This is a genomic window from Achromobacter deleyi, assembly GCF_016127315.1.
GTDB lineage: Bacteria > Pseudomonadota > Gammaproteobacteria > Burkholderiales > Burkholderiaceae_B > Achromobacter > Achromobacter insuavis_A.
Map to the genome: position 1 here is coordinate 1,985,787 of NZ_CP065997.1, position 223,161 is coordinate 2,208,947.

Genomic DNA, 223,161 nt, shown 5'->3' on the forward strand with positions numbered 1-223,161 from the left:
AACGAACACGCCATCGTTTGCGGCCTGGATCATTTCGTCGAGCCGGTCCGCAACTTGTTCGCGTGGGATGGATAGGTAGGGGGCGTTCATGGCCAAATCTCCAGTCGGAATCGTCCGGATCATTCTTGGCCAAACAAAAGGCCGCGACAAGATGCCGCGGCCTTAGGATGGGTCTGATCTTGCACGCCGCCCCAAGGTCGGGACGGCGCAGGGAGATCAGCTGTCCAGCTTCTGCTTGAGCAGGTCGTTGACCTGCTGCGGGTTGGCCTTGCCGCGCGCGGCCTTCATGATCTGGCCGACCAGCGAGTTGAACGCCTTCTGCTTGCCGGCGCGGTATTCCTCGACGATGGCGGGATTGGCCGCCAGCACCTCGTCGATCATGGCGCCGATGGCGCCGGTGTCGCTGATCTGCTTGAGGCCGCGGGCGTCGATGATGGCGTCGGGCTGGCCGCCGTTCTCGCCGGCCCACATGGCGCCGAACACTTCACGCGCGATCTTGTTGGAGATGGTGCCGTCGATGATGCGGTTGATCAGCGCGGCCAGGGCCGGCGCCTGCACCGGGGCTTCGGCGATGGCCTTTTCTTCCTTGTTCAGGGTGGCGGCCACTTCGCCCATGATCCAGTTGGCGGCCAGCTTGGCCTGGCCGGCCGGCAGCGCGTGCGCCACGGCCTCGAAGTAGGCGGCCAGGTCGCGGCTGACGGTCAGCTGGGCGGCGTCGTAGGCCGGCAGGCCGTACTCGGATTCGAAGCGGGCGCGCTGGGCGGCCGGCAGCTCGGGCATGGCGGCGCGGACCTCGTCCACCCACTCGCGCGCGATCACCAGCGTGGGCAGGTCGGGATCGGGGAAGTAGCGGTAGTCGTGCGCGTCTTCCTTGCTGCGCATGCTGCGGGTTTCGTCGCGGTCGGCGTCGTACAGGCGGGTTTCCTGGACCACGGTGCCGCCGTCCTCGATCAGCTCGATCTGGCGCCGCGCTTCATAGGTGATGGCGCGTTCCAGGAAGCGGAACGAGTTGACGTTCTTGATCTCGGTGCGGGTGCCGAATTCCTTCTGGCCGACCGGGCGCACGGAGACGTTGGCGTCGCAGCGGAACGAGCCTTCCTGCATGTTGCCGTCGCAGATGCCGAGCCACACCACCAGGCTGTGCAGGGCGCGGGCGTAGGACACGGCCTCGGCGGCCGAGCGCATTTCTGGCTCGGTGACGATTTCCAGCAGCGGCGTGCCGGCGCGGTTCAGGTCGATGCCGCTGGCCGGCGAGCCGTTGGCCAGGGCGAAGTCGTCGTGCAGCGACTTGCCGGCGTCTTCTTCCAGGTGGGCGCGCGTCAGGTTGACTGTTTTCTCTTCCTCGCCGACGAAGAACGACAGCGAGCCGCCCACCACCACCGGCAGCTCGTACTGGCTGATCTGGTAGCCCTTGGGCAGGTCGGGGTAGAAGTAGTTCTTGCGCGCGAACACCGAGCGCGGCGCGATCTCGGCGCCGACCGCCAGGCCGAAGCGGATGGCGCGTTCGGCGGCGCCGCGGTTCATGACCGGCAGGCTGCCCGGCAGGGCCAGGTCGACCTCGTTGGCGTGGGTGTTGGGCGCGGCGCCGAATTCGGTGCTGCTGCCCGAAAAGATCTTGGAGTCGGTGGAAAGCTGGGTGTGCGTTTCCAGGCCGATGACGATTTCCCAGTTCATGCTTAGGCGTCCTGCTGGGCCGGCGTGGCCTTGTGCCACGTCGTGACTTGTTGGTAGCGGTCGGCGATGGCCAGGAGGCGGCCTTCGTCGAAGTAGTTGCCGATGATCTGCAGGCCGACGGGGCGGAGATTCTTGCTTCCCCCAAATCCGCACGGAACCGACATGGCGGGCAGGCCGGCCAGGCTGACGCCCAGCGTGTAGACGTCGGCCAGCCAGTCGGCGGTGGGATCGTCGCGGTTGTCGCCGATGTTCTTGGCCACCGTCGGGGTCACCGGGCCCATGATGACGTCGCACTGGCCGGCGAAGGCGCGCTGGAAGTCCTGGGCGATCATGCGGCGCAGGCGCTGGGCCTGCAGGTAGTAGGCGTCGTAGTAGCCGTGCGACAGCACGTAGGTGCCGATCAGGATGCGGCGCTTGACCTCGTCGCCGAAGCCTTCGGCGCGCGAGCGGCTGATCATCTCGTTCAGGTCGCCATACTGCGCGGCGCGGTGGCCGTAGCGCACGCCGTCGTAGCGGGCCAGGTTGCTGGACGCTTCGGCGGGGGCGATGACGTAGTAGGCGGGAATGGCCAGTTCGGTGCGCGGCAGCGACACCGGCACGCGCACCGCGCCCAGGGCCTCGAACTGGGCCAGGGCGGCCTGTACCGCGGCAGCCACGTCCGGCGCCAGGCCGGCGCCGAAGTATTCCTCGGGCACGCCGATGCGCAGGCCCTTCAGGGGCTGGCTGCCGGCGGCGTCGAACTTGCCCTGCGCGGCATCGAAATCGCGCCGCACGCGGCCCGGTTCGTTGGCGGCGGCGTCGCATTTTTCCAGGCTGGTGGCGTCGCGCGGGTCGAAGCCGCTGATGACGTCCAGCAGTTCGAGCAGGTCGCGGCTGCTGGGGGCCAGCGGGCCGGCCTGGTCCAGGCTGGAGCCGAAGGCGACCATGCCGTAGCGCGAGACGGTGCCGTAGGTCGGCTTGATGCCGCTGACGCCGCACAGCGCGGCGGGCTGGCGCACCGAGCCGCCGGTGTCGGTGCCGGTGGTGGCGGCCACCAGGCGCGCGGCGACGGCCGCGGCCGAACCGCCCGACGAGCCGCCGGGCACGGCGGCCGGATCCCAGGGGTTGCGGACCACGCCGTAGGCCGAGTTCTCGTTGCCCGAGCCCATGGCGAATTCGTCGCAGTTGAGCTTGCCCAGCGACACGGCGCCGGCGGCCTGCAGGCGCTCGACCACGGTGGCGTCGAACGGGCTGACGTAGCCGTCCAGCATCTTGCTGCCGGCGGTGGTGCGCCAGCCGCGGGTGACGAAGGCGTCCTTGTGGGCGATGGGCACGCCGGCCAGCGGGCCGGCATTGCCGGCGGCCAGCGCGGCGTCGGCGGCGCGGGCCTGGGCCAGCGTCAATTCGGCATCAATATGTAAGAAGGCGTTCAGGCTGCTGGCCGACTCGGCGGCCGCCAGCGAGCTTTGCGCCAGCTCGACGGCGCTGACCTGGCGTTGGGCGAGGGCCGCGCGCAGGGCGGCGATCCCCTCGAATTGGGTGTGCAGGGCGGGTTGGGTCATGGCTTAGTCGAGAACCTTGGGGACCAGGAAAAGACCGTCCTGGGCGTCGGGGGCGTTGGCCAGCAGCTCAGCGCGGCGGGCCTCCGAGGCGGTTTCGGTCACGGCGTCCTGGCGCAGGCGCAGCACGATGTCCTCGTGGGCCGACAGCGGGTGGGCCAGGGGTTCGACGCCCTGGGTGTCGACGGCCTGGAGCCGTTCGATCAGGTGGAGGATGCCATTGAGCTCGGCCTGCGCGTGGCCGCGCTGGTCCGGGGTCAGTTCGATTCTGGCCAGCTTGGCAATGCGGGCCACATCTGTGTCATTGAGCGCCATGGGGATTGCAATATCGAGAAGCGAAGGCCGAGGGGCGGGACTGGGCAGTATGCACATGCCAAACCCGTTACAAAGCTTGAATAGCCTGCATTTATGCGCTATTTCCGGGGAAATTATAAGTTATGATTCACGGTTTAATCGCCGTGATGACAGGCGCACCCAGGGTTTCCTGGGCCGTACGCCCCGCGGCATGACCCCAATTCCCCCCAGAATTTAGCTGAGCTCCCATGTTCGGATTCCTGCGCAGTTATTTTTCCAGCGATATGGCGATCGACCTCGGTACCGCCAATACGCTGATCTACGTCCGCGGCAAGGGCATCGTGCTCGATGAGCCCTCCGTGGTCGCTATCCGTCATGAAGGCGGGCCTCACGGCAAGAAAATCATCCAGGCCGTCGGCCAGGAGGCCAAGCAGATGCTCGGCCGCGTGCCCGGCAACATCGAGGCCATCCGGCCCATGAAGGATGGCGTCATCGCCGACTTCACGGTCACCGAGCAGATGCTCAAGCAGTTCATCCGCATGGTGCACCCCCGCAACATGCTGGCGCCCAGCCCGCGCATCATCGTGTGCGTGCCCTGCGGCTCCACCCAGGTTGAACGCCGCGCCATCCGCGAATCGGCCCTCGGCGCCGGCGCCTCGCATGTGTTCCTGATCGAAGAACCCATGGCCGCGGCCATCGGCGCCGGCCTGGCCGTCTCCGACGCCAGCGGCTCCATGGTCGTCGACATCGGCGGCGGCACCACCGAAGTGGCGGTCATCTCGCTGGGCGGCATGGTCTACAAGGGTTCCGTGCGCGTCGGCGGCGACAAGTTCGACGAGGCCATCGTCAACTACATCCGCCGCAACTACGGCATGCTGATCGGCGAACCCACCGCCGAACTCATCAAGAAGGAAATCGGCTCGGCGTTCCCGGGTTCCGAAGTCCGCGAGATCGAGGTCAAGGGTCGCAACCTGGCCGAAGGCGTGCCGCGCAGCTTCACGGTCTCGTCCAACGAGATCCTGGAATCGCTGACCGACCCGCTCAACCAGATCGTCTCGGCCGTCAAGATCGCCCTGGAACAGACACCGCCCGAACTCGGCGCCGACATCACCGACAAGGGCATCGCCCTGACCGGTGGTGGCGCGCTGCTGCGCGACCTCGACCGCCTGCTGCAGGAAGAAACCGGCCTGCCGGTGGTGGTCGCCGATGATCCCCTGACCTGCGTCGTGCGCGGTTGCGGCGAGGCGCTGGAACACCTTGAGAAACTGGGCGCGATCTTCATCAACGACTAATTCTGCCCGCCAGCCCGGAGCCCCGCTTTTTCACGGCTCCGGCCGCTGCGGGGGCCGCGGGCGCGGGCGCCCGGGCTGAGATTCATGCAACGACAAGGGACTCCTCCCCTATTCAGGCGCGGCCCTCCGGCGGAGGTGCGGCTGGTCATCCTGGTCGTCCTGGCAGTGGCTTTGATCATCATGGATTCGCAGTGGCGCATGCTGGAACCGGCGCGCCGCGCGATGTCCGTGGCGCTGTATCCCTTCCAGCGCGCCGTCATGGCGCCGCGCGACCTAGTCCAACAGGTCAACGAGTGGGTCAACGCCGCCAACCTCATCCGCACTGAAAACGAAGCCTTGCAGCGCCAGCGCATCGAGCTGGCCCAGGTGGCCACGCATGCGGCGCAGCTGGCCGCCGAAAACGCGCAATTGCGCCGCCTGCTCGGCGTGACCGATACCGTGGCGCAGTCGGCCGTGGTGGTGGAAGTGCTGTACGAGCCCACCAACGCCTTCAACCAGCGGCTGGTGTTCAACAAGGGCAGCAAGGCCGGCCTGGCGCCGGGCATGCCCGTGATCGACGAAGGCGGCGTGGTCGGCCAGATCGTGCGCGTGACGCCCATGACGGCCGAAGCCGCCCTGGTCACCGACGAGCAGGTGTCCATCCCGGTGCAGCTGCTGCGCAATGGTCTGCGGCTGATCGCCTTTGGCGGGAACTCTCCCGGCAAGATGGAGGTCCGTTACCTCGCGGCCAATGCCGACATCAAGGAAGGCGATACTATCGTCACCAGTGGCGTCGGCGGGCTGTTTCCCGCCGGCCTGCCGGTGGCCAAGGTAACCTCGGTCGAGCGCGATACCGCTTCCGGCTTCGCGCGAGCCGTCTGCGAACCGCTGGCCCACCCTGAACGTTATCGCCACTTCCTGGTCCTGCAGGTGGATGTGGAACGTGCCGAGTCCAACCGTCAGGAGGTCGATTCCGGTGGATCGGACTAATCAACAATCATCAGGCCAACCGCGGCGCCGGCTGGGCACGCCCAGCAACGTGCACCCGGAACGCCTGTCGGGCCCCGCGCACGGGGTCTTCGTCTGGGGCACCATCCTGCTGGTCTGGCTGGTGTCGCTGCTGCCTTGGCGCCTGTGGCAGGGCGCGCCCGACGTCCTGATCCTGATCATCGCCTTCTGGTGCGTGCACGAGCCGCGCCGCGTCGGCCTGTTCACCGCCTTCTGCTTCGGCCTGCTGATGGACGTGCACGACGCCGGCCTGCTGGGCGAGCATGCGTTGTCCTACACCCTGGTCGCCTACGGCGCCGTGGTGCTGCACCGCCGCCTGCAGCGTTTCGACCTCTGGAGCCAGGCCATGCACATGCTGCCTGTGTTCCTGATCGCCCGCTTCCTCACCCAGATCATCCACGCCTGGCTGGCCGGCAAGTGGCCGGGCTGGGACTGGGGCATCAGCGTGGCCATCACCGCCGCCCTGTGGCCGCTGGCGGGTTGGGTGCTGCACTTGCCGCAGCGCGGTGCCGATGACGCCGAATCTTCCTCCGCCTGACGGCGGCGCCGCGTCACATGTTCGAATTCAAGAAAACCGGCCAGCAGCAAAAGCAGCGCTTCCGCCTGCGCGCCTGGGTGGGCGGCGTGTTCGCGCTGGCCTGCTTCGGCGTGCTGGTGGGCCGGTTCTGGTACCTGCAGGTCGATCGCTACGAGGGCCTGTCCGAACGCGCCGACCGCAACCGCATCGCCGTGGTGCCGATCCCGCCGCGCCGCGGCGAGATCCTCGACCGCAACGGCGAGGTGCTGGCGCGCAACTACCGCACCTACACGCTTGAAGTGGTGCCGGCCCAGGCCGGCAACATGAACGCGCTGTTCGAGCGGCTGACGCAGGTGGTCTACATCAGCCCGGCCGACCAGCGCCGCTTCAAGCGCCGCGCGGCCGAATCCAGCCGCTACGCCAGCCTGCAGCTGCGCAACAACCTCAACGAGACCGAGGCGGCCTGGTTCGCCGCCCACGCCTTCCAGTTCCCGGGCGTCGAGCTGCGCGCGCGCTGGGTGCGCGAGTATCCGCAAGGCCAGTCCGCCGCCCACGTGGTCGGCTACATCGGCCGCATCGCCGAGGGCGACATCGAGGAACTCGAGCGCGCCGGCCAATTGGGCAACTACCGCGGCACCGACGTCATCGGCAAGAAGGGCATCGAGAAGACCTGGGAAGAGGCGCTGCATGGCCGCACCGGCCTGGAAGAGGTCGAGGTGACCGCGGGCGGCCGTCCCATGCGCACGCTGCGCCGCATCGACCCGGTGCCGGGCTCGGACATCATGCTGTCGATCGACATGGGCCTGCAGAAAGTGGCCGAGGAAGCCTTCGTGGGCCAGCGCGGCGCATTGGTGGCGATCGACCCCGACACCGGCGAGGTGCTGGCGTTCGTGTCGCAGCCCTCGTTCGACCCCAACCTGTTCGTCGACGGCATCGACGTGGACAACTGGCGCATGCTGAACGAGTCGCCGGACCACCCGCTGATCAACCGCCCGCTGTACGGCACCTATCCGATCGGCTCGACCTACAAGCCCTTCGTCGGCCTGGCGGCGCTGGAGCTGGGCAAGCGCCGCGCCACCGACCGCATCTCCGATCCCGGCTACTTCGAGTTCGGCGGCCAGAAATTCCGCAACGCCGGCGGCGCCGCCTACGGCATGACCGACATGCACAAGGCCATCGTGGTGTCGTCGGACACGTATTTCTATTCGCTCGGCCCCGAGATCGGCGTGAACGCGCTGCACGATTTCACCAAGCAGTTCGGCTTCGGCCAGATCACCGGCATCGACCTCGAAGGCGAAAAGCGCGGCGTGCTGCCGTCCACCGACTGGAAGCGCTCGGCCTACAAGGACAAGGAACGCCAGCGCTGGTACGCCGGCGAGACCATTTCCGTCGCCGTGGGCCAGGGCTACAACGCCTTCACCCTGTTGCAGCTGGCGCAGGGCACCTCGACGCTGGCCAACGACGGCCTGTACCGCCGTCCGCACCTGGTGCACGCGGTGCGCGATCCGCGCTCGGGCGTGGCCAAGCCCACCGAGTCCGCGCCCGACTACCGCATCCCGCTCAAGCAGGCCAACGTCGACGTCATCAAGAACGCCATGGCCGACGTGGTGCGCGCCGGCACCGCGCGCCGCGCCTTCGCCAACGCGCCCTACCAGGCCGCGGGCAAGACCGGCACGGCCCAGGTGTTCAGCCTGCGCGGCGGTCACTACCGCGCCAGCGCCATCGACGAACGCCTGCGCGACCACGCGCTGTTCATGGGCTTCGCGCCGCTGGAACACCCGCGCATCGCCGTCGCGCTGATCGTCGAGAACGCCGGCTGGGGCGCCAGCGTCGCCGCGCCGGTGGCTCGCAAGGTGTTCGACTACTGGCTGGCCAAGGACCGCCAGGACAAGATCGTGCGTCCGGATCGCAACCTGCCGACGGCATCGGTTGAAACCATCACCTCCGACCTGGTGCGCCAACAATGAAGCGTCTCGGCCTGATCCTGCTGCGCGTCTTCACGGCCTTCGACTGGCCGCTGCTGGCGATCCTGATGATGTTCGCCGCGCTCGGCCTGACCGTCATGCATTCGGCGGTGGGCGGCACCGACTGGCGCTTCGCCGAGCAGTCGCGCAACTTCATCATCGCTTTCTTCGCCATGTGGATCATGGCGCTCATTCCGCCCAAGTGGCTGATGAAGCTGGCGCTGCCGTTCTACGTGGTCGGCGTGGTGCTGCTGCTGGGCGTGGAATTCTTCGGCGAGACCAGCAAGGGCGCGACGCGCTGGCTCAACCTGGGCGTGACCCGCATCCAGCCGTCCGAGATGATGAAGATCGCCGTGCCCATGATGCTGGCCTGGTACTTCCAGCGCCACGAGGGCGCGGTCCGCATCCGCGACTTCCTGGCCGCCGCCGCGATGCTGGCGGCCCCCTTCGGCCTGATCGTGCTGCAGCCCGACCTGGGCACCGCGCTGCTGGTGTTCGGCGCGGGCTTCTTCGTCATCTACTTCGCGGGCCTGTCGTTCAAGCTGCTGGTCCCGGTCATGCTGGCCGGCATCATCGCTATCGGCACGCTGGTCTATTACGAAGACCAGCTCTGCGAGCCCGACGTCAACTGGGTGGTGCTGCACGACTACCAGAAGCACCGCGTCTGCACGCTGCTCAATCCCAGCTCGGACCCGCTCGGCAAGGGCTTCCACACGATCCAGTCGATGATCGCGGTGGGCTCGGGCGGCGTCTACGGCAAGGGCTACATGAAGGGCACGCAGACGCACCTGGACTTCATCCCCGAACGCACCACCGACTTCATCTTCGCCGTCTACGCCGAGGAGTTCGGCCTGTACGGCGGCATCGCCATCCTGGTGCTGTACGGCCTGATGATGGCCCGCGGCCTGACCATCGCTTCGCGCGCATCATCGCAGTTCGGGCGGTTGCTGTCCGGGGCGTTGACGATGATGTTGTTCATTTACGTGTTCGTGAATGTGGGCATGGTGACGGGGATTCTGCCTGTCGTTGGCGTGCCATTGCCGTTCATGAGCTATGGGGGGACGGCCTTGTTCACCATGGGGATTGCGTTTGGGATCATGATGAGCATTAGTCGGCATCGGTCGGTTAAGAGCTGAGCTTTTTCTTCGTAGGCCGCCCGGGGCGGGCGGCGCACGGGTGGGCGCGCCTGCGATTGCGGTCCGGAGCGTTCGCTCCGGACTGCCCCATACTCAACCTCGTACGCCTTCGGCTCCCTACGGTTTCCGTCGGGCGCATCTGACGGCGCGCCCACCCGTGCGCCGCCCGCCCCGGGCTACCGCTGTCGAGAAATGTGGCGCTGCTGCAGCGTGGGGTCAGGAGAGAGTCTTGCGTTGCTCGCCGATGACGGCCGCGCGGGCGGCCATCATCGGCATACATGGTGTCTGGCGTCGGGGCGGGGTTCGCTGCGCGTGGGTGACGAGTGGGGTGCTGATAATTCCGCATGGTCAGGGGAGGGGCGGTGGTGGTCGGCGCGGCGTAGAACGTATTGCGTGTGACGGACCTCTCGCGCCGACCACGCCGATGAACATCACAGGTCCCCTCACCAGCGGCTCCGCCGCCACCCCCTCGACGTCCCCACATCGCGCGTAAGCCCAAAAAGGCCGCCCGCGCGGCCGCTTTGGGCGGGCCCCGCAAGATCCTCTTCTCCCCCCAGTCGCTGGCAAAAACGCCAAGCACACAATTCGTCCCTGCGATATTGAACCCGAGACGACGTGAGCCCGTTGCGTTGGCGGTCGGGGGGGGGCGGGGCGTGTAGATGCGCCCGAGGGAAACCGTAGGGAGCCGAAGGCGTACGAGGTTGACAACGGGGCAGTCCGGAGCGAAGGCTCCGGACCGCAATCGTAGCCCCGCCACCCCCGACCGCCAACGCAACGGGCGGCTCAAGAACCCCTGAGCCGCCCGCAAAAACACCCGTAAACACAAACCCTCAAGGCAACGCTTCAGGCACCCCAAGGTCCGCGGCCAGCTTCTTCAATCCATCCCAGATTGGGGGCGCGAATTCCAGCGACTCCGCGTTCAGCTCGCGGTTGCGGGCTTCGTACTCGCCCGGATACTGGACGCCGTCCACGCCCGGTTGCGGCGGGCAGGCATGCAGGTAGTCGATGAACGCGCCCACTTCCATCGAGCGCCAGTCCGTATTGAAGTCCACCTGCGGATCCAGCAGCAGCGCGAACATGTTGTTCGTCGCCACGCCGTTGCGCGGATGTTCCGGCTGGATCGTGCCGCCGCCGGACAGCACGCCTGCCAGCAGCTCGGCCACCAGGCCCATCGCGTAACCCTTGTGGCCGCCGAACGGCAGCAGCGCGCCGGGGGGATCGGCGAACAGCGCGCCCGGGTCCGTGGTCGGATTGCCTTGCGCGTCGATCAGCGATCCCGGGGGCGCCTGTTCGCCCTTGGCCGCCAGCACGCGGGCCTTGTTCACCGCGATCGAGCTGGTCGCCATGTCGACGATGAACGGCGGGCGGCCACCCGGCAGCGGGCCGGCGAAGCACAGCGGATTGGTCGTCAGGCAGGCGCGCGCGCCGCCGAACGGCGCCACCGTGGGCGCGCGGTTGATCACGTTGGTGAAGGCCAGCAGGATCAGGCCCTTGGCCGCCACCATCTCGCCATAGTGGCCCATGCGGCCCAGGTGATGGCTGCGGCGCAGCGTCAGGATGCACTGGCCGTGCGCCTGCGTGCGTTCGATGGCCTCCTCGATCACGACTTTGCCGACGTACTGGCCCAGGCCGTTGTGGCCGTCGTAGGCCAGCATGGCGCCGCGGTCGTTGAGCAGCTCGGGACGGCCGTCGGTCTGCGCCAGGCCTTCGCTCAGCACGCGCCGGTAGTTCGTGAGGATCGACAGGCCGTGGCTGGTGTAGCCGACCCGGTCGGACTCCACCAGGTGCTCGGCCACGTCGCGGGCGATGTCCTCGGGCACGCCTTGCGCCATCAGCACGCGGCGGCCGTATTCATTGGCTTGGGCAATGGAGATTTTCATGATGCGATCTCCTTACAGCCAGCCGAGCCAGCGCCAGTAGGTCATGCCCATCAGCATCATCAGCGCGTAGCCGATGATGGTGACCAGGATGCCGACCTTGGCGAACTGCTTGGCGTTGAAGGTTTCGGTGCCCAGGCACACCATGTTCTGCGGCGCGTTGATCGGCAGGATGAAGCCGTAGCTCACCACGAAGCCCAGCAGCATGGTCATGCCCAGGCGGCTGAAGTCGCCCGGCAGCGTGGCCAGCACCGAGATCAGGATCGGCAGCATCGCCGAGGTCAGCGCGGTGGCGCTGGCGAACCCCAGGTGGATGATGATCAGGAAGGCCGACAGGATCGCGAAGATCGCCAGCGGGCCGAGATGGTCGAGACCGGTATGCGCCACCACCTGGTTGCCCAGCCATTGGCCGGCCTGCGTGGTCAGCAGCGCGGTGCCCAGGCTGATGCCGACGCCGAACACGATCACGGTGCCCCATGGGATGCGCGATTGCACGTCTTTCCAGGTCATCACGCCAAAGCGCGGCAGCAGCAGCAGGACCAGGCCGAAGTAGGTGGTCGAGGTGGTGTCGAACTTGTGCAGCTTGCCTTCGGTCGACCAGAACAGCAGCAGCATGACCGACACGGCCATCAGGCGCTTTTGCGCGCCCGTCATGGGGCCCAGTTCAAGCAGCGATTTCTCGACGGCTTCCTTGCCCCCGGCGATGCTGTCGCTTTCCGGCGGCAGCAGCTTGAGCACGATGATGATCAGCACGGCCGACATGATCAGCGACCACGGGGCGCCGGCGATCAGCCAGTCCGACCAGGCCACGCGCTGGCCCAGCATCTTTTCCATGAAGCCGACCGTCAGCAGGTTCTGCGCGGCGGCGGTCTGGATGCCGACGTTCCAGATGCTGGTGGCCTGCGCCACGATGATCATGATGCCGGCGGCGATGTTCGAGCGCTTGTCCACGCCGAAGGCCGCGATCACGCCCATCATGATGGGCACCACGGCGGCGCTGCGGGCGGTGGCGCTGGGCACCACCAGGCTCAGCACGATGGTCACTGCGATACATCCGATCAGGATGCGGCGCGTGCTGGTGCCGACCTTGGACAGCGTCACCAGCGCGATGCGCCGGTCCAGTCCGGTGAAGGTCATGGCCGCGGCGATGAACAGCGCGCCGGTGACCAGCGCCAGCGCCGAGTTGGCGAAGCCGGTCAGCGCCATGCTGATGGCGGCGGAGGTGCCGTACAGCACCTGCGGATCCTTCACGGTGGGCGCGGTGCCCAGCAGGAAGGCCATCAGCGTCGTGATCATGATCGCGCTGGCTTCGTAGGACACGGCTTCCGTGATCCACACCACCACCGCGAATGCGAGGATCGCCAACATGCGATGGCCGGCGACGGGCAGGTCGGCCGGCAGGGGCATCATCAGCACGCCGATCATGACGAGGAAACCGGCGACCAGGCCGATCGGAATTTTGGCTTTCTTGGGGGCTTGCGAGGCAGGGACAGCGGTTTCCGCAGTCATATCCATCTCCGGTTGAGGTCAAACTGACGGCACCTCGTCACAGCCCTGGGCTGGATCAAAACGAAGTGCCGACGCTACAGAATGATCGTGACGGCATTAAGGAAAACCCGTATTGATGCATATCAACTCGAGGGACAATCGTGCTTGTCGGAAAACCGATCCGGAGATTATGCTCGTCCGCCCGCGAAAATCGCAACCCTGCGAATGTTGCATAAAAACAAACAAATAACGGAACAACAGTCGTGCAGGACAGTTAATTCGTTCGTGTTATGGCGCGAATGGGTCAGCCCAGCGCCAGGCGCAATTGTTCGTCCAGGTGCAGCGTGGGCGCCACGCGCCAGCCGCTCTGGGCATAGCGCAGCCACCGTCCCAGCACCAGGTGCGTCAGCAGGCTGGCGTGCGCGGCCACGTTGGCCTCGGGCGGCAGGCCGCCATCGGTGACGGCGATGCGCAGCGATTGCTTCAACGACGCCTCGATGCGGTCGTTGATGTGGTTGATCCGTTCTTGCAGGCGGTTGTCCTCGGTGACCAGGGCGTCGCCGGTCAGCACCCGCGTCATGCCCTTGTTGCGTTCCGAGAACGTCAGCAGCATCGACACCGTCTGGTGCGCCTGCGACAGGCCATAGGGTTCGGCGATCGCGATCTGGTTCACCAGCGTGAAGATGCTGGTCTCGATGAACTCGATCAGCCCCTCGAACATCTGCGCCTTGCTGGCGAAATGTCGGTAGAGCGCGGCTTCCGAGACCGCCAGGCGGGCGGCCAGCGCCGCCGTGGTGATGCGCGAGGCGTGCGGCTGCTCCAGCATCTCGGCCAGGGTCTGCAGAATCTGGGTCTTGCGCTCGCCGGGTTTGCTCGCCATGGACGGGTCTGGTGGTACGCAGGCAGGGGTGGGGGAGGGAGCGCTAGCCCCGCAGGGGGCGCCGGCGCAGCAGCAGATCACTGACGCAGTTTACCCGCAAGTCGACATACGACGGCCGCTGCGCGCGACCGCGCGAAAAGGGCGTGCCGGGATGGAATACGTGCACCGTGCGCAGTCCGGCGCGACGGGCGCCGCGCAAGTTGGCGAGCGTGTCTTCGACCAGCACCGCCTGGCGCGCCGGCACGCCTTCGCGCGCCAGCACGTAGCGCAGCAGGGCAGGCGAAGGCTTGGGACGGAACTCGCCGTGCAGCCGCATGTGCTCGATGGCCCACAGGCTGTCGAACTGGCGCAGGATGCCCAACCGCCGCAGCACGGCGCGCGCGTAATGCAGCGGCGCGTTGGTCAGCAGCACCTTGCGGCCGGGCAGCTGCCGCAGCTTGTAGGCCAGCGCCTTCTCGGCGCGCACCAGCGGGTCGACGTCGAAGTCGTGGCTGCGGTGCAGGAAGGCGTGCGGGTCGACGCCATGGTTGCGGACCATGCCGATCATCGTCGCGCCGTAGCGCTGCCAGTACTGCTTGCGCACCGCGTTGGCGGTATCGACGTCGACGTCCAGCGCCTCGGCCACGGCCATGGTCATGCCGTGGTCGATCCGCGGAAAGATGGCGTGGGAGGTGTCGTGGAGCGTGTTGTCCAGATCAAACAACCACAGGCGCCCGGGGGCGCCTGTGGCGGTGCGGCGCGAGCGGCGCTGGCGCACCGCCGGCCGCAGCAGGGTGCGCAGCGCTCGCATCAGTGCGAGCTGATCATCGTGCCAACGCCTTGGTCGGTCAGGATTTCCAGCAGCAGGCAGTGCGGCACGCGGCCGTCGACGATGTGCACCGAGTTGACGCCGTTCTTGGCGGCATCCAGCGCGGACGAGATCTTGGGCAGCATGCCGCCCGAGATGGTGCCGTCGGCGAACAGCTCGTCGATGGTCTGGGCCGACAGGCTGCGCAGCAGCTTGCCCGCCTTGTCCAGCACGCCCGGGGTGTTGGTCAGCATCAGCAGCTTTTCGGCGCCCAGCACTTCGGCCATCTTGCCGGCGACGACGTCGGCGTTGATGTTGTAGGCGGTGCCGTCTTCACCGTAGCCAATGGGCGAGATGACCGGAATGAACTGGTCGTCCTGCAAGGCCTTGACCACCGCCGGCTCGACCAGCGTGATGTCGCCGACGAAGCCGATGTCGATCGGTTCGGCGGGATTTTCCTTGTTGGCCATCAGCTTCTTCTGGGCCTGGATCAGTCCGCCGTCCTTGCCGGTCAGGCCCACGGCCTTGCCGCCGACCTCGTTGATCATCATGACGATGTCCTGCTGGACCTGGCCGCCCAGCACCCATTCGACCACTTCCATGGTCTCGGCGTCGGTGACGCGCATGCCCTGGATGAAGGTGCCCTGCTTGCCGATGCGGCGCAGCGCGTCGTCGATCTGCGGACCGCCGCCGTGCACCACCACCGGATTCAGGCCGACCAGCTTGAGCAACACCACGTCATGCGCGAAGCTGCGTTGCAATCGCTCTTCCGTCATGGCGTTGCCGCCGTACTTGACCACGATGGTTTTGCCGTGGAATCGTCGAATATAAGGCAGCGCTTCGGAGAGCACCGCGGCTTTGACAGCAGGAGACGAGACGGCAGCAGGGTCGGGGGTGTCGGTCATGGCAGCTAAGTCGGCAATAAGTAGGGTATGAGAGTTAGAGGTTGAAAGCCTGCGCCGCTGATGGCGCGATGGCATTGCCCCCCGTGGGGGCGTGGGGTCCGGCAGTAAAAAATGCCTGCACAGGAACGCGTTGGCAACGCGGTAGCGCAAGCATACGACGGATTGTAGTCCCCGCAGGTTTCTTATGCTTTAAACCCATGTTCATATGCCCGACAAATAACCGGCATTGGGGTAAATTGGGGGCGTTTTCGCAACGGAGCGCCCCTCACGAGGGGGATTCTCCACACCGGCTGGGCATTTGCCCCCAATTTCTACCTATAAAAGAGGCAACTCATGCGTTTGAATTTCGTCCGTTCCGCCCTGGTGGCGTCGGCTCTGCTGGTGGCGGCCACCGCCGCCCATGCCGAAAAGATCGTGGTGGGCGCCACCCAGGTCCCGCACGCCGAGATCCTGGAAGTGGTCAAGCCGCAGCTGGCCAAGGAAGGCGTGGAACTCGACATCAAGGTCTTCAACGACTACGTGCAGCCGAACCTGCAGCTGGCCGACAAGCAGCTGGACGCCAACTTCTTCCAGCACAAGCCCTACCTGGACACCTTCAACAAGGACCGCAAGGCCACGCTGGTGCCGGTCGCCCTGGTGCACGTCGAACCCTTCGGCGGCTACTCCAAGAAGATCAAGACCCTGGCAGAGTTGAAGGACGGCGCCATCGTCGCCATCCCGAACGACCCGTCCAACGGCGGCCGCGCGCTGGTGCTGCTGCAGAAGCAGGGCATCATCAAGCTGAAGGATCCGTCCAACATCCTGGCGACCGCCGCCGATGTGGTCGAGAACCCCAAGAAGCTGAAGTTCCGCGAACTCGAGGCCGCCATGCTGCCGCGCTCGCTGGATGACGTCGACCTGGCCCTGATCAACACCAACTACGCGCTCGAAGCCGGCCTGGTGCCGACCAAGGACGCGCTGTTCATCGAAGGCGCCGATTCGCCGTACGCCAACATCCTGGTGACCCGCGCCGACAACAAGGACGCGCCGGGGATCAAGAAGCTGGTCAACGCGCTGCACTCGCCCGAGGTGAAGAAGTTCATCCTCGACAAGTACAAGGGCGCCGTGGTGCCGGCGTTCTGATCGCGACGCAGACCGCCCGCTTCGCCAGAACCGCCCGCGCATGCGGGCGGTTTTCTTTTTGGGGCGGGTGGCTCCCGGCCCGGGTCCGGCGCTGGCTGCCGGCGACGTCCGGACGCGGTCAAATGAAAACCGCCCGGCAAGCGGGCGGTTCAAGGGGCGGTGGCGGACGGGGCGGGATCAGCCGGCGGCCAGCGCCTTTTCGACGGTGGCGTGGAACTCGGCCACGTCGTATTCGCCCAGGTAGCGCTTGATAATGTGTCCCTGCTTGTCGATCAGGAACGCGGTGGGCGTCAGGCGGATGTCGCCGAAGGCGCGGGCGATGTCGCCCTTGGTGTCCAGCGCCACCGGGAACGGCAGCTTGCGGCTTTCGGTGAAGTTCAGCACGAAGTTGGGCGGATCGTAGTCCATGGCGACCGCGATGGCCTCGTAGCCCTTGCCCGCGTATTCGTTATAGGCGGAGATGGTTTCGGGCATCTGCTTGACGCAGGTGACACAGCTGGTGGCCCAGAATTTCACCAGCACCACCTTGCCGCGCAGATCCTGCATCGAGAAGGTCTTGCCTTCCAGCGTGGTGAAGGTGACGTTGGGCGCGGTCTGGGCCGGGCGCATGACGAACCAGGCGCCGATACCGACCGCCACCAGGACGGCCAGGGCTACGATGGCTTTTTTCATTTGATGGGCATGGCCTCTACGGCGCTGCCACCGCTGGGCGCGCTGCCGCCGCTGCTGCTGGCGGCATTCGGGTCGCTCTCGATGGGGGCCTTGGTTTCAGTGTTGGTCGACTTGCTGCCGCTGTTCGACAGGCGAATCGCTTCCTCGCGGCTGATGGTCTCGAACAGTTTAACCACCTTCGCGACGCCGCCCAGGTCGGCGACCGCGTTGGCGGCGTAGTCGCCCTCGGCCTGGGTCACCTTGCCCATCAGGTAGACCACGCTGTGGTCCGTGGTGACGGCGATGGTGCCGGACGGCACGTACTTGGTGTTGACCAGGGCGGTCTTGGCCTTGGAGGTGAGCCAGGTGTCGTTCGAACGCACGCCGAAGGACGCGATCGGGCCCACGGTCAGCTGGTTGATCACCTGCTTGACGTTCTCGACGCCCTGGGCGATGGCGGTGGCCTGGGACTTGGCCTCTTCGGTGGGCACGTCGCCGGTCAGCAGCAGGCGGCCGCCATAGGCCATGGCATTGACGCGCGCCGTTTCGCCCAGCTTCTGGGAGATCTGGCTCTGGGCCTTGAAGGCCATGTTCTGGTCTTCGAGCTGGATGCCCGAGGTGCGACGGTCGGTCACCACCAGCGCCGTGGTGGCGGCGGCGCCGCCCACGATCAGGGGGGCGCAGGCCGACAGCGACAGGGCCGCGCCGGACAGGGCCGCGGCGAGCAGCAGGGGGCGGGCGGCGGTTCTGACGTCTGAAATCATTCGGTGTCTCCAAGCAGAAGAGCGTCAATGCCGTCGCAAAGCGCATGCAACAGCAGTATATGGACTTCCTGGATGCGCATGGTGCGATCGCTGGGAACACATAGATGGACGTCCATCGGCGTAATGAGTTCCCCCATGACGCCGCCGCCCTTGCCGGTCAGGGCCAGGACGTGCATTTCACGGCTGGCGGCGGCCTCCATGGCGCGCACCACATTGGGCGAGTTGCCGCTGGTGGAAATGGCCACCAGCACGTCGCCGGCCTGGCCGAAGGCGTTCACCTGGCGTTCGAAGACTTCGTCGAAGCCATAGTCGTTGCCGACGGCGGTCAGGATCGAGGTGTCGGTGTTCAGGGCGATGCCGGCCAGGGGCAGGCGTTCGCGTTCGAAGCGGCCCACCAGCTCGGCGATGAAATGTTGCGCGTCGGCGGCCGAGCCGCCGTTGCCGCAAGCCAGAATCTTGCCGTTGTTGGCCAGGGAGCCAAACAGCACGTCCACCGCGATCGCCAGCGGCTCGGCCAGCACGCTCATGCTTTGTTCGTACGTGGCCATGGCGTCGCGAAAGTGCGACGTCATTCGAGAGGTCATATCCATGGCCGCGATTATCTCACGGGCGGACCCAAATCAAGCCAGCTCGAACGCCGCGCGCAGCCACCGGACCTGGCCGCCGTCGAACAGCACGGCGTCGAAACGGGCCGCGGGCGTGGCGCCATGCCAGTGGCGCATGGCCAGGGTCGGCAGCCAATGCGCCGCGGCGCGCGCCAGGCGCGCCTGCTTGTCGCGGCCGATGCTGGCGGCCGCGCCGCCGTAGGCGTCGCCCTGGCGCGAGCGCACCTCGACGAACACGAGCACGTCGCCGTCGCGCATGACCAGGTCGATCTCGCCCGCGCGGCAGCCCAGGTTGCGGGCCAGCAGCACCAGGCCGGCGGCCCGCAGCAGGCGCAGGGCGGCGTCTTCGTGGCCATCGCCGATACGCTGGCGCGGCGAGCGCCGCGGCGCCGGGCGGTGGGGGGCGACGGTGGCGCGCGTCGAGGCGCGCCGGCGCCGTTTTTGCGCGCGGCGGCGCGCCGCCAGGGCCAGCTCGAAAGCGAATGTGTCATCCGGCATGCCAGTTCCGAAACAGGGGACGATGGCGGCTACACTGGCATGGTTTTCCGCGTAAGTAGGCAGCAATGAATCAAAATGTCTCATCCCCGGTGGCCGGCGATGCCTGGGCCCGCGTCGCTGAACGCGTGGCCGGGCAGCATTGGCCCGCCTCGACGCTGTATGTGGTGGCCACACCGATCGGCAATCTGGGCGACCTGGGGCTGCGCGCCTGGCATGCGCTGCAACGCGCCGACGTGATCGCGGCCGAAGACACCCGCGCCAGCCGCACGCTGCTGGACGCCTGGGGCGTCAGCACGCCGCTGATGGCGGCGCATCGGCACAACGAAGCCGCCGCGGCGCAGGCCATCTGCGAGCGCCTGGCCCAGGGCCAGCGCGTGGCGCTGGTGTCGGACGCCGGCGCGCCGGCGGTCAGCGATCCCGGCGCGCGCGTGGTGCGCGCGGTGCGCGAGGCCGGCTTCGCGGTGGTGCCGGTGCCCGGGCCCAGCGCCGTGATCGCCGCGCTGATGGGCAGCGGCGTCACCACCGACGAGAATCCCGCCTACGCCTTCGCCGGCTTTCCGCCGTCCAAGACCGTGGCGCGCCAGCGCTGGCTGCGCACCTGGTGCGCGCTGCCGGCGCCGGTGGTGATGTTCGAATCGCCGCACCGGCTGGCCGCGACGCTGGCCGACCTGCTGGAGGTCTGCGGCCCCGCCCGCCTGTTGACCGTGGCGCGCGAGCTGACCAAGCGGTTCGAGGAGATCGCCACGTTCCCGCTGGGCGAGGCCGCCGCCTGGCTGGCGGCCGACGCGCACCGTGAGCAGGGCGAGTTCGTGCTGATCGCGCATGCCCAGGCCGGCCAGGAGGCCGACGAAGACGCCGACCCGCGCGCCGATGCCTTGCTGGATGCGCTGCTGGAAACCCTGTCGGTTCGCGACGCCTCGAAGATCGCCGCCAAGGTCACCGGTCTGTCGCGCGACGCCCTGTACACCCGGGCCCTGGCCCGCAAGAATTCGTAAGCCATGATCTACACCGCAGAGACCCGCAAGCGTCCTGGCGAAGCCGCGGAGCCGATCGTCTACCGTGACATCCCCACGCCGCTGGGCGAAATGCGACTGGTCGCCAGCGCCAAGGGGCTGCGCGGCGCCTGGTTCACCGACCAGACCCTGCTGCCGTCCGCCGAGGGCTGGACCCGCAGCGCATCCGATCCCCTCCTGGAACAGGCGCGGCGCGAACTGGACGAGTGGTTCGGCGGCCGGCGCCGCGAGTTCGAGGTGGCGCTGGATCCGGTCGGCACGCCGTTCCAGCATGAAGTCTGGCGCGCCTTGTGCAAGCTGGATTTCGGCCAGCTCGCCAGCTACGGCGAACTGGCGCGCCTCGTCGGCCGGCCCAAGGGCGCCCAGGCCATCGGCGGGGCGGTGGGCCGCAATCCCGTCATCATCATCATTCCGTGCCATCGCATCATTGGCGCCGACACCTCGCTGACCGGCTTCGGCGGCGGCCTGCCGCGCAAGCAGGCGCTGCTCAAGCACGAAGGCAGCGAGTACCTGAGCCGCAATGCGCGCGCGCGGCGGGTCTGTGATGGCCAGGCGCAACTGCCGTTCGAGCAGCCGTCGTTCGACTGGCCGCCGGCGTAGCGGGCGGACGCCGCGTTATTGCGCGGCGATGCTGGGCGTGATGCCGATGCGGTCCGACACCAGCTGCACCGCGTTCAGGGCGCTCTGGCGATCCGGATAGGGGCCGATCTTGACCCGATAGAGGTTGTTGGCCTGCTCGACCGCGGCGGGCGGCGTCCCGGCCGCGCCCAACTGGGTATTGATGCGGCTGACCAGCGACTGCGCATTGGCCGGCTGGCTGAACGCGCCCACCTGCAGATAGACGTTGCCGATCCCGCCGGCCGCCGGTTGGCGTACCGGCGCGCTGCCCGGCGCGGGCGCCGGTTGCTGCGCCAGCGGCTGCGGCTCCAGCGCCACCGGCGCGGCGGCGACGGGCGTGGCCACCGGCGTCGAGCCGGTCGCGGACGCGGGCTCGGGCGCCGGGCCCTGCGAGGCCCAGCGGCGGATTTCGTCCTGCTGGATACTTTCGACCACCACCTGGCCGCTGCCCGGCCCGATGATGCCGAGCTTGTAGGCCGCCACGTATGACAGGTCCATGATGCGGTCGCTGTGGAACGGTCCGCGGTCGTTGACCCGCACGATGATGGTCTTGCCGTTGACCAGGCTGGTGACCCGCGCGTAGCTGGGAATTGGCAGCGTGGTGTGGGCGGCCGTCATGGCGTACATGTCGTACGGCTCGCCGATCGAGGTCGAGTTGCCGTGGAATTTCTTGCCGTACCACGAGGCGATGCCCTGGCGCTTGTAGGGCTGGCCGGTGGTGTCCGGCACATAGCGCTGGCCGAACACCACGTAAGGGCGGTTGGCGCCGCTGGCGTAGGGTTCGATGCGCGGCACCGCGTCCGGCACCTGGTCCAGGTTCGACGGCGGGTTGGCGTCCGGGCCGTCGTCCTTGTAGTACCCGCCGCCCTTTTTACGTCCCCCGGTGGAAGAGCAGCCGGCCACGGCAATGGCCAGCAACAGCATCATGAGGATATGGAGCGGACGGGACAGGATCATGCGGATTCGTCGGGCAGTTGGGTGCGATGGCGCACCAGCAGCGGGTCGTGGTCGGCAAAGCGCTTGGCCAGCTGTTCGACCACATAGACCGAACGGTGCTGGCCACCGGTGCAGCCGATGGCGACGGTGAGGTAGTTGCGGGTGTCTTGCGTGTACTGCGGCAGCCAGCGGTTCAGGAAGCTGGTGATGTCGTCGATCATCAGCCCCACCTGTTCATAACCCGCCAGCCAGGCGGCGACGGGTTCGTCGCGGCCGGTCAGCGGACGCAGGTTGCGGTCGTAATAGGGGTTGGGCAGGCAGCGCACGTCGAACACCAGGTCGGCGTCGCGCGGCACGCCGCGTTTGTACGCGAACGATTCGAAGGTCAGCACCAGCGGCGCGCGGTCGGCCTGGATCAGGTCGCGGATCCAGGCGCGCAATTGGCCCGGCGTCAGCTCCGAGGTGTCGATGACGTGTTCCTGCTCGCGCAGCGGCGCCAGCAGTTCGCGTTCGAGCGCGATGCAGTCGGTCAGCGACGGCGCGGTGCCGCCGCGTTGCAGGCGGTCGGTCAGCGGATGGCGGCGGCGGGATTCGGAATAGCGCTGCACCAGGGTGTCGGTGCTGGCGTCCAGGAACACCACGCGCAGGCTGGTGCCCATGGCGCGCAGCGCGGTGACCACGTCGGGCAGTTCGGCCAGTTCGCCGGGCGATCGCACGTCGATGGCGACGGCGACGCGTTCCAGGCCGTCATCGCGGGCATTGGCGACGAACTCGGTCAGGAACCGCACGGGCAGGTTGTCGACGCAGGTGTAGCTGGCGTCCTCGAGCATGCGCAGGGCAACGGACTTGCCTGAGCCTGAGATGCCGGTAACGAGGACGACTTTCAACATGGACATGATTGTGGCACGCTTTTCCAGGAGGATGCCGGCGGGTTGGCATCTGATATGGCCGTAAACTGCGAATCTGCGCCTGTACTGCCTTGCGGGGCCTGGCGTAAGCTTGGGCACCCGCACGCGACCGCTTCATCTACGCGCCCCGCCGGCATGCGCCTTCGGGGTTGGAATTCGACTTAGTGTTAACTGATCCTAGATGTTAGCCTTCATTTCCTTTCGTAGTGTTTCACTGCCACGGTTCTGGGCAAAATCCCGCCTCCTGGCCGCCGCCGTTGTTGTCTTTTCGGCAGCGCCCGCGCTGGCCCAGGACACGCCCCAGGTGCTGCAGCCCGGCACCATGGCGGCCCGGGTGGCGGCCTGTACGGCCTGTCATGGCGAGCAGGGCCGCGCCGGCGCCGACGGCTATTACCCGCGCCTGGCGGGCAAGCCGCAGGAATACCTCTATCACCAGTTGCTGAACTTCCGCGACGACCGGCGCCAGTACCGGCCCATGGCGCACCTGCTGGCGGGCCTGCCGGATGCCTATCTGCACGAGATGGCCGCCTATTTCTCGTCGCAGCACGTGCCGTATCCGCCGCCGGTGCGCGCCGACGTTTCGGCCGCCACGCTCGAAGCCGGCCGCAAGCTGGCGCTGTCGGGCGACGCCGCCCGCGGCCTGCCGGCCTGTGCCGCCTGTCATGGCGCCTCGCTGGGCGGGGCGCTGCCGGCCATTCCCGGCCTGCTGGGCTTGCCGCGCGATTATGTCGGCTCGCAGATCGGCAGCTGGAAGAACGGCCTGCGCCGCGCCGCCGCGCCGGACTGCATGGCGGACATCGCCCACAAGCTCACGCCCGAAGACATCGGCGCGCTGGCGGCCTGGCTGTCGTCGCAACCGGTGGCCGACACCTATGCGCCCGAGCCCGCCGGCGCCCTGCGCCTGCCCGCCGAGTGCGGCAGCCAGGCGCAACGGTGAGGGGCCGACGGATGAAACTGATGAAGCGAATCCTGGGCACCTTGCTGGCGCTGGCCGTGATCGCGGTGGGCGCCCTCTACTGGCTGGGCACGCGCGACGACGCCAGCACCGGCGCGGCCGCGGCGCCGGCCGATCCGCAGCAGCGCATCGAGCGCGGACGCTATCTGGCGCTGGCCGGCAATTGCATGGCCTGCCACACGGCGCGCGGCGGCCAGGCCTATGCCGGCGGCACGCCCATCCCGACGCCGTTCGGCACGATCTACGGCCCCAACATCACGCCCGACGAGAAGACCGGCATCGGCGCCTGGAGCGCGGACGACTTCTGGCAGGCGCTGCACAACGGCAAGTCGCGTGACGGCACGCTGCTGTATCCGGCCTTCCCGTACACCGAGTACACCCGCGTGACGCGGGCGGATGCCGATGCGCTGTTCGCCTATCTGCGCACGATCACGCCGGTGAACCAGCCCAGCCGCGCGCCCGATCTCGATTTCCCGTATGACCAGCGCCTGCTGCTGGCCGCCTGGCGCGCGCTGTATTTCCGGCCGGGCGTGCAGGAAGCCGATCCGGGCCAGTCGACGCAGTGGAACCGCGGCCGCTACCTGGTCGAAGGCCTGGGCCATTGCGCCGCCTGCCACGCGCCGCGCAACAGCCTGGGCGCGACGCGCGCGGCCGATGGCCTGGCCGGCGGCATCATCCCGATGCTGGACTGGTACGCGCCGCCACTGACCAATGATCCGCAGACGGGGCTGGGGCGCTGGTCGGCCGAAGACATCGCGGCGTTGCTGCGCACCGGCATGGCGGCGCACTCCAGCGCCAGCGGTCCGATGGCCGAGGTGGTGCTGGGCAGCACCCAGCATCTGACCGAGGCAGATGCGCTGGCGATGGGCGTGTATCTCAAGTCGTTGCCGGCCACGCCCGCGGCGTCATCGCGGCCCGCCACGCCGGCGTCCCCGGCGGCCATGGAACTGGGCGGCAAGATCTACCGCCAGCAGTGCGCGCAATGCCACCAGCCGCAAGGCGAGGGCAGCGCGGGTGCCTGGCCCGCGCTGGCCGGCAATCCGACGGTGACCGCGCCGTCGCCGGTCAATGCCATCCGCATGGTGCTGGACGGCGGCTTCGCGCCCGCCACCGCGGCCAATCCGCGGCCGCACGGCATGCCGCCGTTCGGCCAATTGCTGAATGACAACGATATCGCGATGCTGGTGTCCTACATCCGCAACAGCTGGGGCAACGAGGCCGGCGGCGTGACGCCGCTCGAGGTCAAGCGCGCCCGCGCCGCCTCGACCCGCAACTGATCAGGACGATCGCGCGGCCGGCTGGCAGGCCGCGCGCGCCATCTCGCCCAGCGCGCGGATGGCATCGGCCTTGGCATCGTCCCAGGGATGGCCGTAGTTCAGTCGCAGCGCATTGCCGAACTGGCCGCTGGCCGAGAAGATCGGGCCGGGCGCCACGCTGATGCCGCGCGCCAGCGCCTGCCGGTGCAGGGCCAGCGCATCGACCGCCGCCGGCATTTCGATCCACAGGAAAAAGCCGCCCTGCGGCCGGGTCACGCGGGTGCCCGCGGGAAATTCGCGCGCGATCGCATTGGCCATCAGGTCCTGCTGCGCCTGCAGCGTTTCGCGCAGGCGGCGCAGGTGGCGGTCGTAGCCGCCCTGTTCCAGGTATTCGGCGATGGCGCCCTGCGCCGGACTCGACGCCGACAGCGTGGACGACAACTTCAGGCGCTGCACGCGCTGCGCGTAGCGGCCCGCGCTGGCCCAGCCGATGCGGTAGCCCGGCGCCAGGCATTTGGAGAACGACGAGCAGTGCAGCACCAGGCCCTGCTTGTCGAAGGCCTTGGCGGGCACCGGCCGCGTCGCGCCGAAATACAGCTCGCCGTAGACATCGTCCTCGATCAGCGGAATCTGGTGGCGCGCCAGCAGTTCGACCAATTGCCGTTTCTTGTCCTCGGGCATCAGGCTGCCCAGCGGATTCTGGAACTGCGTCATCAGCCAGCAGGCCTTGGGCGCGTGGCGCTGGATCGCGGTTTCCATCGCGCCCAGGTCGACGCCGGTGCGCGGATGCGTGGGCACTTCCAGCGCCTTCAGGCCGTGGCGTTCCAGCGCTTGCAACGCGCCGTAGAAGGTGGGGGCCTCGACGATGACCGTGTCGCCCGGCTGCGTCACCGCCTGCAGGCACAGGTTGAGCGCTTCCAGCGCGCCGTTGGTGACGACGATGTCGTTGGCCGGCACGTTGATGCCGGCGATCAGGTAGCGCAGCGCGATCTGCCGGCGCAGGCCGGGATTGCCGGGCGACAGGTCTTCCATCGTGTCCAGCGGGTCCTGGCGCTTGAGATGCGCCGCCATGGCCTGGGCCAGCCGCGGCAGCGGGAACAGCAGGGGGGAAGGAAAGGCCGAGCCCAGCGGCGTGACGTCGCGGTTGCGCACCGAATCGAGGATGTCGAAGATGCGCTCGCTGATCGCCAGTTCGGTCGATTCGCCGTCGGGACAGGAGGTGTCGGGTTCCGGCGGCAGGCTGTCGCCGCGCGCGTTGACGTAGTAGCCGGAGCGGGGGCGGGCGCGGATCAAGCCGCGCGCCTCCAGCAGGTAGTAGGCCTGGAACACCGTCGACGGGCTGACGCCGCGGCTGGCGCAGGCGTCGCGCACCGACGGCAGCTTGTCGCCCACGCGCAGCACGCCGTCGCGGATCGACTTGGCGATCTCGTTGGCGAGTTTCTCGTAAAGGCTCACGGTGCCGCGCGGCGACGCGCGTTCACTTGCTGCTTTGCAGGATCGCCATCGCCTGGCGTTCCATGAATTCGCCCAGGGTGTCGATGCCGCGCAGCTTGAGGATGGTGTTGCGCACCGCGGCTTCGACCAGCACCGCCAGGTTGCGGCCGGCGGCCACCTGCAGCATGACCTTGCGCACCGGCAGGCCCAGCATGTCCTGGGTGATGTCCTGCAGCGGCAGGCGTTCGAACTTGTCCTGCGCCGTGGCGCGCACCAGGTGCACGATCAGCTTCAGGCGCATCTTGCGGCGCACCGAGGTCTCGCCGAAGATGGTGCGGATGTCGAGCAGGCCCAGGCCGCGCACTTCCAGCAGGTTCTGCAGCAGCTGCGGGCAGTGGCCTTCGATCATGTTGGGCGCGGTGCGCGAGAACTCGACCGCGTCGTCGGCCACCAGGCCGTGGCCGCGCGAGATCAGTTCCAGCGCCAGTTCGCTCTTGCCCAGGCCCGATTCGCCGGTGATCAGCACGCCCAGGCCCAGCACGTCGAGGAACACGCCGTGCACGGTGGTGGTGGGGGCGAGTTTCTTGCCCAGGTAGATGCGCAGCAGGTCGATCAGTTGCGCGGCGGCCACCGGCGTGGACAGCAGCGGCACCTGGTGCTGGTCGCACTGGTCCACCAGGTCCTGCGGCGGCGTCAGGCCGTCGGCCAGCAGGATGGCGGGCACGCCGCCGATCAGCAGCTCGTCCATGTGGTGCATGCGGCGGCGCAGGTCGAAGCGGGTGTAGTACGCCAGTTCTTCCTGGCCGAACACCTGGATGCGCGACGGGTGGATCAGGTTCAGGTGGCCCACCAGGTCGGCGGCCGCCATGCCGTCATCGGGAATCGCGCGGTCCGCGGCCCCTTGGCCGGAAATCCAGTTGAAGGGGATTTTGTCGGCGTTGTCGTCGACGAGTTCCTGCACCGTGAGCATGGCAGCGTTTCCGCGAGGGGTCAGAGTTGGCCGGTGGTGAGCATCTTGTGGACGACGGCCGGGTCGGTCTCGGTGGCCAGCGCTTCGCGCAGCGCCTTGTTCGACATGAGCTGGGCCAGTTCCGCCAGGATATCCAGGTGCTGCTGGGTGGCGGTTTCGGGCACCAGCAGACAGAGCAGCATCGATACGGGCTGGCCGTCGGGGGCGTCGAACGTGATGGGCTGCGCCAGGCGGATGAAGGCGGCAAGCGCCTGCTCCAGGCCCTTCACGCGGCCGTGCGGCACGGCCACGCCCTGGCCGAGCGCGGTCGAGCCCAGGCGCTCCCGCGCAAACAGGCTGTCGAACACGAGTGCGCGTGCCAAGCCGTGGTTGTTTTCAAAGAGGAGGCCAGCCTGTTCGAACGCGCGCTTCTTGCTCGTGGCGAGCATATCGAGGACGACGTTGCCGGCGGGAAGGATGCGCGACAAATGATTCATCGGGTCATTATAGGGTTATATGACGCACTGCAAAAAACTCCGGTTGGAGGCACCCGCGTGGCGGTCCGCACCCTCCTGGATCAGGCCGCCGGTCCCGGGACGAGAGCGACAGCATAGACCGATAGCGCCGGGTTGTGGGCATTCTTCGTGCGCAGGCGGGTATACCAGCATGGTATGGCGTGGCTGCCTTGAGCAGGTATTCAGGGGGAGCAAATGCGATCCGCGGGCGTGCGCCGGGGAATGGGGGACAAAGAAGGCGGGGGAGGGAGTTTGCCGATGCCCCGGCTGGACGAGACGTCTAGCGGGACACCGGGACTTAGGCAGGATTCAAGAATCGCTGTTTAGCTTGGCTCGCACGGCGAGCGGGTCATGAAGCGCGGTGTTACTGGGTTGGCGAAAGGTTCGCCGCTTGCCGCTTCACGGACTCTGCCGTGTGACTTCGTACCTTGTCCTTGTGCTTGATGACCTGACGGTCGACTTTGTCAGCGAGAAGGTCGATCGCGGCGTAGAGATTTTCATCGGTTGCTTCACAATGAATGTCCTTGCCACTAAGACGCATGGTGATTTCGGCTCTGTGCCGCAGGGGCTCTACTGAGAGCATGACCTGGGTATCGATGACGTGATCGAAATGCCGCAGCACTCGCGCCAGTTTGTTCATGACATATTCCCGGATGGCCGGGGTGACGTCGAGGTGACGACCGCAGATGCTCAGGTTCATAGTGTGCTCTCCTTCTAAAAGAGGAAAAAATGGTGCGCGGAAGGCGCGGTGGGGTCGTTAGGCGTTCTCCTTGTTCGAGGGGTTCGTTTGATACTAGTGTATAGACTCGGGCCGATAAAACAAGCTGACCTAGCGCAAGTTCATGGCATTTTCATGGCGACCGCCCAGGGGCGTGCCCGGGCCCGCGTGGGGGCCCTGGGATTTTCCCCTATCCGGGGGTGTTACATGCGGAAGTGTTCGCCCAGGTAGACGCGGCGCACGGCCGGATCGCCGACGATTTCGTCGGGATGACCGTCGGTCAGTACCTTGCCTTCGCTGATGATGTAGGCGCGGTCGCAGATGCCCAGCGTTTCGCGCACGTTGTGGTCGGTGATCAGCACGCCGATGCCGCGGCCCTTCAGGAAGCGCACGATGCGCTGGATCTCGATCACGGCGATGGGGTCCACGCCGGCGAACGGTTCGTCCAGCAGGATGAAGCGCGGGCTGGTGGCCAGCGCGCGCGCGATTTCGACGCGGCGGCGTTCACCGCCCGACAGCGAGATGGCGGCGTTGCTGCGGATATGGCCGATCTGCAGTTCTTCGAGCAGCAGTTCCATCTGCTCGTTGATCTTGGGGGTGGACAGCGTGCGGCCGTCCGGCCCGATCTGCAGTTCCAGCACCGCGCGGATGTTCTGTTCGACCGTCAGGCGACGGAACACCGAGGCGTCCTGGGGCAAGTACGACAGCCCCATGCGGGCGCGCTTGTGGATCGGCATCGCGGTGATGATCGAGCCGTCGATCTCGATGCGGCCGGCGTCGGCCGGCACCAGGCCCACGATCATGTAGAAGCTGGTGGTCTTGCCGGCGCCGTTGGGGCCGAGCAGGCCGACCACTTCACCGCTGGAGACGGACAGGGACACGTCCTGCACGACGGTGCGGCCGTTGTAGGTCTTGCGCAAGCCGGTTGCGCGCAGGCTGCCCTGCTTGACGCCCAAAGGGGCGGAGGTCACGGGAGTCTGCACTGAAGGTTGGTTCATCGTGGCTGCGTATGGGTGACGTGGGAGGCGCTTCAGCGCCCCTTCTTCGATTCCTGCTGCTTGCGGCACTCGGCCACCGCGGCGTCCGACTTGGCGCGCGGCTCGGCCACGGAACGGACCCGGCCGCCGGCGGCCGAGGAGTTCGGGCCGCCCTGGGCTTCGTAGGTGCCGCTCTTCTCGTTGTAGCGCACCCGGTCGCCACGGATCGTGTCGAACGGCTTGCCACAGACATAGCGCACCACCACGGCCTGGCCGATCAGGTCGAAGGTGCTCTTGGTGCCGTCGTATTCGGCGCGCAGGCCCTTGCCCTCGATCAGTTCGAAGGTCTCGGGACGTTCCTGGCGGATGGTGACGACCTTGCCCTTGTTCGCGGTGGCGGTGCCGTACTGGTTGCCGGCGGCGTCCTCGCGCATTTCCAGATTGTCGGAGGTGAGCGTCATCAGGCCGCGCACCATGTTGACGTTGCCGGTGAACACGCTCTGCTTCTTCACGTCGTCGTAGTGCAGCGTGTCCGACAGGATCGTGGTGGTGGGCTCTTCGGCGGGGGCGGCCTTGCTCGAGCCGGTGGCGGCCGGCTTGGGGTCGGCCGCGAGCGCCGGCGCTACCGCCGCTGCCATCAGCAGCATCGCGCCCAGCAGGCGCGTGGTGGGGGCAATGCGAATCCGGAAGTCGGTCATGGTTTCTTCTGGTCAGTGGTGTTGGCAGGCGTCTCGGCCGGGCGGCGCGATTTGTTTTCCGAGCCGGCGATTTGCACGTCAGTGGAAGCCGATACCTGCAATTGGCGTGTCTTGTTGTTGTAGTGCATGCCCTTGCCGTTCATGCGCGAGCGTCCCTTGATGACCTCGGCCGGCAGGTCGGTGTAGACCACGTCGTCGTCGGGCAGCAGGATCAGTTGCTGGCTGCGCACGTCCAGGACATCGTTGTTGGCGTCCGGCTGGCGGTGCACGTGCGCGTCGCCGTTCATGACGATGCGCTTGCCGCCCTGTTCCATGACGGCCGTCTTGGACACGCCCACGGTGATCGGGTTGGCTTCGCGCTGGCCGATGGCCCGCGGCTGGGTGATGTGATACGAATCGTCGTCCGGGAAATGCTCGGCGTAATCGCCCTCCAGCCGATTGATGGGGCGGCCGGTGGGGTCGGTGCGCAGCATCACGAAATTACGCGACCAGGCGTCCATTTCGTGCGTGACGCGGCGCGGCGGGTCCGTCTGGATGGCCCGCTGCGCGTAGTCGGCGGCCCAATACGTGCTGGCGACGAGCACGAGCAGCAGGAACAGCGCGATCAGGGAAGGGAAACGATCTTTCATCAGGTCTGAAGGGCGTGATTGGGGGCGCGTTTACTGGATGGCGCCAGGACCGAGCAGCCCCGGCGCCGCCAGGAAGCCGCCCAGCCGGCCCTGGGAGGCCAGCAGCAGGTCGCAGCATTCGCGCACCGCGCCGTTGCCGCCCGGTTGCGTGGCGATCCAGTGGGCCGCCTGGCTGACGTAGCCCGGCGCATTCGGCACGCTGGCGGCGAAACCGGCGCGTTGCATGGCCGGCAGGTCGATGATGTCATCGCCCATGTAGCCGGTCTGGTTCAGTTGGACCGCGCTGCGCTGCGCAAGTTCGGCCAGCGCGGCGCCCTTGTCGCGCACGCCCTGCATGATCTCGGAAATGCCCAGCTCGGCGGCACGGCGCGCCACGATCGGGCCGGAGCGGCCGGTCATCAGCGCCACCTTCAGCCCGCCTTCCATGAGCAGGCGCAGGCCATGGCCATCCAGGGCGTTGAAGCGCTTCTGGACTTCACCGGTCTCGCCGTAATACAGGCCGCCGTCGGTCAGCACGCCATCCACGTCGAAGACCATCAGGCGCACGGCGGCGGCGCGTTCACGCACGGCCGGCGCGATACGGGCCAGGACCAGGGCTTCTGCGGGGTGGGTGATCGAGGGAGGGAGGGTCATAGTCATACCACTTTGGCGGCCATCAGGTCGTGCATGTGCAAGGCGCCGAGCAGGGCGCCATCGGCGTCCAGCACCAGCATGTGATTGAGCCGCAGTTCGTCCATCTGGCGTGCGGCCTCGACGGCCAGCGCGTCCGGGTTGATGCTGCGCGGCGAGTGCGTCATGCCGGCCTCGACCGTCAGGCTGCGGATGTCGCCGTGGCGCGCGATCAGGCGGCGCAGGTCGCCGTCGGTGAAGATGCCCACCGGGCGGTGCTGCGCGTCGCTCACCACGGTCATGCCCATGCCCTTGGCGGACATGACCTCGAGCGCCTGCGAGACCGGCGTGCCCTGCGCCACGACGGGCAGGGCGTCGCCCTGGCGCATGACGTTGCGCACGTGGGTCAGCAGGCGGCGCCCGAGCGCGCCGCCCGGATGCGAGCGGGCGAAATCCTGCGGCCCGAACCCGCGCGCCTCCAGACAGGCCACGGCCAGCGCATCGCCCAGGGCCAGGGCCGTGGTGGTGCTGGCGGTGGGCGCCAGGTTCAGCGGGCAGGCTTCCTGGGATACGCTGGCGTCCAGGTGGACGTCGGCCAGCCGGGCCAGTTCGGATTGCGGGTTGCCGGTGATGGCGACCAGGCCGGCGCCCATGCGGCGGGCCACCGGCAGGATGGTCAGCAGTTCCTGGCCGGTGCCGGAGTACGAAATGGCGATCAGGACGTCGTCGCGGGTGATCATGCCCAGGTCGCCGTGCACGGCCTCGGCGGCGTGCACGAAGAAGGCGGGCGTGCCGGTCGAGGCCAGCGTCGCGGCGATCTTGCGGGCGATGTGGCCGGTCTTGCCGATGCCGCTGACGACCACGCGCCCACGGCAGGCCAGCAGCATGGCGACGACCCGCGCGAAGCTGTCGTCCAGCCGCGCGGACAGGTCCAGGATGCCCTGGCTTTCGATTTGCAGCGTCCTGCGCGCAGATGCCAGCGCGGTCTCGGACGTTGTGGTGGGATGGTCGGTCATCAAGGGATTTTAATATCAGGTTGCGGGTTTGCCCCTGGGAGGGGGGTATGGCATCCTGGCGACTCGTTTATCCGGCTATCAATCTTTCCTTTCCAGGCCCGCTCATGTCCAGCATTCCCAGCCCCGTCCTTGGCACGCCCCTGTCCCCCCTGGCCACCCGAGTCATGCTGCTCGGCTCGGGCGAATTGGGCAAAGAGGTCATCATCGCCCTGCAGCGGCTGGGCGTGGAAGTCATTGCGGTGGACCGGTATGCCGACGCGCCGGGCCACCAGGTGGCGCATCGCGCCCACGTGGTGTCGATGACGGACCCGCAAGCCCTGGAAAAAATCATCCGGCAAGAGCAACCGCACGTTATTGTCCCCGAAATCGAGGCCATTGCCACCAATTTGCTGGTGGACCTGGAAGCGGCCGGCGTGGCGCGGGTCACCCCGACCGCCCGGGCGGCGCAGCTGACCATGAACCGCGAGGGCATCCGCCGCCTGGCGGCCGAGACCCTGGGCCTGCCCACCTCGCCCTATGCCTTCGTCGATACCGAAGACGAACTGCGCCAGGCCATCGACGGCGGCATTGGCTATCCCTGCGTCATCAAGCCGGTGATGTCTTCGTCGGGCAAGGGCCAGTCCGTCATCAAGGGCGCCGACGACCTGGGCTCCGCCTGGCGCTACGCCCAGGAGGGCGGCCGGGTGGGGGGCGGGCGCGCCATCGTCGAGGGTTTCATCCGCTTCGACTACGAAATCACGCTGTTGACCGTGCGTGCCCGCGGCGCCGACGGCCAGGTCGAGACCCGTTACTGCGAGCCGATCGGCCACAAGCAGGTCGACGGCGACTACGTCGAGAGCTGGCAGCCCCATCCCATGTCGCCCGCCGCCCTGGAACGCGCCCGCGAGATTGCCCTGGCCGTGACGGCCGAGCTGGGCGGCCTGGGCATTTTCGGCGTCGAGCTGTTCGTGGCCGGCGATCAGGTCTGGTTCTCCGAGGTCAGCCCGCGCCCGCACGACACCGGCATGGTCACCATGATCACCCAGGCCCAGAACGAATTCGAGCTGCACGCCCGCGCCCTGCTGGGCCTGCCGGTGGACACCTCGCTGCGCCAGCCCGGCGCCAGCAGCGTCATCTATGGCGGCGTGGAGGCCAAGGCCGTGTCGTTCCACAACGTCGCCCAGGCGCTGGCCGAGCCGGGCACCGACATCCGCCTGTTCGGCAAGCCCGAATCCTTCGTCAAGCGCCGCATGGGCGTGGGCCTGGCGGTCGCCGAGGACGTGGCCGCCGCGCGCGCCAAGGCCAAGCGCGTGTCCGCCGCCGTGACCGTCAAGGCCGCCTGACCCCCTGGTTCGCCCCGGGCCCAGGCCCGGATTTGCGTCATTCCCAAGCCACCCGCCGACCGGCGGGTGGCTTTTTTTCGTCGTGCGGCCACAACAGATTGCGACTGATTTCGGGGGCGGAGCGACAGAATTGTCATCCCTTGCGGCTATACCCCTGTCATCGGTGTGGTTTGTGTTTTCGCACAGTTTGTTCGATAATTTCAGGAATTTCTGAAAACGGCGTAACTATTTATGTTTGCCGTCGTTGCATTCGCCAGGCTGGATGGATCATGGTGCTTACCCCTCAAAACGAACGTTTCGTCCTGCACTTCGGCGAAATGGGCAGCCGTTGGGGCGTGAATCGCACCGTCGGCCAGATCTACGCCTTGCTGTTCCTGTCGCCCCAGCCCCTGCACGCCGACGACATCGCCGAAACGCTGGGCTTTTCCCGTTCGAACGTCAGCCTGGGCCTGAAGGAGTTGCAGTCCTGGCGCCTGGTGAAGCTGGTGCACCAGGTCGGCGACCGCCGCGACTACTTCGAGACGCCCAAGGACGTCTGGGAGATCTTCCGCATCCTGATGGAAGAGAAGCGCAAACGCGAAATCGATCCCACCCTGACTCTGTTGCGCGACACCCTGCTCGAGCCCCCGGTCGGGCCCGATGGCGCGTACGCGCAGCAACGCATGACCGAAATGCTGGAGCTCATCGAACTGTCCACCGGATGGTTCGATGAGGTTCAACGTCTGCCGCCGGAGACACTGCAGAACCTGATGAAGCTGGGTTCCAAAGTGCAGAAAGTACTGGGCTTCGCCGGCAAGTTGCGGGGTAAAGGCTGATCGCCGATCCGCCCCGATTTTTTCAGGAAACCTCTATGAAGCTGTATACAACGCCCTTATCATGGCGCGAGAGACGGCCTGGGAACCATGCCGGTTGCTGTGGCTACTCACCTGCATGGGAGCGCCCCAATGATTGATCTCGACGTCGTCAACCTGTCGCGATTCCAGTTTGCCGCGACCGCGCTGTACCACTTCCTGTTCGTCCCTCTCACGCTCGGCCTGTCGTTCATCCTGGCCATCATGGAAAGCGTGTACGTCATGACTGGCCGCCCCATCTGGAAGCGGATGACGATGTTCTGGGGCACCCTGTTCGGCATCAACTTCGCGCTGGGCGTGGCCACGGGTGTGGTCATGGAATTCCAGTTCGGCATGAACTGGTCGTACTACAGCCACTATGTGGGCGACATCTTCGGCGCGCCGCTGGCGCTCGAAGGGCTGATGGCCTTCTTCCTGGAAGCCACCTTCGTCGGCCTGTTCTTCTTCGGTTGGAACCGCATGTCCAAGGTCAGCCACCTGGTGGTGACCTGGCTGGTGGCGTTCGGCACCAACTTCTCGGCACTCTGGATCCTGATCGCCAACGGCTGGATGCAGAACCCGGTGGGCGCGGTGTTCAACCCCGACACCATGCGCATGGAAATGACCGACTTCGCCGCGGTCATCTTCAACCCGGTGGCGCAGGCCAAGTTCGTGCACACGGTCAGCGCGGGCTACGTGGCCGGCGCCATGTTCGTCATGTCGATCAGCGCCTGGTACCTGCTCAAGGGCCGCCATACCGACCTGGCCAAGCGCTCGATGGCGGTCGCCGCCAGCTTCGGCCTGGCCTCGGCGCTGTCGGTGGTGGTGCTGGGCGACGAAAGCGGTTACCTCACCACCGAACACCAGAAGATGAAGATCGCGGCCATGGAATCCATGTGGCACACCGAGCCGGCGCCCGCGTCCTTCAACCTGATCGCGCTGCCCAACCAGGCCGAGCGCAAGAACGACTTCGCCATCGAGATTCCCTACGTCATGGGCATCATCGGCACGCGTTCGCTGACGACGCCGCTGCTGGGCATCAACGACTTGATCCTGCGCGCCGAGAATCGCATCCGCGACGGCATGGTGGCGTACGACGCCCTGCAGAAGATCCGCGCCAATCCCAAGGACGTCGACGCCCGCATGGTGTTCGACCGGACCTGGCCCGATCTGGGCTACGCGCTGCTGGTCAAGCGCTACCAGACCGACATGAGCAAGGTCACCGAAGAGGACATCAAGAAAGCCGCAGTGGATACCGTGCCGAACGTGGCGCCGCTGTTCTGGGCGTTCCGCGTCATGGTGGCCGTGGGCATGTACCTGATCCTGTTCTTCGGCGTGGCGTTCTGGCTGGCCTCGCGCGGCCGTCTCGACAGCCGCCGCGGCTTGCTGAAGGTGGCGCTGTGGAGCTTGCCGCTGCCCTGGGTCGCCATCGAGAGCGGTTGGTTCGTGGCCGAGTATGGCCGCCAGCCATGGGTGATCGAAGGCGTGCTGCCGACGTACTACGCGGCGTCCGGCCTGACCATCGCCGACCTGGCGATCAGCCTGACGATCTTCCTGGTGCTGTACACCGCGCTGCTGATCATCGGCGTCAAGGTCATGCTGCACGCCGTGCGCAAGGGCCCGAAGTCCGACGCGCCGGCGCCGGCCAGCGCCGCCGCCGACCCCGTCCACGCCGCCGTGCGCGCTTAAGGGAGAGAAGCAATGGATACCCTTATTCCTTTCGACTACGCCACCTTGCGGGTGGTCTGGTGGGTGCTGCTGGGCGCGCTGCTGATCGGCTTTGCCGTGATGGACGGCTTCGACCTGGGCGTGGCCGCGCTGCTGCCGGTGGTGGCCAAGACCGACGCCGAACGCCGCGTGGTGATCAACGTGGTCGGCCCCGTGTGGGAAGGCAACCAGGTGTGGCTGATCACCGCGGGCGGAGCCATCTTCGCCGCCTGGCCGCTGTTGTATGCCGCCTCGTTCTCGGGCTTCTACCTGGCGATGATGCTGGCGCTGATCGCGCTGATCCTGCGCCCGGTCGGGTTCAAGTACCGCAGCAAGATGGAAGGCACGCGCTGGCGCAACAGCTGGGACGGCGTGCTGTGCTTCTCGGGCGTGGTGGCCTCGCTGGTGTTCGGCGTGGCCGTGGGCAACATCATCCTCGGCGTGCCGTTCACGTTCGACGATAACGCGCTGCGCATGGTGTACCAGGGCCACTTCTACCAGCTGTTCACGCCGTTCGCGCTGCTGTGCGGCGTGCTGAGCGTGGTGATGCTGGCGATGCACGGCGCCGTGCTGCTGGCGTGGCGCACCGAGGATCCGATCTCGTCGCGGGCCCGCAACTGGGGGCGTCTGTTGGCGCTGCTGACACTGGTGCTGTTCGTCGCGGGCGGGTTCTGGGTGCAGGCGCTTGGCGGTCACGCCATCACCAGCGCCGTCGACATGCAGGGGCCGTCGGATCCCATGCTCAAGACGGTCGCGGTGCAGGCTGGCGCCTGGATGGCCAACTACGCCAAGTGGCCGCTGATGTGGATCGCGCCCGCGCTGGGCGTGGCGGGCGCCGTGCTGGTGCTGCTGTTGTTGACGCTGCGCGCCAACGTGCTGTCGTTCCTGGCGTCGGCGGTGTCGATCGCCGGCGTCATCCTGACGGTCGGCTTCTCGCTGTTCCCGTTCCTGATGCCGTCGTCGACCAACCCCAAGGCCGGCCTGACGGTCTGGGACGCCTCGTCCAGCCACATGACCCTGTGGATCATGGTGATCGCCGTGGTCATCTTCCTGCCGATCGTGACGCTCTACACCGCCTGGGTGTACCGCGTCATGCGCGGCAAGGTGACGCACGAATCCGTGGGCGACACGCCCAACTCGTACTGATCTAAGGAGCCTTCACCATGTGGTATTTCTCATGGGTACTCGGTCTGGGATTGGCGTGTGCGTTCGCCATCCTCAATGCAATGTGGTTCGAGCTGCGCGAAGGTCACTCGCATGACCCGCGCGCCAGCCGTAACGACGAGTGAGCAGCCGCGCCAGCAGCCTCGAGCATGACCCCTCGGCCACCCTGCGCAAGCCGCCGCGCGAGCAATCGCGCTGGCTGATGGCGCTGGCCGGGGCGGCCCGGCTGCCTCTCATCCTGGCGGGCGCGGCGCCGCTGGTGTCGGGCGCGTTGCTGGTGGTCCAGGCCTGGCTGCTGGCCAGCGTGCTGGACGCCGCCATCGTGCGGCAGGCGCCGCGCCTGGAACTGCTTGGCCAGATCCTGGCCATCGCCGCGTTGATGCTGGCGCGCGCCTGCATCACGTGGGCGGGCGAGCGCGCCGGGGCCGATGCCGCCGAGCGCATCAAGCGCCACGTGCGCCAGGCGCTGTTCGCGCGCCTGCTGCGCAAGGGGCCCGACTGGAGCCGCCGCCAGGCCTCGGGCGAAATCGCCAGTGCGCTGGTGGACCAGGTCGAGGCGCTCGACGGCTTCTTCTCCAAATACCTGCCGGCCATGGCCGCGGCGGCGCTGCTGCCGGTGGCGTTTGCCGTGCTGCTGTTGCCGGTGGATGTGATCGCGGGGCTGGTGCTGTTGATCACTGCGCCGCTGATTCCGCTGTTCATGGCGCTGGTCGGCTGGGGCGCGCAAGGCGCCAGCCGGCGTCACCTGCGGGCCTTCGCGCGGCTGTCGGGTTTTTTCGCCGACCGCCTGCGCGGCCTGTCCACCCTGAAGCTGTATGGCCGCGCCGAAGCCGAGGCCGCTTCCGTCGCCGCGGCCAGCGACGCGCTGCGCCAGCGCACCTTGTCCGTGCTGCGGATCGCTTTCCTGTCGTCGGCGGTGCTGGAGTTCTTCGCCGCGCTGGGCGTGGCGGGCGTGGCCGTCTACATCGGCCTGAGCTACCTGGGGTTCCTGGACCTGCGCTGGTCGCCGTTCACGCTGCAGGCCGGCCTGTTCTGTCTGCTGATGGCGCCCGAGGTCTACGCGCCGCTGCGCCAGTTCGCCGCGCACTACCACGACCGCGCCACGGCGCTGGCCGCGGTGTCGCAGATCGCCACGCTGTTCGACGGCCTGCCGCAGGCGGAAATCGTCGAGCCACGCCAGGATGCGCCGTTGGCGCCGGTCTCGGGCGCCGCCGGCCTGGCCGTGACGGGGCTGACCATGACGGCGTCCGGCCGGCCCTTGCCGGTGCTGTCCGCGGCGGCATTGACACTGGCGCCGGGCGAGCATGCGGCCTTGATGGGGCCGAGCGGCATCGGCAAGTCCACCCTGATCGAGGCCATCGCGCGCCTGCGCCCGGGCGATGGCGACATCCGCATCGACGGCGTGCCGCTGGACCAGTGGGGCGAGGCGGACCTGCGCGCGCGGGTGGCGCTGATCGGGCAGAAGCCGCAACTGCTGGCCGGGTCGATCGCGGACAACATCCGCCTGGGACGTCCCGATGCCTCCGATGCGATGGTGCGCGACGCGGCCCGCCGCGCCTGTGTGCTCGAATTCGCCGCCGGGCTGCCGCAAGGGCTGGATACGCCGCTGGGCAGCCGCGGCCATGGCCTGTCGGGCGGCCAGGCGCAACGCGTCGCGCTGGCGCGGCTGTTCCTGCGCGATCCCGGGCTGATCCTGCTGGACGAGCCCACGGCGCACCTGGACGAGGCCACGCAGGCACGGGTGCTGAACGAGATCCTGGCATTCGCCGCCGGCCGCACGCTGCTGCTCGCCACGCACTCGGCCGTGGTCGCGGCGCGTTTTGCGCGGGTGCTGCGCGTCGCCGATGCAAAAGTGAAAGACGCATGAAGAACCTGTTGTTGCTCCTGCCCCTGTACGCGCGCCGCAAGGCCGGATTGTTGCTTGCGCTGTTCTGCGCGCTGGCGACGGTGGCCGCGGGCGTCGGCCTGCTGGGCGTGTCGGGCTGGTTCCTGACCGGCGCGGCATTGGCCGGCGCCGGCGGCGCCTTCAATCTGTTCGCGCCGTCCGCGCTGGTGCGTGGCCTGTCGTTCCTGCGCATCGTGTCGCGCTATGCCGACCGGGTGGTCGGGCATGCCGCCACGTTGCGGCTGCTGGCCGATTTACGCGCGGCGGTCTTCTCGGCGCTGATCCGCCTGACGCCGCGCCAGCTGGCACGCTACCGCAGCGGCGACCTGGTGGCGCGCATGACGGGCGACGTCGATGCGCTCGACACCGTATTCCTGTTCGTGCTGGCGCCACTGGCGACGGCCATCCTGGCCGGCGCGGCGTTGACCGCGGTGCTGGGATATTGGGTGCCGGCGGCGGCCCTGGTGTTCGCGCTGGCGCTGCTGGTGGTCTGTGCCGTGGTGCCGTTGTGGCTGCTGCGCGCGGCGCGCAAGCCTGGCGAGGCCGCGCAGGAAAGCGCGGCCGGACTGCGCGCCGCCGTGCTCGACGCGGTCGATGGCCACGCCGACATGGTCGCGCTGCATGCGCAGTCGCAGACCCAGGCGCATTTCGAACAGTTGTGCGAGGCCAGCGCACGGGCGCGCGGCAGCCAGGCCCGGGTCGCGGCGCGGGGGCAATGGTTCCTGCAGGCGGCGGCCGGGCTGTCGGTGCTGGCGCTGCTGTGGTTCGGCCTGGCGCGTTACGAAGCGGGCGCGTTGCGGGGGCCATTGCTGGTGGGCCTGCTGCTGGCCGTGATCGGCATCTTCGAGGTGGCCGGTCCGATCATGCGCGGCGCCTCGCGCATGGGGTCGGCGCTGTCGGCCGCCGCGCGCATCCGCGACGTGGCGCAGCGCGAGCCCGACATGCGCGATCCCGCCGTGCCCAGTCCGTTGCCGACGCGCGGCGCGCTGGAACTGGTCGATGTGTCCTTCGCCTATCCGGCGCGGGCCGGCGAGACCCCGGCGCCGCTGCTGCGCAACGTGCAACTGCGGGTCGAGCCGGGTGAACGGGTCGCCATCCTGGGAGAGAGCGGCGCGGGCAAGTCCACGCTGCTGCATCTGCTGTTGCGCCTGGAAGATCCGCTGGGCGGCCAGGTGCGCTACGCCGGTGTCGACGCCCGCGCCTGCGCGCAGGCGGACTGGCATCGGCGCATCGCGCTGCTGTCGCAGGACGCGCCGGTGTTCCTGGGCACCTTGCGCACCAATTTGCTGATCGGCGATCCGCAGGCCGGCGACGCCGAGTTGTGGCGCGCGCTGGACGCCGCCCGCCTGGGGGAGTTCGTGCGCGGCCTGCCCGATGGGCTGGATACCTGGGCCGGTGAAACCGGCTCGCTGCTGTCCGCCGGGCAGGCGCGGCGCCTGTGCCTGGCGCGGGCGTTGTTGTCGCCGGCCGATGTCATCGTGCTGGACGAACCGACGGCCGGACTGGACGCGGCGGCCGAGACGGCGTTCTTCGCCGACCTGGGCCAGGCGGTGCAGGGACGCACCGTCGTGCTGGCCACGCATGCCGCTTTGCCGCCCGGGGCCGTCGACCGCTGTTGCACATTGCGCGGCGGACAGTTGCATGACATGTCAACACCGGTGGCGGTCCTGGCTTAAGCGCGGTTGCGCGGTTATAGTTCGCCTTGCTTCAATTCTCCAGGGCCAGCTTCCATGCAGACCGACAACGCCGAGTACATCCGGCGCACCATCCGCAGCGTGCCTGACTGGCCCCAACCCGGTGTCATCTTTCGAGACATCACGCCGGTGCTGCAGGACCCGCGTGCGTTCCGGGTGCTGATCGACCTTTTCGTCTACCGCTACATGCGCCAGCGCCTGGACCTGGTGGCCGGCGTGGACGCGCGCGGCTTCATCATCGGCAGCGTGCTGGCCTATGAACTCAACCTGGGTTTCGTGCCGGTGCGCAAGAAGGGCAAGCTGCCGTACCGCACCGTGGCCGAGGAATACTCGCTCGAATACGGCAACGCGGCCGTCGAGATGCACACCGATTCCGTGCGTACCGGCCAGCGCGTGCTGCTGGTGGATGACCTGATCGCCACGGGCGGCACGATGCTGGCGGCCATCAAGCTGCTGCAGCGCCTGGGCGCGAACGTGGTCGAGGCCGCCGCCATCATCGACCTGCCCGAACTCGGCGGGTCCGCCAAGATCGCGGCCACCGGCACGCCGCTCTATACCGTCTGTCAATACGATAGCGCGTCGGTCTGAGGCCGGCGCGGGCGCACGCCTCAGGCGGCTGTTTCAGACGTGCGCCTCAGGCGTTCGTCTCAGGCGTCCGAAAGCCGCGGCTGGATAAAGTCCAGGAAGGCCTTGGTCTTGGCCGGCAGCATGCGCGACGGCAGCAGGGCGAACAGGGGCAGGGGCGTCAGGCTCCAGTCGGGCAGCACGCGCACCAGGCCGGCCTGCTTGATGGCGCGCTCCATCGCATCGAACACCAGCAACGGCGTGATGCCCAGGCCCTGTCCGGCCAGGCGGCCCAGCATGCCGACATTGTTGGCCGACAGCCGGCCCGACACCTGCACGCGCTCCACCTTGTCACCCGAATGCAGCATCCAGAAGGATGACTCGTCGCGCATCGTCGGGCGCAGGCATTCGTGGTGGCTCAGGTCCGCCGGCACGCGCGGCTCGCCATGGCGCGCCAAGTAGTCGGGCGAGGCATACAGCTGGTGCGCCATCAGCACGATCTTGCGCGAAATGAGGCTGGAATCGGGCTGTTGCCCGAAGCGCAGGATCAGGTCGAACGGATTGCTGATCGGGTCGATCGGCCGCATGCTCAGGTCGAAATCACATTCGATGTCGGGGTGCTGTTCGCGGAACTCGCGGATCACGGCGGGAAGGAACAGCTGCGCCAGGCTGGTGGGCAGCGAGATGCGCAGGCGGCCCTTGGGCTGCACCGCCATGTCGAGCAACTGGTCGTGGGCGATGCGGGCTTCTTCGACAATGTGCCGGCAGCGCTCGAAATAGATGGCGCCCGCCTCGGTCAGGTCGATCTTGCGCGTGCTGCGGTTCAGCAGTCGCATGCCGACGCTGCGCTCCAGTTCACTGACGCGGCGCGAGAGCGTGGACGTTGGAATATTCAAGGCTTCGGCGGCGTGGCTGAAGTTCTTGCGCTTGGCGACCTCGACGAAAAGCGCGATGTCGTTAAGCTGGATATCCATGGGGGCCCTCAAACTCAAAATTCCATTTCTGGCAGGTTCATATGATAAGTGGAAATATTGTCCCGCCAGTGGAAATGTCTATTTAGCCACCATGAACGACTATCCCGCCAGGCGGAAAACACACGTCCCACTTCCAGGCTGGCGCGCTGCTGAATGCCTGTCTGGCCTTGCGACAGAGGGCGCGGCCGGTTGTTGCACGGCGCGGGGCCCGTTCTGACGGGATACGCTTTGCAATTGTCCCGTTCATGCAAATATGTTCACCAAAATAAGGGTTTTTACTAGGGCCCGATCGCCAGATACTGCATCCCAGCAATCGAATTGTCACATTGCCGCCGCCGCCCTGGTGGCGGACGGTGTGCCAGGTTTAGGATGGAGTCATCACAATGAAAGCCCTAGTTACCGCACTCATGGTTACCGCAACCCTGGCGGGCATGTCCGCCGCCCACGCCGATGGCAAGACGCGTGAACAGGTCCAGCAGGAACTGCAGGCCGCAAAGGCCGCCGGCCAGGTCACCTTCGGCGAACTGGATTACCCGCCCGCCATCGTCCAGCAGACGGGCATGACGCGCGAACAGGTGCAGCAGGAACTGCAAAGCGCCAAGGCCGCCGGCCAGGTCACCAGCGGCGAGCTGGATTACCCGCCGCGCGCCGCCGCCACGCAGACGGTCGGCAAGACCCGCGAACAGGTGCGCGAGGAACTGGCCCAGGCCAAGGCCCGCGGCGAATACACCTTCGGTGAACTGGACTACCCGCCCAAGGGTCGTTGATCCGAGGCTGTCCGCCGCGACGCCGAACCGGAAAGCCCCTTGCCCGCCAAGGGGTTTTTTATCTCTCGGTCCGGGGCTCGCCATCGCCGCCGTTGTCGTGTTTATGCCGCATCGACTGTGCCACCCACGCAACATGTGATGTCGATTTCCCTCGGGCACGGCGACTCGCGGCAGTCCTGAAAACACGAATTGTGAGCAAGAATTCACATTTGATATCAAGGCCTTAATACGCATCTTCCGGAGCCGTGGCGCGGCATGCGGCGGGCATTATCCCGCCCATGGAAAGTAGTTCTTCGAAATCCGGGTTACTTCAAATTGTTCCAAGGCAGACACTAGATTCAGTGCAGACGCCGCTCGTTTTTTTCGTAGCGGCACGCAGGCCGCGGCGATGCCGCCGCGCGGTTGCGGGATGCCTTTATCTCTCGCCATTTTGGGGACTTTTATGAAGAAGACGCTATTGGCAGTCGCGTTGCTGGCCGGTTTCGCCGGTGCCGCGCATGCCGCTGATTCCGTGACGCTGTACGGCTTGATCGACGCCGGTGTCGGCTACGAGCAGGTGAAGTTCAAGGGCCAGTCGCAAAGCCGCATCGGCGCCGTGCAAGGCGTGAGCAGCGGCTCGCGCTTCGGCCTGCGCGGTTCGGAAGACCTGGGTGACGGCCTGCGCGCCGTGTTCAACCTGGAAGGCGGTTTCGGCCCGATGAACGGCCAGTCGTTGCAGAACGGCCGCCTGTGGGGCCGCCAGGCCACCGTGGGCCTGGACAGTGATTCGTGGGGCCGCCTGGAATTCGGCCGCCAGACCAACCTGGCGTCGAAGTACTTCGGCTCGATCGACCCGTTCTCGATCAGCTACAACACCGCCAACCTGGGCACCACGTTCAGCAGCGCCAACACCATGCGCCTGGACAACATGGTCCTGTACCAGACCCCCAGCATGGATGGCTTCAAGCTGGGCGTGGGTTATTCGTTCAGCGCCGATGACACGGTCGAGGACGGCGTCAAGGATAAGCACCAGACCGGCTTTGCCACTGGCAATAACAATCGCGTCCTGACCGCTGGCGTGCAGTACTTGAATGGGCCGCTTAATCTGGCGGCTGCCTACGACCGCTTCAACCCTTCCAACGACGCCATCGGCGGCAAGTCCAGCGCGCGCGTCCAGGAATACATCATCGGCGGCACCTACGACTTCGAAGTGGTGAAGCTGGCGGCGGCGTTCAGCCAGACCCGCGATGGCTGGTTCATCGGCCAGAACATGGGCACGACGCCGGACGGCATGCAGAAGCTGGGCTCGTTCAAGCTGGCTGACGGCTTCCGCGCCAACTCCTACATGATCGGCGCCACCGTGCCGCTGGGCCGCCACGCCATCTTCGGCTCCTGGCAGCGCGCCACGCCGAACAACGACAAGCTGACCGGCGACGACGCGACGTTCAACGTCTACAGCCTGGGTTACACGTACGACTTCACCAAGCGCACCAACCTGTACGCGTACGCCTCCTACGGCGACAACTACGCGTTCCAGCACGATGCGCGCGACACCGCGTTCGCGGTGGGTCTGCGTCACCGTTTCTAAGCGAGGGCATCGGCCCGACCGCACCTTGCTGAATGCGCGGCACATCTCCGTGAGCCGCCGAGTGACAGCGAACCCCCCCTTCAGGTTGCGGCCGGGCCAGTCCTGAGCAGAGAAGGGAAGGGCCTCCATGCGGAGGCCCTCTCGTTTTCCGGGCTTACAGGAACAGCTTGTAGGCCGGGTTGTCGGTCTCGTTCCAGTGCGGGTAGCCCAGCTCCGCCACAAAGCCGCGGAATTGTTTCTTGTCCGCCGCCGGCACCTGGATGCCGATCAGGATGCGGCCGTAGTCGGCGCCCTGGTTGCGGTAGTGGAACAGGCTGATGTTCCAGTCCGGGTTCATCGCGTTCAGGAAACGCATCAGCGCGCCCGGGCGTTCCGGGAATTCAAAGCGGTACAGCAATTCGTCGCGCGCCTGCGCGGACCGGCCGCCGACCATGTGGCGCAAGTGGGTCTTGGCCATTTCATCGTGCGTCAGGTCGAGCGTGTCGAAACCATGGCGGCGGAAGTGGTTGGCGATCTTGTCGGGTTCGGCGGGCGATGACACCTGCAGGCCGACGAATACGTGGGCGCGGTCCGAATCGGAAATGCGGTAGTTGAACTCGGTGACGCTGCGCTCGCCGACCAGTTCACAGAAGCGGCGGAAGCTGCCGCGCTGTTCCGGCATGGTGACGGCGAAGACGGCTTCGCGCATTTCACCGACCTCGGCGCGTTCGGCCACGAAGCGCAGGCGGTCGAAGTTCATGTTGGCGCCGCAGGCGATGGCGACCAGCGTCTTGTCCTTGAGCTTGTGCTCGGCGGCGTACTGCTTGGCGCCGGCCACGGCCATGGCGCCGGCCGGTTCCAGCACGCTGCGGGTGTCCTGGAACACGTCCTTGATGGCGGCGCAGATCGAGTCGGTGTCCACCACCACGAAATCATCGACGTACTTGCGGGTGAGCTTGAAGGTCTCGGCGCCCACCAGCTTGACGGCGGTGCCGTCCGAGAACAGCCCCACGTCGTTCAATTGCACCCGGCGGCCGGCGCGCACGCTGCGCAGCATGGCGTCCGAGTCCTCGGTCTGCACGCCGATGATCTTGATCTCGGGGCGCAGTTGCTTGATGTAGGCGGCCACGCCGGCGATCAAGCCGCCGCCGCCGATGGCCACGAAGATGGCGTCGATCGGACCGGGGTGCTGGCGCAGGATCTCCATGCCCACCGTGCCCTGGCCGGCGATCACGTCGGGATCGTCGAAAGGGTGCACGAAAGTCAGTTTCTGTTTCTTTTCCAGCGTCTGCGCGTGGGCGTAGGCGTCCGAGAAGCTCTCGCCGGCCAGCACCACTTCGCCGCCCAGCCGGCGCACCGCGTCGATCTTGACCTGCGGGCTGGTGGTGGGCATGACGATGACCGCGCGGCAGCCGAGCCGGGACGCGGCCAGCGCCACGCCCTGGGCGTGGTTGCCGGCCGAGGCCGCGATCACGCCGCGGTTGCGCGCCGCCGGCGTGAGGTTGGCCATCTTGTTGTACGCCCCGCGCAGCTTGAAGCTGAATACCGCCTGGGTGTCCTCGCGCTTGAGCAGGATCGTGTTCGCCATGCGCTGCGACAGCAGGGGCGCGGCTTCGAGCGGCGATTCGACCGCGACGTCGTAGACCTTGGAGGTCAGGATGCGTTTCAGATAATCGGTGGACATGGACTGCGCTTGGGGTAGGGGCGGAAAAATGGAGCGCCAGGCTCGCGGGCCCGATGGCGTGAGCGGGATTATTGCAGGGAAAGCCGTGCCGCCCGACGGTTTTCCGCCGGTTTCGTCATGGACCGGACGGGACGGCCCCGCACGCGGCTACACTCGTCGGCATCATGGAAGAAAGCCTGCTATCCGCCATCCATTGGCTGCTCAACCTGTTGGCCCTGCCCTCGGTGGGCCTGCCCGCCATCTTCATCGTTTCGCTGATTTCGGCCACCTTGCTGCCGCTTGGCTCGGAGCCGGCGGTGTTCGGCTACATCAAACTGTCGCCCGACATGTTCTGGCCCGCCATCCTGGTGGCGACCGCCGGCAACACCATCGGCGGCGCCATCAGCTACGCCATGGGCCTGGGCGCGGAAAAGGCCTTCCAGCGCTGGAAGGAGCGCCATCCCCATGCGGCGGACGAACATCGCATGCGGGGCCGCTGGAACGAACGGGCGCATGCCTGGATCCATCGCCTGGGGCCGCCGGCCCTGCTGCTGTCCTGGCTGCCGGGGGTGGGCGATCCGCTGTGCGCCGTGGCCGGCTGGTTGCGGCTGCCGTTCTGGCCTTGCGTGGCCTATATGGCCATCGGCAAGTTCCTGCGCTACCTGGCCATGACGGCCAGCCTGTTGTGGCTGTTCCCGGGGCAGGTCTAGCGCTGACGCCTCGCTTAATAAGGGACGTATTGCGGCGATATTTTGCGGGTTTTGAGCATTTCCCTGGGGGTATTCGGGGGCAGTTCCGGCCAATGGCATAAAATAATTTTTTAAGGGCCCCCTCTTGCCGCCATGAACGCCCCACTCGCCAGCCACATCTTGAACGGGGCGACGCCGCCCGCAACACCCGCGCGACTGCGCGAAATCCCCTACAACTACACGTCGTTCTCCGATCGCGAGATCGTCGGCCGGCTGCTGGGCGATGACGCCTGGAGCCTGCTGACCGACCTGCGCGGCGAACGCCGCACCGGGCGCTCCGCCCGCATGCTGTACGAGGTGCTGGGCGACATCTGGGTGGTGCGCCGCAACCCGTACCTGCAGGACGACCTGCTGGACAACCCCAAGCGCCGCAAGCAACTGATCGATGCGCTGCACCATCGGCTGGGCGAGATCGACCGCCGCCGCGAACCCGGCGCGCCGGCCGAGGTCGGCCACGATCCGCATCGCGACGAGAAAGTGCTGGGCCTGCTGGGCCGGGCGCGTTCGGCCATTGCCGCCTTTGAGGGCGAGTTCGACCAGACCGCCATGCTGCGCAAGCAGGCGCAGAAGGTGCTGGGCCGCATCACCGCGCGCGACAACATCAAGTTCGACGGCCTGTCGCGCGTCTCGCACGTGACCGACGCCACCGACTGGCGCGTGGAGTACCCGTTCGTGGTGCTGACGCCGGACACGGAAGACGAGATCGCCGCGCTGGTCACCGCCTGTATCGAGCTGGGCCTGACTATCGTGCCGCGCGGCGGCGGCACCGGCTATACCGGCGGCGCGATTCCGCTGACCTGGAAGTCGGCCGTCATCAACACCGAGAAATTCGACAAGCTGGGCAAGGTCGAGTCCTGTATCCTGCCCGGGCTCACCGAGCCCGTGGCCGTCATCCATGCCGGCGCCGGCGTGGTGACCAAGCGGGTGTCGGAAGCGGCCGAGGCGGCCGGTTTCGTGTTCGCCGTGGACCCGACCTCGGCCGAGGCCTCGTGCGTGGGCGGCAACATCGCCATGAACGCCGGCGGCAAGAAGGCCGTGCTGTGGGGCACCGCGCTCGACAACCTGGCCTGGTGGCGCATGGTCGACCCGGACGGCAACTGGCTCGAAGTGACGCGCCTGGCGCACAACATGGGCAAGATCCACGACGTGGATGTGGCCCGCTTCGAACTCAAGTGGTTCGATGGCCGCGGCAAGCCGGGCGAGCGCCTGCTCAAGACCGAGACCCTGGAAATCGCCGGCCGCGTGTTCCGCAAGGAAGGCCTGGGCAAGGACGTCACCGACAAGTTCCTGGCCGGCCTGCCGGGCATCCAGAAGGAAGGCTGCGACGGCCTGATCACGTCGGCGCGCTGGGTGCTGCACCGCATGCCCAAGCACACCCGCACGGTCTGCATGGAATTCTTCGGCCAGGCGCGCGACGCGATTCCGTCGATCGTCGAGGTCAAGGGCTACCTGGACGGCGAGGGCCGCGCCCGCGGCGCCATCCTGGCCGGCCTGGAGCACCTGGACGAACGCTACCTGCGCGCGGTCGGCTACGCCACCAAGAGCAAGCGCGGTTCGCTGCCCAAGATGGTGCTGATCGGCGACATCGTCGGTGACGACGAGGACGCGGTGGCCGCGGCCGCCAGCGAAGTGGTGCGCCTGGCCAACACCCGCCACGGCGAAGGCTTCGTCGCGGTGAGCGCCGAGGCCCGCAAGAAATTCTGGCTCGACCGCTCGCGCACCGCCGCGATCGCGCGCCACACCAACGCCTTCAAGATCAACGAAGACGTGGTGATCCCGCTGCCGCGCATGGGCGAATACACCGACCATATCGAGCGCATCAACATCGAGCTGTCGACCCGCAACAAGCTGCGTCTGCTGGGCGCGCTGGACGGCTACCTCTGTACGCCGCTGCCGGTCGGCAAGGCGGAAGACGCCGCCGACGACGAGACCCGCGCCGAGGTGCTGGCCGAGCGCACGCGCCAGGCCATCGAGCTGCTGGCCGCGGCGCGCCAGCGCTGGCAATGGCTGCTGGACAACCTGGACCTGCCGCTGGCCGAAGCCATGCCGCAGCTGGACGGGCTGGGCCTGTCGCACGTCAGCGCGGCGCTGGCCGAGCGCCTGGCGGCGCATCCGCAGGCGCGCGTGTTCGACGTGGTGCAGGACCGCACCATCCGCGTGTCGTGGAAGACCGAAGTGCTGGCCGGCCTGCAGGCCGCGTTCTCGGGCGCGGCGCGCAAGCCGATCCTGGACGAGCTGGTCGCGATCCATGGCCGCGTGCTCAAGAGCCGCGTGTTCGTGGCGCTGCACATGCACGCCGGCGACGGCAACGTGCACACCAACATCCCCGTCAACTCGGACGACTACGGCATGCTGCAGGAGGCCCACCAGGCCGTCGAGCGCATCATGCAGATCGCCCGCGACCTGGACGGCGTGATCTCGGGCGAGCATGGCATCGGCCTGACCAAGTACGAGTTCCTGACGGAAGCCGAGCTGGCGCCGTTCCAGGACTACAAGCGCCGCGTCGACCCCAATGGCCACTTCAACGCCGGCAAGCTGATGCCCGGCGCCGACCTGCGCCATGCCTGGACGCCCAGCTTCAACCTGATGGGCCACGAGTCGCTCATCATGCAGCAGAGCGACATCGGCGCCATCTCGGATTCGATCAAGGACTGCCTGCGCTGCGGCAAGTGCAAGCCGGTGTGCGCCACCCACGTGCCGCGCGCCAACCTGCTGTATTCGCCGCGCAACAAGATCCTGGCAACCTCGCTGCTGGTCGAGGCCTTCCTGTACGAAGAGCAGACCCGCCGCGGCGTCAGCCTCAAGCACTGGGAAGAATTCGAGGACGTGGCCGACCACTGCACCGTCTGCCACAAGTGCTACAACCCCTGTCCGGTCGACATCGACTTCGGCGACGTGTCGATGAACATGCGCGCCGTGCTGCGGCGCATGGGCCGCAAGTCGTTCAATCCGGGCACGGCCAGCGCCATGTTCTTCCTGAACGCCAAGGATCCGGCCACCATCAACGCCACCCGCAAGGCGATGGTGGGCGTGGGCTACAAGGTGCAGCGCGCCGCGCATGACCTGCTGTCGGGCCTGGTGAAGAAGCAGACCTCGGCGCCGCCGGCCACGGTCGGCAAGCCGCCGCTGCGCGAGCAGGTGGTGCACTTCGTCAACAAGAAGATGCCTGGCGGGCTGCCCAAGCAGGCCGCGCGCAAGCTGCTGGACATCGAGGACGCGAACTACGTGCCGATCATCCGCGACCCGAAGGCCACCACGGCCGACACGGAAGCGGTGTTCTACTTCCCGGGCTGCGGTTCGGAACGCCTGTTCTCGCAGGTCGGCCTGGCCACCCAGGCGATGCTGTGGCATGCCGGCGTGCAGACCGTGCTGCCGCCGGGCTACCTGTGCTGTGGCTATCCGCAGCGCGGCAACGGCATGACCGACAAGGCCGAGCAGATCATCACCGACAACCGGGTGCTGTTCCACCGCGTCGCCAACACGCTCAACTACCTGGACATCAAGACCGTGGTGGTCAGCTGCGGCACCTGCTACGACCAGCTGGCCGGCTACGAGTTCGAGAAGATCTTCCCGGGCTGCCGCCTGATCGACATCCACGAATACCTGCTGGAAAAGGGCATCAAGCTTGAGGGCGCCAAGGGCGTGCGCTACATGTACCACGACCCCTGCCACACGCCGATGAAGCTGCAGGATCCGATGAAGACGGTGCGGTCGCTGGTGGGCGACGGCGCCGTCAAGAGCGACCGCTGCTGCGGCGAGTCGGGCACGTTGGCGGTCAGCCGGCCGGACATCTCGACCCAGGTGCGTTTCCGCAAGCAGGAAGAGCTGCTCAAGGGCGACGCCGCGCTGCGCACGGATGGCTTCACGGGCGACGTCAAGGTGCTGACCTCGTGCCCGTCGTGCCTGCAGGGCCTGTCGCGCTACCAGGGTGATACGGGCATGGACGCCGACTACATCGTGGTCGAGATGGCGCGCCACATCCTGGGCGAAGGCTGGATGGAAGATTACGTGCGCCGCGCCAACGCGGGCGGCATCGAGCGCGTGCTGGTGTAGCGCGCCGCCGGCCGATGGCCGGATTGCCGCGTCTCGCAACGCCCGGCGGATTCGCCGGGCGTTTTGTTTTGCGCGCGGCGGCGCGGGCGCGCCGTAGCCGCGGCGACTTGTGCTGCTATTTCATTGCAAATAACATTGCGTCTCAATTGTAATGTGAGGTGTCAGCAGTTTCCATGCCCGTTTTCCCCCGAACCCCGCTCCTCGCCGCCGTCCTCGCGACCATGGCCAGCCTGCCCGCCCAGGGCGCCCTGCAACCTGTCGCCGAAGCGCCGCTGTCCGGCGACACCGAATTCCACTGCCGCTTCGGCCAGGACAACAGTACCGAGTGCGTCAGCACGTACCGCTACACCATCCTGACGCTGGCCGGACGCGAGCTGGTCTCGCGCATCGACCGCAGTTATGCCGAGAACGACAGCGTCGAGGTCGAGCGCGCCGAGCTGATCCAGCCCGGCGAAAAGCCGGTGCCGCTGACCGCCGACCAGATCGACACCCGCATGGCGCCGAATCCGGACCAGGGCTTCCTGCGCAACAAGCAGACCTCGCTGGCCTTTCCCAACCTGCGGGTGGGCAGCACCATCGTCTACACGCTGCGCGAGCGTTATGCCGGCATCCCGTCGGCGACGCAATTCCACTATGTGCTGGGCTTGCAGCCGCGGGCCGTACGCCAGGAGCGCTTCCGCGCCGAGTTCAGCGCCGACCGCCCCATGGTCTGGCGCACCGAGGCGATGGACGCCTACCGCGTCGAGGCCACGCCCGACGCGCGGCGCATCACGGTGGAACTGAAGGCCACGCCGTACTACTACGCCTACGTCAACGAGTCGGACAAGGGCTATCTGCGCCAGTCGCCGCGCCTGGAGATCGGCAGTTCGGCCGCGCTGCAGGACCACTTCGGTCCGTTCGCGGCGCGCTACAACGCCATCCTGGCGGCCGCGCTGCCCGATGGCGCGGCCAAGGCCGTCGCGGCGCAGCAGGGCAAGACGCCGGCGCAGGCCGTGGCCAGCCTGATGCGCCACATCCACGAACGCTATCGCTACCTGGGCGACTGGCGCAGCAGCGAGCGCGGGCAGATCCCGTTCGCGCTGGACGAGATCGAACGGCGCGGCTACGGCGACTGCAAGGACCTGTCGGTGCTGCTGACCGCCATGCTGCGCGCGGCCGGCATCGCCGCCGAACCCGCGCTGGTGACGCGCGGCACCGTGGCGCCGTCGGTGTTGCTGCCGGGGCTGTCGGCGCCCAACCACGCCATCGTGCGCGCCCAGGTGCAGGGCGAGACCTGGTGGCTGGATCCCACCAATCCGGTGTTCGTGCCGGGTTTCACCATGCCCGACATCCAGCAGCGCTGGGCCTTCGTCATGGACGGCCAGGGTAATGTGCGGCGCGAGGACATCCCGCTGGAACGCCCCGCGTCCAGCGTCGCGGTGACGCGCCATGCGCAATTCGGCGACGACGGACAGGCCGAGGTGCGCGCCTCGGTCGAGGTCGCGCGCATGGTGGCCGCGGAAATCAGCGCGGGCGACCAGCAGAACGGCGCGACGGCCATGGACCAGGCGCTGTGCCGCGGCTTCGCCGCCGAGAACCGCGACTGCCAGCTGCGCCGCGCCGCCAGCGATTTCGTGGTGCCGGCGGCCTACCGCATCGACGCCGCGCTGGTGGACCTGCGGGCGCTGGCACGGGTCGGCCGCCAGCAGGTCTACACGCACACCGAACTGAGCGATGACTGGGAGTTCTTCGCGCGCTACCGCCAGGCGGGCCAGTTGGCCGACATCTACCTTGGCACGCCGGAAACCACGTCCTATGACGTGACGCTGGCCGGCGGCAAGGTCGACGCGGCGCCGCTGCATTGCCAGGTGCGTTCGCCATGGATCGACGTGGATCTGGACGGCAAGCCGTCCAAGTCGGGCTACCAGTACCGCTACCGCAGCGCCAGGAAGGTCAGCTGGTTCAGCCATGACGAGATCGGCTCGGAGGCCTTCGGGCAGGCGATCGCGCAGGGCCGGCAATGCGTCGAGGCATTGCGCATGGTGGTGACGTTGCCGCGCAAGTGAGCGCCGGAGCGAACCTCGCCACCCAAGAAAAAACGCGGCCGCAAGGCCGCGTTTTTCATATCAGGCAGGTCGCGCTCATTCGAGCTTGATGTTGGCCTTCTTGATGACTTCCGCCCAGGCGGTGCGTTCCTTGTCGGCATAGGCCTTGAATTCCTGCGCCGACAGCGGCATGGGGATGACGCCCATGTCCAGCATCTTCTGCGATACGGCGGGCGACTTCAGCGCGGCGTCGAGTTCGGCGGACAGTTTCTTGACCACCGGCTCGGGCAGGCCGCCGGGCGCGACCAGGCCTTGCCAGGCGTAGGCGGTGAAGTCCGACACCCCCTGCTCGGCCATGGTGGGCGTGTCCGGCAGCACGGCGACGCGCTCGGGCGTGGCCGCGGCCAGCACGCGCAGCTTGCCGGCCTTGACGTTGGGCAGGCCCGCGGCCAGGTCGATGAACATCACGTCCACCTGTCCGCCCAGCAGATCCTGGATGGCGGGCGCCGCGCCCTTGTAGGGCACGTGCAGCAGGTTGGCGCCGGTGCGCTGCTTGAACAGCTCCAGCGCCAGGTGGTGCGGCGAGCCGGCGCCGGCCGAGGCGGCGGTCAGCTTGCCGGGTTCCTTCTTGGCGGCCTGGATCACGTCGTCGACCGTCTTGTAGGGCGAGTTGACGTTCACCGCCAGCAGCAGCGGGAACTTGGCGATGCCGCCGATGTAGGTGAACTTGGACGGGTCGTAGGCCAGCTTGGCGTACAGCGTGGGGTTGTACGCCAGCGTGCCGGAATCGGCGGTGCCGACGACGTAGCCGCTGGGTTCGGCCTGCGAGATCGCGGTGGCGCCGATGATGGTGGCGGCGCCGGGGCGGTTCTCGACCACGATGGTCTGGCCGAGCGGCTTCTCGATGCCGCTGGCGACGGTGCGCGCGACCACGTCGGCGCCGCCGCCGGCCGGGTAGGGCACGATCCAGCGGACGGGTTGGGTGGGCCAGGATTGGGCCGTGGCCGCGGTGGCGGCCAGCGACAGGGCGGCAAGCGCCAAGAGGCGCCGGGCGTGTTTGTGCATGGGGTGTCTCCTCGTTTTTTTGCGAGGGTATTATGCCCCGGCCGCCCGGCAATGTGCGCTCGTTTACGACCCCGGAAACAGCGGCTTATTGCGGATCGGGGTAGCTGCGGGCGCCGAAGAGGGCGGTGCCGATACGCACTTCGGTCGAGCCTTCCTCGATCGCCAGCTCGAAATCGCCGCTCATGCCCATGGACAGGCGCTCCAGCGACACCCCGGCGATGCCTTCCTGGCGCAGGCGGTCGCGCAGCTCGCGCAGGCCGCGGAAGCAGGCGCGCACTTCGAGCGGGTCGGGCGAATTGGCCGCCATCGTCATCAGGCCCTGCACCCGCAGGGTGGGGAAGTCCGCCGTGACGCGGCGCAGGAACGCCGCCACGTCGTCGGGGGCCATGCCGTACTTGCTGGGTTCGCTGGAGGTCTTGACCTGCACCAGCACGTCCAGGGTCCGGCCCTCATTGACCAGGCGGCGGTGCAGGGCCTCGGCCAGGTCGAGCCGGTCGAGCGATTGCAGCTCGGTGGCGTCGCGCGCCGCGTCCTTGGCCTTGTTGGTCTGCAAGTGGCCGATCAGGACCCATTGCAGGCCCTGGCCCGCCAGCGCGGCCGCCTTCTGGCGCAGTTCCTGGGTCTTGTTCTCGCCGAAACGGGTCAGGCCCAGGGCCATGGCCTCGCGCACGGCATCCACCTCGAACGTCTTGCTGACGGGCAGCAGCGTCACGCTGTCCGGCGTCCGGCCGGCGCGTTCGCAGGCCTGGGCGATGCGTTGCCGGATCCGGGCCAGGCGGCTGGCCATGGTGTCTACATCGGTCATGCGGGTCTCTTGGGAACGGAATGTCCCATAGTGTAGGACGCGCGTGCACCGTTTCGCCACACCGGGCCGCGCGCGGGCGCGTCTTCGTTGACCCTGTCTGAGCGGCAGGCTTAGAATTTGTCGATATTTGTTTAGATTTCAATGTTCTAAACCCGCCGGCGCCGTCCCTGCACGGCGCGGGTCCTTCCTTTCTCCTCGTCGTCCCTTCCGCCATGTCCAGCGCCGCGCCCGAGTACGCTTTTGCCACGCCTTTCCTGAATCCCCCCGCTTCCCCGATCCGCTCGCTGATGCCCTACGCGATGCGCCCCGGCACCATTTCGCTGGCGGGCGGCTATCCCGCGCAGGAGCTGTTCGACGTGGACGGCCTGACGATCGCGTCGACCCAGGTGCTGGCGCGCCTGGGCGCCTGCCTGCAGTACTCCAACATCGATGGCCAGGCCAGCCTGCGCAACGAACTGGCGCGCCTGTCGGCGGCGCGCGGCCTGCCCTGCAATCCGGACACCGAACTGGCCGTCACCGGCGGTTCGCAGCAGGCCATGGCCTTGCTGAGCCGCGTGATGCTGCAGCCCGGCGACCACGCCATCATCGAATCGCCCGCGTTTCCCAATTCCGTGCAGGCGCTGCGCTACACCGGCGCCACCGTGCACACCGTGCCGTCCGGCCCGGACGGCGTCGATATCGACGCGCTGGACGAACTGGCCGCGCGCATCAAGCCCAAGATCGTCTGCGTGGTGGCCTCGTTCTCCAATCCCTGTGGCGCCACCATCTCGCGCCAGCGCCGCCTGCGGCTGCTGGAACTGGCGGTCAAGCACCGCTTCCTGATCGTCGAGGACGATCCCTACAGCGAACTGCGCTTTGCCGGCGAAGCCGTGCCGCCGATCATGGCGCTGGCCGAGGGCGAAGCCCGCAACTGGGCCGTGTACCTGGCCAGCATGTCCAAGACCATGGCGCCCGCGCTGCGCATCGGCTGGCTGGTGGCCCCGCCCGAGATCCGCCGCCGCTGCGTCGGCGCCAAGGCCGCCGACGACATGGCCTCGTCCGCCTGGATCCAGGAAGTGGTGGCGCAATACCTGGCCAACGGCCGCTACGAAGAACACGTGCCGCGCATCCGCGCCGCCTATGGCCTGCGTTGCGACGCCATGGCCGAAGGCCTGACGCGCGAGCTCGACGGCCGCATCACGTTCCGCAAGCCCGAGGGCGGCATGTTTTTCTGGGCGCGCCTGACCGGCGAGGTCGATGCCACCCGCCTGCTGCCATACGCCATCGAGCACGAAGTGGTCTATGTGCCGGGCAAGGCGTTCTACGCGGACGCGGGCAAGGCCGACCTGCACGCCATGCGCATGTCGTTCGCCACCATGAACGAAAGCCAGATCGCGCAGGGCATGCAGCGGCTCAGCCGCGCGCTGGACGCCTGCGAGGCCAACCAGCCGGTGTCGATTTCGCTGGCGGCGTGATATACCCAAATAAGCGCTTGTTATTTGGCGCGGGCGCTTCATGCCGATAAGCTTCTCGCCTCGGCGCGCTTGCGCGCCCCGCTACAACAGGGCGCCTGCGCGTCCCGGTACAACAGGAAAACAAGTCATGAACATTGCAAAAGGGTTGGCGGGCGCGGCGTTGTTGTTTGCCGCGGCACAAGGGGCACAAGCCGCGACGCTGGACGTCGTGCGCCAGCGCGGGGCGGTCACCTGCGGCACCACCACGGGCTTCGCGGGCTTCTCCGCGCCCGACGCGCAGGGCAAGTGGCAGGGGCTGGACGTGGACCTGTGCCGCGCCATCGCCGCGGCCGTGTTCGGCGACGCCGACAAGATCAAGGTCGTTCCGCTGAACTCGCAGCAGCGCTTCACCGCGCTGCAGTCGGGCGAAGTCGACGTGCTGACCCGCAACACCACCGTGACCCAGCAGCGCGACACCGCGCTGGGCATCATCCACGCGGGCATCAACTTCTACGACGGCCAGGGCTTCCTGGTGCCCAAGTCGCTGGGCGTCAAGAGCGCCAAGGAAATCAACGGCGCGACCATCTGCCTGCAGACTGGCACCTCGAACGAGAACACGCTGGCCGACTGGGCGCGCGCCAACAAGGTCACCTACAAGCCGGTGGTGATCGAGACCTTCAACGAAGTGGTCAACGCCTTTGCCGCGGGCCGCTGCGACGTGTTTTCGACCGACGCCTCGGGCCTGGCCTCGATCCGCATCTCCAAGCTGCAGAAGCCCGACGACTACGTGGTGTTGCCCGAGATCATCTCGAAGGAACCGCTGGGTCCGTTCGTGCGCCAGGGCGACGACGCCTGGCTGAACATCGTGCGCTGGTCGCTGTCGGCCATGATCGAGGCCGAGGAATACGGCGTGACCTCCAAGAACGTCGACGAGCAGGCCAAGAGCGACAACCCCAACATCAAGCGCATCCTGGGCGTGACGCCCGGCGGCGGCGCCAACCTGGGGCTGGACGAGAAGTGGGCCTACAACATCGTCAAGCAGGTGGGCAACTACGGCGAGAGCTTCGAGCGCAACGTCGGCGAGGGCAGCCCGCTGAAGATCAAGCGCGGCCTGAATGCGCAATGGACGCAGGGCGGCCTGATGTACGCGCTGCCGATCCGCTGAGCGCGTCTTGGTCCGGCGCGCCGGTCGGATGCGCCAATGAAAAACCGATGCCGCGGCATCGGTTTTTTTATTGGGCGCGCATGGTGTGGCGGGCCTTCTGCCCGGACCGTCAGCGGCGCCGGTACACCTGCGCGATCTGGGTGAAGGCAGCGCGCAGCTCGCGCGTGCCGCCCTGGAAGATCACGGGCCGGCCGCGGTGCGTGAACACCACCAGCCGCTTGGAGAAGATCATCGGCACGAAGCGCGCTTCGCGCACGTCTTCCCAGGCCACCTCGCGGCGCGAGAACCAGGTCTGGCGCAAGCCGCGCTCGTCGATGGTGGTGATGGACGTCTGCATGTGCCAGGACACGAACAGCAGGCCGATGAAGCACAGCCCCACCACCAGCGCCATCGAGCTTTCGAGCGGCTGGCCCGGCGCGCGGATGGCGGTGGTGACCACCTGCACGCCCAGCACCGCCAGGATCACCCAGGTCAGGATGCGCACCCAATCGGGCCACGCCTGTCCCGACAGGGGCAGCGGGCCGAGGGCGCGGAGCAGGGCGGCGTGTTCCTCGGGCGAGGGGGACGGGACGGGGGACGTCATGCGGCTGCGGAGTTCCGGTAGCGTTGCGGAAAGACTTGCGCCGGTCGACCCGGGCGCTCACGCGAAACGCGCGCAGCCATTCTACGGCGTTTCGCGTCAGGCGGCCCGCTTGGCGGCAATGGCGTTGCCGGCCCGGCTGGAGCCCTTGCGATTGAGGTTGGCCGACATCCATTGGCCGATATCCACCACCGCGTCGAAGTCGACGCCGGTGTCGATGTCCAGGCCGCGCAACATGTACAGCACGTCTTCGGTCGCGACGTTGCCGGTCGCGCCCTTGGCGTAGGGGCAGCCGCCCAGGCCGGCCACCGAGGCGTGGAAGATCGAGATGCCGGTCTCCAGCGACGCCAGGATGTTGGCCAGCGCCTGGCCGTAGGTGTCGTGGAAGTGGCCGGAGACGCGCGCCGGGTCCACCACGCGGGTGACCGCGGCCATCACGTCGCGCACGCGCTGCGGCGTGCCCACGCCGATGGTGTCGGCCACGTCGATCTCGTCGACCTGCATGGCCAGGTAGCGCTGGGCCACGTCGACCACGGATTCGATCGGCACTTCGCCCTGGTAGGGACAGCCCAGCGCGCAGCTGATGCTGCCGCGCACGCGGATGCCGGCTTCGCGGGCGGCCTGCACCACGGGTTCGAAGCGCGCGATGGATTCGGCGATCGAGCAGTTGATGTTCTTTTGCGAGAAGGCCTCGCTGGCCGCGCCGAAGATGACGATCTCGTCCGCGCCGGCCGCCAGCGCGCCCTCGAAGCCCTTCATGTTGGGCGTGAGCACCGAATAGATCGTGCCCGGGCGGCGCTGGATGCGCGCCATGACGTCGGCGCCGTCGGCCATCTGCGGCACCCACTTGGGCGACACGAACGAGGCCGCCTCGACGTTGGGAAAACCGGCGGCCGCGAGGCGGTCGATCAGTTCCACCTTGATGTCGGTGGGGACGAATTCCTTTTCATTCTGCAGACCGTCGCGGGGCGAAACCTCGACGATCTTGACGCGTGTGGGCAATGCCATGTCTCTTCCTGTATCGGTATCGGGGGCGGCCGCGGCGGCGGCTCGGCGCCAACGCCAATATTAGCGCCATCGCATCCGGCCCCGCTCGCGGCCGGGCCAAGGGTTGTCCGGGCGCTGGCCGGCCCCGGCCTTGCCCGTGGCGCGGTCCCTTATTTCAGGCGTTGGAAGCGGCCGTCGTCCAGGCGCGCCACGCGCGCGGCCAGCTCCAGCTCCAGCAATTGCGCCTGCAGGTCGGCGGTATCCAGGCCGCAGCGGGCCTGGATCGCGTCCGGGTGCAGCGGGTCGAAGCCCAGCGCCTCCAGCACCGGATGGGGGGCGGCTTCCTCGGCCGGCGCGGCGGGGCGGGCGCCGGGCCGCGGGCCGCCGCCCAATTCGTCGGTGATGTCGGCCGCGGTTTCCACCAGCTTGGCGCCCTGGCGGATCAGCGCATGGCAACCGCGCGACAGCGGCGAGTGGATCGAGCCGGGAATGGCGAACACCTCGCGCCCGCTTTCGCCCGCCAGCCGCGCGGTGATGAGCGAGCCGCTCTGTTTCGCGGCCTCGACCACCAGCACGCCGCGCGCCAGGCCGGCCACGATGCGGTTGCGCTTGGGAAAGTGCTGCGGCAGGGCGCCGGTCCCCATCGGCAATTCGGACACCAGCGCGCCGTGCGCGGCGATGCGATGCGCCAGGTCGCGATGCCGCGCCGGGTAGATGCGGTCGATGCCGGTGCCCATCACCGCGACCGTGCCGGCGCCGCCGGTGCCGGCTTCCAGCGCGCCCTCATGGGCCGCCGCGTCGATGCCCAGCGCCAGCCCGCTGACCACGCGCCAGCCATTGCCGGCCAGGTAGCGGGAGAAGGCGCGGGCGTTTTCCTGGCCGCCGGGGGTCGCGTTGCGGGCGCCCACGACCGCCAGCGCCGGCCCCTGCAGATAGGCCGGGTCGCCGTTGACGTAGAGCAGGATGGGCGGGTCGGCGATGGTGAGCAGGCTTTGCGGATAGGTGGGATCGGCCAGCGTCAGGATGTGATGGCCGGGCGCCTCGACCCACTGCAGCGCGCTGTCGACCTGCGCGGCCATCTCGGCCGGCATGGGCGCGGCCAGCTGACGGGCCAGCGCGTCCGGCAGCTGGCGCGCCAGGGCCGAGGCGCGCTGCGCGTAGATCTGTTCCGGCAGGCCCAGCGCGCCCAGCAGGGTGCAGGCCGTGGCCGAGCCGATACCGGGCTCCAGGGACAGGCGCAACCAGGCGGACAATTCAGCGGCGGTATGGGTGAGCGGCATGGCAAGGGCGCCGGCGGGCCGGCGCGAAGGAAACGGGAGGGTGGGCGCCCTTGGGGCGCCGATCGTTCGAGAGTGTCGCATGGCGGCCACGGCGGTCCCGGCAAGGGGGATCGAATGGTCCCGGCCGGAAGGGGCCGTAAATCGGGGGCGGGTGGGGCCGGATAATCCCCGGGTTAGCCGAAAACTATTAGAAATCAAGAATCTAATGAATTAAACTGTTGGTCAGGCACTATTACCGACGATTCCTTTTCAATGGCATTACTCCCTATTCTTCGCTACCCGGATCCGCGCTTGCACAAGAAGGCCAAGCCGGTCGCCGAGGTCGATGACCGCATCCGCCAACTGGTGCGCGACATGGCCGACACCATGTACGACGCGCCGGGCGTGGGCCTGGCCGCGACGCAGGTCGACGTGCACGAGCGCGTGGTCGTCATCGACGTCTCCGAAGAAAGCAATCAGCTGCTGGTGCTGATCAATCCCGAGATCACCTGGCACAGCGACGATTACAAGATCTACGAGGAAGGCTGTCTGTCGGTCCCCGGCATCTACGACGAAGTCGAGCGCGCCTCGCGCATCCGCTGCAAGGCGCTGGACATCGACGGCAAGCCGTTCGAGTTCGAGGCCGACGGCCTCCTGGCCGTGTGCGTGCAGCACGAGCTCGACCACCTGGAAGGCAAGGTGTTCGTCGAATACCTGTCCAACCTGAAGCAGAACCGCATCAAGACCAAGCTGAAAAAGGCCGAGCGCGAAGCGCTGCGCGCCTGACGCCCGTTTCCTTCTTTCCGGTCCGACCCCCCATGCGCCTAGTTTTCGCCGGCACGCCGGAATTCGCCCGTATCGCCTTCGACGCCCTGCGGGCCGCCGGCCACGACATTCCCCTGGTCATGACCCAGCCCGACCGTCCGGCCGGACGCGGGCTCAAGCTGACCCCGAGCCCGGTCAAGCAGGCCGCGCTCGACGCCGGCATCGAGGTCGCCCAGCCGCGCAGCCTGCGGCTGGATGGCCGCTATCCCGAGGAAGCCGCCGAGGCCCGCGCCCTGCTCGAGCGCATCGCGCCCGACGTGATGGTGGTCGCGGCCTATGGCCTGATCCTGCCGCAATGGGTGCTGGACCTGCCGCGCCTGGGTTGCCTGAACATCCATGCCAGCCTGCTGCCGCGCTGGCGCGGCGCGGCGCCGATCCAGCGCGCCATCGAGGCAGGCGACGCGCGCACCGGCGTGACCATCATGCAGATGGACGCGGGCCTGGATACCGGCGACATGCTGCTGGAGCGGGTCGTGCCGATCGGCGCCGAGACCAATGCCGCGCAATTGCACGACGCGCTGGCGCTGGCCGGTGGCGAGGCGATCGTGGCGGCCCTGGCCGCGCTGGCCCAGGGCGGCTTGACGCCGACCCCGCAGCCCGAGGACGGCGTGACCTACGCCGCCAAGCTGGACAAGGCCGAGGCCGCGCTCGATTGCAGCCAGCCGGCGGAACTGCTGGCGCGCCGCGTGCGCGCCTTCAATCCGGTGCCGGGCGCCAGCATCCGCTTGCCCGGCCTGGCCGATCCCGTGAAGGTGTGGCGCGCCCAGGCCTTGCCGCAGCCCGCCGCGGCCGCGCCCGGCAGCGTGCTGCGCGCGGATGCCGAAGGCATCGACATCGCGACCGGCGAGGGCGTGCTGCGCCTGCTGGAGTTGCAGAAGGCCGGCGGCAAGCGCCAGCCGGTGGATGTGTTCGTGCGGGGTTGGCAGCCGGCCTGAGGCCGGTCTTCGCCATTGCCGCCAGGGGCCGGCCGCCGCGGGGCGGGCGGCCCGTTCTCAGGGGCGCTGGGCCAGCAGGTCCAGGTAGGCGCCGGACAACAGCTGGTCCGGCGCGATCCGCAGGCTGGCCAGCAGCTCATGGGCCTCGGCCATGCCGGCCTCGACGCTTTCGCCGTCGCGCAGCACCACTTCCAGCTCCAGGAAATCCCCCAGTCCCTCGACCCGATCCAGGTGGATGCGGGTGCGGCCGGCCATGAACAGCAGGCGCTGCTTGCGCACGCGGCCGATCACGCCATAGGCCAGCCCCAGCGCGTCGCGCAGGGTGTCGGGCGAGGCGGTCGGCGAAATGACGTAGAAGCTCTCCCTGGGACCGGTGTCGTCGGCGCGGCGGTAGAAGATCAGTTCGCCCTTGCCATCGGCGAATACGCGCAGCTTGAGCCGGCCGTCGGGGCAGGCGAAGAAGGTGTCGTCCTGCGCGATGGCGACGGGCGCCTTGCCGGACAGCGCCGCGGCCAGCGATTCGAGGGCCGCCAGGCTGGCGACCCTTGCCTTGATTTCGACGTTGCGGGCCATGGGCGTGTCCTTGTCGGGGCGCCGCGTCAGGCCAGCGCGGCGGGCAGTTCTGCGACCTGCATGAACAGTTCATCGGGGCCGCGGTCGCGCAGCGCGTCGACGTGGTTGTAGCCCCAGGCCACCGATCCCACGCGCACGCCGGCCTTGCGGGCCGCGTCGATGTCGCGCATCTCGTCGCCCACCAGCAGGAAGCGTTCCGGCGGGGTGCCGTGGCGCTGTAGCAGGCGGTCGATCTTGGCGGCCTTGCCGAACAGGTCGGTGCCGCATTCATAGTCGTCGAACAGCGCGGCGGTGTCCGGTCCGAGCACGCGCTGCACGTTCTCCAGCGAATTCGAGCTGACCACCGCCAGCCGCAGCCCGCCCGCCTTCAGGCGGGCCAGCGCGTCGGGGATGCCGTCGAACAGGTGCACGCCGGGATCGATCTCCTGCATCAAGGTGCGCACGTGCGCCATGATGGCGGGCAGTTTCCACAGCGGGATGCCCAGGAACTTCAGGATCTCGGAGGCGTCGCGATGGCGCAGTTGATCGCGCTCGGCGGCGTCGATCTTGCGAAAGCCGTACTTGTCGGCCACCGTGTTGAGGATGGAATTGAACCAGGGCATGGTGTCCGCCAGGGTTCCGTCGAAATCAAAAGCTGCGATGTCGTATTTCAAGAAAAAATCCGATGCCGATCTACATGGGGTGAAGCAGATACTGCACCACTGGCGCCAGGCCTTCAAGCGGCGGCGCGCCCGCGACGACGCGCTGGGCGTTGGTCCAGGGATAGTCCAGCGCCAGCAGCCAGCCGAATACCGCTTCGGCGTCGGCGGGCGGCAGCGTCACCATGGTCTCGATCGTAATGGTCAGGTGGGTGGCGCGGTACGGCTCCGGCTGGAAGGTCCAGGCATAGCGGCCGCAGCCCACGCGCACATTGCCCGTGGCCTTTTCGGTCATGCCGACGATCCAGTCACAGGAATAATCAGACAGACGCGCATCGGCCTCGGGCCGCGCCAGGTAGAAGGTGTAGACGTTGTCGTAGGTCTGGCCGAACTTGCGTACCAAGGTGTCGGTGATCGCGGCCAGGCCGTGGGACTCGGGCGGAAACGCGATGGCCTGCGTGCGCAGGGCCATCTTCAGCACCGCTTGCGGCGCGAAGGCGCGCGCCATGTAGTGCGGGCGGTTTTCGTCCTTGGCGTGGAAGTAATCGCGCAATACGGACTCGGTGCTGGCGGGAGACGACGAACCGGTGGTCATTGCGGGGCTTTCCTTGGGGGCGGGTTAGGGGGCGCGATGCTCGGGCTTGACCGGCTCGAACCACTTGGAAACGTTGGGCGGCTCGTAGATGGCGTAGCGGTCCAGCAGCGTCGCCGGGTCGCTTTCCACCACCAGCATGTCGCGGTGCTGGGGGCGCATGAAGGCTTCGTCGACGGCGTGGTCGACGAACTGCATCAGCGCGTCGTAGTAGCCGGCGATGTTCAGCAGGCCGCAGGGCTTCTGGTGCATGCTGAGCTGGGCCCAGGTCCAGACCTCGAAGAACTCCTCCAGCGTGCCGGCGCCGCCGGGCAGCGCGATGAAGCCGTCGGCCTTTTCCATCATCATGGCCTTGCGCTCGTGCATGTTCTGCACCAGGTGCAGCTCGGTCAGGCCGCGATGGGCCTGTTCCTTCTTCTGCAGCAGTTCCGGGATCACGCCGATCACGCGGCCGCCGCCGGCCAGCACCTCGTTGGCGATCACGCCCATGATGCCGACGACCGAGCCGCCGTAGACCAGGGCGAGGTCGCGCTTGACCAGCTCACGGGCCAGCACGCGGGCCTGTTCCAGGTATTCGGGGCGCGCGCCGGGATTGGAGCCGCAATACACGCAGATGTTCTTCAGGGTCATATGAAGCTACTTATTGCCGGGCCCGTTACAGATTGCGTCACGGGCCGTCCGGGAAGCCGATAGTTTACGAGAAGCGCCGGACGGGTTTTTTCGGGGAGCGTGAAGGCCGGATTCGGGGCCATGGGCAATGTTTGGACACAGCATCTTTTCGCATGGCCGGTAGACTGGGTTGTTCGGAACGACTGGAAGTCCAGCGTCGTATTGCCAACCCCACAAGGAGCTAACGATATGGAAAACACGACCCGTAACCACGACAAGGCGAGCCGCCCCTTCGACATGGATGTGAAGGCGATCCGCGCCAAGGCGCGCCAGGACATCGAGTCCGGCGCCGTCACCGACACCTACCGCGCCGACCGCAAGACCGTGCTCAAGCTGCTGAACGAAGCGCTGGCCACCGAGATCGTCTGTGTGCTGCGCTACAAGCGCCACTTCTTCATGGCCCGCGGCCTGAACGCCGAGCCGGTGGCGGCGGAATTCGCCGAGCACGCCACCCAGGAACAGGACCACGCCGACAAGCTGGCCGAACGCATCGTGCAGCTGGGCGGCGAGCCCAACCTGTCGCCCACGGGCCTGCTCGAGCGCAGCCACTCCGAGTACATCGAGGGCGCCACGCTCGAGGAAATGATCAAGGAAAACCTGATCGCCGAGCGCATCGCCATCGACAGCTACCGGCAGATGATCGACTACATCGGCGAGCAGGATTCGACCACGCGCCGCCTGCTGGAAGAAATCCTGGCGGTCGAGGAAGAGCACGCGGACGACATGTCGGATTTCCTGGCCAAGCACTGAGGGGTTGCCGGCTTCAGGCCCGGCGCGCGGCGGCCGCGTCGTGGCGGCGCGCCGCCGCGTCCAGCTGCGCGTGGTGCCTTTCGGCCCAGCGATCCAGCGCCACCAGCGCCACGTTCAGCGATTTCCCCAGGTCGGTCAGGTGATAGCGCACGTGCGGCGGCACGGTGCGCATGTCCTCGCGCCGCACCAGCCCGTGGCGCTCCAGGTCGCGCAGCGTCTGCGTCATCATCTTCTGTGAAATGCCGTCGAGCTTGCGCAGCAGTTCGTTGTTGCGCAGCGGGCCGCGCGCCAGCGCCGGCAGGACCAGCGGCACCCACTTGCCGGAGATCAGCTCGAGCGCGCGGCGCGACGGGCAGGCGGCGTCGAAGACGTCGCCGGAGGAAGCGGGAGAGACAGCCATGTCGGGCCCTTCATGGTTACCAAAAGGTGCGTACTTGTGCCTGGGTAACTATAGGCCCTAAGCTGGCCGCATTCCAATCTCGAAGGGAGGCCGCGATGGCCTGGTGGATCCTGTTGGCCGCGAGCGCGGTGGAAATCGTGATGGCGCTGGCGTTGAAGTACGCCGACGGCTGGACGCGCTTCTGGCCCAGCGCCATCGGCATCGCCGCGGCCCTGGGCAGCATCTTCCTGCTGACGCTGGCGATGCGGCATCTGCCTGCCGGCACCGCCTACGCGGTGTGGACCGGCATCGGTTCCGTGGGCATCACGGTGCTGGGGATCGCGCTGTTCGGGGATTCGCCGTCCGTCGCGCGGCTGGCGTGCATCGCGCTGATCGTGGGCGGCGTGGCGGGACTGAAACTGCTGGAAGCCTGAAGGCAGCCGGCGGCGGATGCCGCCGGCGTGCATGACGCTCAGACCGTCTCGGCCCAGAGGTCGTATTCGTCGGAATCGGTGACGCGCACGCGCACCATGTCACCGGCCTTGAGCGTGCGGTCCGAGCTGACGTAGACGCAACCGTCGATTTCCGGCGCGTCGCCGGCGCTGCGGCCCACGGCGCCGTCTTCGTCCACTTCGTCGATCAGCACGTCGATCTCGCGGCCGACCTTGCGCGCCAGGCGCGCGGTGGAAATCGACTGCTGCAGTTCCATGAAGCGTTCCCAGCGTTCCTGCTTGACCTCGTCCGGCACCGGGTTGTCGAGCAGGTTGGCGGGCGCGCCTTCCACCGGCGAATACTGGAAACAGCCGACGCGGTCGAGCTGGGCTTCCTGCATCCAGTCCAGCAGGTACTGGAAGTCTTCCTCGGTCTCGCCGGGGAAGCCGACGATGAAGGTCGAGCGGATGGTCAGGTCGGGGCAGATCTCGCGCCACTTCTTGATGCGCGCCAGCGTCTTGTCCTCGAACGCCGGACGCTTCATGGCCTTGAGGATGCGCGGGCTGGCGTGCTGGAACGGGATGTCCAGGTAGGGCAGGATCTTGCCCTCGGCCATCAGCGGAATCACTTCGTCCACGTGCGGGTACGGGTAGACGTAGTGCAGGCGCGTCCAGACGCCCATTTCGGACAAGGCCGTACAGAGCTCGGTCATGCGGGTGCGCACCGGGCGGCCGTTCCAGAAGCCGCTGCGGTACTTGACGTCGACGCCGTAGGCGCTGGTGTCCTGCGAGATCACCAGCAGTTCCTTGACGCCGGCCTTGACCAGGCGCTCGGCCTCGCTGAGCACGTCGCCCACCGGGCGGCTGACCAGGTCGCCGCGCATCGACGGGATGATGCAGAAGCTGCAACGGTGATTACAGCCTTCCGAGATCTTCAGGTAGGCGTAGTGGCGCGGGGTCAGCTTGACGCCCTGCGGCGGCACCAGGTCCAGGTAGGGGTTGTGGTCCTTCTTGGGCGGCGCGGCCTCGTGCACGGCGCGCACCACTTCCTCGTACTGCTGCGGGCCGGTCACGGCCAGCACGCTGGGGTGCACGTTGCGGATCACCGATTCCTCGACGCCCATGCAGCCGGTGACGATGACCTTGCCGTTCTCGGCCAGCGCCTCGCCGATGGCTTCCAGCGACTCGGCCTTGGCGCTGTCGATGAAACCACAGGTGTTGACCACCACGACGTCGGCGTCGTTGTACTCGGGCGTGACTTGGTAGCCTTCGGTGCGCAGTTGGGTCAGGATGCGTTCGGAGTCGACCAGGGCTTTGGGACAGCCCAGGCTGACAAAGCCGACTTTGGGGGAAGACATGGAATACCTCGGTGGGCGCGAGCCGGCGCCAATGATCAAATACTGCGCAATTTTAGCGCGGCAGGGCGGGGGGCCGTTATTTTAGCGGGTTGCCGGGGCGGCGACCCATTGATGTGTGTCCCCAATATCCGGGCGGACGGTGACGACCGTCAGGCGCCGCTGCGGCGGTACAGCGCCAGGGTGCCGGCCAGCCCGATCATGAGCGAGCCGCAGACCCGGTTCAGCCAGCGCAGGCCCGAGCCGCGGAAGGCGCGCACCAGCTGCGCGCCCAGGGTGGCGTAGGCCAGCATGGTCAGGATGTTCATCAGCGCCAGCACGGCGGCCACGGTGGCGTACTGAGGCAGCAGGGGCGCCTGGGTATTGATGAACTGCGGCAGGAAGGCCGACATGAACAGCAGCGCCTTCGGGTTGGTCAGCGCCACCACGAAGCTGCGCAGGCCCAGCTTGAGGCCCGCCGGCCGCGCGGCGCCGGGTTCGGCGGCCGGCAGCACCAGCGCGGCGTCCGAGCGCAGCATTTTCCAGCCCAGGTAGGCCAGATAGGCCGCGCCCGCCCACTTGATGACATGGAAGGCGACCTCGGAAGCGGCCAGCACCACGCCCAGGCCGAAGGCCACCGCGCCCACCAGGATGAAGTCGGCCAGCACCGCGCCGCCCATGCCCCAGCAGGCGGTGCGCACGCCGTGGCGCGAACCGTTGCTCATGGCGAGCAGCACGGTCGGGCCGGGCGTCACGATGGCGACGGCCGAGGCCAGGATGAACAGCAGCAGCGTGGCGGTGGACATGGCGGGCTCCGAGGCAAGCGGCCAGTGTGACGCGCCCGGCGCGGTTCGTCCAGCGCCCGCCGTGGGGCCGTCGGCGGGGGCGGCGGCCCGCGCCGGGCTACCATAGCGGTCTTGTCCTTTGATTTGCTGCCATGTCCACGCGTTCCGATACCCCCCATCTGGCTCCCCCGCTTTCCGCCGTCATGCTTTCCAGCGCACGCGTGGTGGAGGACGTCCTGGAAGGCCGTTCGTTGACCGACGCCCTGGCCGACGTCGACGGCGCCCTGCGTCCCGCGGCCCAGGCGGTGTCGTTCCACGCGATGCGCTACCTGGGCTGGGCCGACGCGGTCGGCCGCGAGCTGGTACAGCGCTATCCCAATGTGCTGTTCGAGTCGCTGCTGCTGGTGTCGCTGACGCTGCTCAAGGCCGAGGGCGAGGCCGCGGCCGCGCTGCCGGGCATGCCGGTCTACGCGCCCCACACCGTGGTGGACCAAGCCGTTACGGCCGCGTCCTCGAACCGCTCCCTGGCCTCGTTCAAGGGCCTGCTCAATGCCTGCCTGCGCCGTTTCCTGCGTGAGCGGGCGGCGCTGGAGACCGCCGTGGCAGACAGCCCCGAGGCCGAATGGAACCATCCGGGCTGGTGGGTCAAGCAATTGCGCGTGGCCTATCCGCAGCAATGGCAGGAGATCCTGCGGGCGGCCAACGTGCCGGCGCCGCTGACCCTGCGCGTCAACCGCCGCTGCGCCAGCCGCGAGCAGGTGTTGGCCGCGTTCCAGGACGCGGGCCTGGCCGCCGAGCCGGTGGGCCAGGCCGGCCTGGTGCTGGCCACGCCGCGCCCGGTGACCCAGCTTCCCGGTTTCGCCGAGGGCTGGTGGTCGGTGCAGGACGCCGGCGCCCAGCTGGCCGCCGAGTTGCTGGCGCCCAAGGACGGCATGCGGGTGCTGGATGCCTGCGCCGCGCCGGGCGGCAAGACCGCCCACCTGCTGGAGCTGGCCGACATCGACCTGCTGGCCCTGGACGCCGACGCCGACCGCCTGGTGCGGGTCGGCCAGAACCTGGACCGCCTGGGCCTGGCGGGCGAGCACGTGCGGCTGCAGGCCGCCGACGCCGCCGACCTGGACGCCTGGTGGGACGGCAAGCCCTTCGACGCCGTGCTGGCGGACGTGCCGTGCACCGCCTCGGGCATCGTGCGGCGCCATCCCGACATCCGCTGGCTGCGGCGCGAGAACGACGTGCGCCGTACCGCCACGCTGCAGGCGCGGATCCTGGACGCGCTCTGGCGCACCGTGGCGCCCGGCGGCCGCCTGCTGTATGTGACCTGCTCGATCTTCCCGATCGAGGGCACGCGCCAGGCGCTCGAGTTCCTGCAGCGCCACCCCGAGGCCCAGCGCCTGGACGCGCCGGGCCAATTGCTGCCAGTTGCGGTCGATGCAACACCCGCGGCGCAACGCGATGGATTTTTCTACGCCTTGTTTGCCAAGCAGTCCTGAATCGCCAAGAATAGGGGGCATGACGGGGTTTCGGTGTCGTATGTCCATCATTTCACGCTTATTTCTGGGGTTGTTGTTCGTAACTGCCGCGCTGTCGTTGGCGCCGGCCGGTCAGGCACACGGGTCCGAACCGAAGGTGGTGCGCGTCGAACCGGTGGTGCGGGGCGACAAGCTTGAAATCGACGCCGACATCGAGTTCGAACTGAACCAGCAACTGCGTGACGCCGCCCAGCGCGGCGTGCCCCTGTACTTCACCGCCGACCTGACCATCACGCGCGAGCGCTGGTGGTGGTTCGACAAATCCCTGGTGGACACCTCCCGCACCTGGCGCGTGATCTACAACGCGCTGACGCGCCAGTGGCGCGCCGGGGTCGGCGAGCTGTCCTTCCCGGTGGCGTCGCTGGACGACGCCATGAGCGTCATCCGCCACGTGCGCAACTGGCAGGTGGCCGATGCCGACGATTTCGACGAAGGCGTGGTCTATGGCGGCCAGTTGCGGCTGCGGCTGGACACGTCGCTGCTGCCCCGGCCGTTCCAGGTCAATGCCCTGAACAGCAGCTCCTGGGTCCAGGGCACGCCGTGGACCGATTTCTCGTTCTCGCTGGGTGACAAGGAGAAAGACCCCTCATGAGGCTGTTGCTTCGGCTGGCCCTGATGGTCGGCGCGGTAAGCGGCCTGGCGTTGCTGGGCCTGCTGGCATGGTCCACGGGCAATGCCTCGCGCTTTGCTCGTTATTACGACATCCTGCTGATTCTTAACGGCATCTTCGCCCTGGCGCTGTTCGTCTGGGTGGTGGCGCTGACCGTGCGGCTGGCGCGGCAGATCCGGCGGCGGCAGTTCGGCGCCCGGCTGACGGCTCGCTTCTCGCTGGCCTTCGCCCTGATCGGCGTGGTGCCCGGCGCCCTGATCTACACGGTCTCGGTGCAGTTCATGTCGCGCTCGATCGAGTCCTGGTTCAACGTGCGGGTCGACACCGCGCTGGAGGCCGGCCTGAACCTGGGCCGCGCCGCGCTCGACTCGCTGCTGGCCGATCTGGACGCGCGGGCCCGCTCGATGGCGGCCGAGCTGAACCGCAACTCCGATACCGGCGTGACGCTGGCCCTGACCCGGCTGCGCGAAGCCAACGGCGTGCAGGAAGCCATGGTCTTCACCGGCAGCGGCCGCATGGTGGCGTTTTCCACCAGCCAGTACGGCCAGCTGCTGCCGGCGATGCCGCCGTCCACGGTGATGAACCAGCTGCGGCTGTCGCGCGGCTATTCGGCGGCCGAGGCCGACGATCCGGTCAAGCCCGGCATCGACGGCGGGCTGCACCTGCGCGTGGTGATCCCGCTGACCGGGCCTGACCGCTACGACAACCTGCTGGGCGCCGCCTCCGAGCCGCGCTGGCTGCAATTGCTGCAGCCGGTGCCCGAGCAGATCGCGCACAACGCCAACCTGGTGCAGCAGGGCTTTCGCGACTACCAGGAGCTGGCCCTGTCGCGGCTGGGCCTGCGCAAGCTCTATGGCATCACGCTGACCCTGGCGCTGCTGCTGGCCGCCTTCGGCGCCATCGCCGTGGCGCTGTCGCTGTCCAAGCGGCTGGTGCGGCCGCTGCTCAGCCTGGCGGGCGGCACCCAGGCCGTGGGCGTGGGCGACTACCGGCCGCTGCCCGAGCCGCCCGAACGCGACGAGGTCGGTCAGCTCACCCGTTCCTTCAATGCCATGACGCGCCAGCTCGACGAGGCCCGCCGCATGGTCGAGAGCAACCGCCAGCAGCTCGAGCGGTCCAACGTCTACCTGGAAAGCGTGCTGTCGAACCTGTCCTCGGGCGTGCTGGTGTTCGACGAAGCCTTCCGCGTCACCACCGTCAACCAGGGCGCCCAGACCATCCTGCAGGCCGACCTGCGCTCGGTGATCGGGCGGCCGCTGGAAACCGTGGACGGCATGCTCGAATTCGCGAATGTCGTGCGGCAGGCGTTTTCCACCCACGCCGCGGTGGGGTCCGAGCGCCAGCACTGGCAGCAGCAGTTCGAGATCGCGCCCAAGCAGGGCGACACCCCCAACGGGCCGCAGGCGCTGACGCTGCTGGCGCGCGGCACCCACCTGCGGGTGGACGGCCGCGGCAACGGTTACCTGGTGGTGTTCGACGATATTACCGAGGTGATATCGGCCAACCGCACCGTTGCCTGGGGCGAAGTGGCGCGCCGCCTGGCCCACGAAATCAAGAATCCGCTGACGCCGATCCAGCTGTCCGCCGAGCGCCTGGCGATGAAGCTGGAAGGCAAGCTGCCGCCGGCCGAGGCCCAGATCGTCGAGCGTTCCACCAACACCATCGTCAACCAGGTGGCCTCGCTCAAGCAGATGGTGGATGATTTCCGCGAATACGCCCGCACGCCGCCGGCGGTGATGCAGCGCATCGACTTCAACGCGCTGGTGGCGGACGTGCTGTCCCTGTACGGCTGGGAGCCGGACGGCGCCACTTCGGTGCGTTCGACCTCCGGCAAGGCGCTGAACCTGGACGTCAGCCTGGGCGCGGACCTGCCGGCCATCGAGGGCGATCCGACCCAGCTGCGCCAGGTGATCCACAACCTGCTGTCCAACGCCCGCGACGCCATCGCCGAGAAGGGCGGAGAAGGCCGGGTCAGCGTCACCACCCAGCTGATGCGCAGCGAGCAGCCCGACCGCGCCGACCAGCAGGCCCTGCGCTTCACGGTGGCCGACACCGGGCCGGGCTTCCCGCCGCAGGTCATGCAGCGCGCCTTCGAGCCCTACGTAACCACCAAGTCCCACGGGACTGGGTTAGGATTGGCAATCGTACGCAAGATCGTTGAAGAGCATGGCGGGCGGATCGACCTTGCGAATCGCAAGGAAGGAGGCGCGCGGATCTCCATCTTGTTGACCCGGCTTGCTCCCGGGGCCGATACTATGGACGCGACCGCGCAAGAAAAGGATAATGCGGCTACGCAATAGGTGGATGCTTTATGGCCAGAATTCTGGTGGTTGACGACGAAGTCGGTATTCGCGAGCTTTTGTCGGAAATCCTTTACGACGAAGGGCACACGGTCGAATTGGCCGAAAACGCGGCGCAAGCGCGCGCCGCGCGCCTTCGCATGCGTCCCGATCTGGTGCTGCTGGACATCTGGATGCCGGACACCGATGGCGTCAGCCTGCTCAAGGAATGGGGCTCGCAGGGCCTGCTGGACATGCCGGTCATCATGATGAGCGGCCATGCCACCATCGACACGGCGGTCGAGGCCACCCGCATCGGCGCCATGGATTTCCTCGAAAAGCCGATCACGCTGCAACGCCTGCTCAAGACCGTGGCGGCCGGGCTGGCCCGCGGCCGCGTGCCGCATCCGGCGCCCGTGGCGGCGCCCGCGACGGCCAGCGCCACCGTGGCCCTCGAAGACGAGCTCGATCCGCCGACCCTGTCGACGGCTCCCGCCAACGAAGTCCCGGTCACCGCCAATGGCCAGCTGGGCAGCATTTCGCTGGACCAGCCGCTGCGCGAGGCGCGCGACGAGTTCGAGCGTATCTACTTCGAATATCACCTGGTCCGCGAAAGCCACAGCATGACCCGCGTCTCCGAGCGCACCGGCCTCGAGCGCACCCACCTCTACCGCAAGCTCAAGCAATTGGGCATCGAGTCGGCGCGCAAACGGGGCGCATGAAGATCCTGATCATCGGCGCTGGGCGCGTAGGCACCAGCGTGGCTGAAAACCTGGTGTCCGAGCAGAACGACATCACGGTGATCGATTCGGATCCCGCGCAGCTGCAATACCTGCAAGAACACTTCGACCTGCGCGTCGTCCATGGCGATGGCTCGCAGGTGTCGGTGCTGGAAGGCGCCGGCGCCGCCGATACCGACCTGCTGATCGCCTGCGCCGCCTCCGACGCGGCCAACATGGTGGCCTGCAAGATCGCCCGCCAGCTGTTCAACATCCCCCGCCGCATCGCCCGCATCCGCTCGGGCGAATTCTCCGAACATCCCGAGCTGATGAGCGAAGAGGGCTTCTGCATCGACGCCATCATCAGCCCCGAGCGCAGCGTCACCACCTACCTGCACAGCCTGATCGAGTTCCCCGAGGCGCTGCAGGTGGTGGAGTTCGCCGAGGGCCGCGTCAGCGTCGTGACCGTCCGCGTCAGCCATGGCAGCCCGATGGCGCACCATCCCGTCGACAAGCTGCGCGAGGTCTGGCCCGACGTCACGGCGCGGGTGATCGACGTGTTGCGCGGCGGCCGCCCGCTGCGGGCCGGCTCGGGCACCGTGATCGCCCCGGGCGACGAGGTGGTGCTGGTGGTCGACACGCGCCATGCCCGCCGCGCCGTGCGGCAGCTGCGCGAAGCCGAAAAGGCCGTGCGCCGCGTGATGATCGCCGGCGGCGGCAATATCGGCCTGCGGCTGGCGCGCGCGCTGGCCGAGGAAAACTACAGCGTGCGCATCATCGAGCGCGACCTCAAGCGCTGCGAGTACCTGGCCACGCAGCTGCCCGACAGCGTGCTGGTGCTGCACGGCAGCGGCACCGACGAGGCCCTGCTGGAACGCGAGAACATCGAGGACATGGACACCTGGCTGGCCCTGACCAGCGACGACGAGGACAACATCATGTCGTCGCTGCTGGCCAAGCGGCTGGGGGCGCGCAAGGTGATCGCGCTGATCAACCGCCAGGCCTATGGCGAGCTGATGCAGGGCAGCCATATCGACATCGCCGTGTCGCCGTCGCAGGCCACCATGAGCGAGCTGCTGCGCCACGTGCGCCGCGGCGACGTGGCGGCGGTGCACCGGCTGCGCCAGGGCGTGGCCGAGGCGCTGGAGGCCATCGCCCACGGCGACCGCTCCAATTCCAAGGTGGTGGGCCGCAAGGTCGGCGAGATCAGCCTGCCCAAGGGCGCCAGCATCGGCGCTCTGGTGCGCGAGGACGAGATCATCCTGCCCGACGCCGATACCGTGATCGAGACCGACGACCACGTCATCGTCTTCGTGCCCTCGCGCAAGCAGATGCCGCGCGTGGAAAAGCTGTTCCAAGTCTCGGCGTCGTTCTTCTGATGAGCCCGCGCGTCCCGTTTCCCGACGGACCGGCGGCGGCCGGGGAGGGCGCATGAAGCGCGTCCTGGCGACCCTGCACATCCTTGGCCTGACCATGGTGATGTTCGCCCTGACCATGCTGATCCCGCTGGGGGTGGCCTACATCGGCGGCGACGCGGCGCGCGACGCCTTCCTGCATGGCTTCCTGATCTCCGTCGGCATCGGCGTCGCGCTGGCGGCGCTGACCCGGCGGGCCCGCAGCGAACTGCGCGCCCGCGACGGCTTCGTGCTGGTGTCGGCGGTGTGGGCCGGCCTGCCGCTGCTGGCGGCGATCCCGCTGCTGATCTACTTCCACCGCGCCGGCCTGCCGCTGTCGTTCACCGGGGCCTATTTCGAGGCCATGTCGGGGCTGACGACCACCGGCGCCACCGTGCTGACCAACCTGGACGCGCTGCCGCCGTCGATCAACCTGTGGCGCGCCACCCTGGTGTGGATCGGCGGCATGGGGATCCTGGTGCTGGCGGTGGCGATCCTGCCGCTGCTGGGCGTGGGCGGACACCAGGTGGTGCGGGCCGAGACGCCCGGCCCGATGAAGGACGAGCGCCTGACGCCGCGCATCGCCAGCACCGCCAAGGCGCTGTACGCGGTGTACTTCGCCTTCTCCATCCTGTGCTTTTTGGCCTACCGCGCGGTCGGCCTGTCCTGGTTCGAGGCCTGGTGCCACATGGCCACGACCATGGGGCTGGGCGGCTTCTCGACCTGGGACGACGGCTTCGCCCACTTCGATTCGGTGGCGGTCGAGATGGTGGCCATGGTCTTCATGCTGATCGCCGGTATCAACTTCGCCACCCACTTCAATGCCTTCCGCCAGCGCAGCGGGCGCGCCTACCTGCGCTGCCCGGAGGCGATTCCGTACCTGGTGGTGGTGCTGGGCGTGGGGCTGGTGATCTCGGTGTTCCTGTACGTCAAGGGCGTCTACCAGGAGCCGCTGGAAGCGTTGCGCTACGGCATGTTCAACACCATCTCGATGGCCACCACCACCGGCTACGCCAATACCGACTTCGCCCAGTGGCCGCTGTTCGCGCCCCTGACCATGCTGCTGTTGTCCGGGTTCGCCACCTCGGCCGGGTCCACCGGGGGCGGGATCAAGATGATCCGGGCCATCCTGCTGGTCAAGCAGGCGCGCAACGAGCTTGTCACAATGTTGCATCCGCATGCGGTCAGCCCGGTGCGGGTCAATGGCCGCGCGGTCGAGGCTCGCACCATGTCGTCGGTGCTGGCGTTCATGCTGTTCTACGGGCTCTCCATCGCCGTCTTCACCAGCCTGCTGCTGCTGTCGGGGCTGGACCCGATCACGGCCTTCTCGGCCGTGTTCGCCAGCGTCAACAACACCGGTCCCGGCCTGGGACCGGTCGGGCCCATGGGGAATTTCGCGGTGCTGTCGGACTTCCAGATCTGGGTCTGCACCTTCGCCATGCTGATCGGCCGCCTGGAGCTGCTGACCGTGCTGGTGCTGTTCACGCCGATCTTCTGGCGCAAATAGGGCGGCATGACCGCCCGCGGGGCCGGCGGAATTTCCGGTCCTCGGCCGCCGTGCCGAGCCCCTCTCGGGGATGGATCTTTTTCTAAGGGATAACCCTTATTCGGGTTATCCCGCCCTCACTGAAAAGCCGCGCCCGGACTGCGCTTGCGGGCCTTCCGGTCCGGCGAGCCGCGCCGCCATTACGTTGTGAGTGCTCGCTCACTTTGTTCTAGAGGGCAAAACTGAATGCATCGTGATGTTGCACACAAATGTCACGATTTTCAATCGTTTTGCCACAAACATGCGGCTATTATGCGTTCACAAGCCGCCGTCTAGCGCCCCCCGGGAAGTTGCCGGGCTTCAAGGTCGAACGGCGCACCCCCTCATCACATATCCGAAGGAGTCCGAGATGGAACAGATCCCGTTCATTTCGTCGGCCCCCAACACCCTGGGCATCGAACTCGAGCTGCAACTGATCGACCCCCGCAGTTTCGACCTGACCGCAGCCTCTGACGAGCTGCTGGCCCAAATGGCCAACCACCCCATCGCCGATCGCGTGAAACCGGAAATCACGCGTTCCATGATCGAACTGAATTCCTCGGTGCACGAGCACCCCATGGGCCTGCTGGCCGAAATGCGCGAAATGCGCGATGCCCTGGTCGAAGCGGCCGACGCCGTGGGCGTTTCGGTGGCCGGTGGCGGCGCCCACCCGTTCATGCGCTGGCAGGAACGCTCCATCTCGGATACCCCGCGCTTCCAGTACCTGGCCGAAATGTATGGTTACCTGGCGCGTCAATTCACGGTGTTCGGCCAGCACATCCACCTGGGCGTGAAAAGCGGCGACGAAGCCATCAAATTGTTGCGCCGGCTGTCACCCTATGTGCCGCACTTTATCGCCCTGTCGGCCTCGTCGCCGTACTGCGAGGGCGTCGATACCCTGTTCTCGTGCTCGCGCCTGAACGCGGTCAACAGCTTCCCGCTGGCCGGCCACATGCCGGCCGAGGTCAAGGACTGGTACCAGTTCGAGGCCCACATTGCGCAACTGCGCGCCTATGGCCTGGCCGAGAGCATCAAGGACCTGTACTGGGACATCCGTCCCAAGCCCGAATTCGGCACGGTGGAAATCCGCGTCTGCGATACGCCGCTGACCGTGGAGCGCGCCTGCCAGATGGCGGCCTTCGCCCAGGCGCTGGCGGTGCTGCTGATGCGCGAGGACGATCCCAGCGACAAGGCCTGGCTGTCCTACCGCAGCAACCACTTCCAGGCCTGCCGTTTCGGCCTGCAGGGCAGCTACGTGACGCCGGACGGCCAGCGCCTGCGCCTGATGGATCACCTGCGCGCGCTGTTCCAGCGGCTGATGCCGGTGGCCGAAGAGCTGGGGACCGGCGACATGATCGCGGCGCTGCGCGACGAAGCCATGCGCAGCGGCAACGATTCGCGCTGGCTGCGCAGCCAGTTCCATCGCCTGCGCGACCTGCCGCTGGTGGTGGAATCGATGTCGCAGGCCTGGCGCGGCGAGGCTGCCCAGGCCGCGCCGGCCGAGCCGACCGCGGTGTTGCGGCGGCGGATCCGCGCCACGTCCGAACCAATGCAGCCCCTCTCGCCGGCGGAGCCGGGAGTGACCGCGCCGCTGCCCGAACGCCTGCACTAAGCCTTTCCGGGCCCATCCGCCCCGGCCGGCCGTCCCGCTTCGGTGGACGGTACGCCGGGGCGTCTTGTTTCAGGGCGTGCCGCGCTGGCGGCCGCCGATGGCGCTGACCGACAGCCGGGTCTCGCCGGCGGTGCCGCGGTGGGTGGCGGCGCGCCAGGCGTGGCCGTAGGCCACCTCGATGCTCAGGGCGATGACGCCGTCCGGACGGCGCTGGGCTTCCAGCGCGGCGCACAGGCGCGCTTGCCAGTCGCGTCCGACCAGGCCGCCGCGGCGGCCGGCGGCGGGGTTGCCGCCCAGGGCGCGCACGTCCTGCAGCAGCTTTTCCGGCGTGCGGTAGGTCAGCGTCAGGATTTCCTGGTCCATGACCGGGTCGGCGAAGCCGTTTTCCACCAGCAGGTCGCCGAAATCATGCATGTCGACGAAGGCCGGGGTAGCGGTGCGCAGGCCAGCATCGTCCAGCGCCTGGCGCAGTTCGCGCAGCGTGGCCGGCCCCAGACAGGAGAACATCGCCAGCCCGCCGACCTTGAGGATGCGGCGCCATTCGGCCAGCACGGCATGCGGTTCGCGGTGCCAGTGCAGGGCCAGGTTGGACCACACCAGTTCCAGCGACTCCGGCGTCAGGCCGGTGGCGGCCAGGTCGGCGTTGACGAAGGCATTGGCCGGACCGCGCCGCGCCAGCTTGCCGATCCAGGCCGACAGGCCGGCCGGGGCGTGGCGCTTGCGGGCGATCTCCAGCAGCGGTTCGCAGTTGTCCAGGCCGGTGTAGGCGGCCTCGGCATAGCGTTCGCGCAGCAGCGCCAGGTTGTCGCCGGCGCCGCAGCCGGCGTCGAGCATGGCCTGGGGCTGCACGCGGATGTACTGCAGCCGGCCCAGCATGCGGCGGGCGACTTCGCCGTACAGGAACTGGGCGTCCGACAGGTCGCCGCGGCGGGCGAATTGGCGCGGCACGTCGGCGGCGACGAGCGGGAGCGAGGGCGGGGTGGCGGGTGCGGGCAGGGACATTTCGGTCGCGCCCGGGGCGGCGCCGCGGGCGGATCATGATTTCATGGGGGATGGCTCACATTATTGCCCATCCCGGCCGCGGCGGCCGATTGTCCCTACAGGCCATGGGGCGGCGGCTGCTGGCCCGGGTGCCCTGCGACTGCCCGCTGTGCGGGGCGCGGGTCGGCGGCGCCCGCCTGTGCGAGGGCTGCGAAACCGACCTGGCCGAAGCGTCGCTGGCGCCGCGCTGCCCGCGTTGCGCCCAGCGGCTGGCGCCGGATGCGCTGCACTGCGCCGACTGCCTGGCGCGGCCGCCGGCCTTCATCGGCACGATCGCCGCCTTCGACTACGAGCCGCCCGCCGAGGTGTTGATCCGCCAGCTCAAGACCCAGCTGCGGCTCAGCGCGGCGCCGGTCCTGGCGCGGCTGCTGGCGCATGCGGTGTGGTCCGAGCCGCCGCCAGGGTCCTTGCTGCTGGTGCCGGTGCCGTCCAGCCGCGCATCGCTGCGCCGGCGCGGCATGAACCCGGCGGCCGAGATCGCCCGCGGCCTGGCGGCGCGACTGGGTTGGCCGCTGCTGCGCGGGGCATTGCGGCGGCGGCGCGAAACGCCCAGGCAGACGGCTCTGGGACGCCGCGCCAGGCTGAGCGGCGCCCGCGGCGTGTTCCATTGCGTGCGTGACCTGTCCGGCCGCCATGTCGGGCTGGTGGATGACGTCATGACCACGGGCAGCACCGCGGATGCGGCCGCGCGCGCGTTGCTGGCCGCGGGGGCGATCAGCGTGACGGTGCTGGTGGCGGCGCGCACGCCGCGTGCGCCCTGATGTCCGGAGCGGGTCGGCCCGCCATGCGGCCACGCGCGCCGGGGCAGCCGGCCAAATCGGCGACAATCGCTGCTGCGCGGCCGCGGCCGGCCGCCCGTCATTCAACGTCTTTCCGTCCCTTCATCATGTTCCACGTCATCCTCGTCTGCCCCGAGATTCCGCCCAACACGGGCAATGCCATCCGCCTGTGCGCCAATACCGGCGCGCAATTGCACCTGGTGCGCCCGCTCGGTTTCGAACTGGACGATGCCCGCATGCGGCGGGCGGGGCTGGACTATCACGAGTGGCAGCCGGTGCGCGTGCACGACACGCTGCAGGAGGCGCTGGCGGATACGGGGGCGGCGGCTTCCCACATCTATGCGTTGACCACGCATGCGCAGCGCAGCGTGGGCGATGTGCGGTTCGAGGCGGGGGATGTGTTCGTGTTCGGGCGGGAGAGCGCCGGATTGTCGGAGGAGCATCACGCGATGTTCGCGCCGCAGCAGCGGTTGCGGTTGCCGATGCGGGCGGGGCAGCGGAGCTTGAATTTGTCCAATGCCGTGGCGGTGACGGTGTTTGAGGCTTGGCGGCAGTTGGGGTATGAGGGGGGGGGTTGAGTTTTTTTTGGGGCGTTGCCGTTGGGGTCTTTAGGCGCGGGTGACGGGGCAGGCGGGGGATGGCGGGGCTACGATTGCGGTCCGGAGCGTTCGCTCCGGACTGCCCCTGCGTCAACCTCGTCCGCCTGCGGCTCCCTTCGGTTTCCCTTGGGCGCATCTACACGCCCCGCCATCCCCCGTCTGCCCCGTCACCCGCTCGCGATGAGGCTTGGCGGCGGGCTGGTTGCTTGGCGTTTTTGCCAATACTCAGGTGGGGGGAGGGTTAGTCCAGTGACAGGTTCAGCTTTTGGATGACCTGGTCCCAGCGGGCTTTTTCGTCCTGGATGCGGACGGTCAGGGCCTCGGGGGTGGAGGCGGCGGGGGTGAAGTATTGCAGGGCCATCTGCTTGCGGACCGTGTCGCTGTTGATGATGCGGTTCAGTTCGCTGTTCAGGCGCTCGATGATGGGCATCGGCGTTTCGGCGGGGGCCAGGATGGCGTTCCAGGAGATGGCTTCGAAGTCGGGGTAGCCCTGCGAGGCCATGGTGGGCACGCCGGGCAGGGTGTCGCTGGGCTGCAGGCTGGTGACGGCGAGGATCTTGACCTTGCCGTCGCGGGTCTGGGGCACGGCGATGGCGGGGACCATGAAGCCGGCCTGGATGTCGCCGCCGATGATGGCGCTGATGACCTGCGGGAAACCGGCGTAGGGGATGTGCGCCATGTCGATGCCGGCGCGTTCCTTGAACATTTCCATGGCCAGGTGGGCCGAGCTGCCGGGGCCGACGGAGCCGTAGTTCAGCGAGCTGCCGTGTTCCTTCACCATGCGGACGAAGTCCTGCACGGAATTGACGTTCTTCAGGTTGCCGGGCACGGTCAGCACGTTGGGGCTGGTGCCGACCAGCGTCACGGGCGCCAGGTCTTGCAGCGGGTCGTAGCCCAGCGTCTTCTTGTAGAGCGTGGGGGCGGTGACCAGCGGGCCGTTGATCGTGTAGAGCAGGGTGTAGCCGTCGGGCTTGGCCTGCGCGACGATGCGGGTGCCGATGTTGCCGCCGGCGCCGGTCTTGTTATCGATGACGATGGGCTGTCCCAGCGCCTGTCCCAGCGGTTCGGCGATGGTGCGCGCCAGGATGTCGGGCGACGAGCCGGGCGGGAACGGCACCACCATGTGGATGGGGCGGTCCGGCCAATCGGCGTGGGCGGCGGCGGGCAGGATGGCCGCCAGGCTCAGGCAGAGGCCGCGCAGCAGGGGGCCGACCCGGAACGTGCGGGTTTGCGTCATGAAGGATGTCTCCTGGGTGTCGTTCGTCGTGTTGTTATGAGGACGGGGATGGGGTCCGGGCGCGCGGGCGGTGTCAGCCCGCGTTGCCGTGTTCGTCGCGGGCGTCGCGCGCCAGCAGGGTGGATACGGCCGTCATGGGCGCAACGCCGTCGAACAGCACGGCGCACACGGCTTCGGTGATGGGCAGTTCGACGCCGATGGCGCGGGCGCGTTCCAGCGCGGCGCGCGCGCAGCGCACGCCTTCGGCGGTGATGCCGCTGGCCAGGATGTCGGCCAGCTTGCGGCCGGCGCCGATTTCCAGGCCGACGCGGCGGTTGCGCGACAGTTCGCCGGTGGCGGTCAGGACCAGGTCGCCCAGGCCGGTCAGGCCGGCGAAGGTCTCGGCCTGCGCGCCCAGCGCGACGCCGAAGCGCGTCATCTCGGCCAGGCCGCGGGTGATCAGCGCGGCGCGGGCATTGGTGCCCAGCGCCAGGCCGTCGCCGATGCCGCAGGCCACGGCGATGACGTTCTTGAGGGCGCCGCCCATTTCCACGCCGACCAGGTCGCTACTGGCGTAGACGCGCAGCGCGGCGCCGTGCAGGGCCTGGGTGGTGGCGGCGCGCAGGGCGGCGTTGTCGCTGGCGACGGTCAGCGCCACGGGCAGGCCCTGGGCGACCTCGCGGGCAAACGACGGGCCCGACAGGACGCCGCCGACGGCGCCGGGCAGGGCCTCGCGCACGATTTCGTGGGGCAGCCTGGCCGTGTCGGCTTCAAAGCCCTTGCAGGTCCAGACGATGGGCGTGTCTTGCAGGCCCAGTGCGGGCAGGCGGCGCGCGAGTTCCGCGCAGGTGGCGGCCAGGCCGGCCACCGGGACGCCGAGGATGATCAGCCCCGCCGCGCTGTCCTGTTGCAGGCTGCGCAGCGTGGCGTCGAGATCAGGGGTAATCGTCAGTGCCTGGGGCAGGGCGATGCCAGGCAGGTAGCGCGCGTTTTCGTGGCGGGCGGCCATGTCGGCGGCCTGCGCCGGATCGCGCGCCCAGAGTACGGTGGGGTGGCGGCGGCTCGCGGCCGCCGCCAGCGCGGTGCCCCAGCTGCCCGCGCCCAGGACGGCGACGCGCAGGCTGGGCGGAGTGGGCTGGTTCATGGGGCGCCGCGGTCTGCCTTATTGGCGGGTGGCGCTGGCGGGCAGGATGATGCCCGAGTCGCTGCCATTGCCGTTGGCGTTGCTTTGCTGCTGTTGCAGTTCCGCCAGGCGCTGTTCGTACAGGGCCTGGAAGTTGACTTCGGTCAGGTGCAGCGGCGGCATCGAGGTGCGGGTGATCGCGTCGGCGATGTTGGCGCGCAGGTACGGGTACAGCATCGTCGGGCAGACAATGCCCAGCAGCGGATCGAGCTGCTCTTCGGGGATGTTGGCGGCTTCGAAGATGCCGGCCTGGGTGCCCTCGACCAGGTACACGACCTTGTCGTTGATGCGGGTGGTGACGGTGACGGTGACCGTGGTCTCGAACACGGTTTCGGCCAGGCGCTGGCCGCCCACGGTGATGCTCACTTCAACCTGGGGCGCTTCTTGCTCCAGGAAGACGTGGGGCGCGTTCGGCATTTCCAGCGAAAGGTCTTTCAGGTAGACGCGTTGCAGATTGAACGAGGGCGCGTCGTTGCCGCCTTCTTGCTGGGTGTTTTGGTCTTGATCAGCCATGAGTGTTTCCGTTGGTGGGAGGGGCAAAAAGGGGCGTTAGCCGTTGAGCAATGGGGTCAGGCCGCCCGAGCGGTCCAGCGCCATCAGGTCGTCGCAACCGCCGACGTGGGTATCGCCGATGAAGATCTGCGGTACGGTGCGCCGGCCGGTGCGTTCGATCATGCGATCGCGCTGGCCGGGCTCGCGGTCGATCTGGATGATCTCCAGGTCGGTCACGCCGCGCTGCTCCAGCAGCGCCTTGGCGCGGGCGCAATAGGGACAATAGTCCTTGCTGTACATGACAACTTTATTCATAGGCGCTCCAGGCGGATTCTGTCGATAAGATGGGGGCGCGTCGCCCGCGTTCAACCCTTCTGGGTGACCGGCAGGCTGGCGGCCAGCCAGGCGCGCATGCCGCCATCGAGCGGCACGACGTCGGCGAAGCCCTGCGCGCGCAGCTTGGCGGCGGCGCGGGCGGAATCACGGCCATTGTCGCAAACCACGACCAGCGGCTTGTTCTTGGGCAGCGAGGCGGCCTTCTGCTCCAGGTCGGCGGCCGGAACGCTGCGGGCCTGGGCGATGTGGCCGGCCTGGAACTGTTCGGCGGGGCGCACGTCGACCCACACGGCCTGGCGCTGGTTGACCATCTGGATGGCTTCCGTGGTGCTGACGGCCGAGCCGGTGCGGCCCTTGCGCAGGGCGGGAATGGCCAGCATGACGCCGGAAACGACGGTTACGGCGACAATGAAGATGTTGTTTTTATCGAGCAAGAATTGCAGAAGGTCCACGGGGCATCCTGAAGTGCGGCGTCTAGCCTGGTAAGGGCGAACCCTGAAGCGCCGCGCCGCGAAATTCACGGGTGCGCCGGGGCAAAATCAAGGGCAAAATCGCTCAATTATAAAATGAGCGCATTCCGCAACTTTAACCCGCGTTACAAGCGTGCCAAACCATGCATAAACTCGTTCTGATGCGCCACGGCGAAAGCCAGTGGAATCTGGAAAACCGCTTCACCGGCTGGACTGACGTCGACCTGACTGAAACCGGCCGTGAACAGGCCCGCAAGGCGGGCGAATTGCTCAAGAAAGAAGGCTACACCTTCGATCTGGCCTACTCGTCGGTGCTCAAGCGCGCCATCCGCACCCTGTGGATCGCCCTGGACGCCATGGACGCCATGTACACCCCGGTGGGCGTGAACTGGCGCCTGAACGAGCGCCACTACGGCGCCCTGCAAGGCCTGAACAAGGCCGAGACCGCCGCCAAGTACGGCGACGAGCAGGTGCTGGTCTGGCGCCGCGCCTACGCCATCGCCCCGGAACCCCTGGCGCTGGACGACGAGCGCCACCCGCGCTTCGACAGCCGCTACGCCAAGATCCCGGCCGACCAGCTGCCGGCCACCGAGTGCCTGAAGGACACCGTGGCGCGCGTGCTGCCGTTCTGGAACGAATCCATCGCCCCGGCCATCCGCGCCGGCCGCAAGGTGCTGATCGCCGCCCACGGCAACAGCCTGCGCGCCCTCATCAAGCACCTGGACAACGTCTCGGACGACGACATCGTCAACCTGAACATCCCCACCGGCCAGCCGCTGGTGTATGAATTGGATGATGACCTGCGTCCGATCCGCCACTATTATCTCGGCGATGCCGCCGAGATCGAGGCGGCCATGGCCGCGGTCGCGGCTCAAGGCAAGGCTAAGAAGGACTGATATCCATGGTGCGCATGGCGGGGTGGTTGTTGGCGGTCATGCTGGCCGGCGGGGTGCTGCCGGCGGGCGCCGCGCCCAACGATCTCGCCGGCCGCCAGTCCGAAGCCGAGAAACAGCAGGCGCAGCTGCGCGACCGTATCGAGAACCTGCAAAAGGACATCGATACGCGCGAAGCCGCCCGCAAGGAAGCCGCCGATGCCCTGAAGCAATCGGAATCGGCGATTTCCCGCATCAATCTGCGCCTGAAGGAACTGGCCGAGTCCAGCCGCCAGGCGAGCACCGACCTGTCCGGCCTGGAAAAGCAGATCACGGCCCAGCAGGCCGTGCTGGCCAAGCGCCGGGTCGAACTGGCCGACCAGCTGCGCACGCAATACACCAGCGGCCTGTCGCCCTGGACCGCGCTGCTGTCCGGCGACGATCCCCAGGTGCTGGGCCGCAACCTGGGCTACCTCGATTACGTGTCCCAGGCCCGCGCCCGCGCCGTCGAGGCGCTGCGCGCCGACATCGACCGCCTGGCGGCCCTGCAGGGCCGCGCCGACGCCCGCCGCGCCGAAATCGAGAAGCTGGTGGCCGAAACCTCCGAACAGAAGACCGCCCTGGTCGCCCAGCAGAAAGAACGCGGCACCCTGCTGGCGCAGCTGGAAGGCCAGATCGCCGCCCAGCGCGCCGAAGCCAACAAGCTGGGGCGCGACGACCAGCGCCTGTCGCGCCTGATCACCGATCTGGACGCGGCCATCGTCAAGCAGGCCGAAGAGGCCCGCAAGGCCGAAGAGGCGCGACGCCGCGCCGAGGAAGCGCGCAAGGCCGAGGAGGCCCGGCGTGCCGAAGAGGCGCGCAAGAAGGCCGAAGCCGATCGCCGCGCCGAGGAAGCCCGCAAGAAAGCCGAGGCCGACCGCAAGGCGGCCGCCGACAAGGCCACGGCCGACAACGCCCGCCGTGACCGCAACGCGCGCGAGGCCCGCGAGGCCGCCGAGGCGCGCGAACAGGTCGAGGCCGCCTCACGACCGGGCCGCGGCCCGGTCGTCGTGGCCGACCCGGACGCCGCCGGCCTGCGCCCGGCCGACACGCGCCATCCGCGCCTGACCGGCCCGGCCGAGACGCCGCCCGCGACAAAACCCGCCGATCCCCCAAAAAGGCGGAACCTGTCGAGGAGGAAGCCGCTCCAACCCGTAGTGCGTCGACCCAGCAGACCCCGCGCGCCGCCCCGGTGGGCGGCGGCAACGGCCTGCGCCATGGCCTGGCCGCGCCGGTGCGGGGCCAGGTGCAGGGACGCTTCGGGGTCGACCGCCCGGATGGCGGCGTCTGGCGCGGCGTGGTGCTGCGCGCGGCCGAAGGCACGCCCGTCAAGGTGGTGGCCCCCGGCACCGTGGTCTATGCCGATTGGCTGAGGGGTTTTGGCAATCTCATCATTGTGGATCATGGCCAGCAATATTTGACCGTCTATGCTTACAACCAAAGTCTGCTCAAACGGGTGGGCGATTCCGTCGCGGCGGGAGATACTATTGCTACGGTAGGCGCAACCGGCGGCCAAGTGGAATCCGGCCTATACTTTGAAATTCGCCATCGCGGCGCTCCTGTGGATCCAGCCCAGTGGCTGGCCCAGTAAAGCCAAAAACCCTCAAGGGCGAAAACCATTCGGGAAGTGTGCATGAGCACTCGCAAGTTTCGCGGTTTCGGTCTGATTGCCATCGGTGCGGTGGCAGGTGTCTTGCTCAGCGTGGGCGTGACGGCTGTCGCCCAGCGCGGCAGCCCCTTGCCGCTGGATGAACTCAGGCAACTGAGCAACGTCTTCGCCGCCATCAAGAACAACTACGTCGAGTCGGTGGACGACAAGACGCTGATCGACAATGCCATCTCCGGCATGGTGTCGAACCTGGACCCGCACTCCGCCTACCTGGATGCCGACGCGTTCCGCGAAATGCAGACGGCCACGCAGGGTGAGTTCGGCGGCCTGGGCATCGAAGTCGGCGCCGAAGACGGCTTCGTCAAGGTCATCTCGCCCATCGAAGACACCCCCGCCGCGCGCGCGGGCGTCATGGCCGGCGACCTCATCATCAAGATCGACGACACGCCCACCAAGGGCATGTCGCTGAACGACGCCGTCAAGCTCATGCGCGGCGCGCCCAAGTCGCCCATCACGCTGACCATCATGCGCGCCGACCGGCCGCAGCCGATCGTGCTCAAGATCGTGCGCGACATCATCAAGGTGCGCAGCGTGCGCAGCAAGATGCTGGACAACGGCGTGGCCTACGTGCGCATCGCCCAGTTCCAGGAAAAGACCGGCGTCGACCTGGCCAAGCAGCTCAAGGACCTGGGCGCCAAGGAAGCCCCCAAGGGCCTGGTGCTCGACCTGCGCAACGACCCGGGCGGCCTGCTGACCAGTGCCATCGGCGTGTCCGGCGCGTTCCTGCCGGCCGACGCCCTGGTGGTGTCGACCGACGGCCGTACCCCGGACGCCCGCCACAAATACCTGGCGACCCCGTCGGAATACGCCCGCGGCGAAAGCAACTACCTGTCGGGCCTGCCGGCCTGGACCAAGACCGTGCCGATGGTGGTGCTGGTCAACGTCGGTTCGGCCTCGGCCTCGGAAATCGTGGCCGGCGCGCTGCAGGACCACAAGCGCGCCAAGGTGCTGGGCAACCGCACCTTCGGCAAGGGCTCGGTGCAGGTGATCCTGCCGCTGTCGGAAACCACCGCGGTCAAGCTCACCACCTCGCGCTACTTCACGCCCAGCGGCCGTTCGATCCAGGCCACCGGCATCGAGCCCGACTACGTCGTGGCCGACACCGCCGACGGCGACCTGTTCCGCCTGCCGCGCGAAGCCGACCTGCAACGCCACCTGTCCAACCCGGGCACGGCCAACGAAGTGAAGTCCAACTCGGACCAGGACAACGTCGACGTGCCGACCAAGGTGTTCGAGTTCGGCGGCAAGGATGACTTCCAGCTGCAGCAGGCGGTCAACCTGCTGGCCGGCAAGCCGGTGCAGAAGGGCTCGGCCCGCGCCCAGGCCAAGGCTGACGCCAAGCCCGGCACCGGCACCGCCCAGCGCATGAAGATCACGCCGACCGGAGTCGAGCCCAGCAAGGACAAATGAACGACGAGCAACTACTGCGCTACGCCCGCCACATCCTGCTCGACGAGCTGGGTATCGAAGGGCAGGAAAGACTGCTGGCGGCGCGTGTGCTTATCGTAGGGGGGGGTGGACTGGGTTCGCCCGCCGCGCTCTACCTGGCCACCGCCGGCGTCGGCGAGATCACGCTGGCCGATGACGACGTCGTCGAGCTCAGCAACCTGCAGCGCCAGATCCTCCACACCACCGCGAGCGTGGGCCGGCCCAAGGCCGAGTCCGGCCGCGACATGCTGGCCGCCTTCAATCCCCAGACCCGCGTGCATGCCCGCGTCGAGCGGCTGCAGGGCCAGGCCCTGTCCGACGCCGTGGCGCAAGCCGACCTGGTGCTGGACTGCACCGACAACTTCACCACCCGCCACGCCATCAACCGCGCCTGCGTGCAGCATCGCAAGCCGCTGGTGTCGGGCGCGGCCATCCGCTTCGACGGCCAGGTCAGCGTCTACGACCTGCGCGACCCCGAGGCGCCTTGCTACCACTGCCTGTTTCCCGAGGCCGACGACGTCGAAGAGGCCAATTGCGCCACCATGGGCGTGTTCGCGCCGGTGGTCGGCATCATCGGCAGCATGCAGGCGGCCGAGGCGCTCAAGCTGCTTTCGGGCGTGGGCGAGAGCCTGTCGGGACGCCTGCTGTGGCTCGACGTGCGCACCATGCAATGGCGCAGCGTCAACGTGCAGCGCGATCCCGAGTGCGCGGTTTGCGGGGTCCGCGGGCACTGATCCGTCCGCCCCGTGGATATTCTGTCCCCGTAAAATCCGCATGTCATGATCCGTGCGAACAATATTAAAGGTTTGAAATACCTGCTATAACGCCAGCCAGCCTTCCTTTCAGGGCAGGCAGCTTTGGACGTATCGGAGTGGAAACAGGATTGAGCTTCAGCCTGCCCAAGTGGCGGCTGACCCGATGGTTGACGGATTCCGGGCAGGACACGCCAGCGGACATCCGCACCGCGTTGATTGCCAGTCTGTTCGGCACGCTGCCCATCTTCGCGGGCGGCGTCATCAATACCCTGATGATCTCGGGCGTGGTCGCCTGGCGCCGGCCCGAGCCGCTCTATATCTCCTGGCTGGTGCTGGAGATCGTGCTGGCGGTGGTGCGGGTCACCATTCTGCGCTCGGCCCTGCGCAACGCCGCCCGGGGCGGCAACACCCATACCGACATCTACATCGTGCTGGCGCTGCTGTGGGCGTTCAGCGTCGGCTACGGCGTCTTCGTCACCTTCCTCAACCATGACTGGCTGGCCGCCACGCTGGCCGGCGTGTCCTGCGGCGCCATGGCGGGCGGCATCTGCTTTCGCAACTACGGCGCGCCGCGGCTGGTGGCCGCGATGATCTTCCTGAGCCTGGGGCCGATGTGCCTGGGCGCGCTGTTCGCCGGCGAATACGTCACCGCCATCGTCTTCATCCAGATCCCGTTCTACCTGGTCAGCATGAGCATCGCCTCGCAGCGGCTGCGGCGCATCCTGGTGTCCACCATGCTGGCCGAGCGCGAGAACGAACGCCGCGCCAGCCAGGACGCGCTGACCGGCCTGGCCAACCGCGCCGGGCTGGAAGCGGCGCTCGAGCGCATCTGCGCCAGCGCCCGCGGGCAGGACAGCGCCGCCGCGCTGTTCTACATGGACATGGATGACTTCAAGATCATCAATGACACCCACGGCCATGCCGCCGGCGACCACGTGCTCAAGACCATCGCCCAGCGCATGCGCGCCATGCTGCGGGTGGACGACGTCGCGGCCCGCATCGGCGGCGACGAATTCATCGTGCTGGCCACCGGCATCGACGCCACCGCCGCGCTGCGCCTGGGCAACCACCTGCTGCGCGACGCGATCCAGCCGATCACGCTGGCCGATGGCACGCGGGTCAGCGTGGGATTGTCGATCGGCATCTCGATCATTTCCGGCACCGACCGCAAGGCCCAGTCGGTGCTGGACTCGGCCGACGCGGCGCTGTACCGCGCCAAGGCGCAGGGCGGCCGCCGCTGCGCGGTCGCCGGGGCGCCAGACCTGGAAGCGGTCCGGGAGACCGGCGACGCCGCCGCGACGGCCTGAAGCCTCAAGCCAGCGCTCGAGGGCGCTGCGTCACGAATTTCCTCTCGTTCGCTCAAAGTTATCAGATAACCTGAAAAGTTTGAGCTATACTCCGCGGCTATGCTGACCAAGAGCCTCACCCTGACCGAACAGGTTGCCCGCCAGATCGCGGGCGACATTGCCCATGGCGTCTACCCCGTGGGCGCCAAGCTGCCGTCCGGCCGTATCCTGGCCGAGCAGTACGGCGTCAGCGCCGCGGTCATCCGCGAGGTCACCGAGCGCCTGCGCGCGCAGGGCCTGGTGCAGAGCCGCCAGGGATCGGGCAGCGTGGTGCTGGCGCGCACCGGCGCGCAGGGCTTCCAGGTGCCCGCCGACATCGCCGTCAGCCGCGAGCAGTTGGCCAGCGTCTACGAATTGCGCATGGAACTGGAAGGCGGCGCCGCCGCCCTGGCGGCCGAGCGCCGCAACGCCGCCGACCTGGAGGCCATGGCCCGCGCCCTGGCCGACCTGGAACGTCATCAGCACCATCCCGAACACGGGGTCGAGCACGACATCGCCTTCCACCTGGCGATCGCGGCCGCGACCCACAACCCGTTCTACCAGGACCTGCTGCAGTACCTGAACCTGCAATTGCGCCTGGCCGTCAGCACCGCGCGCGCCAACAGCCGCCAGCTGGCGGGCATGACGGACGCCGTGCACCACGAACACGTCGCCGTGTTCGAGGCCATCCGCGACCGCGATGCGCCGCGCGCGCGCCTGATGGCCGAACGCCACCTGCGGCAGGCGGCCAGCCGCCTGCGCCTCGATTCCCTCTTTCCCGCCTCCAGGCAGACATCATGAGCACAACCGACATCGCCCAGCGCCTGGTCCAGGTCCTCGGCCCCGACACCGTCTTCACCGCCAGCGAGGACATCGCGCCCTGGCTGTCCGACTGGCGCGGTCTTTACAACGGCCACGCGCAGGCGGTGGTCCGTCCGCGCACCACCGCCGAGGTCGCCACCTGCCTGGCGCTCTGCAACGAGGCCGGCGTGCCGGTGGTGCCGCGCGGCGGCAACACCGGCCTGTGCGGCGGCGCCACGCCCGATGCCGCGCCCGTCAACGTCGTCCTGAGCCTGGACCGCATGAACGCGGTGCGCGCCATCGACACCGTCGCCAACACCATGGTCGCCGAAGCCGGCTGCATCCTCGGCAACCTGCGCCGCGCCGCGCAGGACGCCGGCCGCCTGCTGCCCCTGAGCCTGGCCGCCGAAGATTCCAGCCAGATCGGCGGCAACGTCGCGACCAACGCCGGCGGCGTCAACGTGGTGCGCTACGGCATGGCGCGCGAGCTGGTGCTGGGCCTGGAAGCGGTGCTGCCCAACGGCGAGATCTTCAACGGCCTGCGCACCCTGCGCAAGGACAACACCGGCTACGACCTCAAACAGTTGCTGATCGGCTCCGAAGGCACGCTTGGCGTGATCACCGCCGTGGCCTTGCGCCTGTACCCGCGCACCGACGTGCGCTCGGTGGTGCTGGCCGCGGTCGAATCGCCCGCCCAGGCGCTGCAATTGTTCGAGATCCTGTTCGAGCAATGCGGCGCCCGCCTGCAGGCCTTCGAATATTTCTCGGGCGACTGCCTCGACCTGGTCCTGACGCACGCCGCCGGCGTGCAGGAGCCGTTCGATCAACGCTACCCCGCCTATGTGCTGGTCGAGCTGGCCGACACGACCGACGAAGCGGCCCTGACCGCGCTGCTGGAAAGCGTGATCGGCACGGCGCTCGAACGCGGCCTGTGCCTGGACGCCGCGGTCTCCGCGTCGCTGGCGCAGCTGCAGGCGCTGTGGAAGCTGCGCGAGGAAATCTCCGAAGCCCAGCGCGCCGACGGCCCGCACCTCAAGCACGATGTGTCGCTGCCGATCGAGAGCATTCCCGATTTCATGGTGTCGGCCGAGGCGCGCGTGCGCGCGCTGTACCCGGACATCCGCCCCTTCATCTTCGGCCACTTCGGCGACGGCAACCTGCACTACAACCTGTCGCGCCCGGCGGGCGCGGACCGCGGCTGGGTCGCCGAACACGGCGCCGCGATCACCGACGCGGTCCTGGACGAGGTCAACCGCTACGGCGGCAGCATCAGCGCGGAGCATGGGATCGGGCAGCTCAAGCGGGAGCATTTCCTGCATAGCAAGGATGCGGTTGAGTTGCGGTTGATGCGAGAGATCAAGCGGGTTTTGGATCCTAAGGGGATTATGAATCCTGGGAAGCTGCTTTAAGAAGGGCTTGTTGGCGGGGGAGAGGCGCTTCGTAGCCCCGCCTCGCCCACACCGACACCGCTCCGGGCGCCTCAAGAATCCAACCCTCGCAACCAAAGATCAGACCAACTCCGCAAAAAAACACCGCAGATACCAAAAAAGGCCTGGAGCAACGCATCCAGGCCTTTCATGCCGCCCCAAGTCCACCAAACCGCCGCCATCAGCGACCAGCCCGGCAAAGGCGAAATCCGTTCAGAAGATCACTGCCGGTGATAAACCTCGGCGCCCTTCTTCACGAACTCGATCGACTTCTCCTGCATGCCTTTTTGGAGGGCGTCTTTTTCGCTCACGCCTTGCGAGGCCGCGTAATCACGCACGTCCTGCGTGATCTTCATGCTGCAGAAATGCGGGCCGCACATCGAGCAGAAGTGCGCCACCTTCATCGAGTCCTTCGGCAGTGTCTCGTCGTGGAACTCCTTCGCCGTGTCCGGATCCAGGCCCAGATTGAACTGGTCGTCCCAGCGGAACTCGAAACGCGCCTTCGACAGCGCGTTGTCGCGGATCGCCGCGCCCGGATGGCCCTTGGCCAGGTCCGCCGCGTGCGCCGCGATCTTGTACGTGATGATGCCGTCCTTCACGTCCTTCTTGTTCGGCAGCCCCAGGTGTTCCTTGGGCGTCACGTAACAGAGCATCGCCGTGCCGTACCAGCCGATCAGCGCCGCGCCGATGCCCGAGGTGATGTGGTCGTAGCCCGGCGCGATGTCGGTCGTCAGGGGGCCCAGCGTGTAGAACGGCGCCTCGTGGCAGTGTTCCAGCTGCAGCTCCATGTTTTCCTTGATCATCTGCATCGGCACGTGGCCGGGGCCTTCGATCATCACCTGCACATCGTGCTTCCAGGCCACCTGCGTCAGCTCGCCCAGCGTCTTCAGCTCGGCGAACTGGGCTTCGTCGTTGGCATCGTAGCCCGAGCCCGGGCGCAGGCCGTCGCCCAGCGAGAAGCTGACGTCGTAGGCCTTCATGATTTCGCAGATTTCCTCGAAGCGCTCGTACAGGAAGCTCTCCTTGTGGTGCGCCAGACACCACTTGGCCATGATCGAGCCGCCGCGCGAGACGATACCCGTCATGCGGTCCGCCGTCATCGGAATGAACGGCAGGCGCACGCCGGCGTGGATCGTGAAGTAGTCCACGCCCTGTTCGGCCTGCTCGATCAGCGTGTCGCGGAAGATCTCCCAGGTCAGTTCCTCGGCCTTGCCGTCGACCTTCTCCAGCGCCTGGTAGATCGGCACCGTGCCGATCGGCACCGGCGAATTGCGGATGATCCATTCACGCGTTTCGTGGATGTGCTTGCCCGTCGACAGGTCCATGACCGTGTCGCCGCCCCAGCGGATCGCCCAGGTCATCTTCTCGACTTCCTCGCCGATGCCCGAACTGACGGCCGAGTTGCCGATGTTGGCGTTGATCTTGACCAGGAAATTGCGGCCGATCGCCATCGGCTCGACTTCCGGGTGGTTGATGTTGGCGGGGATGATGGCGCGGCCGCGGGCGATCTCGTCGCGCACGAATTCCGGCGTGATGGCGGCCGGGATGGCGGCGCCGAACGACTGGCCCGGGTGCTGGCGCAGCAGGCGCTTGACCATCTTCTCGCCGTCCGGACCGCTGTCGCGCAGCGTCTGCAGGTAGTGCTCGCGGCGCAGGCTTTCGCGGATCGCCACGTATTCCATTTCGGGCGTGATGATGCCGCGGCGCGCGTAGTGCATCTGCGAGACGTTGGCGCCGGCCACGGCGCGGCGCGGCGGGCGCTGCAGGTCGAAGCGCATGGCCGTCAGCTTGGGATCGGTCAGGCGTTCCTTGCCGTAGTCGCTGGTCGGGCCGGACAGCACTTCCGTGTCGCCGCGCTCGTCGATCCAGGCGCGGCGCACTTCCGGCAGGCCGCGGCGGATGTCGATCCTGGCATCGGGGTCGGTGTAGGGGCCGCTGCAATCGTAGACGGTGAGCGGCGGGTTCTTTTCGCCACCGAACATGGTGGGCGTGTCGTCCTGTTCGATCTCGCGGAACGGGACGCGGATGTCGGGACGGGAACCGACCTCGTAGACCCGGCGGGATTTGGGCAACGGGGCGACCGCGGCCGCGTCGACTTCGGCGGTGGCGGCCAGGAATTTGGGATTGGCGTTCATGGAAAGCTCCAAGCGAATGGTTTGGAGCCGATCGGGAATGGACTCCCGCCATGCGGGCATGGCGGGAATACGGCTCCCAGCATCGGCATTATCCGTACTGGTACGAAGGGACTCTCTCAACACGTCGGGCCGATTCGGCGCGACGAGTACCCCTGCGCGAAAGCGAAGTATAGAGCCTGCCCGGCCCCGGCGCGAATGGCCGCCGATGCTGCGCTGCGGCAGCGTGATCCCCGATCGATTGCCGATGCTGGTAGTACCGCTTTACATTTGGAATCAGTCTGCGGAGACAGTGCCATATAGGTTCTGTACACTTTTTCGGTCAGCCGGGGGGCAGCCCGCCGGCCTCAGTCCACTCAAGAAGGAAACGAGCATGCAACTTACCCTACGCAAACTGGCACCCGCCCTGGTGGTCATGACCCTTGCGCTTGCGGGTTGCAAGACCGCCCCGACCAAATCCGGCGCCGCCGCCACGCCCGATACGGCCGGCCAACAGCAACCGTCCGGGCAGCAGCAGCCCGCCACCGCCTCGGTGGTCGAGTTCTATGTGGCCCAGACCCAGTCCGCCCCTGGTCTGGTCGAAGTCGCCCTGCCCGACGGCAAGCTCTACATGCAGCAGCAGCCCGTGCTGACGCGCGCCGACCTGACCGAAGCCGCCGCCCTGGTCGATCGCCAAGGCGCCAATTTCGTCGGTCTGCGTTTCTCGGAAGCCGGCACCCGCAAGCTGACCGAGATCAGCACCCAGAACGTCGGCAACATGCTGGCGCTGGTGATCGATCGTGAACTGATCGCCGCGCCGCGCATCGGCGAACCGCTGAACCGTGGCGTGCTGGCCTTCGGCGTGCCGTCGGCGCAAGCCGCTTCCGACATCGCCGCCAAGATCCGTGGCGAGAGCGCGCCCGCTCCTGGCGCCGCGCCGGCCCCGGCTCCCGCCAAGCCCTGATTTTTCCAGGCACAAAAAACCCGGCACTGCCGGGTTTTTTTTGTCCTGCTTCGGGCGTTTTCTCAGCCCTTTCGGCCGCGTGGCTTGACGCCGCGACGCGCCGTCATGGCTTCAATGAAGGCCAGCGTCACCGCCTCCAGCGCCACCCGATCCTCGGCCGTGAGCGTGTCGAGCATCGCGGGCGAGATCGTGGCGTAGGGCCACGGCGCCAACGGCCGCCCGCGGCGCGCGATGGCGCGGGGCAGGGGTTCCGAGACGCCGGTCGCCGGCAGCGTATCGCTCAGGTCGTAGCTCTCCATGGGCAGTTCCATGGGACCCTTGCCGGTCTCCAGCCACTCGAGTTCCACCTTCAACACCTGCGCCAGCTTGCGCAGGGAGCGGCTCGAATGCCGCAGCCCGCTCTCGTAGCTGCCGATCGCGCTCTGCGACAGGCGGGTCAGGCGCGCCAAGGTTTTCTGCGTGTGGCCACGCAAAAGACGGGCGTGCTTCAGTCGGTCTGAAAAAGTCTTCACGCGTCGATTGAAGCTTGCGCCGTAGGCACTTTGGTGGATATAAATATTACTTAAGTGATAAGTTCGAAGAGGCGCTCACATGCAGGAAAGAGGTTACGTCCTCGTCGTGCAACTTGGTGGAATGGCATGCAACAAGTTCGTGCATACCCTACGTCAATTTCAGTGGGAGGTCGGCCTGTGCCGCTCGCCCGAAGGGCTGTTGGCGCGTCTGCGCAATGAGCCCGCCGATGCCGTCGTGCTACGCGGCACCATCGACGACCTGCCGCAGCTGATTGCCGCGCTGCGTCGCACCGCGCCGGGCTGCGCCGTGGTCTGGCAGTCGCCCGAAGACTCCGCGCCGGCCCGTATCGCCGCGCTCGATGCGGGCGCCCATGTGTGCGTGCCGCTGCAGGCAAACATCCCCGAATGGGACGCCGTCCTGCGCAACCTGATGCGTTGCCAGCATCCCGCGGCCGACGCCATGCCGCGCTGGCGGGTCGATGGCCGTGGCCGCATGCTGGCCGGGCCCGCCGGTGAGCGGCTGCCCCTGACCAACACGGAGCGCGCTTTTTTCGTCAGCCTGTTGAATGCGCCGCACCAGTGCCTGCCGCGCGAGGGCTTCTTCCCCGATGCCGCGCGTGATCCCATGGACGGCGCGCGGCGCGTCGATGTGCTGGTATCGCGCCTGCGTTCCAAGGCGCGCCGGCTCAATATCGACCTGCCGGTGCTGGCGGTGCGAGGGTGGGGCTACATGCTGTTGCCGCAGGGCGTGCCGGCGGAACATCCGTAGCCTGGCCTGCCGCCAGCGTGGCGCGGCTGGCGAGGGCCGTGGTGCGAACGGCCCTCGCGATCGCGTTGTTCCGGTCGCGGGAAAGCGCCGTCCCAGCCAAAAAAAGGCGCTCCTGCGGGCGCCTTTTTCATCGTCAACCGGCGCTGCCCGTCAGAGCACGACCAGGTTGTCGCGATGCATCAGTTCGGGGTCGGTCATGCTGCCGAGGATACGGGCGATCTGCGCCGACGGCTGGCGCAGGATGCGGCGCGTATCCACCGACGAATAATTGATCAGCCCGCGCGCGCATTCGCGGCCCTGGCCGTCGACGCAGGCGACCACGTCGCCGCGGCCGAATTCGCCTTCCACATCGACCACGCCGATCGGCAGCAGGCTCTTGCCTTCGCGCAGCAGCGCCTGTACGGCGCCGTCGTCCAGCACCACGCGGCCGCGCAGGCGCAGGTGGTCGGCCAGCCATTGCTTGCGCGCTGACCAGACCGGCAGCACGGCGCGCAATTCGCTGCCGATGCATTCGCCTTGCGCCAGGCGCGTCAGCACGTTGCGTTCGCGGCCCGAGGCGATTACGGTGTGCGCGCCGCTGTGCGCGGCGCGCTTGGCCGCCAGCACCTTGGTCAGCATGCCGCCGGTGCCGATGCCGCTGCCGGCGCCGCCAGCCATGGCTTCCAGCGCCGGATCGCCGGCCTGGGCGTGCGCCATGAACTTGGCGTCGGGATTCTTGCGGGGATCGGAGTCGTACAGGCCGCGCTGGTCGGTCAGGATGATCAGCGTGTCGGCTTCGATCAGGTTGGTGACCAGCGCGCCGAGCGTGTCGTTGTCGCCCAGCCGGATCTCGTCGGTGACCACCGTGTCGTTTTCGTTCACGATCGGCACCACGCCCAGTCGCAGCAGCGCGAACAGCGTGCTGCGCGCGTTCAGGTAGCGGTGGCGGTCGGCCAGGTCTTCGTGGGTCAGCAGGATCTGCGCGGTGCGCAGGCCGTATTCGGCGAAGGCCGCTTCGTAGGCTTGGCACAGGCCCATCTGGCCCACGGCCGCGGCGGCCTGCAGTTCGTGCATCACCGACGGGCGCTTGCGCCAGCCCAGGCGGGCCATGCCTTCGGCGATGGCGCCGCTGGAGACCAGCACGACCTGCTTGCCCTGCTTGTGCAGCGCGGCGATCTGGGCGGCCCAGTGCGCCACGGCGGCGCGATCCAGGCCGCGGCCTTCATTGGTGACCAGCGACGAGCCCACCTTGGCGACAAGGCGCTGGGCGTTGGTGACGACGGAAACGGCGGGTGATTCGGCAGACATGATGGCGGCGGGCTGCGGCGCGAAAAAGGCGTAATCGAACGAGATTGCGATTATGGCTTATTCGTCGCCACGCGGCGCGGCCGGCTTCTTGTCGGCGTCGGTGCGGGTGTCGTCGAAGCGCGGGTCTTCGGCGACGTAGGTGCCGTCGGCCTGGTCCTGCGCCAGTTGTTCCTTTTCGCGTTCGGCGTCGAGGTAGTCCTGCAGCGCGTAGATCAGGTCCTGGGTGCCGTCGCCCGACAGGCCGGAGATACCGAACACCGGGCCCTTCCAGTCGTACAGCTCGATGAAGCGGCGCTTGGTGTCCTCGGGATCGGTCACCATGTCCAGCTTGTTCAGCACCAGCCAGCGCGGCTTGGCGGCCAGCTCGGGGTCGTAGCGGCGCAGTTCCTCGACGATGGCGCGGGCATCGACCACGGCCTGTTCCACGGGATCCGCGTCGGGATCGGGGGTGGACACGTCCACCAGGTGCAGCAGCACGCGGGTGCGCGCCAGGTGGCGCAGGAACAGGTGGCCCAGGCCGGCGCCTTCGGAGGCGCCTTCGATCAGGCCGGGGATGTCGGCCACGACGAAGCTGCGCGACGGCGAGGTGCGCACCACGCCCAGGTTCGGGTGCAGCGTCGTGAACGGGTAGTCGGCGATCTTCGGCTTGGCGTTGGAGATGCGGGTGATCAGCGTGGACTTGCCGGCGTTGGGCAGGCCCAGCAGGCCGACGTCGGCCAACACCTTCAGTTCCATGCGCAGGTAGCGGTGTTCGCCTTCCTTGCCGGGCGTCCACTGGCGCGGGGCGCGGTTGACGCTGGACTTGAAGTGCATGTTGCCCATGCCGCCCTGGCCGCCGGCGGCCAGCACGACCTTCTGCTCGTGGCGGTTCAGGTCGAACAGGACTTCACCGGTGTCGGCGTCATGGATGACGGTGCCGACGGGCACGCGCAGCGTGATGTCCGGGGCGGCGGCGCCGTACTGGTCCGAGCCACGGCCGTTTTCGCCGTTCTTGGCGCGGTGCAGGCGCGCGTAGCGGAAGTCGATCAGCGTGTTGATGTTGCGATCGGCCACCGCGAAGATGGTGCCGCCGCGTCCGCCATCGCCGCCGTCCGGGCCGCCCTTGGGGATGAATTTTTCGCGGCGAAAGCTCGCCACGCCATTGCCGCCTTTGCCGGCGACGACTTCAATGGTGGCTTCGTCTACGAATTTCATGGTGTCTGCGCGTGTATGAGGTAGAGGGCTTCGCCGCGACGCGGCGAGGGTCACCGCGCATTTGCGGTGGCCGGAAGGAAAAAAAGCCCTGCCGCGTGCGACAGGGCTTTGCCGTTCTGGCCGGCGGCGGATCGCTGAGGCGACCGCGCCGCTGGCCGGATCGTGCTGCGTCGAGGATTACTCGGCGGCGACGATCGAAACGGTTTGCTTGTTCAACGCGCCCTTGAAGCCGAATTGAACCTTGCCGTCGATCAGCGCGAACAGGGTGTGGTCCTTGCCCATGCCGACGTTCACGCCAGCGTGGAAACGGGTACCGCGCTGACGCACGATGATCGAACCAGCGGGAATCAGTTCACCGCCGAAAGCCTTGACGCCCAGACGCTTCGATTCTGAGTCGCGTCCGTTTCGCGTAGAGCCGCCGCCCTTTTTCTGTGCCATGTTTAGCTCCTGCTAATGTGGTGCCGAGTCGCGTCTTAAGCCGTGATGGCTTCGATGCGGATTTCGGTGTAGTTCTGACGGTGGCCCTGACGCTTCTGATAGTGCTTGCGACGGCGCATCTTGAAGATCTTGACCTTGTCGTGGCGGCCTTGCGCAAGAACCGTTGCCTTGATCACGGCGCCGGCGACGAGGGGCGTACCAACTTTCAGTTGGTCGCCTTCGCCCACGGACAGCACTTGATCCAGGGTGATTTCTTGCCCAATGTCAGCCGGTATCTGTTCTACCTTGAGTTTTTCGCCAATGGCAACACGGTACTGCTTGCCACCGGTTTTTACGACCGCGTACATGGGGTATTCCTTAAATAGGTAAATGGGCTTATTCGCTTGCCGGCCCTGCTGGGCTGGCGGTACTTGCCTGGCGGTTGGACGACGGCCCTGGATGTTCGGGGCCGTGTTGCATGGGGATGGGCTGCGTATCAAGCGGGCGAGAAAGAAGATCCTGCCGCCATTCTCCGCTGCTTCCCTGCGGTTCACCAGGCGCGTAGTGCGTAATTCACCGACGTAATTCGGCCATCACTGACCGAATCCGGGATATTAGCGTGGGGCTGGGGAAAAGTCAAAAAGCGCTTGCAGGGTAAGGGCTTAGGTGTCGCCTGGACGCCGCGATGGCCGTTCCGGATGATGAAAAAATGGGGGCCGATCGATACGGATGGCGGCCGTCGAGGGCGGGCGCGCCCCGGGGCGCGGGCCGCCGCCGGGTCCGGCTTCGGTTCCTGACAGCCCGTATAATCGCTGGTCGAATCCCCCGCCATCCCGGCGGCCCAGCGGTAAGAGCTGTTACATACGGCTCGTTTCACTCTCCGGATACGTCTTGAATCTCCCCGCGCTCATTGCTCCCATAGTTGACGATATGAAAGCCGTCGATGCGGTTATCCGCGAGCGGCTGAATTCCGATGTGGTGCTGATCCGTACGATCGGCGACTACATCATTGGCGCCGGCGGCAAGCGCATGCGTCCGGCGATGGTGCTGATGGTGGCGCGCGCGCTGGGCTACGAAGGGACGCATCACCAGTTGCTGGCCGCCGTCGTGGAATTCATCCATACGGCGACGCTGCTGCATGACGACGTGGTCGACGAGTCCGACCTGCGCCGTGGCCGCGAGACCGCCAACGCGGTGTTCGGCAACGCCGCCAGCGTGCTGGTGGGCGACTACCTCTATTCGCGTTCGTTCGAGATGATGGTCGAGGCCGACTCGATGCGCATCATGAGCATCCTGTCCGAGGCCACCACGGTGATCGCCGAAGGCGAGGTGCTGCAGCTGCTGAACGTGCACGATCCGGACGTCTCGCAGGAGCGCTACCTGCAAGTCGTGCGCTACAAGACCGCCAAGCTGTTCGAGGCCGCGGCCCAGGTGGGCGCGGTGCTGGCCGGCGCCACGCCCGAACAGGAAGCCGCCGCCGCCGCGTACGGCCGCCACGTGGGCACCGCCTTCCAATTGGTCGATGACGTGCTGGACTATAGCGGCGACGCCGCCGCGCTGGGCAAGAACGTGGGCGACGACCTGCGCGAGGGCAAGCCGACGCTGCCGCTGATCCGCGTGATGGAAGTGGGCACGCCTGAACAGCAGCAATTGATCCGCGACGCCATCAAGACGGGCGACGCCGACTTCGCCGCCGTGGCCGCCGCCATCCAGGCGACGGACGCGCTGGAACACGCCCGCCAGGCCGCCGTGGTCGAGGCGAATCGGGCCCGCGAAGCACTTTCTTCGTATCCCGTTTCCCCTTTTCTAAATTCTCTGTTAGAATTCTGCGCTTTCGCGGTGAATAGAGATCGCTAGCTGAAAAACAGCGCTGCAGCAGTTTTCAAAGCAGTGTCTTAGCTAGGCTTTAGCAAGGTCGAAAAGCAAGGTCGAAGTTCACAAGGCGGGAAGGCGAAAGCCTTCAAGCCGAAGCGGGAAGTTGATTTGGTTGCACTGAGCGCAACGAAGTCAGTAGCTGTAGGGTGTGGGGTCGCGCAAGCCATAAACCCCCCATATCCAGACTCGGGGCGTAGCTCAGCCTGGTAGAGTACTGCGTTCGGGACGCAGGAGTCGGAGGTTCGAATCCTCTCGCCCCGACCACTCATGTGGTCGAATTCTTGGTGGTGTTCCCGACACCGTCAGCAATAGCCGGATCCGCGAAAGCGGCGCCGGCTTTTTTGCGTCTGGGGCCCGGGCCGGCCTTTACGCGCCGCCGGGTCAGCGGATCGCCGCGTAGCCCGCGTCCTCTGCGGCCTGCGCCATTTCATCCAGCACCGTGTACGCGGCGGGGTCGGGTCGGGTGAAACGCGCCACGTGGGCGGCGCGCAGCAGCGGCCCGTGCGCCGGATCCTCGTGCATGGCCAGCAGCGCGTCCGAGAGGGCCTGCGCGGCGGCCGGATCCACGTCGGGGCCCGCCACCAGCAACGGGTTCGGGGTCCAGGGCGTGTAGGCCAGCGTGCGCAGACCGGCCAGCACGGCCGGATCATGCTCGCGCAGCAGATCCAGATACCAGGCGTCCGCGGCGGTCAGGTCGATCTCGCCGTCGGCCAGGGCGCGCAGCAGGCCGCGCGGGTTGCCGTAAGGCCCCTTGGAGGCCGCGAACAGAGCGCCGCCGGGCGGGACAACCTTGGCGAGCGCCGCGCGCGGCGCGTTCCAGCCGGATTGCGAGTCCTGCACCATCCAGCCATAGCGGCTGCCGGCCACGTCGGCCAGCGACGACCAGGTGCAGTCGGCGCGGACCAGGAATTCGCTGCGGTAGCGCGGCAGGCCCTCGTAGGCCGGCCAGTCGGGCACCACCGCGGCCATGGCGCCGAAGGCCCTGCCGGCCTCCAGTGCCCTCACGTAGGGCCAGCCGCACATGAAGACGCCGCACAGGCCGGGCCGTTCCCAGAGCTCGCCGATCGGCGCCGGCCAGCCATGTTCGACGAATTGCACGCGCAGGCCGGCGCGGGCATGGGCGGCCCGCAGCAGCGCATGCCAGGCGGCCTGCGCCGCGGGCGCAACGTCGTACATGCGCGTCGAGGTAATGAAATCCATGGCCGGCTTCCTACGCGAACTTGAGGGTCTGGCCCAGGCCCATCTTGCGGGCTTTCTCCAGCATGGCGTGGCCCAGCGCGATGTCGGTGGTGGACAGGCCGCGGTGCCAGAACAGGATGGTCTCGTCATCGCGCTCGCGGCCCGGTTTCAGGCCGGCGACGATCTGGCCCAGTTCGGCGTGCAGGTTTTCCTGGGTAACGCGGTCGCTGTCGACGTGGGCGCGCAGTGCGCCGTAGGGCAGGCCCTTGCGGCATTGGCCCCAGTCATCGACCACCACTTTGCTCATGATGTCGGTCAGGCTCAGCTCGACCGCGCTCATGGTGCCGTAGGGCATGACCAGGGCGCCGGGCTTGATCCATTCGGTCTTGAGCAGCGGCGTGGGCTGGGGCAGGCGCGAGGCCTCCACCACGATGTCGGCGCCGCGCACGCAGGATTCCCAGTCGTTGACGACCTTCACGGGCTTGCCCAGGTCGCGCGACAGGCGTTCGCCGAAGGCCTGCTGGCTTTCGGGGCGGCGTGAATGGACGCGGATCTCGTCGAAGTCGTAGAGGCTGTCGAGCAGGCGCACGTTCCAGTAGGACGTGCCGCGCGCGCCGATATGGCCCAGCACCTTGCTGTCCTTGCGCGCCAGGTACTTGGCGCCCAGCGCGGTGACCGCGCCGGTGCGCATGTCGGTGATGGCGGTCGCGTCCACCACTGCCAGCGGCTTGCCGTTGACCGGATCGAACAGGTTGAGCAAGGCCATTTCGGAAGGCAGGTCGACCTTGTAGTTGTCGACGAAGTCGCTGACGACCTTCACGCCCGCCACATGCAGCGGCGCGATGTAGCCGCGCAGCACGTTGAAGTGTCCCTTGTCGGAGGATTCCGGCACCAGGTGCATGCGCGGCTCGATGACGGTCTGGCCGCGGCCCTGGGCGTCCAGCGCGCTTTGCACGGCGGCCAGGATCTCGGCGTCGGTCAGGCCCAGCGCGCGCACGTCGGGGCCGTTCAGGTAGGTGATGTCGATGGATTGCATGGTGTCTCTCTTGGTTATTGAATTGGCTGGATGCCGGCCTGCTTGACGATGGCCGCCCATTTGTCGGTTTCTTCCTTGATCGCGCGGCCGAAGTCGGCGCGGTTGGATCCGGCCGGATCCACGCCCAGGCCGGCGAACTTCTGGCGCACGGATTCCTTCTGCAGCACGGCGGCGATATCGGCCTGCAACTGGTCGAGGATCTCGGGCGGCACCTTGGCCGGCGCGACGATGCCGTACCAGGAGGTCACGTCAAAGCCCGGGTAGCCGCTTTCGGCCACGGTGGGCACGTCCTTCAGTTGCGGCAGGCGCTGCGGGCCGGCCACGGCCAGCGCGCGCAGCTTGCCGGACTGGATGTGCGGCAACACGGTGGACACGCCGGCGAACATTATGTCGACGTTGCCCGCCACCACGTCGTTGACCGCCGCGGCCATGGCGTTGTACGGGATATGGCGCGTGACGATGCCGGCCGACTGGTTGAGCAATTCACCCGCCAGGTGGGCGCCGCTGCCGGGCCCCGGGGAGGAGTAGTTGAGCTTGTCCGGATGCTGGCGGGCGTAGGCCACCAGTTCGGTGAAGGTCTGGGCGGGCACCCGCGCGTTGACCACCAGCACGTTGGGCGAGGTGGCCAGCATGGTCACCGGCGCGAAGTCCCTGGCCGTATTGAAAGGCAGCTTGGTGTAGAGCAGCGGGTTGACCGTCAGGTTGCCCGCCGGCGCCAGGGCCAGCGTGTAGCCGTCCGGATTGGCGCGCGCGACATAGTCCATGCCGATATTGCCGGACGCGCCGACCTTGTTCTCGATGATGACTGGCACGCCCCATTTACTGTTGAGTTCCTGGCCGACGATGCGCGGCAACGCGTCGGCGATGCCGCCGGCGCCGAACGGGACGACGATGGTGACGGGGCGGGCGGGATACTTGCCGTCGGCCGCGCCGGCGGGCGCGGACAAGGCAGTGGCTAGCAGGGTACTACTCAGGCACAGCGCGACATACTTGTTCATGGTCATTCCCCTTGTTGCAGATCTGGCTGCGGCGCGGCGCCTACGGTGTGACGACGCGCTCTTCATCAAGAAACCGTTCGGCGCGCGCAATGTCGTCGGCCAGTCTCCTGTCTTGTGAAAGAAACGGCACTTGCTGGCGGAACGCGGCCAGCACGGCGCCGGTTCCCTTGCCCACCGGGCGCTGCGCGTCGGCGCGCGTGCGCAGGTCCACCGCCTGCGCGGCGTGGATCAGTTCGATGCCCAGCAACGTGCGCAGGCGCACGGCCTGTTGGCCCAGGCGCTGCGCGGCCAGCGGGCCGTTGGTGGCCACGTCCTCGATGTTGCCGGCGACCGCCAGCGCATCGGACGAGACGGGATGCGACAGCGCGCGGATCTCGGTGGCCAGCAGCGACACGGGCTTCTGGATGGTGGTGTAGGCCAGCGTGGCGTCGTTGGGCGACAGGAAGCGCGGCAGTTTGGTAAAGGTGGGATCGCCCATGCGCAGCACGCGTTGCGCCGAGGACTGCGCCACCTGTGACAGCGCGATCCCGACCGATTGCAGGGGCACCACCCAGGCCGTGGGATCGAACCCGGCGCTGGGCACCACGGCGCCGCGCTGTGGGCCCTGGGTCACGTAGTAACGGGCTTCCTGGGCAGAAACGCCGGGCGGCGGCGCCGCGTCCAGGATCACGGTCGGGTTGTCGTCGGAGCTGTTGATCTGCACCCGCAGCTGGACATCCAGCTGCCGCAGGGCTTCGCGCGCCGCGCCGTGCACCTGGCTCACGGTGCGAAAGCTCAGCGGGTCCTGCAGCGAGCGCTGCTCGTCCGCCTGCCACAGCGCGCTGCCGTCGAGCAGGGACAGGATGCGTCGGGCCACCTGTTGCTGGGCCGGATAAGGACGCTGCGCCTGGGTGATGGCCAGCAGGGGGGCGACGTTGCCGTTCAGGCCCTCGAGCGACAGGGCCGCCACTTCGTCGGCGCGGTCGAGCATGCGCCGGGCATCGTCCGCGGCCAGGATGGCCAGCGCGGCGCCGTAGGCATTGGAGCTGAGCAGGGACAGCGAGTCCTTGGCGTAGGGCTTGACCGGCGCCAGGCCGGCCTGGCGCATCGCGTTGGCCGCGGGCATGGCCTTGCCATCCACCTCGATCATGCCTTCGCCCATCATGGCCAGGCCGATCTGCGGCAGGATGGTGATGTCGGCCTGGCCGACCGACCCCTGCCCGAGCACCACGGGCGTCAGGCCCTTGTTGAGGAAGTCGACGTATTGGCGCACCAGGGGCGGGCTCATGCCGGTGCCGCCGAACAGCGCGGTATTCAGCCGGATCAACATGGCGGCGCGCACGGTTTCGGGCTTCGCCGGCTCGCCGTAGGCGACGGTGTGCGACAGCAGCATGCGGTGATTGAAGGCGGCCGACGCCGCCCGGGCCTCGTCGGACAGCGTGTCGCCCGAGAAAATCGTCTGGTCCTTGTTCTGGCCGACGCCGCGGTTCAGGCCGTAGACGGGCTGCCCCAGGCGGCCATAGGCCAACAGCAGGTCATGCGAGCGGGCCACGCGCTGCCAGGCGGCATCGGTGGGCGCCACGGCCTGGCCGCCCCGGGCTACCGCGATCACGTCCGACGGGGTGAGCGACCCGCCGTCCAGCGCCAGGGAGCGTTGGCTATCGGCGGCGCGCGCTTGCGCCTCGGGCGGCGCGGCGGCCGCGGGCGTGGCGGGCAAGGTTGCCGCCAGGGCCAGCAGCAGCGGTCCCGCCAGCCTGCGCGAGACCGCGCTCAGCTTTCGTCGGAAGCTCCTGATGGAACGCGGCCCGGCAAGGGCTCGGGAAAACGATGGCGTAGCGCACTGCGTTGCATTCATGGACTCGTTCCAGAAAGTGCAATGTCGGAGGGAGTCTTTTGTACTTGCCTATACAAGTACAGTCAACCGTGTTTTCCCGACATGGCACCCGACGGCGCGTGTCCCGGCGGCGCGAAGGTCAGCCCGTCATGGCGCTGCCATCATAGAGATCGGTGCGGCGATGTTCCCAGGCTGGCAGTCCGGCGCGCAGCGTGGCCACCCGTTCCGGGTCGAGGTCGGCCAGGAGGTAGCCGGTGCGGTCCGGCATGCAGGCCAGCACCGTGCCCCAGGGGTCGATGATCATGCTGCGCCCCAGGCAGGGCAGGCCGGGCCCGTCGCCGCCGATCTGTGCGGCGGCGATCACGTAGCACTGGTTTTCGATGGCGCGGGCGCGCAGCAGGGTTTCCCAATGGTCGCGCCCGGTGTGCAGGTTGAAGGCCGCGGGCACCACCAGCACGTTGGCCCCGCGCCCGCGCAGCGTGCGGTAGAGCTCGGCGAAGCGCAGGTCGTAGCAGATGCTCAGGCCCAGCGTCAGGCCGGCGGCCTCGACCGCCTGCAGGTGCGCGCCCGGCGCGAAGTCGGCGGATTCCCGATAGGGCGTGCCGTCGACCACCGCGTCGTACAGGTGCACCTTGCGGTAGGTGGCGGCGATGCTGCCGTTTGGGGCGAAGGTGACGCCGGTGTTGCCGAGCCGGTCCTGGTCCGCCAGCCGCTCATGCATCGAGCCCAGGTGGATCCAGCACGCATGGCGCTGCGCCAGCGCGGCCAGGCGTGCGGTGACCTCGCCGGGGATCGGGCTGGCGGCGGCGCGCAGCGCCGCCGGTTCGCCGCGCACGTCGCTGTACTCGGGCGTGACGATCAGTTTCGCGCCGTCGTCGGCCGCGGCGGTGATCCAGTGTTCCAGCGCGGCCAGGTTGGCGTCGCGGTCCCGGCGGCTGTCGAGCTGGATGGCTGCCACTCTGATGGACATGCGGATTCCTTGTCAGTGTTCCCGTGCCTGGGCCTTCAGGCCCAGCGCGACCGCGCGGGCGATCTGGCCCAGCAGCGCGGCGCCTTCGCCGCCCTGGAGCGTCTGCGCGGTCTGCCAGTCGGTGAAACCGTCGGCCAGCACCGCCAGCACCACGCTGCGGTCGGCCACGGTGAGGATGCCGGCATCATGGCGCAGGCCCGGCAACTGGCCGGCCTTGCTGGCCAGGTGGGACGGCGCCGGCAGCGCCGCGCCGAAGTGGGCGCGCTCGCGCTGGTCGGCCAGCAGGTCGAGCGCGAAGGTCCGCAGGGGTGCGGGCAGCGCGCCGTCGCGCAGCAGCCAGCAGAGCGCGGCCGTGGCGTCGTCGGCGCTGGTGAAGTTGTCGCGGCCGGCCTCGCGCGCGGCGGCGTCCATCATGCGGCGTTGCAGGCGGCTCGCCGTCAGTCCGGCGCGCTGGCTCCATTGGTTGATCTCGTCGAAGCCCAGCAGCTCGATCAGCGCGTTGGTGGCGACGTTGTCGCTGAGGACGATCATCAGCTGCGCCAGTTCGGCCAGCGACAGAGTGGTGACGCTGGGCAGCTGGGCCAGGATGCCGGTGCCGCCGGCGCGGTCGCCGCACGCAGGCAGCACCAGCGGCTGGCCGAGCGCGTAACGGCCGCCGGCAACCGCTTCAAGCAGCGCCAGCAGGATGGGGATCTTGATGATGCTGGCCGACGGTTGCTGCCGGTCGGCCTGGCGCGCCAGCACGATGCCGCCATCCAGGTCGCGCAGGCTCAGCGAGACCCGCGCGGGCGTGGCCGCCAGCAAGGGCGCCAGCGCCGTGTCGACGTACTGGCGCAAGGCGTTGCGGTCCAGCGGCTGCGATCCCAAGGGGAACATGGTCGATCTCCTCAAACCAGGAAGAAGAACAGGGACGAGAACAGGCAAAGATTCACGGTGATCACCGCCCATCCGTTGTAGAGCATGTATTTGAGCTCACCCGAGCGCGCCAGGCCCATCTGGCCGAACATGTCCGAGGTGGGGAACGGGCCGAACCAGTCGATCTGCGAGCTGCCGAGGATGACCGCGGTGGTGGCCGCGGGGCCGACGCCGGCGGCCGCCAGCAGCGGGCCGAAGATCTTGGCGGTGAAGGTCATCTGCGCGACCGCGGCGCCGGGGATGTGGCCGATCACGTTGAACCACAGCACGATGACGCACAGCATGGCGCCGCTGATCCCGGCGAGGTAAGGCGTCGCGAGGTCCAGCACGGCGTGGTAGGCGTTGAGCTGGTCCACCAGGACCAGCACCGGATTGAACAGCCAGAACAGGAAGAAGATCCAGATCAGCTTGCCGGCGCCCGCGTACATTGCTTGCAGGATCGCGCGCGGCCCCATGCCGCCGGCCAGTCCGGTGGTAGTGGCCAGCGCCACCATGACGATGATGGCGAAGGCATAACCCGCCTTGGCGAGCACGCCGACGATCGCCAGGAGGATGATGGTCAGGCAGAACGCCCACGCCGCCCGCATGGCGCTGCGCGAGGGCGCGGCATCGAGGTCGAAGGCGGCCGTGCCGGCGCCGGCTTTCTCGTATTGGTGGCTGGCCTCGGTCTTTTTCTGGATGCGGCCCGACATGAACCAGCCGGCCAGCAGCGTCGCCACGGCCATCGGGATGCCCGCCACCATCAGGTACTGCGGATAGCTAAGTCCGGTCAGGCCGGTCACCGTGACCACGTTGGGCGTGAAGGGCCCCAGCACCAGTCCGGCCGAGCCGGCGGTCTGGAACAGGGCGGCCACCGTGGGCGGCGACAGGCGCACGGCGGCGGCGATCGGGATCACCACCGCGGCGATGATGGCGTTGCCGCCGGCCAGGGTGCCCAGGGCGCCGCAGATCAGGGTCGAGGTCACCATGATGCCCAGGCGCACGCGCACCTGGTTCGACAGGCCGATGCGGCGCACGATGGCGCGCACCATTTGTTCCGCGGCGCCGGTGCGCGAGGCGACTTCGCCGACGCCGGCGCCCAGCACGATGATCAGGCCGACCACCGCGATGAACGAACCGAGCGAGTCGGCCAGCAGCTTGCCCATGGCGATGGGGGTGGTGCCGGTCATGATGGCGCCGAGCACGATGGCGGCGATGGTGGACAGCACGATGTCCACGCCCAGCAACGCGATGATGGCGAACACCAGCACCGGCGTCAGGCCCCACAGGCTGGTCTGGCCGGGCAGCGTGAAATGGGTGTACAGCGCGATGGCCAGGCCCACCAGGAACACCGCGATGGCGGCATTGCGCCGGCGCGGATGCAGCGAGCCGCCAGCGGGCGGGCGTGGCGCCGCCGCCGTTTGTGCCAATGAGGTCATGTCTTCTCCGTCCCTATCGATCTGTGGCCAGGCCGTGACGCGCTGCGCGTCCGGCGGTGTCGGCCTATTGTTGTGATCCCGCCTGGCATTGCTGCAGGCGTGGATTCCCAGCGGTTCCATGTCCAGGGCGCCAGGCCGCATCGGGCAGCCTGGCGCTGGACGGTGAGAGTGTGGGCGCGACGGGCGACAGGTTCAAATGAGTGGTGCGGGTGCGGCCATAACCAAAGGTTATGCGTGTGGCGCGCCGCCGATGCGCAGCACCGACTTGCCGATCTGCTCGCGGGCTTCCAGCCGCGCGTGGATCCGCTGCACGTCTTCCATCTCGTAGCGGCCTTCGATGGCGATATCCAGCGAGCCTTCGAGCAGGGCGCCGAACACCGCGTCGGCGCGGCGCTGCACCGTGGCCCCGTCCTGCATGTGGTCGGCCAGGCGCGGCCGCGTCAGGAACAGCGAGCCGGCCTCGCCCAGTTCGATCGGGTCCAGGTCGGTGACCGAGCCCGAGACGTTGCCGTAGTTGATGACGAGGCCGCGCGTGCGGCAGGCGCGGAAACTGTCGCGCAGGGTGGTCTTGCCGACCGCGTCGAACACCACGTCCACGCCCGCGCCGCCGGTGGCCTCGCGGATGCGGTCGGCGAAACGGCCGCCGTCGTAGGGCAGGGCGTGGTGGGCGCCGCGCGCGATGGCGACGGCGCTTTTCCGCACGCTGCTGGCGGTGGCGAAGACGGTGGCGCCGCGCCGCGCGGCCATCTGCACCAGCAACTGGCCGATGCTGCCGGAGGCCGCGTGGATCAGGCAGGTGCTGCCGGGGCCGAGCCGGGCGATGTCTTCGACCAGGTAGTGCGCGGTGGCACCCTGGAAGATCGCGGCGGCGGCCAGGTCGAACGGGATGGCGTCGGGGATTTTCGCGACCTTGGCCGCCGGCACGCTGGCGTATTCGGCGTAGCTGCCCCAGGCGATGCACCAGGCGACGCGGTCGCCCGGCGCCAGGTGGGTGACGTCGGCGCCGACCGCGACGATCTCGCCGGCGCCCTCCATGCCGAGGGTGCAGGGCAGGCGGACGGGGTAGGTGGTGGAGGCCGCGTACTTGCCCTGGCGGGTGTGCACGTCCATGAAGTTGATGCCGGCGTAGGCGAGCCGCACCACCACGTGGCCGGGGGCGGCGTCGGGCATGGGATGGTCCGCGCGCAGTTGCAGGACCTCGGGGCCGCCGTAGCGTTCGATCAGGATGGCTTTCACTGCGAAGGATTCCTTGTGGGGGAGTGGCGGATGCGCCGTGGCATCGACCGGCGCCAGCCATCGTAGAAGGCGTGAATCGGTCTGGGAATTCCCCAGGAATTCACGGGGTCCGTGCGGAAATGATCGGAAGGGGGGCGGAGCGAGGTCCGCCGTGCCGGGCGCGCCAGATCGGAGCGCCTTGGTTCAGAACCGGATCAAGTCGCATTCCCGTCTGGGCTATCCTGCGACAGGCGTTGCCGTGCTGGCGCGCCGCGTTGTTTCCTCTTTTGCCGCCGGGCCCGCGCCCGCCGGCACGCATGATTCCGAGAAGCCGATGTCCTCCCGCACCCTGTCCCGCCTTTGCCAAGCCGCGTTGTTGAGCGGCGTTTTCTGGAGCGTTGCGGCGCAGGCGCAGACGCCGCCCGTTGCCGGCGCGCCGGTCGCGCGCGGGGAGCAGCTTGTCGGCGAAACCGTGGCCGACCGGCCGTCGGCGGTCTATCGCTTTGAAACGCACCGGCTCGATTCGGCCGATGGCAAGCGCCATTACCGCATCCAGATCGCCGTGCCGCGCCAGCTGGCTCCGGCCGGTGGCCGCGCGGTGCTGTACCTGCTGGACGGCAACGCCGCGCTGGCCACGCTGACCGATGCCGACCTGGCGCGGCTGGGCGGGGGCGAGGCGCCGGTGCTGGTGGCCGTGGGTTATGACGTGCCGACGCGCAACGACGTGGTGGCGCGCGCCTATGACTACACGCCGCCCGTGTTCGAGCAGGGCGTGCGGCAGCCGAATCCGGTGGTGCTGGGCCGCGAGGGCGGCGGCGCCGACGTGTTCCTGGCGTTCCTGCGCGAACAGGTCAAGCCGCTGGTGCGCGGGCGCGCCGCGGTCGACGTGCGGCGCGAATACCTGTGGGGCCATTCCTATGGCGGCCTGTTCGCGCTGCATGTGCTGTTCACGCAGCCGGACACGTTCGCGCGCTACATCACCGGGGACCCCTCGGCCTGGTGGGCGGACGGGGCGTTGCTGCAGGAGTGGCGGCGCTTCGATGCGCGGCGCGCGGCCGGCAAGCGCGTGGAGGTGCTGGCGGGCACCCGGCCGCGAGACCCGGCGCGCCAGCGGCCCGATGCGCCGTCGACGCGGCCGGACGGCACGCCAATCGACCTGCAGCCCGCCGTGCGCGCCATGGTGACCGGCCTGCGCGAAGGCGGCGCCGACGCCCGCTACGAGGCCTTCCCGCAATTCGGCCATGGCGAGATGCTGCGGGCGTCGCTGGCGCGCGCGTTGCAAGTCGCCGTCGAGCCGTAGGCGCCCCAGACGCGCGGGGGCGCATGGTAAAAGCGATATCAGGATCCGGGAATTTTCTCCCGCATGGTCTTTCTCTTCGTGAGCAGGTAATCCGATGTTCGACTGGCAGGACCTGTATTACTTCACCGTATTGGCCCGCACCCAATCGTTGTCGGCCGCCGCTCGCGAGTTGCAGGTCGAGCATGCCACCGTGGGGCGTCGCATCGACGCGCTGGAGAAATCGCTGGGCCTGCGGCTGGTGGACCGGTTGCCGCGCAGCCGGCCGCTGACCGAGGATGGCCGCGCGCTGGCGCGGCTGGCCGGCGCCATGACCGAGATCGCCACGGGCGTCGAGCAGCTGTCGCGCATTGCCTCGATCGAGGTGGCCGGCACGGTGCGGGTCAGCGCGCCGCCGTCGCTGGCCAGCCATTGCATCGCGCCGCGCATGGCGGCGTTGCGCGAGCGGCATCCGAAACTCAATGTGGTGTTGCTGCCGTCGTTGTCGCTGGTGGCGCTGGATCGGGGCGAGGCCGACATCGCGCTGCGCACCGTGCGTCCGGAAGAAGACGCGCTGGTGCGCAGGAAGATCGGCGTGGTGCGCTTCGCGCTGTACGGCAGCCCCGGGCTCGGCGAGCAGCCCGCCGACCAGTGGCGTTTCATCGCGTATGACGAAAGCGGCGATACGCTGCCGCAGCAGGCCTGGTTGCACCAGGTCCGCCGCCACCGGCCGGTGGTGTTCGCGGCCAGCGACCTGGCGGCGCAGCAGATGGCGGCGCGTTCGGGCCTGGGCGCGGTCGTGCTGCCCACGATCGTTGGCGATGGCGACGTCATGCTGCAACGGCTGGCGGTGGAGGGCGAAGCGCCGTCGCGCGATCTCTGGCTGGCGGTGTTTCCGGACCTGCGCCGGTCGCCGTCGGTCAAGGCGGTGATGGATTTCCTGGTGGAGTGCGTGCAGCAGGAACCGCGCTTGCGCGCTTGACCGCCGTGAACGGCGTGGCCGCGGGCGGCTATTTTGCGGGGGCCGTGGCGCCCTCGGCCAGCATCTGCCGCAGTCGGGCGCGGCGGCGTTCCAGGTCGGCGATCTGCCGTTCGACCGAGGCCAGCCGCTCGCGCTGCACGGCGGAGGTTTCCGGGCAGGCCGCCGCGCCTTCGATCATGCGCATGCAATCGGGAAAGCCCTGGATCTCGGCGAGGCTGAAGCCGGTCGCGATCAGGCGCTGGATCTGCCGTACCTGGCTGACCGCCGCGGGCGCAAAGCTGCGGTAGCCGTTGGCGGCGCGCGAGGAGGCCAGCAGGCCGTGCGCGTCGTAATGGCGGATCGAGCGCAGGCTGGCGCCGGTGGCGCGGGCAAGGACGCCGATCGACATCGGCTTGGCGGCGGGCGGGGGTGTCATGGCAAATCTTCACGAAACGACCGCTTGACTCTAACACCGGTGTGATGGTTGAGACTGTGATTCCCCTTTTGTCATCCAGGAGTCAGTCCCATGCCGGGCCCCTTGCTTTTCCGTTGTTTGCGCCACCTGCTGGTGGCGGTCGCGCTGCTGTCGGCGAACGCCGCGGCGCTGGCCGAAAGCCGCCAGTACACCGCCGTCGCGCCGGACGGCGTGACCCTTGTCATCCAGGAGTCCGGCGATCCGGCCGGCCCCGCCGTCGTGTTCGTGCACGGCCTGCTGGGCAGCCGCCTCAGCTGGGAGGCGCAACTGTCCAGCCCGCTGTTGCAGCGCTACCGCCTGATCACCTATGACCTGCGCGGCCACGGCCAGTCGGGCCAGCCGAGCGCGCCGCTGGCGTACACCGACGGGCGCCGCTGGGCCGACGACCTGGCGGCCGTGATCGCGGCGTCGGGCGCGCGCCGGCCGGTGCTGGTGGGCTGGTCGCTGGGCGCGGCCGTGACGACCAATTACCTGGCCGCGCATGGCGACGCGGACATCGCCGGCGCGGTCTACGTGGGCGGCGTGATCGAGCTGGAGGCCGGCCAGATCGCGCCGCATGCCGAGGTGTACCGCGGCATGGCCTCGAGCGACCTGAAGACGCATCTGGACGCCGAGCGCGCGTTCCTGGCGCTGTGCTTCGAGACGCAGCCCGACACGGCGACATTCGAGCGGCTGCTGGCCAATGCCGCGCTGGCGTCGCCCGCGATGCAGGCCGCGGTGCCGCGGATGACGATCGCGGCTCGTGAAGGCCTGGGCGCCATGCACAAGCCGCTGTGGCTGATCTACGGGGCGCGCGATGCGCTGGTGCGCGTCGAGCCGTCGCTGGAGCGCGCCAGGCGCCTGAATCCGCGCTTGCGCGCCACGGTGTACGCGGCGTCGGGACACGCGCCATTCCTAGAGGAGGCCGAGCGCTTCAACCGCGATCTAGCGGGATTCATCGACGCCGCCAACGGGCGCTGAGGCCAGCAGCGCGCGGATGCGATCGGCGGCCTGCGGCGAGGCGGGGTGATAGACCACCATGGACAGGTCCGGCCGGCCATCGACCGAGAACCCGGAGTACTCCAGTTCGAGCAGGCCGGCGCGGGCGTGGCGCAGGCGCTTGGTGCCCTCGCCATGGACGCGCACATCGTTGTCGCGCCACAGGGCCGCGAATTCCGCGCTGTCGCGGCTCAATTCCTCGACCAGCCGGGCGACTTCGGACGCGGCGCCGGCCCGGGTGACGTCGGCGCGGAAGGCGCCCACCACGAAACGGGCGATGCCCTCCCAATCGTCCTGCGCCTGGCGCACGCGGGGATTGCAGAAGACCAGCCGCAGGATGTTGCGCTGCTCGGGCGGCAGGGCGCCGTAGTCGGTCAGGACGACCGAGGCCGCGCGGTTCCAGGCGACCACGTCCCAGGTGGCGGTGCGGATGATGGCGGGGCTGACTTCAAGCGCGTCCAGCAGGCGTTGCAGGCGCGGCGTCACGCCCTGGGCGGACTGGTATTTGACGTCGGGCGGATGGCCGCGGCCCAGCAGGAACAGATGGTGCCGCTCGGCCTCGGTGAGCATGAGGCCGGCGGCGATGCGGTTGAGCACGTCGGCCGAGGGCGCGCCGCCGCGGCCCTGTTCGAGCCAGGTGTACCAGGTGGCGCTGATGTTCGACAGCTGCGCCACCTCTTCGCGCCGCAGGCCCGGCGTGCGGCGGCGGCTGGCGGAAAAGCCGAACGCCGCCGGGTCGAGCCGGCCGCGGCGGTCCTTCAGGTAGGCGCCGAGCGGGTTGTCGGTGGGTAGTGTCATGGCCAGCCAGTTGAGATGTATACCCCTATAAGCTCACTACTTTAACAGGATAGATTGGCGTCGCATGATGGCTGCCTGACAAACCAGGAGAGCGATCTTGCGCATCTTTCTGACCGGCGCGACCGGCTTCATCGGCTCGAAAATCGTGCCCGAACTCATCAAGGCGGGGCACCAGGTGCTTGGCCTGACCCGTTCCGACCACGGCGCGCGAGCGCTGCGACTGGCGGGCGCCGACGCGCACGCCGGCGACATCGAGGACCTGGACAGCCTGCGGCGCGGGGCGTCGGCCTGCGACGCGGTGATCCATACGGCCTTCGACCATGATTTTTCCCATTTCGTCGCCAACTGCGAAAAGGACCGGCGCGTCATCCTGGCGCTGGGCGAGGCGCTGGCGGGATCGGCGCGGCCGCTGCTGATCACGTCGGGCACGCCGATGGGGATCGCGGCGCCCGGCCAGCCCGCCATCGAAGACCACTTCAATGCGGCCCATCCGAACCCGCGCAAGGCGTCGGAGCTGGCGGGCGAGGAATTGCTGGCGCGCGGCGTCCGCGTGTCGGTGGTGCGCCTGTCGCAGATCCATGACGCCGAGAAACAGGGGCTGGTGACCGAAATGGTGGCGCTGGCGCGGGCCAAGGGCATGTCGGCCTATGTCGGCGACGGCAGCAATGGCTGGTCGGCGGCCCATGTGTCCGACACCGTGCGCCTGTACCGCGCCGCGCTGGAGCACGGCGAAGCCGGCGGGCGCTATCACGCGACGGCCGAATCGCACATTCCGTTCCGCGATATCGCGCAGGCCATCGGCGACCGGCTGGGCGTGCCGGTGATCCGCCTGGACGAGGCCGCCGCGGCCGCGCATTTCGGCTGGCTGTCGCACTTTGTCGGCCATGACATGTCGGCCTCGAGCGTGGCCACGCGCGAACGGCTGGGCTGGCAGCCGACGGGGCCGCGGCTGCGCGACAGCCTGGCGCAATTGCGGGTCTGAGGCGCGGGGCGGCAAGCGCCGGTCGGTGGCCGGTTGGCCGCGCGTGCCGCTGGGCGGTGTCAGCCGCCGGATTCCGACCCGGGCGCGCGCCGGGTGGGGCGGGTGCCGGCATCGCTCGGCGCGCCGCTCTCGTCGTCCACGGTGAGGCCGCCGCCGGACATGATGCCCTTGGCGATGTCTTCGGCCGACTTGCCGGCAAAGCCGTGCTCGCCGGCGACGATGCGGAAGCTGTCGCCTTCGAGCGGGCTTTGCAGCGTGGCCGAGGACAGCAGCACGCCGTTCGCGCGCAATTGCACGCGCTTGCCGACGCGGTCGCGCGTGAAGTCGGCCAGCACCTGGCGGCTCTCGGGTTGTAGCACCACGTCGACGAAGCGCATCTTGGTCTGCGGTTCGATGCCGGCCGTGGCGCTCTGCGCGCGCAGGGCCACGGTCTCGGCGTGGGAAGCCGCGGCGGCCAGCAGCAGGGTGGCGCAGGCGAGGGATCGGAAGGCGCGCATGGGAACTCCGGGAAACGGACGGATCGATGCCGGCATCCTAGCCCGATCGGCGTCGGCGCATATTACGACTTGTATGCGAACGCTGGCATTGCCTGCCGCGCGCCGGCCGTTGGCCGCTAATATGTCGGCTCGATGATCGTCCCTGGCCGCGGATCCCCCCCGGCCGCCGCGAGGAAGCCCGACCCATGAAGCTGCATGCCCCCTGGTTCCTGTCCTGCCTGCTGCTGGCGGGCGCCGCGCACGCGGGCTCCGCGCCCGCCGAACTGTCCTGCGTGTCGGAGAGCGGCAAGGTGGCGCTGCGCGGCGTCATTCCGTCGCCGTCGTCCGAAGAGCTCAAGCTGACGCTGACGTATGTCGGCGCCACGTTGGGATTCGACGCGGACCGGGATCCCGCCTATGTCGTGTCGGATTTCCCGCTGGGCGTCTTCACCCTGGTGGCGCCGGACGAGGTCTGGCCGTTGACGCTGTATGCCTTGCCGGCCAGCGTGGCGGTCAAGAAGGATGGCACCGGCGCCGTGGTGGGCACCTTCCAGGCCAAGCTCACCGGACCGCGTCCGGGCGGACCGGGCGCGAATCAGCCGCTCAAGGCCACCGTCAACTGCGACTACCGCTACACGGTCTGAATCCGGCGGGTCATTCCGGGTAATCCCGCTACCGGGATTTTCGGCAAAATTTGTATGATGACCATATGAATCTGCCCATGGAGTCCCGCATGCCGCATCCGCTTCGCGTCGTCCACGCATCCGCCCGGAAGGGCGCGCGATGACTCCGGAAACCCGCGTCCGCGAGGAAATCTGCACGGTCGGCGCCAGCCTCTACCAGCGGGGCTATACCGTCGGCGCGGCCGGCAACATCAGCGCCCGCCTGGACGACGGCTGGCTGATCACGCCCACCGATGCCTGCCTGGGCCGCCTGGACCCGGCCGAGCTGGCCAAGGTCGACCTGGCCGGCAACTGGGTCTCGGGCGCCAAGCCGTCCAAGACCCTGGCGCTGCACCAGGGCATCTATCAGGCCGACCCCGCCGCGCGCGGCGTGGTGCATACCCATTCGACCCATCTGGTCGCCCTGACGCTGGCGGGCGTGTGGCGCCAGGACGAGGTGCTGCCGCCGATCACGCCGTACCAGGTGATGAAGGTGGGCCGCGTTCCGCTGATTCCCTATCGCCGGCCCGGCGATCCGGTGGCGGCGGCGCAGGTGGCGGCGCTGGCCGCGCAGGTGCGCGGGGCGCTGTTCGAGCGCCTCGGGCCGGTGGTGTGGGAACGCTCGGTGTCGCACGCTTCCCATGCGCTGGAGGAACTGGAAGAGACCGCGCGGCTGTGGCTGATGTCCGATCCGCGCCCCGCGCCGCTGTCCGAGGACGCCATCGAGGAACTGCGCGCGACTTTCGGCGCGCGCTACTGATACGGATGGCGCCCTGCGCGCCGGCGGTCCGCGTCGGCGCGGGCCGCGAATACATGGAGACGACGAGATGCCGCGCCTGGCCGCGAACCTGAGCATGATGTATGCGGAGCACGCTTTCCTGGACCGGTTCGGCGCTGCGGCGCGCGATGGCTTCCAGGGGGTGGAGTTCCTGTTTCCCTACGAATTCGCCGCCGCCGAGATCAAGGCGCGGCTGCAGGCGCATGGCCTGTCGCAGGCCCTGTTCAATGCGCCGCCCGGTGATTGGGCGGCGGGCGAGCGCGGCATCGCCGCGCTGCCCGGACGCGAGGACGAGTTTCGCCGCGGGCTGGATCTGGCGCTGGAGTATGCGGCGGCGCTGGGCAACCGTTCGCTTCACGTGATGGCGGGCCTGGTAGCGCCGGGGAGCGACCGCGCCGTCCACCGCGAGGTCTATCTGCGCAACCTGGAAGCCGCGGCGCGCACCGCGGCCTCGGCCGGCGTGACCATCGTGATCGAGCCGATCAACCCGCGCGACATGCCCGGCTTCTTCCTGACCCGCCAGGACGAGGCGCAGGCCATCCGCGCCGAGGTCGGCGCCGACAACCTGCGCGTGCAATTCGATTGCTACCACTGTCAGATCGTCGAGGGCGACCTGGCGGTGAAGTTGCGCCGCGACATGGCGGGCATCGGCCACATCCAGATCGCCGGCGTGCCGGACCGGCACGAGCCGGACCTGGGCGAACTGAATTACCCCTACCTGCTGGCGCTGATCGACACCCTGGACTACACGGGCTGGGTCGGCTGCGAATACCGGCCCAAGGGCGCAACGTCGGCGGGCCTAGCGTGGGCCCGCTCCTATCTCGCGGGAGGCGAGCGATGAAGATACTGATCACCGGCGGCGCGGGTTTCCTCGGCCAGCGCCTGGCGCGCAAACTGCTGGAGCAGGGGCGGCTGACGCTGGGCGGCGCGCGCGAACCCATCACGCAGATCGACCTGCTCGACGTCACCCGCACCGACGCCATCAACGACACCCGCGTGCGCTCGATCCAGGGCGACATCGCGGACCCGGCGGTCCTGGAGGCGTTGATCGGCGCCGATACGGCGGCGGTGTTCCACCTGGCCGCGATCGTCAGCGGCCAGGCCGAGGCCGATTTCGACCTGGGCATGCGCATCAACCTGGATGCGTCGCGGGCGTTGCTGGAGGCCTGCCGCCAGCGCGGCCACCGGCCGCGCGTGGTGTTCACCAGTTCGGTCGCGGTCTATGGCGGCGCGTTGCCGGAGACGGTGCGCGACGACACCGCGCTCAATCCGCAGTCTTCCTACGGCACGCAGAAGGCGATCGCCGAGCTGCTGCTGGCCGACTACACGCGGCGCGGCTTCGTCGATGGCCGCGCGCTGCGGCTGCCGACCATCAGCGTGAGGCCGGGCCGGCCCAACGCGGCGGCCTCGTCGTTCGCCAGCGGCATCATCCGCGAGCCGCTCAATGGCGAGCCGGCGGCCTGCCCGGTGGGGCCGGACACGCGCCTGTGGCTGCTGTCGCCGCGGCGCGCGGTGCAGGCACTGATCGCGGGCTGCGAGCTGGACGCGGCCGCGGTGGCCGATCGCCGGCCGATCAATCTGCCGGGCGTGTCGGTGACGGCCGCCGACATGGCGCAGGCATTGCGCGAGATCGCGGGCGATGCGGTCGCCGACCGCATCAGCTGGCAGGCCGATTCGCGGGTGCAGGCCATTGTCGGCAGCTGGCCGGGGCGCTGGGACACGGCGCGGGCCACGCAACTGGGCCTGGAAGGCGACCGCGATTTCGCCGAGATCATCCGCGCCTACATCGGCGACGACTTGCGGGGAACGGTATGAACCATCAGGAGCAAACCGCGCGCGATGTCGGCGTGATCGGCCTGGGCGCCATGGGCGCGGGCATCGCGCAGAGCCTGCGGCGCGCCGGCCATCGGGTGCATGCCTACGATATCCGGCCGGGCGTGGCGGCGGCGTTCGCCGAACAGGGGGGCGTGGCCTGCGACACACTGGCGGCGCTGGCCGCGGCCTGCGACGTGGTGGTCAGCGTGGTGGTGAACGCGCCGCAGACCGAGAGCGTGCTGTTCGGCGACGGCGATCTGGCGGCGGCCCTGCGGCCCGGCAGCGTCTTCGTGATGTGTTCGACGGTGGACCCGTCCTGGTCGAGCGCGCTGGAGGCGCGCCTGGCGGCCCTGGGCGTGCTGTACCTGGATGCGCCGATCTCGGGCGGCGCGGCCAAGGCCGCGGCGGGCGAGATGACCATGATGACCGCCGGCGCGCCGGCCGCCTACGCGGCGTGCGGCCCGCTGCTGGATGCGATGGCGGGCAAGGTCTACCGCCTGGGCGATCGCGCCGGCGCGGGCAGCAAGGTCAAGATCATCAACCAGCTGCTGGCCGGCGTACACATCGCCGCCGCCGCCGAGGCCATGGCGCTGGGGCTGCGCGAAGGGGTCGATGCCGACGCGCTGTACGAGGTCATCACCCATAGCGCGGGCAACAGCTGGATGTTCGAGAACCGCATGGCGCACGTGCTGGCGGGCGACTACACGCCGTTGTCGGCGGTGGACATCTTCGTCAAGGACCTGGGGTTGGTGCTGGACACCGCGCGCCACAGCAAGTTTCCGCTGCCGCTGGCGTCCACCGCGCACCAGATGTTCATGCAGGCCTCGGCCGCCGGGCACGGGCGCGAGGACGACAGCGCGGTCATCAAGATCTTTCCCGGAATCACCTTGCCGGAGTCCGCATGACGATCAAGTTGGGCTGCATCGCCGACGATTTCACCGGCGCCACCGATCTGGCCAACAACCTGGTGCGCGCCGGCATGCGCACGGTGCAGGCTATCGGCGTGCCGGCCGGCGCGCTGGAGACGCCGGCCGACGCGGTCGTGGTGGCGCTGAAGACCCGCACCCTGCCGGCCGCCGACGCGGTGGCGCAGTCGCTGGCCGCGCTCGAATGGCTGCGGGCGCAGGGCGCCGAGCAGATCTATTTCAAGTATTGCTCGACCTTCGACAGCACGCCCGCCGGCAATATCGGCCCGGTCGCCGATGCGCTGATGACGGCGCTGGGCAGCGACTTCACCATTGCCACGCCGGCCTTTCCCGACAACAAGCGCACGGTGTTCAAGGGCTACCTGTTCGCCGGCGACGTGCTGTTGAACGAGTCGGGCATGCAGCAGCATCCGTTGACGCCGATGACCGACGCCAACCTGGTGCGGGTGCTGTCGGCGCAGACCCGCCGCAAGGTGGGCCTGATCGACTACGCGGTGGTGGCGCGTGGCGCCGAGGCGATTCGCGGCCGCATCGATGCCTTGCGGCGGGAGGGCGTGGAGATCGCCATCGTCGACGCCATTTCCAACGACGACCTGGTGGCGCTGGGGCCGGCGCTCAAGGGCATGCCGCTGGTGACGGCGGGCTCGGGCGTGGCCATCGGCCTGCCCGGCAACTGGGGGCTGGCGCCGGGCGCGGCCGCCGGCCTGCCGCGCGAGCCGGGGGCGCAGGCGGTGGTGGCGGGCAGTTGCTCGATCGCGACCCAGGGCCAGGTCGCCGCGTTCATCGCGGCGGGCGGACCGGCGCTGGCGCTCGATCCGCTGCGCATCGCCGCGGGTGACGACGTGGCGGCGGATGCGCTGGCCTGGGCCGCGCCGCGCCTGCCCGACGGCCCGGTGCTGATCTATTCGACGGCTCGCCCCGACGCCGTGCAGGCGGCGCAGGCCAGCCTGGGCGCGGCGCGCGCCGGCGCGCTGGTCGAGGACACGATCGCGCGGATCGCGGCGGGGCTGGCGCGGCTCGGCGTGCGGCAGTTGATCGTGGCTGGCGGCGAGACCTCGGGCGCGGTGGTGCAGGCGCTGGGCCTGACGCAACTGGCCATCGGCGAGCAGATCGATCCCGGCGTGCCGTGGTGCGCCGGCCAGGCGCAGGCAGTGGGGGCGCGCCTGAGCATCGCCTTGAAGTCCGGCAATTTCGGTGGCGTGGATTTCTTCACGCGGGCCTTCGGCCAGGACGCCTGACGGCGCGCATTGACGCCGCGTTTCAACCCGGCGGATTGACGTTTCGCTTCAGCGATGCACCCGGCGCAGGCGGCCGGCGGCGTTGACCATGTGGATGCGGGCCGCTTCGCGCGCCGCGTCCACGTCCTGGCGGCGGATGGCGTCGGCGATGGCACCGTGTTCCTGCAGCACCGCGCGCCTCTGGTCGGCGTGGCGCGCTTCGTTGCCGCGCGTGACGCGGGTGGCGGCTTCCAGGTATTGGCTGACGAACGCCAGGGTGGCGAGGAAGTAGGGATTGCCGGTGGCCTGCGCGATGCAGCGGTGGAACGCCACGTCTTCCTTGACGCCGTCGCCGCCGCGCTCGACCGCGACGGCAATGGCCGCCAGCGCGTCGTCGATGGCCGCCATGTCGCGCTTGCTGCGCCGGGCCGCGGCCTGCGCCGCGATTTCGGTTTCCAGCGCGCGCCGCAGGTCGACGATGTGCAGCACCGCGTCCAGCGACGACAGCTCCGCCGCGTCGATGCGCAGCGCGCGCTGGCCGCCGTGGCTGGTGACGAACACGCCGCTGCCCTGGCGCGCCTCGACGATGCCGTCCTGGCGCAGCCGCGACACCGCTTCGCGGATGACGGTGCGGCTGACGCCGAACTGCTCGGCCAGGCGGGTTTCGGTGGGCAGTTTTTCGCCGGGCAGCACGCGTCCCGCGTCGATCTCGGCGAGCAGCTGCTTGGCCACCGTATCGGTCAGCGTGGGGGGCGAGTGGAGTCGGGGAAACGCCATGGCATGGGACCGCGCAAGGCGGGCGGGACGTGGCTCTGGGACGGGGGGCCCATGATAACCCGCCCGCTCACGCCGCCGCGCGGGCGCGGTTCAGGCAATCGATGAAAAATTGCGCGGCCGGCGTCGGCGGCGAATCGGCCCGCGTCAGGATCGACACGCGCGCCGCCGGCAGCGGGTGCGCCAGCGGCAGCATGCACAGGGACGACGGCGCCAGCATGCGGTGAAAGCCGTTGCGCACGAAGAACCCCACCGCGTCGCTCTCGGCCAGGATCGCCAGGGCGATGGCGATGGATTGGCACGGAATCACGTCGGTGGGCGGTTGCAGGCCGCGTTCGGCATAGGCCAGGCGCAGCAGGTTGGTGGGCGTCTGCGTGTTGCCCGGCATCAGCCACAGCAGGTCGCGCAGCTCGGCCAGGTCAGTGGCGTGGCGCAAGGGGTGATCGGCGCGGGCGCCGACCGCCAGCGGCAGGGTGAACAGCGTGGTGCGCGCGAAGCCGTCGTAGATGTCGCCGTCGTATTCGGTCTGCACCACCAGGTCGTAGCGGCCGGTCTCGAGCTGCTCGTGGCTGTAGGGCGGCGCGACTTCATGGAAAGCCACCGCCACGCGCGGCATGCGGGCGCGGAAGGCGGCCAGCGCGGCCGGCAGCACCGGCAGCGCCGACGAGCTGACGGCCAGGTTGAGCGTGCCGCCTTCGCCATCGCGCATCTGGTCGATGTCTTCCTGCGCCCGCCGCGCTTCCTGCAGGATCAGCACCGCGCGCTTGTGTAGCGCCTGGCCGTAGGGCGTCAGTTCGACGCCCTTGGCGCTGCGCCGCACCAATTCCGCGCCCAGGCTCTGTTCCAGTTCGCGCAGGCTGCGCGTGGCCGCCGGCTGGGTCACGCACAGGGCGCGGGCGGCGGCGCGGATGCTGCCGTGTTCGGCGATCAGCACGAAGGCGCGCAACTGGCGCAGGTTCATCGGAGCGGGCACGGCGGGATATAAGCAAAAGTCATCGCTGCAGCAAAAATACTGTCTTTTGCGTTTCGCCTGCCATCCGTATATTCACTAGCACCGCACGGATACCGGCACACGGACCGGCGGAGACGGATCGGACATCAAAGGGGAAAACATGTCTATCGCCATCGCGGCCGGCGCCGGCGCGCGCAGCCTGCATACGCCATCCATGCGCCGGCGGGTCATCGCCGGCACCACCATCGGCAACGCGCTCGAGTTCTTCGACTTCACCGTATTCACCTTCCTGATGCTGGTCATCGGGCCGCTGTTCTTTCCGGCGGCCTCCGGCTACGGGCAACTGCTGCTGACCACGGCCACCTTCGGCGTCGGCTTCCTGATGCGGCCGGTGGGCGGCATGCTGATCGGCTCCTACGCCGATCGCCACGGCCGCCGCGCCGCCATGACGCTGACGCTGTGGCTGATGGGCCTGGGCTGTGCGTTGATCGCCGCCGCGCCCACGCATGCGCAGATGGGGCTGCTGGGGCCGGTGATGATGGTGCTGGCGCGGCTGATCCAGGGCTTCGCCGCCGGCGGCGAGGTGGGCGCGTCGACCACGCTGCTGGTCGAGCATGCGCCGCCGTCGCGGCGCGGTTTCTATTCCAGCTGGCAATTCGGCAGCCAGTCGCTCGGGGTGGCGCTGGGCGCCGTGGTGGTGGGCACGCTGACCGCCGCGCTGACCGCCGAGCAGATGCAGGCCTGGGGCTGGCGCGTGCCGTTCGTGATCGGCATCCTGACGGTGCCGGTGGGCGCCTACATCCGCCGCAATCTCGAAGAGACGCTGCATGTCGACGAGCCGGCTGGCGGCCGGCCGCGCGCCGCGGCCCACCAGCCGCTGCGCCGCGTCTTCGCCGAACACAAGACCGAGATCGCCAAGGGCATCCTGCTGATGATCGGCGGCATGGTGTGCGCGCAGATCATCGGCTTCTACATGCCGTCGTATGCGCACCGCGAACTCGGCCTGCCGGCGACCTCGACGCTATCGGCCAGCGTGGTGGTGGGCGCGGTCGGCTTCCTGTTCGCGCCGCTGGTCGGCATGCTGGCCGACCGGGTGGGGCGCAAGCGCGTGATCTTCTGGTCGCGGGTGACGACGGTGGCGGTGCTGCTGCCGTGCTTCCAGTGGCTGGTGGCCGCGCCCAGCAGCGCGCGGCTGATGCTGGTGGTGGGGCTGCTGTCGATCCTGCTGGCGCTGCAATCCGCGCCCGGCATCACCATGCTGCCCGAACTCTTTCCGAAAGCCGTGCGTACCACGGGCATGTCGGTGGTGTACGGTCTGGGGATTTCCGTCTTCGGCGGCTTCGCCCAGTTCTTCGTGACCTGGCTGCTGCACGTGACCGGAAATCCCATGGCGCCCGCCTGGTACCTGATGGTGGCGGTGGCGCTTTCCACGGTGGTGCTGTTCTGGATACGCGACCGCACCGGCGACGATATCGACAACCAGGAGGCCTGATGCAATCCGCTAGCCCTTACTTTTCCCGCAGCTATGCCCTGGCGCGCGAGCGCTTCACCGCCGCCGCCCGGCCGCTGGCGGCACGCTTCGCGTCCTATGCCATCACGCCCAAGGGGCGCGAGGGCGAGGACCTGGCCACCGACGTCGCCCTGATCGGCGATGCCGGCGCCACGCGGCTGCTGATCATGACGTCCGCCACCCACGGCGTGGAAGGCTTCTGTGGCTCGGGCTGCCAGCTGGCGTTGCTGGATGACGCCGAGATGCTGGAACGCGCGCGCCAGGCCGGCGTGGCGTTGCTGCTGGTGCATGCGGTGAACCCGCATGGGTTCTCGTGGATCGCGCGCACCGACGAAGGCAACGTCGACCTGAACCGCAACGCGCAGCCGTTCGACGGCCAGCCGCTGCCGGCCAACCCCGGCTACGGGCAGATCCATGGGTTGCTGCTGCCGGCGCAATGGCCGCCGTCGGACGCCAACCGGGAGCAGATCGCCGCCTATATCGGCGAGCATGGCCTGCCGGCCTTCAAGCAGGCCGTGACGCGCGGCCAGTACACGCACGCGGACGGCCTGTTCTATGGCGGCGACCGCCCGGCCGCGTCGCTGCTGAACCTGCGCCGCATTCTCCAGGAACATGCCGCCGGCTTTGCCCGCATCGGCTGGATCGACGTGCACACCGGCCTGGGGCCGCGCGGTCATGGCGAGAAGATCTACGCCGGCCGCCGCGACGATGCCGAAGTGGCGCGCGCCCGCCGCTGGTGGGGCGCCGACATCGCCGTGCCTTACCAGGGCACCTCGGCGTCGGTGGACATCACCGGCCATCTGGCCGGGCTGGCCTACCAGGCCTGCCCCGATTCGGTGCCGACGCTGATGGCGCTGGAGTACGGCACGCAGCCGACGGAACGGGTGGTGGACGCGCTGCGCGGCCGCAATTGGCTGCGCGCGCATCCCGATGCGCCGGCGAAATTGCGCGACCAGATCCTGCAGGCCACGCTGGACGCGTTCTATTGCGACGCGCCGGACTGGCATGGCGCGGTGCTGGGGCAAAGCCGCGTGGCGGTGCTGCAAGCCTTGCTGGGGCTGGGGGCCGCGGCGGACTGAGGCATCAAGGCCGATCCCCAGGGATCGGCTTGCTTTGTCATCGAAATGTTATATCATCCTTCAGCTATTTGTAATGATATAACATTTGTGAGGGCAAAAATGAAAGGCAAGACGCAGGGAATCCAGGGCCGGCGCGGGGACGCGCCGCGGCGATCGGGCCGGGCGCGGGCGCTCAAGCCGCTGGTCTGCTCGCTGATGTTGGCCGCGCCGGTGGCGCAGGCCGAGACCGAGGCCGACACGTCGCGGTCGCGCACGCTGGCGCCGATCACCGTGTCCGCCAATCCGCTGGGCCTGGACCTGAACAGCACCATGCTGCCGGCTTCCGTGCTGGAAGGCGATGAACTGGTCGAGCGGCGCGCCGGCACGCTGGGCGAAACCCTGAAGAGCCTGCCGGGCGTGAACAGCGATACGTTCGGCGGCGGCGCCAGTCGGCCGGTGATCCGCGGCCAGACCGCGCCCCGCGTCAAAGTGCTGTCCGACGGTTCCGACGTGATGGACGCCTCCGGCATTTCGCCGGACCACGCGGTGACGGTCGAGCCCCTGCTGGCCGAACGCATCGAAGTGCTGCGTGGCCCCGCCACGCTGCTGTATGGCGGTGGCGCCATCGGCGGCGTGGTGAACGTGGTGGACAAGAAGATTCCCACCGCCGTGCCGGAGAAGGGCGTCGAGATGGAAGGCGAATTGCGCGGCGCCACCGGCACCAAGGAACGCGCCGGCGCGATCGGCATCACCGCCGGCGAAGGCCAGTTCGCGGTGCGGGTCGAGGGCATGAAGCGGCGCACCAGCGACTACGACGTGCCGGACTGGCCCGGCGGCAAGCTGGCCGGCTCCTATAGTGAATCGACGCAGGGCTCGGTCGGCCTGTCGTGGATCACGCCGCGCGGCTACGTGGGCCTGGCGTTCACGCACCTGGAAAGCAAGTACGGCCTGCCCGGCCACAATCACGAATACGAGGGTTGCCATCCGCATGGCACCCACCTGCACTGCGGCGGCCACGACCACGACCATGACGAGGAGGGGCACGATCACGACCATGACCACGCACATGGCGGCGTGCCCTACGTGAAGCTGCGCAGCGACCGCCTGGACCTGCGCGCCGAGTACCAGGACCCGTTCGCCGGTTTCGAGAAGATCCGCGTGCGCGGCGGCCTGACCGACTACCAGCACGAGGAGATCGAGGGCGGCCAGGTCGGCACCCGCTTCAAGAACAAGGGCTACGACCTGCGGGTCGAGCTGCAGCACAAGCCGATTGCAGGCTGGCGCGGCGTGATCGGCCTGCAGAACGCCTACAGCGACTTCCGCGCCGACGGCGAGGAAGCCTTCCTGCCGCGCAGCCGCACCCGTTCCAACGGCCTGTTCGTGCTGGAGGAATACCAGCTGAACGACTGGCGCTTCGAGCTCGGCGCGCGCCAGGACTGGCAGCGCATCGCGCCCGTCGGCGGCGCGCCGCGCAGCAGCCTGTCGGGCACCTCGCTGTCGGCCGCGGCCATCTGGGACTTCGCGCCGCAGTACTCCGTGGCCCTGTCGCTGTCGCGCTCGCAACGCCTGCCGACCGCGCAGGAGCTGTACGCCGACGGCGTGCACCTGGCCACCAACACCTATGAACTGGGCAATACCGGCCTGGGCCGCGAGACCTCGCGCAACATCGACCTGACCCTGCGCAAGCATGCGGGCGACACGACGTTCTCGGCCAGCGTGTTCCACAACAAGGTCAAGAACTACATCTATGCCGACACGCTGGACCGCTACGAGGACTTCCGCCTGATCGAGTACACGCAGCGCGACGCCGAATTCACGGGCGTGGAAGGCGAGCTGCGCCACCAGTTCACGCCGGTGTTCTCGGCGGCGGTGTTCGGCGACTACGTGCGCGGCAAGCTGACCGGCGGCGATGGCAACCTGCCGCGCATTCCGGCGGCGCGCGCGGGTTTGCGCGGCAACGTGAAATGGCAGCAGTGGTCGGGCGGCGTCGAGTACGCGCGCGTGTTCTCGCAGAAGGACATCGCCGCGTATGAGAGCAGCACGCCGGGCTACAACCTGGTCAACGCCGTGGTGGCGTATCGCGGCCGCTACGGCGCGACGGGCTACGAGGTCTACCTGCGTGGCACCAACCTGCTGAACAAGCTGGCCTACAACCACGCTTCGTTCATCTCGTCGGTGGCGCCGCTGCCGGGCCGCAGCGTGATGCTGGGTGTGCGCATGACGTATTGAGGGATCGCGGCGCGGCGGGCGTGACGGGCGGATATGCTAATTTCCAGGCATGCCGCCCGCCCCGGAGTCCGCCATGCTGAAGTTCGCCGCCAATCTCTCGATGATGTACACGGAACACGCGTTCCTGGACCGCTACGCGGCCGCCGCGGCCGACGGCTTCGCGGGCGTGGAATGCATGTTTCCCTACGAGGCGCCGGCCGCGTTCGTGCGTGAGCGCATGGATGCCGCCGGGGTGTCGCAAGTCCTGTTCAACGCGCCGCCGGGCGTGGCCTCGCGCGGCGAGCGCGGGCTGGCCGCGCTGCCGGATCGCCAGGACGAATTCCGCGCCGGCATCGAGCAGGCGCTGGGCTACGCCACGGTGCTGGCCTGCGCGCAGGTCCACGTGATGGCGGGCCTGATCCCTGAAGGCGTCACGCGCGCCGAGATGCTGGACTGTTATCGCGAGAACCTCGACTGGGCCGCGCGCCAGGCGCGTTCCGCCGGCGTGACGCTGCTGATCGAGCCCATCAACACCCGCGACATCCCCGGCTATTTCCTCAATCGCCAGGACGAGGCGCACCAGGTGGTGCAGGCGGTCAATGCGCCCAACCTGAAAGTGCAGATGGACCTGTACCACTGCCAGATCGTCGAAGGCGATGTCACCGCCAAGCTGCGCCAGTACCTGCCCACCGGGCGGGTCGGACACCTGCAGATCGCCGGCGTGCCGCTGCGGCAGGAGCCCGACCGGGGCGAGCTGGATTACGGCTGGGTCTTTTCGGTGCTGCGCGAGCTGGACTACGGCGGCTGGATCGGCTGCGAGTACCGCCCGGCCGCCGGCACCTCGGCCGGCCTGCGCTGGCTGGCCGCGGCCCGCGGCTGATGCCGCGCCGCCCAGATGCCGCGTCCATGATCGTCTCCGTCCGCCCCGCTCGCCGGGTGCCGAAAATATAGTTAATATGTTAATTAAATTCAAAATACCAGGAGACAACCCCATGTCCAGAAGAGGCTTCATCCGCCGCGCGCTGGGAACCGTGGCCGTGGCGGCGTTCGCCGCGCAGGCCGCGCCCGCGCTGGCCGGCGAATTCCCCGACCATCCCATCCGCTGGCTGGTGCCGTTCAGCGCCGGCGGCGGCAGCGACCTGGCCACCCGCATCGTGGCCAAGCACGTGAGCCAGACGCTGGGCCAGCCCGTGGTGGTGGAGAACCGCCCCGGCGCGGCCACCATCGTCGCCGCGCAGGAAACCGCGCGCGCCGCGCCCGATGGCTACACGCTGATGACCGCCGGCATGAGCACGCTGTCGCTCAATCCGTGGCTCTACAAGCAGCTGCCGTACGACCCGTGGAAGGACCTGAAGACGGTCTCGACGCTGGTGGCGCTGCCGATCGTGCTGGTGGCCTCGCCGGCCTCCGACCTGAAGAACATGCCGGAAGTGATGGCGTACCTGTCCGACGACAAGAAGGCCAGCTACGCCTCGCTGGGCGTGGGCAGCCCGCACCATCTGGCGATGGAATTGTTCCTGTCCCAGTTCGGCGGCAAGGCCACCGCGATCCCCTACAAGGGCACGCCGCCGGCATTGCAGGACGTGGCGGCGGGCGTGGTGCCGCTGATGATGGCCGACCTGGCCGCGGCGCGACCTTTGATCCAGGCGGGCAAGCTGCGCGCCATCGCGGTGCCCGCGCTAGAGCGTTCGGAACAGTTGCCGGATGTGCCGACCTTCGGCGAGGCCGGCGGCCCGCCGCTGGAGGCGACCGCCTGGCAAGGCGTGGTGGCTCCGGCGCGCACGCCCAGGGCGGTGGTCGACAAGCTCAGCGGCGCGATCCAGGCGGCGTTGAAGTCACCCGACGTGGTCAAGCAGCTCAAGTTGCAGGGCATGGAGCCGATGGGCAGTTCGTCGAACGACTTCTTCGACTACGCGCACCGCGAGTACGAGAACTGGGGCGTGGTGATCCGCCAGAAGAACATCTCGGTGGATTGAACGGGCGGCGACGGCCGCGCCGTTCGTGTGCCGCGGGTGGCGGCGAACCGCCTAGTTCGCCGCCGCGCGCTTTTGCCGCCGAGCGGTGGCGGCGCAGCCGGCCGAGGCGATGATGATGCCGCAGATCGCCAGCCACTGCGTGCCGGACAGGTGCTCGTTCAGCACGATGACGCCGGCCAGCGCGCCCATCGCGGGCTCCATGCTCAGTAGCACGCCGAAGGTCTTTTGCGGCAGGCGCCGCAGCGCCACCATTTCAAGCGAATAAGGCAGGGCGCTGGAGAGGATGCCGACCGCCACGCCGGCCAGGATCAGCTTGGGGTCCAGCAGCGCCATGCCGGCGTGGGCCGCGCCTACCGGAAGCGCCACCATGGTGGCCGCCAGCAGGCCCAGTGACGTTGCCTGTCCGCCGTGCACGTTGCCGGCCATCTTGCCGAAGATGATGTAAAGCGCCCAGCACACCGCCGCGCCCAGCGCGTAGCCGATGCCGGCGGGATCGAGGTCGTGCATCGACTGGCCGGTCGGGATCAGCAGCAACAGCCCGGCCAGCGCGCAGGCGATCCAGACGAAGTCGATGGCGCGCCGCGACAGCACCACGGCCAGCGTCAGCGGGCCGGTGAATTCGATGGCGATGGCCACGCCCAGTGGCAAGGTGCGCAGCGCCATGTAGAACAGCAGGTTCATGCAGGCCAGCGTCACGCCGTACAGCGCGATCTTGGCGGCGTTGCGCGCGGTCAGCGGAAATCGCCACGGACGCCAGAACGCGATCAGGATGATGGCGCCGATGACGATGCGGTAGGCCGTGGTGCCTTGCGCGCCCACCTCGGGAAACAGCGACTTGGCGAACGACGTGCCGATGCACAGCGAGGCCATGGCGCCGATCAGCGACAGCGTCGGCATCAGGGTGGAGGCGGAGGTATCGCGTCCGGAGGGAAGGGTGGCGGCGGTCATGATGCGGCGTCTGCGGAAAAAAATCAGGGGTTCAAGGTCGAGGCGGTGGAGTGGAGCACGTAGAGGGCCAGGCCGAGCATGATCGCGCCCAGCAGGCCCTGCTGCGTGCGCAGGAACCACGGGTTGCGTCCGACCCAGCCGCGGATGCGCGACGCGCCGTAGGCGAAGCAGCTGCCATAGGGCAGGCTCAGCGCCTTCATGGTCACGCCCAGCACCAGCATCTGGACCCACACCGGACCGTTGTCCGGGGTGGTGAACTGCGGCAGGAAGGCGATCATGAACAGCAGCACCTTCGGATTCAGCAGATTGGTCATGAAACCCTGCCAGAACGCGTCGCGCGCCTCGCCGGGCCGCGCGGCCAGGGACACGTCGGCGTCGCGGGCGCAGCGCAGGATGGCCTTGATGCCCAGGTAGCCCAGGTACAGGCCGCCCGCCGCCTTGATCGCCAGGAACAGCGTCGGAAATGCCTGCAGCACCGAGGCCAGTCCCAGCACCACCGCCGGCACCTGGATGAAACCCGCCGCCACATTGCCCAGCACGCTGTGGAACGCCGGCCGGAAGCCCTGCGTCATGCCTCGCGACAGCGTCAGCGCCATGTCCGGGCCGGGGGTGAGTTTCAACGCCGCGTCGGCGGCCAGGAAGAGCAGGAAAAGCTGGAGTGACGGCATGGGAATCGGGCTGCGCCTGGTCGCGAGGGCGGCCAGAGGGTTCCCAGTGTAAGCAAGGCGGCTGATTAATTCCTGCAGCCAGCGGTACGCAAATGAAGTTTCCCGTCGAATTTGGGGGCGGGTCGTGCGGCGCGCCCGTTTAGAATCGGTCTACAGGCCCGCACGGCCTGGACCGCCGCGGCGCCGAGACCTCATGGAACTAGACGATTTCGACCTTCAGATCCTGCAAAGCCTGCAGGAAGACAACCAGCGCACCAGCCAGGAGGTGGCCGAGCGCGTGAACCTGTCGCCGGTATCGTGCCTGCGCCGCATGAAGCGGCTGCGCGAATCCGGGGTGGTGCTGGGGGATGTGTCGGTGGTGGAGCCGGCGGCGGTGGGGCGCGACATCATGATGGTGGTGCTGGTGTCGCTCGAAAGCGAACGCGCCGACAAGCTCGACACCTTCAAGCGCGCGATGCGCGGCGCGCCGGAAATCATGCAGTGCCTGGCGGTGACGGGCGAAGTGGATTTCGTCGTCACCATGACCGTGCGCGACATGGCCGAGTACGACGACTTCGCGCAGCGCCATTTCTGGGGCGATCCCAACGTCAAGCGCTTTTCGACGCTGGTGGTGATGAACCGCGTCAAATACGGACTGGCGGTGCCGACGACGCAGCCCGGCGAGGCGTAGCGGGCTCGCCGCCGATTGCGTGCGCCGAGCCGGCGGCGCTAGACTGGTCGCCTCCTCCTCTTTCCGTGTCGCATCGCCATGGCATTGCATAGCTGGCTCATCTACCTGGTTGCCGTGATCGGCCTGTCGATCACGCCCGGCCCCAACACCTTGCTGGCGCTGACCCATGGCGCGCTGCATGGGCATCGCAAGGCGCTGTGCACCATCGCTGGCGGCGCGGTCGGCTTCGTCGCCCTGATCGCGCTGTCGATGCTGGGCATCAGCGCGCTGCTCAAGGCCTGGGGGCCGGCACTGACGGTGCTGAAGTGGGCCGGCGGCGCCTACCTGATCTGGCTCGGCATCCAGCTGTGGCGCTCGCCCGGCGTGCAGCTGCGCCCGGCGCCCGACATGCCGCGCCTGCGCGGCACCCGCATGTTCAGCCAGGGTTTCCTGTCGGCGATCGCCAATCCCAAGGCGCTGCTGTTCTACGGCGCCTTCCTGCCGCAGTTCATCGATCCGGCCCGCAGCCTGTTCATGCAATTCCTCATCATGGCCGGGACCTTCGTCGCCATCGAGTTCGTGGTGGAGTACGTGCTGGCGCGCCTGGCGCACCGCGTGCGGCCGTGGCTCGAGCGTGCGGGCCGGCGCTTCAACAAGGTGTGCGGGGGATTGTTCGCGGCGATGGGGGTGGCGCTGCCGGGGTCGTGACGCCGTGGCGTCGATTCCGGCGCCGTGACATGCTGGCGCCACAGATCGTGGCGCCAGAAATTCCAGCGCCACAATGCAAAAGCCCGACTCCAAGGAGCCGGGCTTTTTAATTCTGGTGGCCTGGGGCGGAATCGAACCACCGACACAAGGATTTTCAATCCTCTGCTCTACCGACTGAGCTACCAGGCCAACGAAGTCCGCAACTATACACAATTTTTTGGACTTGTGCCAGCCGGGGCGAAAAAACTTCAAAGAATTTTCAGACCGGGACGAGACCGGCACCAGCCCGGGATGAAAGCGAGGCGGGCTTCAGCGTCTGCCCGCGATGGCCCCGCGTCGTTGCCGGGGTGCGACGCAGGGTCGCGCCCAGGGCGCCAAATGGCATGGGGATAACCCGCGGGAGTATAATCATGGCCGGTCCGCTGTTACATGCACGCTGCACCGCATGGGCTTTGCGGGGACCACAGCTCTAATACTCACGGCCTTGTCCTTTACATGTCGGTAGCTGTCCTAGCCTTCGGTCTGAATCACACGTCCGCGCCGGTGTCGGTTCGCGAACGCGTGTCCATGCCCGTCGATCTGGTCAAGCCGGCGCTGGAAGGCCTGCGTTCCGCGTTCGGCGGGTCGGTGCGCGAAGCCGCCATCCTGTCGACCTGCAACCGCACCGAAATCTATTGCGCCGCCGACGGCCACGTGGCCGACCAGCTGCCCGCGTGGCTGGCCGAGCACAACCGCCTGGACGCCGGCACGCTGCGCCCGCATCTGTACCGCCACCAGCAGGACGACGCCGTGCGCCACGCCTTCCGCGTGGCCAGCGGACTCGATTCCATGGTGCTGGGCGAAACCCAGATCGTCGGCCAGATGAAGGACGCGGTGCGCGCCGCCGGCGAGGCCGGGTCGCTCGGCACCTTGCTGCATCAGATGTTCCAGCGCACCTTCTCGGTCGCCAAGGAAGTCCGCTCGCAGACCGCCATCGGCGCGCAGTCGGTGTCCATGGCCGCCGCTGCGGTGCGCCTGGCCGAACGCGTGTTCGGCAACCTGGACCAGGCCCGCACGCTGTTCATCGGCGCGGGCGAAATGATCGAGCTGTGCGCCACCCACTTCGCCGCGCAGCGTCCGCGCAGCATGGTGGTGGCCAATCGCACGGCCGAACGCGCCGAGCTGCTGGCCAACCGCTTCTCGGCCAGCACCATGAAGCTGTCGGACCTGACCGACCGCTTGTCCGAATTCGACGTGGTCGTTTCCTGTACGGCCAGCTCCCTGCCCATCCTCGGGCTGGGGATGGTGGAACGGGCCACGCGCCTGCGCCGCCACCGCCCCATGGTCATGATCGACCTGGCCGTGCCGCGCGACATCGAACCCGAGGTCGGCCGCCTGGACGACGTCTACCTGTATTCCGTCGATGACCTGGGCCGCCTGGTCCAGACCGGCACCGACGCGCGCCGCGCCGCCGTGGTGCAGGCCGAGGCCATCATCGAAACCCGCGTCCAGGGCTTCATGCACTGGATGCAATCGCGCGAAGTGGTGCCGGTCATCCGCGACCTGCACCAGGCCGCCGAAGACGTCAGCGCCGCCGAACTCGAACGCGCCCGCCGCCTGCTGGCGCGCGGCGAATCGCCTGAGGCCGTGCTCGAGCAGCTGGCCCACGGCCTGACCCAGAAATACCTGCATGGCCCGCTGGCGGCGCTGAACCGCAGCGAGGGCGAGGACCGCAAGCAGCTGCTTGCCTGGATGCCGCGCCTGTTCCCCGGCCGCGACTCGCGCCGTTAGCGGCGCTGCCTCTGCCCCGCCTTGCGGCGGGCGCTCGTCACGGGCGCCCGCCATTCCTGTTTTCCTTTGCTGAATCCCCATCATGAAATCTTCCATGCGCAGCCGGCTGGAGCATCTGTGTCACCGCCTGATCGAGGTGGACGCGCTGCTCGCCGAACCGGAAACCGCGTCCGACATGGACCGCTTTCGCAAGCTGTCGCGCGAGCGTTCCGAGCTGGAGCCGGTGGTCGAGGCGTTCACCGCCTTCGTGCGCGGCGAGGAAGACCTGGCGACCGCGCAGGAAATGCTGTCCGATCCCGAACTGAAGGCGATGGCCGAGGACGAGATCAAGAGCGGCCGCGTCAAGCTGGAATCGCTGGAGGCGGCGCTGCAATTGCTGCTGCTGCCGCGCGACCCCAATGACGGCCGCAGCGTGTTCCTGGAAATCCGCGCCGGCACCGGCGGCGACGAAAGCGCGCTGTTCTCGGGCGACCTGCTGCGCATGTACACGCGCTACGCCGAACAGCGCGGCTGGCGCGTCGAGCTGATGTCGGAAAGCGCGTCGGAACTGGGCGGCTACAAGGAAGTGATCGCGCGCATCGAGGGCGACGGCGCCTATGGCCGCCTGAAGTTCGAATCCGGCGCGCACCGCGTGCAGCGCGTGCCCGCCACCGAGGCGCAGGGCCGTATCCATACCTCGGCCTGCACGGTGGCCATCATGGCCGAAGCCGACGCCATGTCGGAGATCGTCATCAACCCGAGCGACCTGCGCATCGACACGTTCCGCGCCAGCGGCGCCGGCGGCCAGCACATCAACAAGACCGACTCGGCCGTGCGCATCACGCACTTGCCGACCGGGCTGGTGGTGGAATGCCAGGACGACCGCTCGCAGCACCGCAACAAGGACAAGGCCATGCAGGTGCTGGCCGCGCGCCTGAAGGACAAGGAAGTGCGCGAGCGCCAAAGCAAGGAAGCGGCCGAGCGCAAGAGCCTGATCGGCTCCGGCGACCGTTCCGAGCGCATCCGCACCTACAACTTCCCGCAGGGCCGTGTCACCGACCATCGCATCAACCTGACGCTGTACAAGCTGCAGCAGATCATGGAAGGCGACCTGGAAGAACTGACCGGCGCCCTGATCGCCGAGCACCAGGCCGAGCAGCTGGCGGCGCTGGGCGACGATATCTGATCCGCGCCCGCCGATGACCGCCCAGATCAAGAGCCTGCTGCTGGACGCGCGCCTGCCGCGGCTCGAGGTGCGCATGCTGCTCGAGCACGTGCTGGCCAAGCCGCGCGCCTGGCTGCTGGCGCACGACACCGATCCGCTGGCGCCGGAAGTGGCCGCGGCCTACGAGGCCCTGGCGCAGCGCCGCCTGGCCGGCGAGCCGATGGCCTATTTGCTGGGGCAGCGCGAGTTCATGGGCCACGCCTTCCGCGTGACGCCCGACGTGCTGATCCCGCGTCCGGACACCGAGGTGCTGGTGGAAACGGCGCTGGAATGCGTGGCGGCCATGCCGGCGCCGGCGGTGCTGGACCTGGGCACCGGCAGCGGCGCCATCGCCATCTCTATCGCGCTGGCGCGCCGCGATGCGCGGGTGATGGCCAGCGACGTGAGCGCCGCGGCGCTGGCGGTGGCTGCGGGCAATGCCTGGGAGCTGACCGCTTCGGTGCGCTTCGTCGAGGGCAGCTGGTACGGCGCGGTGCCGGCCGGCGAGGGCTTCGACCTGATCGTGTCCAACCCGCCGTACGTCGCCAGCGACGACCCGCACCTGGGGCAGGGCGACGTGCGCTTCGAGCCGCGCGGCGCGCTGACCGATGGCGCCGACGGCCTGGAAGACCTGCGCCGCATCGTGGCCGGCGCCCATCGCCACCTGAAGCCGGGCGCGGCATTGTGGATGGAGCACGGCTGGGACCAGGCCGAGGCGGTGCGTGGCCTGCTGGCCGCGGCGGGCTTCGCCGACGTCCACAGCCGGCGCGACCTGGCCGGCATCGAACGCATTTCCGGCGGACGCTGGCCGGGGCGCGGCTGACGCCGGGCCGGCGATTTGTAACCGGCCGCGCCGCCGCGACCGGCAGATTCCCCGGGGCGGCCCCGGGGAATCCGGGACGAAATCCCGCCTGTACCTATAATTGGCGTATTCCGTTATGCCTCCTGTCCAAGAGACCACCATGAGCGACGTTCAAGAATTCATCCGCGAAACCGTGACCCAGCACCCCGTCGTGCTGTTCATGAAGGGCACCGCCCAATTCCCGCAGTGCGGCTTTTCCGGCAAGGCCATCCAGATCCTCAAGGGCTGTGGCGTCAAGAAGCTGGTCACCGTGAATGTGCTGGAGGACGACGAAGTCCGCCAGGGCATCAAGGAATTCTCGAACTGGCCGACGATTCCGCAGCTGTACGTGGCCGGCGAGTTCATCGGCGGTTCGGACATCATGAACGAGATGAACGAGTCGGGCGAACTGAAGACCCTGCTGGAGCAATCCGGCGCCACGGCCTGATCCCGTGCGGCGACTGGTCATCGGCATCACGGGCGCCACCGGCGCCCTCTACGCGGTGCGCATGCTGCAGGCGCTGCGCGGCGTGGACGATGTCGAGACGCACCTGGTGGTGTCGGCCTCGGGCGTGCTGAACATCAAGCACGAACTCGATGTCGGCCGCCATGATGTCTACGCGCTGGCCGACCACGTGCACAGCGTGCGCGATGTTGGCGCCACGCTGGCCAGCGGCGCGTTCCAGACGGCCGGCATGGTCATCGTGCCGTGCTCGATGCGCACGCTGGCGGCGGTGGCCCATGGCCTGTCCGACAACCTCATCACGCGCGCGGCCGACGTCACGCTCAAGGAGCGTCGCCGACTGGTGATGATGGTGCGCGAAACGCCCTTCAACCTGGCGCACCTGCGCAACATGACCGCCGTCACCGAGATGGGCGGCATCGTGTTCCCGCCGTTGCCGGCGTTCTATCACCGGCCGGCCAGCATCGAGGAAATGGTGGATCACACCGTGGCCCGCGTGCTGGAGCTGTTCGACATCCATGTGCCCGGTCCGCACTGGGAAGGCATGAAATAAGCGCCGTCGCGGCCCACGGGCCGTGAAGGTCAAACGCCCCGGGGATTCCTCGGGGCGTTTTCGTTTTGTCTTGCGCGTGGTTGCCGTGGTTCAGCGCGCCGCGATCACTCCACCAGCCCCAGGCCGTTCAGGGCCGCCAGGTTTTCCGGCCAGCGGCGCGCGCGGGCGTTCTGCAGTTCGATGCGGGCCCAGGCCATCCAGCCGGCCCATTCGATGCGCTTGTCCCAGGCGGTGCCCCAGGCCTGCAGTGCGGCCAGGCCGGCGGCGGCGTGGCCTTCGGCGGCCTCGAAGTCGCCCGCCGTCAGCGCCAGTTGCGCCAGCAGCAGGCGCGGCTCGGCGACCCACGGGTTGTGCGCCACCGCGGCTTCCAGCATGTGGCGCGCCGTGTCCATTTCGGTCTGCGGATGCATGCGGGTGACGACCTGCCAGTACAGCGCGCTGGCGGCGGCCTCGTCGCGCGGGCTGAGCGTGGCGCGGCAATGGTCGAAGGCGGGCGGCAGCGGGATGCCGGTATCGGCCGGCAGCGCCGACAGCGGCGCCAGCAGGTGCGACAGCATCGACAGGATGTTCGACGGCGGCTTCAGCGGGCCGGGCCACAGCGAGGCGGCCCAGTGCGATTTGAGGTCGCGGCGCTGCTGCTGCGGATAGCCGGCGAAGATCTCGTCCTGCCAGCTGTGCCATTGTTCGCCGATGTCGGCGGCCGATACCACGATGAAGGCGGCGACCTGGCGCGGCGTGAAGGTGAAGACCTGGCCGTCGGCGCCTTCCAGCGTCAGGCCCTCGGGGCCCTGGCCCTGGCCTTGCAGGATGGCCTGCACGAAGCGGGTGCGCGGCATGGCGCAGAACAGACTGACCCATTCCTCGGCCTCGGCGCCCAGCACCTCGCGCAGCGTGTTGCGTTCGCGCTCGCGGTCGAACAGCGTCAGGTCGACGTACTCATTGCCATACACGCTGTGGAACAGGCCGAGCAGCCGCACCTCGCGCGGCTGGTTCCACAGCGTCAGAGTGCGGTAGACGCCCAGCAGGTGATGCTTGAAGGTGCCGGCCTTGTGCCAGTCTTCGCCGGCGCTGCGGGCAAACAGCAGGTCGAGCAGGACGGGCAGGTCGGCATCGACGGCGGCATAGTGGTCGGCCAGCAGGGCGCGCGCGTGCGGATGCAGTTCGTTGGGGGTGGACATGGCAATGACGGCAAGGGGTTGGGAATCCAGCCGCTATTGTGTCGCGCGCGGCCGCGCTTGTCATGGCGGCGGGCCTTATACGGAAATGCGCATATCAATATGAAAATTCATCGCTTCCGGTTTTGAAGGGCGCTCACTAGAATCCGGGGCTTCCCTTCCCTGTTCGATTGCCGAGATTCCCATGCGTCTACGCCACACCCTGGCCGCCGTTGCCACCCTCATCGGATTTGCCGCCGCCGCGCCGGCGATGGCGCAGGACGCCGAACTGAAAGTCGGCGTGACCGTCGGCCCGCACGCCCAGATCGGCGAAGTGGTGCAGCAGGTCGCGGCCAGGCAGGGCCTGAAGGTCAAGCTGGTCGAGTTCAGCGATTTCATCCAGCCCAACGCCGCGCTCGATGCCAAGGAACTGGACCTGAACATCTACCAGCACAAGCCCTTCCTGGAATCGCAGAACAAGGCGCGCGGCTACAAGCTGGTGCCGGTGGCCACGGCCGTGGTGCAGCAGATGGGCATCTATTCCAAGCGCGTGAAGTCGCTGGACGACCTGCAGCCGGGCGCCAAGGTGGCGATTCCCAACGACCCGACCAATGGCGCCCGCGCGCTGCTGGTGCTGCAGGCCGCCAAGCTCATCAAGCTCAAGGACGGCGTGACCGTGACGGCCTCGCTGTTCGACGTGGTCGACAACCCGAAGAAGCTCAAGTTCGTCGAGATCGAGGCCGCGCAGCTGCCGCACTCGCTGGCCGACGTCGATGCCGCCGCCGTGAATTCGGCCTACGCCATCCCGGCCGGCCTGTCGCCCGCCAAGGACGCGCTGGCGCTGGAAAGCAAGGATGCCCCGTTCGCCGCCGTAGTCATCGCCGCGCGCGAGGACAACAAGAACGATCCGCGCATCGCGCGCTTCATCAAGGCCTACCAGTCCGATGAGGTGAAGGCCTTCGTGGCGCAGAAATTCCCCGGCGCGTACTCCACCTCCTGGTAAGCCATGTCGACGCTGACGATCTATCCGCAGGACGACCCGGCCGCCGGCCGGCGGCTGGATGACGCCGGCGAGATCCGGCGCGAGCTGGCCGCCATCGGCGTGACCTTCGAGCGCTGGCAGGCACGGGCGCCGGTGGCGCCCGGCGCGCCGCAGGACGAGGTGCTGGCGGCGTATCGTCCCGAGATCGATCGGCTGGTGGCCGAGCGCGGCTATCGCAGCGTCGACGTGGTCAGCCTGGATCCGGCGCATCCGGACCGCGAGGCCTTGCGCCGCAAGTTCCTGGCCGAGCACACGCATGCCGATGACGAGGTGCGCTTCTTCGTCGCCGGCAGCGGCTTGTTCACGCTGCATGCCGCCGGCCGCGTCTACGCGGTGCTGTGCGAGCAGGACGACCTGATTTCGGTGCCGGCCGGCGTGCCGCACTGGTTCGACATGGGCTCGGCGCCCGCGTTCACCTGTATCCGGCTGTTCAATGATCCGGCCGGCTGGGTGGCGCAGTTCACGGGCGATGACATCGCCGCGCGCTTTCCGGTATTGCCCTGAAGGCGAGGGTGGAGCGCGGCATGAGGACGCGGCCTGATCGCGGCCGCCGCGTCACGCGATCCGGACACGCTGCTGGACCGCGCCGCCGCTTTCTTCCCCGCGTTTCGCCTCACGCGTATTTGCCCGTCAGGCCCCCGTCCACCAGCAATTCCGTGCCGGTGATGTACGACGCTTCATCCGACGCCAGGAACGCCACCGCGTTCGCCACTTCCCACGGCGTGCCCATGCGGCCCATCGGCACCTGCCGGTCGCGCGCCGCGCGCGCCGCCTCCAGGTCGTCCTTGGCGAACATGCCCGCCACGTTCTTCGCGACGCGCGGCGTATCGATCAGGCCCGGAATCACCGTATTGACGCGGATGCCGTCGGCCGCGTACTGCTGCGCCGCCATGCGCGCGAAATGGATCACCGCGGCCTTGCTGACGCTGTACGCCAGGTGGGGATAACCGGTGTAGCGGATGCCGGCGATCGACGACACGGTGACGATGGCGCCGCCGCCCTGCGCGCGCATCACGGGGGCCAGCAGGCGCGTGGCGATCAGCAGGCTGGTGACGTTGACGCGCTGGATGCGGTCCCAGTCGGCCAGGTCGATGTCTTCCGGGCCGCCGACCTTGCCGATGCCGGCGTTGGCCTGCAGCACGTCGATGCGGCCGTAGTGGCCGAGCGCCGCGTCCAGCGCGGCCCGCATGGCGTCCTCGTCGGCCACGTCGGCCTGCACGGCCAGCGCCCGGCCGCCGGCCCGTTCGACTTCATGCGCCGCGTCCTCGGCCGCCGCCCGATCGGCGTCGAGCGCGACGATGGCCGCGCCCTGGCGCGCCAGCGTCACGCAACTGGCCTTGCCGATGCTCCAGCCGGCGGCCGACGAACCGGCGCCGGCCACCAGCGCGATCTTGCCCGCCAGCCGTGCGCCGGGCGCCGCCGGGATCACGACGATTCTCCGCCGCGCTGGTGCGACTTGCCCTTGCCGACGTAGGGAATGGCGTGGTCGATGGTTTCCCAGATGTAGCGGCCGGACGGACTCTGCTGTTCTTCGGCCACGTGCGACACCAGGCCCGCGGCGCGCGAGATGACCGCAAAGCCGCGCATCAGCGCGGTGGGTACGCCGATCTCGCTGAGCAGCGCGGCGACCGCGCCGGTGGCGTTGATGGTGATGTGCTTGCCGTAGGTCTCGTCGATCGCCGCCGCCAGCAGCCGCAGCGCCTTGAGCGAATCGCCGGGCAGGTCCGGCTCGGCCTCGGCCAGCGCCAGCAGCTTGATCGAACGCGGGTCGTCGGGCTTGTGCAGATGGTGGCCGAAGCCCGGCAGCGGCTGGCGGCTGGCGCGGAACTCGCGCGCGATCGCCAGCGCCTCGGCGCGGCCGTCGGCGGCCTGGCGGATGCGGTCCAGCAGGCGCGAGCAGTTTTCCATGGTGCCGACGAACTGGCTGCCGACCGCCATCAGGCCGGATGCCACCGCGCCCTGCAGGTTCTCGGGCGCGCTCATGTAGATCAGGCGGGTGGCGATGGCGCTGGGCGTGAGGCCGTGCTCCATCAGGGTCACCAGCACCGCGTCGACGATGCGCATGTCCACCGGACGCGCCTCGCGGCCCAGGATCTGCATGATCATGACTTCGGTGAAGGTCTTCTTGCCGATCAGGTCTTCCACCAGGTCGACGTCGCGGTACGACATGCCGGTGAGGTGATGGGCGCAGAGGCGGGTTTCGGGCGTGTTCATGGGGACTCCTTCAGGGCCGCGTCGCGCACGGCGTTCTTGAGCACCTTGCCGACGGGCGAGCGCGGCAGGCTGTCATGGATGTGGATCTGCTTGGGCGTGGCGACCGGGCCGAGCAGGCCGCGCACGTGCGCCTTGAGCGCATCGGCATCGGCGGGCGCGCCGGGATGCAGCTGCACCGCGGCGTGGACGGCTTCGCCCCACTTGTCGTCGGGCAGGCCGAACACCGAGCATTCGTAGACGGCGGGGTGGGCCGACAGCGCGTTCTCGACGTCGACGGGATAGATGTTGAAGCCGCCGGTGATGATGACGTCGCGCAGCCGGTCCTTCAGGAACAGGTAACCGCGCGCGTCGATCAGGCCGGTGTCGCCGGTGTGCAGCCAGCCATCGACGAGGGTCTCGGCGGTCTTCTCGGGCAGGCGCCAATAGCCCGACATCACCAGGTCGCCGCGCACCACCACTTCGCCGATCTTGCCGCGCGGCAGCAGCGCGCCGGCCGGGTCCATGATGGCGACGTCCGACAGCCAGGTGACGCGGCCTACCGAGGCGCGGTTGTCGGGCGATTCGAGGTCGACGGGGCGCAGCACCGTGACGATCTGCGGCGCCTCGGTCTGGCCGTAGGTGGTGCCGAGCACCGGGCCGAAGAAGTCGCGGGCGCGCTCGATCTTCTCGGGCGGCATCGGCGCGCCGCCGTAGATCAGGTTGCGCAGTGCCGGGAAGTCGGCGCGCGACACGCCCGGCTGCGCCATGATCATGTAGATCAGCGTCGGCGGCATGAAGCTCAGCGTGCCGCCACGTTCGCGGAAGGCGGCGGTGATAGAGGCCGGGGTGGCGCTGTCGAGCAGCACGTGGGCGCCGCCGCGCGCCAGCACCGGCAGGAGATAGGTGCCGGTGCCGTGCGTGACCGGGGCGGCGACCACGTAGCGGTCCTCGTGCGTCAGGCCCCAGCTGTGGATCTGGTTGATGATGGCGGCGTTCCAGGCGTGGTACGGCTGCATCACGCCCTTGGGCAGGCCGGTGGTGCCGCCGGTGAATTTGATCGCCTGGGTGGCGTCGCGCGGCAGCGCGTGGCGCAGCGGTTCGCGCCCGGCGCCGCGTTGCAGCAGGGTGTCGAAATCCAGGCCGGCGGCGTCCGCCGACAGGCTCACGCGGTGCGGCGCGCCCGCCGCCACCAGCGCATCGCCGGCGCCGTCGACCATGACGATGGACGGTTCGGTGGCATCCAGGATGCGCCCGATCTCGCGCGCCGTGCTGCGGGTGTTGAGCGGCACCCAGACCTTGCCGCTGGCCAGCACCGCCAGCAGCGCCAGGATGTGGCGGCCGGTGTTGCCGGCGCAGAGCGCGACGCGGGTCTGCGGCGCCGGGTCCAGGTCCTGCAAGGCGGCCGCCAGCGCGCGCACGTCCGCGGCCAGCCGCGCGTACGTCACCTGGCCCTCGGGCGCGTCCAGCGCCACGCGGTCCGGGTATTGCTCGGCGGCGCGGAAAAAGAAATCTATCGGGTACACCCTGGTGCTCCTCAGTTGGCCTTGATGTCGGCGCGCTTGACCACGGCGCTCCATTTGTCGATTTCGCTGGCAATCTTCTTGCCGAAGGTCTCGGGCGTGTTGGGCTGCTGCGGCGCGTAGAAGCCCGATTGCTGGAACGAGGCCAGCAGCGCGGGGTTGGCCAGCGCCTTGTTCATGGCCTGGTTCAGGCGGTCGATGACCGGTTGCGGCGTGCCGGCGGGCGCCATCAGGCCGAACCACGATTCGACGTCGAAGCCGGGCAGGCCGGACTCGGCCAGCGTCGGCACGTCAGGCACCGCCGGCAGGCGCTGCGGCGAGGTGACGCCGATGGCGCGCAGCTTGCCGGCCTGCACGTGCGGCAGCGACGAGGGAAGGTTGTCGAACATCGAATCGACCTGGCCGCCCAGCAGGTCGGCCACCGCCGGACCGCTGCCGCGATAGGGCACGTGCAGGATGTCGGTGCCGGTCTGCATCTTGAACAGTTCGCACGACAGGTGGATCGACGAGCCGCTGCCCGACGAGGCGCAGGTCAGCTTGCCTGGGTGGGCCTTGGCGTAGGCCAGGTACTCGGGCACGGTCTTGACCGGCAGCTTGGGGTTGACCACCAGGATGTTGGGGATGGTCGCCAGCAGGCCGATCGGCTTGAAGTCCTTGATGAAGTCGTAGTTGAGCTTGCTGTAGAGCGTGCGGTTGATGGTGTTGGCGATCGAGCCGACATACAGCGTGTAGCCGTCGGGCGCGGCGCGCGAGACGATTTCGGCGCCGATGTTGCTGTTGGCGCCGGTCTTGTTCTCCACCACGATGGTCTGGCCCAGTTCCTCGTTCAGGGCCTTGGCCACCAGGCGCGCGACGATGTCGGTGGCGCCGCCGGCGGCATAGCCGACCACCAGCGTCACCGGGCGTTCGGGATAGGGCTTGGCGGCCTGGCTGGCGGTCGCGAATGCCAGGACGCCCGCCAGGGCCGCGGCGCTGGCGGCCAGCCGCCTGCTGAATGTCTGCATGGTTGTCTCCGTCTCGTTTGTCTAATATCTGGACAGATCTTTGCCTGCCCGATTTCATATTGGGCTTTGATAAGCGCCTCAGCAACGCAAGGTGTCCAGAAAATGAACAAGACGGAAAGCGATGACGGCGGGCCGCGGGTGCTGCGGCGCGGGTTGCGGGTGCTGGGGGTGCTGCGGCAGGCGGGCGCGGCCGGCATGCACGTGACCGACATCGCGCGCGCCGCCGGCATGCAGCGCTCCACCGTGTACCGCTACCTGGACGTGCTGGCGCAGGAGGGCTACGCGCTGCGCGAGCCGGACGCGCCGCACTGGCGCATGGCGGAGCTGGGCGTGATGATGGCGGGCGATCCGCACGCCGACGCGGTGCGCGGCCTGCGGCCGGTGTTGCGGCAGATCAGCGATGTCAGCGGCGATTCGGCGTTCCTGATCTGCCGCGCCGGCGGCGATTCGCTATGCCTGCATCGCGAGGTGGGCAACTACCCGGTGCAGGTGCTGGCGGTGACGATCGGCCATCGCCAGCCGCTGGGCGTGGGCGCGGCCGGCCTGGCGCTGCTGGGCGCGCTGCCGCCGGCCGAGGCCGACGAGGTGATCGCGCAGAACGAACAGGCCCTGCGCGCCTATGGCGGCATGACGGTGGCGCAGATGCGGCGGCTGGCCGAGAACGCCCGCGACCGCGGTTGGGCGGTGGTGGGCAATGCCGCCGTGCCGGGCGTGTTGGGGGTAGGGGTGGCGCTGTGCGACGCGGGCGGCTATCCGCGGCTGGCGGTCAGCGTGTCGAGCCTGATCGACCGCATGCAGGCGCCGCGCCAGCGCGCCATTGCGGAATTGATCCGCGCCCAGCTGGGGCGTCAGGCCTGGGCCGGCGTGGGCGCGCGGTAGGTCTTCTGGTAGTGCACCGTGAAGGTCTTGAACGCGTCCAGCGCCTTGCGCGGGTCGTGCCCGGGCTTGACCAGGAAGCTGTCGAAGCCGACGCGCGCCTGGTAGTGGATGGTGTCGATCATCACGTCGCCGACGGCGCGCAGCTCGCCGGTCCACTGGTAGCGGGTGCGCAGCAGTTGCGCCAGCGAATAGCCGCGGCCATCGGTGTAGACCGGGAAGTCCACCGCGATGAAGGCGATGCCGGCGGGGTCGAGCGTGCCGTCGGCTTCCAGCAGGTCGCGCAGGTCGGCGTCGGGGTCCAGCCGCACCGCGACCGGATGGCGATGGCGGCGCAGCGTGGCGCGCGAGGCTTTCCAGGTCGATAGCGGCACGATCCAGCCGGGTTCGTCGCTGGGCACCTGGCCGTCGGCGGCCACTTCGGGTTCCGGCACGAACGGGCGGGCGCTGTCGGTCTCGAGCTGGCCGTTGCGGATCAAGTGCGGGCCGGGAGCGTCGTGGGCGTAGGGCTCAGACATGGGCGGCCTCCTGGGCTTGGGGTTTGGCGAAGGCCGGATCGGCGTACACGTCCTGCTTGAAGGGATCGATGCCGACGCGGTCCACCACGTCGATGAAGCGTTCCTCCTCGCTGTCGCGCAAGCCCAGGTAGGTGCGGATCAGGCGGTCGACCACGCCCGGCACCTGGTCGCGCGCGAACGAGGGGCCGATGATGCGGCCGATGGCGGCGCCGCCGCCCTTTGTGGATTCGATGTCGGGGAGGGGCTTGGCGGCGCCGTTCTGGCGGCCGCCGATGGTGACCTGGTACCACTCTTCGCCGGCCTTATCGACACCCAGGATGCCGATGTGGCCGACGTGGTGGTGGCCGCAGGAGTTGATGCAGCCGGAGATGTTCAGGTCCAGTTCGCCGATCTCGAACAGGTAGTCGAGGTTGTCGAACTGGCGCTGGATGGCCTCGGCCACGGGGATCGACACGGCATTGGCGAGCGCGCAGAAATCCCCGCCCGGACAGGCGATGATGTTGGTCAGCAGCCCGACGTTGGGCGTGGCCAGGTTCAGCGCTTCGAGCTTGCCCCACAGTTCGTGCAGGCGTGCGCGGCGCACGTCGGCCAGGATCAGGTTCTGCTCGTGCGACACGCGCAATTCGCCGAAGCCGTACTCGTCGGCCAGCGCGGCGACCGCGTCCATCTGGTCGGCGGTGATGTCGCCCGGCGGCACGCCGGTGGCCTTGAGCGAGACGGTCACGGCGGCGTAGCCCGGCGTCTTGTGCGCATGCACGTTGGTGCGGACCCAGCGCGCGAAGCGCGGATCGGCCGCGGCCAGCGCCGCGGTGTTGTCGGTGTCGTCGGCCGCGGCGGCATCGTATCGCGGCCAGATGAAGCGCGCGGCGATGGTGTCGACGAATTCCTGCGTGATGGTGTCCGGGCCGCCCTTGATCAGCTGCCACTGTTCATCGACCTGCTGCGCGTAGACTTCCGGCGTCAGGTCCTTCACCAGGATCTTGATGCGCGCCTTGTACTTGTTGTCGCGGCGGCCATGCAGGTTGTAGACGCGCAGCGCGGCCTGCATGTAGGTCAGCAGGTCCTGCCATTCGACGAACGGGTTGATCAGCTTGCCGACGATCGGCGTGCGGCCCATGCCGCCGCCGATCCAGACGCGAAAGCCCAGCTTGCCGTCGCGCTCGACCGCCTGCAGGCCGATGTCGTGCACGCCGACCGCGGCGCGGTCCTGCACGGCGCCGCTGACGGCGATCTTGAACTTGCGCGGCAGGAACGCGAATTCGGGATGCAGCGTCGACCACTGGCGGATGATCTCGCACCACACCAGCGGGTCGATCAGCTCGTCGGGCGCGACGCCGGCGAAGTGGTCGGTGGTGGTGTTGCGGATACAGTTGCCGCTGGTCTGGATGGCGTGCATCTGCACCGTGGCCAGTTCGGCCAGGATGTCCGGCACGTCTTCCAGCTTGGGCCAGTTGAACTGGATGTTCTGGCGCGTGCTGAAGTGGCCGTAGCCGCGGTCCCACTTGCGCGCGATGTGCGCCAGGGTGCGCAGTTGGCGCGAGGCCAGGATGCCATAGGGGATGGCTACCCGCAGCATCGGCGCGTGGCGCTGGATGTAGAGGCCGTTCTGCAGGCGCAGGACGCGGAATTCATCTTCGGTGAGCTGGCCGTCGAGGAAGCGGCGCGTCTGGTCGGCGAACTGCGCCACACGCTGCTCGACGAGCTGCTGGTCGACGGGGTCATACACGTACATGTCTACTGCCCTTGAGGTCTTCTCGGTCTGGTCCCAGGAAGCGTGGCCCGCCGTGGGCGGGGACTGGGGGATTCATAACCGTAACAGGCAGCCGCTTCGAGCGTCTAAGTCATTCTGGTAATAAGCGTATGCCCTGGGGCGAGCGCCCGTGCCGCGCGTGTCAGTCGCCGGATCCGGGGGCGATCCGGTGACGCGGATGGGCGCCGCGAAAAGCCGCCAGGCTGGCCAGCGCCAGCAGGCCGACGGCCGCCGCGCCGTACAGCATCACATCGCCGAAGCCCTGCGCCAGCGCGAGCCGGGCCACGTCCGGCGGCAGCGTGGCGGCGCCATCGCCGAGGTTGCCCGCCGACAGCGCTTCGGCCAATGGGCGCAACGCGGCATCGGCGGGCGCGTCGGTCCAATGGCGGCGCAATGACGCCAGGACGCTTTCGACCAGCAGGAATCCCATCAGCGCGATATTGATGGACAGGCTGATCATGCGCACGCTGATGTCGATGCCCGAGGCCATGCCGGCGCGGTCGGCGGGCACCGCGCCCGTGGTGGTGTTGGTCACGGGCGTATTGATCAGGCCCAGGCCGGTGCCGGCCAGCAGGCAGCCGGGCAGCATCGTCAGCCAGCTGGCCTGCGCGACGCCGCTGCCCCATTTCATCAGCGCGAAGCCCAGGCAGATGGCGAACAGGCCGGCGGGGATCACCGTGTCGGGGCGGTAGCGCAGCGCCAGCCTTTCGCCCAGCGGCGGCGCCACCAGGGTCGGCAGGGTGTAGGCCAGCAGCGACAGGCCGGTGCCCAGGCCGCCATAGCCCAGGCCGTTCTGGAAATACAGCGGCAGGTAGATCATGAAAGGCCAGAAGCTGAAGTTCATGGCGGCCGACGCCAGCAGCGCGCCCGAGAAGCGGCGGATGCGAAAGACCGCGAAGTCGAACATCGGGTCGGCGCAGCGGCGTTCGGCGATCACGAAGACGATCAGCGCCACGACGGCCGCGCTCAGGCTGGCGAGCGCCGCCGGGCTGGCAAAGCCCGCCGCCGGACCCTGGGTGATGAACCAGGCCAGGCCGAACACCGCCAGCGACAGCGAGACGATGCCGGCCAGGTCCAGCTTGCGCTGGCGCGGATCGCGCGATTCGTCCACGCCCTTCCAGGTCAGCCCCAGCGCCACCAGCGCCAGCGGGCCATGCGCCAGGAACACCCATTGCCAGCTCGATACCGCGACGATGGCCGAGCCGATGACCGGGCCGAATCCCAGGCCGACGCCAAAGGCGATGCCCCACGCGCCGAAGGCCCGGCCGCGCGCGGCGCCGTCCTGGAAGCGGTGCGACAGCACCGCCACCTGGCAGATCAGCATGGCGCCGCCGGACAGGCCCTGCAGGGCGCGGCCCGCGATCAGCACGCCGGTGTCCTGCGCCCAGCCGCACACCAGCGAGGTCAGGCCGAACACCGCCAGGCTGGCCAGCAGCAGGCGCTTGCGGCCGTAGCGGTCGGCCAGCGTGCCCGCGGCCATCAGCACCGTGGTGCAGGCGATGGTGTAGGCGTTCATGATCCATTGCAGTTCCTGGAAGCCGCTGCGCAGCGCCTGTTCCAGCGTGGGCAGGATCACCGGCACGCTGGAAATCTCCAGGCCGAACATCAGGGCGGCCAGGCAGACAGCGGCCAGCGTGAAAGTGTTTTTTTGCGCTATCGAAAGCGACATCGGGATTCTCGCGAGGGATCGGGGTGATGAGAGGCCGTCCGTGGCCAAGGCGCTTGGGGCGATATGGGCGGCATGCCGGCGGATGGCGTCCACCGCTGATCGCCATTCTGGGAGTCTGTTAAAAATGATGGAAATGATTTAATTTCGCTGAATTCATTAATTTTCATCATGAGTTGACGCCATGGACTTCGATACCGCCTTGTTGCGCACTTACGTCGCGGTCAAGGAGGCCGGCGGCTTCACCCGCGCCGCCGAACGGCTGCACCTGAGCCAGTCGGCCGTCAGCCACCAGATCCGGCGCCTGGAAGCGCAGGCCGGCACCGCGCTGCTGGCGCGCACCACCCGCAGCCTGGCGCTGACCGAGGACGGCGAGGACTTCCTGCGCTACGCCGAGCAGGTGCTGCGGGCGCAGGACGCGCTGGCGCGGCGTTTCCAGCGGTCAGCGGTGGCGGGGGCGGTGCGCCTGGGCGTGCCCGAGAATTTCATGGGCGAACGCCTGCCGCTGCTGCTGGCGCGGTTCGCGCGCGCGTTTCCGGCCGTGCGCCTGGATGTGGTGGTCGGCAGCTACCTGGACCTGCGCACCCAGGTCGAGGCGGATGCGCTGGACCTGGCGGTGGTGATGTCGCTGCCCAGCGAGCCCGAGCGCGGCGCGATGCTGCGGCGCACGCGCTTCGTGTGGGCGGCCGCGCATTCATTCGATTTTCCTGGTGACGAACCCATACCGCTGGCCTTCGCGCCGTCGCCTTGCGTGCATCGCCTGGTGGGCGTGGACGCGCTGCAGGCGGCCGGCCTGGAATGGCGCGTGGCATTCACCTCGCCCAGCCAGGAGGGCCTGCGTGCGGCGGTGCTGGCGGGGTTGGCGGTGACGGCGCTGCCGCAGGAAGACGTGCGGCCAGGCATGGATGTGATCGACGGCCGCTACGGCCTGCCGCCATTGACGCATGCCGACTTCAGGTTGATTTCCCGCCAGACGGAACAGCAGGCGCCGGCGGTGCGGGCGTTCGGGCAGCTGCTGACGGAAATGTCGGCGCTGGCGCTGCCCTAGCGTGCCGTCCCGCGGCGACGCCCGCATGCGATCCGCCCATTGACGCCATGGCGTCGCCGCGGATCGCGAGGCGGCCTACAGCGCGGCGTTGACCGCCCAGCGCGCCACCAGCACCAGGATCACGACCAGGCAGGCGGCCATCAACAGGCCGGTGAGGATCAGCGGGGCGGGTTTGTTGTGGGCGATGTCGGCGTCGTAGCCACGGCCGCGGCGCACGCCGAAAAAGCCCCACAGGACGGATTTGACCGTGCGCAGGAAGCTGAGCATCGGGAAGGTCTCCTGACAGGGGATGGGGCCACTGTAGCCGCCCCGGCGCGGGCGGGGCAGATGCAGATTCGCGCCAGGCGACCGTATCAGATGGCATCGGCGGGCGTGCCGATGCCGCGCACGATGTGGTCCAGCAGTTCGCGCGCGGCCGGCGAGATGTGGCGGCCGGCGCGGCTGAGCACGTGCAGGCTGCCCTGGTTGAGGATCGGGTTGGCCAGCGGCAGGCTGGCCAGGCGCATCGCGGCCATGTCGGCGGTGACGGCGATGGGCGGCGTCAGGGCGTAGCCGATGCCGGTGGCGGCGAACTGCCACAGCGCCTTGAACGACGAGGTGGTCAGCACGTTGCGCAGCCGCACCTGTTCGCTGATCTCGGCGGCCTGGATGTGCTGGCGCACGCCGAAGCCTTCCTGCATCGAGGCGCCGGGATACTCGACCAGGTCGGTCAGCAGCAGCGGGCGTTGCAGGCGCGTCAGTGGATGTTCCTGGCGCACGATGGCGCGGATCGGCTCGGGCCGCGAGTAGTGCGTGCGCAGCCGGGCGTCGTTGGGCGGCTGGAACACCAGCCCGATGTAGGCCAGGTCGTCGACGATGCGCTGCACGATCTCTGAGGTGCGGGCCACGTCGATGTCCAGCGTCACCTCGGGATGGTTGCGCCAGTAGCCGGGCAGCACCCGGTCGAACATCAGCTCGACGAAGCCTTCGCCCAGCACCAGGTCGATGTGGCCGCGCTCCGCCTTGCGCAGGCTGTCGATTTCCGAGAAGAAGCTCTCCTGGATGTTCTGCTGGCGCTTCACGTAGCGCGCCAGGATGTGGCCGGCGTCGGTCGGCACCACGCCGCGGCCGCGCCGCTCGAACAGGGCCATGCCGCAGTCGCGCTCCAGCGCCGCGATGGCGCGGCTGACGGCGGACGGGTCCATGTTCAGCACTTCGGCGGCGCCGCGCACCGAGCCCCGGCTCATGACCTGCATGAAGTAATGGGTGCGGCGGGCGTCGAGTTTTTCGTCCATGGGGGTCACTCCGTGGCGCAAAGGCGTCGGTTTGGTCTGCAACAAATAAAGGGTTTACCCTGATATATTGCTGGTTCTTGCAAAAAATTCCCTGTCTAGGGGCATCCGTTGCATTTTACGCAACACAATAGCCCCGGCGGTGTCATGGTTGGCGCGCCGGCCCCCGGGCGAAAATCGCCGCTGCCGCCCGCTCGCGCCGCGAGCCGCCCCGTACTGGTCCTCCAGCCGGGGGCGACCGCCGTGGATGTGCCGATCGGGCCGCTCCAATACCTATTCACGTAAATCAGGGGAATCCGATGTCTCATGCCGGCGCCAGCCTGGCCATGCCCGCCATGCCGCTATCGAGCCGCATCCGCATGCTTGTCGCCATCTTGCTGGTGGTGCTCGTGTCCGAAGCGATCGGCAGCGCCACCTTCGCGGTGGGTCCGGGCAAGATCGTTCTGCAGCCCATGCTCTGGGCCATCTTCATCGGCGCGGTCGTGGCCGCCGTCGGCCAGCGCATGCCGGCCGGCGCCGGCATCGACACCGCCATGCAGACCCGCATCAGCGGCTATCTGCAATACGCGCTGCTGCCGTTCCTGGCCAAGCTGGGCCTGATGGTCGGCGGTTCGCTGCCGCAGGTGCGCGAGGCCGGCTGGGCCCTGGTGTTCCAGGAGTTCGGCCACTTCTTCGGCACCATGGCCATCGGCCTGCCGCTGGCGCTGCTGCTGGGCATCAAGCGCGAAGCCATCGGCGCGACGTTCTCGGTGGGCCGCGAGCCCAGCCTGGCGATCATCGGCGAGCGCTACGGCATGAATTCGCCCGAAGGCCGCGGCGTGATGGCCGAGTACATTACCGGCACCGTGATCGGCGCGCTGTTCGTGGCGCTGATGGCCGGCTTCATCACCAGCCTGAACATCTTCGATCCGCGTTCGCTCGCCATGGGCGCCGGCGTGGGCTCGGGCAGCATGATGGCCGCGGGCGTGGGCGCCATCGCCTCGCAGCAGACGCCGGAAGTGGCGCACCAGGTGGCCGCGCTGGCCGCCGCCGCCAACCTGCTGACCACGGTGGTGGGCGTGTACTTCACGCTGTTCATCTCGCTGCCGACGACCATCTTCCTGTACGGCAAGCTGGAACCGGTGCTGGGCCGCTTCTCGCGCGCCAAGGCCGAAACCGCCGCCGACACTACGGCCGCCGCCGAGGCGCCGTCGCATGCCGTGAAGATGGGCTTCGGCGATCGCCTGACGGCCTATGCCGTGTGCGGCCTGTTCGCGCTGGTCGGCAACCAGTTCGGCTACAAGGTGCCGATCCTGGACGCGCTGCCCGGCATGCTCATCATCATCCTGCTGGTCGTGATCGCCGACCTGCTGCTGCGCGTGGTGCCCAAGCTGCCCGCCGTGGCGGTGCTGTCGCTGATCGCCATGACCGTGGGCTGCCCCGGCGTGGTGCCGTATTCGGACCAGATCATCGCCGCGGTCAACAAGGTCAACTTCCTGCCGTTCACCACGGTGATCCTGGCGATGGCCGGCCTGTCGATCCTGAAGGACCTGCCGGCCTTCCGCAAGTTGGGCTGGAAGATCGTGGTGGTGTCGCTGGCGGCTAACGCCGGCACCTTCCTGGGCGCGACGATGATCGCCGAGTTCTTCCACTGATCGGATGTCGGTGTCCGGCAAGTGCTAAGCCGCCCGTGTGGGCGGCTTTTTTTTGCCTGGATCGGCGCAGCGGCGCACGTGAGGCGTTTCTACACGAGCCCTTCGTGTCGCGCGCGGGGGGGCCTAGCGCGGGTTGCGCCTGCGCGGTTCAATCAAGTGCGCGCATTGGGCCGGTAGCGGGCTTGGTCGGTCAGGTTCTCGGTGGCGCCGATGTTCTCCACCTTGGGGATCCCAAGGCCGGCAGCCTTCGTGGCCACGGCGGTCTGCAATTCCTGCACTTGCGGATTGCCCATGGCCACGCGGTAGGGTTGCAGCGGCGTCAGACCCTCGATGGTGCCGAGGTCGTTGGCGCTGTCGGCGCGCAGCGCCACCCGATCCGGACGCGCCGAGAATTCGTCGATGGCGCGGCGCAGGCGTGCGTCGGCGTACAGGTCGCGCAACTGGTCGACATTGATGGCGGCGGGCGCGGCGGCCGCGAGGGCAACCGCTTGGGATGGCGTGTTGGTGACGACGCGGCTGGTAGCCGCGTCGTCGGCCTGCGCCGGGGCAATGCGGGCGATGCGCTGGGCCTGCCAGACGGTCTGTGCCTGCGCGCTGCGTTGCGCCTGGCGCGTGGCGGCGTTGCGGGCGGCCCATTCGGTTTCCCAGGCGGGGCGGGTATCGTCCAGCAGCGGAATCCGCGCGGCATACGGCGCGGCGACGCGGGCGATGGGGGAGACGGCGGTCACGTTCATGCGTGGGCTCCCGGTGCAATGAGGTTACAGGTTGGTCCGGCCAGTATCTCGAAAGTTCAATATAGACGGTGCCACCGCCGCCGGCATTTCAATCTGTAAGGAAAGGCACGTGATTCGAATCCGCCTGTGCAGTCAAGCTGACTCAACGCATACCGAAGGACTTTTCTGGCTCACCAAAAAGAGATTTCGGTTGAATAATGTCGGACGTGAAAGGTTGGTTCGGAACTGCGCTTTTTTTTCCGCCCAGAGGATGGGGTTATTTCGCAACCTTCCTCGTGCTCTCCACATGGATTTGAGATTGAGCACAACAATGATGGGAAGCAAAAATGGAATCAGCAGCAGGGAAGAGGTGCTCTTGTGTGTCGGCAGTTCGCGAATGTCAGTGAAGCCGGCCAAGCGATGTAGCGTGCGCAGGCGTTGGACGCCTGCCAGGAATATGTGGCCGTAGTATGTCCGCGCTTGGGAGGCCCCGCCGGGCCCGGTATGTTCCATGCGCCAGGCGGATTCTTCGGCGGCATACGGTGTATCACGCAGCAGTTGGGACTCAAACACCAAGTTGGCCAATCTGCCGACCAAATTGGAAATATTGGGCGTCGTGATTACCAGCGTGCCGCCGGGCTTCAGCACACGGTGGAATTCCTGCAAGGCAAGCAATTGATTCGGCAGATGCTCGATGCCTTCCTGGCATACAACGATATCGATCGAGTCGTCAGGAAGAGGCAGGCGTTCGGCCAAATCCGCGAATTGGGCTTGGCCATCCAGTAGAAAACTCTCTGGAAATAGATCGTAGGCAAGTACGTCGGCCCCGGACTCGCGCAAAACGGCGGTTGCACGACCATCGCCGCACGGGATATCAAGAGCAACTTTGCCATGCAGTGTCGGCAGTGATTGGATGTATTGCTTGACCCAGGGATAGATGCCGCTGGTGGGAAATTTTGGAACAGGCTTGCTCATGAATCGACGGTGCAACGCTTACAGCAAAACGATTGATCTGATCCAGCGGCAATGAGCGCATTGGTCCGCCGCTGCTTGATCAACATGGTTACCGATCGGGCATCGTGAAATCAATATGTATGACAGTGGTGAGTGCCATATTCGCCCTTCACTCAGTCTGAAACTGATGGGTCATGCTGTAAGTTGGAAAGAACGCAGCAATAAGTTTCAATGAATCGAGTGTTGATCGCCCCGATATCTTTCTGAAAAACCCGGATGATCGGATGAGGCTATTTCGCGATCAATAAAAAAGCCCCTGGCCAAGGCCAGGGGCGAGCGGCGAGCCCAAGGGGGGCGCCGTACAAGGCCGGTGCCCGGCCAGGAGCCCGGCGGGATCTCCCGGCGTGGCGCCGGCCCAAAACCGAGCCGAGTCAGGCGTGCGGCAGCGTGGCCTGCATTGACGGACGCTGGTTGAACGCCTTGAACCAGGCAGCGACGGCGGGGTGGCCGGCGCGCCAGTCGAAATCGGGATAGCGGAAATCCAGGTAGCCCAGGGCGCAGCCGACGGTGATGGTGCCGATGTCGAGGCGGCCTTCCAGGCTGGCGGCGGTCTTTTCGAGCAGCGCGAGGCCGTCGCGCACCTTGCCCATCTGGCCTTCGTACCAGCCGTCCCAGCGCAGCGGCTCGGGGCGCAGCACGGTTTCGTAGCGCGCCAGCAGCGCGGCGCCCAGCATGCCGTCGCCCAGCGACTGCTCGGCCAGCGCGCCCCAGCGCGCGGCGCCGGCGGGGAACAGCGCGCCCTTGCCCAGGTCGTTGAGGTATTCGCAGATGACGCGGCTGTCGAACAGGCGCTGGCCGTCGTCGGTGATCAGCGTCGGCACCTGGCCCAGCGGGTTGTCGGGAATGATGGTCTGGTCGCGGGCCACGGGGCCGGCGGCGCTGGGCAGCTTTTCGATGCGGTCGGCCAGTCCCAGCTCGTGGGCGATGACCATGCATTTGCGCACGAAAGGCGAGGCGGGCGAGAAATAGATCTTCATGGGAGTCCTAGTCGGGGTGGTGCGTCAGTGTTGGCCACGGGCGAGGTGTTGTCCAGCGACCCAGCCGAAAGTCAGCGCGGGTCCGAGCGTGATGCCGGGCGCGGGGTAGGCGCCGCCCATGACCGAATGCATGTCGTTGCCGGCCACGTAGAGGCCGGGGATGGCCTGGCCGTTCGCGTCCACGGCCTGTGCGTTGCCATTGGCGGCGATGCCGCAGGCCGTGCCGATGTCGCCGGCATAGACCTTGACCGCGTAGTAGGGGCCGGCGCCGAGCGGAGCCAGGCAGGGGTTGGGTTGGTGCTCCGGGTCGCCGAGATAGCGGTTGTAGGCGGTGCCGCCCTTGCCGAAGTCGGGGTCCAGGCCCTGCGCCGCGTGCTCGTTGTAGCGCGCCACGGTGGCGTGCAGCGCGTCCGCCGGCACGCCCAGCTTTTGCGCCAGCGCTTCCAGCGTCGGCGCCTGCAGCAGGTAGCCGGCGTCGATCAGGTGCTGGCGCGGGCGGCCGCCGGGCAGCGCCAGGCCCAGGCCCCAGGTGTCGATGAAGCGCTGGTCGCACAGCAGGAAGGCGGGCATCGTCGGCGCCTGTTCGTGGCTGCGGTACATGGCCTGCACGAAGGCGTGATACGAGGTCGATTCGTTGACGAAGCGGCGGCCCGCGCCGTTGACGGCGATGAGGCCGGGCTTGGCGCGGTCCCACACCAGGTGCGGATAGTGCAGGCGCTTGCCGCCGGCTTGCTCCAGGATCGAGACCGGCGCCCAGAAAGCGGGGCTGGAATGGCCCTGGCCCAGCGCCGCGCCGGCGTCCTCGGCCAGGCGGATGCCGTCGCCGGTATTGTCGCGCGGCGACATCGACCAGTCGTCGGTGGGGTGGGGATAGGTCTGGCGGCGGCGCGTCGAGTCCCACGGAAAGCCGCCGGTGGCCATCACCACGCCGCGGCGGGCGCGGATGTTCATGCGCCGGCCTTCATGTTCGACGGCGGCGCCCAGCACCGCGCCGTCGGCGTCGCGCAGCAGCGCCAGCGCCGGCGTGTCGAGCCAGTAAGGCACCTTGCGCGCAAGCATGGCGTGGAACAGCTGCGCGGCCAGCGCGTTGCCCAGCAGCAGGCGGGTGCCGCGATGGTAGCCGCGCAGGCGGTCCGCGCCATAGCGCAGAACCAGCTTCATGGCGTGGCGCCAGGAGGCGAACGCGCGGGTGGCGCGCAGCAGGTGGCGCACGTCGGTGATGGTGACCATCATGCCGCCCAGCACCGTGAATTCCTTGAGCGGATCGCGCAGCGTCTTGAAATGGCGGCCCAGCTTGCGGCCGTCGAATTCCACCGGGTCGAGCGAACGGCCGCCCATGGCGGCGCCGGGCAGGTCGGGGTAATAGTCGGGCGACGCGGTGCGCGCGGCCACCTGCAGGAAGCCGCGCTGCACCAGGTCATCCATCATGCGCGGGCCGGCCTCGAGATAGGCGCGCTTCATCTCGTCGGAGGCCGCGGCGCCGACGGTTTCCTGCAGATAGGTCCAGACCTTGTCGAAGCTGTCCGGATGGCCGGCGGCCTCGGTCTGGGCGTTCAACGGAATCCACAGCGCACCGCCGGAAATGGCGGTCGAGCCGCCGACACGGTCGGTCTTCTCGATGAGCAATACGTCCAGGCCCGCCACGCTGGCGGTCAGCGCGGCGCTCATGCCGCCCGCGCCCGAGCCGACCACGAGCGCGTCGACTTCCTTGTCCCACTTGATGCTGTCCATGCTGCCTATGCTCCCGACCCGCCCAGCGATTTGCCGCCGTCCACGAAAATCACCTGGCCGGTAATGAAGTCCATTTGCGGCGAGGCCAGGAACGACACCGCGTTGGCCACGTCTTGCGGCTGGCCGGCGCGGCCCGTGGGCTGCAGCGCCAGCTGGGCCGCCAGGCGCTCGGCGCTCAGGTTGCGCAGCAGCGGCGTGTCGATCAGCCCGGGGGCGATGGCGTTGACCAGGATGCCGCGCGGCGCCAGCTCCATGGCCGAGGCGCGGGTGTAGCCCACCAGCGCGGCCTTCGAGGCCACGTAATGCGGATGGTTGCGGGCGCCCAGGTAGGCGCGCGACGCGATGTTGACGATCTTGCCGCCGGCCGCCATGTCGCGCGCGGCTTCCTGTGTCAGGGTGGCGACGGCCAGCAGGTTGACGTCGTACATGCGGCGGTAGTCGTCGCTGGTGACGTCGAAGAACTTGCGCTCGTCGAACAGGCCGGCATTGTTGACCAGCGCCGCCAGCGGCGCCAGCTCGCGCACCAGGGCGCGGGTGGCGTGTTCGTCGGCCAGGTCGACCACGTGGTAGTCGACGTCCAGCCCTTGCGCGCGCAACGCCTGGGTTTCCTTATCGGCCAGGGCCGCGTTGCGGTCGGCCATGACGACGCGAAAGCCGTCGCGCGCCAGCCGTTCGACGATCGCCAGGCCCATGCCGCTGGCGCCGCCGGTCACCAGCGCGGTGCCAAGAGAATTGAGGGGTTCCATATCGATTCCTATACGGCCAGGTAGCCGCCGTCCACCGGCAGCACCACGCCATTGACGTAGCTGGCCATGTCCGAGGCCAGGAACAGCACGGGGCCGACGATCTCGTCGGCGCGTCCGGCCCGCGCCATCGGCGCGCGCCGCAGGTACCAGTCGGTGCCGTTGGCCTGGGCGCGCTGGCCGGCGGTCATCTCGGTTTCCATCAGGCCGGGAGCGACGGCGTTGACGCGCACGCCATGCGGCGCCAGGTCGCGCGCCAGCACTTCGGTGAACGAGCGCACGCCGCCCTTGGACACCACGTAGCCGGCGGTCGAGATGCCGCAGCCGTACGCCACGATCGAGCACAGGTTGACGATGGCGCCGCGGCTGGCCTTGAGCTGTTCGACGAAGGCGTGGGTGACGTTGAAGGTGCCTTGCAGGTTCACGTTCATCACGCGCTCCCAGATCTGCGGCGTCTGCGGATCGTCGAACGGCGCCCGCGCCGAGATGCCGGCGTTGTTGACCAGCACGTCGATGGCGCCGTGGCGTGCTTCGCATTCGACGGCGAAGGCGCGCACCGCCTGCGCATCGGTCACGTCCAGCGCCGCGTCGATGGCGCGGCCGCCCGCGGCCGCGATGGCCTGGGCGCTGGCGCGGGCCAGCGCGGGGTCGAGATCGGCCACGATCACGGTGGCGCCTTCGCGGGCGAAGCCCTGCGCGATGGTGGCGCCCAGGCCGCGCCCGGCGCCGGTGACGAGGACTCGCTTGTCTTGCATCATGCCCATGGTTTTCTCCCTTTAGCGTGAACAGGCCCTAGCCGCCCAGGTAGGCGCGCTGCACGCCTTCGTCGCTGGCCAGCGCGGCCGATTCGCCTTCCAGCGCGATCTCGCCGTTTTCCAGGATGTAGGCATAGCTGGACACCGACAGCGCCAGCTTCACGTTCTGTTCCACCAGCAGGATGGTGATGCCCTGTTCGCGGTTCAGGCGCAGCACGATGTCGAAGATCTGTTCCACCACCAGCGGCGACAGGCCCATGGACGGCTCGTCCAGCAGGATCATGCGCGGGCGCGCCATCATGGCGCGGCCGGTGGCCAGCATCTGCTGTTCGCCGCCCGACAGCGTGGCGGCCTTCTGCTCGAAGCGCTCGCGCAGCCGCGGGAAGGTGTCGCAGACCATGTCCAGGTCGGCCTTGACCGCCTGGCGGTCCTGGCGCAGGTAGGCGCCCATTTCCAGGTTCTCGCGCACACTCATCTCGCGGAAGATCTCGCGGCCTTCCGGCACCTGCACGATGCCGCGGCTGACGATGGCGTCGGCCGGCTGGCGATGGATGGCCTCGCCGGCAAAGCGCACGCTGCCCGCGGTGGGCGTCACCAGCCGCGAGATCACGTTGAGCGTGGTGGACTTGCCGGCGCCGTTGGCGCCCAGCAGCGCGACGATGGCGCCTTGCGGCACTTTCAGCGACACGTCCTGCAGGGCGCGGATGTTGCCGTAGGCGGCGCTGACCGATTCGACTTCAAGCAGGTTCTCAGCCACCGGCGGCTCCCTTGCCCAGATAGGCTTCGATGACGCGGGGGTTGCTGCGCACCTCCGCGGGCGTGCCTTCGGCGATCTTCTCGCCGAACGACATGACGGTGATGCGATCGGAGATCGACATCACCAGCTGCATCACGTGCTCGACCAGCAGCACCGTGATGCCGTCGCGTTCGCACAGTTCGGTGAGGATGTGGTCGAGCGTCTCGATCTCGCGGTTGCGCAGGCCGGCGGCGGGCTCGTCCAGCAACAGCAGCTTGGGCGAGATGGCCAGCGCGCGCGCCAGCTCCAGCATCTTCTGGCGGCCGAAGTCCAGGCTGCACGCGGGCGTGTCGAGGAAGTCGGCCAGGCCGACGCGTTCAAGCAGATGCTCGACGCGTTCACGCGCCTCGGCGTTGGCCGGACGCAGCAGGCGCGAGGCCGTGTTGGCGCCGTGCGCATAGGTGCCCAACAGCGCGTTCTCGCGCACGCTCAGGGCGCTGAACAGCTCCAGGTTCTGGAAGGTGCGGGCCACGCCCAGCGCGGCCATCTCGTGCGGCTTTTTCTTCGTGATGTCGACGCCGTCGAAGACGATGCGGCCCTGCGTCGGCCGGTAGTAGCGCGAGACGCAGTTGAAGGTGGTGGACTTGCCGGCGCCGTTGGGACCGATCAGCGCATGGATGCGGCCGCGCTCGACCTGCATCGACAGGCCGTTGATGGCGGTCAGGCCGCCGAACTTCACCGTCAGTCCCTGGACGTCGAGGTAGGGTTGGGCGCTCATGCCGCGCTCCTTTGCGAGGGTTTGGCGGCGGCGCCCTGGGCGTCGCGGCGCGCGGGCAGCGGGGCGGCCGGCGGCGGCGCGCGGCGGCGGGCCTCGCGGCTGGCGAAAAGGCCCTTGGGCGCGAACATCATGAAGCCCATCAGGATCACGCCGTAGATGATTTCCTGGAACGACAGCGCCTGGCGCAGCAGCTCCGAGATCAGGCCGAAGCCGATCGCGCCGGCGATGGCGCCGCGCACCGAGCCGATGCCGCCCACCACCACCATGGTCAGGATCAGGATGGTGGTCTGGAAGCCCAGGCTTTCCGGGTGGATGAACGAGGCGAAGGTGGTGTACATGCCGCCGGCGATGCCGGCGTAGGCGGCCGACAGCGTGAAGGCAGTGCGCTTGATGGCGTTGACGTTCACGCCCATGGCCTGCGCCGCCACGTCGCTTTCGCGCACGGCGCGCAGGGCCGAGCCCAGCTGCGAGCGCGACAGCGCCACGGTGGCCCACAGCAGCAGCGCGGCGATTGCGACCACGAAGGGATAGGCCTTGATGTCGGACACCAGTTCATAGCCGAACAGCGTGGCCGGCGAAATGCGGAAGCCGTTCGAGCCATTGGTCACCGACTGCCAGTTCAGGAACACCCACTGCATGGCCTCGCCGAAGGCGAAGGTCGACAGCGCCAGGTAGATGTCGCGCATGCGCAGCGCCAGGGCGCCGATGACGTAGCCCAGCAGCGCGGCCAGCAGCCCGCCGGCCACGATCGACACGAAGAAGGGCGGATGCCAGAGGTTGTTGATCAGCCCCGCCGTATAGATGCCGACGCCGTAGAACGCGGCGTGCGACAGCGCGAACTGTCCGGTCTCGCCGATGACGATGTGCAGGCCCAGGGCCAGCACCACGAACACCATCAGCAGGTTGACGACGTAGATCACATAGCCGCTGGCCACGAACGGCAGGGCCGCCAGCACCACGGCCATCAGCGCCAGCAGGGCGCGGTCGGTCTTGGATTTCATACTTTTTTCACCTGCAGTTTGCCGCCCAGCAGGCCTTGCGGACGCAGCAGCAGCACCACCATGATGGCGACGAAGGGCGCCACCACGATGGCGTTGGTCGAAATGAACAGGCCCACCAGGTTCTCGGCCACGCCGATCACGAAGCCGCCGACCACCGCGCCGGGCAGGCTGGTGATGCCGCCGACGATGGCGGCCGCGTAGGCCAGGATCGCGATATGGCCGATGTCCGGCGTGATCAGGATCTTGGGCGTGATGAGCAGCGCGGCCACGGCCGAGATCAGCCCGGACAACGCCCACACCATCATGCGGATGCGCGTCAGGTTCACGCCCACCAGGCGCGCGGCCTTGGGGTTCATGCCGACGGCGCGCATGGCCTTGCCCACGCGGGTATAGGTGAACATCACGTACAGCAGCAGCATCACGCCCACGGCCACGGCGAAGATCACCAGGTCCAGCTGCGTCAGCACGGCGTCGCCGATGATGATGGCGTCGGTGGGCGCCAGCGGCGGCAGCGAGCGCGGCGTGTCGCCCAGGCCGGTCTGGCGCACCAGCCCCTTCAGGGCGTAGGCCAGGCCCAGCGTGGCGATCACCATCTGCACGCCCACGCCCTTGGAGGCGATGACGCGCTCCATCACGACGCGCTGGAACAGACCGGAGACCGCCGCCACCACCAGCAGCGTGACCGGAATCACGACCAGGTAGGGCCAGCCCATCACCAGGGTCAGGAACAGGGCAATGTAGCCCCCGACCATGAAGATCTCGCCCTGGGCGAAATTGGGCACGTCGGTGGTCTTGAAGATAATGACGACGGCGACCGCCAGCAGCGCGTACACGCTGCCCGTCACCAGTCCCGACAGCACCCCCTGCTGCAGGAACAACCAGATATCGGCAAAGCTCATGATGGTCTCCGGCGGTCCGCGCGGCGCTGCGCCGCGGCGCGGACCTGGCCTGTGGCGGCGGTTACGGCTGGTACTGCCAGACGCTCTTGAAGGCGCCCGGCACGAGCGACATGTTGGTGCCGTCGAACTTGATATAAATGGCCGACTCCTGCGCGGCGCGGTCGTTCGGGCCGAATTCGATCGGGCCGGCCATGACGCCGGAATCGAACTTCATGGTCTCCAGCGCGGCCAGCACCTTCTCGCGGGTGGGCTGCGGGCCGGCGGCTTTGAGCGCGTTGACCACCGCCATGGCGGGCGGCAGGCCGTAGGGCATGTAGGTCTGCGGATGGCCGGGCTTGGCGGCCAGGTCCGGATAGGCCTGCTTGTACATGTCGTAGACCCAGGTCAGCTTCGAGCCGCCGGGCACGTCGGCCAGCACTTCCTGGATGTAGACGTTCTTGAAGGCATCCTTGTTGCCGACGTTCTCGACCAGCTGCTTCAGGTCGGCGGTGCCGTTGACGGCCAGCACGATGGGCTTGTTCCAGCCCAGTTCCTGCGCCTTCTTGATGATCAGCGCAGCCGGGCGGGCGTACGTCGTCAGCAACAGCACGTCGGGATTGCCGGCGCGGATCTTCAGCATCGGCGCGGTGACGTCGGTGATGTTGGGATTGACCGATTGCACTTGCAGGTTCACGCCGCCCAGCTGCTTGGCCTGGGCCTGCGCCGCTTCCAGGTTCCAGCCGCCGTAGGCGTCGTCGTGGTTGATGTAGCCGATCTTGGCGGCCTTCAGGTGCTCGTTGGCGAACTGCACCATCGAGCCGCCCACGGCGTGCTGCGAGATCGAGAACGCGCCGTAGATGTACTTGGACGGCGGATACAGCGCGCCGTCGCCGGAGGCGTTGAGCATGACCAGCGGCACCTTCTCGCGCTCGACGTATTCGCGCGCGGCCACCACGGCGGCCGAGCACGAGCCGCCGTTGAGCAGGAACACCTTGTCCTGCTCGGTCAGCTTCTTGACCGCCGCCACCAGGTCGTTGGCGTTGCAGCGGTCGTCCTCGATCACCAGTTCGATCTGGCGGCCGTTGATGCCGCCTTCCCTGTTGACCTTGGCGTACCACATCTTGGCGGCGTTCAGCACGTCGAAGCCATAGGCCATGCCGCTGCCCGAGAGCGGCGCGAACAGGCCGATCCTGATGGTCTTGTCGGTGATGCCGGGTTCCTGCTGGGCCTGGGCGGAGGCGCCCAGGGCAAGGGCGCATAGCGCGGCGGCCGCGTGGCGGCGAAGGTGCTTCATGGTTTGTCTCCCGTTTTTTGAGTGCGCGCCTTTATCCATGGCGCGTTGCTGCGTGGCGGCGATGCCGCCGGATTGGGTTCACTGCATGCGGTAGCCACCGTTCACGTCGATGACGCTGCCGGTGATGTAGCCCGCTTCTTCCGAGGCCAGGAAACGCACGGCCGCGGCGACGTCGTCCACCGTGCCGATGCGGCCCAGCGGAATCGCCTGTGCGGCGGCCGCGAGGGCGCCGCTGCTGGTGACGGTGCTGCGCAGCATGTCGGTGTCGATCAGCCCCGGCGCGATGCCGTTGACGGTGACGCCCAGGTGCGCGGATTCGCGCGCCATGGCCTTGGTCAGGCCCAGCACGGCCGACTTGGCGGCGATGTACGAGGCGCTGGAGCGATAGCCGCCTAGCTGCGCGGCGACCGAGGTGAAGGTGACGATGCGGCCGTGCTGGAGCGGCGCGGCTTCGCGCCGACGCAGGTAGGCGCGGCCGCACAGGAACACGCCGCGCGCGTTGACGGCGAAGCTGCGTTCCCAGATGTCGAGCGTGGTGTCCTTGATCAGCGGGCGTTCGCCGTTGGCCTGGAACAGCAGCAGGCCGGCGGCGCTGACCAGCACGGCGATGGGGCCGTGGGCCTGTTCGATCTGGTCGAACGCCATTTCGACGGCGCTTTCGTCGCTGACGTCGAAGGCGTGGGCGCTGTGCGGCGCGCCAAGCTCATCGGCCACGCGACGCGCGCGCTGGGCATCCACGTCCGACACCACCACGCGGTAGCCGGCGCGGGCCAGTTCCTGGCAGATGGTGGCGCCGATGCCGCCGCCACCGCCGGTGACGAGCGCGAGTCGCGGGGCCGGGCCTGCGGCCGGCGTGGATACATTGGACATGCTGTCTCCTGTTGCGCGGATTCGCCTGCCTTGGGAGGGGCGTCCGCCGATCTGAATTTTTGGCGATTATGTATACATGAAGGAATGGCAGGTATAGGGGGTTTCCCGTAGTCGCATAGGAACTTTGATCGTTCTCATTGGGGAAAGCCCTAGCGAGGTGGTAAGGGAAGCTGTCGCATGTATTCTTCATGTATACAATGCGGGCATGGATACGCTATCTCAACACGTGACCGATACGCTGCGGGACTGGGTGCTGCATGGCAAGTTCAGCCCCGGGGCCCGTCTGGAGGAAATCCCGCTGGCCGAGAAGCTGGGGGTGTCGCGCACGCCGGTGCGGGCGGCCCTGGCGACGCTGGGCAACGAGGGGCTGCTGGAGCATCTGCCCAAGCGCGGCTATACGGTGCGGGCCTATGACATCGCCGAGATCGTGGCGGCCTATGAGGTGCGGGCGGCGCTCGAGGGCCTGGCCTGTCGGCAGGCGGCGCTGCGCGGCCTGTCGAATGACGCGGTGGCGGTGCTGAAGAACTGCCTGGACGAAGGCGACCGCATTCTCGGCAAGGGGGTGCTGCTGGCGGAGGATCACCTGCCGTATCAGCAGGTCAACATCACCTTGCACAACGGGATCCTGGAGGCGGCGGGCAATCCGTGGGTGAAGCGGTTCGCGGCGCAGGCGCAGGCGATTCCGTATGCGTCGGATCGGATCATCCTGTGGGAGGACCATGGGATCATTCTGCGGTCGCATGATGATCATCATCGGATCGTGAATGCCATTATTGCGCGGGATGGGGCGCGGGCTGAGGATCTGATGCGGGAGCATGTCTATTATGCGGGGATTATTCTTAAGAATAATTATGAGAGGTTGGCGCAGGCTTATCGGGTTTGAGGGGGGGTGGGTTTTGCTGAGTGGCGCTTGGTTCTTTAGGCGCGGGTGACGGGGCAGGCGGGGGATGGCGGGGCTACGATTGCGGTCCGGAGCGTTCGCTCCGGACTGCCCCTGCGTCAACCTCGTCCGCCTGCGGCTCCCTTCGGTTTCCCTTGGGCGCATCTACACGCCCCGCCATCCCCCGCCTGCCCCGTCACCCGCTCGCGATGAGGCTTGGCGGCGGGCTTTGGGGCGAGCTGGTTGCTTGGCGTTTTTGCCAGCAATCGTGAGGGTGGGGAGGGGGTTTGCGGGGTCGCCAAAGGCGGCCGCGCGGGCGGCCTTCTTTGGCGTTTGGGTGTCTTGCGTCGGAGGGGTGACGCTGCGCGCCGGGGACGGCGGGCAATGGCGCTGCGTGGATTGCGATGCCACGCCTGTGGTTGTTTGGCGCGCCGATTGGGGTGGGTAACGGGCGGCGCTTGCCGCGTTTGCATGGAGCGGAAATGGCTGCGCTACTAGCCCGTGGCGGGCTGTGGCAGCGCGGCAAGCGCGCGGCGGGCAAGCCGCCGCGTTCGCCGGGGGGATTAGCTGGGCAGGCCGGTTTCCACGCAGGGGCTGAATTCGCCGGTGGCGGCGTCGCGCAGGAACAGGACGCCGGTGGCGACGCCGAAGTAGGTGCCGTGCAGTTCCAGGTCGCCCTTTTCGACGCGGCGGCGGATGGACGGGAAGGTCATCAGGTTCTTGAGGCTGTGGCCGATGACGGCGAGTTCGAGGCGCTTGAGGTTGGCGGCGCGGTCGTCGCCGCCGGGGCCGAGTTCGTCGGCGACGGGGGCGATCTGGGACATCCACTTGCCGATGAAGTCGCCCTTGGTCAGGGGCTTGGCGTCGTCGAAGAAGGCGCGGATGCCGCCGCAGGAGGCGTGGCCGAGGACGACGATGTGCTTGACGTTCAGGCCGTTGACGGCGAACTCGATGGCGGCGCTGGTGCCGTGGTACGAGGATTCGGAGTCGGGGTCACAGGGCGGGACCAGGTTGGCGACGTTGCGCACGACGAACATTTCGCCAGGGCCGGCGTCGAAGATGGCCTCGGGCGAGACGCGCGAGTCGCAGCAGCCGATGATCAGGATTTCCGGGCTTTGCCCAGTTTCGGCCAGTTTTTCGTAGCGGCTGCGTTCGGAGTGGAAGCGGCCGGCGAGAAAGGACTGATAGCCTTCGGTGAGTCTTTTGGGAAACATGATCTTTTCACTTCCTTGGTAACGATGCCAGGCGTGCTGGCGTGCCGGCAGACGCAACAAGGGGCTTCGTGTGGAAGCCCCTTTTGTCGAGTCGGCTGCCGAATTTTCCCACAATTGGACTTACGCCGGCTTGACTAAACCCTATCCAGATAAGGGTTTTTGGCCTATCGGGCGCGTATGTCCAGCGCGGTGACCTTGGCGAATCGCAGCGGCGTGATGGCGCGGATCATCTTGATCTGCCCCGGCGCCAGCGGGCCGATGTCGTCGTCGCGCACGCGGCCGATTTCGCGGCCCTGGTCGTCGTAGAGGACGAAGGTGAGCATGACGTAGTTGACGGCGCGGGCCGACTGGTTGGCGAGCGAGCCGGTGATGGTGGAGACGTTTTCGTTGGTGTCGCGGATGGCCTGGACGTTGCCCAGCGTGACGCCGTACAGGCTTTGCGCCTGGGCGCCACCGGTCAGGCCGGCCAGCAATGCAAGGAAGGCAAGGGCGGTTTTCATGACGGTCTCCTGTGGGGCCCGGCTACCGGGTTGCCCTCGCCGCGGTCTCTGGCGTCGCGTGTCGGGGGCATGCGTCTATCTCACTCCTTTCCCGGGCGGGGCACAACGGCCCAAAGGGATGAATGGGTAACAGGTTGCTGGGGATAGCCGCAGATTCATTCGTGGATGCCACAAGTGCATCGGAATGTCTCCGACTTGCGGCTATTTGCCGTCCTTTCGGGGTGAATTCCGTGCTGTTCGGGATGTCGGCGGCGCCCTCGGCGTGACCGTTCATCCGAAGGGCGGGACGGCGCTGCGGGGCGCTCCGGACCTCGCCTTTCCGCAAGCTGAACGATCGCGGCGGCGTTAGCATTTGTTGTCCTTTCGGCGCTTGCGAAGCGTGCCGCTTTGTCCGATGATGACCTCGCCGGCAACTTGGCCGGCGGATCTTGCGGCCCGGGCGTGCGCCAGATGGCGCCGGCGGGCGATCAAGGGAGGAACTCATGCTTTCCCGTACTAGCCAATTGGCTTCGGCCATCGTGTTGTCCGCCTGCTGCTTCGGCGCCGTCTACGCCCAGACGCCCGCCGCCACGCCCGCACCCGCCAAGACCTCCGCGCCCGCCGCCACGCCTGCCGCCAAGACGCCCACCCCGCAGCAGCAGCGCATGGCCGACTGCAACAAGTCGGCCGAAGGCAAGAAGGGCGATGACCGCAAGACGTACATGAGCGCGTGCCTGAAGGGCGAGGCGCCGGCGCCCGCCAAGCAATTGACGCCGCAACAGCAGAAGATGAAGGATTGCAACGCCAAGGCCGGCGAGCAGAAGCTGACCGGCGACAAGCGCAAGACCTTCATGAGCACCTGCCTGAAGGGCTGAACGCGGCATTGAATCCGCGCACAAAAAAAGCGCCGGCCGTTGAACGGACCGGCGCTTTTTTCGTGCGCGTCCCCAGCGGGGCGCGCCTACACCGTGGCGATCGGCGTGACCGGCGAACCGATCGCGTGCGGCAGGCGCAGCGGCGGGGCGGTCAGCATGAAGCGGTGGCGGCCGTTGGCGCGCAGCCAGTCGGCCAGGTCCTTCAGGTACCACAGCTCGGCCAGCGGCAGGCCCAGCTTGAACAGGCAGTGGTGGTGCAGCGGCAGCATCGCGCGCGGGCCGGTCTTTTCTCGCGCGGGATAGGCTTCCACGGCGTAGTTGTCGGCGCAGATGGCGGCGATGCCGCTGTCGGTGATCCACTGCAGCAGCGCGGCATCGGTGCCGTCGAGCGCGGCGCCGTAGGTGTGCAGCACCTCGGCGTCGGGCTTGCCGGCCATGGCGACCACGGCCTCGGCGTAGCCGGTGCGCAGCACCAGCATGTCGCCGGACTCGATCTCAATGCCGTCGGTCTTGAGCACGTGCATGATCTCGGCGTGGCCGATCAGGGTGCGGCCGGGGCCATAGTGGCGCGCCAGGTCCAGCAGCACGCCGCGGCCCTGCATGCCTTTCTGCGCCAGGTTCTCGACACCCAGTTTCAACGCGGCCGAGGGGCCGCCGCTGTTGCAGCCGCAGCCGGTGTGGTCGCCGTCGGCCGGGCCGACGACGTCGACGCCGGCCTGGAAGCCGTTGTAGTAGCGCAGCTCGGGCTTGCCGTCGCCATCGGCGTCGAACAGCGCGCCGACGTGCGCCAGCGCGTCCCATTGCGTCGAGTACTGCATCGACAGCAGCACCTGGTCGTCGCTCAGCACGTCGACCGCGTCCGGGTTGACGTTGCGCAGCGGGAAGTTCAGGTAGGGCGTGTCGGCCAGCCGGGTCGGGCTCAGTTGCGGCGGATGGCGCCGCGGGTTGAGCACGTTGCCGCCGGGCAGGTCCAGCGGCAGCGACAGGCAGAAGGTCTTGCCGGCGCGGATTTCACGCGCGCCTTTCAGGACCTGTTCTTCGGTGATGAGATTGAGGCGGCCGAGTTGGTCGTCGGGTCCGAAGTCGCCCCAGTTGGAGCCTTCGGGCCGATGGGTCCAGCGCTGCATGGCTTACTCCGTGAGGAAGTCGACCACCGCGCGGGTGAAGGCTTCCGGTTGTTCCCAGTTGGAGATGTGGGAGGTGTTCAGTTCGAGATAGCGCGCGCCGTTGATGGCGCCTGCCAGTTCCTTGCCCTGCGCGGGCGTGGCGGCCAGGTCGTGGGTGCCGGCGATGACCAGCGTCGGCGCCTGGATGGCCGACACCTGTTCGCGGAAATCGGCGTCGCGCAGCGCGGCGCAGTTGCCCGAGTAGCCGGCGTCGGACGTGCGGCGCAGCATGTCGACCAGCACTTGCGACAGGCCCGGCTCGGCGGCGCGGTAGCCGTCGGTGAGCCAGCGCTCGACCAGCGTGGGCGCCATCTTTTCCAGCGTCTGTTCGGCCACGGCGGCGATGCGGGCGCTCCAGCCTTCGGCCGAGCCGATGCGCGCGGCGGTGTTGCACAGGATCAGCTTGCCGATCAGCTCGGGGCGGTTCAGCGCCAGCCACAGGCCGGTGGGACCGCCCATCGACAGGCCGCAGAAGTGGGCGCGTTCGATGTTCAGGTGCGCCAGCAGTTCGGCGACGTCGTTGCCCAGCTGCGCGAAGCTGTATTCGCCGTCGGGGATCGAGGATTTGCCATGGCCGCGGGTGTCGTAGCGCAGCACGCGGAAGTGCTTGCTCAGCTCGGGAATCTGGCGCGCCCACATGTCGGCGCAGGTGCCCAGCGAATTGGAGAGCACCAGCACCGGCGCGTCGGCGGGGCCATCGATGATGTAGTACAGCCGTGCCTGGCTGAGATCGGCGTAAGACATGCGGGAAATCCTCGGGGAATGAAAGCGCGGCCACCCGGAGGCGGCCGCGTGGCGATTACAGGTGGCAGGTGCCGTCGATGTAGGCCTTGCGCCAGCGCGTGATGGTCACGCGCTGGAACAGCTGCGCCTGGGCGAAGGGATCGGCGTCGATGAACTGCTGCGCGGCCTCGCGCGTGTCCAGGTCGACGATGTACAGGCCGCCGCCCAGGTCCTTGCCGTCATCCTGCAGCTTGGCGCCGCAGGCCAGCAGCAGGTGCTTGTTGGCGTCCAGGTATTCCAGGTGCGCGGCGCGATGCTGCTGGCGCATGGCCTGGTGGTCCGGCTTGTCGAAGGTTTCGATGATGTAGGGCATGGGCGGCTCCGTTCAGATCGCCGAGGGATGGCGCGCCAGCGCCGTCACCTGGATGTCCATGTAGGGGAACAGCGGCAGCGACGACAGCAGCGTGTGCAGTTCGTCGTTGTCCTGCACGTCGAAGATGCTGACGTTGGCGTAGCGGCCGACGACGCGCCACAGGCTCTTCCACTTGCCGTCGCGTTGCAGCTGCTGCGCCAGGGCCTTTTCGTCGGCCTTGAGCTTGTCGGCTTGGGCCGCCGGCATGTCGACGGGCAGATTGACCTGCATTTGAACCATGAACAACATGATGGGTGTCTCCAGGAAATCGGCCCCGGCGTTGCCGGGGCGCGGGGGAAGGATCAGTTGGAAAACTTCAGCGGCAGGCCGGTCAGGCGCAGCAGCTCGTCGGCGGTGGTTTCGCCGAACATGTCGATCACCGTGACGCCATCGGCGCGGATGTCGAACACGGCCACGTCGGTGTACACGCGCGACACGCAGCGCACGCCGGTCAGCGGATAGGTGCAGACGTCGACCAGCTTGCTCTGGCCTTCGCGGGTCTGCAGTTCCATCATGACGAAGACGTCCTTGGCGCCGATGGCCAGGTCCATCGCGCCGCCCACGGCGGGGATGGCGTCGGGCGCGCCGGTGTGCCAGTTGGCCAGGTCGCCGTGCTGCGACACCTGGAAGGCGCCCAGCACGCAGATGTCCAGGTGGCCGCCGCGCATCATCGCGAACGAGTCGGCGTGATGGAAGAACGAGCAGCCGGGCAGTTCGGTGACGGGCTGCTTGCCGGCGTTGATGAGGTCGTAGTCTTCCTCGCCCTTGGCCGGCGCCGGGCCCATGCCCAGCATGCCGTTCTCGGTGTGCAGGATGACTTCGCGGTCGGCCGGCAGGTGGTTGGCCACCAGCGTCGGCAGGCCGATGCCGAGGTTGACGTAGGCGCCCTCAGGAATGTCCTGGGCGACGCGGGCGGCGATCTGGTCGCGGGTCAGTTTGGTGCTCATTGCTGCTCCTTGGCGGCCTGGGCGGCGTCGATCTGCACGACGCGCTGCACGAAGATGCCGGGGGTGACGACGGTTTCCGGATCGAGGGCGCCCAGTTCGACGACTTCACGCACCTGCGCCACGGCCACGCGCGCGGCGCTGGCCATGATGGGGCCGAAGTTGCGCGCGGTCTTGCGGTACACCAGGTTGCCCCAGCGGTCGCCGCGCTCGGCCTTGATGAGCGCGTAGTCGGCGTGCAGCGGATATTCCAGCACGTACTGGCGGCCGTTGATCTCGCGCGTTTCCTTGCCGTCGGCCAGCGGGGTGCCGTAGCCGGTGGGCGAGAAGAACGCGCCGATGCCGGCGCCGGCGGCGCGGATGCGCTCGGCCAGGTTGCCCTGGGGCACCAGTTCGAGTTCGATCTTGCCGCTGCGGTACAGGCCGTCGAAGATCTGCGAGTCCACCTGGCGCGGGAACGAGCAGATGATCTTGCGCACGCGGTTGGCGCCGAGCAGGGCGGCCAGGCCGGTGGTGCCGTTGCCGGCGTTGTTGTTGATGATGACCAGATCCTTGGCGCCTTGCTCGAGCAGGGCGTCGATCAGTTCCATGGGCTGGCCGGCGGTGCCGAAGCCGCCGATCATGACGGTGGCGCCGTCCGGGACGTCGGCGAGGGCGGCCGCCGCGCTTGCAACAAGCTTAGAAATCATGGTGTTCGCTCATAGGTGGCGTGTCATAATTTGTTCTTAATTAGAACTTTCGTTCTTCTGAAGAACATCGTTTCATGGGGATAGTCGACCGTCAAGGCAAGCCGGCGCGGTGCGATCCTCCCCGTTTCAGGGTTGCCGGCAGCGGCAACGTTTTTTCTCGCGGTAGACGGATGGCCGAGCAAGCAACCCAGCAACCCAGCGACAGCTACGTTCAATCTTTTGCGCGCGGCCTGTCCGTGATCCGGGCGTTCGGCCCGGATCGTTCCCAGATGACGCTGTCCGAGGTCGCGGCCGTCACCGGCCTGACCCGCGCCGGCGCGCGCCGCATCCTGCTGACGCTGGAGCACCTGGGCTACGTCACGGTCGAGGACCGCAAGTTCGCGCTGACCCCGCGCATCCTCGAGCTGGGCTACGCCTACCTGTCGGGCACGCCGCTGTGGAACCTGGCGCTGCCCTACATGGAAGAAGTGGCCGAGCTGACGCGCGAGTCGTGCTCGGTGTCGGTGCTGGAAGGCGCCGACATCGTCTACATCCTGCGGCTGTCGACGCACAAGGTCATGACCATCAACCTGGCGGTGGGCAGCCGCCTGCCAGCGTGGGTGACGTCGATGGGCCGCGTGCTGCTGGCGGGCCTGCCCGCGGCCGAACTGGACCGGGCGCTGGCGCTGAGCCAGATCCAGGCGTACACCAAGGACACCGTCACCGACATCGCCGCGCTCAAGGCCATCCTGGCCGGCGTGCGCGCCGACGGCTACGCCTGCGTGGCGCAGGAACTTGAGCCGGGCCTGCAATCCGTGGCGGTGCCGATCGTCGACCGCAGCGGCCGCGTGATCGCCGCGATGAACGTCAGCGGCCATGCCAACCGCTTCTCGCGCGAGGAAATGCTGGCGACGTTCCTGCCGCCGCTGCGCCACGCCGCCGACCAGATCAACCACGCGCTGCTGCGCCGCTAGGCGGCGCCGAAGGGCGGGGGTGGAAAGATGGTCGGCCATCGCGGCGGGCCTCAGATGGGGGCGACGCCCAGCGTCGTGCCGCCGCAGACATACAGCATCTGGCCGGTGACGAAGCCGTTGTCGGGCGACAGGAAGAACATGGCGGCGCGCGCCACGTCCTCGGGCGTGCCCAGGCGCTTGACCACGATGCTGTTGATGATGCGCTCGGTCTGCGGCGCGCCGGCCGGATTGCTCTTGGTGAACAGGTCGGTGGCGATGGGGCCCGGGCCGATGGCGTTGACGGTGATGCCGTCGCCGCCCAGTTCCATGGCCAGCGTGCGCGTCAGCCCGACCAGGCCGGCCTTGGTGGCCGAATAGACCACGCGGTCCGGCTTGCCCAGCGCGGCGCGCGACGACATGTTGACGATGCGGCCGAAGCCGGCCGCGCGCATCGCCGGCAGCGCGGCCTGCACCAGGATCAGCGCGGTGCGCAGATGCAGGTTGACCACGTAGTCCAGGTCGGCCAGCGTGGCCGTGTCGGCGGTGCCGGGACGCGTGGCGCCGGCGTTGTTGACCAGGCCGACGATGTCGTAGGCCGCGGTCACTTCGGCGGCCACTGCCTTGGTGCGCGCCTCGTCGGTCAGGTCGGCCTGGTACGACACCAGCCCCGCCGGCGGATGCTCGGGCAGGCGGTAGTCGATATTGACCACTTGGTGCCCGGCATCCAGCAGCATGCGGATGATGGCGGCGCCGATCCCGGCGCTGCCGCCGGTCACCAGATACGCGGTAGGTTTGCTCATCTCAGCTCCCAATTCAGTTCTCAATCGCGACATTCTCAAGAACACCGCCTCTCAATATTGCCTCTCCCCCAGCGAGGACACCGCCAGATCCGGCTCTGCCGGTCTGCAGGTGTCGCCCCCTGGGGGGCCGTACGGGGGGGCTTAATGCGTCAAATAGCCCCAGGCCAGCACGGCGGTGATGTGGATCACGCCGACCCACAGCATCATGATGACCGTGTAGCCCATCACGTCGCGCAGCTTCAGCTTGGACAGCGCCAGCGCCGGCAGGATCCAGAAGGGCTGCACCAGGTCGTTCCAGGCGTTGCCCAGCATCACGGCCATGGTGGTCTGGTTGAGCGCGCTGCCGATCTCGCGGGCGGCGTCGATCATGAACGGACCCTGGATGACCCAGTGGCCGCCGGCCGAGGGCGCGAAGAAGTTGATGACGAACGAGCTGATCAGGCCCCAGAACGGCAGCGTGGCCGGCGTGGCGACGTCGACGAACACCTTGGAGATGGTGGTCACCAGGCCCGAGGCGGCCATGATGGCCATGATGCCGGCGTAGAACGGGTACTGCAGGATGATGCCGGAGATCGTCTTGATGCCTTCGGTCAGCTTGGCCACGTAGGCGGCCGGCGTGCCCAGCAGGATGATGCCCAGGAACAGGATGATGAAGTTGATCAGGTTCAGGTCGAGCGAGCCGCCGTCGATGAAGTGGAAGACGACGTAGGCCACGCCCAGCGCGCCGATCAGCAGGCTGAGGATGCGGCTGTTGTTCAGCTTGGAGGCCAGCGTGCCCTTTTCCAGCATGTCCTCGGCCGCGCTGGACGCGTTGGCGTCGCGGTCGATGGCCGGGTCCACTTCGACGATCTTCTCGCCCTTCTTCGGATGCAGCCAGGCGTTCAGCAGCGGCAGCGTCACGATGATCACCAGGCTGGTGATCAGCATCGGCGCCGAGAAGATGGTTTCCGTCAGCGGGATGGTGCCCATCTGCTTGGCGGTGGGGTGGCCGGGGGTGGCCACCAGCACCGGGATGCTGGCCGACAGGCCCAGGCCGTACATGGTGAAGCCGCTGTAGGCCGCGGCGATGATCAGCGGGTAGTGCACGCCCTTGACCTTGAGCGCCAGCTTCTTGGCGACGATGCCGCCGATGACCAGGCCGAAGCCCCAGTTCAGGTAGCTGCCGATGCCGCCGACCAGCGTGGCGACGATGATGGCGGTGTGCGGCTTGTGCACGTGGCTGACGATGCGGTTGAGCAGGCGGTCGGTCAGCGGCGCGGTGGCCAGCACGTAGCCCATCGCCAGGATCACGGCCATCTGGGTGGTGAAGGCCAGCAGGCTCCAGAAGCCCTTGCCCCAGGCGCGGGTCACGTCGCCGATGCCCTGGCCTTCGATGCCCATGGCCAGCAGCACGGTGAGCAGGGTCAGCGCGATCGCGAAGACAAAGGGATCGGGCAGATACTTGCGCATCAGCTCAGTGAAAAAAGATGCCAATTTATTCATGGTGCCTCCTACGAACTCCGGTAAGGCCTATTGCTCTTGTGTCTTGCGCCGTGGCGCGCCGGGTGGGGGCGCGCAGCGGGTGGGACGGTCGGTTTCTTTGCGTGGTTGGGCTCGTGGCCCGCTGGCGCGTCGGGCGGATCGCCGCGCGCCTTATGGTGTAGGGTTTCGGTGTTGCGGTCGCGGCGTCAGGAATCGCCGGCCTTGGCGTTGAGCCACGCGGCCAGCTCGCCCAGCGCCGCGCTTTTTTCGCGCAGCACCTGTTCGCGGCGCTCGGGGCTCCAGGTGTAGAAGCCCTGGCCGCTCTTGGCGCCGAGCTGGCCGTTCTCGACCTTGCTCTTGAGCAGGTCGGACGGCTCGGTGCGGTTTTCCAGGTCTTTATAGAGATAGCTGGCGATGGCGTAGTGGACGTCGATGCCGTTCATGTCGCGCTGCTCCAGCGGACCCGACAGCGCCAGGCGGATGCCCAGGCTCCACTTGACCACTTCGTCGATGTCCTCGGCGCTGGCCACGCCCTTTTCCAGCAGCGAGATGGCCTCGCGCGCCAGGGCGTGCTGGATGCGGTTGGCGATGAAGCCGGGGATGTCCTGGCGCACCAGCACGGGCCGCTTGCCGCCCAGCCGCAGCGTGGCCATGACGCGCGCCACGGTCTCTTCCGAGGTGGCGTCGTTGCGCACCACTTCGACCAGCGGGATGACGTCGGCGGGGGTGAAGAAGTGGGTGCCGACGAAGCGGTCGCGGCGCGCCACGGCGCTGGCGATGGCGTTGATCGACAGGCCCGAGGTGTTGGTGGCGAAGATCGCCTCGGGCTTGCACAGCGCGTCGAGCTGGGCGAACAGGCCGCGCTTGAGCTCCAGGTTCTCGGGCACCGCCTCGATCACCAGGTCACAGGCGGCGGCCGCGTCCAGCGCGGGCGCCATGCGGATGCGTCGCAGGGCCGCGTCGACCTCGCCGGGCGCGTAGACGTTCAACTGGCGTTCGATGACGGCGCGGGCGCGATCCAGGGCGCCGTCCATCGGATCGACCAGGACCACGTCCAATCCCTTCGAGGCGAAGAGCGCGGCGATGCCGCTGCCCATGGCGCCGGCGCCGATGACGGCCAGATTCTGCAGGGGAGTATCCATGAGGGTTCGCTTGCCTTACGGGGCGCGCGCGGCGGGCGGCACAGGCGGAACCAGGGAACTGCGATCTGTCTCTTCCGTCGGTGTCTTCCTGTGCGCGGGCCAGAAAAATCGTTTTGTTCTATATACGAACATTTGTGCGTATATAGAATTTCTGACGAAGATAGTACTAAAAGTTGCCGGGGGTGGACAAATGGCCTTTTTTTGGTGTTCGTCTGGTGGACGCTCTGAGAGAGCGGCCGGCGGCCGAGAGGCCGCGGCCGGCGCGCCGGGCGCTGGCGTGACGCTCTCGGCGGGGCGCGATGCGCCCCGCCGGCCAGGCATCACCAGCGGTAGGTGGCCGTGCCGATCACGCGTCGCGGCTCGCCATAGAAGCAGCCCGTGGTGCAACTGCCGACATACGTCTTGTCGAACAGGTTGGTGACGTTCAACGCCAGGCTCCAGGGGCCGGTCGTGTAGCTGGCCATGGCGTCGAACAGGGTGAACGACGGCACGCTGAAGTCACCGGTGTTGGGCTTGGTGGAACTCTGGTAGCGCATGCCGGCGCCGATCTTCAGGCCCGGCATGCCGAAGCTGCCGAAGTTGTAGTCGCCCCAGAGCGACAACTGGTGGAAGGGGATACCCGGCGATCGCAGGCCGGCCTGGGACGGCTGCAATGGGCTGGCCTTGGTGGTGCGCGCGTCGGTATAGGCGTAGGCGGCGATCACGTTGGCGTTGCGGCCGACGCGGGTGCGCGCTTCCAGCTCGAAGCCGCGCGAGCGCACTTCGCCGATCTGGGCCGAGAACGCCGGATCGACCGGGTCCGTGACCGAGACGTTCTGCCGCGTGAGCTGGTAGACGGCGGCCGAGATCAGGGTGTTCGAGCCCGGCGGCTGGTAGCGCAGGCCGATCTCGTACTGGTCGCCGGTGGTCGGTTCGAAACGCGCGCCCTGGCGGTCGCTGCCCTCCGTGGGCTCGAACGACTGGCTGAAGCTGAGGTAGGGCGCCAGGCCGTTGTCGGCAAGATAGACCAGGCCGGCGCGGCCGGTGAAAGCCTTGCTTCTCTCGTTGTCGATGGATTTCTCGCCGGTGTACAGGTTGCTTTGGTTCTGGCGGACGTGGTCATAGCGTCCACCCAGCAGCACGACCCACTTGTCGGCGATCTTCATCTGATCCTGCAGGTAGAGGCCCAACTGCGGGCTGTCGAAGTTATAGGACCACCATTCGTCCCGGGTCGGCTGGCCCAGCGGCGCGCCATAGACCGGGTTGTAGTAATCGATATTGCTGGCCGTGCGGTCATAGCGCTCGGACTGGTTCTTGGGCCGGGTGTAGTCGAAGCCGGCCAGGATCGTGTGTTCGATGCCGCCATGCGTGCCCCGGTACTGCAGCGAGGTGTCCGCCACCACCGACGAGGAGCGTTCCCAGCGCAGGAATCCGCCGCGAAACGCCGAGGTGCGCTGGTCGGCCGCCAGCCCAGATACCCAGACTCCGGGGAACTCGCTGTTCGAATGGAAGTAGCGCAGGCTGTTGCGCAGCGTGACGCGCTCGTTGAAGGCGTGCTCGAACAGATAGCCGATCGAGTAACGCTCCGAATCGAACTTGCTGTAGCCCGGTTCGCCAGTGAAGCGGTTGCGCGGGATCTTGCCGTGGACGGTCGGGAAGATGGTGCCCTGCGCGGGCAACCAGTAGACGTAGTTGGTCCTGTCCTTCTGGTAGTCGGCCAGCAGCGTCAGCGAGGTCGCCGCGCTCGGCTGCCATTTGAGCGCCGGGGCGATGAAGGTGCGGTCGTCCTTCACATAGTCGACGAACGTGTCGCTGTCGCGCCCCAGCGCCGTCAGCCGGTATGACCACACGCCGTCCTGGTCCAGCGGGCCGCTGAAGTCGCCGGAGATCTGCCTGCGGTTGAAGCTGCCCAGCTCGACATTCAATTCGTGCTGCGGCGTCGCCGTGGGCCGCTTGCTGACCATGTTGATGATGCCGCCGGGCCCGGCCGTGCCGTATAGCACCGAAGACGCGCCCTTGAGCACTTCGATGCGTTCCAGGCCATAGATTTCCTGTTTGCCGTTGAAGGGGTTGACGGTGTATTTGGTGCCGTCGCGATACAGGCTGCCGGTGCCCGCCTGCGCCTGGAAACCGCGGATGTAGATCGTGTCCTGCACCCGCGAGATGCCCTCGAAGCGGCTTACGCCCGCCACGTAGCCCAGCGCGTCCTGCACATTCTGCGCCTTCAGCGTCTCGATTTCCTCGGCGCCGACCACCGAGATCGATTGCGGCGTTTCGATGATGGGCGTGTCGGTCTTGGTGCCGGTGGCGCTGAGGCGGGCGGCGTAGCCATGCAGCGGGCCGGTGGCGGTTTCCGGCCGGGCGGTGACGGTTACGGCGTCCAGCGTGGTGGCGTCCGGCGACGAGGCGGGGGCCGGCTGCAGCGTGTAGCTGCCGTTGCGCTCGCGCGCCGCTTGCAGGCCGTGGCCGCGCAGCAGTGCGGCGAAGCCCTCGCCCACGCTGTAGCTGCCGTGGATGCCATCGCTGCGCTTGCCCTGCAGCAGGCTGTCGTTCATCGTCAGTTCGACGCCCGCCGCGCTGGCGTAGGCGTTGAGGGTCTGGCTGAGCGGGCCGGGGGCGATGGCGTAGGCGCGGCGGACTTCGGCGCTCTGGGCCTGCGCGGGCGGCGCGCTGCCCGCGCAGGCCAGCCCGGCGCTCATCAGCAGCGCCAGCCGGATCGCGGCGGCGCGGTGTGACAGGGGGCGGCGATGAACGGGAAGAAGGGGAGAGGCGGCCGCAGGACGGCCGCGCGACGGTGGATGGACGGACATGACTTGAGCCTTGCTGATCGGGTCGAGGGTGGAGGGAGTCACCCTGTATCCCGGATGAGCAGGCGCGAGGGACAATCGTCCGCGCGGAAAAGTTGTAACGGCGGCGCCGCACTTCAGTCGGCGGCCCGCAGCGTGACCCAGTAGCGCGTGCGATAGGTCACGGTCACCGGCAGCCCGCGCGTGAGGTTGTCCAGCGCCCTGTCGGTGTCGCGCAGCGAGAACACGCCGCTGACGCGCAGGCCGGCCACCTCCGGGTCGCAGCGCACGATGCCAGAACGGTAGCGCGCCAGCTCGGCGGCGAAGTCGTCCAGCCGCATGCCGTCTGCCACCAGCACGCCGCGGCTCCAGGCGGCCGCGTCTTGCGCGACGGCGACGGGCGAGTCGACCCGGTCGCGGGTAAAGCGCGAGCCCTGGCCCGCGTCGAGCCGGACCCCGGCGCCCGGCGCATCCGCCGGGCGGATTTCGACCGCGCCCTCGAACACCTCCACGCGCGACGTGTCGTCATCGTCGCGCACGCTGTAGCGCGTGCCCAGCGCCCGCACCGTGCCATGGCGCGTGCGGACCAGGAACGGGCGCGGCGCGGCGGCGCTGTCGGGCGCGGTGGCGACCAGGATTTCGCCGGCCCGCAGCACCACCAGCCGTTCGGTGTCGGAAAAACGCAGGTCGATGGCCGAGGCGGTGGACAGCGTGACGCGCGTGCCGTCCGGCAAGGTCAGGTCGCGGATTTCGCCGGTGGCGCTGCGGTAGTCGGCCGTGGCGCGCTGCCAGGTCTCGGTGCCGCGCGCGGCATAGCCGGCGCCCGCCAGGATCGCGCCGAAGCCCAGCGCGCGCAGCGCGCGGCGGCGGCCGGCATTGCGCGCGGGCGTGCGCAGGGCGTGGCGCGCGGCGTCGCGCGGCAGGCCGAGCAGCTTGTCCTCGAACGCCGTGAGGCGCTGCCAGGCCTGCTCGTGGTCGGGGTGCCCGGCGCGCCAGCGGGCACAGTCGGCCCGGTCCTGGTCGCTGGCGTCGTCCGACCACAGCTGGGCGATCCATTCGGCCGCCTGCCGCAGGATGGCGGGGTCCAGCGGGGCTTGCGTGCGCGCGGCGTCCGTCATGCGCCGGCCGCCGTCAGTTGCGCCTGATAGCAGGCCAGCAGCGCGGCGGCGATGTATTTCTTGACCGAGGACACCGACACGCCGAGCCGGGTCGCGATATCGCTGTAGGGCAGGCCGTCGAGCTTGCACAGCAGCAGCGCCTCGCGCGCCTTGGCGGGCAGCTGGTTGAGGATGGCGTCGATCTCGACCAGGGCCTCGATCACCAGCGCGCGCGCCTCTTCGGACGGCGCCTGGGGGCGCGGCAGATGGACGATGGTTTCCAGGTAGGCGGCCTCGATCTGGCGGCGGCGGTGCAGGTCGATGACCAGGCAGCGGGCGATCTGCGCCAGGTGTTGGCGCGACTGGTGCGGCTCAGGCAGGCGGCCGGTGTGCAGGATGCGCAGATAGGTGTCGTGCGCCAGGTCGGCCGCGTCCCAGGCGTCGCCGAGGCGGCGGCGCAACCAGCTGCGCAACCAGCCGTGGTGTTCGGCATACAGGCTCTCGATGCCCTGTCGCGGCACGGCGGATTCGGGGGGGGACATGGCAAGGCCTCCGGCGCAAAGGCATGCGGAGGGCCCGGCGCAATGGGATGAGAATAATACTCATTTTATATCGCATGCCTGCGCCCCCGCAATGCGCGGCCGGGCGCGGGGCCCGGCCGTGGTCCCGCGCCCCCTGGCCTCAACCCGAATTGCGCAACCCGGCGGCGATGCCGTTGATGGTCAGGTGGATCGCGCGTTGCACGCGTTCGTCGGCCTCGGCGGCGGGCGACTTCTGCGCCGCGCGGTGGCGGCGGATCAGGTCGACCTGCAGGTAGTTGAGCGGGTCGATGTAGGCGAAGCGCTCGCGCAGCGAGGCCTGCAGCGCGGGGTTGTCGGCCAGCAGCTCGCGCCGCGTCAGCAGCTTGAGCATGGCCAGGGTGCGGCCGTGCTCGGCGCTGATCATGCCGAAGATCTTCTCGCGCAGCGCGCGCTGCGGCACCAGCTGCGCATAGCGCGCGGCGATGGCCAGGTCGGACTTGGCCAGCACCATCTCCATGTTGGACAGCAGGGTGCGGAAGGCCGGCCAGTCGCGCGCCATTTCGCGCAACTGGGCCAGGCGGCCGCGCTGCGAGCGTGGCGCCCCCGGCGCGCCGGTTTCCAGATAGGCCTCGATGGCCGAGCCCATGCCGTACCAGCCGGTCAGCATCAGGCGGCACTGGGCCCAGGAAAAGCCCCACGGAATGGCGCGCAGGTCTTCGATGCGCTGGCCCTTCTTGCGCGAGGCTGGGCGCGAGCCGATGTTCAGGCCGGCGATCTCGGCGATGGGGGTGGCGGCGAAGAAATACTCGGCGAAGCGCGGCGTGTCGTAGACCAGGCCGCGGTAGCTGCGCTGCGCGCTCTCCGACATGAACGACATGGCCGGGCCGTGCTGCGCCATGTGCGCGTCTTCGGCGCTGGTGGCCTCGGCGCGCGGCGCCAGGCTGGATTCGAGCGTGGCCGCCACCAGCAGTTCCAGGTGCCAGCGGCCGACCTCGGCGTCCTTGTACTTGCTCTGGATGACCTCGCCCTGCTCGGTCAGGCGGATCTGGCCGGCCACGGTGCCGGGCGGCTGCGCCAGGATGGCGTCGAAGCTGGAGCCGCCGCCGCGGCCCACCGAGCCGCCGCGGCCGTGGAACAGGCGCAGGCGCACGTGGCGGCTGGAGAACACGTCGACCAGCGCGCGTTCGGCCTGGTACAGCGACCAGTTGGAGGTCAGGAAGCCGCCGTCCTTGTTGCTGTCGGAATAGCCCAGCATGACTTCCTGGGCGCCGTTCTGGGCCCGCTTCACGCGCTCGCGGATCTCGGGCAGGTCGAGCCAGGCGGCCATGATGTCGGCGCCGCGCTGCAGGTCGGGGATGGTCTCGAACAGCGGCACCACCATCAGGCCGTCTTCCGGCGCGATCTCCTGGCCGGCGGGCGCGATCAGGCCCGCTTCCTTTTGCAGCACCATCACTTCCAGCAGGTCGCTGAGCGTTTCGGTGTGCGAGACGATGGTCTGGCGCACGGCCTGCTTGCCGTAGCGCTGGCGGCCGGCGGCGGCGGCGCGCAGCACCGCCAGTTCGCGCGTGGTGTCTTCGCTGTAGGCGATCCAGGGTGAGGCCAGCGGCCGCGCCTGCGCCAGTTCGGCGCGCAACAGCGCCACGCGCGCGTCTTCGTCCAGCGCCAGGTAGTCCAGCGGCTGGCCGTCGTGGGTGGCGCCGGCGCGGCTGAACAGCTCGGCCAGGGCGCGTTCGTGCACGTCGGAACTCTGGCGCAGGTCGACCGTGGCGAGATGGAAGCCGAACACTTCGACGGCCTGCTGCAGGCCGGCCAGGCGCAGCTTGCCGATCGGGGCGCCATGGTGCGCGGCCAGCGACGCGGCGATGACGGCCAGGTCGGCGGACAGCTCTTGCGGCGTGTCGTAGGGTTGCGCCGCGACGGTGCTGCGGCGGGCCAGGTTCTGGCCGGTCAGGCGCAGCGCGGTGGCGGCCAGGCGCGCATAGACGCCGACCAGCGCGCGCCGGTAGGGCTCGTCGCTGCGATGCGGCGAGTCGTCGCCGCTATGCTCGGCCAGCGCCACCAGTGCCGGATCGACCGCGATCAGCAGCGTGGTGATGGACAGTTCGGCGCCAAGCGCGTGGACTTCCTGCAGGTAGTGCTCGAACAGCACGGTGGCCTGGCGCAGCAGCGCGCGTTCCAGCGTGTCGGCGTCGACGTTGGGATTGCCGTCGCGGTCGCCGCCGATCCAGCTGCCCATGCGCAGGAACGGCTCCAGCGGCGGGGGCGGGGCGCCGAACGGCTTGGCGTCGCGGTTGAGCAGCTTGGACAGGTCGCCGTAGACGCGCGGGATGACCTGCAGGAAGGTGCTGCGGTAGTACGACAGCGCGTTCTCGATCTCGTCGGCCACCGTCAGGCGGGTGTAGCGCAGCATGCGCGTCTGCCACAGCGTGGCCACGCGGCCGAGCAGGGCGGCGTCGAGTTCGGCCAGTTCTTCCGGCGTCAGCGGGTTGTCGCGCTGGACCAGCGCGGCGGCGATCTCGCGATGCACGTCCAGCGTGCTCTTGCGCTGCACTTCGGTGGGGTGGGCGGTCAGCACCGGCATGACGCAGGCGTCGGCCAGCAGCCGGCGGATGCGCGCGGGCGTCACGCCGTGGCGGCCCAGGGCCTGCACCGCGTCGCGCAGGCTGCCGCGCGCGGGCGCGTCGCCGGCCAGGGCGCGGGCGCGCTGGCTGCGGTTCTGGTCGCGGTCCTCGGCGATGTTGGACAGGTGCAGGAAATAGCTGAAGGCGCGCGCCACCGAGTTGGGGTCGCTGCCTTGCAGGTGCTTGACGCGCTGCTCCAGCAGCTTGCCGTCGGCGGCGTTGCCTTCGCGGCGGAACTTGACGGCGGTGCGGCGCAGCGTCTCGATGGTGTCGAAGACGCGTTTGCCTTCGCATTCGGCGATGACTTCGCCCAGCAATCGGCCTAACAGCCGGATATCGTGACGCAAGGGTTCTGCTGAATCGGACTGCGGGCGGCTGGCATTCATCGGGCGGGAGATCCGTCGGGCTGCTGGGAAAGGGAGGGTGGGGTGATGCGCGCTGCTGGTAAACCGTGAACGAGAACGTCACCGATTTTACGCAGGCTTCCTTACGGGCAAGGCCGCCGGCTGCGGTAAAGTCTGGCTCTATCCCTTTGTCTTTGCAGAAACCCCCTTTTATGCTGAATCACCAACGTCGCGCGCTCGTGCTGTTTTCGGGCGGCCAGGATTCCACCACCTGCCTGGCCTGGGCGCTGGACCGCTATGCCCATGTGGAAACCGTGGCGTTCGATTACGGCCAGCGCCATCGCATCGAACTGGATGCGCGCCTGAACGTGCTGCGCGACGTCCGCGCGCGCTTTCCGCACTGGGCGCCGCGCCTGGGCGAAGACCATCTGCTGGACCTGAAGGTGCTGGGCCAGGTGGGCGACACCGCCATGACCAGCGACCGCGCCATCGAGATGCAGGCCAACGGCCTGCCCAACACCTTCGTGCCGGGGCGCAACCTGCTGTTCCTGACGCTGGCGGCGGCGCTGGGCTATCGGCGCCAGCTGGACGTGCTGGTGGGCGGCATGTGCGAAACCGATTTCTCGGGCTATCCCGATTGCCGCGACGACACCATCAAGGCGCAGCAGGTGGCGCTGGGCCTGGGCCTGGGCAGCCGCGTCACCATCGAGACGCCGCTGATGTGGATCGACAAGTCCGAAACCTGGGCGCTGGCCAAGCACCTGGGCGGCGACGCGCTGGTCGACACCATCGTCGAGGAAAGCCATACCTGCTACCTGGGCGAGCGCGGCGCGCGCCATGCCTGGGGCTATGGTTGCGGCGAATGCCCGGCCTGCAAGCTGCGCCGCGCCGGCTGGGACAAATGGCAGGCACAGGGCGCGGCTTGAGCCTTCCGCCCGCGGCAACCCGACAACGATCCCCCTTCTGAAAGCACCCGGCGGCCCGCCGCGGCGCATTGCCGACTTGCGCCGCAATGGCGTCAGAAACCGCGCGGACAGTAGCCGCGCGCGTGTCGCTACGTTTCACCCACCGGTGATTTTTATTTCGATATATTGAATTCCATTCATTTAAAAATGAATGGAATTCAATGATTTTCGACTTTACGCGGCAACATGAGAGATTGAGCGCTCTTTTTTTGCGACCCTGTTCCAGGTATGGAGATGCAAAAAAACATTTCAATACCGTTCGATGGAAAGCGTTTTTACCCAGGGCTCAATCATCATGCATCGGTCGCGCATTATCCTTATTTTCGATAACGAATTCGCCAAGCAAGGCATCTCCGATTCGCTCGAGCAGATCGGTTTCGTCCTGAATCCCGTATCGCTCCAGGAACCGGCGCCGGCGCGCCATGCCGGCGACATCCAGGTGCACCTGTGCCTGCCGCGGGATCTGGACATCACGATCGGCCAGTTGCGCGCGCGCTTCGCCCAATCGACCATCATCGCCATCCGCCATATCGAGAGCCCTGCGGTGCGGATCAACGCGCTGCTGGCCGGCGCCGACAGTTGCTACGGCGCCAACATCAGCTACAGCGAGGTGGCGGCGGCGATCCAGTCGGCACAGCGCAAGCTGAACTTGTGCCAGCCCGCCGCGGCATCCGCGCCGCGTCGGTCGGACGTGGTGGCGGCGGCCGTGGCGGAGCAGAGCTGGCGCCTGTGCGACAACGAATGGACGCTGATGTCGCCGGGCGGTCCGGGCGTCAACCTCACGCCCATGGAACGCGCGGTGCTCAAGGGCATGTACGGCCATCCCGAGCGGATCATCCGTCGCGCGGATTTCGCCGTTGCCAGCCTGGACATCGCCGGCAATGGCCGTGCGCTGGACCTGGTCATCAGCCGCCTCAAGCGCAAGGGCGCAGCGGCCGGCATGGCCATTCCGATCCGCAGCCTGCGCGGCAAGGGGTATGCGTTCTCGGCCGCGCTGGCCCAGGACGGCGGCGGCGAAGGCCACGAATCCACGGTGATCCGGAAAGAGGGCGCCGCGTCGCCGCTGCTGGCCGCGCTCCAGGGCGACCGCCTGCAATTCCATTACCAACCCATCGTCACCGCCACGGATCTGGAGATTGTCGGCGCCGAAGCCCTGTTGCGATGGCGCGCGGCGGGCGGCGAAACGATGGGCATCGATGGCCTGTTGCGCGAAGTGGGCGTCCCAGAGGCGGCGCAGGCCTTGATCAGTTGGGGCCTGCACACCATCGCCCATGACCAGGCGCGCTGGCGGCAGGCAGCGCACGGTTCAGGGTTTGCGGTGAACATCAATATCTCGCCGCAGAGCTTCGCCCGCCGCGATGTCGTCGGCGCGATCCTGCGCGATATCGCCGCGTGCGGCCTGGCGCCCGGCGATATCCGCATCGAGCTCACCGAAGAAGCGGCCCTGCATGCCGGATCCGCCGACATCCGTTCCATGCTGGAGGCGTTCACCAGCCGCGGCATCCAGGTCTGGCTGGACGATTTCGGCAAGGGCTACAACAACCTCGAATGGTTGTCGACGCTGCCACTGGCGGGGTTGAAGCTGGACAAGTCGATTGTCTGGAGCGCCGCGCGACAGGCGGACGCGCAGAAGGTGCTGACGTCGATCTGTCAGTTGGCGCGCGACCTGGATATCGCCACCGTGGCCGAGGGCATCGAGACCGAGGCGCATTGCCGCGCCGCGCGCGAGGCGGGTTGCGACCTGCTGCAGGGCTTTCTGTTCTTCCGGCCCGGCACCGGTGATGAACTGGCCGCCGCGCTGGCCGAGCAGCGCTGGCGCCGCGCCGGCATGGCGCGTGCCCGCGAGCGCCTGGCCCCGGCCGTGACGTTGCGTGATGGCGGCGCGCCGCTCAGCTCCGCGTCCGGGCAATGAAGCGCCACCGCAACGCCAGCGCCGCGGCCAGGATGGCGCCGGCCAGCCCCGCCGACAGGCCCATGGCGGCGGGCGCGCCGTGCCGTTCCACCACATAGGCGTAGGTCACCGGCGCGGCCGCGGTCAGCAGGAAGCTCGGCATCAGCAGGCCGCCGACCACCGCGCCGTAGCGACGGAAGTCGAACAGCGCCAGCGGCAGGGTGCCGCGGGTGATGGTCAGCAGGCCGTTGCAGGCGCCATACAACAGCGCGTAGGCGGCCAGGGTGGCGGGATGGCCGCCCGAAAACAGCGCCAGCGTGAAACTCAGCGGCAGCAGGGCGGCCACCGCCAGGGTCAGGGTCAGCGGATGCAGGCGCGACCCCAGCGCGACGTCGGCCAGCCGCGAGGCGAACTGGCCGATCCCCCACAAGGCGGCGACGTTGACCGCCAGCGCCTTGGCCAGGCCCAGTCCGGACAGCAGCGGGATCAGATGGGCGGCATTGCCGGCCGCCAGGAAGTTGGTGAGCATGGCGATGACCGCGTACAGTGTGCCGGCCAGGCGCCGTTCGGACACCGTGCGCGTCAGGCCGGTGGCGCCTTCCTGCCCCGCCGCTTGCGCCGGCGCGGCGTAGCGCGTGCGCGGCAGCGCCAGGTACAGCGGCAGGGTCGCCAGCGCCAGCGCGCCATAGGCCAGCACCGCGCCGCGCCAGCCGAGCCAGCCCGACAGCGCATGGCCCACGGGCCACATGACTGTCGAGGCGAGGCCGCCGAACAGCGTGATCTGCGACATCGGCCGCCGCGCGGTCGGGCCGGCGGCGCGCGCCAGCGAGGCGAACGCCGCGTCGTACAGGCACAGCCGCATGCCGACGCCCAGCACCGTCCAGGCGGCGAAGTACGCCGCCACGCCCTGCGCGGCCGCCAGCACGGCGCAGCCGGCCGCGGCCACCAGGGCGCCCGCCGGCATCACGCGGTGGCCGCCCCAGCGGTCGACCGCCCGACCGGCCAGTGGCGACACCAGGGCCATGACCACGATGGCGCAGGAGAAGCCGCCGTAGATCGTGGCCGGGTTCCAGCCCAGGTCGGCCGCCATGTCCGGCCCCAGCGCGCCGACCAGGTAGAACGTCACGCCCCAGCCGACCAGTTGCGTCAGCCCCAGGCAGACCACCGCGCGGGTGGCGATCATGGGCGCTGCGGCGGCGTGCTGTCGCCTTCGCCCAGCGCGCGCTGCATCAGCACGGTGTCGCGCCATTCGCCATGCTTGTGGCCCACCGAGCGCAGCGTGCCGACCGGATGGAAGCCCTGGCGCGCGTGCACCGCCAGCGAGGCGGCGTTGCGGCTGTCGCCCACCACCGCCAGCATCTGCCGCCAGCCGGCCGCGGCGCAGCGCTCGACCAGGGCGCCCAGCAGCCTGCCGCCGATGCCCTGGCCGGCGCGGCCGTCCTTGACGTAGACCGAGTCCTCGACCGTGTGGCGGTAGGCCGGGCGCGGGCGGTAGGGCGTGACGTAGGCGTAGCCCACCACTTCGCCGTCGATCTCGGCCACCAGGTAGGGCATGTCCTTTTCCAGCACGCCGGCGCGGCGCTGGCGCATTTCCTGGATCGACGGCGGTTCCAGTTCGAACGAGGCGGTGCCGTGCTGCACGTGGTGCGCGTAGATGGACTTGATGGCGGGCAGGTCGGCGTCGACGCTGTCGCGGATCAGGAGGGAGGCGGCGGATTGCGGCATGGCGGGGGGGCGGCGAGGAAGGAGATCGAGGGGTGAAAAACCAGCCGCCAGTGTGGCGCAAGGCAATGCATAAATAAAGCTTTGGTCTATTATGATTTTCATAAGTAAAACTTTGAACAAGCGTTTTGAATAAGCGGGGAAGCGAGCCATGCGCGGACTCAATCTGGACGCCCTGCGCACCTTTGCGCAGGTGATCGAACTGGGCAGTTTCTCGGCCGCCGCCGAACGGGGCGGCATCACCCAGCCGGCGGTCAGCCTGCAGGTGCGCCAGCTGGAGCGCCGCTTCGGCCTGAAGCTGGTGGAACGCGTCGGCCGCCGCGCGGGGCCGACCGCCGCCGGCCTGGAGCTGCTGACCCACATCCGCGCGATCGACACGGCGCTGGCGCAGGCCGAGCAGGCCATGACGGCGCACGCCTCGCAGGTGACCGGGCGGGTGCGCCTGGGCACCGGCGCCACCGCCTGCACCTATCTGCTGCCGCCGCTGCTGGCCGGCCTGCGGCGCCGCTTCCCGGCGCTGGACGTGGTGGCCAGCACCGGCAACACCGCCGACATGCTGCGCGGGCTGGAGAACAACACGCTGGACATCGGCCTGGTGACGCTGCCGGCGCCGGGCCGCATGTTCGAGGTCACGCCGGTGCTGGAAGACGAGTTCGTCGCCATCTTTCCGGCGCGCGGCCCCCTCGCGATTCCCGCTACCGTTACGCCGCAGGCGCTGGCGGCGTTGCCGCTGGTGCTGTTCGAGCCGGGCGCGCGCACCCGCCGGCTGGTGGACGACTGGTTCGAGGAAGCCGGCATGGCGGCCAAGCCGGTCATGGAACTGGGCAGCACCGAGGCCATGAAGGAAATCGTGGCCGCCGGCCTGGCCTGCGCGGTGCTGCCCAAGCTGGCGGTGAGCGGCGCCGGCCACCGCGACAGCCTGGCCGTGCGCTCGCTGGCGCCGCGCCTGGCGCGCACCCTGGCCATCGTGGTGCGCCGGGACAAGCCGCTCAGCCGAGGATTGCGGCACCTGCAGGAGGCGTTGCTGGCGCTGCGGGCGTGAACGCATAGGGGTGGAATACGTCCACCGGCAGCTGGTTGCAGGCCTCGACGCAGTCGCGCACGGCGGCCATGTCGGTAAAGTCCAGGCCGCTCGGGATGCCCTGCCGGTCCAGGTTGAGCGCCAGCGTCACCAGGTCGACGTTGCCGGTGCGTTCGCCATTGCCGAACAGGCAGCCTTCGACCCGGTCGGCGCCGGCCAGCACCGCCAGTTCGGCCGAGGCCACGGCGGTGCCGCGGTCGTTGTGCGGATGCACGCTCAGCACGATGCTGTCGCGCCGCGCCAGGCGGCGGTGCATCCATTCGATCTGGTCGGCGTAGACGTTGGCGCTGGTGCATTCCACCGTCGACGGCAGGTTGATGATCATCTTGCGCGCCGGCGTCGGGCGCCAGATGGCGCTGACCGCGTCGCAGACCTCCAGCGCGAAATCCAGTTCGGCCAGGCTGAAGGTCTCGGGCGAGTACTGGTAGATCCACGTCGTTTCCGGGTGCGTGTCGGCCAGGGCGCGGATCTGGCGCGTGCCGGCCAGCGCGATCTCCTTGATCTCGGCGCGGCTCATGCCGAACACGATGCGGCGCCATTGCGGCGCGATCGGGTTGTACAGGTGCACGATGGCGCGCGGCGCGCCGCGCAGCGATTCGAAGGTGCGCGCGATCAGGTCGGGCCGCGACTGGGTCAGCACTTCGATGGTGACGTCGGCGGGAATGCGGCGCTCCTCGATCAGCTTGCGCACGAAATTGAAGTCGGTGTCGGACGCCGACGGGAACGCGACTTCGATCTCCTTCAATCCCACCGCCACCAGCTGTTCGAAAAAGCGCAGCTTGCGGGCCGCGTCCATCGGGTCGATCAGCGCCTGGTTGCCGTCGCGCATGTCGGTGCTCATCCAGATGGGCGGCGCGCTCGGGCGGCGGGCCGGCCACTGGCGTTCGGCGTAGTCGCGTGCAAAGGGCTGGACGGGGCGGTACTTGTGTTGGGGATGGTCGAGCATGGAAACCTCCGGCCGCGCGGCGCGCGGCGTCTGGGGCCGCCGGTCTGCGGCGGCGGTCGGGCAAGGGAGGTGGCGGACGGACCCGTCAGAGGGCCCGGGGCTGCCGGGCGGCCACGGGGCGCAAGGCCCGGCAACCGCGCGCTAGTCGTAGCGTCGGCAGGACGGCGGGCGCGATCGGGCAAAGGGGGCGCGCGTCCGGAATGGCGCGCGGAACCATGATGGCGTCCGATTTCCCGACCACGCGCGCGCGCCGGCCGCGGAAAGCGGCGCAGGGGGCGGAGCAGCGGGGGAAAAGACGCATGATCGGAACGCGGACAACGGGGAAAATCGGCGGGAATGCAGGCAGGATAGGTACACTGGAACAGACCGTCTACCGCCAGCCAGACATCGATCGTCGAGAAATGGACAAACCCAAACCCCCGCCTCGCCCGTCCGGATCGCGCAAGCCCGCGGATCTGGACCTGTTTCCGTACGAGTCCTCGCAGCGGCCGGTGGCCGCGCTGGCGGTGGATTACGAGGACGGGCACCGCGTGCGGCGCCATCGCCACCGCCGTTCGCAGTTGGTGTACGCCATCTCGGGCGTGATGGTGGTGGATACCGACGCGGGCATCTGGGTGGTGCCGCCCACGCGCGGCGTCTGGGTGCCGGCCTGGGTCTCGCACGCCATCCGCATGAGTGGCGAGCCGCGCATGCGCACCGTGTTCGTCGAGCCGGGCGCGGCCTCGCATTTGCCCAACGAATGCTGCGTGCTGTCGATCTCGCCGCTGCTGCGCGAGCTGATGGTGGCGGCGGCCGCGGTGCCGCTGGACTGGCAGCCCGGCACCCGCGACGGCCGCCTGATGATGCTGCTGCTGGATGAACTGAAGCAGGAGCCGGTGCTGCCGCTGCACCTGCCGCAGCCGTCCGAGCCGCGCCTGGCGCGCATCTGCCGCGCCATCGTGCGCCACCCCGAGCGCCAGGCGGGCGCGGCCGACTGGGCGCGGGAACTGGGGGTGGATCCCAAGACGGTGCATCGCCTGTTCCTGCGCCACACCGGCATGACCTTCGGCCGCTGGCGCCAGCAGGCGCGGCTGCTGGCGGCGATGGAGCGGCTGGCGCGCGGCGAACGGGTGCTGGATGTGGCCCTGGATCTGGGCTACGAGAGCCCCAGCGCCTTCGCGGCCATGTTCCGCAAGGCCCTGGGCGAGCCGCCCAGCGCCTTCGCGGCGCGCGGCGCGGCGTCCGCCTGATGGCCGCCAGGCGGCCTCGGGGCGGCCTGCGGCCGCTGCCGGCCGGAACCAGCGTATTATTTACCGTTTTGCCGCCCACGCTAATAGCCTGAGACAAGATCATGCCGCACTACCGTTCCCGCACCTCGACCCACGGCCGCAACATGGCCGGCGCCCGCGCCCTGTGGCGCGCCACCGGCATGAAGGACGGAGACTTCGGCAAGCCGATCATCGCGGTGGTCAACTCGTTCACGCAGTTCGTGCCGGGCCACGTGCACCTGCGCGACCTGGGCGCGCTGGTCGCCAAGGAAATCGAGGCCGCCGGCGGCGTCGCCAAGGAATTCAACACGATCGCCGTCGATGACGGCATCGCCATGGGCCACGGCGGCATGCTGTATTCGCTGCCCTCGCGCGAACTGATCGCCGACTCGGTCGAATACATGGTCAACGCGCACTGCGCCGACGCCATGGTCTGCATCTCGAACTGTGACAAGATCACCCCGGGGATGCTGATGGCCGCGATGCGCCTGAACATCCCGGTGGTGTTCGTGTCCGGCGGCCCGATGGAAGCCGGCAAGGTCAAGTCGCCGACCGACGGCAAGGTGATCGCCAAGATCGACCTGATCGACGCCATGATCAAGGCCGCCGACCCGAAGGTGTCGGACGCCGAAGTGGCCGAAGTCGAACGCAGCGCGTGTCCGACCTGCGGCTCCTGTTCCGGCATGTTCACCGCCAACTCGATGAACTGCCTGACCGAGGCCATCGGCCTGGCGCTGCCGGGCAACGGCACCATCGTCGCCACGCACGCCTGGCGCAAGGGGTTGTTCGAGCAGGCCGGCCGCCTGGTGGTGGACCTGTGCCGCCGCTACTACGTCGAGGAAGACGAGTCGGTCCTGCCGCGCAACATCGCCACCAAGAGCGCGTTCCAGAACGCCATGGCGCTGGACGTGGCCATGGGCGGCTCGACCAACACCGTGCTGCACCTGCTGGCCGCGGCGCAGGAAGCCGGCGTCGACTTCACCATGGCCGACATCGACCGCATCTCGCGCAAGGTGCCGTGCCTGTGCAAGGCCGCGCCCGCCACCGACAAGTACCACATCGAAGACGTGCACCGTGCCGGCGGCATCCTGGGCATCCTGGGTGAACTGGCGCGCGCCGACCTGCTCGACCTGTCCTGCGGCAACGTGCACAGCGGCACGCTGGGCAACGCCATCGCGCAATGGGACGTGGCCGGCGGCGCCGGCGAAGCGGCGCAGAAGTTCTACCGCGCGGCCCCTGGCGGCATCCCCACCACCGTGGCCTTCAGCCAGGACGCCACCTTCCTGACGCTGGACACCGACCGCCAGACCGGTTGCATCCGCAGCAAGGAAAGCGCCTATTCCAAGGACGGCGGCCTGGCCGTGCTGTACGGCAACCTCGCCGAGAAGGGCTGCATCGTCAAGACCGCGGGCGTGGATGAATCGCAGTGGGTCTTCACCGGCCGCGCGCGCGTGTTCGAAAGCCAGGACGACGCCGTCGAGGGCATCCTGGGCGACAAGGTCGTGGCGGGCGACGTGGTGGTGATCCGCTACGAAGGCCCCAAGGGCGGCCCCGGCATGCAGGAAATGCTGTATCCCACGTCGTACCTGAAGTCCAAGGGCCTGGGCAAGACCTGCGCGCTGTTCACCGATGGCCGTTTCTCGGGCGGCTCGTCGGGCCTGGTGATCGGCCACGCGTCGCCTGAGGCGGCCGAGGGCGGCACCATCGGCCTGGTGGAAGAGGGCGACACCATCGAGATCGACATCCCCAACCGCAAGATGCACCTGGCCGTGTCCGACGAGGAACTGGCCCGCCGCCGCGCCGCGATGAACGCGCGCGAGGATGGCGGCTGGCTGCCGGTGGGCCGCGAGCGCGTGGTGTCGCAGGCCCTGCAGGCCTACGCGGCGCTGGCCACCTCGGCCGACCGCGGCGCGGTGCGCGACCTGTCGCAGCTCAAGCAGAAGCGTTGATCGGCCGCGGGTCGATGCAGTGAAAAAAGCGGCGCCGCGTGCGCCGCTTTTCTTTTGCGTCCGCGCTGCCGGATAACCCCGCCGTCGGCCAGGGCACCGCGCAATTGCGGCGGCGGCGCGCGATAAAATCCGGATACTTGTGATCCGGAGTCAAAAATGGCGCTCAATTCCGAGGCCCTGCGGCTGTTCCTGGGCGTGGTCGACGCCGGCTCGATGAGCGCCGCCGCCGAAATGCTGGGCCAGACCGCGTCCGGCGTCAGCCGCGGCCTGTCGCGCCTGGAGGAAGACCTGGGCGTGACGCTGCTGACCCGCACCACGCGGCGCATGGAACTCACGGCCGAAGGCGCGCACTTCCTGCACAAGGCGCGCCAGATCGTGCAGTCGCTGGAAGAGGCCGAGGAATGCATGCGCATCGTCAACCAGCAGCCGGCCGGCCGCCTGCGCGTCGACGCTTCGGTGCCCGTGATGCTGCATTGCGTGGTGCCGCACGTGGCGGACTTTCGCCGCGAGTACCCGGCGATCTCGCTGGAGCTGACCAGCAACGACCGCATCGTCGACCTGATCGAGCATCGCACCGACGTGGCCTTGCGTATGGGGCCGCTGAACGATTCCACGCTGCATGCGCGGCCCATGCGGCCGCGGCCGCGCTGGTTGATGGCCAGCCCGGACTACCTGGCGCGGCGCGGCGTGCCCCGCACCGTCGAGGACCTGGCCGGCCACGAACTGCTGGGCTTCACCCAGCCCGAGAGCCTGAACGTCTGGCCGCTGCGCCACGCGGGCGGCTCCACCTATCTGGCCACGCCCACGCTGGCCACCTCCAGCGGCGAGACCCAGCGGCACCTGGCGCTGCGCGGCGTGGGCATCGCCTGCCTGTCGGACTTCGTGTCGCGCGACGATCTGATCGAAGGGCGCCTGGTGCGGATCATGGAAGACCTGCACACCGACTACCTGCAGCCGATGCACGCGGTGTACTACCGCAACACGCAGCTGTCGCGGCGCATCGCCTGCTTCCTGGATTTCTTCGCCAGCCGGTTGTGAAGACGGGCGTCTGGCGCGGCCGATAAGGGTCCGCGCCAGACGCCTTGCGCGTTGCCGCCTGCCTTAGCCGTGCAGCGCCCGGCCAAAGGCCGCCAGCACCGATTCGTGCAGCGTTTCCGACAGGGTCGGATGCGCGAACACGGTGTGCATCAGGTCTTCCTCGGTGGCCTCTAGCGCCGCCGCCACGCCGTAGCCGGCGATCAGCTCGGACGCCTCCGGGTGGATGATGTGCGCGCCCAGCAGCTCGCCGGTCCTGGCGTCGAACACCGTCTTCACCAGCCCCTGGTCCTCGCCCATGGCGATGGCCTTGCCGTTGCCGGCGAAGGTGAACTTGCCGACGCGGATCTCGCCGCCCGTCGCCTTGGCGTGCTCGCGCGCGCGGGCCTCGGTCATGCCGATGCTGGCGACCTGCGGGTGCGAATAGGTGCAGGCGGGGATGCGCAGCGGGTCGAGCGCATGCGCCGGCAGGCCGGCGATGGCTTCGACGCACAGCACGGCCTCGTGGCTGGCCTTGTGCGCCAGCCACGGCGCGCCGGCCACGTCGCCGATGGCGTAGACGCCCGGCTCGGCGGTGCGGCACAGGCCGTCGGTGACGATGTGGGTCTTCTCCACTTTGACGCGGGTGTGTTCCAGGCCCAGGTCCTCGACGTTGCCGACGATGCCGGCGGCCACGATGACGCGCTCGACTTCCAGTTCGGACTGCTTGCCCTGTTGCTCCAGCACGGCCTTCACGCCCGTGGCCGTCAGGCTGGACGACTTGACCGCGCACTGCGTCAGCACGCGGATGCCTTGCTTCTCGAAGGCCTTGCGCGCCAGCGCGGAGATCTCGGCGTCTTCTTGCGGCAGGATATCGGCGGTCATGTCGATCAGCGTCACTTCCGCCCCGACCGCGCGGTAGAAGCTGGCGAACTCGGCGCCGATCGCGCCCGCGCCCACCACCAGCAGGGACTTGGGAATCGCCGGCGGCGTCAGCGCCTGGCGGTAGGCCCAGATGCGCTCGCCCACCGGCAGCGCCGGCAGCTCGCGGGCGCGCGCGCCGGTGGCCAGGATGATGTGGCGGGCCGACAGCGTGGGGCCGTTGTCGAGCGCGACACGGCCGCCGCCGGCCAGCTTGGCGCTGGCGGCAAAGACCGTGACGCCGTTCTTTTTCATCAGGTGCGCCACGCCCTGGCCCAGGCGGCCGGCGACCTTGCGCGAGCGCGCCACCATCGCGGCCAGGTCGGGCCGGGCCGCGCCCGCGCCGGTCACGCCGTAGTGATCGGCCTCGCGGCAGGCGCGCAGCACGGTGGCGCTGTGCAGCAGCGCCTTGGTCGGGATGCAGCCCCAGTTCAGGCAGATGCCGCCCAGCTCGGCGCGCTCCACCAGCGCGGTGGACAGGCCCAGCTGCGCCGCGCGGATGGCGGCCACGTAGCCGCCGGGGCCGCCGCCGACCACCACCAGGTCAAACGAAGTCTTGGTCATGGCGAGGCTCACAGCAGGATGCGCACGGGGTTTTCGATCAGCATGCGGAAGGCGGCCAGCCAGCGCGCGCCGACGGCGCCGTCCACCACGCGGTGGTCGGCCGACAGCGTCACGGTCATGACGGTGGCGGCCTGCAGGTCGCCGTTGTCGTCCACCACGGGTCGGCGTTCGGCCGCGCCCACCGCCAGGATCGCCGCCTGCGGCGGGTTGATGATGGCGGCGAACTGCTTGATGCCGTACATGCCCAGGTTGCTGACCGTCAGCGAGCCGCCGGTGAATTCCTCGGGCTTGAGGCGATTGACCTTGGAGCGCCCGGCCAGCTCGACGATCTCGCCGGCGATGGCGGACAGCGGCTTGACGTCGGCGTCGCGCACGATGGGCGTGACCAGGCCGCCGTCGGTGGCCACGGCGACGCTGATGTCGGCGCCGGCGTGGAATTCGATGGCGTCATCGTGCCAGCTGGCGTTGACCTCGGGCACCTCGCGCAGCGCCAGGGCGGCGGCGCGCACGATGAAGTCATTGACCGACAGCTTGACCGCGCCCCCCTGGTTGGCCTGCGCGCGCAGGGCCAGCAAGGCGTCCATGCGGCAATCCACCGTCAGGTAGAAGTGCGGCACCTGCTGCTTGCTTTCGGTCAGGCGGCGGGCGATGGCGCGGCGCATGCCGGAATGCGGCACGCGGCGGCCGGCGGCGCGGCTGGCCTGGGGCGCGGCGGCAACGGGGGCGCGGTCACGCGCGGCTTCGACGTCGCGGCGCACGATGCGGCCGCGCGGGCCGGTGCCTTGCACTTCGAGCAGGTTGACGTGCCATTGCGCGGCCAGGCGGCGCGCCAGCGGGCTGGCGAAGCGGCGGGTGCCGGGGGCAATGGCGGCGTCGGGCGAGGCCGGTGCGGCGGCGCCGGCCGTCGCGGACGGAGCGAGAGCGCTTGCGGGGGCCGTTGCCGAGGCAGCCGATGTTGCGGCAGCCGTTGCTGCGGCGGCCGATGCCCCGGCCGGCGCGGCGCCCGCGCCGTGTTCCGCCAGCGCCTTGTCGATCGCGCTGGCGTCTTCGCCAGGCGCCAGCAGCACGCCGATCACGGTGTTGATCGGCACCGACGCCGGGCCGGCCTGCACCACGATGCGGCCGAGCACGCCCGCGTGTTCGGTGTTGATCTCGACGATCGCTTTCTCGGTTTCGATTTCCGCCAGCGCCTCGCCCACGGCGACCGTGTCGCCTTCCTGCTTGAGCCACTGGTGCAGCGTGCCGACGTCGGCATCGGCCGCGACGGAGGGGAGCTTGATAAGGTGTGCCACGTGTAGTTCGTCCTATTCTGCGCGCACGGCCAGGTCAGGCCGGTAGGCCGCCGGGTCGTCGTATTCGACCAGTTCCAGCACATTGCCTTCGGGGTCGCGGAAGAAGGCCAGCCAGGTGCCGGGCCGCACTTCCATCGGCGCCGGGTCGCTGTCGAAGGCCACGCCGCGCGCCCGCAGGCGCTCGACGGTGCCGGCCAGGTCGTGCACGATGAAGGTCAGGTAGGCGTTGCCCTGGCGGTCCAGGATGGCGGCGCCGCGCACCGCCGGCTCCGGCGCCACGGCCGGTTGCAACAGCTTGATGCGCTCGCCATACGAGGTCTGCAGGCGCGCCACGTCATAGCCATGCTGCGTCAGGCCGGTGGCGCGGGCCTTGTCAGCCGGCACGCTGACGCGGTTCACCAGGGCCAGGCCGACCACCTCGGTGTAGAACGCCAGCTGCGCGTCCAGGTCGGCGCAGCAAATGCCGACTTCCATCGGCACGCTCATGCGCAGGGCGGCGCTCATGCGCGCTCTCCCAGGTCGGCCAGCACGTCGTTCAGGCCGGCGGTGACTTCCTCGGTGTCGGCGAAGGCCGCGCGTTCCAGCACCTTGGAGATGCTGGGCGAGGCCTCGCCGCCGGTGACGCGCTTGACCGGCTGGTCGAGCCAGTCGAAGTAGCGGCGCTGGATCTCGTCGGCCAGCATGGCGCCGTACGAGGTGCCGCGCGCGCCCTGTTCGACGATCAGCACGTTGTTGGTCTTCTGGATGCTGGCGCCGATGGTGTCCCAGTCCAGGCTGGCGCGGTCCAGCGTGCGCAGGTCGATGACTTCGGCGTCGACGCCGGTCTCTTCGGCGGCCTTGAGCGCGCGGCTGACCATCGACAGGTAGGTCAGCACCGTGACCTTGGAACCGCCGCGGCGCACGCGCGCCTTGCCAAACGGAATGGCGTAGTCCAGGTCGCCGTCGGGGACCTCGCCCGACGAGGCGTACAGGTCGACGTGCTCGATCACCAGCACCGGGTCCTTGGAGGCCAGCGCGGTGTTCATCAGGCCGATGTACTCATACGGCGTGGACGGCGCGACGATGCGCCAGCCCGGGGCCGTGGCGAAGACGCCGGCCGGGTCCATCGAGTGCTGCGAGCCGTAGCCCGTGCCCATCGCGACCTTGGTGCGCAGCACGAACGGCACGTCGATGTCGCCGCCGAACATGTGGCGGGCCTTGCCGATCTGGTTGAAGATCTGGTCGGCCGCGACCCACATGAAGTCGGGGTACATGAATTCCACCACCGGCTTGTAGCGGCCGTCCATGGCCAGGCCGCCGCCCAGGCCGGCAAAGGCGTTCTCGGAGATCGGCGTGCCCAGCACGCGGTCGGGGTACTTGTCCTTCAGGCCGCGGGTGGCGCCGTTGGTGCCGCCCTTCAGGCGGTGTACGTCCTCGCCCAGCACCACCACGCCGGGGTCGGTTTCCATGCGGCGGTCGAGCACGTCGGCCACCGCGTCCACGAACTTGCGCTCGGCGCGGGCGCCGGCGTAGTCGGCGGCGTCCTGGTAGCGCAGATCGGCCAGTTCCGAGCCGTCGCTGCGCAGGCCCACGTCGCGGAAGTCGGGGCGCGGCCACAGGTCGGCGCGCACGCGGCGTTTGCCGCCGTCGGCGGCCTCGGTCAGGCGGCCCGACACGTCCTTCATCACGTCCTTGCAGCGCTGGCGCAGGGCGTCGACTTCGGCCTGGGTGATGAGCTGGCGGCCGATCATCTCGGCGGCGATCTTGTCGAGCGGATCGCGGCGGCGCCACTGCGCCTCTTCGTCCTTGCTGCGGTAGCCGAAGGCGCTGCCGGGGAAGGGGCCGTTCTGGTGGAAGAAGCGGTAGACGTCCACCTCGATGATGGTGGGGCCGTTGCCGGCGCGCATGTGCGCCACGGCTTCCGACATGGCCAGGTGCACGGCCAGCGGATCCATGCCGTCGACCTGCCAGGCCGGGATGTTGAAGGCCTGGCCGCGGGCCGACAGGCGCGGCTCGGCGGTTGATTCCTCGACCGTGGTGGACACGGCGTAGCGGTTGTTCTCGATGAAGAAGCACAGCGGCGTCTTCCACGCGGCGGTCAGGTTCATCGTCTCGAGCACCGAGCCGATGTTGACGGCGCCGTCGCCGAAGTACGTCACCGCCACGCGGTCGGTGCCGGCGTGGTGATGGGCCCAGGCCGCGCCGGCCGCCAGCGGCACGCCGCCGCCGACGATGGCGTTGGTGCCGAGCGCGCCGGCTTCCAGCCAGCGCAGGTGCATGCTGCCGCCACGGCCGCGGCAGTAGCCTTGCGCCAGGCCCATGATCTCGGCCAGGGTCTTGTGCAGCACTTCGTCGATGGCGGGCGTGAGCGGGTTGCGCGGGTCCAGGCCCAGCGGCGCGACGTGTTGCAGCGCCTTGGCCAGGAACTGGTGGTGGCCGCGGTGCGAGCCGTTGATCTGGTCGCCGGCGCCCAGCGCCAGCACCGAGCCGACGGCGCCGCCTTCCTGGCCGACCGACGAGTGGGCGGGGCCGTGCACCAGGCCTTCGGCGGCCAAGTCCAGCACCGCTTCCTCGAAGGCGCGGATCCAGTGCAGCTGCGTCAGCATGGTGGCCAGCAGCGCGGGGTCGGCCTGTTGCCAGTCCGAGGCCTCGACCGTCAGTTGCCGCCAGGGCGCCTGGGAGCCAAGCGGTTGGTAGGTGGCCATGAATGAATCTCCAGAATGTAGGTAAGCGTCGATGCGTTAGGGCCTGTTCACACTAAAAGGAGCCTCGCACAGGCCGGTAATCGGCCGCCAGGCTAGGCGCGGTCTCCGCCGCGTGGCCGTGCCACGCAAGGGGAGCGCAACGACGCCTGGCGGCCGATTACCGGCCTGCCCGAAGGGTGAGCGCCCAAATGAGCGCCTCTCTGCGTTGCAAATGCTCGCCGTGGTCCCGCCACGACGGCGCTTTGCGCCTTGATAGGCGCTCATTTGGGTGCTCATGCGAGGCTCCTTTTAGTGTGAACAGGCCCTAAAGGTAGCTGTAGCGGCTCCAGCCGCCATCGGCCACCAGGGTGTGTCCGGTGATGTAGGCGGCCTGGCTGGAGGCCAGGAACACCGCCAGGTCGGCCATTTCGGCCGGTTGCGCCAGGCGCCGCAGCGGCGTGCGCTGCTTGAGGCGCTCGGGGTCGAGGCGGCCGCGCGCGGCCAGGTCGCGCACCAGGTCGGTCTCGACGTAGCCGGGCGCCAGCGCGTTCACGCGCACGCCCGCCGGGCCCCATTCCACCGCCAGGGTCTCGGTCAGCAGCACCACCGCGCCCTTGGTGGCGCAGTAGGCGGCGCGGTCGGGCGCGGCCACCACGCCATACATGGAGGCCAGGTTGATGATGCAGCCCTCGCCCTTGGGCACCATGCGGCGGCCCGCGGCCTGGGCGCACAGGAATACGCCGGTCAGGTTGATGTCGACCGCGCGGCGCCATTCCTCGGGCGTGACCTCCAGCGATGGCTTGTTGGCCGAGATGCCGGCGTTGTTGACCAGCACGTCGATGCCGCCCCAGGCCTGCTCGACCTGGGCGAAGGCGCGTTCGACGGCGTCGGCGTCGGTGACCGAGGCCTGCGCGGCCAGGGCCTCGCCGCCGGCCGCGCGCAGCCCGGCCACGGCCGCGTCCAGCGCTACCGGATCCATGTCCAGCAGCGCCACCCGCGCGCCCTGGCGCACGAACGCCTCGGCCGTGGCGTAGCCGATGCCTTTGGCGCCGCCGGTGATCACCACGTTCTTGCCGCGCAGATCGGCGTGGCGTACTTCAGGGGTATTGTCCAAGTGCTTGCCTCTACAGATAGGGCCGCGGTCAGACCGCCAGCCATTCCTGGACCACGTCCTGGCGCTCATGCAGTTGCGCGGGCGGTCCTTCGAAAACGATGCGGCCATGGCCCATCACGCTGACGCGCGTGGACACTTTCAATGCGATGGTCAGCTTCTGCTCGACCAGCACCACCGACACGCCGCGCTGGTGGATGTCGCGGATCACGTCGGCGATCACTTCGACGATCTTGGGCGCCAGGCCCTCGGTGGGTTCGTCGATCAGCATGACCTTGGGGTTGCCCAGCAGCGAGCGGCACATGGTCAGCATCTGCTGCTCGCCGCCGGAGAGGTTGCCGGCGCGGGTATTGCGGCGTTCCTTCAGGCGCGGGAAATAGCCGAACATCTGTTCGATGGTCCAGGCCGGGGCGTCGGGCCGGGCGGGCTGTTCGCCCATGCGCAGGTTCTCGTCCACCGTCAGGTTGGCGAACACCTCGCGCTCTTCCGGCACGAAGCCCAGCCCGGCGCGGGCGATCTCGAACGGGCGCTTGTTGGTGATGTCGCGGCCTTCGATGGCGATGTGGCCGGCGGTCACGTCCACCAGGCCCATGATGCTTTTCATGGTGGTGGAGCGGCCGGCGCCGTTGCGGCCCAGCAGGCTGACCACCTCGCCGCGGCCCACCGTCAGGTCGATGCCGTGCAGGATGTGGCTCTTGCCGTAGTGCGCGTGCACGCCTTGCAGGGCCAGCAGGGGGGATTGCATGCTCATACCGTTTCCTCTCCCAGATAGGCTTCGCGCACGCGGGCGTCGCCGCGGATGTCGGCGGGCGTGCCGGTGGCCAGGATCTCGCCGTACACCAGCACGCTGATGCGGTCGGCCAGCGAGAACACCACCTGCATGTCGTGCTCGACGATCAGCAGGGTGCAGTCGCGCGTCACGTCCTTGATGAGTTCGACGGTGTAGTCGACCTCGTGCTGCGACATGCCGGCCATCGGCTCGTCCAGCAGGATCACCTTGGGCCGCGAGGCCAGCGTCATGCCGATTTCCAGCGAGCGCTGCTCGGAGTAGTTCAGGTCGCCCGCGGCGGTGTGCTGCTTGGCGGCCAGGCGCACTTTCTCCAGCAGCTGGTCGACGTTCTCGTTGACGGCGCGGTGGCGCGCGATGGGGCGCCAGAAGTTGTAGACCAGGCCGTGCATGCGCAGCACCGCCAGCCGCAGGTTCTCGCGCACCGACAGGCGCGGGAACACGTTGGTGATCTGGAACGAACGCGCCAGGCCAAGGCGGTTGATGCGCTCGGGCGGCAAGCCGCCGATCGGGCGCGAGCGCAGGCTGATGTCGCCCGAGGTCGGCGCGAACGAGCCCGACATCAGGTGGAACAGCGTGGACTTGCCGGCGCCGTTGGGGCCGATGACCGCGTGGCGTTCGCCGGCCTGGACCTTCAGGTTGACGCCGCGGATGATCTGCGCGTCGCCGAAGGACTTGCGCACGTCGGTCAGGGTCAGGATCTCGTGGCTCATTTTGCGGTCTCCAGCACGGGCGCGGCGTCGGCCTCGCTGCGCCACAGGGCCAGCGCCCAGCGGCAGGCCAGGAGGCCGCCCACGAACAGCGCCAGCGGCAGCAGCCAGGTCGACAGCGCCAGCGGCGCCCAGTCGTGGCCGAACAGGGAAATGGCGGGCCAGCCGGCATCGGGGTTCATCGCCAGCAGCGAGCGGTAGTCGCGCGCGAACATGCGTTGCAGCAGTTCCACCGTGAACACCGTGGCGGCGGTCAGCAGCAGGCCGCCGATAACGGATACCGCGGCGCGCGGCAGCCAGTCGGCCAGGCCGCGCTGGCGCAGCGACTTGGCGGCGCGCTGTACCAGGCCGACCAGGCCGTCCGGCACGAACAGCATCACCAGCACGAACAGAATGCCCTGGTACAGCAGCCACGACCGGGTGATGTCGGCCAGCGTCTGCGACAGGAAGGTCAGGATCGAGGCGCCCAGCACCGGGCCGAGGAAGGCGTTGACGCCGCCGATGTAGGCGAACAGCACCGCGTCGGTCGACAGCTTGACCTCGAACAGCACGTAGTTGCCCGCCTCGATGTTCAACGCCTGCAGGCCCCCGGCGATGCCGGCGAACATGGCCGACAGCGCGAACACCATGGTCTTGAGCGTATGCGGCCGGTAACCCAGGTAGCGCAGGCGGTTGGCGTTTTCGCGCAGGCCCAGCGTCAGGCGGCCCAGCGGCGTGCGGGTCAGGCCATACAGCGCGGCCAGCGAGACCAGCACCCAGGCCAGCACCAGGAAGTACACCTCGATGTCCGAGCCGAAGGTGAAGCCCCAGGCCGGCATGCGCATGGCCGACAGCCCGGCCTCGCCGCCGAACACGCCCTTCAGGTGCGGCGCCAGCGCGTGCAGCAGTTCGGCCAGCGCCAGCGTGATCATCGAGAAGTAGACGCCGGCGCGCATGGTGGCGAACCAGCCCGCGACCAGGCCGAACAGCAGGCCGGCCACGCCGCCGGCCAGCGGCATCAGCGGCGTCGGCAACAGGCCCGCGCCGCCCAGCGCGTTCATGGCGTGGATGGTGGCGAAGGTGCCGACGCCGAAGTAGGCCGCGTGGCCGAACGACAGCATGCCGCCCTGGCCGGCCAGCAGGTTGAAGGCGCAGGCGAACAACGCCGCGATCAGCATCTGCACCGCCGCGACCAGCTGGCCCGGCGGCAGCAGCCACGGCAGCGCGCACAGCGCCGCCACGCAGGCGAGCAGCAGCAGGGCCGCCGGCGCGCGGCGCGAGGAAACGGGAGTCGGGCTCATGCCTGCTCTCCCTTCAGGCCCGAGGGCTTGACCAGCAGCACCACCAGCATCAGCAGGAAGGGCAGCGTCGCGGCCAGGCTGGAGATCTTCACGGTCATCAGGCCGCCCACGCTTTCGGCCCACTCGCCGGCGCCGAACAGGCTGAACAGGGTCGCCAGGCTGGCGTCGATGCCCACCGAGAATGAGCTGATCAGGCCGATCAGCAGCGAGGCGATCATGGCGCCTTCGAGCGAACCCAGGCCGCCCACCACGACCACCACGAACACCAGCACGCCCAGTTCCAGCGCCATGTTCGGGTTGGTGGTGTAGAACGCGCCCGCGACCGCGCCGGCCAGGCCGGCCATCGCCGCGCCCACGCCGAACACGCTCATGAACACCAGCGGCACGTTGTGGCCCAGGGCCTCGGCCATGCGCGGCCGGTAGATGGCCGAGCGCACCACGATGCCGACGCGGGTGCGCGACAGCAGCAGGTAGATCACCGCGAACATCGCCAGCGACACGCCGCCCATCAGCAGGCGGTAGAAGGGATAGTCGGCGTCGAACACGCGGAAGGCCGCGAAGTTCAGGAATGGCGGCACGCGGTAGTCGACCGGGAAGTCGCCGTAGAACAGCTTGATGAGCTCGGCGACGATGAACGCCAGGCCGAAGGTCACCAGCAGTTCCTGCGCGTGGCCGAACTTGTGCACGCGGCGCAGGAAGAAGCGCTCCACGCCCATACCGAGCACGCCGGCGATGAGGGTGGCCAGCACCAGCGCGGTCCAGAACCCGGTGACGGGCGTCAGGGTGTAGGCGGCATACGCGCCTATCATGTAGAACGAGGCGTGCGCGAAGTTGAGCACGCCCATCATTCCGAAGATCAGTGTCAGGCCTGCCGACACCATGAATAGCAGCAGGCCGTAAATCACGCCGTTCAACAGCGAGACGGTAAAGTATTCCATGTCCGCTCCAATATCCTTGCGCGCAGGCGCCGGGCGCCTGGCGATCGATCACGCCCTGTTTTTTCCGGCCCCGCGCCGGTGAGCGTTTTATTGGCGAGCGGCCGCGGACGACGTGTCGTCCGCGGCCATCGCGTCATCAGTCCGGGCGAACCATCTTGCAGGTGGCCTGCACCGGCGCGGACACGTCGGCGGAGGACAGCACCTTGACCGGCTCGAAGCCCATGTCGGTGCCGTCGGCCTTGTACTTGGCGTTCTTGCCGACCTTGGACACCACCATCGGCAGCTGCACCTGGTGGTCCTCGGCGCGCATGGTGTAGGTGCCCAGCGGCGAGGTGTAGGTGACCTTCTCCAGCGCGCGCGCCAGGTCCGGCACGGACAGCTTGCCGTCCTTGGGCTTGACCTGCTTGAGCGCTTCGCCCAGGAAGGTGATGCCGATCACGGTCTGCGGCTCGGTGTAGCTCGGGTAGTGGCCGGTCTTGGCCTTGTAGTCCTCGGCGAACTTGGCGCCTTCCTCGCCCGCGGCCTCGATGTTGTACGGATGGGCGATGTAGTGGCCCAGCGCCACGTCGCCGGCGTTGGCGAGGTTGCCGACCTGGTCCAGGAACACGGTGGCGAAACGCACCTTCAGGCCGGCCGATTGCGTCGCCTTCATCAGCAACAGCAGGTCGTTGGACCAGTTGCCGGTGACGACGGTGTCGGGGTTGGCCGAGCGGATGCGGGCCACGTAGGGCGCGAAGTCCTGGATCTTGTTGACTTCGTGCAGCGTCTTGCCGACCACTTCATAGCCGTACTGCTTGGCGAAGCGCTCGGTGGCGCCTTCCATGTCCTGGCCCCAGGAGTAGTTCTGGTTGATGGCGTAGACGCGCTTGCCCAGCGTGCCGTCGGCCGACATCACCGAGGCCAGCGCCTTGACGCGCAGGTCGGCGTTGGTGGTGAAGCGGAAATGGTAGAAGTGGCACTTCTGGCCGGTCAGTTCCAACGCTTCGCCGCCCACGTTCAGGAACACGACTTCCTTGCCGGGGTTGCGCAGGTTGTGCTTGCGCACGTCCTCGGTGAGCTGGCCGGAGATGGCCGACGACGAGCCCTGCACCAGGATCTGCACGCCTTCGGCGGCCGCGGCGCGGAAGCGGTCGGAGGCGCCGACCGGGCCGCCCTGGTTGTCGAACTCGACCAGTTCCAGCGGCTGGCCGTTCCAGCCGCCGGCGGCGTTGATGCGGTCCAGTTCGTACTTGACCGCGGCGCGGAACATCAGGCCGGTCGAGGCCTGCGGGCCGGACAGCGTCTCGATCAGGCCGATCTTGACGGGCGCGGCCTGGGCCGATGCGGCAATGCCGGCCAGGCACAACAGGCCGGTGGTGAAAGCCAATTTCATGCGTGTCTCCTCCGTGGAACGGGAGTGGTAGGTCCGTGAATCAAGCAAGCGCGCTTTGCTGCGGCTCTTCTATGCCCAGGAAGCGGGCAATTTCGGTGAGTTGTCCTTCCAGCATGTAGAGGCCGGGATGGGTGCGGCAGCCGCGCGCGGCGGCGGCGCGCAGCAGCGGCGTGTCGACGCGGCTCATGACGGCGTCGGCCACCACGGCGCCGGGCGCCAGGGCGTCCAGCGGGAAGGGCAGGGGATCGTTGTCGTCCAGGCCCAGCGTGGTCGCGTTGATGGCGATGTCACAGGACTCGGGACGGGGGCCGGCCACGTGGATGGCCAGGCCGGGATAGTGGCGCGCCAGGCGCTCGGCGAAGGCCTCGGCCTTGCCGGGCGAGCGGTTGTACAGGCGCAGGCTGGCCGGGCCGGTGTCGGCGATGGCGCAGGCGATGGCCTTGCCGGCGCCGCCCAGGCCCGCCAGGTAGACATGGCGGCCGGCGGGGTCGTGCCCCTGGCTGCGCAGGCCGGCGACGAAGCCCAGGCCGTCGAAGTTGCCGCCGGTGAGGTGGCCGTCGCGCACCCGCACCGCATTGACGGCGCCGATCAGTTCGGCGGCGGGCGTCAGCGCGTCGCATAGCGCGGCGGCGCTTTCCTTGTGGGGCACGGTGACGACGAGGCCGCCCAGGTTGGCCAGGCCGCGCAGGCCCGCGAACAGGCCGGGCAGGCCGGCGGCGGCCACGTGGAACGGCACCATGACGGCGTCGATGCCGCGCTCGCGCAGCAGGGCGTTGAGCCGCTGGGGCGTCTTGACGTGCGCGATCGGGTCGGCCGCGATCGCGAATACGGTTGTGCTGCCGGTGATTTCCACCTGGTTGTCCCCTGCCTGTCATGCGGCCGTTGGCCGTGTTTTCTTGACGCCCTTGCCTGAAATCGCCAGTTGCTTTACGCTTTCAACACAAGTTGTCAGGCAACTTTATTAAGTTGTCAGATAAATCATAGGGCAAGCGTTTTTCCCGTGTCAAGCGATCCATTTGGCGGTTCAATCGAATCGCCGGCGACGCTTCGCGACGGGACGCGGGCCGTTGAAAAAGCGCTTTGGAGACAGCATGATTTCGTTCGAAGGACAGGTAGTGGCCATCACCGGCGCGGGCAATGGCATCGGTTTGGCGACCGCGCGGCTGATGGCCGCCCATGGCGCCCGGCTGGTGCTCACCGATATCGACAAGGCGCGCCTGGACGAGGTCGCCGCCGAGCTGGACGCCAGCGGCCAGCGGGTGTTCGTGCACGCGCTGGACGTGGCCGCCTCGCACGATTGCGACCGGGTGCTGGAACGCGCCGCGCACCATTTCGGCGGCCTCGACCACCTGGTGCATTGCGCCGGCATCTACCCCGAGCAACTGGTCAAGGACACCAGCGACGAGGCCTGGAAAAAGCTGATGGGCGTGAACCTGGACGGCACCTTCTACGTGTGCCGCGCGGCCCAGCGCCACCTGCGCCAGAACGGCTCGATCGTGCTGCTGACCTCGCTGGCGGCGCAGCGCGGCAGCTACGCGCACGCGGCGTATTCGGCCTCCAAGGGGGCGGTGCAGAGCTTCACCCGCAGCCTGGCGCTGGAGCTGGCGCCGCAGATCCGCGTGAACGCGGTGGCGCCGGGCATCATCGCCACCTCGATGACGCACGACCTGATCGGCCAGAAGGGCGCGCAATTGCTGGAAAGCACCCCGCTGCGGCGCTTCGGCACCGCCGAGGAAATCGCCGGCGCGATCGCCTTCCTGTGCTCGCCGCTGGCCGGTTTCGTGACCGGCGAGGTGATGCAGGTGAACGGCGGCATCTATATCGCGTAAAGTCTGAAACGGCCGCGCCCTCGCATCCGGCAAAATCCTATAATTTTCAAGGGCGCCGCCGCAGTGAAACGTCGAAAATTCCTATAACCACGGCGGCCGCCCCGCGAGCCGCCTCCTCGTTTTAACGATTCCACATGCAGCCTAACCAAGCACAGGACAGGCGGGACTCCGACCCGCAACGCGCCGCGCCCAAGCACTCGCTCTCGGCGGGCGTGGCCGACGCGCTGGCCGAGCAGATCCGCCAGGGCGCCCTGGCGCCCGGCGACCGCCTGCCCACCGAGAAACAGCTGACCGAGATCTATTCGGTCAGCCGCGCCGTGGTGCGCGAGGCGCTGGCCCGCCTGAAATCCGAGGGCCTGATCACCTCGCAGCAGGGCAGCGGGGTGTTCGTCGACCCGAACTTCCAGCGCAACGCCTTCCGCATCGCCGCGCCCTCGCCGGGCGACAGCCAGGACCTGGAACACATCCTGGAACTGATGCTGTCGATCGAGGTCACCGCCGCGCGCTATGCGGCGCAGCGCCGCACCGACCCCGACCTGAAGAAGATGCGGCAGGCGCTGGTCGGCATGGAGTACGCGCTCATCAACGACAAGCTGGGCGACGAAGAGGACTACCAGTTCCACCAGGCCATCGTGCAGGCCACGCACAACCCGCACCTGGTGGCGCTGAACGACTACCTGGAAGCGAATGTGCGGCGCGTCATCCGCAGCGCCCGCAACAATACGGCGCGCATGTATGCCGAGCGCATGGCGGCGGTGCAGAGCGAACACCAGGCGATCTTCGCCGCCATCGAAGGCGGCGATTCCGATGCCGCCGGCCGTGCGGCCGAGCAGCACCTGCGCAACGCCGCCGACCGGCTGCGCCTGTTCCAGGCAGAGCGCTCGCCGCCGGTCTGAGCGCGGCGGGCAAGGATCGGCGCGGCTGCCCACGCGGCCAGCCCGCGCCGCGCCCCGTCACTCGTACGCGGGCGTGTTGGCGGTGACGCCGCGCCGGCTCAGGCGAAGGTCTGTTCCATTTCGCGGCGGAACTGCACGGCGGCCGAGCGTTCGTCGTATTCCACGTCGCGCCAGCGGATCGCCTGCGACTGCCGCACCGGGTGCTTGAGCTTGACCTGGTGCGACAGGCCCAGCGGCAGGTAGCCTTCATCGACCGAATCGCGCGCCGGCATCAGCCGGCCGTACACCGTGTAGCCGCCTTCGCCGTCCAGCAGCTGCCCGGCCTGCAGGTCGCGCTTGGCGGTCGCCACCACGTCGCCGTGCCAGCCGGCGGGCGCGCCGGTCGGCTCGCGCCGCAGCCCGACGCTGGCCACGCTGATGCCCAGTTCCAGGCCGATCAGGTGATACGGCTTGTACATGGCGGTGTAGTTGCCGCTGGGATCGGTGACCAGGCCATATTCCTTGAAGCAGCGGCGCACATAGTCGCTGTCGGCCGCCAGCGTCACGTACACGCCCCAGCGCAGGTCGCGGAATACCGGCCGGCCGTCGCGTTCGAGCGAGGAAATCACCTCCACCTGGCCGCGATGGTGCAGGATGCCGCCGTCTTCACGCGGCCGCAGCACGCGGGCCAGGTCGTCCACGCCGCAGGGCGGGAAATGCAGGCCGGACGGCGAGGGCAGCAGGCCGGTGGCGTTGGACACCGCGGCCATCTCGATGGCGCTCTTGGTGCCGTCCAGGAAGCTGTTGAACATCTGCGCGTTGAAGTCGCCGGCGGCCACCATCTCGGCGGTGAAGCCGTAGTACGGCCACACCGTGTCGGGCGTGGAGGTGTGGAACTCGGGCAGGTATTTGGTGCCCTTGCCGGCCGCCATCACCTCGAAGCCCGCCGCGCGCGCCCAGTCCACCATTTCGCAGATCAGCGCCGGCTGGTCGCCGTAGGCCAGCGAATAGACGATGCCGGCTTCGCGCGCCCGCCGCGCCAGCAACGGCCCGGCCAGCGCGTCGGCCTCGACGTTGACCATGATGATGTGCTTGCCGTATTCGCAGCAGGTCAGCACGTGGCCGATGCCCGCGGCCGCCTGGCCGGTGGCGTCGATGACGATGTCGACCTCGGGGCTGGCGATGACGGCGTGCGGATCGTCGGTGAAATAGACCTTGCCGTTCTTGAGGGCGTCGCCCGGGCTGGCGGCATTGAGCGCCGTGGCCGGCCAGCCGACCCGGGTGAGCGCTGCGCGGGCCCGGTCGGGCGCCAGGTCGGCCACCGCCACCAGCCGCATGCCGGGCGTGCGCGGAGCCTGGCTCATGAACATCGCGCCGAACTTTCCGGCGCCCAGCAGCGCTACGCGCAAGGGCTTGTGGTCGGCTTCTCGCTGCTTGAGCAGACGGTGCAGATTCATGGTGCGGGCTCCTCCAGGATGTGGGGATACAGCACCACAGGATAGTCCCAACCCCGGCCGCTGAACAGGGCCGGGCATCCCCCTTCAGGGTGTCATCCGGCCGTCATTCGTCCGCCGTATACAGCTCGCCCGCCAGGACGTTGCGCCAGTCGGCCCAGGTGATGCGGGGGCGGTCGGTGACCTGGCGGTTGTAGGGCGCGTCGAACAGGATGTGCTTCCAGCCCGGCTTGACCGCGCCCTGGATCAGCGGCTTGTCGTCGATCAGCAGGTTGCCGTGCACCAGGGTCTTGTCCTTGGTCAGGATCAGCCGGTTGGTGGCGTCGCGGCCAAGGTGCTTCTCGACCCACAGGTATTTCTCGGCGACGCAGTTCTCGAACTGGGACAGCGGCGAGGTGCAGATGCGCACGTCCATGCCCAGCGCCAGCAGTTCCTTCACGGCGTCCAGCGCCCCCGGCACCGGCGGCAGGTCGCGGATGAAGCCGGGCGCGGTGTAGATGGCCTCGGCCATGCCGCGCAGCTCGGGCGCGTAGTCTTCGCGGATGTAGAAGGATTTGCGGTCCTCGAACGCCACCGGCGCGATGTCGGGGTGGCGCGCGCGCCAGGCGTCGATGAAGGCATGTTCGAAATCGGCCAGCACGCCGTCTTGGTCGAGCAGGATGATCATGGAGATCCTAAGTCGTTGCGACGCGCTCGATTGTGCCAGAGCGCCGCCACGGCAGCGTCAGACGGGCTGCGGCCGTGACTGGGCGACGACCCGGTAGCGGCTGCCGCCGTCGGTGGCTTCGGACGCGACCAGCGCCATGCGGTCGTAGTGCCAGGTGATGGGCGGCGGGGCGTCGGCGGGCGGGTCGTTGCGCTCGATGTTGCGCAGCAGCGTGACGTGGGGGCGGAATGGCTGGGCCGGCGGGACGAAGCCAAAGGCCGACAGCCACAACCACAGCCCGTCGTGGCTGGCCTGCAGGGAATCCGGCGTGCGCTCGGGACCGGCCCACAGGATGCCGGGGCGGCTGAAGACGCCGTAGCGGTCCAGGGTGACGTTGCCGGGCTGCAGGCGATGGTAGGGGGTGGCGTCGATGAGCTCGTCGGCGATGTCCTTTTCTACGGACCCGAGGAAGGCCAGCGTCATGTGCAGGGTTTCGGGGCGCATGGGGCGGCCGTGGCTGTGGAGGCGGGCCTGGGCGGTCCAATCGGATAGCGTTTGAGCCAGGGTGGCGTCGGGCCAGAGGGCGTAGAAGAGTCGGAGGGGCGGCATGTTGGAGATTGTAGGGCGTTGTTGTTGTGACGGGTTGGGTCCTTGAGGCGCGCGTGGCGGGGGCGGTGGGGGATGGCGGGGCTACGATTTCGGTCCGGAGCGTTCGCTCCGGACTGCCCCTTCCTCATCCTCGTCCGCCTTCGGCTCCCTACGGATTCCGTCGGGCGCATCTACACGCCCCGCCATCCCCCACCGACCCCACCACGCGCTCGCGATGAGACTTAGCGTCGAGCGTCGGGGCGGGCTGTGTGCTTGGCGTGTTGGCGCACAGCGGAGCGGGAGAGGAGGGTCTTGCGGGGCCCGCCGCAAGCCGGCCGCGCGGGCGGCCTTTTGCGGCTTACGCGACGTCTTGCATCGGGATGATGGCGCTCTCGCGTGTAGGAACGGCGGAATCGTTTGCTATTGAAAGCCTGTTGGCACCCCGACGGTTTGTGGTCGGCGCGAGAGCTCGTCCCGCGCAACATGTCGTATGCCGCGCCGACCACCACCGCCCCTCCCCCTGAGGTGCGGAATCATTAGAAAACCGCTCGCCGCCAGCGCGCAGCGCACCCGCAACACTTTCAAATGCGCAGACGCCCATCGTGGCCGTCTGCGCGGCCGCGATGGGCAGCCCTGTAGATTCCATTCCCCGCACACGGGTCCAGCAGCGAGACAAGCCTAGACGCTCGTAGCCCCTCGGGCGGGCGGACCCGCTGGCGGGCAACCTCGATGCGCCCGACGGAATCCGAAGGCAGCCGCCGGCAGGCGGCAACGAGGATGAGGATGGGGCAGTCCGGAGCGAACGCTCCGGACCGCAATCGTGGGCGCCCGCCAGCGGGTCCGCCCGACCGAGGGGCGACCCACGAAGAACGACTCATCATCGCCAGCCAACGATCGAGCGATGAACAACTAACGATTGGCCGCCACAGTCTCCGCACCAGGAATCGGATTCCCCCATCCGCCCCCAATCGCCCGAATCAGATCCACAGCCGACCGCGCCTGCTCACCGCTCAACTGCACCGCCACCCGTTGCTGCAGCAGCACGCTGCGATCGGCTTCGATCACGTCCAGATAGCTGATCGAGCCTTCGCGGTATTGCGTGTGCGACAGTTTCGCGGCGCGGGCCGAGGCTTCCACCGCGGCGTCCTGCGCGCGCGTCTGATCGGACAGGATGCGCAGATTGGCCAGGTTGTCCTCGACCTCGCGGAACGCATTCAGCACCGTCTGGCGGTAGACCGCCACGTCTTCCTCGTAGACCGCGCGGGCGCGGTCCAGGCCGGCCTGGCGGCGGCCGCCGTCGAAGATCGGCATCGACAGCGCGGCGCCGACCAGCGGGCCCAGCAGGAACGTGCGGCTCGACCATTGGAACAGGTTGCCCAGCTCCGACGACTCGTAGCCAAACGCGCCGGTGATGTCCAGGCGCGGGAAGAACGCCGACTTGGCCGCGCCCACGCGGGCGTTGGCGGCGGCCATGGCGCGTTCGGCCGCGGCGATGTCGGGGCGGCGTTCCAGCAGCGTCGACGGCAGGCCGGCCGGGATCGACAGGGCCACCTTCTCGATCGGCTTGGGCGGCATCGCGAATTCCGACGGGGCGCGGCCCAGCAGCACGGCCAGCGCGTGTTCGCCGGCAGCGCGGCGGCGGTCGATGCCCAGCGCCTCGGATTGCGCCGAAGCCAGCTCGGCCTTGGCGCGCGCCAGGTCCAGCTCGCTGATGTCGCCCGCGTCGTAGCGGCGCTGGATCAGCTGCAGCGTCTCGGTGCGCAGTTGCACCGTCTGGCGGTACAGCGCGGCCTCGGCGTCCTGCTCACGCACCAGGAAATAGGTGGTGGCGACGTCGGCCTGCAACGCCAGCAGCACCGAGCGGTACAGCGCCTCGCTCTGTTGCGCGTCGGCGGTGGCGGCGTCGGCCGTGGAGGCGACTCGGCCGAACAGGTCGGCCTCGTACGACACCGTGCCTTGCGCGCGCCAGGTGGTCGACGGGCGCGTCGCCGTGCCGTCGGGCAGGCCCTGCGACACCGCCGAGGGGCGCTGGCGGCTGGGACCGAAGGCGGCGTCCAGGCTGGGGAAGAAACCGGCGCGGGCTTCGCGCTGCAACGCGCGGGCCTGCGTCAGGCGGGCGGCGGCGGCCTGCAGGTTCTGGTTGGCCTTGTGGGCCTCATCCTGCAGCTGGTTCAGGCCTTCGTCGCCGAACACCTTCCACCATTCGCCGCGCAGCGCCTCTTCAGACGGTTGCGCCTGCGTCCAGGTGCCGGCTTCGGCGGCGGGCAGGGCGGCTTCCTTGTAGGCCGCCGGCGCGGCGGCGGCGGGTCGTTCGTAGGTCGGACCCACCGCGCAGCCGGCCAGCACGAGCAGGACGGCAAGCAGGGCGGAACTGCGGATCAGTCTTTTGGTCTTCATGACGATTCTCTTGGGCGCGCGCCCCGCCGTTCGGGACGGGACGCGCTGGCTATTTTTTCCAGGCCGGATCAGGCGTTGTGCTGCGTGGCGGGCGGCGCGTTCGGATCGATGTGCGGCACGCACACCGGCGCTTCATGCGGCGCGGCCGAGTGCAGCGTCTTGCCACCCAGCGAACGCAGCAGCACGTAGAACACCGGCGTCAGGAACAGGCCGAACAGGGTCACGCCGAGCATCCCGAAGAACACCGCGACACCCATGGCATGGCGCATTTCCGAACCGGCGCCCGACGACAGCACCAGCGGCACCACGCCCATGATGAAGGCGATCGACGTCATCAGGATCGGGCGCAGACGCAGGCGGCTGGCCTCGATCGCGGCTTCGAGCGGGGTGCGGCCGTTCATCTCCAGCTCGCGGGCGAATTCCACGATCAGGATCGCGTTCTTCGCCGATAGCCCCACCAGCACCATCAAGCCGATCTGGGTGAAGATGTTGTTGTCGTTGCCCGTCAGGTAGACGCCGGTCAGCGCCGCCAGGATGCTCATCGGCACGATCAGGATCACGGCCAGCGGCAGGGTCAGGCTTTCGTACAGCGCGGCCAGCACCAGGAACACCAGCAGCACGCTGATCGGGAACACCCACAGGCCGGCGTTGCCCGCCAGGATCTGCTGGTACGTCAGGTCGGTCCACTCGAACTTCACGCCGCGCGGCAGGGTTTCCGCCGCCACGCGCTCGGCCGCGGCCTGCGCCTGGTTGGTCGAGTAGCCCGGGGCCGGGCCGCCGTTGATGTCGGCGGCGGTGTAGCCGTTGTAGCGCACCACCATTTCCGGACCGAAGGTCTGCTTGACCGTCACCAGCGACGACAGCGGCACCATGTCACCCGCGGAATTGCGGGTCTTCAGTTGCAGGATGTCGTCGGCGTGGGCGCGGTACGGTGCATCGGCCTGGGCCCGCACCTGGAACACGCGGCCGAAGCGGTTGAAGTCGTTGACGTACATCGAGCCCAGGTAGATCTGCATGGTGTCGAACACTTCCGTCACCGGCACGCCCAGCTGCTTGGCCTTGACCCGGTCCAGGTCGACGTCCAGTTGCGGCACGTTGATCTCATAGCTCGAGAACGCCGGGCCCAGTTCGGGCGTCTGGCGCGCCTTGGCCAGGAAGGCCTGCTTGGCCTTGTCCAGCTCGGCATAGCCGAGCGCCGCGCGGTCTTCCAGTTGCAGCTTGAAGCCGCCCAGCGTGCCCAGGCCCAGCACCGGCGGGGGCGGGAACACGGCGATGAACGCCTGCTGGATGGCGCCGAACTTCTGGTTCAGCGAAGCCGCGATGGCGTTGCCCGACAGCGCCGCGCCCTTGCGTTCGTCGAACGGCTTGAGGGTCACGAACACGATGCCGGCGCTGGAGCTGTTGGTGAAGCCGTTGATCGACAGGCCCGGGAAGGCGATGGCGCTCTGCACGCCGGGTTCCTTCAGGGCGATGGCGCTCATCTGGCGGATCACGTCTTCCGTGCGGTCGAGCGAGGCGCCGTTGGGCAACTGCGTGAAGCCGATCAGGTACTGCTTGTCCTGCGCCGGCACGAAGCCACCGGGCACCAGGTACGACACGCCGATGGTGGCGGCCACCAGCACGGCGTAGACGCCCATGGCGCCGGCCTTGCGGCGGATCACGCCGGACACGCCCACGCCGTAGTTCTCCGAGGCGCGGCCGAACATGTTGTTGAACCAGTTGAAGAAGCGGCCGAACACGCGGTTCATGCCACGGGTCAGCCAGTCCGGCTTGTCGTGGTGGCTCTTGAGCAGCAGGGCCGACAGGGCCGGCGACAGCGTCAGCGAGTTGAAGGCCGAGATCACCGTCGAGATGGCGATGGTCATGGCGAACTGCTTGTAGAACTGGCCGGTCAGGCCGGTCATGAACGCCAGCGGCACGAACACCGCGCACAGCGTCAGCGCGATGGCGATGATGGGGCCGCTCACTTCACGCATGGCGCGATAGGTCGCGTCGCGTGGACTCAAGCCCGCCGCGATGTTGCGCTCGACGTTTTCCACCACCACGATCGCGTCGTCGACCACGATCCCGATGGCCAGCACCATCCCGAACAACGACAGCGCGTTGATGGAATAGCCGAACATCAGCAGCAGGCCGAAGGTACCGACGATCGACACCGGCACCGCCAGCAGCGGGATGATGGACGCGCGCCAGGTCTGCAGGAACAGGATCACCACCAGCACCACCAGCGCGATGGCTTCCAGCAGCGTGTGCACCACGGCCTCGATACTGGAACGCACGAACTGGGTCGGGTCGTATTCGATGCGGTATTCCACGCCCGGCGGGAAGTCCTGGGCCAGCTCGACCATGGCGGCGCGCACTTGCGACGACACGTCCAGCGCGTTGGCGCCCGGCGATTGCATGATGCCCATGCCGACCGCCTGCTTGTTGTCCAGCAGCGAACGCAGGCCGTATTCCTGGGCATCCAGTTCCACGCGGGCCACGTCCGACAGGTGCGTCACGGCGCCGTCGGCCGAGGTCTTGAGGATGATGTCGCGGAATTCCTCTTCGGTCTGCAGGCGGCCGCGCGCATTCACGTTCAGCTGCAGCGGCACGTCGCCCTGGGTCGGGGACGCGCCGATCACGCCGGCGGCGACCTGCACGTTCTGCTCGCGGATGGCCGCGACCACTTCGCTGGCCGTCATGCCGCGCTGCGCGACCTTCTGCGGGTCGAGCCACACGCGCATCGAGTAGTTGCCCGCGCCCCACACCGTCACTTCACCCACGCCGGTAATGCGCGCCAGGCGGTCCTTGATGTTCAGGATCGCGTAGTTGCGCAGGTAGGTGATGTCGTAGCGGTCGTTGGGCGAGATCAGGTGCACCACCAGCGTCAGGGTGGGCGAGCTCTTGGTGGTCGTGACGCCCAGCCGCTGCACGTCCGGCGGCAGGCGCGGCAGCGCCTGCGACACGCGGTTCTGCACCAGCTGCTGGGCCTTGTCCGGGTCCACGCCCAGCTTGAAGTTGACCGTCAGCGTCAGGTTGCCGTCGCTGTTGGCCTGCGACTGCATGTACAGCATGTTTTCCACGCCGTTGATGGATTCCTCCAGCGGCGAGGCGACGGTTTCGGCGATGACCTTGGGGTTGGCGCCCGGATACTGCGCGCGCACCACCACCGAGGGCGGCACCACTTCCGGGTATTCCGAGATGGGCAGCTGGAACATGGCCAGCAGGCCTCCCAGCAGCACCAGCACGGACAACACCCCGGCGAAGATCGGCCGGTCAATGAAGAATTTCGAGATATTCATGAACGTTCTCGTTCTGCTTTGCGGTTCACCGGCGGCTTAGTTGGCGGCCGCGGTCTTGACCGGGTTGCGTTGCGCCGTGACCATGGGCACCACGGTCGGGTTCACGGCGTCGCCGGGCCGCACGCGCTGCAGTCCGTTGACCACGATGCGTTCGCCGGCGGCCAGGCCGGAGTCCACGACCCGCAGGCCTTCCTGGTTGGCGCCCAGCTTGACCAGGCGGTAGTTGGCGTGGTTCTTGTCGTCCAGCACCAGCACGTAGCGCTTGTCCTGGTCGGTGCCGATGGCCTTTTCGTCGATCAGCACGGCGCTGCGCGGCTCGCTGCCGCCCAGACGGATGCGGGCGTACAGGCCGGGCAGCAGGGTGCCGTCGGCGTTGTCGAACTCGGCGCGCACGCGGATGGTGCCGGACGTGGCGTCCAGGCGGTTGTCCACCGATTGCACGAAGCCGGTGCGCGAGTAGCCGTCCTCGTTGGCCAGGCCCAGCTCGACCGGCACCGAGCCGGCCTTGCCGTTGCGGGCGGGGTTCACGTACTTCAGGAAGGTCTGCTCGTCGACGTCGAACGAGGCGTACATCTTCGAGACCGACACCAGCGTGGTCAGCGGCACCGAGGTGGCGCCGGCGGCGACCACGTTGCCGACCGTGACTTCCGCGCGCGACACGCGGCCCGCGACCGGCGCTTCGATGCGGGTGTAGCCCAGGTTGAGCTTGGCGTAGTCCAGCGCGGCCTGCGCGCCCTGCAGGTTGGCCGCGGCTTCACGCGCGGCGTTCTGCTTTTCCTCGAAATCGCGGCGGGCGATGGCGTTGTCGGTCAGCAGGCGCTGGCCGCGGGCCAGTTCGGTGGCCGTGTACGAGGCGCGGGCCTTGGCGGCGGTCAGGGCGGCGGCGGCGCGGTCGACCTCGGCCGCGTAGGGGCGCGGGTCGATGGTGAACAGCACGTCGCCCTTCTTGACGATGCTGCCGTCCTGGAAGTGCACGGCGGTCAGGGTGCCGGAGACCAGCGGACGGATGTCCACGCGATCGATGGCTTCCAGCCGGCCGGAATAGCGCTGCCAGTCGACGATGGTCTTGTTGACCACTTCCGCCACTTCGACAGGGGGCGCGGCGGGCGCGCCTTGCGCCTGGGCCGCATTGGCGCCGGCGGGGGCGCGAAACAGGGCGTAGCTACCGCCGGCCGCGATGACGGCCGCGAAAACGACGAGCACAGCAATACGATTACGCGAAACCATGATGTTCCTTGAGGGTGGTGTCGGGGTGAAGCGCGCTTGCCGGGGACCGCGAGGGGGGCGGGTGGCGGCGGGGCCGGGCATCGCGGCGGGTCTGGCAGTCCTGAAACACCGATGTCATATTGCAGTGCAACATTCAACGCGGTTACGTTTCCCTGGTGAAATCCGTCTATGTGGGGACGGGCTCTACCGGGATCGGAATCTGAGGATTGACAGGCCCTGGGATGGCGCCGGGCGGCACGGGCACTTCAAGATGGTTTGCATTCTGAGTGTTTTGCCCGCGCGGATAAACACTGCTATCTCGGCAACACTGTTCGGTGGATTTGTCTAATCCCGGACGGATTCGGGTTATGCTCCGTACACCCCGACCAAATTGCCCTTAAAGGACACCGTCGCCATGGACCGTTTTCAGGCTATGCAGGTGTTTGTGCGCGTCGTGGACGCCAATAGCTTCACCCGGGCGGCCGACAGCCTCTCGCTTCCGCGCACCACCGTCACCACCATCATCCAGAATCTCGAACGCCTGCTGGGCGTGCGCCTGCTCAATCGAACCACCCGCCGCATCGGCCTGACGCCCGACGGCGCCGGCTACTACCAGCATTGCGTGCGCATCCTGGCCGATGTCGAGGAAACCGAGGCCTGCTTCCAGGAAGCGGCCCTGCGCCTGAAGGGGCGGCTGCGCATCGACGTGCCGACCTGTATCGGCCGGCTGATCCTGATTCCCTCATTGTGTGATTTCCACGACAAGTACCCCGACGTCGAGCTGGTGCTCGGCCTGGGCGACCGTCCGGTGGACATGGTGCAGGAGGCCGTCGACTGCGTCATCCGCGCCGGCGACCTGGAAGACTCCAGCCTGGTGGCGCGCCGCATCGGCACGCTGCAGACCGTGACCTGCGCCTCGCCGACCTACGTCGCGCGCTACGGCATGCCGCAGACCATCGAGGAACTGCGCAGCCACCACGCGGTGCATTATTTCTCCAGCCGCACCGGCCGCAACTGCGCCTGGGACTTCAAGATCGACGGCAAGCACCAGGAAGTGGACATGCGCGGCACCGTCGCGGTGAACGAAGCCGGCGCCTACCTGGATTGCGGCCTGAAGGGCTTCGGCCTGATCCAGACGCCGCGCTACATGGCGCTGCCGTACCTGCAGTCGGGCGAGCTGATCGAAGTGCTGCCGCAGTGGAAGCCCAGCGCCACCCCGATCTCGGTGCTGTATCCGCAAAGCCGCCAGCTGTCGCCCAAGGTGCGCGCGTTCGCCGACTGGGTCGCGGAACTGTTCGCCAGCTGCCCGCTGCTCAGCGGCCGCGACGAGACCGACCCGGCCGCCGCCAGCTGTGGCGTGTTCCAGCAACGCCAGGTCAGCCAGGCCAAGCAGATGGCCGTGGCCGGCGTGGCCGCCGCCAACGAACCGCTGCCGCGCCGCCGCACCGCGCGCGAAGAGGCCGCGGAATACGCCCTGTAGGCGGGCGCATGGCGGGCCGCCTGGCCCGCCATGCCGGCAATTCGCCGGCAAAATCCTGGAAAACCCGGGAAACCCCGTAGTAAATACAGGCCTTGCGTCCCTCGTATTTTAAGAAACGTCTGTATAGTCCGACAGTCAAAGCCTCAACGCATTCACTGTCGATCCGCTCTATGCAGCCTGTACTTCCCGCTTACCTGATCGCCCGTTGGCTTTTGCTGCTCGTCCTGTTGGCGGGGGTGTATTTCCTCAGCGGCTTCCTGGTGCCCGCGCTGGCCGCGCTGATCATCGGCCTGGCCAGCTGGCCGCTGTACCAGCGGCTGGTGGCGCGCTGCGGCGGCCGCACCGCGCTGGCGGCATCGCTGGCGCTGCTGGTGGTGATCGTGGTGCTGATCGTGCCGATGTCGCTGGCGTTGTCGTACGCCATCAAGGAAGCCAGCACCTTCTTCGCCTGGGCCATCGCCGCCAACCGCCACGGCGTCGACGTGCCGAACTGGATCACCTCGATGCCGGTGGTGGGCGACCGGCTTGGCGAATACTGGGAGGCCTACATCGGCCAGCCGCATGCGCTGGGCGCGCTGGTCGAGGCCGTCAGCGGCGAACACCTGGGCAATATCTATCGCATGGTGCTGGCCGCCACCGGCAATGTGTTCCAGCTGCTCTTGACCGTGCTGTTCATGCTGATCACGCTGTTCTTCGTCTACAAGGACGGCGTGCGCATGGTGGCGCAACTGGACGTGCTGGGCGAACGCATCCTGCCGGCGCGCTGGCAGCGCTTCTCGCGCGTGGTGCCGGCCACCATCAATTCCACCGTCACCGGCATGGGCCTGATCGCGTTGGGCGAGGGCGTGGTGCTGGGCATCGCCTACTGGGTCGCGGGCGTGCCGTCGCCGGTGCTGCTGGGCGTGGTCACCGGCTTCATGGCGCTGATCCCCGGGGGCGCGCCGCTGTCCTTCACGCTGGTGTCGCTGTATCTGGTCGGTTCCGGCCACATGGTGGCGGGCATCGCGCTGATGGTGTGGGGCAGCGTCGAACTGTTCATCGTCGACAAGACGCTGCGCCCGCGCCTGGTGGGCGGCCCGGTCAAGCTGCCGTTCCTGCCGACCTTCTTCGGCCTGGTGGGCGGCGTGAAGACCATGGGCATCGTCGGGCTGTTCGTCGGTCCGGTGCTGATGGCGCTGCTGGTGGCCGTGTGGCGCGAGTGGGTCAACCACGAGGAAGTCGAGCGCGATACCGCCCGGCTCAGGGCCGGAGCGCCGCCCGACAATACGCCGACCGGCGGCCAGGCCTAGCCGGGCCGGGGCTTCGGGTTTGGGTGTAATCTAGCTCTCCCGCGCTCGCCGGCGCCTCGTCCGGCACGCGCCTGCCGTGTGCGCAGACGCTTGCAGCTCATGCCGCGGGGTCTGAGGGTTTGGCAGGTTCATCATGTCCGGGTCATTGCAAGAAGATGAGTTAGCGGTCCTGCGCGAGCAGGGTTTCGTGGTCGCGCGCCAGTTCGCGGACCCGGCCGAGGTGGCGGCGCTGCGCGCGCTGGCCGAGCGCCATTTGCGCGAGCATGTGGCGCCCATCGAATACGAGGCGGATCTGCGCTATCCCGGCGCCCCCGAGTCGCGCAACGCCGAGGGCGGCCTGACGGTGCGGCGCCTGCTCGGCGCCTACGGGCGCGATCCGCTGTTCGCGCAATGGGCCACCGACCCGCGCATCGGCCAATCGCTGGCGCGCTATTTCGGCGAGACGCCGGTGCTGTCCACCGTGCACCACAACTGCGTGATGACCAAGCATCCGGCCTACGGCAGCCTGACCGGCTGGCACCAGGACATTCGCTACTGGTCGTTTTCCGACACCGATCTGGTGTCCTGTTGGCTCGCGCTCGGCGACGAGAACCGGGACAACGGCGGCCTCTCGTTCCTTCCCGGTTCGCACGCGGCCGCGTTCCCGCCGGCGCGGTTCGACGAGAAAAAGTTCTTCCGCAACGATGCGCCCGAA

At 68.4% G+C, this 223,161-nt stretch carries 210 protein-coding genes, 2 tRNA genes and 1 pseudogene (2 of these 213 running past the window's edge); 90 read left to right on the forward strand and 123 right to left on the reverse strand.

Annotated elements, in window-relative coordinates:
- From I6I07_RS08920 to gatC, 4 genes are all read right to left on the reverse strand, one after another.
- Positions 1-90, reverse strand: partial view of a hypothetical protein gene (locus I6I07_RS08920; RefSeq protein WP_198486368.1) — the beginning only. The gene continues 162 nt to the left of window position 1, outside the view; only the first 90 of its 252 coding nucleotides appear in the window; its start codon is at positions 88-90; its stop codon lies beyond the left edge, outside the window.
- 126 nt (positions 91-216) lie between these two features.
- Positions 217-1,674, reverse strand: a complete 1,458-nt coding sequence (gene gatB / locus I6I07_RS08925) for an Asp-tRNA(Asn)/Glu-tRNA(Gln) amidotransferase subunit GatB (RefSeq protein ID WP_198486369.1) — start codon at positions 1,672-1,674, stop codon at positions 217-219.
- Positions 1,675-1,676: 2 nt separating this feature from the next.
- On the reverse strand, positions 1,677-3,215 hold the full coding sequence (gatA, locus tag I6I07_RS08930; RefSeq protein WP_198486370.1) for an Asp-tRNA(Asn)/Glu-tRNA(Gln) amidotransferase subunit GatA: 1,539 nt from the start codon (positions 3,213-3,215) through the stop codon (positions 1,677-1,679).
- 3 nt (positions 3,216-3,218) lie between these two features.
- On the reverse strand, positions 3,219-3,527 hold the full coding sequence (gatC, locus tag I6I07_RS08935; RefSeq protein WP_006391830.1) for an Asp-tRNA(Asn)/Glu-tRNA(Gln) amidotransferase subunit GatC: 309 nt from the start codon (positions 3,525-3,527) through the stop codon (positions 3,219-3,221).
- Positions 3,528-3,754: 227 nt separating this feature from the next.
- On the opposite strand from gatC, the gene I6I07_RS08940 reads away from it, so the two are divergent.
- The 5 genes from I6I07_RS08940 (at position 3,755) to rodA (ending at position 9,402) form a co-directional block, all read left to right on the forward strand.
- On the forward strand, positions 3,755-4,798 hold the full coding sequence (locus tag I6I07_RS08940) for a rod shape-determining protein (protein WP_006391829.1): 1,044 nt from the start codon (positions 3,755-3,757) through the stop codon (positions 4,796-4,798).
- Between the two features lie 84 nt (positions 4,799-4,882).
- Complete coding sequence (gene mreC / locus I6I07_RS08945; protein WP_035359687.1) at positions 4,883-5,767, forward strand: rod shape-determining protein MreC; 885 nt, start codon at positions 4,883-4,885, stop codon at positions 5,765-5,767.
- Positions 5,754-6,323, forward strand: coding sequence for a rod shape-determining protein MreD (gene mreD, locus I6I07_RS08950; protein ID WP_054430699.1), 570 nt, complete (start codon positions 5,754-5,756; stop codon positions 6,321-6,323). The genes mreC and mreD overlap by 14 nt, the downstream gene beginning before the upstream one ends.
- A 17-nt stretch (positions 6,324-6,340) precedes the next feature.
- On the forward strand, positions 6,341-8,269 hold the full coding sequence (mrdA, locus tag I6I07_RS08955; protein WP_198486371.1) for a penicillin-binding protein 2: 1,929 nt from the start codon (positions 6,341-6,343) through the stop codon (positions 8,267-8,269).
- The gene (rodA, locus tag I6I07_RS08960; RefSeq protein WP_198486372.1) at positions 8,266-9,402 is read left to right on the forward strand and encodes a rod shape-determining protein RodA; all 1,137 of its coding nucleotides are present in this window, start codon (positions 8,266-8,268) and stop codon (positions 9,400-9,402) included. Before mrdA ends, rodA begins: the two co-directional genes overlap by 4 nt.
- Positions 9,403-10,232: 830 nt before the next feature.
- On the opposite strand, the gene I6I07_RS08965 is transcribed toward rodA, so the two are convergent.
- The 5 genes from I6I07_RS08965 to argB form a co-directional block, all read right to left on the reverse strand.
- Positions 10,233-11,282, reverse strand: a complete 1,050-nt coding sequence (locus I6I07_RS08965; protein WP_198486373.1) for an Ldh family oxidoreductase — start codon at positions 11,280-11,282, stop codon at positions 10,233-10,235.
- 12 nt (positions 11,283-11,294) lie between these two features.
- Positions 11,295-12,788: a DASS family sodium-coupled anion symporter gene (locus I6I07_RS08970; RefSeq protein ID WP_006391822.1), complete on the reverse strand. Its 1,494-nt coding sequence runs from the start codon at positions 12,786-12,788 to the stop codon at positions 11,295-11,297.
- Between the two features lie 283 nt (positions 12,789-13,071).
- A complete protein-coding gene (gene slmA / locus I6I07_RS08975; RefSeq protein WP_006391821.1) occupies positions 13,072-13,647 on the reverse strand; it encodes a nucleoid occlusion factor SlmA in 576 nt (191 codons plus the stop codon).
- A 43-nt stretch (positions 13,648-13,690) separates the two neighbouring features.
- On the reverse strand, positions 13,691-14,437 hold the full coding sequence (locus I6I07_RS08980) for a pyrimidine 5'-nucleotidase (protein ID WP_116522254.1): 747 nt from the start codon (positions 14,435-14,437) through the stop codon (positions 13,691-13,693).
- On the reverse strand, positions 14,437-15,339 hold the full coding sequence (argB, locus tag I6I07_RS08985; protein WP_006391819.1) for an acetylglutamate kinase: 903 nt from the start codon (positions 15,337-15,339) through the stop codon (positions 14,437-14,439). Before argB ends, I6I07_RS08980 begins: the two co-directional genes overlap by 1 nt.
- Before the next feature lie 333 nt (positions 15,340-15,672).
- On the opposite strand from argB, the gene I6I07_RS08990 reads away from it, so the two are divergent.
- Positions 15,673-16,461 (forward strand): MetQ/NlpA family ABC transporter substrate-binding protein, encoded by a 789-nt coding sequence (locus tag I6I07_RS08990; RefSeq protein WP_006391818.1) that lies wholly within the window; start codon positions 15,673-15,675, stop codon positions 16,459-16,461.
- A gap of 177 nt (positions 16,462-16,638) precedes the next feature.
- Here I6I07_RS08990 and I6I07_RS08995 read toward each other — a convergent pair whose 3' ends face one another.
- Genes I6I07_RS08995 through I6I07_RS09010 form a run of 4 tightly spaced genes read right to left on the reverse strand, consistent with a single transcriptional unit; the run spans position 16,639 to position 18,979 of the window.
- Complete coding sequence (locus I6I07_RS08995) at positions 16,639-17,133, reverse strand: peroxiredoxin family protein (protein WP_006391817.1); 495 nt, start codon at positions 17,131-17,133, stop codon at positions 16,639-16,641.
- Complete coding sequence (locus tag I6I07_RS09000) at positions 17,130-17,876, reverse strand: BON domain-containing protein (RefSeq protein WP_198486374.1); 747 nt, start codon at positions 17,874-17,876, stop codon at positions 17,130-17,132. The genes I6I07_RS08995 and I6I07_RS09000 overlap by 4 nt, the downstream gene beginning before the upstream one ends.
- Complete coding sequence (locus I6I07_RS09005; RefSeq protein WP_198486375.1) at positions 17,873-18,466, reverse strand: phosphoheptose isomerase; 594 nt, start codon at positions 18,464-18,466, stop codon at positions 17,873-17,875. Before I6I07_RS09005 ends, I6I07_RS09000 begins: the two co-directional genes overlap by 4 nt.
- 30 nt (positions 18,467-18,496) lie before the next feature.
- Positions 18,497-18,979, reverse strand: a complete 483-nt coding sequence (locus I6I07_RS09010) for a YraN family protein (RefSeq protein ID WP_198486376.1) — start codon at positions 18,977-18,979, stop codon at positions 18,497-18,499.
- A gap of 65 nt (positions 18,980-19,044) precedes the next feature.
- Here I6I07_RS09010 and rsmI point away from each other — a divergent pair, with 65 nt between their 5' ends.
- Positions 19,045-19,974, forward strand: coding sequence for a 16S rRNA (cytidine(1402)-2'-O)-methyltransferase (gene rsmI, locus I6I07_RS09015; RefSeq protein WP_198486377.1), 930 nt, complete (start codon positions 19,045-19,047; stop codon positions 19,972-19,974).
- A 3-nt stretch (positions 19,975-19,977) separates the two neighbouring features.
- A complete protein-coding gene (locus I6I07_RS09020) occupies positions 19,978-20,592 on the forward strand; it encodes a methylated-DNA--[protein]-cysteine S-methyltransferase (RefSeq protein WP_198486378.1) in 615 nt (204 codons plus the stop codon).
- 15 nt (positions 20,593-20,607) lie between these two features.
- Here the strand turns inward: I6I07_RS09020 and I6I07_RS09025 are convergent, their stop codons facing one another.
- Both I6I07_RS09025 and rapZ read right to left on the reverse strand, forming a co-directional pair.
- The gene (locus I6I07_RS09025; protein ID WP_198486379.1) at positions 20,608-21,567 is read right to left on the reverse strand and encodes a septal ring lytic transglycosylase RlpA family protein; all 960 of its coding nucleotides are present in this window, start codon (positions 21,565-21,567) and stop codon (positions 20,608-20,610) included.
- Positions 21,564-22,436: an RNase adapter RapZ gene (gene rapZ / locus I6I07_RS09030; RefSeq protein WP_198487459.1), complete on the reverse strand. Its 873-nt coding sequence runs from the start codon at positions 22,434-22,436 to the stop codon at positions 21,564-21,566. Before rapZ ends, I6I07_RS09025 begins: the two co-directional genes overlap by 4 nt.
- 199 nt (positions 22,437-22,635) lie before the next feature.
- Between rapZ and I6I07_RS09035 the strand changes: the two genes are divergently transcribed.
- Both I6I07_RS09035 and I6I07_RS09040 read left to right on the forward strand, forming a co-directional pair.
- Positions 22,636-23,391 (forward strand): c-type cytochrome, encoded by a 756-nt coding sequence (locus I6I07_RS09035; RefSeq protein WP_198486380.1) that lies wholly within the window; start codon positions 22,636-22,638, stop codon positions 23,389-23,391.
- A gap of 11 nt (positions 23,392-23,402) precedes the next feature.
- The gene (locus I6I07_RS09040; RefSeq protein WP_198486381.1) at positions 23,403-24,686 is read left to right on the forward strand and encodes a c-type cytochrome; all 1,284 of its coding nucleotides are present in this window, start codon (positions 23,403-23,405) and stop codon (positions 24,684-24,686) included.
- On the opposite strand, the gene I6I07_RS09045 is transcribed toward I6I07_RS09040, so the two are convergent.
- The 9 genes from I6I07_RS09045 to I6I07_RS09085 form a co-directional block, all read right to left on the reverse strand.
- Positions 24,687-26,120: a PLP-dependent aminotransferase family protein gene (locus I6I07_RS09045; protein ID WP_198486382.1), complete on the reverse strand. Its 1,434-nt coding sequence runs from the start codon at positions 26,118-26,120 to the stop codon at positions 24,687-24,689.
- 22 nt (positions 26,121-26,142) lie between these two features.
- The gene (gene hprK, locus I6I07_RS09050) at positions 26,143-27,069 is read right to left on the reverse strand and encodes an HPr(Ser) kinase/phosphatase (RefSeq protein WP_006216298.1); all 927 of its coding nucleotides are present in this window, start codon (positions 27,067-27,069) and stop codon (positions 26,143-26,145) included.
- 20 nt (positions 27,070-27,089) lie between these two features.
- Positions 27,090-27,545: a PTS sugar transporter subunit IIA gene (locus tag I6I07_RS09055; RefSeq protein WP_006391807.1), complete on the reverse strand. Its 456-nt coding sequence runs from the start codon at positions 27,543-27,545 to the stop codon at positions 27,090-27,092.
- A gap of 382 nt (positions 27,546-27,927) precedes the next feature.
- The gene (gene hpf, locus I6I07_RS09060) at positions 27,928-28,263 is read right to left on the reverse strand and encodes a ribosome hibernation-promoting factor, HPF/YfiA family (protein ID WP_006391806.1); all 336 of its coding nucleotides are present in this window, start codon (positions 28,261-28,263) and stop codon (positions 27,928-27,930) included.
- 221 nt (positions 28,264-28,484) lie between these two features.
- A complete protein-coding gene (gene lptB / locus I6I07_RS09065) occupies positions 28,485-29,279 on the reverse strand; it encodes an LPS export ABC transporter ATP-binding protein (RefSeq protein ID WP_198486383.1) in 795 nt (264 codons plus the stop codon).
- 32 nt (positions 29,280-29,311) lie between these two features.
- Positions 29,312-29,956 carry a lipopolysaccharide transport periplasmic protein LptA gene (gene lptA, locus I6I07_RS09070; protein WP_198486384.1) on the reverse strand — a complete coding sequence of 215 codons (645 nt, stop codon included), beginning with the start codon at positions 29,954-29,956 and terminating at the stop codon, positions 29,312-29,314.
- Positions 29,953-30,585 (reverse strand): LPS export ABC transporter periplasmic protein LptC, encoded by a 633-nt coding sequence (gene lptC, locus I6I07_RS09075; RefSeq protein WP_198486385.1) that lies wholly within the window; start codon positions 30,583-30,585, stop codon positions 29,953-29,955. Before lptC ends, lptA begins: the two co-directional genes overlap by 4 nt.
- Before the next feature lie 30 nt (positions 30,586-30,615).
- The gene (locus I6I07_RS09080; protein ID WP_081105125.1) at positions 30,616-31,224 is read right to left on the reverse strand and encodes a KdsC family phosphatase; all 609 of its coding nucleotides are present in this window, start codon (positions 31,222-31,224) and stop codon (positions 30,616-30,618) included.
- Positions 31,221-32,210, reverse strand: a complete 990-nt coding sequence (locus I6I07_RS09085; protein WP_198486386.1) for a KpsF/GutQ family sugar-phosphate isomerase — start codon at positions 32,208-32,210, stop codon at positions 31,221-31,223. Before I6I07_RS09085 ends, I6I07_RS09080 begins: the two co-directional genes overlap by 4 nt.
- A 104-nt stretch (positions 32,211-32,314) precedes the next feature.
- Here I6I07_RS09085 and purT point away from each other — a divergent pair, with 104 nt between their 5' ends.
- The 8 genes from purT (at position 32,315) to I6I07_RS09125 (ending at position 41,400) form a co-directional block, all read left to right on the forward strand.
- Positions 32,315-33,532, forward strand: a complete 1,218-nt coding sequence (gene purT / locus I6I07_RS09090) for a formate-dependent phosphoribosylglycinamide formyltransferase (RefSeq protein WP_198486387.1) — start codon at positions 32,315-32,317, stop codon at positions 33,530-33,532.
- Between the two features lie 269 nt (positions 33,533-33,801).
- The gene (locus I6I07_RS09095; RefSeq protein ID WP_198486388.1) at positions 33,802-34,347 is read left to right on the forward strand and encodes a GbsR/MarR family transcriptional regulator; all 546 of its coding nucleotides are present in this window, start codon (positions 33,802-33,804) and stop codon (positions 34,345-34,347) included.
- A gap of 129 nt (positions 34,348-34,476) precedes the next feature.
- A complete protein-coding gene (locus tag I6I07_RS09100) occupies positions 34,477-36,051 on the forward strand; it encodes a cytochrome ubiquinol oxidase subunit I (RefSeq protein ID WP_198486389.1) in 1,575 nt (524 codons plus the stop codon).
- Between the two features lie 12 nt (positions 36,052-36,063).
- A complete protein-coding gene (cydB, locus tag I6I07_RS09105) occupies positions 36,064-37,215 on the forward strand; it encodes a cytochrome d ubiquinol oxidase subunit II (protein WP_198486390.1) in 1,152 nt (383 codons plus the stop codon).
- Between the two features lie 17 nt (positions 37,216-37,232).
- Positions 37,233-37,358, forward strand: a complete 126-nt coding sequence (cydX, locus tag I6I07_RS09110; protein ID WP_054474887.1) for a cytochrome bd-I oxidase subunit CydX — start codon at positions 37,233-37,235, stop codon at positions 37,356-37,358.
- On the forward strand, positions 37,355-39,100 hold the full coding sequence (gene cydD, locus I6I07_RS09115) for a thiol reductant ABC exporter subunit CydD (protein WP_198486391.1): 1,746 nt from the start codon (positions 37,355-37,357) through the stop codon (positions 39,098-39,100). Before cydX ends, cydD begins: the two co-directional genes overlap by 4 nt.
- Positions 39,097-40,794 (forward strand): thiol reductant ABC exporter subunit CydC, encoded by a 1,698-nt coding sequence (gene cydC / locus I6I07_RS09120; RefSeq protein WP_198486392.1) that lies wholly within the window; start codon positions 39,097-39,099, stop codon positions 40,792-40,794. Before cydD ends, cydC begins: the two co-directional genes overlap by 4 nt.
- A gap of 54 nt (positions 40,795-40,848) precedes the next feature.
- Entirely contained in the window at positions 40,849-41,400 is a 552-nt protein-coding gene (locus tag I6I07_RS09125) for an adenine phosphoribosyltransferase (RefSeq protein ID WP_006391794.1), read from the forward strand.
- Positions 41,401-41,459: 59 nt separating this feature from the next.
- On the opposite strand, the gene I6I07_RS09130 is transcribed toward I6I07_RS09125, so the two are convergent.
- Positions 41,460-42,350 carry a LysR family transcriptional regulator gene (locus I6I07_RS09130; protein ID WP_006391793.1) on the reverse strand — a complete coding sequence of 297 codons (891 nt, stop codon included), beginning with the start codon at positions 42,348-42,350 and terminating at the stop codon, positions 41,460-41,462.
- Positions 42,351-42,733: 383 nt separating this feature from the next.
- On the opposite strand from I6I07_RS09130, the gene I6I07_RS09135 reads away from it, so the two are divergent.
- Together I6I07_RS09135 and I6I07_RS09140 are read left to right on the forward strand one after the other, a co-directional pair.
- A complete protein-coding gene (locus I6I07_RS09135; protein WP_198486393.1) occupies positions 42,734-43,117 on the forward strand; it encodes a DUF4148 domain-containing protein in 384 nt (127 codons plus the stop codon).
- 442 nt (positions 43,118-43,559) lie between these two features.
- Positions 43,560-44,684, forward strand: coding sequence for a porin (locus I6I07_RS09140; RefSeq protein ID WP_198486394.1), 1,125 nt, complete (start codon positions 43,560-43,562; stop codon positions 44,682-44,684).
- A gap of 154 nt (positions 44,685-44,838) precedes the next feature.
- Here I6I07_RS09140 and ilvA read toward each other — a convergent pair whose 3' ends face one another.
- The gene (gene ilvA / locus I6I07_RS09145) at positions 44,839-46,347 is read right to left on the reverse strand and encodes a threonine ammonia-lyase, biosynthetic (RefSeq protein WP_198486395.1); all 1,509 of its coding nucleotides are present in this window, start codon (positions 46,345-46,347) and stop codon (positions 44,839-44,841) included.
- Between the two features lie 164 nt (positions 46,348-46,511).
- Here ilvA and I6I07_RS09150 point away from each other — a divergent pair, with 164 nt between their 5' ends.
- The 3 genes from I6I07_RS09150 to I6I07_RS09160 all read left to right on the forward strand — a co-directional run bounded on the left by I6I07_RS09150 (position 46,512) and on the right by I6I07_RS09160 (position 53,173).
- Complete coding sequence (locus tag I6I07_RS09150; protein ID WP_054429301.1) at positions 46,512-47,036, forward strand: YqaA family protein; 525 nt, start codon at positions 46,512-46,514, stop codon at positions 47,034-47,036.
- 132 nt (positions 47,037-47,168) lie between these two features.
- Positions 47,169-51,128, forward strand: coding sequence for a DUF3683 domain-containing protein (locus tag I6I07_RS09155; protein ID WP_198486396.1), 3,960 nt, complete (start codon positions 47,169-47,171; stop codon positions 51,126-51,128).
- A 173-nt stretch (positions 51,129-51,301) separates the two neighbouring features.
- The gene (locus tag I6I07_RS09160; protein ID WP_232625989.1) at positions 51,302-53,173 is read left to right on the forward strand and encodes a DUF3857 domain-containing transglutaminase family protein; all 1,872 of its coding nucleotides are present in this window, start codon (positions 51,302-51,304) and stop codon (positions 53,171-53,173) included.
- Positions 53,174-53,248: 75 nt separating this feature from the next.
- Here the strand turns inward: I6I07_RS09160 and I6I07_RS09165 are convergent, their stop codons facing one another.
- Together I6I07_RS09165 and I6I07_RS09170 are read right to left on the reverse strand one after the other, a co-directional pair.
- Positions 53,249-54,217 (reverse strand): Bug family tripartite tricarboxylate transporter substrate binding protein, encoded by a 969-nt coding sequence (locus I6I07_RS09165; RefSeq protein ID WP_198486397.1) that lies wholly within the window; start codon positions 54,215-54,217, stop codon positions 53,249-53,251.
- Positions 54,218-54,302: 85 nt separating this feature from the next.
- Positions 54,303-55,022 (reverse strand): YggS family pyridoxal phosphate-dependent enzyme, encoded by a 720-nt coding sequence (locus I6I07_RS09170; RefSeq protein WP_198486398.1) that lies wholly within the window; start codon positions 55,020-55,022, stop codon positions 54,303-54,305.
- A gap of 212 nt (positions 55,023-55,234) precedes the next feature.
- On the opposite strand from I6I07_RS09170, the gene I6I07_RS09175 reads away from it, so the two are divergent.
- Together I6I07_RS09175 and I6I07_RS09180 are read left to right on the forward strand one after the other, a co-directional pair.
- Positions 55,235-56,476, forward strand: coding sequence for a PLP-dependent aminotransferase family protein (locus I6I07_RS09175; RefSeq protein WP_198486399.1), 1,242 nt, complete (start codon positions 55,235-55,237; stop codon positions 56,474-56,476).
- 127 nt (positions 56,477-56,603) lie between these two features.
- Complete coding sequence (locus I6I07_RS09180; protein ID WP_006391783.1) at positions 56,604-57,620, forward strand: amino acid ABC transporter substrate-binding protein; 1,017 nt, start codon at positions 56,604-56,606, stop codon at positions 57,618-57,620.
- Between the two features lie 109 nt (positions 57,621-57,729).
- On the opposite strand, the gene I6I07_RS09185 is transcribed toward I6I07_RS09180, so the two are convergent.
- From I6I07_RS09185 to dprA, 3 genes are all read right to left on the reverse strand, one after another.
- Positions 57,730-58,203 (reverse strand): hypothetical protein, encoded by a 474-nt coding sequence (locus tag I6I07_RS09185; RefSeq protein WP_198486400.1) that lies wholly within the window; start codon positions 58,201-58,203, stop codon positions 57,730-57,732.
- A gap of 96 nt (positions 58,204-58,299) precedes the next feature.
- Positions 58,300-59,208: a hydroxymethylglutaryl-CoA lyase gene (locus tag I6I07_RS09190; RefSeq protein WP_006389909.1), complete on the reverse strand. Its 909-nt coding sequence runs from the start codon at positions 59,206-59,208 to the stop codon at positions 58,300-58,302.
- A gap of 149 nt (positions 59,209-59,357) precedes the next feature.
- Positions 59,358-60,467 carry a DNA-processing protein DprA gene (dprA, locus tag I6I07_RS09195; protein WP_198486401.1) on the reverse strand — a complete coding sequence of 370 codons (1,110 nt, stop codon included), beginning with the start codon at positions 60,465-60,467 and terminating at the stop codon, positions 59,358-59,360.
- A 252-nt stretch (positions 60,468-60,719) separates the two neighbouring features.
- On the opposite strand from dprA, the gene def reads away from it, so the two are divergent.
- Complete coding sequence (gene def, locus I6I07_RS09200) at positions 60,720-61,232, forward strand: peptide deformylase (RefSeq protein WP_006391779.1); 513 nt, start codon at positions 60,720-60,722, stop codon at positions 61,230-61,232.
- Between the two features lie 32 nt (positions 61,233-61,264).
- Complete coding sequence (gene fmt / locus I6I07_RS09205; RefSeq protein ID WP_198486402.1) at positions 61,265-62,206, forward strand: methionyl-tRNA formyltransferase; 942 nt, start codon at positions 61,265-61,267, stop codon at positions 62,204-62,206.
- Positions 62,207-62,263: 57 nt separating this feature from the next.
- Here fmt and I6I07_RS09210 read toward each other — a convergent pair whose 3' ends face one another.
- From I6I07_RS09210 to I6I07_RS09225, 4 genes are read right to left on the reverse strand one after another with little or no spacing between them, the layout of a single operon-like run.
- Positions 62,264-62,779, reverse strand: a complete 516-nt coding sequence (locus I6I07_RS09210) for a class IV adenylate cyclase (protein WP_198486403.1) — start codon at positions 62,777-62,779, stop codon at positions 62,264-62,266.
- Between the two features lie 26 nt (positions 62,780-62,805).
- Positions 62,806-63,432 carry an HAD hydrolase-like protein gene (locus tag I6I07_RS09215; protein WP_198486404.1) on the reverse strand — a complete coding sequence of 209 codons (627 nt, stop codon included), beginning with the start codon at positions 63,430-63,432 and terminating at the stop codon, positions 62,806-62,808.
- A gap of 19 nt (positions 63,433-63,451) precedes the next feature.
- The gene (locus I6I07_RS09220; protein WP_198486405.1) at positions 63,452-64,012 is read right to left on the reverse strand and encodes a hypothetical protein; all 561 of its coding nucleotides are present in this window, start codon (positions 64,010-64,012) and stop codon (positions 63,452-63,454) included.
- Positions 64,013-64,036: 24 nt separating this feature from the next.
- Positions 64,037-64,639 carry a TIGR00730 family Rossman fold protein gene (locus I6I07_RS09225; protein ID WP_198486406.1) on the reverse strand — a complete coding sequence of 201 codons (603 nt, stop codon included), beginning with the start codon at positions 64,637-64,639 and terminating at the stop codon, positions 64,037-64,039.
- Between the two features lie 228 nt (positions 64,640-64,867).
- On the opposite strand from I6I07_RS09225, the gene I6I07_RS09230 reads away from it, so the two are divergent.
- A complete protein-coding gene (locus I6I07_RS09230; RefSeq protein WP_198486407.1) occupies positions 64,868-65,428 on the forward strand; it encodes a ferritin-like domain-containing protein in 561 nt (186 codons plus the stop codon).
- Positions 65,429-65,441: 13 nt separating this feature from the next.
- Here I6I07_RS09230 and I6I07_RS09235 read toward each other — a convergent pair whose 3' ends face one another.
- Positions 65,442-65,828, reverse strand: coding sequence for a winged helix-turn-helix transcriptional regulator (locus tag I6I07_RS09235; protein ID WP_198486408.1), 387 nt, complete (start codon positions 65,826-65,828; stop codon positions 65,442-65,444).
- Positions 65,829-65,923: 95 nt separating this feature from the next.
- Between I6I07_RS09235 and I6I07_RS09240 the strand changes: the two genes are divergently transcribed.
- Positions 65,924-66,241: a DMT family transporter gene (locus I6I07_RS09240; RefSeq protein WP_054474875.1), complete on the forward strand. Its 318-nt coding sequence runs from the start codon at positions 65,924-65,926 to the stop codon at positions 66,239-66,241.
- A gap of 38 nt (positions 66,242-66,279) precedes the next feature.
- On the opposite strand, the gene rimO is transcribed toward I6I07_RS09240, so the two are convergent.
- The gene (rimO, locus tag I6I07_RS09245; protein ID WP_198486409.1) at positions 66,280-67,596 is read right to left on the reverse strand and encodes a 30S ribosomal protein S12 methylthiotransferase RimO; all 1,317 of its coding nucleotides are present in this window, start codon (positions 67,594-67,596) and stop codon (positions 66,280-66,282) included.
- A gap of 149 nt (positions 67,597-67,745) precedes the next feature.
- Complete coding sequence (locus I6I07_RS09250) at positions 67,746-68,378, reverse strand: LysE family translocator (RefSeq protein WP_198486410.1); 633 nt, start codon at positions 68,376-68,378, stop codon at positions 67,746-67,748.
- A gap of 131 nt (positions 68,379-68,509) precedes the next feature.
- Here I6I07_RS09250 and rsmB point away from each other — a divergent pair, with 131 nt between their 5' ends.
- From rsmB to I6I07_RS09285, 7 genes are all read left to right on the forward strand, one after another.
- Positions 68,510-69,847 carry a 16S rRNA (cytosine(967)-C(5))-methyltransferase RsmB gene (rsmB, locus tag I6I07_RS09255; RefSeq protein ID WP_198486411.1) on the forward strand — a complete coding sequence of 446 codons (1,338 nt, stop codon included), beginning with the start codon at positions 68,510-68,512 and terminating at the stop codon, positions 69,845-69,847.
- Between the two features lie 40 nt (positions 69,848-69,887).
- Positions 69,888-70,478 carry a DUF4390 domain-containing protein gene (locus I6I07_RS09260; protein ID WP_156333358.1) on the forward strand — a complete coding sequence of 197 codons (591 nt, stop codon included), beginning with the start codon at positions 69,888-69,890 and terminating at the stop codon, positions 70,476-70,478.
- Positions 70,475-72,796: a sensor histidine kinase gene (locus I6I07_RS09265; RefSeq protein ID WP_198486412.1), complete on the forward strand. Its 2,322-nt coding sequence runs from the start codon at positions 70,475-70,477 to the stop codon at positions 72,794-72,796. Before I6I07_RS09260 ends, I6I07_RS09265 begins: the two co-directional genes overlap by 4 nt.
- 11 nt (positions 72,797-72,807) lie before the next feature.
- Positions 72,808-73,497 (forward strand): response regulator, encoded by a 690-nt coding sequence (locus I6I07_RS09270; protein WP_054487850.1) that lies wholly within the window; start codon positions 72,808-72,810, stop codon positions 73,495-73,497.
- A complete protein-coding gene (trkA, locus tag I6I07_RS09275) occupies positions 73,494-74,873 on the forward strand; it encodes a Trk system potassium transporter TrkA (protein WP_198486413.1) in 1,380 nt (459 codons plus the stop codon). Before I6I07_RS09270 ends, trkA begins: the two co-directional genes overlap by 4 nt.
- Positions 74,874-74,925: 52 nt before the next feature.
- Positions 74,926-76,395, forward strand: coding sequence for a TrkH family potassium uptake protein (locus I6I07_RS09280; RefSeq protein WP_006391763.1), 1,470 nt, complete (start codon positions 74,926-74,928; stop codon positions 76,393-76,395).
- 388 nt (positions 76,396-76,783) lie between these two features.
- Positions 76,784-78,025, forward strand: coding sequence for a YbdK family carboxylate-amine ligase (locus I6I07_RS09285; RefSeq protein ID WP_198486414.1), 1,242 nt, complete (start codon positions 76,784-76,786; stop codon positions 78,023-78,025).
- A 69-nt stretch (positions 78,026-78,094) separates the two neighbouring features.
- Here the strand turns inward: I6I07_RS09285 and I6I07_RS09290 are convergent, their stop codons facing one another.
- On the reverse strand, positions 78,095-79,027 hold the full coding sequence (locus tag I6I07_RS09290; protein WP_198486415.1) for a methyltransferase domain-containing protein: 933 nt from the start codon (positions 79,025-79,027) through the stop codon (positions 78,095-78,097).
- A gap of 50 nt (positions 79,028-79,077) precedes the next feature.
- Here I6I07_RS09290 and I6I07_RS09295 point away from each other — a divergent pair, with 50 nt between their 5' ends.
- Positions 79,078-79,827: a ComF family protein gene (locus tag I6I07_RS09295; protein WP_420094570.1), complete on the forward strand. Its 750-nt coding sequence runs from the start codon at positions 79,078-79,080 to the stop codon at positions 79,825-79,827.
- A 125-nt stretch (positions 79,828-79,952) separates the two neighbouring features.
- The gene (locus I6I07_RS09300) at positions 79,953-80,423 is read left to right on the forward strand and encodes a tRNA (cytidine(34)-2'-O)-methyltransferase (protein ID WP_198486416.1); all 471 of its coding nucleotides are present in this window, start codon (positions 79,953-79,955) and stop codon (positions 80,421-80,423) included.
- A 262-nt stretch (positions 80,424-80,685) separates the two neighbouring features.
- On the opposite strand, the gene I6I07_RS09305 is transcribed toward I6I07_RS09300, so the two are convergent.
- The 5 genes from I6I07_RS09305 to I6I07_RS09325 form a co-directional block, all read right to left on the reverse strand.
- Positions 80,686-81,681: a Bug family tripartite tricarboxylate transporter substrate binding protein gene (locus I6I07_RS09305; protein ID WP_006391758.1), complete on the reverse strand. Its 996-nt coding sequence runs from the start codon at positions 81,679-81,681 to the stop codon at positions 80,686-80,688.
- Positions 81,682-81,754: 73 nt separating this feature from the next.
- Entirely contained in the window at positions 81,755-82,804 is a 1,050-nt protein-coding gene (locus tag I6I07_RS09310; RefSeq protein ID WP_198486417.1) for an NAD(P)H-dependent glycerol-3-phosphate dehydrogenase, read from the reverse strand.
- Positions 82,805-82,822: 18 nt separating this feature from the next.
- Entirely contained in the window at positions 82,823-83,356 is a 534-nt protein-coding gene (secB, locus tag I6I07_RS09315) for a protein-export chaperone SecB (RefSeq protein WP_006391756.1), read from the reverse strand.
- 36 nt (positions 83,357-83,392) lie between these two features.
- A complete protein-coding gene (grxC, locus tag I6I07_RS09320; RefSeq protein WP_006391755.1) occupies positions 83,393-83,650 on the reverse strand; it encodes a glutaredoxin 3 in 258 nt (85 codons plus the stop codon).
- Positions 83,651-83,700: 50 nt separating this feature from the next.
- Positions 83,701-84,123 (reverse strand): rhodanese-like domain-containing protein, encoded by a 423-nt coding sequence (locus I6I07_RS09325; protein WP_006391754.1) that lies wholly within the window; start codon positions 84,121-84,123, stop codon positions 83,701-83,703.
- 161 nt (positions 84,124-84,284) lie between these two features.
- On the opposite strand from I6I07_RS09325, the gene gpmA reads away from it, so the two are divergent.
- The 7 genes and pseudogenes from gpmA (at position 84,285) to I6I07_RS09360 (ending at position 92,439) form a co-directional block, all read left to right on the forward strand.
- Entirely contained in the window at positions 84,285-85,037 is a 753-nt protein-coding gene (gene gpmA, locus I6I07_RS09330) for a 2,3-diphosphoglycerate-dependent phosphoglycerate mutase (RefSeq protein ID WP_035359662.1), read from the forward strand.
- 5 nt (positions 85,038-85,042) lie between these two features.
- A pseudogene (locus I6I07_RS09335) lies at positions 85,043-86,643 on the forward strand (murein hydrolase activator EnvC family protein).
- Positions 86,644-86,685: 42 nt separating this feature from the next.
- A complete protein-coding gene (locus I6I07_RS09340; protein WP_035359660.1) occupies positions 86,686-88,131 on the forward strand; it encodes a S41 family peptidase in 1,446 nt (481 codons plus the stop codon).
- On the forward strand, positions 88,128-88,883 hold the full coding sequence (locus tag I6I07_RS09345; RefSeq protein WP_198486418.1) for a HesA/MoeB/ThiF family protein: 756 nt from the start codon (positions 88,128-88,130) through the stop codon (positions 88,881-88,883). The genes I6I07_RS09340 and I6I07_RS09345 overlap by 4 nt, the downstream gene beginning before the upstream one ends.
- 149 nt (positions 88,884-89,032) lie before the next feature.
- Positions 89,033-90,211, forward strand: coding sequence for a sensor domain-containing diguanylate cyclase (locus I6I07_RS09350; RefSeq protein WP_232625991.1), 1,179 nt, complete (start codon positions 89,033-89,035; stop codon positions 90,209-90,211).
- A 99-nt stretch (positions 90,212-90,310) separates the two neighbouring features.
- On the forward strand, positions 90,311-91,030 hold the full coding sequence (locus I6I07_RS09355; RefSeq protein ID WP_198486420.1) for a FadR/GntR family transcriptional regulator: 720 nt from the start codon (positions 90,311-90,313) through the stop codon (positions 91,028-91,030).
- The gene (locus tag I6I07_RS09360) at positions 91,027-92,439 is read left to right on the forward strand and encodes an FAD-binding oxidoreductase (protein WP_198486421.1); all 1,413 of its coding nucleotides are present in this window, start codon (positions 91,027-91,029) and stop codon (positions 92,437-92,439) included. The genes I6I07_RS09355 and I6I07_RS09360 overlap by 4 nt, the downstream gene beginning before the upstream one ends.
- A gap of 239 nt (positions 92,440-92,678) precedes the next feature.
- On the opposite strand, the gene thiC is transcribed toward I6I07_RS09360, so the two are convergent.
- A complete protein-coding gene (gene thiC / locus I6I07_RS09365; protein ID WP_006391745.1) occupies positions 92,679-94,592 on the reverse strand; it encodes a phosphomethylpyrimidine synthase ThiC in 1,914 nt (637 codons plus the stop codon).
- 370 nt (positions 94,593-94,962) lie between these two features.
- On the opposite strand from thiC, the gene I6I07_RS09370 reads away from it, so the two are divergent.
- The gene (locus I6I07_RS09370; protein WP_198486422.1) at positions 94,963-95,532 is read left to right on the forward strand and encodes a SecDF P1 head subdomain-containing protein; all 570 of its coding nucleotides are present in this window, start codon (positions 94,963-94,965) and stop codon (positions 95,530-95,532) included.
- 62 nt (positions 95,533-95,594) lie between these two features.
- Here I6I07_RS09370 and I6I07_RS09375 read toward each other — a convergent pair whose 3' ends face one another.
- On the reverse strand, positions 95,595-96,044 hold the full coding sequence (locus I6I07_RS09375) for a helix-turn-helix domain-containing protein (protein ID WP_050813108.1): 450 nt from the start codon (positions 96,042-96,044) through the stop codon (positions 95,595-95,597).
- Positions 96,045-96,183: 139 nt separating this feature from the next.
- Here I6I07_RS09375 and I6I07_RS09380 point away from each other — a divergent pair, with 139 nt between their 5' ends.
- Positions 96,184-96,813: a winged helix-turn-helix domain-containing protein gene (locus I6I07_RS09380; protein WP_232625993.1), complete on the forward strand. Its 630-nt coding sequence runs from the start codon at positions 96,184-96,186 to the stop codon at positions 96,811-96,813.
- 150 nt (positions 96,814-96,963) lie between these two features.
- On the opposite strand, the gene proB is transcribed toward I6I07_RS09380, so the two are convergent.
- From proB to rplU, 4 genes are all read right to left on the reverse strand, one after another.
- Positions 96,964-98,100 carry a glutamate 5-kinase gene (proB, locus tag I6I07_RS09385; RefSeq protein ID WP_198486424.1) on the reverse strand — a complete coding sequence of 379 codons (1,137 nt, stop codon included), beginning with the start codon at positions 98,098-98,100 and terminating at the stop codon, positions 96,964-96,966.
- 57 nt (positions 98,101-98,157) lie between these two features.
- Positions 98,158-99,294, reverse strand: a complete 1,137-nt coding sequence (gene obgE, locus I6I07_RS09390) for a GTPase ObgE (protein ID WP_198486425.1) — start codon at positions 99,292-99,294, stop codon at positions 98,158-98,160.
- A 177-nt stretch (positions 99,295-99,471) separates the two neighbouring features.
- Complete coding sequence (gene rpmA, locus I6I07_RS09395; protein ID WP_006216229.1) at positions 99,472-99,732, reverse strand: 50S ribosomal protein L27; 261 nt, start codon at positions 99,730-99,732, stop codon at positions 99,472-99,474.
- Between the two features lie 35 nt (positions 99,733-99,767).
- Positions 99,768-100,079, reverse strand: coding sequence for a 50S ribosomal protein L21 (rplU, locus tag I6I07_RS09400; RefSeq protein ID WP_006389960.1), 312 nt, complete (start codon positions 100,077-100,079; stop codon positions 99,768-99,770).
- 523 nt (positions 100,080-100,602) lie between these two features.
- On the opposite strand from rplU, the gene ispB reads away from it, so the two are divergent.
- Positions 100,603-101,568: an octaprenyl diphosphate synthase gene (ispB, locus tag I6I07_RS09405; RefSeq protein ID WP_035359650.1), complete on the forward strand. Its 966-nt coding sequence runs from the start codon at positions 100,603-100,605 to the stop codon at positions 101,566-101,568.
- 205 nt (positions 101,569-101,773) lie between these two features.
- Positions 101,774-101,850, forward strand: a tRNA-Pro gene (locus I6I07_RS09410).
- Positions 101,851-101,967: 117 nt separating this feature from the next.
- Here I6I07_RS09410 and I6I07_RS09415 read toward each other — a convergent pair.
- From I6I07_RS09415 to I6I07_RS09450, 8 genes are all read right to left on the reverse strand, one after another.
- Complete coding sequence (locus tag I6I07_RS09415) at positions 101,968-102,786, reverse strand: phosphate/phosphite/phosphonate ABC transporter substrate-binding protein (RefSeq protein WP_198486426.1); 819 nt, start codon at positions 102,784-102,786, stop codon at positions 101,968-101,970.
- Positions 102,787-102,796: 10 nt separating this feature from the next.
- Positions 102,797-103,801: an ornithine cyclodeaminase family protein gene (locus I6I07_RS09420; RefSeq protein WP_198486427.1), complete on the reverse strand. Its 1,005-nt coding sequence runs from the start codon at positions 103,799-103,801 to the stop codon at positions 102,797-102,799.
- A 14-nt stretch (positions 103,802-103,815) separates the two neighbouring features.
- Entirely contained in the window at positions 103,816-104,799 is a 984-nt protein-coding gene (locus tag I6I07_RS09425) for a Bug family tripartite tricarboxylate transporter substrate binding protein (RefSeq protein WP_198486428.1), read from the reverse strand.
- 40 nt (positions 104,800-104,839) lie between these two features.
- The gene (locus tag I6I07_RS09430) at positions 104,840-106,633 is read right to left on the reverse strand and encodes an HAL/PAL/TAL family ammonia-lyase (RefSeq protein ID WP_232625995.1); all 1,794 of its coding nucleotides are present in this window, start codon (positions 106,631-106,633) and stop codon (positions 104,840-104,842) included.
- A 118-nt stretch (positions 106,634-106,751) separates the two neighbouring features.
- Positions 106,752-107,582 carry a carbon-nitrogen hydrolase family protein gene (locus I6I07_RS09435; protein ID WP_198486429.1) on the reverse strand — a complete coding sequence of 277 codons (831 nt, stop codon included), beginning with the start codon at positions 107,580-107,582 and terminating at the stop codon, positions 106,752-106,754.
- A 12-nt stretch (positions 107,583-107,594) separates the two neighbouring features.
- A complete protein-coding gene (locus I6I07_RS09440; protein ID WP_198486430.1) occupies positions 107,595-108,458 on the reverse strand; it encodes a serine hydrolase in 864 nt (287 codons plus the stop codon).
- Between the two features lie 11 nt (positions 108,459-108,469).
- Positions 108,470-109,915, reverse strand: coding sequence for a gluconate:proton symporter (locus I6I07_RS09445; protein ID WP_198486431.1), 1,446 nt, complete (start codon positions 109,913-109,915; stop codon positions 108,470-108,472).
- A 228-nt stretch (positions 109,916-110,143) separates the two neighbouring features.
- Positions 110,144-111,151, reverse strand: coding sequence for a quinone oxidoreductase family protein (locus tag I6I07_RS09450; RefSeq protein ID WP_198486432.1), 1,008 nt, complete (start codon positions 111,149-111,151; stop codon positions 110,144-110,146).
- A 313-nt stretch (positions 111,152-111,464) separates the two neighbouring features.
- Here I6I07_RS09450 and I6I07_RS09455 point away from each other — a divergent pair, with 313 nt between their 5' ends.
- Together I6I07_RS09455 and I6I07_RS09460 are read left to right on the forward strand one after the other, a co-directional pair.
- Entirely contained in the window at positions 111,465-112,430 is a 966-nt protein-coding gene (locus tag I6I07_RS09455; protein WP_198486433.1) for an alpha/beta hydrolase, read from the forward strand.
- A 94-nt stretch (positions 112,431-112,524) separates the two neighbouring features.
- Entirely contained in the window at positions 112,525-113,388 is an 864-nt protein-coding gene (locus I6I07_RS09460) for a LysR family transcriptional regulator (protein WP_198486434.1), read from the forward strand.
- Positions 113,389-113,416: 28 nt separating this feature from the next.
- On the opposite strand, the gene I6I07_RS09465 is transcribed toward I6I07_RS09460, so the two are convergent.
- Positions 113,417-113,803 (reverse strand): MerR family transcriptional regulator, encoded by a 387-nt coding sequence (locus I6I07_RS09465; RefSeq protein WP_198486435.1) that lies wholly within the window; start codon positions 113,801-113,803, stop codon positions 113,417-113,419.
- A gap of 90 nt (positions 113,804-113,893) precedes the next feature.
- On the opposite strand from I6I07_RS09465, the gene I6I07_RS09470 reads away from it, so the two are divergent.
- Entirely contained in the window at positions 113,894-114,802 is a 909-nt protein-coding gene (locus tag I6I07_RS09470; RefSeq protein ID WP_198486436.1) for an alpha/beta fold hydrolase, read from the forward strand.
- Here the strand turns inward: I6I07_RS09470 and I6I07_RS09475 are convergent.
- Positions 114,767-115,618, reverse strand: coding sequence for a helix-turn-helix transcriptional regulator (locus I6I07_RS09475; protein ID WP_198486437.1), 852 nt, complete (start codon positions 115,616-115,618; stop codon positions 114,767-114,769). The two genes, I6I07_RS09470 and I6I07_RS09475, sit on opposite strands and share 36 nt — an antisense overlap.
- 97 nt (positions 115,619-115,715) lie before the next feature.
- Here I6I07_RS09475 and I6I07_RS09480 point away from each other — a divergent pair, with 97 nt between their 5' ends.
- Complete coding sequence (locus tag I6I07_RS09480) at positions 115,716-116,600, forward strand: SDR family oxidoreductase (RefSeq protein ID WP_198486438.1); 885 nt, start codon at positions 115,716-115,718, stop codon at positions 116,598-116,600.
- A 59-nt stretch (positions 116,601-116,659) separates the two neighbouring features.
- Here the strand turns inward: I6I07_RS09480 and I6I07_RS09485 are convergent, their stop codons facing one another.
- Positions 116,660-117,097, reverse strand: a complete 438-nt coding sequence (locus I6I07_RS09485; RefSeq protein WP_198486439.1) for a SecDF P1 head subdomain-containing protein — start codon at positions 117,095-117,097, stop codon at positions 116,660-116,662.
- A gap of 185 nt (positions 117,098-117,282) precedes the next feature.
- On the opposite strand from I6I07_RS09485, the gene I6I07_RS09490 reads away from it, so the two are divergent.
- From I6I07_RS09490 to otnK, 6 genes are all read left to right on the forward strand, one after another.
- Positions 117,283-117,720: a hypothetical protein gene (locus I6I07_RS09490; RefSeq protein WP_006391720.1), complete on the forward strand. Its 438-nt coding sequence runs from the start codon at positions 117,283-117,285 to the stop codon at positions 117,718-117,720.
- A 139-nt stretch (positions 117,721-117,859) separates the two neighbouring features.
- Positions 117,860-118,498 carry an aldolase gene (locus tag I6I07_RS09495; RefSeq protein ID WP_198486440.1) on the forward strand — a complete coding sequence of 213 codons (639 nt, stop codon included), beginning with the start codon at positions 117,860-117,862 and terminating at the stop codon, positions 118,496-118,498.
- A gap of 67 nt (positions 118,499-118,565) precedes the next feature.
- Positions 118,566-119,357: a 2-oxo-tetronate isomerase gene (otnI, locus tag I6I07_RS09500; RefSeq protein ID WP_198486441.1), complete on the forward strand. Its 792-nt coding sequence runs from the start codon at positions 118,566-118,568 to the stop codon at positions 119,355-119,357.
- Positions 119,354-120,331, forward strand: coding sequence for a D-erythronate dehydrogenase (denD, locus tag I6I07_RS09505; RefSeq protein WP_198486442.1), 978 nt, complete (start codon positions 119,354-119,356; stop codon positions 120,329-120,331). The genes otnI (I6I07_RS09500) and denD overlap by 4 nt, the downstream gene beginning before the upstream one ends.
- On the forward strand, positions 120,328-121,236 hold the full coding sequence (gene ltnD, locus I6I07_RS09510) for an L-threonate dehydrogenase (protein ID WP_198486443.1): 909 nt from the start codon (positions 120,328-120,330) through the stop codon (positions 121,234-121,236). Before denD ends, ltnD begins: the two co-directional genes overlap by 4 nt.
- On the forward strand, positions 121,233-122,495 hold the full coding sequence (gene otnK / locus I6I07_RS09515; protein ID WP_198486444.1) for a 3-oxo-tetronate kinase: 1,263 nt from the start codon (positions 121,233-121,235) through the stop codon (positions 122,493-122,495). The genes ltnD and otnK overlap by 4 nt, the downstream gene beginning before the upstream one ends.
- 48 nt (positions 122,496-122,543) lie before the next feature.
- On the opposite strand, the gene I6I07_RS09520 is transcribed toward otnK, so the two are convergent.
- Complete coding sequence (locus I6I07_RS09520) at positions 122,544-123,251, reverse strand: FadR/GntR family transcriptional regulator (RefSeq protein WP_198486445.1); 708 nt, start codon at positions 123,249-123,251, stop codon at positions 122,544-122,546.
- Between the two features lie 67 nt (positions 123,252-123,318).
- Positions 123,319-124,221 carry a LysR substrate-binding domain-containing protein gene (locus I6I07_RS09525; RefSeq protein WP_225856534.1) on the reverse strand — a complete coding sequence of 301 codons (903 nt, stop codon included), beginning with the start codon at positions 124,219-124,221 and terminating at the stop codon, positions 123,319-123,321.
- A gap of 139 nt (positions 124,222-124,360) precedes the next feature.
- Here I6I07_RS09525 and I6I07_RS09530 point away from each other — a divergent pair, with 139 nt between their 5' ends.
- From I6I07_RS09530 to I6I07_RS09550, 5 genes are all read left to right on the forward strand, one after another.
- Entirely contained in the window at positions 124,361-125,692 is a 1,332-nt protein-coding gene (locus tag I6I07_RS09530; RefSeq protein ID WP_198486446.1) for an MFS transporter, read from the forward strand.
- Positions 125,692-126,789 carry a M14 family metallopeptidase gene (locus tag I6I07_RS09535; protein ID WP_198486447.1) on the forward strand — a complete coding sequence of 366 codons (1,098 nt, stop codon included), beginning with the start codon at positions 125,692-125,694 and terminating at the stop codon, positions 126,787-126,789. The genes I6I07_RS09530 and I6I07_RS09535 overlap by 1 nt, the downstream gene beginning before the upstream one ends.
- Before the next feature lie 195 nt (positions 126,790-126,984).
- The gene (locus tag I6I07_RS09540; protein ID WP_232626111.1) at positions 126,985-128,997 is read left to right on the forward strand and encodes a TonB-dependent receptor domain-containing protein; all 2,013 of its coding nucleotides are present in this window, start codon (positions 126,985-126,987) and stop codon (positions 128,995-128,997) included.
- A gap of 73 nt (positions 128,998-129,070) precedes the next feature.
- Positions 129,071-129,856, forward strand: a complete 786-nt coding sequence (otnI, locus tag I6I07_RS09545) for a 2-oxo-tetronate isomerase (RefSeq protein WP_198486449.1) — start codon at positions 129,071-129,073, stop codon at positions 129,854-129,856.
- A gap of 112 nt (positions 129,857-129,968) precedes the next feature.
- Complete coding sequence (locus I6I07_RS09550) at positions 129,969-130,952, forward strand: Bug family tripartite tricarboxylate transporter substrate binding protein (RefSeq protein ID WP_198486450.1); 984 nt, start codon at positions 129,969-129,971, stop codon at positions 130,950-130,952.
- Positions 130,953-131,003: 51 nt separating this feature from the next.
- On the opposite strand, the gene I6I07_RS09555 is transcribed toward I6I07_RS09550, so the two are convergent.
- The gene (locus I6I07_RS09555) at positions 131,004-131,900 is read right to left on the reverse strand and encodes an EamA family transporter (RefSeq protein ID WP_198486451.1); all 897 of its coding nucleotides are present in this window, start codon (positions 131,898-131,900) and stop codon (positions 131,004-131,006) included.
- Positions 131,901-131,923: 23 nt separating this feature from the next.
- Positions 131,924-132,568 (reverse strand): LysE family translocator, encoded by a 645-nt coding sequence (locus I6I07_RS09560; protein WP_198486452.1) that lies wholly within the window; start codon positions 132,566-132,568, stop codon positions 131,924-131,926.
- 193 nt (positions 132,569-132,761) lie between these two features.
- Between I6I07_RS09560 and I6I07_RS09565 the strand changes: the two genes are divergently transcribed.
- Both I6I07_RS09565 and I6I07_RS09570 read left to right on the forward strand, forming a co-directional pair.
- Complete coding sequence (locus tag I6I07_RS09565; protein ID WP_198486453.1) at positions 132,762-133,238, forward strand: Lrp/AsnC family transcriptional regulator; 477 nt, start codon at positions 132,762-132,764, stop codon at positions 133,236-133,238.
- 78 nt (positions 133,239-133,316) lie between these two features.
- Positions 133,317-133,925 (forward strand): LysE family translocator, encoded by a 609-nt coding sequence (locus I6I07_RS09570; RefSeq protein WP_198486454.1) that lies wholly within the window; start codon positions 133,317-133,319, stop codon positions 133,923-133,925.
- Positions 133,926-134,038: 113 nt separating this feature from the next.
- On the opposite strand, the gene I6I07_RS09575 is transcribed toward I6I07_RS09570, so the two are convergent.
- Positions 134,039-134,114: transfer RNA gene (locus I6I07_RS09575), tRNA-Phe, on the reverse strand.
- A gap of 306 nt (positions 134,115-134,420) precedes the next feature.
- Between I6I07_RS09575 and hemA the strand changes: the two genes are divergently transcribed.
- From hemA to I6I07_RS09600, 5 genes are all read left to right on the forward strand, one after another.
- Positions 134,421-135,695 carry a glutamyl-tRNA reductase gene (hemA, locus tag I6I07_RS09580; protein WP_006391699.1) on the forward strand — a complete coding sequence of 425 codons (1,275 nt, stop codon included), beginning with the start codon at positions 134,421-134,423 and terminating at the stop codon, positions 135,693-135,695.
- A gap of 82 nt (positions 135,696-135,777) precedes the next feature.
- Positions 135,778-136,860, forward strand: a complete 1,083-nt coding sequence (gene prfA / locus I6I07_RS09585) for a peptide chain release factor 1 (RefSeq protein ID WP_198486455.1) — start codon at positions 135,778-135,780, stop codon at positions 136,858-136,860.
- A gap of 13 nt (positions 136,861-136,873) precedes the next feature.
- A complete protein-coding gene (prmC, locus tag I6I07_RS09590) occupies positions 136,874-137,701 on the forward strand; it encodes a peptide chain release factor N(5)-glutamine methyltransferase (RefSeq protein ID WP_198486456.1) in 828 nt (275 codons plus the stop codon).
- A 139-nt stretch (positions 137,702-137,840) separates the two neighbouring features.
- Complete coding sequence (grxD, locus tag I6I07_RS09595) at positions 137,841-138,167, forward strand: Grx4 family monothiol glutaredoxin (protein WP_006391696.1); 327 nt, start codon at positions 137,841-137,843, stop codon at positions 138,165-138,167.
- Positions 138,168-138,171: 4 nt separating this feature from the next.
- The gene (locus tag I6I07_RS09600; RefSeq protein WP_061073099.1) at positions 138,172-138,735 is read left to right on the forward strand and encodes a UbiX family flavin prenyltransferase; all 564 of its coding nucleotides are present in this window, start codon (positions 138,172-138,174) and stop codon (positions 138,733-138,735) included.
- A gap of 104 nt (positions 138,736-138,839) precedes the next feature.
- Here the strand turns inward: I6I07_RS09600 and I6I07_RS09605 are convergent, their stop codons facing one another.
- Positions 138,840-139,913 carry a DUF6817 domain-containing protein gene (locus I6I07_RS09605; RefSeq protein WP_054429372.1) on the reverse strand — a complete coding sequence of 358 codons (1,074 nt, stop codon included), beginning with the start codon at positions 139,911-139,913 and terminating at the stop codon, positions 138,840-138,842.
- Between the two features lie 181 nt (positions 139,914-140,094).
- Here I6I07_RS09605 and I6I07_RS09610 point away from each other — a divergent pair, with 181 nt between their 5' ends.
- Together I6I07_RS09610 and I6I07_RS09615 are read left to right on the forward strand one after the other, a co-directional pair.
- On the forward strand, positions 140,095-140,892 hold the full coding sequence (locus I6I07_RS09610; RefSeq protein ID WP_198486457.1) for a MetQ/NlpA family ABC transporter substrate-binding protein: 798 nt from the start codon (positions 140,095-140,097) through the stop codon (positions 140,890-140,892).
- A 3-nt stretch (positions 140,893-140,895) separates the two neighbouring features.
- Positions 140,896-141,435, forward strand: a complete 540-nt coding sequence (locus I6I07_RS09615) for a 1,2-dihydroxy-3-keto-5-methylthiopentene dioxygenase (RefSeq protein WP_198486458.1) — start codon at positions 140,896-140,898, stop codon at positions 141,433-141,435.
- A gap of 109 nt (positions 141,436-141,544) precedes the next feature.
- Here I6I07_RS09615 and I6I07_RS09620 read toward each other — a convergent pair whose 3' ends face one another.
- The 4 genes from I6I07_RS09620 to I6I07_RS09635 are packed head-to-tail and all read right to left on the reverse strand — an operon-like array spanning position 141,545 to position 145,648.
- Entirely contained in the window at positions 141,545-142,360 is an 816-nt protein-coding gene (locus I6I07_RS09620) for an SDR family NAD(P)-dependent oxidoreductase (protein WP_061073102.1), read from the reverse strand.
- Positions 142,357-143,145, reverse strand: coding sequence for a citryl-CoA lyase (locus I6I07_RS09625; protein WP_061073103.1), 789 nt, complete (start codon positions 143,143-143,145; stop codon positions 142,357-142,359). The genes I6I07_RS09620 and I6I07_RS09625 overlap by 4 nt, the downstream gene beginning before the upstream one ends.
- Positions 143,142-144,647: a class I adenylate-forming enzyme family protein gene (locus tag I6I07_RS09630; protein ID WP_198486459.1), complete on the reverse strand. Its 1,506-nt coding sequence runs from the start codon at positions 144,645-144,647 to the stop codon at positions 143,142-143,144. Before I6I07_RS09630 ends, I6I07_RS09625 begins: the two co-directional genes overlap by 4 nt.
- Before the next feature lie 11 nt (positions 144,648-144,658).
- Positions 144,659-145,648, reverse strand: a complete 990-nt coding sequence (locus I6I07_RS09635) for a Bug family tripartite tricarboxylate transporter substrate binding protein (RefSeq protein ID WP_198486460.1) — start codon at positions 145,646-145,648, stop codon at positions 144,659-144,661.
- A gap of 102 nt (positions 145,649-145,750) precedes the next feature.
- Here I6I07_RS09635 and I6I07_RS09640 point away from each other — a divergent pair, with 102 nt between their 5' ends.
- The gene (locus I6I07_RS09640) at positions 145,751-146,527 is read left to right on the forward strand and encodes an IclR family transcriptional regulator (RefSeq protein WP_198486461.1); all 777 of its coding nucleotides are present in this window, start codon (positions 145,751-145,753) and stop codon (positions 146,525-146,527) included.
- Here the strand turns inward: I6I07_RS09640 and I6I07_RS09645 are convergent.
- From I6I07_RS09645 to I6I07_RS09655, 3 genes are all read right to left on the reverse strand, one after another.
- Positions 146,497-147,042 carry a DUF934 domain-containing protein gene (locus I6I07_RS09645; protein ID WP_198486462.1) on the reverse strand — a complete coding sequence of 182 codons (546 nt, stop codon included), beginning with the start codon at positions 147,040-147,042 and terminating at the stop codon, positions 146,497-146,499. The genes I6I07_RS09640 and I6I07_RS09645 overlap by 31 nt on opposite strands.
- A complete protein-coding gene (locus I6I07_RS09650; protein WP_198486463.1) occupies positions 147,035-148,774 on the reverse strand; it encodes a nitrite/sulfite reductase in 1,740 nt (579 codons plus the stop codon). Before I6I07_RS09650 ends, I6I07_RS09645 begins: the two co-directional genes overlap by 8 nt.
- Positions 148,775-148,934: 160 nt before the next feature.
- Complete coding sequence (locus tag I6I07_RS09655) at positions 148,935-150,461, reverse strand: MFS transporter (protein WP_198486464.1); 1,527 nt, start codon at positions 150,459-150,461, stop codon at positions 148,935-148,937.
- A gap of 181 nt (positions 150,462-150,642) precedes the next feature.
- Between I6I07_RS09655 and I6I07_RS09660 the strand changes: the two genes are divergently transcribed.
- Entirely contained in the window at positions 150,643-151,506 is an 864-nt protein-coding gene (locus I6I07_RS09660) for a LysR substrate-binding domain-containing protein (protein WP_198486465.1), read from the forward strand.
- 75 nt (positions 151,507-151,581) lie between these two features.
- On the opposite strand, the gene I6I07_RS09665 is transcribed toward I6I07_RS09660, so the two are convergent.
- Positions 151,582-151,773, reverse strand: coding sequence for a DUF2970 domain-containing protein (locus tag I6I07_RS09665; protein ID WP_006390012.1), 192 nt, complete (start codon positions 151,771-151,773; stop codon positions 151,582-151,584).
- Between the two features lie 86 nt (positions 151,774-151,859).
- Positions 151,860-152,780, reverse strand: coding sequence for a LysR family transcriptional regulator (locus I6I07_RS09670; RefSeq protein ID WP_198486466.1), 921 nt, complete (start codon positions 152,778-152,780; stop codon positions 151,860-151,862).
- 296 nt (positions 152,781-153,076) lie between these two features.
- On the opposite strand from I6I07_RS09670, the gene I6I07_RS09675 reads away from it, so the two are divergent.
- Entirely contained in the window at positions 153,077-154,411 is a 1,335-nt protein-coding gene (locus tag I6I07_RS09675) for a DUF3100 domain-containing protein (RefSeq protein WP_198486467.1), read from the forward strand.
- Positions 154,412-154,563: 152 nt separating this feature from the next.
- Here the strand turns inward: I6I07_RS09675 and I6I07_RS09680 are convergent, their stop codons facing one another.
- The 12 genes from I6I07_RS09680 to I6I07_RS09735 form a co-directional block, all read right to left on the reverse strand.
- On the reverse strand, positions 154,564-155,145 hold the full coding sequence (locus I6I07_RS09680) for a hypothetical protein (RefSeq protein WP_198486468.1): 582 nt from the start codon (positions 155,143-155,145) through the stop codon (positions 154,564-154,566).
- 132 nt (positions 155,146-155,277) lie between these two features.
- On the reverse strand, positions 155,278-156,099 hold the full coding sequence (locus tag I6I07_RS09685; protein WP_198486469.1) for a class I SAM-dependent methyltransferase: 822 nt from the start codon (positions 156,097-156,099) through the stop codon (positions 155,278-155,280).
- A gap of 410 nt (positions 156,100-156,509) precedes the next feature.
- The gene (locus I6I07_RS09690; RefSeq protein ID WP_006391678.1) at positions 156,510-157,115 is read right to left on the reverse strand and encodes a glutathione S-transferase; all 606 of its coding nucleotides are present in this window, start codon (positions 157,113-157,115) and stop codon (positions 156,510-156,512) included.
- Positions 157,116-157,139: 24 nt separating this feature from the next.
- Complete coding sequence (locus I6I07_RS09695; RefSeq protein ID WP_198486470.1) at positions 157,140-158,846, reverse strand: FAD-dependent oxidoreductase; 1,707 nt, start codon at positions 158,844-158,846, stop codon at positions 157,140-157,142.
- Positions 158,847-158,851: 5 nt separating this feature from the next.
- The gene (locus tag I6I07_RS09700) at positions 158,852-159,592 is read right to left on the reverse strand and encodes an SDR family NAD(P)-dependent oxidoreductase (protein ID WP_198486471.1); all 741 of its coding nucleotides are present in this window, start codon (positions 159,590-159,592) and stop codon (positions 158,852-158,854) included.
- Positions 159,593-159,600: 8 nt separating this feature from the next.
- Positions 159,601-160,353, reverse strand: a complete 753-nt coding sequence (locus I6I07_RS09705) for an SDR family NAD(P)-dependent oxidoreductase (RefSeq protein ID WP_198486472.1) — start codon at positions 160,351-160,353, stop codon at positions 159,601-159,603.
- Between the two features lie 28 nt (positions 160,354-160,381).
- Positions 160,382-161,089, reverse strand: coding sequence for an ABC transporter ATP-binding protein (locus tag I6I07_RS09710; RefSeq protein ID WP_332840440.1), 708 nt, complete (start codon positions 161,087-161,089; stop codon positions 160,382-160,384).
- A 4-nt stretch (positions 161,090-161,093) separates the two neighbouring features.
- Positions 161,094-161,858, reverse strand: coding sequence for an ABC transporter ATP-binding protein (locus I6I07_RS09715; protein ID WP_198486473.1), 765 nt, complete (start codon positions 161,856-161,858; stop codon positions 161,094-161,096).
- Complete coding sequence (locus I6I07_RS09720) at positions 161,855-162,859, reverse strand: branched-chain amino acid ABC transporter permease (protein WP_198486474.1); 1,005 nt, start codon at positions 162,857-162,859, stop codon at positions 161,855-161,857. Before I6I07_RS09720 ends, I6I07_RS09715 begins: the two co-directional genes overlap by 4 nt.
- Positions 162,856-163,758, reverse strand: coding sequence for a branched-chain amino acid ABC transporter permease (locus tag I6I07_RS09725; RefSeq protein ID WP_198486475.1), 903 nt, complete (start codon positions 163,756-163,758; stop codon positions 162,856-162,858). The genes I6I07_RS09720 and I6I07_RS09725 overlap by 4 nt, the downstream gene beginning before the upstream one ends.
- 61 nt (positions 163,759-163,819) lie before the next feature.
- Positions 163,820-165,031 (reverse strand): ABC transporter substrate-binding protein, encoded by a 1,212-nt coding sequence (locus I6I07_RS09730; protein WP_006391669.1) that lies wholly within the window; start codon positions 165,029-165,031, stop codon positions 163,820-163,822.
- A 78-nt stretch (positions 165,032-165,109) separates the two neighbouring features.
- The gene (locus I6I07_RS09735; RefSeq protein ID WP_198486476.1) at positions 165,110-165,901 is read right to left on the reverse strand and encodes an SDR family NAD(P)-dependent oxidoreductase; all 792 of its coding nucleotides are present in this window, start codon (positions 165,899-165,901) and stop codon (positions 165,110-165,112) included.
- Between the two features lie 226 nt (positions 165,902-166,127).
- On the opposite strand from I6I07_RS09735, the gene I6I07_RS09740 reads away from it, so the two are divergent.
- Positions 166,128-166,784, forward strand: a complete 657-nt coding sequence (locus I6I07_RS09740; protein WP_232625998.1) for a GntR family transcriptional regulator — start codon at positions 166,128-166,130, stop codon at positions 166,782-166,784.
- Between the two features lie 560 nt (positions 166,785-167,344).
- Here the strand turns inward: I6I07_RS09740 and I6I07_RS09745 are convergent.
- Both I6I07_RS09745 and I6I07_RS09750 read right to left on the reverse strand, forming a co-directional pair.
- Positions 167,345-167,995, reverse strand: coding sequence for a carbonic anhydrase (locus I6I07_RS09745; protein WP_198486478.1), 651 nt, complete (start codon positions 167,993-167,995; stop codon positions 167,345-167,347).
- Between the two features lie 164 nt (positions 167,996-168,159).
- Positions 168,160-168,495: an FxLYD domain-containing protein gene (locus I6I07_RS09750; protein WP_198486479.1), complete on the reverse strand. Its 336-nt coding sequence runs from the start codon at positions 168,493-168,495 to the stop codon at positions 168,160-168,162.
- Positions 168,496-168,977: 482 nt separating this feature from the next.
- Here I6I07_RS09750 and I6I07_RS09755 point away from each other — a divergent pair, with 482 nt between their 5' ends.
- The gene (locus I6I07_RS09755) at positions 168,978-169,349 is read left to right on the forward strand and encodes a PsiF family protein (RefSeq protein WP_198486480.1); all 372 of its coding nucleotides are present in this window, start codon (positions 168,978-168,980) and stop codon (positions 169,347-169,349) included.
- An 86-nt stretch (positions 169,350-169,435) separates the two neighbouring features.
- Here I6I07_RS09755 and I6I07_RS09760 read toward each other — a convergent pair whose 3' ends face one another.
- From I6I07_RS09760 to I6I07_RS09785, 6 genes are read right to left on the reverse strand one after another with little or no spacing between them, the layout of a single operon-like run.
- Positions 169,436-170,476 carry a cyclase family protein gene (locus I6I07_RS09760; protein ID WP_198486481.1) on the reverse strand — a complete coding sequence of 347 codons (1,041 nt, stop codon included), beginning with the start codon at positions 170,474-170,476 and terminating at the stop codon, positions 169,436-169,438.
- A gap of 3 nt (positions 170,477-170,479) precedes the next feature.
- Positions 170,480-171,259 carry a 3-oxoadipate enol-lactonase gene (gene pcaD / locus I6I07_RS09765; RefSeq protein ID WP_198486482.1) on the reverse strand — a complete coding sequence of 260 codons (780 nt, stop codon included), beginning with the start codon at positions 171,257-171,259 and terminating at the stop codon, positions 170,480-170,482.
- A 55-nt stretch (positions 171,260-171,314) separates the two neighbouring features.
- On the reverse strand, positions 171,315-171,611 hold the full coding sequence (locus tag I6I07_RS09770; RefSeq protein WP_054429399.1) for a YciI family protein: 297 nt from the start codon (positions 171,609-171,611) through the stop codon (positions 171,315-171,317).
- A gap of 12 nt (positions 171,612-171,623) precedes the next feature.
- Positions 171,624-171,899 (reverse strand): muconolactone Delta-isomerase, encoded by a 276-nt coding sequence (gene catC / locus I6I07_RS09775; RefSeq protein ID WP_054429400.1) that lies wholly within the window; start codon positions 171,897-171,899, stop codon positions 171,624-171,626.
- Positions 171,900-171,952: 53 nt separating this feature from the next.
- On the reverse strand, positions 171,953-172,597 hold the full coding sequence (locus tag I6I07_RS09780) for a 3-oxoacid CoA-transferase subunit B (RefSeq protein WP_006391658.1): 645 nt from the start codon (positions 172,595-172,597) through the stop codon (positions 171,953-171,955).
- Positions 172,594-173,283, reverse strand: coding sequence for a 3-oxoacid CoA-transferase subunit A (locus tag I6I07_RS09785; RefSeq protein ID WP_024070578.1), 690 nt, complete (start codon positions 173,281-173,283; stop codon positions 172,594-172,596). Before I6I07_RS09785 ends, I6I07_RS09780 begins: the two co-directional genes overlap by 4 nt.
- 170 nt (positions 173,284-173,453) lie before the next feature.
- Between I6I07_RS09785 and I6I07_RS09790 the strand changes: the two genes are divergently transcribed.
- Positions 173,454-174,236, forward strand: coding sequence for an IclR family transcriptional regulator (locus tag I6I07_RS09790; protein WP_198486483.1), 783 nt, complete (start codon positions 173,454-173,456; stop codon positions 174,234-174,236).
- Positions 174,237-174,286: 50 nt separating this feature from the next.
- Here the strand turns inward: I6I07_RS09790 and I6I07_RS09795 are convergent, their stop codons facing one another.
- The 7 genes from I6I07_RS09795 to ppc form a co-directional block, all read right to left on the reverse strand.
- Positions 174,287-175,015 (reverse strand): SDR family NAD(P)-dependent oxidoreductase, encoded by a 729-nt coding sequence (locus I6I07_RS09795; RefSeq protein ID WP_198486484.1) that lies wholly within the window; start codon positions 175,013-175,015, stop codon positions 174,287-174,289.
- 141 nt (positions 175,016-175,156) lie between these two features.
- Positions 175,157-176,497 carry a short-chain fatty acid transporter gene (locus tag I6I07_RS09800; RefSeq protein WP_198486485.1) on the reverse strand — a complete coding sequence of 447 codons (1,341 nt, stop codon included), beginning with the start codon at positions 176,495-176,497 and terminating at the stop codon, positions 175,157-175,159.
- A 185-nt stretch (positions 176,498-176,682) separates the two neighbouring features.
- Positions 176,683-177,618, reverse strand: a complete 936-nt coding sequence (locus I6I07_RS09805; RefSeq protein WP_198486486.1) for a 3-hydroxyacyl-CoA dehydrogenase family protein — start codon at positions 177,616-177,618, stop codon at positions 176,683-176,685.
- A gap of 320 nt (positions 177,619-177,938) precedes the next feature.
- On the reverse strand, positions 177,939-180,407 hold the full coding sequence (locus tag I6I07_RS09810; RefSeq protein WP_232626000.1) for a TonB-dependent siderophore receptor: 2,469 nt from the start codon (positions 180,405-180,407) through the stop codon (positions 177,939-177,941).
- 113 nt (positions 180,408-180,520) lie between these two features.
- On the reverse strand, positions 180,521-181,501 hold the full coding sequence (locus tag I6I07_RS09815) for a FecR domain-containing protein (protein WP_198486487.1): 981 nt from the start codon (positions 181,499-181,501) through the stop codon (positions 180,521-180,523).
- Positions 181,498-182,022 carry a sigma-70 family RNA polymerase sigma factor gene (locus I6I07_RS09820; RefSeq protein ID WP_198486488.1) on the reverse strand — a complete coding sequence of 175 codons (525 nt, stop codon included), beginning with the start codon at positions 182,020-182,022 and terminating at the stop codon, positions 181,498-181,500. The genes I6I07_RS09815 and I6I07_RS09820 overlap by 4 nt, the downstream gene beginning before the upstream one ends.
- A gap of 139 nt (positions 182,023-182,161) precedes the next feature.
- A complete protein-coding gene (ppc, locus tag I6I07_RS09825) occupies positions 182,162-185,008 on the reverse strand; it encodes a phosphoenolpyruvate carboxylase (RefSeq protein WP_198486489.1) in 2,847 nt (948 codons plus the stop codon).
- 170 nt (positions 185,009-185,178) lie between these two features.
- Between ppc and queC the strand changes: the two genes are divergently transcribed.
- Positions 185,179-185,892 carry a 7-cyano-7-deazaguanine synthase QueC gene (queC, locus tag I6I07_RS09830; RefSeq protein WP_198486490.1) on the forward strand — a complete coding sequence of 238 codons (714 nt, stop codon included), beginning with the start codon at positions 185,179-185,181 and terminating at the stop codon, positions 185,890-185,892.
- Between the two features lie 334 nt (positions 185,893-186,226).
- Positions 186,227-187,843, forward strand: coding sequence for an EAL domain-containing protein (locus I6I07_RS09835; RefSeq protein ID WP_232626009.1), 1,617 nt, complete (start codon positions 186,227-186,229; stop codon positions 187,841-187,843).
- Here the strand turns inward: I6I07_RS09835 and I6I07_RS09840 are convergent.
- Positions 187,821-189,005, reverse strand: coding sequence for an MFS transporter (locus I6I07_RS09840; RefSeq protein ID WP_198486492.1), 1,185 nt, complete (start codon positions 189,003-189,005; stop codon positions 187,821-187,823). The two genes, I6I07_RS09835 and I6I07_RS09840, sit on opposite strands and share 23 nt — an antisense overlap.
- Positions 189,002-189,547 carry a GNAT family N-acetyltransferase gene (locus I6I07_RS09845; protein ID WP_198486493.1) on the reverse strand — a complete coding sequence of 182 codons (546 nt, stop codon included), beginning with the start codon at positions 189,545-189,547 and terminating at the stop codon, positions 189,002-189,004. The genes I6I07_RS09840 and I6I07_RS09845 overlap by 4 nt, the downstream gene beginning before the upstream one ends.
- A gap of 148 nt (positions 189,548-189,695) precedes the next feature.
- Here I6I07_RS09845 and I6I07_RS09850 point away from each other — a divergent pair, with 148 nt between their 5' ends.
- Positions 189,696-190,586: a LysR family transcriptional regulator gene (locus I6I07_RS09850; RefSeq protein WP_198486494.1), complete on the forward strand. Its 891-nt coding sequence runs from the start codon at positions 189,696-189,698 to the stop codon at positions 190,584-190,586.
- Here the strand turns inward: I6I07_RS09850 and I6I07_RS09855 are convergent.
- Positions 190,534-191,571, reverse strand: coding sequence for a 2-isopropylmalate synthase (locus tag I6I07_RS09855; RefSeq protein ID WP_198486495.1), 1,038 nt, complete (start codon positions 191,569-191,571; stop codon positions 190,534-190,536). The genes I6I07_RS09850 and I6I07_RS09855 overlap by 53 nt on opposite strands.
- 401 nt (positions 191,572-191,972) lie before the next feature.
- Here I6I07_RS09855 and I6I07_RS09860 point away from each other — a divergent pair, with 401 nt between their 5' ends.
- The 3 genes from I6I07_RS09860 (at position 191,973) to I6I07_RS09870 (ending at position 195,805) form a co-directional block, all read left to right on the forward strand.
- Positions 191,973-192,800 (forward strand): AraC family transcriptional regulator, encoded by an 828-nt coding sequence (locus I6I07_RS09860; RefSeq protein ID WP_198486496.1) that lies wholly within the window; start codon positions 191,973-191,975, stop codon positions 192,798-192,800.
- A gap of 101 nt (positions 192,801-192,901) precedes the next feature.
- Positions 192,902-194,767, forward strand: a complete 1,866-nt coding sequence (gene ilvD, locus I6I07_RS09865; RefSeq protein ID WP_061073128.1) for a dihydroxy-acid dehydratase — start codon at positions 192,902-192,904, stop codon at positions 194,765-194,767.
- A 156-nt stretch (positions 194,768-194,923) separates the two neighbouring features.
- Positions 194,924-195,805 (forward strand): LysR family transcriptional regulator, encoded by an 882-nt coding sequence (locus tag I6I07_RS09870; protein ID WP_198486497.1) that lies wholly within the window; start codon positions 194,924-194,926, stop codon positions 195,803-195,805.
- 63 nt (positions 195,806-195,868) lie between these two features.
- Here I6I07_RS09870 and lpdA read toward each other — a convergent pair whose 3' ends face one another.
- From lpdA to I6I07_RS09925, 11 genes are all read right to left on the reverse strand, one after another.
- On the reverse strand, positions 195,869-197,266 hold the full coding sequence (lpdA, locus tag I6I07_RS09875) for a dihydrolipoyl dehydrogenase (protein ID WP_198486498.1): 1,398 nt from the start codon (positions 197,264-197,266) through the stop codon (positions 195,869-195,871).
- A gap of 8 nt (positions 197,267-197,274) precedes the next feature.
- Positions 197,275-198,558 (reverse strand): pyruvate dehydrogenase complex dihydrolipoamide acetyltransferase, encoded by a 1,284-nt coding sequence (locus I6I07_RS09880; protein WP_198486499.1) that lies wholly within the window; start codon positions 198,556-198,558, stop codon positions 197,275-197,277.
- A 12-nt stretch (positions 198,559-198,570) separates the two neighbouring features.
- On the reverse strand, positions 198,571-199,062 hold the full coding sequence (locus I6I07_RS09885) for a VOC family protein (RefSeq protein ID WP_198486500.1): 492 nt from the start codon (positions 199,060-199,062) through the stop codon (positions 198,571-198,573).
- Positions 199,059-201,242, reverse strand: a complete 2,184-nt coding sequence (locus I6I07_RS09890) for an alpha-ketoacid dehydrogenase subunit alpha/beta (RefSeq protein WP_198486501.1) — start codon at positions 201,240-201,242, stop codon at positions 199,059-199,061. The genes I6I07_RS09885 and I6I07_RS09890 overlap by 4 nt, the downstream gene beginning before the upstream one ends.
- A gap of 304 nt (positions 201,243-201,546) precedes the next feature.
- Complete coding sequence (locus tag I6I07_RS09895; RefSeq protein ID WP_063583638.1) at positions 201,547-202,335, reverse strand: SDR family NAD(P)-dependent oxidoreductase; 789 nt, start codon at positions 202,333-202,335, stop codon at positions 201,547-201,549.
- A gap of 28 nt (positions 202,336-202,363) precedes the next feature.
- On the reverse strand, positions 202,364-203,083 hold the full coding sequence (locus I6I07_RS09900) for an ABC transporter ATP-binding protein (RefSeq protein WP_198486502.1): 720 nt from the start codon (positions 203,081-203,083) through the stop codon (positions 202,364-202,366).
- A complete protein-coding gene (locus I6I07_RS09905; protein ID WP_006391635.1) occupies positions 203,080-203,832 on the reverse strand; it encodes an ABC transporter ATP-binding protein in 753 nt (250 codons plus the stop codon). The genes I6I07_RS09900 and I6I07_RS09905 overlap by 4 nt, the downstream gene beginning before the upstream one ends.
- Positions 203,829-205,109, reverse strand: a complete 1,281-nt coding sequence (locus I6I07_RS09910; RefSeq protein WP_198486503.1) for a branched-chain amino acid ABC transporter permease — start codon at positions 205,107-205,109, stop codon at positions 203,829-203,831. Before I6I07_RS09910 ends, I6I07_RS09905 begins: the two co-directional genes overlap by 4 nt.
- Positions 205,106-206,047: a branched-chain amino acid ABC transporter permease gene (locus I6I07_RS09915; RefSeq protein WP_198486504.1), complete on the reverse strand. Its 942-nt coding sequence runs from the start codon at positions 206,045-206,047 to the stop codon at positions 205,106-205,108. Before I6I07_RS09915 ends, I6I07_RS09910 begins: the two co-directional genes overlap by 4 nt.
- Positions 206,048-206,183: 136 nt before the next feature.
- Positions 206,184-207,419 (reverse strand): branched-chain amino acid ABC transporter substrate-binding protein, encoded by a 1,236-nt coding sequence (locus tag I6I07_RS09920; RefSeq protein WP_198486505.1) that lies wholly within the window; start codon positions 207,417-207,419, stop codon positions 206,184-206,186.
- 40 nt (positions 207,420-207,459) lie between these two features.
- Entirely contained in the window at positions 207,460-208,272 is an 813-nt protein-coding gene (locus I6I07_RS09925; protein ID WP_198486506.1) for a shikimate dehydrogenase family protein, read from the reverse strand.
- Positions 208,273-208,510: 238 nt separating this feature from the next.
- Between I6I07_RS09925 and I6I07_RS09930 the strand changes: the two genes are divergently transcribed.
- Positions 208,511-209,248, forward strand: a complete 738-nt coding sequence (locus I6I07_RS09930; protein ID WP_006386231.1) for an SDR family NAD(P)-dependent oxidoreductase — start codon at positions 208,511-208,513, stop codon at positions 209,246-209,248.
- A 134-nt stretch (positions 209,249-209,382) separates the two neighbouring features.
- Complete coding sequence (locus I6I07_RS09935; RefSeq protein WP_198486507.1) at positions 209,383-210,144, forward strand: FadR/GntR family transcriptional regulator; 762 nt, start codon at positions 209,383-209,385, stop codon at positions 210,142-210,144.
- A 98-nt stretch (positions 210,145-210,242) separates the two neighbouring features.
- On the opposite strand, the gene I6I07_RS09940 is transcribed toward I6I07_RS09935, so the two are convergent.
- The 6 genes from I6I07_RS09940 to I6I07_RS09965 form a co-directional block, all read right to left on the reverse strand.
- Entirely contained in the window at positions 210,243-211,580 is a 1,338-nt protein-coding gene (locus tag I6I07_RS09940) for an NAD(P)H-dependent oxidoreductase (protein ID WP_061073138.1), read from the reverse strand.
- Positions 211,581-211,683: 103 nt separating this feature from the next.
- Positions 211,684-212,244 carry a 5'-3'-deoxyribonucleotidase gene (locus I6I07_RS09945; protein ID WP_198486508.1) on the reverse strand — a complete coding sequence of 187 codons (561 nt, stop codon included), beginning with the start codon at positions 212,242-212,244 and terminating at the stop codon, positions 211,684-211,686.
- 57 nt (positions 212,245-212,301) lie between these two features.
- Positions 212,302-212,832 (reverse strand): RNA 2',3'-cyclic phosphodiesterase, encoded by a 531-nt coding sequence (gene thpR, locus I6I07_RS09950; protein ID WP_198486509.1) that lies wholly within the window; start codon positions 212,830-212,832, stop codon positions 212,302-212,304.
- Positions 212,833-213,720: 888 nt separating this feature from the next.
- Positions 213,721-215,208, reverse strand: a complete 1,488-nt coding sequence (locus tag I6I07_RS09955; protein ID WP_198486510.1) for an efflux transporter outer membrane subunit — start codon at positions 215,206-215,208, stop codon at positions 213,721-213,723.
- A gap of 68 nt (positions 215,209-215,276) precedes the next feature.
- The gene (locus I6I07_RS09960) at positions 215,277-218,492 is read right to left on the reverse strand and encodes an efflux RND transporter permease subunit (protein ID WP_198486511.1); all 3,216 of its coding nucleotides are present in this window, start codon (positions 218,490-218,492) and stop codon (positions 215,277-215,279) included.
- A 36-nt stretch (positions 218,493-218,528) separates the two neighbouring features.
- Entirely contained in the window at positions 218,529-219,719 is a 1,191-nt protein-coding gene (locus I6I07_RS09965) for an efflux RND transporter periplasmic adaptor subunit (RefSeq protein ID WP_198486512.1), read from the reverse strand.
- Positions 219,720-220,113: 394 nt separating this feature from the next.
- Between I6I07_RS09965 and I6I07_RS09970 the strand changes: the two genes are divergently transcribed.
- The 3 genes from I6I07_RS09970 to I6I07_RS09980 all read left to right on the forward strand — a co-directional run.
- On the forward strand, positions 220,114-221,178 hold the full coding sequence (locus I6I07_RS09970; RefSeq protein WP_198486513.1) for a LysR family transcriptional regulator: 1,065 nt from the start codon (positions 220,114-220,116) through the stop codon (positions 221,176-221,178).
- Between the two features lie 170 nt (positions 221,179-221,348).
- Positions 221,349-222,467, forward strand: a complete 1,119-nt coding sequence (locus I6I07_RS09975; RefSeq protein ID WP_198486514.1) for an AI-2E family transporter — start codon at positions 221,349-221,351, stop codon at positions 222,465-222,467.
- Between the two features lie 133 nt (positions 222,468-222,600).
- Positions 222,601-223,161: the 5' portion of a phytanoyl-CoA dioxygenase family protein gene (locus I6I07_RS09980; RefSeq protein ID WP_198486515.1), read on the forward strand. The gene runs 207 nt beyond the window's last position; the window shows 561 of its 768 coding nt (coding positions 1-561); the start codon lies at positions 222,601-222,603; its stop codon lies off the right edge, out of view.

Coding starts and splice junctions, on each gene's coding strand:
- grxC (WP_006391755.1), bottom strand. CDS start 83,650: ATGAATAAAGTTGTCATGTACAGCAAGGACTATTGTCCCTATTGCGCC.
- I6I07_RS09695 (WP_198486470.1), bottom strand. CDS start 158,846: ATGGACAGCATCAAGTGGGACAAGGAAGTCGACGCGCTCGTGGTCGGC.
- I6I07_RS09855 (WP_198486495.1), bottom strand. CDS start 191,571: ATGCTCGACCATCCCCAACACAAGTACCGCCCCGTCCAGCCCTTTGCA.
- I6I07_RS09930 (WP_006386231.1), top strand. CDS start 208,511: ATGATTTCGTTCGAAGGACAGGTAGTGGCCATCACCGGCGCGGGCAAT.
- I6I07_RS09530 (WP_198486446.1), top strand. CDS start 124,361: ATGTCTATCGCCATCGCGGCCGGCGCCGGCGCGCGCAGCCTGCATACG.
- rapZ (WP_198487459.1), bottom strand. CDS start 22,436: ATGTTGAAAGTCGTCCTCGTTACCGGCATCTCAGGCTCAGGCAAGTCC.
- rplU (WP_006389960.1), bottom strand. CDS start 100,079: ATGTACGCGGTCGTAAAAACCGGTGGCAAGCAGTACCGTGTTGCCATT.
- I6I07_RS09135 (WP_198486393.1), top strand. CDS start 42,734: ATGAAAGCCCTAGTTACCGCACTCATGGTTACCGCAACCCTGGCGGGC.
- I6I07_RS09675 (WP_198486467.1), top strand. CDS start 153,077: ATGTCTCATGCCGGCGCCAGCCTGGCCATGCCCGCCATGCCGCTATCG.
- I6I07_RS09185 (WP_198486400.1), bottom strand. CDS start 58,203: ATGACGTCCCCCGTCCCGTCCCCCTCGCCCGAGGAACACGCCGCCCTG.
- I6I07_RS09230 (WP_198486407.1), top strand. CDS start 64,868: ATGGAAAACACGACCCGTAACCACGACAAGGCGAGCCGCCCCTTCGAC.
- I6I07_RS09960 (WP_198486511.1), bottom strand. CDS start 218,492: ATGAATATCTCGAAATTCTTCATTGACCGGCCGATCTTCGCCGGGGTG.
- I6I07_RS09720 (WP_198486474.1), bottom strand. CDS start 162,859: ATGAAATCCAAGACCGACCGCGCCCTGCTGGCGCTGATGGCCGTGGTG.
- I6I07_RS09355 (WP_198486420.1), top strand. CDS start 90,311: ATGCTGACCAAGAGCCTCACCCTGACCGAACAGGTTGCCCGCCAGATC.
- mreC (WP_035359687.1), top strand. CDS start 4,883: ATGCAACGACAAGGGACTCCTCCCCTATTCAGGCGCGGCCCTCCGGCG.
- I6I07_RS09840 (WP_198486492.1), bottom strand. CDS start 189,005: ATGATCGCCACCCGCGCGGTGGTCTGCCTGGGGCTGACGCAACTGGTC.
- cydX (WP_054474887.1), top strand. CDS start 37,233: ATGTGGTATTTCTCATGGGTACTCGGTCTGGGATTGGCGTGTGCGTTC.
- I6I07_RS09095 (WP_198486388.1), top strand. CDS start 33,802: ATGGTGCTTACCCCTCAAAACGAACGTTTCGTCCTGCACTTCGGCGAA.
- I6I07_RS09665 (WP_006390012.1), bottom strand. CDS start 151,773: ATGCTCAGCTTCCTGCGCACGGTCAAATCCGTCCTGTGGGGCTTTTTC.
- rsmB (WP_198486411.1), top strand. CDS start 68,510: ATGTCCACGCGTTCCGATACCCCCCATCTGGCTCCCCCGCTTTCCGCC.
- I6I07_RS09550 (WP_198486450.1), top strand. CDS start 129,969: ATGTCCAGAAGAGGCTTCATCCGCCGCGCGCTGGGAACCGTGGCCGTG.
- I6I07_RS09730 (WP_006391669.1), bottom strand. CDS start 165,031: ATGAAGCACCTTCGCCGCCACGCGGCCGCCGCGCTATGCGCCCTTGCC.
- I6I07_RS09800 (WP_198486485.1), bottom strand. CDS start 176,497: ATGAATAAATTGGCATCTTTTTTCACTGAGCTGATGCGCAAGTATCTG.
- lptA (WP_198486384.1), bottom strand. CDS start 29,956: ATGACCGACTTCCGGATTCGCATTGCCCCCACCACGCGCCTGCTGGGC.
- I6I07_RS09560 (WP_198486452.1), bottom strand. CDS start 132,568: ATGCCGTCACTCCAGCTTTTCCTGCTCTTCCTGGCCGCCGACGCGGCG.
- I6I07_RS08990 (WP_006391818.1), top strand. CDS start 15,673: ATGCGTTTGAATTTCGTCCGTTCCGCCCTGGTGGCGTCGGCTCTGCTG.
- I6I07_RS09290 (WP_198486415.1), bottom strand. CDS start 79,027: ATGTCCCTGCCCGCACCCGCCACCCCGCCCTCGCTCCCGCTCGTCGCC.
- I6I07_RS09690 (WP_006391678.1), bottom strand. CDS start 157,115: ATGAAGATCTATTTCTCGCCCGCCTCGCCTTTCGTGCGCAAATGCATG.
- mrdA (WP_198486371.1), top strand. CDS start 6,341: ATGTTCGAATTCAAGAAAACCGGCCAGCAGCAAAAGCAGCGCTTCCGC.
- I6I07_RS09020 (WP_198486378.1), top strand. CDS start 19,978: ATGATCTACACCGCAGAGACCCGCAAGCGTCCTGGCGAAGCCGCGGAG.
- I6I07_RS09860 (WP_198486496.1), top strand. CDS start 191,973: ATGGACAAACCCAAACCCCCGCCTCGCCCGTCCGGATCGCGCAAGCCC.
- I6I07_RS09470 (WP_198486436.1), top strand. CDS start 113,894: ATGCCGGGCCCCTTGCTTTTCCGTTGTTTGCGCCACCTGCTGGTGGCG.
- gpmA (WP_035359662.1), top strand. CDS start 84,285: ATGCATAAACTCGTTCTGATGCGCCACGGCGAAAGCCAGTGGAATCTG.
- I6I07_RS09425 (WP_198486428.1), bottom strand. CDS start 104,799: ATGAACAAGTATGTCGCGCTGTGCCTGAGTAGTACCCTGCTAGCCACT.
- gatC (WP_006391830.1), bottom strand. CDS start 3,527: ATGGCGCTCAATGACACAGATGTGGCCCGCATTGCCAAGCTGGCCAGA.
- ltnD (WP_198486443.1), top strand. CDS start 120,328: ATGAACCATCAGGAGCAAACCGCGCGCGATGTCGGCGTGATCGGCCTG.
- I6I07_RS09905 (WP_006391635.1), bottom strand. CDS start 203,832: ATGAGCCACGAGATCCTGACCCTGACCGACGTGCGCAAGTCCTTCGGC.
- I6I07_RS09140 (WP_198486394.1), top strand. CDS start 43,560: ATGAAGAAGACGCTATTGGCAGTCGCGTTGCTGGCCGGTTTCGCCGGT.
- I6I07_RS09040 (WP_198486381.1), top strand. CDS start 23,403: ATGAAACTGATGAAGCGAATCCTGGGCACCTTGCTGGCGCTGGCCGTG.
- I6I07_RS09310 (WP_198486417.1), bottom strand. CDS start 82,804: ATGAACCAGCCCACTCCGCCCAGCCTGCGCGTCGCCGTCCTGGGCGCG.
- I6I07_RS09220 (WP_198486405.1), bottom strand. CDS start 64,012: ATGACCACCGGTTCGTCGTCTCCCGCCAGCACCGAGTCCGTATTGCGC.
- I6I07_RS09285 (WP_198486414.1), top strand. CDS start 76,784: ATGGAACAGATCCCGTTCATTTCGTCGGCCCCCAACACCCTGGGCATC.
- I6I07_RS09655 (WP_198486464.1), bottom strand. CDS start 150,461: ATGTCGCTTTCGATAGCGCAAAAAAACACTTTCACGCTGGCCGCTGTC.
- proB (WP_198486424.1), bottom strand. CDS start 98,100: ATGTCTGCCGAATCACCCGCCGTTTCCGTCGTCACCAACGCCCAGCGC.
- I6I07_RS09360 (WP_198486421.1), top strand. CDS start 91,027: ATGAGCACAACCGACATCGCCCAGCGCCTGGTCCAGGTCCTCGGCCCC.
- rimO (WP_198486409.1), bottom strand. CDS start 67,596: ATGTCTTCCCCCAAAGTCGGCTTTGTCAGCCTGGGCTGTCCCAAAGCC.
- I6I07_RS09535 (WP_198486447.1), top strand. CDS start 125,692: ATGCAATCCGCTAGCCCTTACTTTTCCCGCAGCTATGCCCTGGCGCGC.
- denD (WP_198486442.1), top strand. CDS start 119,354: ATGAAGATACTGATCACCGGCGGCGCGGGTTTCCTCGGCCAGCGCCTG.
- I6I07_RS09460 (WP_198486434.1), top strand. CDS start 112,525: ATGTTCGACTGGCAGGACCTGTATTACTTCACCGTATTGGCCCGCACC.
- I6I07_RS09180 (WP_006391783.1), top strand. CDS start 56,604: ATGAACATTGCAAAAGGGTTGGCGGGCGCGGCGTTGTTGTTTGCCGCG.
- gatB (WP_198486369.1), bottom strand. CDS start 1,674: ATGAACTGGGAAATCGTCATCGGCCTGGAAACGCACACCCAGCTTTCC.
- I6I07_RS09725 (WP_198486475.1), bottom strand. CDS start 163,758: ATGAGCTTTGCCGATATCTGGTTGTTCCTGCAGCAGGGGGTGCTGTCG.
- I6I07_RS09465 (WP_198486435.1), bottom strand. CDS start 113,803: ATGACACCCCCGCCCGCCGCCAAGCCGATGTCGATCGGCGTCCTTGCC.
- I6I07_RS09345 (WP_198486418.1), top strand. CDS start 88,128: ATGAACGACGAGCAACTACTGCGCTACGCCCGCCACATCCTGCTCGAC.
- I6I07_RS09975 (WP_198486514.1), top strand. CDS start 221,349: ATGCAGCCTGTACTTCCCGCTTACCTGATCGCCCGTTGGCTTTTGCTG.
- I6I07_RS09475 (WP_198486437.1), bottom strand. CDS start 115,618: ATGACACTACCCACCGACAACCCGCTCGGCGCCTACCTGAAGGACCGC.
- I6I07_RS09795 (WP_198486484.1), bottom strand. CDS start 175,015: ATGAGCAAACCTACCGCGTATCTGGTGACCGGCGGCAGCGCCGGGATC.
- I6I07_RS09835 (WP_232626009.1), top strand. CDS start 186,227: ATGCATCGGTCGCGCATTATCCTTATTTTCGATAACGAATTCGCCAAG.
- ppc (WP_198486489.1), bottom strand. CDS start 185,008: ATGAATGCCAGCCGCCCGCAGTCCGATTCAGCAGAACCCTTGCGTCAC.
- I6I07_RS09250 (WP_198486410.1), bottom strand. CDS start 68,378: ATGTCCACCGCCACGCTGCTGCTGTTCATCCTGGCCTCGGCCGTCGCC.
- I6I07_RS09945 (WP_198486508.1), bottom strand. CDS start 212,244: ATGATCATCCTGCTCGACCAAGACGGCGTGCTGGCCGATTTCGAACAT.
- ilvA (WP_198486395.1), bottom strand. CDS start 46,347: ATGTCCACCGATTATCTGAAACGCATCCTGACCTCCAAGGTCTACGAC.
- I6I07_RS09605 (WP_054429372.1), bottom strand. CDS start 139,913: ATGTCCACCCCCAACGAACTGCATCCGCACGCGCGCGCCCTGCTGGCC.
- I6I07_RS09430 (WP_232625995.1), bottom strand. CDS start 106,633: ATGAATGCAACGCAGTGCGCTACGCCATCGTTTTCCCGAGCCCTTGCC.
- grxD (WP_006391696.1), top strand. CDS start 137,841: ATGAGCGACGTTCAAGAATTCATCCGCGAAACCGTGACCCAGCACCCC.
- I6I07_RS09025 (WP_198486379.1), bottom strand. CDS start 21,567: ATGATCCTGTCCCGTCCGCTCCATATCCTCATGATGCTGTTGCTGGCC.
- I6I07_RS09845 (WP_198486493.1), bottom strand. CDS start 189,547: ATGCCGCAATCCGCCGCCTCCCTCCTGATCCGCGACAGCGTCGACGCC.
- I6I07_RS09565 (WP_198486453.1), top strand. CDS start 132,762: ATGGAACTAGACGATTTCGACCTTCAGATCCTGCAAAGCCTGCAGGAA.
- secB (WP_006391756.1), bottom strand. CDS start 83,356: ATGGCTGATCAAGACCAAAACACCCAGCAAGAAGGCGGCAACGACGCG.
- I6I07_RS09190 (WP_006389909.1), bottom strand. CDS start 59,208: ATGGCATTGCCCACACGCGTCAAGATCGTCGAGGTTTCGCCCCGCGAC.
- prmC (WP_198486456.1), top strand. CDS start 136,874: ATGACCGCCCAGATCAAGAGCCTGCTGCTGGACGCGCGCCTGCCGCGG.
- I6I07_RS09300 (WP_198486416.1), top strand. CDS start 79,953: ATGTTCCACGTCATCCTCGTCTGCCCCGAGATTCCGCCCAACACGGGC.
- rodA (WP_198486372.1), top strand. CDS start 8,266: ATGAAGCGTCTCGGCCTGATCCTGCTGCGCGTCTTCACGGCCTTCGAC.
- I6I07_RS09080 (WP_081105125.1), bottom strand. CDS start 31,224: ATGACTATGACCCTCCCTCCCTCGATCACCCACCCCGCAGAAGCCCTG.
- I6I07_RS09340 (WP_035359660.1), top strand. CDS start 86,686: ATGAGCACTCGCAAGTTTCGCGGTTTCGGTCTGATTGCCATCGGTGCG.
- I6I07_RS09810 (WP_232626000.1), bottom strand. CDS start 180,407: ATGTCCGTCCATCCACCGTCGCGCGGCCGTCCTGCGGCCGCCTCTCCC.
- I6I07_RS09035 (WP_198486380.1), top strand. CDS start 22,636: ATGTTAGCCTTCATTTCCTTTCGTAGTGTTTCACTGCCACGGTTCTGG.
- queC (WP_198486490.1), top strand. CDS start 185,179: ATGCTGAATCACCAACGTCGCGCGCTCGTGCTGTTTTCGGGCGGCCAG.
- I6I07_RS09610 (WP_198486457.1), top strand. CDS start 140,095: ATGCGTCTACGCCACACCCTGGCCGCCGTTGCCACCCTCATCGGATTT.
- I6I07_RS09955 (WP_198486510.1), bottom strand. CDS start 215,208: ATGAAGACCAAAAGACTGATCCGCAGTTCCGCCCTGCTTGCCGTCCTG.
- I6I07_RS09160 (WP_232625989.1), top strand. CDS start 51,302: ATGCCCGTTTTCCCCCGAACCCCGCTCCTCGCCGCCGTCCTCGCGACC.
- I6I07_RS09485 (WP_198486439.1), bottom strand. CDS start 117,097: ATGCGCGCCTTCCGATCCCTCGCCTGCGCCACCCTGCTGCTGGCCGCC.
- I6I07_RS09125 (WP_006391794.1), top strand. CDS start 40,849: ATGCAGACCGACAACGCCGAGTACATCCGGCGCACCATCCGCAGCGTG.
- I6I07_RS09935 (WP_198486507.1), top strand. CDS start 209,383: ATGCAGCCTAACCAAGCACAGGACAGGCGGGACTCCGACCCGCAACGC.
- I6I07_RS09455 (WP_198486433.1), top strand. CDS start 111,465: ATGTCCTCCCGCACCCTGTCCCGCCTTTGCCAAGCCGCGTTGTTGAGC.
- pcaD (WP_198486482.1), bottom strand. CDS start 171,259: ATGTCTTACGCCGATCTCAGCCAGGCACGGCTGTACTACATCATCGAT.
- I6I07_RS09635 (WP_198486460.1), bottom strand. CDS start 145,648: ATGCAGACATTCAGCAGGCGGCTGGCCGCCAGCGCCGCGGCCCTGGCG.
- I6I07_RS09885 (WP_198486500.1), bottom strand. CDS start 199,062: ATGAGCGCCGCCCTGCGCATGAGCGTGCCGATGGAAGTCGGCATTTGC.
- prfA (WP_198486455.1), top strand. CDS start 135,778: ATGAAATCTTCCATGCGCAGCCGGCTGGAGCATCTGTGTCACCGCCTG.
- trkA (WP_198486413.1), top strand. CDS start 73,494: ATGAAGATCCTGATCATCGGCGCTGGGCGCGTAGGCACCAGCGTGGCT.
- hprK (WP_006216298.1), bottom strand. CDS start 27,069: ATGCTCACGGTGCAGGAACTCGTCGACGACAACGCCGACAAAATCCCC.
- I6I07_RS09745 (WP_198486478.1), bottom strand. CDS start 167,995: ATGTTTCCCAAAAGACTCACCGAAGGCTATCAGTCCTTTCTCGCCGGC.
- I6I07_RS09260 (WP_156333358.1), top strand. CDS start 69,888: ATGTCCATCATTTCACGCTTATTTCTGGGGTTGTTGTTCGTAACTGCC.
- I6I07_RS09680 (WP_198486468.1), bottom strand. CDS start 155,145: ATGAACGTGACCGCCGTCTCCCCCATCGCCCGCGTCGCCGCGCCGTAT.
- I6I07_RS09130 (WP_006391793.1), bottom strand. CDS start 42,350: ATGGATATCCAGCTTAACGACATCGCGCTTTTCGTCGAGGTCGCCAAG.
- I6I07_RS08970 (WP_006391822.1), bottom strand. CDS start 12,788: ATGACTGCGGAAACCGCTGTCCCTGCCTCGCAAGCCCCCAAGAAAGCC.
- I6I07_RS09820 (WP_198486488.1), bottom strand. CDS start 182,022: ATGTCCCCCCCCGAATCCGCCGTGCCGCGACAGGGCATCGAGAGCCTG.
- otnK (WP_198486444.1), top strand. CDS start 121,233: ATGACGATCAAGTTGGGCTGCATCGCCGACGATTTCACCGGCGCCACC.
- I6I07_RS09490 (WP_006391720.1), top strand. CDS start 117,283: ATGAAGCTGCATGCCCCCTGGTTCCTGTCCTGCCTGCTGCTGGCGGGC.
- cydB (WP_198486390.1), top strand. CDS start 36,064: ATGGATACCCTTATTCCTTTCGACTACGCCACCTTGCGGGTGGTCTGG.
- I6I07_RS08995 (WP_006391817.1), bottom strand. CDS start 17,133: ATGAAAAAAGCCATCGTAGCCCTGGCCGTCCTGGTGGCGGTCGGTATC.
- I6I07_RS08980 (WP_116522254.1), bottom strand. CDS start 14,437: ATGCGAGCGCTGCGCACCCTGCTGCGGCCGGCGGTGCGCCAGCGCCGC.
- I6I07_RS09910 (WP_198486503.1), bottom strand. CDS start 205,109: ATGAGCCCGACTCCCGTTTCCTCGCGCCGCGCGCCGGCGGCCCTGCTG.
- I6I07_RS09685 (WP_198486469.1), bottom strand. CDS start 156,099: ATGAGCAAGCCTGTTCCAAAATTTCCCACCAGCGGCATCTATCCCTGG.
- I6I07_RS09970 (WP_198486513.1), top strand. CDS start 220,114: ATGGACCGTTTTCAGGCTATGCAGGTGTTTGTGCGCGTCGTGGACGCC.
- I6I07_RS09165 (WP_198486397.1), bottom strand. CDS start 54,217: ATGCACAAACACGCCCGGCGCCTCTTGGCGCTTGCCGCCCTGTCGCTG.
- otnI (WP_198486449.1), top strand. CDS start 129,071: ATGCTGAAGTTCGCCGCCAATCTCTCGATGATGTACACGGAACACGCG.
- I6I07_RS09735 (WP_198486476.1), bottom strand. CDS start 165,901: ATGTCCAATGTATCCACGCCGGCCGCAGGCCCGGCCCCGCGACTCGCG.
- I6I07_RS09495 (WP_198486440.1), top strand. CDS start 117,860: ATGACTCCGGAAACCCGCGTCCGCGAGGAAATCTGCACGGTCGGCGCC.
- I6I07_RS09900 (WP_198486502.1), bottom strand. CDS start 203,083: ATGAGCATGCAATCCCCCCTGCTGGCCCTGCAAGGCGTGCACGCGCAC.
- catC (WP_054429400.1), bottom strand. CDS start 171,899: ATGTTGTTCATGGTTCAAATGCAGGTCAATCTGCCCGTCGACATGCCG.
- argB (WP_006391819.1), bottom strand. CDS start 15,339: ATGACCGACACCCCCGACCCTGCTGCCGTCTCGTCTCCTGCTGTCAAA.
- hemA (WP_006391699.1), top strand. CDS start 134,421: ATGTCGGTAGCTGTCCTAGCCTTCGGTCTGAATCACACGTCCGCGCCG.
- I6I07_RS09615 (WP_198486458.1), top strand. CDS start 140,896: ATGTCGACGCTGACGATCTATCCGCAGGACGACCCGGCCGCCGGCCGG.
- I6I07_RS09370 (WP_198486422.1), top strand. CDS start 94,963: ATGCAACTTACCCTACGCAAACTGGCACCCGCCCTGGTGGTCATGACC.
- I6I07_RS09210 (WP_198486403.1), bottom strand. CDS start 62,779: ATGGCCCGCAACGTCGAAATCAAGGCAAGGGTCGCCAGCCTGGCGGCC.
- I6I07_RS09055 (WP_006391807.1), bottom strand. CDS start 27,545: ATGAATCATTTGTCGCGCATCCTTCCCGCCGGCAACGTCGTCCTCGAT.
- gatA (WP_198486370.1), bottom strand. CDS start 3,215: ATGACCCAACCCGCCCTGCACACCCAATTCGAGGGGATCGCCGCCCTG.
- I6I07_RS09010 (WP_198486376.1), bottom strand. CDS start 18,979: ATGCCGGATGACACATTCGCTTTCGAGCTGGCCCTGGCGGCGCGCCGC.
- I6I07_RS09555 (WP_198486451.1), bottom strand. CDS start 131,900: ATGACCGCCGCCACCCTTCCCTCCGGACGCGATACCTCCGCCTCCACC.
- I6I07_RS09650 (WP_198486463.1), bottom strand. CDS start 148,774: ATGTACGTGTATGACCCCGTCGACCAGCAGCTCGTCGAGCAGCGTGTG.
- fmt (WP_198486402.1), top strand. CDS start 61,265: ATGCGCCTAGTTTTCGCCGGCACGCCGGAATTCGCCCGTATCGCCTTC.
- I6I07_RS09640 (WP_198486461.1), top strand. CDS start 145,751: ATGAACAAGACGGAAAGCGATGACGGCGGGCCGCGGGTGCTGCGGCGC.
- I6I07_RS09670 (WP_198486466.1), bottom strand. CDS start 152,780: ATGGACGAAAAACTCGACGCCCGCCGCACCCATTACTTCATGCAGGTC.
- I6I07_RS09660 (WP_198486465.1), top strand. CDS start 150,643: ATGGACTTCGATACCGCCTTGTTGCGCACTTACGTCGCGGTCAAGGAG.
- I6I07_RS09280 (WP_006391763.1), top strand. CDS start 74,926: ATGAAGCGCGTCCTGGCGACCCTGCACATCCTTGGCCTGACCATGGTG.
- I6I07_RS09920 (WP_198486505.1), bottom strand. CDS start 207,419: ATGAAATTGGCTTTCACCACCGGCCTGTTGTGCCTGGCCGGCATTGCC.
- I6I07_RS09415 (WP_198486426.1), bottom strand. CDS start 102,786: ATGGATTTCATTACCTCGACGCGCATGTACGACGTTGCGCCCGCGGCG.
- I6I07_RS09295 (WP_420094570.1), top strand. CDS start 79,078: ATGGCTCACATTATTGCCCATCCCGGCCGCGGCGGCCGATTGTCCCTA.
- I6I07_RS09915 (WP_198486504.1), bottom strand. CDS start 206,047: ATGGAATACTTTACCGTCTCGCTGTTGAACGGCGTGATTTACGGCCTG.
- rsmI (WP_198486377.1), top strand. CDS start 19,045: ATGAATCAAAATGTCTCATCCCCGGTGGCCGGCGATGCCTGGGCCCGC.
- I6I07_RS09420 (WP_198486427.1), bottom strand. CDS start 103,801: ATGCAATCCATCGACATCACCTACCTGAACGGCCCCGACGTGCGCGCG.
- I6I07_RS09435 (WP_198486429.1), bottom strand. CDS start 107,582: ATGTCCATCAGAGTGGCAGCCATCCAGCTCGACAGCCGCCGGGACCGC.
- I6I07_RS09750 (WP_198486479.1), bottom strand. CDS start 168,495: ATGAAAACCGCCCTTGCCTTCCTTGCATTGCTGGCCGGCCTGACCGGT.
- dprA (WP_198486401.1), bottom strand. CDS start 60,467: ATGCCGCTCACCCATACCGCCGCTGAATTGTCCGCCTGGTTGCGCCTG.
- I6I07_RS09770 (WP_054429399.1), bottom strand. CDS start 171,611: ATGCCCTACATCATCGAAACCTTCGACAAGCCGGACCACCAGGCCATG.
- I6I07_RS09170 (WP_198486398.1), bottom strand. CDS start 55,022: ATGACCGATGTAGACACCATGGCCAGCCGCCTGGCCCGGATCCGGCAA.
- I6I07_RS09235 (WP_198486408.1), bottom strand. CDS start 65,828: ATGGCTGTCTCTCCCGCTTCCTCCGGCGACGTCTTCGACGCCGCCTGC.
- I6I07_RS09440 (WP_198486430.1), bottom strand. CDS start 108,458: ATGTTCCCCTTGGGATCGCAGCCGCTGGACCGCAACGCCTTGCGCCAG.
- I6I07_RS09100 (WP_198486389.1), top strand. CDS start 34,477: ATGATTGATCTCGACGTCGTCAACCTGTCGCGATTCCAGTTTGCCGCG.
- I6I07_RS09625 (WP_061073103.1), bottom strand. CDS start 143,145: ATGAACACGCCCGAAACCCGCCTCTGCGCCCATCACCTCACCGGCATG.
- I6I07_RS09805 (WP_198486486.1), bottom strand. CDS start 177,618: ATGGATACTCCCCTGCAGAATCTGGCCGTCATCGGCGCCGGCGCCATG.
- I6I07_RS09445 (WP_198486431.1), bottom strand. CDS start 109,915: ATGACCTCATTGGCACAAACGGCGGCGGCGCCACGCCCGCCCGCTGGC.
- I6I07_RS08940 (WP_006391829.1), top strand. CDS start 3,755: ATGTTCGGATTCCTGCGCAGTTATTTTTCCAGCGATATGGCGATCGAC.
- I6I07_RS09700 (WP_198486471.1), bottom strand. CDS start 159,592: ATGGAACCCCTCAATTCTCTTGGCACCGCGCTGGTGACCGGCGGCGCC.
- I6I07_RS09965 (WP_198486512.1), bottom strand. CDS start 219,719: ATGGTTTCGCGTAATCGTATTGCTGTGCTCGTCGTTTTCGCGGCCGTC.
- I6I07_RS09645 (WP_198486462.1), bottom strand. CDS start 147,042: ATGTCTGAGCCCTACGCCCACGACGCTCCCGGCCCGCACTTGATCCGC.
- I6I07_RS08965 (WP_198486373.1), bottom strand. CDS start 11,282: ATGAAAATCTCCATTGCCCAAGCCAATGAATACGGCCGCCGCGTGCTG.
- lpdA (WP_198486498.1), bottom strand. CDS start 197,266: ATGACCAAGACTTCGTTTGACCTGGTGGTGGTCGGCGGCGGCCCCGGC.
- I6I07_RS09570 (WP_198486454.1), top strand. CDS start 133,317: ATGGCATTGCATAGCTGGCTCATCTACCTGGTTGCCGTGATCGGCCTG.
- thpR (WP_198486509.1), bottom strand. CDS start 212,832: ATGCCGCCCCTCCGACTCTTCTACGCCCTCTGGCCCGACGCCACCCTG.
- otnI (WP_198486441.1), top strand. CDS start 118,566: ATGCCGCGCCTGGCCGCGAACCTGAGCATGATGTATGCGGAGCACGCT.
- I6I07_RS09940 (WP_061073138.1), bottom strand. CDS start 211,580: ATGAATCTGCACCGTCTGCTCAAGCAGCGAGAAGCCGACCACAAGCCC.
- cydC (WP_198486392.1), top strand. CDS start 39,097: ATGAAGAACCTGTTGTTGCTCCTGCCCCTGTACGCGCGCCGCAAGGCC.
- hpf (WP_006391806.1), bottom strand. CDS start 28,263: ATGAACCTGAGCATCTGCGGTCGTCACCTCGACGTCACCCCGGCCATC.
- I6I07_RS09780 (WP_006391658.1), bottom strand. CDS start 172,597: ATGAGCACCAAACTGACCCGCGACCAGATCGCCGCCCGCGTCGCCCAG.
- I6I07_RS09870 (WP_198486497.1), top strand. CDS start 194,924: ATGGCGCTCAATTCCGAGGCCCTGCGGCTGTTCCTGGGCGTGGTCGAC.
- I6I07_RS09150 (WP_054429301.1), top strand. CDS start 46,512: ATGGAAGAAAGCCTGCTATCCGCCATCCATTGGCTGCTCAACCTGTTG.
- I6I07_RS09540 (WP_232626111.1), top strand. CDS start 126,985: ATGTTGGCCGCGCCGGTGGCGCAGGCCGAGACCGAGGCCGACACGTCG.
- I6I07_RS09890 (WP_198486501.1), bottom strand. CDS start 201,242: ATGGCCACCTACCAACCGCTTGGCTCCCAGGCGCCCTGGCGGCAACTG.
- def (WP_006391779.1), top strand. CDS start 60,720: ATGGCATTACTCCCTATTCTTCGCTACCCGGATCCGCGCTTGCACAAG.
- I6I07_RS09520 (WP_198486445.1), bottom strand. CDS start 123,251: ATGGCGTTTCCCCGACTCCACTCGCCCCCCACGCTGACCGATACGGTG.
- I6I07_RS09815 (WP_198486487.1), bottom strand. CDS start 181,501: ATGACGGACGCCGCGCGCACGCAAGCCCCGCTGGACCCCGCCATCCTG.
- I6I07_RS09175 (WP_198486399.1), top strand. CDS start 55,235: ATGTCCAGCGCCGCGCCCGAGTACGCTTTTGCCACGCCTTTCCTGAAT.
- rpmA (WP_006216229.1), bottom strand. CDS start 99,732: ATGGCACAGAAAAAGGGCGGCGGCTCTACGCGAAACGGACGCGACTCA.
- thiC (WP_006391745.1), bottom strand. CDS start 94,592: ATGAACGCCAATCCCAAATTCCTGGCCGCCACCGCCGAAGTCGACGCG.
- slmA (WP_006391821.1), bottom strand. CDS start 13,647: ATGGCGAGCAAACCCGGCGAGCGCAAGACCCAGATTCTGCAGACCCTG.
- I6I07_RS09785 (WP_024070578.1), bottom strand. CDS start 173,283: ATGATTTCTAAGCTTGTTGCAAGCGCGGCGGCCGCCCTCGCCGACGTC.
- I6I07_RS09005 (WP_198486375.1), bottom strand. CDS start 18,466: ATGGATATGACCTCTCGAATGACGTCGCACTTTCGCGACGCCATGGCC.
- I6I07_RS09755 (WP_198486480.1), top strand. CDS start 168,978: ATGCTTTCCCGTACTAGCCAATTGGCTTCGGCCATCGTGTTGTCCGCC.
- I6I07_RS09270 (WP_054487850.1), top strand. CDS start 72,808: ATGGCCAGAATTCTGGTGGTTGACGACGAAGTCGGTATTCGCGAGCTT.
- I6I07_RS09305 (WP_006391758.1), bottom strand. CDS start 81,681: ATGACGCAAACCCGCACGTTCCGGGTCGGCCCCCTGCTGCGCGGCCTC.
- I6I07_RS09085 (WP_198486386.1), bottom strand. CDS start 32,210: ATGACCGACCATCCCACCACAACGTCCGAGACCGCGCTGGCATCTGCG.
- I6I07_RS09715 (WP_198486473.1), bottom strand. CDS start 161,858: ATGAGCGCCCAACCCTACCTCGACGTCCAGGGACTGACGGTGAAGTTC.
- I6I07_RS09760 (WP_198486481.1), bottom strand. CDS start 170,476: ATGCAGCGCTGGACCCATCGGCCCGAAGGCTCCAACTGGGGCGACTTC.
- I6I07_RS09790 (WP_198486483.1), top strand. CDS start 173,454: ATGGCCGAGCAAGCAACCCAGCAACCCAGCGACAGCTACGTTCAATCT.
- I6I07_RS09240 (WP_054474875.1), top strand. CDS start 65,924: ATGGCCTGGTGGATCCTGTTGGCCGCGAGCGCGGTGGAAATCGTGATG.
- obgE (WP_198486425.1), bottom strand. CDS start 99,294: ATGAAATTCGTAGACGAAGCCACCATTGAAGTCGTCGCCGGCAAAGGC.
- lptB (WP_198486383.1), bottom strand. CDS start 29,279: ATGAACCAACCTTCAGTGCAGACTCCCGTGACCTCCGCCCCTTTGGGC.
- I6I07_RS09155 (WP_198486396.1), top strand. CDS start 47,169: ATGAACGCCCCACTCGCCAGCCACATCTTGAACGGGGCGACGCCGCCC.
- I6I07_RS09265 (WP_198486412.1), top strand. CDS start 70,475: ATGAGGCTGTTGCTTCGGCTGGCCCTGATGGTCGGCGCGGTAAGCGGC.
- I6I07_RS09705 (WP_198486472.1), bottom strand. CDS start 160,353: ATGGGCATGATGCAAGACAAGCGAGTCCTCGTCACCGGCGCCGGGCGC.
- ilvD (WP_061073128.1), top strand. CDS start 192,902: ATGCCGCACTACCGTTCCCGCACCTCGACCCACGGCCGCAACATGGCC.
- purT (WP_198486387.1), top strand. CDS start 32,315: ATGTCCAGCATTCCCAGCCCCGTCCTTGGCACGCCCCTGTCCCCCCTG.
- lptC (WP_198486385.1), bottom strand. CDS start 30,585: ATGAAAGATCGTTTCCCTTCCCTGATCGCGCTGTTCCTGCTGCTCGTG.
- I6I07_RS09000 (WP_198486374.1), bottom strand. CDS start 17,876: ATGATTTCAGACGTCAGAACCGCCGCCCGCCCCCTGCTGCTCGCCGCG.
- I6I07_RS09850 (WP_198486494.1), top strand. CDS start 189,696: ATGCGCGGACTCAATCTGGACGCCCTGCGCACCTTTGCGCAGGTGATC.
- I6I07_RS09225 (WP_198486406.1), bottom strand. CDS start 64,639: ATGACCCTGAAGAACATCTGCGTGTATTGCGGCTCCAATCCCGGCGCG.